This window comes from Mannheimia varigena, assembly GCF_013377235.1.
Lineage (GTDB): Bacteria > Pseudomonadota > Gammaproteobacteria > Enterobacterales > Pasteurellaceae > Mannheimia > Mannheimia varigena.
This window is the reverse complement of record NZ_CP016226.1, coordinates 1,498,687-1,729,372: the sequence shown is the minus strand read 5'-3', so window position 1 is coordinate 1,729,372 and position 230,686 is coordinate 1,498,687. Positions and strand designations below refer to the sequence as shown.

General features: G+C 40.0%; 216 protein-coding genes, 4 tRNA genes and 2 other annotated features (1 of these 222 cut by a window edge). Of the genes, 72 read left to right on the top strand and 148 right to left on the bottom strand.

Going from position 1 to position 230,686, the window contains the following annotated elements:
- Positions 1-73: 73 nt before the first annotated feature.
- The 4 genes from A6B40_RS08110 to tsaA form a co-directional block, all read right to left on the bottom strand.
- Positions 74-214 (bottom strand): hypothetical protein, encoded by a 141-nt coding sequence (locus A6B40_RS08110; RefSeq protein ID WP_176672096.1) that lies wholly within the window; start codon positions 212-214, stop codon positions 74-76.
- Positions 215-285: 71 nt separating this feature from the next.
- Positions 286-972: an aquaporin Z gene (gene aqpZ / locus A6B40_RS08105; protein ID WP_025216606.1), complete on the bottom strand. Its 687-nt coding sequence runs from the start codon at positions 970-972 to the stop codon at positions 286-288.
- 187 nt (positions 973-1,159) lie between these two features.
- Positions 1,160-1,912 (bottom strand): SIMPL domain-containing protein, encoded by a 753-nt coding sequence (locus A6B40_RS08100; protein WP_176672095.1) that lies wholly within the window; start codon positions 1,910-1,912, stop codon positions 1,160-1,162.
- Positions 1,913-1,972: 60 nt separating this feature from the next.
- A complete protein-coding gene (gene tsaA, locus A6B40_RS08095; protein WP_025247215.1) occupies positions 1,973-2,710 on the bottom strand; it encodes a tRNA (N6-threonylcarbamoyladenosine(37)-N6)-methyltransferase TrmO in 738 nt (245 codons plus the stop codon).
- Between the two features lie 59 nt (positions 2,711-2,769).
- On the opposite strand from tsaA, the gene A6B40_RS08090 reads away from it, so the two are divergent.
- Positions 2,770-3,678, top strand: coding sequence for a 1,4-dihydroxy-2-naphthoate polyprenyltransferase (locus A6B40_RS08090; RefSeq protein WP_176672094.1), 909 nt, complete (start codon positions 2,770-2,772; stop codon positions 3,676-3,678).
- Positions 3,679-3,754: 76 nt separating this feature from the next.
- Here the strand turns inward: A6B40_RS08090 and A6B40_RS08085 are convergent, their stop codons facing one another.
- The 4 genes from A6B40_RS08085 to rpsU all read right to left on the bottom strand — a co-directional run bounded on the left by A6B40_RS08085 (position 3,755) and on the right by rpsU (position 8,935).
- Positions 3,755-4,744, bottom strand: a complete 990-nt coding sequence (locus A6B40_RS08085) for a DUF3298 domain-containing protein (RefSeq protein WP_176672093.1) — start codon at positions 4,742-4,744, stop codon at positions 3,755-3,757.
- A gap of 93 nt (positions 4,745-4,837) precedes the next feature.
- Positions 4,838-6,709, bottom strand: coding sequence for an RNA polymerase sigma factor RpoD (rpoD, locus tag A6B40_RS08080; protein ID WP_025216601.1), 1,872 nt, complete (start codon positions 6,707-6,709; stop codon positions 4,838-4,840).
- Positions 6,710-6,801: 92 nt separating this feature from the next.
- Positions 6,802-8,565 carry a DNA primase gene (gene dnaG / locus A6B40_RS08075; RefSeq protein ID WP_176672092.1) on the bottom strand — a complete coding sequence of 588 codons (1,764 nt, stop codon included), beginning with the start codon at positions 8,563-8,565 and terminating at the stop codon, positions 6,802-6,804.
- Positions 8,566-8,719: 154 nt separating this feature from the next.
- Entirely contained in the window at positions 8,720-8,935 is a 216-nt protein-coding gene (gene rpsU, locus A6B40_RS08070) for a 30S ribosomal protein S21 (RefSeq protein ID WP_006252283.1), read from the bottom strand.
- Between the two features lie 248 nt (positions 8,936-9,183).
- Here rpsU and A6B40_RS08065 point away from each other — a divergent pair, with 248 nt between their 5' ends.
- Positions 9,184-10,437: an O-antigen ligase family protein gene (locus A6B40_RS08065; RefSeq protein ID WP_176672091.1), complete on the top strand. Its 1,254-nt coding sequence runs from the start codon at positions 9,184-9,186 to the stop codon at positions 10,435-10,437.
- A gap of 33 nt (positions 10,438-10,470) precedes the next feature.
- Here the strand turns inward: A6B40_RS08065 and rfbB are convergent, their stop codons facing one another.
- The 10 genes from rfbB to A6B40_RS08015 all read right to left on the bottom strand — a co-directional run bounded on the left by rfbB (position 10,471) and on the right by A6B40_RS08015 (position 22,009).
- A complete protein-coding gene (gene rfbB, locus A6B40_RS08060; RefSeq protein WP_176672335.1) occupies positions 10,471-11,496 on the bottom strand; it encodes a dTDP-glucose 4,6-dehydratase in 1,026 nt (341 codons plus the stop codon).
- 555 nt (positions 11,497-12,051) lie between these two features.
- Positions 12,052-13,362, bottom strand: a complete 1,311-nt coding sequence (locus tag A6B40_RS08055) for an exopolysaccharide biosynthesis polyprenyl glycosylphosphotransferase (protein ID WP_176672090.1) — start codon at positions 13,360-13,362, stop codon at positions 12,052-12,054.
- A gap of 21 nt (positions 13,363-13,383) precedes the next feature.
- A complete protein-coding gene (glf, locus tag A6B40_RS08050; RefSeq protein ID WP_176672089.1) occupies positions 13,384-14,487 on the bottom strand; it encodes a UDP-galactopyranose mutase in 1,104 nt (367 codons plus the stop codon).
- A 216-nt stretch (positions 14,488-14,703) separates the two neighbouring features.
- Positions 14,704-15,657 (bottom strand): beta-1,6-N-acetylglucosaminyltransferase, encoded by a 954-nt coding sequence (locus A6B40_RS08045; protein WP_176672088.1) that lies wholly within the window; start codon positions 15,655-15,657, stop codon positions 14,704-14,706.
- Positions 15,658-15,795: 138 nt separating this feature from the next.
- A complete protein-coding gene (locus tag A6B40_RS08040; RefSeq protein WP_176672087.1) occupies positions 15,796-16,824 on the bottom strand; it encodes a glycosyltransferase family 2 protein in 1,029 nt (342 codons plus the stop codon).
- Positions 16,821-17,855, bottom strand: a complete 1,035-nt coding sequence (locus A6B40_RS08035; RefSeq protein WP_176672086.1) for a glycosyltransferase family 4 protein — start codon at positions 17,853-17,855, stop codon at positions 16,821-16,823. The genes A6B40_RS08040 and A6B40_RS08035 overlap by 4 nt, the downstream gene beginning before the upstream one ends.
- A complete protein-coding gene (locus tag A6B40_RS08030; RefSeq protein ID WP_176672085.1) occupies positions 17,852-18,922 on the bottom strand; it encodes an EpsG family protein in 1,071 nt (356 codons plus the stop codon). The genes A6B40_RS08035 and A6B40_RS08030 overlap by 4 nt, the downstream gene beginning before the upstream one ends.
- A 15-nt stretch (positions 18,923-18,937) precedes the next feature.
- Positions 18,938-19,726: a DUF4422 domain-containing protein gene (locus A6B40_RS08025; RefSeq protein ID WP_176672084.1), complete on the bottom strand. Its 789-nt coding sequence runs from the start codon at positions 19,724-19,726 to the stop codon at positions 18,938-18,940.
- 12 nt (positions 19,727-19,738) lie between these two features.
- Positions 19,739-20,698: a glycosyltransferase family 52 gene (locus A6B40_RS08020; RefSeq protein WP_176672083.1), complete on the bottom strand. Its 960-nt coding sequence runs from the start codon at positions 20,696-20,698 to the stop codon at positions 19,739-19,741.
- 186 nt (positions 20,699-20,884) lie between these two features.
- Positions 20,885-22,009: an LPS O-antigen chain length determinant protein WzzB gene (locus A6B40_RS08015; protein WP_176672082.1), complete on the bottom strand. Its 1,125-nt coding sequence runs from the start codon at positions 22,007-22,009 to the stop codon at positions 20,885-20,887.
- A gap of 145 nt (positions 22,010-22,154) precedes the next feature.
- Here A6B40_RS08015 and erpA point away from each other — a divergent pair, with 145 nt between their 5' ends.
- On the top strand, positions 22,155-22,496 hold the full coding sequence (gene erpA, locus A6B40_RS08010) for an iron-sulfur cluster insertion protein ErpA (RefSeq protein ID WP_025247201.1): 342 nt from the start codon (positions 22,155-22,157) through the stop codon (positions 22,494-22,496).
- Positions 22,497-22,652: 156 nt separating this feature from the next.
- On the opposite strand, the gene yidD is transcribed toward erpA, so the two are convergent.
- The 3 genes from yidD to rpmH form a co-directional block, all read right to left on the bottom strand.
- Positions 22,653-22,991 (bottom strand): membrane protein insertion efficiency factor YidD, encoded by a 339-nt coding sequence (gene yidD, locus A6B40_RS08005; RefSeq protein ID WP_176672081.1) that lies wholly within the window; start codon positions 22,989-22,991, stop codon positions 22,653-22,655.
- The gene (rnpA, locus tag A6B40_RS08000) at positions 22,928-23,281 is read right to left on the bottom strand and encodes a ribonuclease P protein component (protein WP_025343035.1); all 354 of its coding nucleotides are present in this window, start codon (positions 23,279-23,281) and stop codon (positions 22,928-22,930) included. Before rnpA ends, yidD begins: the two co-directional genes overlap by 64 nt.
- A 68-nt stretch (positions 23,282-23,349) precedes the next feature.
- On the bottom strand, positions 23,350-23,484 hold the full coding sequence (gene rpmH / locus A6B40_RS07995) for a 50S ribosomal protein L34 (RefSeq protein WP_005599701.1): 135 nt from the start codon (positions 23,482-23,484) through the stop codon (positions 23,350-23,352).
- A 242-nt stretch (positions 23,485-23,726) separates the two neighbouring features.
- Here rpmH and hemH point away from each other — a divergent pair, with 242 nt between their 5' ends.
- The gene (hemH, locus tag A6B40_RS07990; RefSeq protein WP_025247199.1) at positions 23,727-24,686 is read left to right on the top strand and encodes a ferrochelatase; all 960 of its coding nucleotides are present in this window, start codon (positions 23,727-23,729) and stop codon (positions 24,684-24,686) included.
- Positions 24,687-24,754: 68 nt separating this feature from the next.
- On the opposite strand, the gene spoT is transcribed toward hemH, so the two are convergent.
- The 10 genes from spoT to ptsH all read right to left on the bottom strand — a co-directional run bounded on the left by spoT (position 24,755) and on the right by ptsH (position 35,838).
- On the bottom strand, positions 24,755-26,869 hold the full coding sequence (spoT, locus tag A6B40_RS07985; RefSeq protein WP_038642956.1) for a bifunctional GTP diphosphokinase/guanosine-3',5'-bis pyrophosphate 3'-pyrophosphohydrolase: 2,115 nt from the start codon (positions 26,867-26,869) through the stop codon (positions 24,755-24,757).
- Positions 26,870-26,975: 106 nt separating this feature from the next.
- Positions 26,976-27,257 (bottom strand): DNA-directed RNA polymerase subunit omega, encoded by a 282-nt coding sequence (gene rpoZ, locus A6B40_RS07980; protein ID WP_025216583.1) that lies wholly within the window; start codon positions 27,255-27,257, stop codon positions 26,976-26,978.
- Between the two features lie 101 nt (positions 27,258-27,358).
- Positions 27,359-27,856, bottom strand: a complete 498-nt coding sequence (locus tag A6B40_RS07975; protein ID WP_025216582.1) for a thioredoxin family protein — start codon at positions 27,854-27,856, stop codon at positions 27,359-27,361.
- 9 nt (positions 27,857-27,865) lie between these two features.
- The gene (locus tag A6B40_RS07970; RefSeq protein ID WP_176672080.1) at positions 27,866-28,879 is read right to left on the bottom strand and encodes a LacI family DNA-binding transcriptional regulator; all 1,014 of its coding nucleotides are present in this window, start codon (positions 28,877-28,879) and stop codon (positions 27,866-27,868) included.
- A 45-nt stretch (positions 28,880-28,924) separates the two neighbouring features.
- A complete protein-coding gene (locus A6B40_RS07965) occupies positions 28,925-30,355 on the bottom strand; it encodes a glycoside hydrolase family 32 protein (RefSeq protein WP_176672079.1) in 1,431 nt (476 codons plus the stop codon).
- 60 nt (positions 30,356-30,415) lie between these two features.
- Positions 30,416-31,339 carry an aminoimidazole riboside kinase gene (locus tag A6B40_RS07960; RefSeq protein WP_176672078.1) on the bottom strand — a complete coding sequence of 308 codons (924 nt, stop codon included), beginning with the start codon at positions 31,337-31,339 and terminating at the stop codon, positions 30,416-30,418.
- Positions 31,340-31,527: 188 nt separating this feature from the next.
- On the bottom strand, positions 31,528-32,955 hold the full coding sequence (gene miaB, locus A6B40_RS07955) for a tRNA (N6-isopentenyl adenosine(37)-C2)-methylthiotransferase MiaB (RefSeq protein ID WP_176672077.1): 1,428 nt from the start codon (positions 32,953-32,955) through the stop codon (positions 31,528-31,530).
- Positions 32,956-33,166: 211 nt separating this feature from the next.
- Positions 33,167-33,667, bottom strand: coding sequence for a PTS glucose transporter subunit IIA (gene crr / locus A6B40_RS07950; protein WP_025216577.1), 501 nt, complete (start codon positions 33,665-33,667; stop codon positions 33,167-33,169).
- Between the two features lie 78 nt (positions 33,668-33,745).
- Complete coding sequence (gene ptsI / locus A6B40_RS07945; RefSeq protein WP_176672076.1) at positions 33,746-35,467, bottom strand: phosphoenolpyruvate-protein phosphotransferase PtsI; 1,722 nt, start codon at positions 35,465-35,467, stop codon at positions 33,746-33,748.
- 113 nt (positions 35,468-35,580) lie between these two features.
- Positions 35,581-35,838 carry a phosphocarrier protein Hpr gene (ptsH, locus tag A6B40_RS07940; RefSeq protein WP_025216575.1) on the bottom strand — a complete coding sequence of 86 codons (258 nt, stop codon included), beginning with the start codon at positions 35,836-35,838 and terminating at the stop codon, positions 35,581-35,583.
- A 257-nt stretch (positions 35,839-36,095) separates the two neighbouring features.
- Between ptsH and thiP the strand changes: the two genes are divergently transcribed.
- The 3 genes from thiP (at position 36,096) to A6B40_RS07925 (ending at position 39,845) form a co-directional block, all read left to right on the top strand.
- Complete coding sequence (gene thiP / locus A6B40_RS07935; RefSeq protein WP_176672075.1) at positions 36,096-37,670, top strand: thiamine/thiamine pyrophosphate ABC transporter permease ThiP; 1,575 nt, start codon at positions 36,096-36,098, stop codon at positions 37,668-37,670.
- On the top strand, positions 37,667-38,311 hold the full coding sequence (gene thiQ / locus A6B40_RS07930) for a thiamine ABC transporter ATP-binding protein (protein WP_025343044.1): 645 nt from the start codon (positions 37,667-37,669) through the stop codon (positions 38,309-38,311). Before thiP ends, thiQ begins: the two co-directional genes overlap by 4 nt.
- Before the next feature lie 109 nt (positions 38,312-38,420).
- A complete protein-coding gene (locus A6B40_RS07925; RefSeq protein WP_025216572.1) occupies positions 38,421-39,845 on the top strand; it encodes a sucrose-specific PTS transporter subunit IIBC in 1,425 nt (474 codons plus the stop codon).
- A gap of 82 nt (positions 39,846-39,927) precedes the next feature.
- Here A6B40_RS07925 and map read toward each other — a convergent pair whose 3' ends face one another.
- Together map and A6B40_RS07915 are read right to left on the bottom strand one after the other, a co-directional pair.
- Entirely contained in the window at positions 39,928-40,731 is an 804-nt protein-coding gene (map, locus tag A6B40_RS07920) for a type I methionyl aminopeptidase (protein WP_025247190.1), read from the bottom strand.
- An 80-nt stretch (positions 40,732-40,811) separates the two neighbouring features.
- Positions 40,812-41,477, bottom strand: coding sequence for a 7-cyano-7-deazaguanine/7-aminomethyl-7-deazaguanine transporter (locus A6B40_RS07915; protein ID WP_176672074.1), 666 nt, complete (start codon positions 41,475-41,477; stop codon positions 40,812-40,814).
- A 204-nt stretch (positions 41,478-41,681) separates the two neighbouring features.
- Here A6B40_RS07915 and A6B40_RS07910 point away from each other — a divergent pair, with 204 nt between their 5' ends.
- The gene (locus A6B40_RS07910; RefSeq protein ID WP_176672073.1) at positions 41,682-42,371 is read left to right on the top strand and encodes a pirin family protein; all 690 of its coding nucleotides are present in this window, start codon (positions 41,682-41,684) and stop codon (positions 42,369-42,371) included.
- Positions 42,372-42,402: 31 nt separating this feature from the next.
- Here the strand turns inward: A6B40_RS07910 and A6B40_RS07905 are convergent, their stop codons facing one another.
- The gene (locus A6B40_RS07905; RefSeq protein WP_176672072.1) at positions 42,403-43,176 is read right to left on the bottom strand and encodes a D-hexose-6-phosphate mutarotase; all 774 of its coding nucleotides are present in this window, start codon (positions 43,174-43,176) and stop codon (positions 42,403-42,405) included.
- A 137-nt stretch (positions 43,177-43,313) separates the two neighbouring features.
- Between A6B40_RS07905 and fbp the strand changes: the two genes are divergently transcribed.
- Positions 43,314-44,318 (top strand): class 1 fructose-bisphosphatase, encoded by a 1,005-nt coding sequence (gene fbp / locus A6B40_RS07900; RefSeq protein ID WP_025235246.1) that lies wholly within the window; start codon positions 43,314-43,316, stop codon positions 44,316-44,318.
- 44 nt (positions 44,319-44,362) lie between these two features.
- Here fbp and mobA read toward each other — a convergent pair whose 3' ends face one another.
- Positions 44,363-45,382: a molybdenum cofactor guanylyltransferase MobA gene (gene mobA / locus A6B40_RS07895; RefSeq protein WP_236966886.1), complete on the bottom strand. Its 1,020-nt coding sequence runs from the start codon at positions 45,380-45,382 to the stop codon at positions 44,363-44,365.
- A gap of 150 nt (positions 45,383-45,532) precedes the next feature.
- Here mobA and A6B40_RS07890 point away from each other — a divergent pair, with 150 nt between their 5' ends.
- From A6B40_RS07890 to A6B40_RS07875, 4 genes are all read left to right on the top strand, one after another.
- On the top strand, positions 45,533-45,802 hold the full coding sequence (locus A6B40_RS07890) for a YihD family protein (protein ID WP_025216565.1): 270 nt from the start codon (positions 45,533-45,535) through the stop codon (positions 45,800-45,802).
- A gap of 49 nt (positions 45,803-45,851) precedes the next feature.
- Entirely contained in the window at positions 45,852-46,490 is a 639-nt protein-coding gene (dsbA, locus tag A6B40_RS07885) for a thiol:disulfide interchange protein DsbA (RefSeq protein WP_176672070.1), read from the top strand.
- Positions 46,491-46,579: 89 nt separating this feature from the next.
- Positions 46,580-47,620 carry an LLM class flavin-dependent oxidoreductase gene (locus A6B40_RS07880; protein ID WP_176672069.1) on the top strand — a complete coding sequence of 347 codons (1,041 nt, stop codon included), beginning with the start codon at positions 46,580-46,582 and terminating at the stop codon, positions 47,618-47,620.
- Position 47,621: 1 nt separating this feature from the next.
- A complete protein-coding gene (locus A6B40_RS07875) occupies positions 47,622-47,915 on the top strand; it encodes a YfcZ/YiiS family protein (RefSeq protein ID WP_176672067.1) in 294 nt (97 codons plus the stop codon).
- A gap of 69 nt (positions 47,916-47,984) precedes the next feature.
- Here the strand turns inward: A6B40_RS07875 and srmB are convergent, their stop codons facing one another.
- On the bottom strand, positions 47,985-49,319 hold the full coding sequence (srmB, locus tag A6B40_RS07870) for an ATP-dependent RNA helicase SrmB (RefSeq protein ID WP_176672066.1): 1,335 nt from the start codon (positions 49,317-49,319) through the stop codon (positions 47,985-47,987).
- Between the two features lie 138 nt (positions 49,320-49,457).
- Here srmB and A6B40_RS07865 point away from each other — a divergent pair, with 138 nt between their 5' ends.
- Positions 49,458-49,718: a GrxA family glutaredoxin gene (locus tag A6B40_RS07865; RefSeq protein WP_025235239.1), complete on the top strand. Its 261-nt coding sequence runs from the start codon at positions 49,458-49,460 to the stop codon at positions 49,716-49,718.
- A 49-nt stretch (positions 49,719-49,767) separates the two neighbouring features.
- Here the strand turns inward: A6B40_RS07865 and A6B40_RS07860 are convergent, their stop codons facing one another.
- The 4 genes from A6B40_RS07860 to A6B40_RS07845 form a co-directional block, all read right to left on the bottom strand.
- Positions 49,768-49,866: a methionine/alanine import family NSS transporter small subunit gene (locus tag A6B40_RS07860; protein ID WP_176672064.1), complete on the bottom strand. Its 99-nt coding sequence runs from the start codon at positions 49,864-49,866 to the stop codon at positions 49,768-49,770.
- Positions 49,866-51,374, bottom strand: a complete 1,509-nt coding sequence (locus A6B40_RS07855; protein ID WP_176672062.1) for a sodium-dependent transporter — start codon at positions 51,372-51,374, stop codon at positions 49,866-49,868. Before A6B40_RS07855 ends, A6B40_RS07860 begins: the two co-directional genes overlap by 1 nt.
- 324 nt (positions 51,375-51,698) lie before the next feature.
- Positions 51,699-52,982 carry an HlyC/CorC family transporter gene (locus A6B40_RS07850; protein ID WP_025216557.1) on the bottom strand — a complete coding sequence of 428 codons (1,284 nt, stop codon included), beginning with the start codon at positions 52,980-52,982 and terminating at the stop codon, positions 51,699-51,701.
- A 119-nt stretch (positions 52,983-53,101) separates the two neighbouring features.
- On the bottom strand, positions 53,102-53,896 hold the full coding sequence (locus A6B40_RS07845; RefSeq protein ID WP_025216556.1) for a cytochrome C assembly family protein: 795 nt from the start codon (positions 53,894-53,896) through the stop codon (positions 53,102-53,104).
- Between the two features lie 213 nt (positions 53,897-54,109).
- Between A6B40_RS07845 and yceD the strand changes: the two genes are divergently transcribed.
- The 3 genes from yceD to plsX are packed head-to-tail and all read left to right on the top strand — an operon-like array spanning position 54,110 to position 55,865.
- Positions 54,110-54,634, top strand: a complete 525-nt coding sequence (yceD, locus tag A6B40_RS07840; RefSeq protein ID WP_176672061.1) for a 23S rRNA accumulation protein YceD — start codon at positions 54,110-54,112, stop codon at positions 54,632-54,634.
- A 16-nt stretch (positions 54,635-54,650) separates the two neighbouring features.
- Positions 54,651-54,821: a 50S ribosomal protein L32 gene (rpmF, locus tag A6B40_RS07835; RefSeq protein ID WP_006251723.1), complete on the top strand. Its 171-nt coding sequence runs from the start codon at positions 54,651-54,653 to the stop codon at positions 54,819-54,821.
- A gap of 18 nt (positions 54,822-54,839) precedes the next feature.
- A complete protein-coding gene (plsX, locus tag A6B40_RS07830; protein WP_176672059.1) occupies positions 54,840-55,865 on the top strand; it encodes a phosphate acyltransferase PlsX in 1,026 nt (341 codons plus the stop codon).
- A 66-nt stretch (positions 55,866-55,931) separates the two neighbouring features.
- On the opposite strand, the gene hisIE is transcribed toward plsX, so the two are convergent.
- The 11 genes from hisIE to hisG all read right to left on the bottom strand — a co-directional run bounded on the left by hisIE (position 55,932) and on the right by hisG (position 65,884).
- Complete coding sequence (hisIE, locus tag A6B40_RS07825; protein ID WP_176672058.1) at positions 55,932-56,573, bottom strand: bifunctional phosphoribosyl-AMP cyclohydrolase/phosphoribosyl-ATP diphosphatase HisIE; 642 nt, start codon at positions 56,571-56,573, stop codon at positions 55,932-55,934.
- A gap of 98 nt (positions 56,574-56,671) precedes the next feature.
- A complete protein-coding gene (locus tag A6B40_RS07820) occupies positions 56,672-57,130 on the bottom strand; it encodes a 2-thiouracil desulfurase family protein (RefSeq protein WP_025216552.1) in 459 nt (152 codons plus the stop codon).
- 127 nt (positions 57,131-57,257) lie between these two features.
- Positions 57,258-58,031 (bottom strand): imidazole glycerol phosphate synthase subunit HisF, encoded by a 774-nt coding sequence (gene hisF, locus A6B40_RS07815; RefSeq protein ID WP_176672056.1) that lies wholly within the window; start codon positions 58,029-58,031, stop codon positions 57,258-57,260.
- Positions 58,013-58,762: a 1-(5-phosphoribosyl)-5-[(5-phosphoribosylamino)methylideneamino]imidazole-4-carboxamide isomerase gene (hisA, locus tag A6B40_RS07810; protein WP_176672054.1), complete on the bottom strand. Its 750-nt coding sequence runs from the start codon at positions 58,760-58,762 to the stop codon at positions 58,013-58,015. Before hisA ends, hisF begins: the two co-directional genes overlap by 19 nt.
- A 71-nt stretch (positions 58,763-58,833) precedes the next feature.
- Positions 58,834-59,289: an IS200/IS605 family transposase gene (gene tnpA, locus A6B40_RS07805; RefSeq protein ID WP_112110448.1), complete on the bottom strand. Its 456-nt coding sequence runs from the start codon at positions 59,287-59,289 to the stop codon at positions 58,834-58,836.
- Positions 59,290-59,398: 109 nt separating this feature from the next.
- Positions 59,399-59,992 (bottom strand): imidazole glycerol phosphate synthase subunit HisH, encoded by a 594-nt coding sequence (gene hisH / locus A6B40_RS07800; RefSeq protein WP_176672053.1) that lies wholly within the window; start codon positions 59,990-59,992, stop codon positions 59,399-59,401.
- Between the two features lie 11 nt (positions 59,993-60,003).
- Positions 60,004-61,182, bottom strand: a complete 1,179-nt coding sequence (locus A6B40_RS10165; protein WP_176672052.1) for a hypothetical protein — start codon at positions 61,180-61,182, stop codon at positions 60,004-60,006.
- A gap of 103 nt (positions 61,183-61,285) precedes the next feature.
- The gene (hisB, locus tag A6B40_RS07790) at positions 61,286-62,374 is read right to left on the bottom strand and encodes a bifunctional histidinol-phosphatase/imidazoleglycerol-phosphate dehydratase HisB (RefSeq protein ID WP_176672050.1); all 1,089 of its coding nucleotides are present in this window, start codon (positions 62,372-62,374) and stop codon (positions 61,286-61,288) included.
- A gap of 133 nt (positions 62,375-62,507) precedes the next feature.
- Positions 62,508-63,560, bottom strand: coding sequence for a histidinol-phosphate transaminase (hisC, locus tag A6B40_RS07785; RefSeq protein WP_176672049.1), 1,053 nt, complete (start codon positions 63,558-63,560; stop codon positions 62,508-62,510).
- Positions 63,561-63,619: 59 nt separating this feature from the next.
- Positions 63,620-64,903, bottom strand: coding sequence for a histidinol dehydrogenase (hisD, locus tag A6B40_RS07780; protein ID WP_176672048.1), 1,284 nt, complete (start codon positions 64,901-64,903; stop codon positions 63,620-63,622).
- Positions 64,904-64,975: 72 nt separating this feature from the next.
- The gene (hisG, locus tag A6B40_RS07775; RefSeq protein ID WP_025216544.1) at positions 64,976-65,884 is read right to left on the bottom strand and encodes an ATP phosphoribosyltransferase; all 909 of its coding nucleotides are present in this window, start codon (positions 65,882-65,884) and stop codon (positions 64,976-64,978) included.
- A 32-nt stretch (positions 65,885-65,916) separates the two neighbouring features.
- Positions 65,917-66,038, bottom strand: a sequence feature (His leader region).
- A gap of 187 nt (positions 66,039-66,225) precedes the next feature.
- Between hisG and A6B40_RS07770 the strand changes: the two genes are divergently transcribed.
- Positions 66,226-67,083 (top strand): phosphoribosylaminoimidazolesuccinocarboxamide synthase, encoded by an 858-nt coding sequence (locus A6B40_RS07770; protein ID WP_176672046.1) that lies wholly within the window; start codon positions 66,226-66,228, stop codon positions 67,081-67,083.
- 94 nt (positions 67,084-67,177) lie between these two features.
- On the opposite strand, the gene A6B40_RS07765 is transcribed toward A6B40_RS07770, so the two are convergent.
- Positions 67,178-67,402: an excalibur calcium-binding domain-containing protein gene (locus A6B40_RS07765; RefSeq protein ID WP_112110443.1), complete on the bottom strand. Its 225-nt coding sequence runs from the start codon at positions 67,400-67,402 to the stop codon at positions 67,178-67,180.
- Between the two features lie 153 nt (positions 67,403-67,555).
- Positions 67,556-69,037: a ketol-acid reductoisomerase gene (gene ilvC, locus A6B40_RS07760; RefSeq protein WP_025216541.1), complete on the bottom strand. Its 1,482-nt coding sequence runs from the start codon at positions 69,035-69,037 to the stop codon at positions 67,556-67,558.
- Between the two features lie 203 nt (positions 69,038-69,240).
- Between ilvC and A6B40_RS07755 the strand changes: the two genes are divergently transcribed.
- Positions 69,241-70,485 (top strand): paraquat-inducible protein A, encoded by a 1,245-nt coding sequence (locus A6B40_RS07755; RefSeq protein ID WP_112110441.1) that lies wholly within the window; start codon positions 69,241-69,243, stop codon positions 70,483-70,485.
- A gap of 41 nt (positions 70,486-70,526) precedes the next feature.
- Here A6B40_RS07755 and yccS read toward each other — a convergent pair whose 3' ends face one another.
- Both yccS and mgsA read right to left on the bottom strand, forming a co-directional pair.
- The gene (yccS, locus tag A6B40_RS07750) at positions 70,527-72,734 is read right to left on the bottom strand and encodes a YccS family putative transporter (protein ID WP_176672044.1); all 2,208 of its coding nucleotides are present in this window, start codon (positions 72,732-72,734) and stop codon (positions 70,527-70,529) included.
- A gap of 117 nt (positions 72,735-72,851) precedes the next feature.
- Positions 72,852-73,310, bottom strand: coding sequence for a methylglyoxal synthase (mgsA, locus tag A6B40_RS07745; RefSeq protein ID WP_176672043.1), 459 nt, complete (start codon positions 73,308-73,310; stop codon positions 72,852-72,854).
- 124 nt (positions 73,311-73,434) lie between these two features.
- Between mgsA and thrC the strand changes: the two genes are divergently transcribed.
- Positions 73,435-74,709 (top strand): threonine synthase, encoded by a 1,275-nt coding sequence (gene thrC / locus A6B40_RS07740; RefSeq protein ID WP_176672042.1) that lies wholly within the window; start codon positions 73,435-73,437, stop codon positions 74,707-74,709.
- 36 nt (positions 74,710-74,745) lie between these two features.
- Here thrC and A6B40_RS07735 read toward each other — a convergent pair whose 3' ends face one another.
- The 5 genes from A6B40_RS07735 to A6B40_RS07695 all read right to left on the bottom strand — a co-directional run bounded on the left by A6B40_RS07735 (position 74,746) and on the right by A6B40_RS07695 (position 86,470).
- Positions 74,746-75,051: a DUF4298 domain-containing protein gene (locus tag A6B40_RS07735; RefSeq protein ID WP_176672040.1), complete on the bottom strand. Its 306-nt coding sequence runs from the start codon at positions 75,049-75,051 to the stop codon at positions 74,746-74,748.
- A gap of 142 nt (positions 75,052-75,193) precedes the next feature.
- On the bottom strand, positions 75,194-84,238 hold the full coding sequence (locus tag A6B40_RS10160) for a YadA-like family protein (RefSeq protein WP_236966862.1): 9,045 nt from the start codon (positions 84,236-84,238) through the stop codon (positions 75,194-75,196).
- A 445-nt stretch (positions 84,239-84,683) separates the two neighbouring features.
- On the bottom strand, positions 84,684-85,298 hold the full coding sequence (gene nudF, locus A6B40_RS07705) for an ADP-ribose diphosphatase (RefSeq protein ID WP_025343071.1): 615 nt from the start codon (positions 85,296-85,298) through the stop codon (positions 84,684-84,686).
- Positions 85,299-85,306: 8 nt separating this feature from the next.
- Positions 85,307-85,726 (bottom strand): phosphate-starvation-inducible protein PsiE, encoded by a 420-nt coding sequence (gene psiE / locus A6B40_RS07700; protein WP_176672039.1) that lies wholly within the window; start codon positions 85,724-85,726, stop codon positions 85,307-85,309.
- A gap of 9 nt (positions 85,727-85,735) precedes the next feature.
- Positions 85,736-86,470 (bottom strand): 4'-phosphopantetheinyl transferase family protein, encoded by a 735-nt coding sequence (locus A6B40_RS07695; RefSeq protein ID WP_176672038.1) that lies wholly within the window; start codon positions 86,468-86,470, stop codon positions 85,736-85,738.
- A gap of 211 nt (positions 86,471-86,681) precedes the next feature.
- Between A6B40_RS07695 and nhaA the strand changes: the two genes are divergently transcribed.
- Positions 86,682-87,887 (top strand): Na+/H+ antiporter NhaA, encoded by a 1,206-nt coding sequence (gene nhaA, locus A6B40_RS07690; protein ID WP_025216532.1) that lies wholly within the window; start codon positions 86,682-86,684, stop codon positions 87,885-87,887.
- Positions 87,888-88,156: 269 nt separating this feature from the next.
- Here the strand turns inward: nhaA and torD are convergent, their stop codons facing one another.
- From torD to A6B40_RS07670, 4 genes are all read right to left on the bottom strand, one after another.
- Positions 88,157-88,750 (bottom strand): molecular chaperone TorD, encoded by a 594-nt coding sequence (gene torD, locus A6B40_RS07685; protein ID WP_025216531.1) that lies wholly within the window; start codon positions 88,748-88,750, stop codon positions 88,157-88,159.
- Positions 88,750-91,215 (bottom strand): trimethylamine-N-oxide reductase TorA, encoded by a 2,466-nt coding sequence (gene torA, locus A6B40_RS07680; RefSeq protein WP_176672037.1) that lies wholly within the window; start codon positions 91,213-91,215, stop codon positions 88,750-88,752. Before torA ends, torD begins: the two co-directional genes overlap by 1 nt.
- Positions 91,216-91,307: 92 nt before the next feature.
- Positions 91,308-92,471: a pentaheme c-type cytochrome TorC gene (gene torC, locus A6B40_RS07675; RefSeq protein WP_025247158.1), complete on the bottom strand. Its 1,164-nt coding sequence runs from the start codon at positions 92,469-92,471 to the stop codon at positions 91,308-91,310.
- A gap of 9 nt (positions 92,472-92,480) precedes the next feature.
- Complete coding sequence (locus tag A6B40_RS07670) at positions 92,481-92,615, bottom strand: nitrate/trimethylamine N-oxide reductase NapE/TorE (protein ID WP_025247157.1); 135 nt, start codon at positions 92,613-92,615, stop codon at positions 92,481-92,483.
- A 200-nt stretch (positions 92,616-92,815) separates the two neighbouring features.
- Between A6B40_RS07670 and A6B40_RS07665 the strand changes: the two genes are divergently transcribed.
- Positions 92,816-93,856 carry a FecCD family ABC transporter permease gene (locus A6B40_RS07665; RefSeq protein ID WP_176672035.1) on the top strand — a complete coding sequence of 347 codons (1,041 nt, stop codon included), beginning with the start codon at positions 92,816-92,818 and terminating at the stop codon, positions 93,854-93,856.
- Positions 93,857-93,865: 9 nt separating this feature from the next.
- Positions 93,866-94,660, top strand: coding sequence for an ABC transporter ATP-binding protein (locus A6B40_RS07660; protein ID WP_176672033.1), 795 nt, complete (start codon positions 93,866-93,868; stop codon positions 94,658-94,660).
- Between the two features lie 61 nt (positions 94,661-94,721).
- Here A6B40_RS07660 and A6B40_RS07655 read toward each other — a convergent pair whose 3' ends face one another.
- A complete protein-coding gene (locus tag A6B40_RS07655) occupies positions 94,722-95,828 on the bottom strand; it encodes an ABC transporter substrate-binding protein (protein WP_025247155.1) in 1,107 nt (368 codons plus the stop codon).
- A 208-nt stretch (positions 95,829-96,036) separates the two neighbouring features.
- On the opposite strand from A6B40_RS07655, the gene cpdA reads away from it, so the two are divergent.
- On the top strand, positions 96,037-96,888 hold the full coding sequence (gene cpdA, locus A6B40_RS07650) for a 3',5'-cyclic-AMP phosphodiesterase (protein ID WP_236966799.1): 852 nt from the start codon (positions 96,037-96,039) through the stop codon (positions 96,886-96,888).
- 71 nt (positions 96,889-96,959) lie between these two features.
- Here cpdA and A6B40_RS07645 read toward each other — a convergent pair whose 3' ends face one another.
- The 7 genes from A6B40_RS07645 to napF form a co-directional block, all read right to left on the bottom strand.
- Positions 96,960-97,568: a NapC/NirT family cytochrome c gene (locus A6B40_RS07645; RefSeq protein WP_025216523.1), complete on the bottom strand. Its 609-nt coding sequence runs from the start codon at positions 97,566-97,568 to the stop codon at positions 96,960-96,962.
- A gap of 10 nt (positions 97,569-97,578) precedes the next feature.
- A complete protein-coding gene (locus A6B40_RS07640) occupies positions 97,579-98,007 on the bottom strand; it encodes a nitrate reductase cytochrome c-type subunit (protein WP_025236816.1) in 429 nt (142 codons plus the stop codon).
- 46 nt (positions 98,008-98,053) lie between these two features.
- Positions 98,054-98,932, bottom strand: coding sequence for a quinol dehydrogenase ferredoxin subunit NapH (napH, locus tag A6B40_RS07635; protein WP_025216521.1), 879 nt, complete (start codon positions 98,930-98,932; stop codon positions 98,054-98,056).
- Positions 98,932-99,837 (bottom strand): ferredoxin-type protein NapG, encoded by a 906-nt coding sequence (gene napG / locus A6B40_RS07630; protein ID WP_112110431.1) that lies wholly within the window; start codon positions 99,835-99,837, stop codon positions 98,932-98,934. The genes napH and napG overlap by 1 nt, the downstream gene beginning before the upstream one ends.
- A gap of 114 nt (positions 99,838-99,951) precedes the next feature.
- Entirely contained in the window at positions 99,952-102,450 is a 2,499-nt protein-coding gene (gene napA, locus A6B40_RS07625) for a nitrate reductase catalytic subunit NapA (protein ID WP_176672032.1), read from the bottom strand.
- A gap of 33 nt (positions 102,451-102,483) precedes the next feature.
- On the bottom strand, positions 102,484-102,750 hold the full coding sequence (locus A6B40_RS07620) for a chaperone NapD (protein ID WP_025343080.1): 267 nt from the start codon (positions 102,748-102,750) through the stop codon (positions 102,484-102,486).
- On the bottom strand, positions 102,747-103,280 hold the full coding sequence (gene napF / locus A6B40_RS07615; protein WP_176672333.1) for a ferredoxin-type protein NapF: 534 nt from the start codon (positions 103,278-103,280) through the stop codon (positions 102,747-102,749). Before napF ends, A6B40_RS07620 begins: the two co-directional genes overlap by 4 nt.
- Before the next feature lie 175 nt (positions 103,281-103,455).
- Here napF and A6B40_RS07610 point away from each other — a divergent pair, with 175 nt between their 5' ends.
- Complete coding sequence (locus A6B40_RS07610) at positions 103,456-104,028, top strand: NAD(P)H-dependent oxidoreductase (RefSeq protein ID WP_176672332.1); 573 nt, start codon at positions 103,456-103,458, stop codon at positions 104,026-104,028.
- A gap of 57 nt (positions 104,029-104,085) precedes the next feature.
- Here the strand turns inward: A6B40_RS07610 and ddc are convergent, their stop codons facing one another.
- From ddc to radC, 5 genes are all read right to left on the bottom strand, one after another.
- A complete protein-coding gene (gene ddc / locus A6B40_RS07605; protein ID WP_176672030.1) occupies positions 104,086-105,621 on the bottom strand; it encodes an L-2,4-diaminobutyrate decarboxylase in 1,536 nt (511 codons plus the stop codon).
- An 82-nt stretch (positions 105,622-105,703) separates the two neighbouring features.
- A complete protein-coding gene (locus A6B40_RS07600; RefSeq protein ID WP_025216514.1) occupies positions 105,704-107,068 on the bottom strand; it encodes a diaminobutyrate--2-oxoglutarate transaminase in 1,365 nt (454 codons plus the stop codon).
- A gap of 315 nt (positions 107,069-107,383) precedes the next feature.
- On the bottom strand, positions 107,384-107,554 hold the full coding sequence (gene rpmG / locus A6B40_RS07595; RefSeq protein ID WP_005613503.1) for a 50S ribosomal protein L33: 171 nt from the start codon (positions 107,552-107,554) through the stop codon (positions 107,384-107,386).
- 11 nt (positions 107,555-107,565) lie between these two features.
- Positions 107,566-107,802 carry a 50S ribosomal protein L28 gene (gene rpmB / locus A6B40_RS07590; protein WP_006251446.1) on the bottom strand — a complete coding sequence of 79 codons (237 nt, stop codon included), beginning with the start codon at positions 107,800-107,802 and terminating at the stop codon, positions 107,566-107,568.
- Positions 107,803-108,141: 339 nt separating this feature from the next.
- Positions 108,142-108,840 carry a RadC family protein gene (radC, locus tag A6B40_RS07585; RefSeq protein WP_235068748.1) on the bottom strand — a complete coding sequence of 233 codons (699 nt, stop codon included), beginning with the start codon at positions 108,838-108,840 and terminating at the stop codon, positions 108,142-108,144.
- Positions 108,841-108,997: 157 nt separating this feature from the next.
- Here radC and coaBC point away from each other — a divergent pair, with 157 nt between their 5' ends.
- The 8 genes from coaBC (at position 108,998) to A6B40_RS07545 (ending at position 115,978) form a co-directional block, all read left to right on the top strand.
- Positions 108,998-110,200: a bifunctional phosphopantothenoylcysteine decarboxylase/phosphopantothenate--cysteine ligase CoaBC gene (coaBC, locus tag A6B40_RS07580; protein ID WP_176672028.1), complete on the top strand. Its 1,203-nt coding sequence runs from the start codon at positions 108,998-109,000 to the stop codon at positions 110,198-110,200.
- Between the two features lie 57 nt (positions 110,201-110,257).
- Positions 110,258-110,713: a dUTP diphosphatase gene (gene dut / locus A6B40_RS07575; protein WP_025247145.1), complete on the top strand. Its 456-nt coding sequence runs from the start codon at positions 110,258-110,260 to the stop codon at positions 110,711-110,713.
- 12 nt (positions 110,714-110,725) lie between these two features.
- Positions 110,726-111,331, top strand: coding sequence for a nucleoid occlusion factor SlmA (gene slmA / locus A6B40_RS07570; RefSeq protein WP_025216510.1), 606 nt, complete (start codon positions 110,726-110,728; stop codon positions 111,329-111,331).
- A gap of 1 nt (position 111,332) precedes the next feature.
- Positions 111,333-111,551, top strand: coding sequence for a YheU family protein (locus A6B40_RS07565; RefSeq protein ID WP_025216509.1), 219 nt, complete (start codon positions 111,333-111,335; stop codon positions 111,549-111,551).
- A 62-nt stretch (positions 111,552-111,613) separates the two neighbouring features.
- Positions 111,614-112,288, top strand: coding sequence for a cAMP-activated global transcriptional regulator CRP (crp, locus tag A6B40_RS07560; RefSeq protein ID WP_025216508.1), 675 nt, complete (start codon positions 111,614-111,616; stop codon positions 112,286-112,288).
- Positions 112,289-112,385: 97 nt separating this feature from the next.
- Positions 112,386-113,414 (top strand): UDP-N-acetylmuramate dehydrogenase, encoded by a 1,029-nt coding sequence (murB, locus tag A6B40_RS07555; RefSeq protein WP_176672027.1) that lies wholly within the window; start codon positions 112,386-112,388, stop codon positions 113,412-113,414.
- Positions 113,415-113,432: 18 nt separating this feature from the next.
- Complete coding sequence (locus A6B40_RS07550; RefSeq protein WP_176672026.1) at positions 113,433-114,194, top strand: biotin--[acetyl-CoA-carboxylase] ligase; 762 nt, start codon at positions 113,433-113,435, stop codon at positions 114,192-114,194.
- 134 nt (positions 114,195-114,328) lie between these two features.
- On the top strand, positions 114,329-115,978 hold the full coding sequence (locus A6B40_RS07545) for an ABC transporter substrate-binding protein (protein WP_176672025.1): 1,650 nt from the start codon (positions 114,329-114,331) through the stop codon (positions 115,976-115,978).
- Between the two features lie 47 nt (positions 115,979-116,025).
- Here A6B40_RS07545 and ptrA read toward each other — a convergent pair whose 3' ends face one another.
- The 11 genes from ptrA to A6B40_RS07490 all read right to left on the bottom strand — a co-directional run bounded on the left by ptrA (position 116,026) and on the right by A6B40_RS07490 (position 131,613).
- Positions 116,026-118,977 carry a pitrilysin gene (ptrA, locus tag A6B40_RS07540; protein WP_176672023.1) on the bottom strand — a complete coding sequence of 984 codons (2,952 nt, stop codon included), beginning with the start codon at positions 118,975-118,977 and terminating at the stop codon, positions 116,026-116,028.
- 99 nt (positions 118,978-119,076) lie between these two features.
- Complete coding sequence (gene recC, locus A6B40_RS07535; RefSeq protein ID WP_176672021.1) at positions 119,077-122,361, bottom strand: exodeoxyribonuclease V subunit gamma; 3,285 nt, start codon at positions 122,359-122,361, stop codon at positions 119,077-119,079.
- 47 nt (positions 122,362-122,408) lie between these two features.
- Positions 122,409-122,702, bottom strand: coding sequence for a DUF5374 domain-containing protein (locus A6B40_RS07530; RefSeq protein WP_176672019.1), 294 nt, complete (start codon positions 122,700-122,702; stop codon positions 122,409-122,411).
- The gene (locus A6B40_RS07525; protein WP_176672018.1) at positions 122,695-123,378 is read right to left on the bottom strand and encodes a DUF2572 family protein; all 684 of its coding nucleotides are present in this window, start codon (positions 123,376-123,378) and stop codon (positions 122,695-122,697) included. Before A6B40_RS07525 ends, A6B40_RS07530 begins: the two co-directional genes overlap by 8 nt.
- Before the next feature lie 8 nt (positions 123,379-123,386).
- On the bottom strand, positions 123,387-124,079 hold the full coding sequence (locus A6B40_RS07520; RefSeq protein WP_176672016.1) for a PulJ/GspJ family protein: 693 nt from the start codon (positions 124,077-124,079) through the stop codon (positions 123,387-123,389).
- Positions 124,039-124,560 carry a pilus assembly FimT family protein gene (locus tag A6B40_RS07515; RefSeq protein ID WP_176672014.1) on the bottom strand — a complete coding sequence of 174 codons (522 nt, stop codon included), beginning with the start codon at positions 124,558-124,560 and terminating at the stop codon, positions 124,039-124,041. Before A6B40_RS07515 ends, A6B40_RS07520 begins: the two co-directional genes overlap by 41 nt.
- Positions 124,561-124,848: 288 nt before the next feature.
- Entirely contained in the window at positions 124,849-126,435 is a 1,587-nt protein-coding gene (locus tag A6B40_RS07510) for an ABC transporter substrate-binding protein (protein WP_176672012.1), read from the bottom strand.
- A 25-nt stretch (positions 126,436-126,460) separates the two neighbouring features.
- Positions 126,461-126,603: a sequence feature (His leader region), on the bottom strand.
- Between the two features lie 173 nt (positions 126,604-126,776).
- Complete coding sequence (gene mglC / locus A6B40_RS07505) at positions 126,777-127,787, bottom strand: galactose/methyl galactoside ABC transporter permease MglC (protein WP_025236882.1); 1,011 nt, start codon at positions 127,785-127,787, stop codon at positions 126,777-126,779.
- A gap of 14 nt (positions 127,788-127,801) precedes the next feature.
- Positions 127,802-129,301 carry a galactose/methyl galactoside ABC transporter ATP-binding protein MglA gene (gene mglA, locus A6B40_RS07500; RefSeq protein ID WP_176672011.1) on the bottom strand — a complete coding sequence of 500 codons (1,500 nt, stop codon included), beginning with the start codon at positions 129,299-129,301 and terminating at the stop codon, positions 127,802-127,804.
- A gap of 70 nt (positions 129,302-129,371) precedes the next feature.
- Positions 129,372-130,361 (bottom strand): galactose/glucose ABC transporter substrate-binding protein MglB, encoded by a 990-nt coding sequence (mglB, locus tag A6B40_RS07495; RefSeq protein ID WP_176672010.1) that lies wholly within the window; start codon positions 130,359-130,361, stop codon positions 129,372-129,374.
- Between the two features lie 259 nt (positions 130,362-130,620).
- Complete coding sequence (locus tag A6B40_RS07490) at positions 130,621-131,613, bottom strand: substrate-binding domain-containing protein (protein ID WP_176672009.1); 993 nt, start codon at positions 131,611-131,613, stop codon at positions 130,621-130,623.
- Positions 131,614-131,888: 275 nt separating this feature from the next.
- Between A6B40_RS07490 and A6B40_RS07485 the strand changes: the two genes are divergently transcribed.
- Positions 131,889-132,176: a YfcZ/YiiS family protein gene (locus tag A6B40_RS07485; protein ID WP_025247130.1), complete on the top strand. Its 288-nt coding sequence runs from the start codon at positions 131,889-131,891 to the stop codon at positions 132,174-132,176.
- Positions 132,177-132,222: 46 nt separating this feature from the next.
- Here the strand turns inward: A6B40_RS07485 and A6B40_RS07480 are convergent, their stop codons facing one another.
- Positions 132,223-132,894, bottom strand: coding sequence for a glycosyltransferase family 8 protein (locus A6B40_RS07480; RefSeq protein WP_236966885.1), 672 nt, complete (start codon positions 132,892-132,894; stop codon positions 132,223-132,225).
- Positions 132,895-133,296: 402 nt separating this feature from the next.
- On the opposite strand from A6B40_RS07480, the gene A6B40_RS07475 reads away from it, so the two are divergent.
- The 5 genes from A6B40_RS07475 to menH all read left to right on the top strand — a co-directional run bounded on the left by A6B40_RS07475 (position 133,297) and on the right by menH (position 139,065).
- Positions 133,297-134,292: a TRAP transporter substrate-binding protein gene (locus tag A6B40_RS07475; protein ID WP_176672007.1), complete on the top strand. Its 996-nt coding sequence runs from the start codon at positions 133,297-133,299 to the stop codon at positions 134,290-134,292.
- A gap of 154 nt (positions 134,293-134,446) precedes the next feature.
- The gene (locus tag A6B40_RS07470; RefSeq protein ID WP_176672005.1) at positions 134,447-135,070 is read left to right on the top strand and encodes a TRAP transporter small permease; all 624 of its coding nucleotides are present in this window, start codon (positions 134,447-134,449) and stop codon (positions 135,068-135,070) included.
- Positions 135,070-136,353, top strand: a complete 1,284-nt coding sequence (dctM, locus tag A6B40_RS07465; RefSeq protein ID WP_176672004.1) for a C4-dicarboxylate TRAP transporter large permease protein DctM — start codon at positions 135,070-135,072, stop codon at positions 136,351-136,353. Before A6B40_RS07470 ends, dctM begins: the two co-directional genes overlap by 1 nt.
- A 179-nt stretch (positions 136,354-136,532) precedes the next feature.
- Positions 136,533-138,239, top strand: coding sequence for a 2-succinyl-5-enolpyruvyl-6-hydroxy-3-cyclohexene-1-carboxylic-acid synthase (gene menD / locus A6B40_RS07460; protein WP_176672003.1), 1,707 nt, complete (start codon positions 136,533-136,535; stop codon positions 138,237-138,239).
- A gap of 52 nt (positions 138,240-138,291) precedes the next feature.
- Positions 138,292-139,065 (top strand): 2-succinyl-6-hydroxy-2,4-cyclohexadiene-1-carboxylate synthase, encoded by a 774-nt coding sequence (gene menH, locus A6B40_RS07455; protein WP_176672002.1) that lies wholly within the window; start codon positions 138,292-138,294, stop codon positions 139,063-139,065.
- Here the strand turns inward: menH and A6B40_RS07450 are convergent.
- Entirely contained in the window at positions 139,062-140,594 is a 1,533-nt protein-coding gene (locus tag A6B40_RS07450; RefSeq protein ID WP_176672001.1) for a YifB family Mg chelatase-like AAA ATPase, read from the bottom strand. The two genes, menH and A6B40_RS07450, sit on opposite strands and share 4 nt — an antisense overlap.
- A gap of 133 nt (positions 140,595-140,727) precedes the next feature.
- Positions 140,728-141,063, bottom strand: coding sequence for a hypothetical protein (locus A6B40_RS07445; RefSeq protein WP_025247123.1), 336 nt, complete (start codon positions 141,061-141,063; stop codon positions 140,728-140,730).
- 106 nt (positions 141,064-141,169) lie between these two features.
- Between A6B40_RS07445 and A6B40_RS07440 the strand changes: the two genes are divergently transcribed.
- A complete protein-coding gene (locus A6B40_RS07440) occupies positions 141,170-142,351 on the top strand; it encodes an FAD-dependent oxidoreductase (protein ID WP_176672000.1) in 1,182 nt (393 codons plus the stop codon).
- 162 nt (positions 142,352-142,513) lie between these two features.
- A complete protein-coding gene (locus A6B40_RS07435; protein ID WP_176671999.1) occupies positions 142,514-144,064 on the top strand; it encodes an OmpA family protein in 1,551 nt (516 codons plus the stop codon).
- 107 nt (positions 144,065-144,171) lie between these two features.
- Here A6B40_RS07435 and ftsN read toward each other — a convergent pair whose 3' ends face one another.
- The 3 genes from ftsN to A6B40_RS07420 form a co-directional block, all read right to left on the bottom strand.
- The gene (gene ftsN / locus A6B40_RS07430) at positions 144,172-145,026 is read right to left on the bottom strand and encodes a cell division protein FtsN (RefSeq protein WP_176671998.1); all 855 of its coding nucleotides are present in this window, start codon (positions 145,024-145,026) and stop codon (positions 144,172-144,174) included.
- A 121-nt stretch (positions 145,027-145,147) separates the two neighbouring features.
- Positions 145,148-145,900, bottom strand: a complete 753-nt coding sequence (locus A6B40_RS07425; RefSeq protein ID WP_176671997.1) for a class I SAM-dependent methyltransferase — start codon at positions 145,898-145,900, stop codon at positions 145,148-145,150.
- The gene (locus A6B40_RS07420) at positions 145,897-146,559 is read right to left on the bottom strand and encodes a M15 family metallopeptidase (RefSeq protein WP_176671996.1); all 663 of its coding nucleotides are present in this window, start codon (positions 146,557-146,559) and stop codon (positions 145,897-145,899) included. Before A6B40_RS07420 ends, A6B40_RS07425 begins: the two co-directional genes overlap by 4 nt.
- Positions 146,560-146,936: 377 nt before the next feature.
- Here A6B40_RS07420 and A6B40_RS07415 point away from each other — a divergent pair, with 377 nt between their 5' ends.
- The 10 genes from A6B40_RS07415 to A6B40_RS07370 all read left to right on the top strand — a co-directional run bounded on the left by A6B40_RS07415 (position 146,937) and on the right by A6B40_RS07370 (position 157,167).
- Positions 146,937-148,805, top strand: coding sequence for a beta-glucoside-specific PTS transporter subunit IIABC (locus A6B40_RS07415; RefSeq protein ID WP_176671995.1), 1,869 nt, complete (start codon positions 146,937-146,939; stop codon positions 148,803-148,805).
- A complete protein-coding gene (locus A6B40_RS07410) occupies positions 148,802-150,211 on the top strand; it encodes a glycoside hydrolase family 1 protein (RefSeq protein WP_218064529.1) in 1,410 nt (469 codons plus the stop codon). The genes A6B40_RS07415 and A6B40_RS07410 overlap by 4 nt, the downstream gene beginning before the upstream one ends.
- A 2-nt stretch (positions 150,212-150,213) precedes the next feature.
- The gene (locus A6B40_RS07405) at positions 150,214-151,062 is read left to right on the top strand and encodes a PRD domain-containing protein (protein ID WP_176671994.1); all 849 of its coding nucleotides are present in this window, start codon (positions 150,214-150,216) and stop codon (positions 151,060-151,062) included.
- A gap of 126 nt (positions 151,063-151,188) precedes the next feature.
- On the top strand, positions 151,189-152,013 hold the full coding sequence (gene dapD, locus A6B40_RS07400) for a 2,3,4,5-tetrahydropyridine-2,6-dicarboxylate N-succinyltransferase (RefSeq protein ID WP_025216481.1): 825 nt from the start codon (positions 151,189-151,191) through the stop codon (positions 152,011-152,013).
- Positions 152,014-152,075: 62 nt separating this feature from the next.
- Positions 152,076-152,513 (top strand): type II 3-dehydroquinate dehydratase, encoded by a 438-nt coding sequence (aroQ, locus tag A6B40_RS07395; protein WP_176671992.1) that lies wholly within the window; start codon positions 152,076-152,078, stop codon positions 152,511-152,513.
- Between the two features lie 9 nt (positions 152,514-152,522).
- Positions 152,523-153,305 carry a glycosyltransferase family 32 protein gene (locus A6B40_RS07390; RefSeq protein WP_025343118.1) on the top strand — a complete coding sequence of 261 codons (783 nt, stop codon included), beginning with the start codon at positions 152,523-152,525 and terminating at the stop codon, positions 153,303-153,305.
- A 249-nt stretch (positions 153,306-153,554) separates the two neighbouring features.
- Positions 153,555-154,034: an acetyl-CoA carboxylase biotin carboxyl carrier protein gene (gene accB, locus A6B40_RS07385; protein ID WP_176671991.1), complete on the top strand. Its 480-nt coding sequence runs from the start codon at positions 153,555-153,557 to the stop codon at positions 154,032-154,034.
- Positions 154,035-154,101: 67 nt separating this feature from the next.
- A complete protein-coding gene (accC, locus tag A6B40_RS07380; protein WP_025247113.1) occupies positions 154,102-155,445 on the top strand; it encodes an acetyl-CoA carboxylase biotin carboxylase subunit in 1,344 nt (447 codons plus the stop codon).
- A 150-nt stretch (positions 155,446-155,595) separates the two neighbouring features.
- On the top strand, positions 155,596-156,792 hold the full coding sequence (locus A6B40_RS07375; protein ID WP_176671989.1) for a ribosomal protein uL16 3-hydroxylase: 1,197 nt from the start codon (positions 155,596-155,598) through the stop codon (positions 156,790-156,792).
- A gap of 42 nt (positions 156,793-156,834) precedes the next feature.
- Entirely contained in the window at positions 156,835-157,167 is a 333-nt protein-coding gene (locus tag A6B40_RS07370; RefSeq protein WP_176671987.1) for a MazG nucleotide pyrophosphohydrolase domain-containing protein, read from the top strand.
- 77 nt (positions 157,168-157,244) lie between these two features.
- On the opposite strand, the gene rplS is transcribed toward A6B40_RS07370, so the two are convergent.
- From rplS to rpsP, 4 genes are read right to left on the bottom strand one after another with little or no spacing between them, the layout of a single operon-like run.
- On the bottom strand, positions 157,245-157,595 hold the full coding sequence (gene rplS, locus A6B40_RS07365) for a 50S ribosomal protein L19 (RefSeq protein WP_025216474.1): 351 nt from the start codon (positions 157,593-157,595) through the stop codon (positions 157,245-157,247).
- Between the two features lie 27 nt (positions 157,596-157,622).
- A complete protein-coding gene (trmD, locus tag A6B40_RS07360; protein ID WP_176671986.1) occupies positions 157,623-158,378 on the bottom strand; it encodes a tRNA (guanosine(37)-N1)-methyltransferase TrmD in 756 nt (251 codons plus the stop codon).
- 44 nt (positions 158,379-158,422) lie between these two features.
- Positions 158,423-158,950, bottom strand: coding sequence for a ribosome maturation factor RimM (rimM, locus tag A6B40_RS07355; protein ID WP_025216472.1), 528 nt, complete (start codon positions 158,948-158,950; stop codon positions 158,423-158,425).
- 45 nt (positions 158,951-158,995) lie between these two features.
- On the bottom strand, positions 158,996-159,244 hold the full coding sequence (gene rpsP, locus A6B40_RS07350; RefSeq protein ID WP_005599334.1) for a 30S ribosomal protein S16: 249 nt from the start codon (positions 159,242-159,244) through the stop codon (positions 158,996-158,998).
- Between the two features lie 246 nt (positions 159,245-159,490).
- On the opposite strand from rpsP, the gene A6B40_RS07345 reads away from it, so the two are divergent.
- Complete coding sequence (locus A6B40_RS07345; protein ID WP_176671984.1) at positions 159,491-159,736, top strand: PTS sugar transporter subunit IIB; 246 nt, start codon at positions 159,491-159,493, stop codon at positions 159,734-159,736.
- A gap of 31 nt (positions 159,737-159,767) precedes the next feature.
- Here the strand turns inward: A6B40_RS07345 and A6B40_RS07340 are convergent, their stop codons facing one another.
- From A6B40_RS07340 to A6B40_RS07325, 4 genes are all read right to left on the bottom strand, one after another.
- Positions 159,768-160,592: a MurR/RpiR family transcriptional regulator gene (locus A6B40_RS07340; protein WP_025216470.1), complete on the bottom strand. Its 825-nt coding sequence runs from the start codon at positions 160,590-160,592 to the stop codon at positions 159,768-159,770.
- Between the two features lie 138 nt (positions 160,593-160,730).
- The gene (locus A6B40_RS07335) at positions 160,731-162,074 is read right to left on the bottom strand and encodes a PTS sugar transporter subunit IIC (RefSeq protein WP_176671983.1); all 1,344 of its coding nucleotides are present in this window, start codon (positions 162,072-162,074) and stop codon (positions 160,731-160,733) included.
- 2 nt (positions 162,075-162,076) lie between these two features.
- A complete protein-coding gene (locus A6B40_RS07330) occupies positions 162,077-163,417 on the bottom strand; it encodes an alpha-L-fucosidase (protein WP_176671981.1) in 1,341 nt (446 codons plus the stop codon).
- A 264-nt stretch (positions 163,418-163,681) separates the two neighbouring features.
- Positions 163,682-165,598 (bottom strand): bifunctional 5-dehydro-2-deoxygluconokinase/5-dehydro-2-deoxyphosphogluconate aldolase, encoded by a 1,917-nt coding sequence (locus A6B40_RS07325; RefSeq protein WP_176671980.1) that lies wholly within the window; start codon positions 165,596-165,598, stop codon positions 163,682-163,684.
- 264 nt (positions 165,599-165,862) lie between these two features.
- On the opposite strand from A6B40_RS07325, the gene iolD reads away from it, so the two are divergent.
- The 3 genes from iolD (at position 165,863) to iolG (ending at position 169,802) form a co-directional block, all read left to right on the top strand.
- Positions 165,863-167,797: a 3D-(3,5/4)-trihydroxycyclohexane-1,2-dione acylhydrolase (decyclizing) gene (iolD, locus tag A6B40_RS07320; RefSeq protein ID WP_176671979.1), complete on the top strand. Its 1,935-nt coding sequence runs from the start codon at positions 165,863-165,865 to the stop codon at positions 167,795-167,797.
- Between the two features lie 96 nt (positions 167,798-167,893).
- Entirely contained in the window at positions 167,894-168,790 is an 897-nt protein-coding gene (iolE, locus tag A6B40_RS07315) for a myo-inosose-2 dehydratase (RefSeq protein ID WP_176671977.1), read from the top strand.
- A 1-nt stretch (position 168,791) separates the two neighbouring features.
- On the top strand, positions 168,792-169,802 hold the full coding sequence (gene iolG, locus A6B40_RS07310) for an inositol 2-dehydrogenase (protein WP_025216464.1): 1,011 nt from the start codon (positions 168,792-168,794) through the stop codon (positions 169,800-169,802).
- 121 nt (positions 169,803-169,923) lie between these two features.
- On the opposite strand, the gene A6B40_RS07305 is transcribed toward iolG, so the two are convergent.
- The 5 genes from A6B40_RS07305 to A6B40_RS07285 all read right to left on the bottom strand — a co-directional run bounded on the left by A6B40_RS07305 (position 169,924) and on the right by A6B40_RS07285 (position 176,535).
- Positions 169,924-171,057: a Gfo/Idh/MocA family protein gene (locus A6B40_RS07305; protein ID WP_176671976.1), complete on the bottom strand. Its 1,134-nt coding sequence runs from the start codon at positions 171,055-171,057 to the stop codon at positions 169,924-169,926.
- Positions 171,058-171,146: 89 nt separating this feature from the next.
- Positions 171,147-172,175: an ABC transporter permease gene (locus A6B40_RS07300; protein WP_025247101.1), complete on the bottom strand. Its 1,029-nt coding sequence runs from the start codon at positions 172,173-172,175 to the stop codon at positions 171,147-171,149.
- Positions 172,176-172,186: 11 nt separating this feature from the next.
- Entirely contained in the window at positions 172,187-173,731 is a 1,545-nt protein-coding gene (locus A6B40_RS07295) for a sugar ABC transporter ATP-binding protein (RefSeq protein WP_025343130.1), read from the bottom strand.
- A gap of 51 nt (positions 173,732-173,782) precedes the next feature.
- Positions 173,783-174,721, bottom strand: coding sequence for a sugar ABC transporter substrate-binding protein (locus A6B40_RS07290; RefSeq protein WP_176671974.1), 939 nt, complete (start codon positions 174,719-174,721; stop codon positions 173,783-173,785).
- Between the two features lie 302 nt (positions 174,722-175,023).
- Positions 175,024-176,535, bottom strand: coding sequence for a CoA-acylating methylmalonate-semialdehyde dehydrogenase (locus tag A6B40_RS07285; protein WP_025247098.1), 1,512 nt, complete (start codon positions 176,533-176,535; stop codon positions 175,024-175,026).
- A 216-nt stretch (positions 176,536-176,751) separates the two neighbouring features.
- Here A6B40_RS07285 and iolB point away from each other — a divergent pair, with 216 nt between their 5' ends.
- Entirely contained in the window at positions 176,752-177,570 is an 819-nt protein-coding gene (gene iolB, locus A6B40_RS07280; RefSeq protein WP_025216457.1) for a 5-deoxy-glucuronate isomerase, read from the top strand.
- Between the two features lie 62 nt (positions 177,571-177,632).
- Here iolB and A6B40_RS07275 read toward each other — a convergent pair whose 3' ends face one another.
- Positions 177,633-179,078 (bottom strand): NAD-dependent succinate-semialdehyde dehydrogenase, encoded by a 1,446-nt coding sequence (locus A6B40_RS07275; RefSeq protein WP_176671973.1) that lies wholly within the window; start codon positions 179,076-179,078, stop codon positions 177,633-177,635.
- A gap of 156 nt (positions 179,079-179,234) precedes the next feature.
- A complete protein-coding gene (locus A6B40_RS07270) occupies positions 179,235-180,584 on the bottom strand; it encodes a GntP family permease (protein WP_025216455.1) in 1,350 nt (449 codons plus the stop codon).
- A 187-nt stretch (positions 180,585-180,771) separates the two neighbouring features.
- On the opposite strand from A6B40_RS07270, the gene A6B40_RS07265 reads away from it, so the two are divergent.
- Complete coding sequence (locus A6B40_RS07265) at positions 180,772-181,287, top strand: gluconokinase (protein ID WP_176671971.1); 516 nt, start codon at positions 180,772-180,774, stop codon at positions 181,285-181,287.
- A gap of 109 nt (positions 181,288-181,396) precedes the next feature.
- On the opposite strand, the gene gntR is transcribed toward A6B40_RS07265, so the two are convergent.
- The 7 genes from gntR to xylF form a co-directional block, all read right to left on the bottom strand.
- Positions 181,397-182,392: a gluconate operon transcriptional repressor GntR gene (gntR, locus tag A6B40_RS07260; protein WP_176671970.1), complete on the bottom strand. Its 996-nt coding sequence runs from the start codon at positions 182,390-182,392 to the stop codon at positions 181,397-181,399.
- 74 nt (positions 182,393-182,466) lie between these two features.
- Positions 182,467-183,627, bottom strand: a complete 1,161-nt coding sequence (locus A6B40_RS07255; protein WP_025343143.1) for a XylR family transcriptional regulator — start codon at positions 183,625-183,627, stop codon at positions 182,467-182,469.
- A gap of 124 nt (positions 183,628-183,751) precedes the next feature.
- Positions 183,752-184,732 carry an aldo/keto reductase gene (locus tag A6B40_RS07250; protein ID WP_025216451.1) on the bottom strand — a complete coding sequence of 327 codons (981 nt, stop codon included), beginning with the start codon at positions 184,730-184,732 and terminating at the stop codon, positions 183,752-183,754.
- Positions 184,733-184,760: 28 nt separating this feature from the next.
- Positions 184,761-186,200: a D-xylose transporter XylE gene (gene xylE, locus A6B40_RS07245; RefSeq protein WP_176671969.1), complete on the bottom strand. Its 1,440-nt coding sequence runs from the start codon at positions 186,198-186,200 to the stop codon at positions 184,761-184,763.
- 250 nt (positions 186,201-186,450) lie between these two features.
- Complete coding sequence (locus A6B40_RS07240; protein WP_176671968.1) at positions 186,451-187,578, bottom strand: sugar ABC transporter permease; 1,128 nt, start codon at positions 187,576-187,578, stop codon at positions 186,451-186,453.
- Positions 187,579-187,581: 3 nt separating this feature from the next.
- Positions 187,582-189,096: a D-xylose ABC transporter ATP-binding protein gene (gene xylG, locus A6B40_RS07235; protein WP_176671966.1), complete on the bottom strand. Its 1,515-nt coding sequence runs from the start codon at positions 189,094-189,096 to the stop codon at positions 187,582-187,584.
- Positions 189,097-189,156: 60 nt separating this feature from the next.
- Complete coding sequence (xylF, locus tag A6B40_RS07230; RefSeq protein WP_176671964.1) at positions 189,157-190,158, bottom strand: D-xylose ABC transporter substrate-binding protein; 1,002 nt, start codon at positions 190,156-190,158, stop codon at positions 189,157-189,159.
- Positions 190,159-190,403: 245 nt separating this feature from the next.
- Here xylF and xylA point away from each other — a divergent pair, with 245 nt between their 5' ends.
- Together xylA and xylB are read left to right on the top strand one after the other, a co-directional pair.
- Positions 190,404-191,723, top strand: coding sequence for a xylose isomerase (gene xylA, locus A6B40_RS07225; RefSeq protein WP_176671963.1), 1,320 nt, complete (start codon positions 190,404-190,406; stop codon positions 191,721-191,723).
- Positions 191,724-191,875: 152 nt separating this feature from the next.
- The gene (xylB, locus tag A6B40_RS07220; protein ID WP_176671962.1) at positions 191,876-193,321 is read left to right on the top strand and encodes a xylulokinase; all 1,446 of its coding nucleotides are present in this window, start codon (positions 191,876-191,878) and stop codon (positions 193,319-193,321) included.
- A 56-nt stretch (positions 193,322-193,377) separates the two neighbouring features.
- On the opposite strand, the gene A6B40_RS07215 is transcribed toward xylB, so the two are convergent.
- Positions 193,378-193,701, bottom strand: a complete 324-nt coding sequence (locus A6B40_RS07215; protein ID WP_176671961.1) for a DMT family transporter — start codon at positions 193,699-193,701, stop codon at positions 193,378-193,380.
- 79 nt (positions 193,702-193,780) lie between these two features.
- Between A6B40_RS07215 and A6B40_RS07210 the strand changes: the two genes are divergently transcribed.
- Positions 193,781-194,320 carry an RBBP9/YdeN family alpha/beta hydrolase gene (locus A6B40_RS07210; RefSeq protein WP_176671960.1) on the top strand — a complete coding sequence of 180 codons (540 nt, stop codon included), beginning with the start codon at positions 193,781-193,783 and terminating at the stop codon, positions 194,318-194,320.
- A gap of 36 nt (positions 194,321-194,356) precedes the next feature.
- Here A6B40_RS07210 and dapF read toward each other — a convergent pair whose 3' ends face one another.
- A complete protein-coding gene (dapF, locus tag A6B40_RS07205; protein WP_176671959.1) occupies positions 194,357-195,181 on the bottom strand; it encodes a diaminopimelate epimerase in 825 nt (274 codons plus the stop codon).
- 143 nt (positions 195,182-195,324) lie between these two features.
- On the opposite strand from dapF, the gene A6B40_RS07200 reads away from it, so the two are divergent.
- Entirely contained in the window at positions 195,325-196,647 is a 1,323-nt protein-coding gene (locus A6B40_RS07200) for an anaerobic C4-dicarboxylate transporter (RefSeq protein ID WP_112110377.1), read from the top strand.
- A gap of 59 nt (positions 196,648-196,706) precedes the next feature.
- Here A6B40_RS07200 and A6B40_RS07195 read toward each other — a convergent pair whose 3' ends face one another.
- Positions 196,707-197,072, bottom strand: coding sequence for a fluoride efflux transporter FluC (locus tag A6B40_RS07195; protein WP_176671958.1), 366 nt, complete (start codon positions 197,070-197,072; stop codon positions 196,707-196,709).
- A gap of 195 nt (positions 197,073-197,267) precedes the next feature.
- Here A6B40_RS07195 and A6B40_RS07190 point away from each other — a divergent pair, with 195 nt between their 5' ends.
- The 3 genes from A6B40_RS07190 (at position 197,268) to A6B40_RS10195 (ending at position 200,372) form a co-directional block, all read left to right on the top strand.
- Positions 197,268-198,053: an MIP/aquaporin family protein gene (locus A6B40_RS07190; RefSeq protein ID WP_176671957.1), complete on the top strand. Its 786-nt coding sequence runs from the start codon at positions 197,268-197,270 to the stop codon at positions 198,051-198,053.
- A gap of 3 nt (positions 198,054-198,056) precedes the next feature.
- Positions 198,057-199,568 carry a glycerol kinase GlpK gene (glpK, locus tag A6B40_RS07185; protein WP_112110374.1) on the top strand — a complete coding sequence of 504 codons (1,512 nt, stop codon included), beginning with the start codon at positions 198,057-198,059 and terminating at the stop codon, positions 199,566-199,568.
- A gap of 618 nt (positions 199,569-200,186) precedes the next feature.
- Complete coding sequence (locus A6B40_RS10195; RefSeq protein ID WP_081732942.1) at positions 200,187-200,372, top strand: IS3 family transposase; 186 nt, start codon at positions 200,187-200,189, stop codon at positions 200,370-200,372.
- A 93-nt stretch (positions 200,373-200,465) separates the two neighbouring features.
- Here A6B40_RS10195 and A6B40_RS07175 read toward each other — a convergent pair whose 3' ends face one another.
- The 11 genes from A6B40_RS07175 to gloA2 all read right to left on the bottom strand — a co-directional run bounded on the left by A6B40_RS07175 (position 200,466) and on the right by gloA2 (position 215,997).
- A complete protein-coding gene (locus A6B40_RS07175; protein WP_176671956.1) occupies positions 200,466-203,015 on the bottom strand; it encodes a TonB-dependent receptor domain-containing protein in 2,550 nt (849 codons plus the stop codon).
- Positions 203,016-203,411: 396 nt separating this feature from the next.
- The gene (locus tag A6B40_RS07170; protein WP_112110371.1) at positions 203,412-204,848 is read right to left on the bottom strand and encodes an HlyD family type I secretion periplasmic adaptor subunit; all 1,437 of its coding nucleotides are present in this window, start codon (positions 204,846-204,848) and stop codon (positions 203,412-203,414) included.
- Between the two features lie 11 nt (positions 204,849-204,859).
- A complete protein-coding gene (locus A6B40_RS07165; RefSeq protein WP_025235105.1) occupies positions 204,860-206,986 on the bottom strand; it encodes a type I secretion system permease/ATPase in 2,127 nt (708 codons plus the stop codon).
- A 74-nt stretch (positions 206,987-207,060) separates the two neighbouring features.
- Positions 207,061-209,922, bottom strand: coding sequence for an RTX family hemolysin (locus A6B40_RS07160; protein ID WP_176671955.1), 2,862 nt, complete (start codon positions 209,920-209,922; stop codon positions 207,061-207,063).
- A gap of 15 nt (positions 209,923-209,937) precedes the next feature.
- Positions 209,938-210,438 (bottom strand): toxin-activating lysine-acyltransferase, encoded by a 501-nt coding sequence (locus tag A6B40_RS07155; RefSeq protein ID WP_025247068.1) that lies wholly within the window; start codon positions 210,436-210,438, stop codon positions 209,938-209,940.
- A 362-nt stretch (positions 210,439-210,800) separates the two neighbouring features.
- Entirely contained in the window at positions 210,801-211,667 is an 867-nt protein-coding gene (locus A6B40_RS07150; protein ID WP_176671954.1) for a VirK/YbjX family protein, read from the bottom strand.
- A gap of 76 nt (positions 211,668-211,743) precedes the next feature.
- Positions 211,744-213,066, bottom strand: coding sequence for an HslU--HslV peptidase ATPase subunit (gene hslU, locus A6B40_RS07145; protein WP_176671953.1), 1,323 nt, complete (start codon positions 213,064-213,066; stop codon positions 211,744-211,746).
- Positions 213,067-213,269: 203 nt separating this feature from the next.
- Entirely contained in the window at positions 213,270-213,791 is a 522-nt protein-coding gene (hslV, locus tag A6B40_RS07140) for an ATP-dependent protease subunit HslV (RefSeq protein WP_025235100.1), read from the bottom strand.
- Between the two features lie 216 nt (positions 213,792-214,007).
- Positions 214,008-214,718 (bottom strand): DNA/RNA nuclease SfsA, encoded by a 711-nt coding sequence (gene sfsA, locus A6B40_RS07135; protein WP_176671952.1) that lies wholly within the window; start codon positions 214,716-214,718, stop codon positions 214,008-214,010.
- 15 nt (positions 214,719-214,733) lie between these two features.
- Entirely contained in the window at positions 214,734-215,603 is an 870-nt protein-coding gene (locus tag A6B40_RS07130) for a DMT family transporter (protein WP_025216428.1), read from the bottom strand.
- Between the two features lies 1 nt (position 215,604).
- Entirely contained in the window at positions 215,605-215,997 is a 393-nt protein-coding gene (gloA2, locus tag A6B40_RS07125; protein WP_025216427.1) for an SMU1112c/YaeR family gloxylase I-like metalloprotein, read from the bottom strand.
- Positions 215,998-216,078: 81 nt separating this feature from the next.
- Here gloA2 and mutY point away from each other — a divergent pair, with 81 nt between their 5' ends.
- The 8 genes from mutY to ffh all read left to right on the top strand — a co-directional run bounded on the left by mutY (position 216,079) and on the right by ffh (position 220,975).
- Positions 216,079-217,221: an A/G-specific adenine glycosylase gene (gene mutY, locus A6B40_RS07120; RefSeq protein ID WP_176671951.1), complete on the top strand. Its 1,143-nt coding sequence runs from the start codon at positions 216,079-216,081 to the stop codon at positions 217,219-217,221.
- A 10-nt stretch (positions 217,222-217,231) separates the two neighbouring features.
- Complete coding sequence (locus A6B40_RS07115) at positions 217,232-217,501, top strand: oxidative damage protection protein (RefSeq protein ID WP_025216425.1); 270 nt, start codon at positions 217,232-217,234, stop codon at positions 217,499-217,501.
- Between the two features lie 18 nt (positions 217,502-217,519).
- Positions 217,520-218,617 (top strand): membrane-bound lytic murein transglycosylase MltC, encoded by a 1,098-nt coding sequence (gene mltC / locus A6B40_RS07110; protein WP_025343159.1) that lies wholly within the window; start codon positions 217,520-217,522, stop codon positions 218,615-218,617.
- Between the two features lie 131 nt (positions 218,618-218,748).
- Positions 218,749-218,824, top strand: a tRNA-Phe gene (locus A6B40_RS07105).
- A 5-nt stretch (positions 218,825-218,829) separates the two neighbouring features.
- A tRNA-Asn gene (locus A6B40_RS07100) sits at positions 218,830-218,905 on the top strand.
- Positions 218,906-219,076: 171 nt separating this feature from the next.
- Positions 219,077-219,152 (top strand) — tRNA-Phe (locus A6B40_RS07095).
- Positions 219,153-219,157: 5 nt separating this feature from the next.
- A tRNA-Asn gene (locus A6B40_RS07090) sits at positions 219,158-219,233 on the top strand.
- A gap of 347 nt (positions 219,234-219,580) precedes the next feature.
- Positions 219,581-220,975, top strand: a complete 1,395-nt coding sequence (ffh, locus tag A6B40_RS07085; protein ID WP_176671950.1) for a signal recognition particle protein — start codon at positions 219,581-219,583, stop codon at positions 220,973-220,975.
- Between the two features lie 185 nt (positions 220,976-221,160).
- Here the strand turns inward: ffh and rplQ are convergent, their stop codons facing one another.
- The 18 genes from rplQ to glmS form a co-directional block, all read right to left on the bottom strand.
- Positions 221,161-221,547, bottom strand: coding sequence for a 50S ribosomal protein L17 (rplQ, locus tag A6B40_RS07080; RefSeq protein ID WP_025216422.1), 387 nt, complete (start codon positions 221,545-221,547; stop codon positions 221,161-221,163).
- 33 nt (positions 221,548-221,580) lie between these two features.
- Positions 221,581-222,570, bottom strand: a complete 990-nt coding sequence (locus A6B40_RS07075) for a DNA-directed RNA polymerase subunit alpha (protein WP_176671949.1) — start codon at positions 222,568-222,570, stop codon at positions 221,581-221,583.
- A 30-nt stretch (positions 222,571-222,600) separates the two neighbouring features.
- Positions 222,601-223,227 (bottom strand): 30S ribosomal protein S4, encoded by a 627-nt coding sequence (gene rpsD / locus A6B40_RS07070; RefSeq protein WP_006250017.1) that lies wholly within the window; start codon positions 223,225-223,227, stop codon positions 222,601-222,603.
- A gap of 28 nt (positions 223,228-223,255) precedes the next feature.
- Complete coding sequence (gene rpsK / locus A6B40_RS07065) at positions 223,256-223,645, bottom strand: 30S ribosomal protein S11 (RefSeq protein WP_005705959.1); 390 nt, start codon at positions 223,643-223,645, stop codon at positions 223,256-223,258.
- Between the two features lie 16 nt (positions 223,646-223,661).
- Positions 223,662-224,018 carry a 30S ribosomal protein S13 gene (gene rpsM, locus A6B40_RS07060; RefSeq protein WP_005599322.1) on the bottom strand — a complete coding sequence of 119 codons (357 nt, stop codon included), beginning with the start codon at positions 224,016-224,018 and terminating at the stop codon, positions 223,662-223,664.
- A gap of 138 nt (positions 224,019-224,156) precedes the next feature.
- Positions 224,157-224,270 (bottom strand): 50S ribosomal protein L36, encoded by a 114-nt coding sequence (gene rpmJ, locus A6B40_RS07055; protein WP_006250018.1) that lies wholly within the window; start codon positions 224,268-224,270, stop codon positions 224,157-224,159.
- A 24-nt stretch (positions 224,271-224,294) separates the two neighbouring features.
- Positions 224,295-225,614, bottom strand: a complete 1,320-nt coding sequence (gene secY, locus A6B40_RS07050) for a preprotein translocase subunit SecY (RefSeq protein ID WP_025216420.1) — start codon at positions 225,612-225,614, stop codon at positions 224,295-224,297.
- A gap of 3 nt (positions 225,615-225,617) precedes the next feature.
- Positions 225,618-226,052 carry a 50S ribosomal protein L15 gene (gene rplO / locus A6B40_RS07045; RefSeq protein ID WP_025216419.1) on the bottom strand — a complete coding sequence of 145 codons (435 nt, stop codon included), beginning with the start codon at positions 226,050-226,052 and terminating at the stop codon, positions 225,618-225,620.
- Between the two features lie 4 nt (positions 226,053-226,056).
- A complete protein-coding gene (rpmD, locus tag A6B40_RS07040; protein WP_006250021.1) occupies positions 226,057-226,233 on the bottom strand; it encodes a 50S ribosomal protein L30 in 177 nt (58 codons plus the stop codon).
- Between the two features lie 6 nt (positions 226,234-226,239).
- Positions 226,240-226,740 (bottom strand): 30S ribosomal protein S5, encoded by a 501-nt coding sequence (gene rpsE / locus A6B40_RS07035; RefSeq protein WP_005705945.1) that lies wholly within the window; start codon positions 226,738-226,740, stop codon positions 226,240-226,242.
- A gap of 14 nt (positions 226,741-226,754) precedes the next feature.
- Positions 226,755-227,108, bottom strand: a complete 354-nt coding sequence (rplR, locus tag A6B40_RS07030; RefSeq protein WP_025216418.1) for a 50S ribosomal protein L18 — start codon at positions 227,106-227,108, stop codon at positions 226,755-226,757.
- A gap of 14 nt (positions 227,109-227,122) precedes the next feature.
- The gene (gene rplF, locus A6B40_RS07025) at positions 227,123-227,656 is read right to left on the bottom strand and encodes a 50S ribosomal protein L6 (protein ID WP_025216417.1); all 534 of its coding nucleotides are present in this window, start codon (positions 227,654-227,656) and stop codon (positions 227,123-227,125) included.
- A gap of 16 nt (positions 227,657-227,672) precedes the next feature.
- Positions 227,673-228,065 (bottom strand): 30S ribosomal protein S8, encoded by a 393-nt coding sequence (gene rpsH, locus A6B40_RS07020; RefSeq protein ID WP_025216416.1) that lies wholly within the window; start codon positions 228,063-228,065, stop codon positions 227,673-227,675.
- 36 nt (positions 228,066-228,101) lie between these two features.
- Positions 228,102-228,407, bottom strand: coding sequence for a 30S ribosomal protein S14 (rpsN, locus tag A6B40_RS07015; RefSeq protein ID WP_176671948.1), 306 nt, complete (start codon positions 228,405-228,407; stop codon positions 228,102-228,104).
- Positions 228,408-228,418: 11 nt separating this feature from the next.
- On the bottom strand, positions 228,419-228,958 hold the full coding sequence (gene rplE / locus A6B40_RS07010) for a 50S ribosomal protein L5 (RefSeq protein ID WP_025216414.1): 540 nt from the start codon (positions 228,956-228,958) through the stop codon (positions 228,419-228,421).
- Between the two features lie 17 nt (positions 228,959-228,975).
- Positions 228,976-229,287, bottom strand: coding sequence for a 50S ribosomal protein L24 (gene rplX / locus A6B40_RS07005; RefSeq protein ID WP_025216413.1), 312 nt, complete (start codon positions 229,285-229,287; stop codon positions 228,976-228,978).
- 10 nt (positions 229,288-229,297) lie between these two features.
- The gene (rplN, locus tag A6B40_RS07000; RefSeq protein WP_005711998.1) at positions 229,298-229,669 is read right to left on the bottom strand and encodes a 50S ribosomal protein L14; all 372 of its coding nucleotides are present in this window, start codon (positions 229,667-229,669) and stop codon (positions 229,298-229,300) included.
- Positions 229,670-229,834: 165 nt separating this feature from the next.
- Positions 229,835-230,686, bottom strand: the 3' portion of a protein-coding gene (gene glmS / locus A6B40_RS06995) for a glutamine--fructose-6-phosphate transaminase (isomerizing) (RefSeq protein WP_112110359.1). 984 nt of this gene lie beyond the right edge of the window; 852 of the gene's 1,836 nt are visible here — the last part of the coding sequence; its start codon lies off the right edge, out of view; the stop codon is at positions 229,835-229,837.

Below are 230,686 nucleotides of genomic sequence, written 5' to 3'. Positions count from 1 at the left end.
ATTGAAAATAGCAAGTCATTTTAACGCTTTATTTTATATTTGCAATCTATCGGCAAATTTTTACCGCTTGTGATTAATCGATAATATCAGGAGTGACAGTATCCACCGCATCAACAGCAGCGCCTACCACACCACCTACGACAGAAGTCACTAAGCAACCGCTGAGAAGTAAAGTAGCTGAAATCACTCCGCAAAATTTAATGAAGTTTTTCATTTTAAAGTCCTTATAAAAACAAAAAACAGCCCTAATCGACAATTAGGGCTGCACAAAATTAATTCGTTAAATTATTTTTCATCAGCGATGAAGCGGTAAGCAACTGCACCGATAATTGCACCTACGATTGGCGCTGCCCAGAACAACCATAATTGTTCAATCGCCCAGCTGCCTTGGAATAACGCCACACCGGTTGAACGAGCCGGGTTTACCGAAGTGTTAGTTACCGGAATGCTGATTAAGTGGATTAAGGTTAAACCTAAACCGATTGCAATCGGAGCAAAACCTGCCGGAGCACGTCTATCTGTTGCACCCATAATAATAATTAAGAAGAATGCCGTTAATACTACTTCAATTAATAACGCTGCCATTAAGCTATAGCCGTGCGGAGAGTGTTCGCCGTAACCGTTGCTTGCAAAACCTGCGGTTGCATCAAATGTCGGGATACCTGACGCGATGGTGTATAACACTGCACCGGCTGCAATTGCACCAATAACTTGAGCAACAATATAAGGTACTAAATCTTTCGCGTTAAAACGTCCACCAACTAATAAGCCGATTGAAACTGCGGGGTTGAAGTGACCACCCGAGATGTGACCTACCGCATACGCCATTGTTAATACGGTTAAACCGAACGCTAATGACACACCCGCATAGCCAATTCCTAACTCCGGAATGCCAGCTGCTAACACTGCACTACCACAACCACCAAACACTAACCAAAATGTACCGAAAAATTCAGCAAAATATTTTTTCATTTTTTATCCTTACCTTAACAGGCATTTACACATCATGTGTTTACTTTCCGAAAATGCTATAAATAGCCAATAAATAAAATATGAGTATTACAGTTTGCTACAATACTCATATTTCGGGTCACTAGTATAGACGGACTCCCCCTCAAAATTAAAGTAAAAATACAAGTCTATACAAAACTATACATTTCTATTCAAAATCGACACTACCTGAAGCAGAGGCAGAAATGGTAGTTTTCCCTGCTTCTAACGGCATATCTGCTGATTTTCCCATTGCAGTTTGTTCCGCTGCATACATCGTACTTGCCATACGAGATCCATACTCATAGCCACCATCGCTAGGTGTTTGCAGATTAACCATACTTAATCGATATTTTTTCGCCCCTAAAGCTTTTTGAATAATCTCTGCTTTATCTTGGAATTTTTTGATGACCTCAAGTAGCATCTCTTCTTCCAATGAGGCTACTTTCTCAGGTGATACACCAAAGTAAATAGATTGGATTGCCACATCTTTACCTAAATTTTCTAACACCTCAGCCATGGCGTTAAAATCTTTACTTTTCAAGCTCACGCTACCGTAGGCTTGCCAACCGTCAATATTCCCTTTGTTATTGTAATTGGCGTTATTGCTAATTCCTTCCGCTTGCACCTCAATCGCCGGATGTTTTTTTGCTAGTTCCAGCACTTGATTCAAATTTTGCGAAACACTTTTTTTCAGTTCAGGTAATGACTTCCCTGATTTTTGGCTATAAACCGTTGCCTGCATTAAATCTTGTTCAACGCTACGAGTTACTTTGGTTGAGAAACTAAAGTTTGAGGCTTGTTTTTTCTCTACCGAAACAACCGTACCGGCAGGGGCTGCCTCTGTGGTAGCCGTTTCAGCAAAAGCCGTTACCGTTGTTAGTGCAAGCGGTAGAAGTGTGAGAAAATTTTTCAATTTCATAATTAGTCCTTAAAGGGATAAAATTCACTTATTAGATATCTCCACTTTCAGAAAGTTCATTTACTCAATCGAAAGGACGAGCACTTGCTCACCTTGTTCTATTTTCCAGCGAATATTATAGCCTGCAAGGTTCATACCATAAATTCTATCGGATACTTTCCCTTGTTGATAAGCCGGTCGGGGATCTTGTGCAATCACATCACGAATAAAAGTAAGTGGCTGCTCAATGCCAAATTTTGCAAAATTTTGGCAAAATTTGACCGCTTGTTGAACTTCTTCGCTAAATACAACTGATAATTTCTGCTCCGGTTTTTCTTGTGCAAAGCCCGAAACTGCATCAGGTTCACTATCCGCATAGACGATATAAGGCTTAATATCCAAAATCGGCGTGCCGTTTACTAAATCCACACTGCCCAATTTCAGATAAACGTCGCCGTTCTCAACCACCACTTCTTCTAGTCTCACTTTCGACAAGCCCAATGGATTAGGGCGATGAGTCGCACGGCTGGCAAATACCCCGATTCGCTCATTCCCACCTAAACGAGGTGGCCTAACCGTAGCGTGCCAATCCCGTTCTGGAATGTGGTGGAACTGAAAAATCAGCCAAATATGGCTAAACTGCTCCAAGCCTCGCACCGCATCGGGCGTGTTATAAGGTGGCACTAATCGCAAAATGCCTTTTCCTTCCGCTACCAAATTGGGCTGGCGAGGCACGGAAAATTTTTCATCGTAAGGGCTTTGCATAATACCGATTGGATTGATCTGGATCGGATTTAATTGTTTTGGGGTAGAAGTCATCGGGATTTTTTCTGATAAAATGACGGAGATTACTCATTATTTTAAACGAAATATTATTTATGAACAAAAATTCCCTTTTTTCGATTTGGTTTAGCACCGCTCGCCCCAAAACTTTGCCACTGGCGTTGGCATCAATTATTGTTGGCTCGGCACTGGCTCATTGGGCTGGAAAATTTGATTTTATTACGACATTATTGGCTTTTATTACGACTATCTTGCTACAAATTCTCTCTAACTTCGCTAACGATTACGGCGACCACGTGAAAGGTTCCGACACCAAAGAACGAATCGGACCGCTTCGAGCCATTCAGCAAGGAGCAATTAGTGGCGAGCAACTAAAAAAAGCGGTGATTATTTTAAGTCTGCTCTCTTTTATTTCAGGCGTAGCATTAAGTGCTTATGCCTTTGAGAGCATTCAAGACTTGTTCTTTTTTATTGGGCTGGGTGTGGTGTCAATTGTTGCTGCAATCACTTACACCGTCGGCAAAAAGGCTTACGGTTATTTAGGATTGGGCGATCTGTTTGTGCTGATTTTCTTTGGCTTTGTAGCGGTTATCGGCGTGTTTTACCTACAAGCTCATAGTGTACCATCAATAATTTTACTACCTGCTTTCGGCTGCGGATTACTCTCTGTTGCGGTATTAAATATCAATAATTTGCGTGATATTAACCAAGACAGACAAGCCGGCAAAAACACGCTGATTGTGAGAATTGGCAGCCAAAACGGGCGAAAATACCATGTTGCGTTGTTGGTACTAGCGGTTATTTCTTATCTAATTTTTGCAATTTCGGAATTTGAACATTGGTACAGTTTCATCTTCTTACTTGCTGTACCGCTACTCGCAAAACACGCACGTTTTGTTTATCAACATCAAGATCCAAAAGAGCTTTACCCAATTCTAGGGCAAATGGCAGGGTTGGCATTAATCACTAACTTGTTGTTTAGTCTGGGGATTGTATTGGGGTAAGTTGCAAAATTTCAACAAAAATAAACCGCTTGTAATAAAGGATTACAAGCGGTTGTTTTTTAACTTAAATTTACAATTAGTTCTCTAGCTCTTCTGCAAAGAACCCATCTTTTTCACCACGTTGATAATCTGAGTTGAGTAACTTATTGATACTATGCCAATCTGCTTCAATCTCTATATTGCCTTCTGCGTAAGCACCCAATTCGTATGGAGGATAAACAAAGACAATCCCTTCAGAGGTAAAATAGAATTGGTCAGAAATACGGAACTCTTTTTTATCTCCAAATCCATTATATTTACCATTTTCATCAACTCGTTCACGACTGTAATTTTCCCAAAGGATCTCTTTCAGTTGAGCTTGATCTTTTTGGCTGATTAAATCATTTAAGCTAATGATTGCTTTTTTAGCTAAATCCACATTGATATATTGCGTATAGTGCATACCGTGAGCACCACCTGTGTAGCTATAATGTGTCATCAAAAAAGTAGCGATATTATTGCGTTGCCCCATAAAAGTACTATGAATATGCTCATCATAGCCAATTGTAGGCTCTGTTTTCACACTTTCAACTAAACCTTGATAAACTTCTTCACGGTGCTTTTTAAACTCATCTTCGGTTGGGTTTTTCAGCTTTCTGCCTTGTTCTTCATTGTAATCATACGCCTGATTAATCAACAACTGATTGAGCCAATCAAAATTTGTTTTTGGAAGCGTCACAATCGAACTCACCGTGCTTTCCTCAATTGCAAATTCTTCTTTTGGATCAACTTTATGCTTAATCACATCTTTTTTATCGAAGATTTTTACAATCTCAACATTTAATGCGGTGTTTTGTTGGGCTTTCTCTAGCTCTGCTTTTAATTTGTCATTCTCCGCCTTCACGCTTGAAAGCTCGGCAACTTCGGCTTCTTTTTTTGCCAATTCCGACTGGGCATTTTTTAATTCTGTGCCTAAGTGAACAATTTGTTTTTCAGCTTCTAATACCGTTTGTGTCATTTTGCCGTCTTCACAACCCGCAATCACAAATACTGAGCTAATTAAAAGGGCTAATAGTGATTTTTTCATATCTCTCCTTCTTGTAAAAAATTTAAGAAAAACAACCGCTTGTTATTAATCTTAAAACAAAAACCCCTGTACCACAAGGCACAGGGGAAATCATTAATCATCTAGGAAACTGCGTAAGGTTTCTGAACGGCTTGGATGGCGTAATTTACGTAACGCTTTTGCTTCAATCTGACGAATACGCTCACGGGTTACATCAAATTGTTTACCTACTTCTTCAAGCGTATGGTCGGTGTTCATATCAATACCGAAACGCATACGTAATACTTTTGCCTCACGTGGAGTTAAACCTTCCAGCACTTCGTTGGTTGCCATACGCAAGCTCTCAGCGGTTGCGGAATCTAGTGGTAATTCAAGGCTTTCGTCTTGAATGAAATCGCCCAAATGTGAATCGTCATCATCACCAATTGGAGTTTCCATTGAAATTGGTTCTTTAGCAATTTTCAACACTTTTCGGATTTTATCTTCCGGCATTCCCATACGCTCTGCCAACTCTTCCGGTGTCGCTTCACGCCCCATTTCCTGCAAACATTGGCGGGAAATACGGTTAAGTTTATTGATAGTTTCAATCATATGCACCGGAATACGGATGGTTCGAGCCTGATCTGCAATCGAACGGGTAATTGCCTGACGAATCCACCAGGTTGCATAGGTTGAAAATTTATAGCCACGGCGATATTCAAATTTATCCACCGCTTTCATCAAACCGATATTACCTTCTTGGATTAAATCCAAGAACTGTAAACCACGGTTGGTGTATTTCTTCGCAATCGAGATCACTAAACGTAAGTTCGCTTCCACCATCTCTTTTTTCGCACGGCGAGCTTTCAGTTCACCACTAGCAATGCGTCCGCCAATTTCACGGATTTGGGAAATGGTCAAACCTGAAGTTTGTTCTAAATTCTGTAAATTTGCGATATTAATACGAATATTATCTACATAATTAGCAAGTTTTGGTGCCGCATTTTTCTTCGCGTTAATCGCTTTTTCGATCCATTCTTCGCTTAATTCGTGTCCTTGGAATGCTTTTAAGAAGTCCGCTTTTTTCATACCTGCATATTCAACCGCATAACGTTGAATCTGGCGTTCTTCTACACGCACTTGTTTCATTAGTTTTTGCATAGAGGCAACTAATAAATCAAATTGTTTTGGCACTAAGCGGAATTCACGGAAAATATTAGATAAAATTTCAATCTGCTCTTTTGATTTTTTACTGGTTCTACCGTGTTTTTGAATCGCTAACAATACTTTTTCGTGTTGGTTACGCAGAGCTTCAAATTTTTCCCGCGCTAATTCAGGATCAATAGAGCTATCATCGCTGTTATCTGAGCTGCTATCGCTTTCTTCGTCTTCATTTTCGTCATCAACAACAGCGACAGTATCAGATTCTTCATCATCATTTAATTCAGCATCAAGTTCTTCTAAAGGTGCTTCTTCCAAAATATTTGGATCAACAAATGCCGTTACCAAATCAGAAAGGCGCATTTCACCGCCTTCAACTTGAGCATAGCATTCTAAAAGCCCCGTTAATACTTCTGGATATTCTGCAATTGCACATTGAACTTCATTAATCCCTTCCTCAATACGTTTTGCAATATCAATTTCACCTTCACGAGTTAAAAGCTCAACCGTCCCCATCTCACGCATATACATACGCACAGGGTCAGTCGTTCTACCTAACTCTGATTCTACGGTGGAAAGTACTTTTGTCGCTTCTTCTACCACATCTTCATCAGCGATATTTTCAGCAAGGAGTAAATCGTCCGCATCTGGGGCAACCTCTAAGACCTGGATCCCCATATCATTGATCATCTGAATGATATCTTCAATCTGCTCCGCATCCACTAACTCTTCCGGTAAGTGATCGTGAACTTCAGAAATCGTTAAATACCCCTGTTCTCGTCCTTGTGTGATCAGAAGTTCTAATTGGGATTGCTGTTCTAATTGTTGATCTGCTTGGTGTTCCATAGTTTATCCGTTTATTATGCGAGCAAAAATAGTAGTGGATTATACCACTAAATTCAGCTTGGCTTGGTAAATTTGCAAAAAATTTATGAATTTTAACCGCTTGTTATACGATTCTGCTCTAAAAAAAAGTACTCTTTTTTCTCATCGTCAGTTAAACCTACCGTTCTGTCTTTAGCAATTAGCTCTTCTTTTCGTAATTCCACTAATTTTGCGTAGAGAAAATCGAGAGTTTCGATAAAGGTCGTCTCAACATTTTCCGGTAACACTAAATGTTCCCAACTTGCGAGTGTTTCAACTATTTTATATTGGGGATGCTCTCGATAATGTTCAAGTAGCCCCCCCATACTAATGCCAGCATTTTGCTGACAAATCGCCACGACATCCGTTAATAATTCAAAACCTGGTTCTTTTAATACTTTTAGAGAACTCACATCTGGCACAAATTTCACTAAATGCGGGTTTTGCAATAATAAGGCGATCAGTAATCGCATTGGCGTTCTCTTGATTTTAATAGCTTGATGAGCCGCTCTCTCTTCTGCTTTTTTATTCGGTAATAATGCTTCTATCTGTGTTGGATCAAGAATGCCTAACTTCTGTCCTAAAATATTGCGTAAATAAACACGTAACATTTCCCCCGGAATGCGGTTAATCAGCGGCACAGCTAAGGCTGCCAGTTTTGATTTTCCTTCTTTTGAGGAGAGATCTACATCAGCAAGTAAACTATCAAACAAGAAGTTGCTTAGGGGTTTGGCATTCTCCGCTAAATATTGCTCAAAGCCGGCTTTACCTTGCGAGCGAATGAAGGTATCCGGATCTTCGCCATCAGGCAAGAAAATAAATTTGAGCTGACGCCCATCTTGCAAGTAAGGTAAGGCATTTTCTAACGCACGCCACGCAGCATCTCGTCCTGCTCTGTCGCCATCATAACAACAGATAATTTGCTCAGTACAGCGGAACATTTGCTGAATTTGCTCACCTGTGGTTGCCGTGCCTAGTGAGGCTACTACATTATCCACCCCAAATTGAGCTAGAGCCACCACATCCATATAACCTTCAACTACAAAGAGATAATCTGGATTTTCATTCACTTTGAGAGCTTGATATAAACCGTACAGCTCGCTGCCTTTGTGGTAAATTACAGTTTCAGGCGAGTTCATATACTTCGCCCCTTGCTCATCATTCGGTAACACTCGACCGCCAAAGGCAATTACTCGTCCACGTTTATCTCGAATTGGGAACATCACCCGATTACGAAATTTATCGTAAATTCGACCGCTATCATTTTTGGTTAAAATGCCCGTATCCAGCAATTTTTGTGTTTCTTCAAGCGATTGCCCGAAAGTACGCAAAGCGGCATCAAACGCATTCGGGGCAAAACCAATTTCAAAACGTTCGATAATCTCCGCCGATAAACCACGCTGTTGCAAATAACTTTGTGGCTCAATTTGATGAGTAAGATTTTGCTGATAAAACTTTGCTACCAATTCCATCAATTCATAGAGATTACGCTTAGTCTTAAAATTCGCTTGCGGTTTTCCATCACGATTGAGCACATTCTCTCTCGGCACTTCTAGACCGTGCATAGCAGCAAGCTCTTCAATTGCTTCTGGAAATTCTAATTTGTCGTAATCCATCAGGAAAGTGATGATATTACCATGAGCACCACAGCCAAAGCAGTGGTAAAACTGTTTGGATTGACTGACTGAAAATGAAGGTGTTTTCTCGTGATGAAAAGGACAGCAGGCTTGATAATCCCGCCCTGCTTTTTTGAGTTTAACCCGACTGTTGATGACCTCAACAATATCGGTGCGAGCAATAAGATCATCAATAAATGAACGTGGAATTGTGCCTTTCATTGATTTCCTCCTGCCCTTTGACTGATACAAGCGGATAATTTATCGTAAAATTTTGCAAAAATATAACCGCTTGAATAGAAACGTTAAAAACACCAAAACCGTGAGCCTAATAGGAATCACGGTTTCGATATATTTGTACCAATTAGCAAACTAATTAGTATAAACGTGTGTTGCGTGCGTTCTCACGGAAGTTACGTTTAGCGTGGCGCTTAGCAAGTGATGCTTTTTCACGTTTACGAATTGTAGTTGGTTTTTCGTAGAATTCACGAGCACGAACTTCTGCTAAGATACCTGCTTTCTCGCAAGAGCGCTTGAAACGACGTAATGCAACGTCAAATGATTCATTTTCACGAACTTTAATTACTGGCATATGCCATCACCTCAGAAAAATAGATTAAATTATTAACCGCACACAATTTTGGCGGCATAGAACAAAAAAGGTAGTGCATTCTACCTCAACAAAAAAGCAAAGTAAAGAGCAGATTGATGCTGAAAATCTAAGTTTATAGAACATAGTTCAAGTAAAAATCTCGGATTCTTATCTCAAAAAATAGATGGATAGGTTCACTTTTATTATTATAAAATGAGTAGTATTCTTTTAATTATTTGGATAAATCTATGCTGCTCAATTTCAGAAAAACAGAAAATAAGATGATGCTGTTCTCCAATCTGCTCGTCGCTCTTTTTTTTATCACGGTTTTAACCTTCAAAAAAGGCTACAGTTATGTGCCAATGGCGTTAAGTGTTATCGCCACGCTCACATTCTTATACCATCGTTTCAAATTAAAAAACAAACGGCAAATTGATAAAGAAGGCAAATATCTTATTTGCGCCCTTCTTGCCTATTTTCTGACTTTTGTAATCTCGGCTGTTTGTAACGGTGATGGATTTCGTGAAATCGACAACCCAAGTCGAATTTTACTCTTTATTCCATTAATTTTTTTCTTCGGGCTATACCCTATTAAAAAAACGACACTCTTTCACTTTGTTCCAATTGGAGCATTAGTAGTAGGGCTGTTAGCGATTTATCAGAAATTTATGCTAAATTGGGAAAAGCCATTTCCTGATACAATGCATATTCAAGCAGGTAATATTTCTATACTTCTAGGTTTGATGAGTATTGCGATTGCTTTCTATTGGTTTGCTCAACACAAAAATAAAACCGGAATACTTTATATGCTTTGTGCTGCCATGGGGTTACTTGCCAGTATTCTAACCGGTGCAAGAGGTGGATGGATTGCCTTCCCTGCTTGCTTTTTGATTATTTTGCTATTTAACTTTAAACAGATAAATAAAAAAATTCTAGCTGTTGCAACCATTTTATTCGCACTTGCTATTTCTCTATTTATTTATAAACCTGAATTCGGTATTCAAAAAAGATATGAGCAAGCGAAAAATGACATTTATCATTATACAGAAAAAGGAAATAAAAACTCTTCTCTAGGAGCTCGTTTTGATATGTGGGAAAATGCATTTGTTGCAATAGCCGAGAAGCCTCTATTCGGACACGGTAGCTCAGGTTATGAAATATTTAAGAAGAAGCAATTAGAATCGAAACAAATGGCTAAAAGTACACTACAATTTAACAGCCTACATAATCAATATTTAGAATCTTTCGTTAAAAGAGGCATTATTGGCTTTGCGGCACTCATGGCAATTTTACTCATTCCATTTGTAATTTTTGCAAGACGCCTAAAAGCTGAAGACAGAGCAGTTAAATGCATTGCAGTATTAGGTATAGTACATATTACTGCACACTCATTCTTTTTCTTAAGCCAATCTTTCTTAGCGCATAACTCGGGTTCAATATTTTATTTCTTTGTATTGATTTTGTTGTATCACTTAATTAAACACAAAGAGCAAGAACTTTAATAAAAACGAAAAGGCAGAAATAAGTTCTGCCTTTTATGCTTTCCAAAAATTTGGATTATCTAAATACCATTCTACTGTTTTACGCATCCCGCTCTCAAAAGTTTCTTGTGGCTGCCAGCCTAACTCTTTTTGAATCTTTGAAGAATCAATCGCATAACGAGTATCATGACCTGGGCGATCTTGCACATAAGTAATTAAATCTACGTAATATTTAACATTTTCGGGTTTATTAGGTACAAGTTCTTCCAATAAATCACAAATCGCACTTACCACCTCAATATTTGTTTTTTCTTGGTGAGAGCCGATATTATAAGTTTCTCCCACCTTACCTTGAGTTAAAACTTGATATAAAGCCCTAACGTGATCTTCAACAAAAATCCAATCCCGACGTTGTAAACCATTACCATAGATTGGCAAAGCTTTTCCTTGTACCGCATTTAAAATCATCAATGGAATCAATTTTTCGGGATACTGATAAGGACCAAAATTATTAGAACAGTTAGTAATAATAGTCGGTAGACCATAGGTTCTATACCACGCACGAACCAAATGATCTGCCGAGGCCTTAGAGGCGGAATAAGGACTGCTAGGGGCATAAGGAGAATTTTCTTTGGATAATTCAGCCGTTAATGGCAAATCACCAAATACTTCATCGGTTGAAATGTGATGAAAGCGAAAGGCTGATTTTCTAGTTTCCGGCAAGTTCATCCAATATTCATGAGCAGCTTCTAATAAAGTATAAGTTCCAACAATGTTGGTTTGAATAAAATCAGCCGGACCAGTAATAGAACGATCCACATGACTTTCTGCCGCTAAATGCATAACAGCATCGGGTTGATATTTGCAAAAAATCTCAGAAATTTGACCGCTTGCACAAATATCAGCTTGCTCAAAATGATAACGCTCAGAGTTTTGTACTGTTTCGAGTGAGGTTGAATTACTGGCGTAGGTGAGCTTATCCATATTGATCACAGAATGAGCCGTTTGTTCAACCAAAAAACGAATTAAGGCAGAGCCGATAAAGCCTGCTCCGCCCGTAATTAATATATTTAAGTACATCATATAAATAATAGCTTAAGAAAATAATCCCTTAAAAAAGAAATTTTTTGCAAAAAGAATAATTATTAAGCAAACGAAATAGATTAATATCATTCTAAAAAAATCTCCAATATATATTGGTTGGAGAAATACTAAATAAATTTAACTCGTAACTCATTATTAATTTATGAATAAGATAAATGCCTAGACTACAACCAGATAGATTTCTTAAAAATACAAAATATTTAATCTTGAGAATTAATTTTTAGCATATAGCTAAAAGTATATTTAATAAAAACGAATACAGGCAAAGCCAAAAACACCGAATAGAAATGTATAATCCAAATAAGAACCTATCAATTTAGCTTGAAGAAAGAGAATAATGCACTGTCAAAAAATATCGTAGCAGTACACTTGCAACTCCTAAAAAATAGATAATAATGTAAAATACCATTATGGTGCAACACTAATACAACAAAACAAGCTCAATATTAAGGATATCGAAATGTATAACTCTTGAGTTATTAGTTTCTTTTTTCATTTAACTTCTTCATTTTATTTTAAAATACTATTAATCTAATATGCACCATCTCTTTTTAAAACTGTTTTAAAAGTTTTAAACAAAATAATAACATCTCCCCATAATGACCAATTTTTCATATACCAAACATCCATCTGTACTCGTGTATCAAAATCAGTATCGCTACGACCACTTACTTGCCATAACCCTGTAATTCCAGGCTTGACACCTAAAACTAAGGAGATTTTATTACCAATATCTTTTTTCTCTATTACCATATAAGGACGAGGCCCTATTATACTCATTTCACCTTTCAATACATTTAACAACTGTGGTAGCTCATCTAAAGATGTTTTTCTTAAAAAAGAACCAACTTTAGTAATACGAGGATCATTCATATATTTATGGTAAATATTGTAATAAGCTTTTTCTTCTGGATTCATTTCTAACCAACCTGCCATAAAAGATTGATCAGAGTACATAGATCGGAATTTATAGCATAAAAACTCTTTACCATTTAATCCTAATCTCCTTTGCCTAAAGAATATATCACCTTTAGGATCTTCAAGCTTAATCCAAATAGCAATTAAGCAAAGCAATGGAAGCCAAAAAACTGATGATAAAGTAACAATTGTATAATCAATTACAGCTTTATAAAATCGATTTAATTTACTCAATAACTTGTTTTCTAAATGAAATACATTTACTCTTGACTCAAGAAGATTATATATACTAGACTGAGAGAAATCATACCCTACTAAAAATGGAGAAAAGATAATTTCTCTACTACTCTTAATATTATCTTCAATAATACTATTTAATTTATCTTTGCTAATATTTGCACTATCAATAAATAATGTCTCATGTTTTATATTATCTGCTTTAATATAACCTAAGTAAGGATCATTAAAAAGTTGAAATCTAAAAGAATCACTATCTGTAATAATCTTCGCTGGCTTCTGCCAAAATTTTAATTTAAACAACATTCGTTTAACAAAAATCTTAAAAATAGGAATTATAACTGCAGAAATACAAAATATTAATATTAACGTACTCCTTGAATAAAAATCTGCATTCTGTCCCAAAGCTAAGGCAGCAAACAAAATAATAAAAGATAAAAAGCAAGCTCTAACTACTAACTTGCTTTCATGCCAGAACTCGAATCTTCTGCTATAGGCCCCAAAATAAGTAAGGAGAAGAATAAGAGTAAAGTATACGGCAGTAAATGTAATATAGGAATATGTTATCACAGGTATATCCCAAAAAACATTTAATATCTTTCTTAATGACACCGCACATATTATAGACAAAAATATAGCAAATATATCAGAAATAATTAATATTATCGCAGAAATTATCTTATTCAAAATAAACCCCTTGAGAATCATTTACTTAAAATGTTTATCTACACAATCTAAGGCTTCAGCAATAATATTATGCATATCAAAATATTTATATTGGGCTAAGCGTCCACCAAAAATAACATTTGGTTGATTTTCTGCTAAAGCTTTATATTTTTCATACACCTCATTATTTCTCTCATCATTGATTGGATAATAAGGCTCATCACCCTCTTGATACTCTTTAGAATACTCTTTCGTTATATATGTTTTTTTCTGCTTACCAAATTCAAAATGTTTATGCTCAATAATACGTGTAAAAGGTATCTCACTTTCAGTATAGTTAACAACCGCATTACCTTGATAATTTTCAAGTTCAAGTAATTGGTTTTCGAACTTTAAGCTACGATATTCTAATTTACCGTATTTATAATCAAAATATTCATCAATCATTCCTGTAAAGACAATTTTCTCAGCTAAACTTTCGTAATACTCACGTGCTGCAAAGAAATCAACATTTAATTTCACCTCAATATCGACAAGCATCCTTTCAAAAATACCTGTATAGCCCCCAATCGGAATGCCTTGGTAAGTATCGTAGAAATAGTTGTTGTCATAGGTATAACGCACAGGTAAACGTTTAATAATAAAGGCAGGTAATTCCGTACATTTACGTCCCCATTGTTTTTCTGTATAACCTTTGATTAATTTTTTATAAATATCACGACCAACCAATGAAATTGCCTGCTCTTCTAGATTTTCAGGCTCTATAATATTTTCTTCAGCAATTTGTTCCTTAATCTTTGCTTCCGCTTCTTGAGGAGTAATCACACCCCACATTTTATTAAACGTTAGCATATTAAATGGAAGGCTATAAAGCTCATCCTTATAACGAGCTACCGGTGAATTGGTAAAACGATTAAATTCTGCAAATTGTTGAATATAATCCCAAACTACTTTATTGCTGGTATGGAAAATATGTGCACCATATTTATGCACGTTAATTCCTGCAATGTTTTGGGTATAACAGTTACCTCCAATGTGATCACGTTTTTCGATTACTAAGCATTTTTTGCCACGTTTTGCGGCTTCATAAGCAAAAATAGACCCAAAAAGACCTGCTCCAACAATAAGATAGTCATATTTTCTCATAAGAATGTCCTAATGTATATTAACTAAAATCTAAATTTATTATCATCTATAGCTTTCCTCTCCCAAAATTAGGCTAACTTAAGAAGTGATTTCTGTACTCACTAGGACTTACTCCTTTTAAGTTCCCTTTCATACTACTGATCCGGGCATAAACACAAAAACACTCATTCCATAGTCTTAATTATGAAAAGAATTAGTAGGTATTAACTCATAAATTTAGGAAAACTTCGATCTCGCCTTAATGAAATCTACCGTCGCTGGGTAAGCTTGTATATCAAACTTTCTAGCAAAGAAATGCCCTCTAGTAATAGCCTTCTCTAAAGAAAAAAAATCTTCATTCGAATCTGTCCAAGTGTAAGGAGAACCATCCCACCAATTGATATATCTTAGATTACCTTGAAATTCCTCTGAATCATTTTTCATCCCTTTTGAATAATAAATCCTAGATTCCCAACCATATTTATTAATGATTGTAGGAATAAATAATTCATCACAAAATAGTGAACGAGAAAAAACATCTCTAATCCACGATTCCTCATTGATTAGGATAGTGACTAACTCATCTGTAATACTAACCCAGTTCGAAGCATATCCTAAAGCTGTACCGAAGGTTTTAAACTTATCTGCACTACATATTCTTTTTATATAGAATTCTGAAGATCGGATAATTTTTTGAAAAATTTTACCAATCAACTTATTACTAAAAGTTCGTTCACTAATATGTGGAGCCCAATAGTGGATTCTAACTCGATCATAAATTTTATTTCTTTCAAATGATTCTTTCGAGACTATAGTCAAGAACTCCTTACCTTGATGTTTATCAAAAAATTGGTGGATAGTGTCTTGACTGACTAGAGGTAAGTCAACACCAGATAGTAAATGATAGTAAGCATAACTTCTATTTTTATGCGCTTTTTTAAATAGAAGCATTTCTGCTTGTATTTGAGAATAATCTCCCCAGTTTACCGAAATTCTATCAGTAAAACTTACCATTGATATCAAATTCAGAGCAGTGATTTTTTCTTTCAAATCAGTAATACGGCTATCCTCTACTTTAACATCGATAAATAAATAAATATCATTTCTAGGATGATTAAGTAACTCAATTAAAAAGAGTAATTGCTCAAATTTTTCATGTGCAATTATAAGATAAGCATGTTTTTTAGACATAATAAACCTATTCTTGATGTAACACGACTAGTTTTTCTCACAAAGCTCTAATCAGCCTTTTCAAACACTAAAGTATACAAGATAATCTAATCCCAGTAGATGTAAATAAATTGCAGTAGACTTCATATTTTATGACAACTATTTTTTAATTAAATTAAATACCTCTGTTAAAAGTAACAGCAGATAATCTTGCTTATTTAAGTAAAGTGATAAAAATAATCTATATTGAAGTGCTAGTTTAGGAACACATAAAATAATTTCCCTTTCTATAGGATATCTAGCTCTATAATCTACAAGTCTCTGTAACTTTTCTTTATATGAGAAAGAAGCATGGCTAAGCATTTTCTTTATACTTAAAGCATATTCTTCAAGATATTTAAGTTTAACGATATCTTTCTCATAGTTATCCTTAAATATAGTATTAAATAGAGTAATAGAACGATTAAAAACATAAGTTATATTACATAATCGAGTTTCATCAAATCGTCTGGATAATGACGATTGGTTTCCTATCCGATAAAAGTATAACTTATCATTCATGCCTTTTATAGATGTACAAGTAGTTAAATAGTTTAGGTTAAATAACAAATCCTCGCCTAAATTAATGTTCGATTTAAATAATGAGTGTATTTTTGAGCGTTTATATATTTTACAACAAGGACTATTAAAAAATAATCTTTTATACATTTTTTCGAAATGAGAATTCCCTAATTCAGATAGTAACGAAAAACTATCTTCATCGTCCAATAAGTCTTTTTCATTAGCTATAAATTTTTTATATCCCATTCTATTTTCTTCAAATGTCATGTAATCACAAAAAACAAGATCTTCTCCATTGTAGTTATAAATAAGCTTCTCACAAAAATTGTGAGAAACATAATCATCGCTATCAACAAACATAACTAATTCTGATTTAGTAGCTAAGATACCTGTATTTCTAGCCTCAGATACACCTGAATTTTCTTTATTAATGAGTGACACAAAATCGTACTGTTTAGCGTATTTCTCACAGATAAAACGGCTATTGTCCGTTGAACCATCATTAACTAAAATAATATCAATATTTTGGTATGTCTGATTGACTAAGCTTTCTAGACAAGTTTCTAAATAATTCTCAACATTATAAATAGGAACAATAATTGAGATCTTCATATCAAATAAACTCATTCTTCAACAGTATTCACAAGATGTTCTAATATATTACTATTTTTATAATTAGATTTATAATAGATAATATTATAATTCAACTCATTCAATATTTTGGATTTTTCCTCAATAATATTAGCAAGCATATAACTATCAATTGAACTTAATAATGAAGTTGTTTCCTTATTCACAACTTCACTTATTACTCCCACATCCGATACTATAATATAGAGTCCATTTGCTATTGCTTCTAGCATACTTATTGGTAATGTTTCATCTTTATACTTCGATGGAAATAATAAAATATTCATTTCAGCTAAAACTTCAGCTTTTTCTAAACCATACACACCATTTATATAAGTAACATTATCCATATTTTCTATTTCTTGAAGAAATTTATCTTTAAGAGAGGGATCAAAAAAGACACCAGAAAAATAGAAATGAAAATCTTTATTACATCTCATTAGCTTAGCTACAGACAGAACTGTTTGATAACCTTTCTCAGGAATCATATTGCTAAAATAAATAATATTTATTGGTTTCTTACTATGCTTTTTAATTAACATTTCTTCAGAAATAAAAATATTCTCATCTATCCCATTACGGATAATTCTAAACTTATCTTCATTGATTTGCATGGATGAAAACATTGCCTTCTGTTTATTACCAAGAATAATAATTTTATCTACTCTTTTATATAAACATCTATTTATCCAATTTAAAATAGTATTCGATTCAACAATAGATTTAAAACTACTATTATGGAAATGAGTAATAATTTTTTTTCCTCTTAGCATCATTAAAAACAGATAAACACAATCTCTTAGATTACCAAATAAAGAACCTGATGGAGTAAAATAAAATTTATCACAATTCACAGCCAAAATTTTAAAGCAGTTGCTAATAAATTTAGTATTTTTGGTAATATCTAATTGATATAGGGAGTTATCACCATATTTCTTATTATAATGTAAGATAAAATCATTAATTGCTTTCCCCAATCCAGTTTTCTTATTCTCAATCTGCCCAATCACTATTAGTTTATATTTCATGGCATAATCTCCATTATTTCTGGATGAATTTGGTATGGCAGTGTTTCACCATAGTTTGTGATCATAATAGTTTTTATGAAAAAGAGAAGATAAAAAGCTAATAAAATTAGTGTATACATATACCTCGTCCGCAAACTATCAATATAATATATCATATTAGGAAATATAATAATATGGAATGGCATAAACATGTAGAACAATCTATATCCGTTAGGTATAAATGGCATAACTATAGAAAGAAACAATATAATATAATTTATGTTTTTGTAGAATGTTACCTCTCTAATTTTATTTTTTTTAGTTTTCATATTTATTAAGTGAAAAACTATAAAGCTAACAACACCATATATTGTGATTGTTATGTTGTATTCTTCTGTATGAAAGCTCCCTCCTACATATTCAGAATAGAATCCTATAATCATTATTATATCATATATACTATTTTTGAATAAAATAAATAATACAGAAGTCAAAATCCCTATTATTATAAATGATATTGTGCTAATAGTCTTTTTATTAAGAAATATCAATAATAGACAAATAATAGCTGCCTTATGAAATAGAGAAGCGATTACCACATATAATACATAGAATACTATTTTTTTATCAAAAATAAATTTCATTGAGTACAATACTATACCCATAGACATAGCTTGCCTTATCCCATTAAGAGAAAAATTATAAAAACTAGAGAATACATAGACAAAAACACTTAATACTAGTATTTTAGACTGTTCTTTTATTGCCTTGAAAATAAAAAATACACAAATAAAGTGATATATAGCGAAGATATATTGATAGTGTTCTTCACTACTTAATGCGAAACCCAGCTTAGCCAATTCTCTAGCCAAAACTTCAAACTTAACATCATTTCCTTCTAATACAAGTGGTATTTGATAGTTAGAATAAAAGATATAATCTGTACCTACTTCATACCTAATTGCACCTAATATAAAAAGGATACAAAATGAAATAAAAAACAACGGATTAGCTATATTTCTTTTATGGAAAAAGGAATATAATATAGCACATAGGGTCGATAAAAGCCCAAAACATAAATATATCATTTATAATTCCAGAAATTAGAAACTTCGTTTATATTTTATTCCAAAGAACTTAGATAATAGAAATGAGGAGATTTTTCTAAACCAATCAATTTTCCCTATATACACAAAAGGGACACTTTTAACTCTAAACTTATGTTTCTCTAACCAAACGTTAAATAAAATCTCACTTACTCTACCAAATAATCTTGCTTCAAAATCAGTATAGCCTGTTAGATCAATTTTTTCATATAACTTGTCTAATACGCTAAATAACCATATACAGTATTGGTCAGAAAGTTTCTTATTCATAATAAACATATTAAACATATATCCACCTCTCTTTTTCATTACTTTATCAAAAGCTGGAATATATTCTGGTGATATGTCTAATATTATCTCTCGAGATAAATCTAGATGCTCCCCACTAAATGTATTTTTATAATGTGAATATAGAGTTTCAATATAATAATTTCTTTTTTTAGGTAAAATAATATCATGCGAATTTAATAACTCTCTAATTTCCTCTTCAGAAAGAATTAATGTATCAATATCCTCTTTATTTTTATTAGTTTTCAATGTAGAGAAATATCTACGATAGTGGACTAGCCCTAGGTAATCACAATCCATATTTTTCCAAGCCCAATATAAACCCGTTAACTCACAGTAATAAGGATTTTTATGAGATATATTCTCTCCAACATCATCTCTCCAACACCATGAGATACTTTCTTTATTGATTGAACCTACTTGGATAGGTATATATAGCTTACTATTTCTAGGAAAAGTTGTTTCCTTGTGTGTCGCAATAATAATATTTATTTTCATTGGCTTTCCTTATCATTCTTCTTCAATTAGCGTAACTCCTGAATTAACAAATATCTCATAAATAGAAGAAATATCTTCAGGAATTGATTTTGGTTTTATCGCATAAACTTCAACATTAGGAAAGTTTGCTATATTTAATATTGAGCCACTAAATAATGTGTAAACTTTAAATTTACAGTTATTCTGTTTTAATTTCTCAATAAGAAAATCTTCAAATATAAGTTCCGTTTTTATTATATTAATATAATTTTCTTTCAAGTGTACGATATCTTCCCTTGGATGAGGGAAATAGTAGTCAATATCAAATTTATTTATGTACTGAGATATCTTATTATATAACTCTAGATCAAATTGATATATAGGCTGCCCTAAAAAAAAACGATATTCTTTTTGATTACAATTAGAACTAATAGTTTTTTCATCATCTGAATATAACACAATATGTTTGGTTTCATTTATTATGTTTCTGAGCGATTTATAAATCGTAAAATGTAACTTAGATTTCTTCTTAAGTAACTTTAAACTGACTTTCTTCCCAATTAATCTAAAAACAATATTTTTCAAAGTTCCCACATTTTCTTCTTTGTATAAATAACTACCTTCTGCTATATTTGCTGTGCCATCATCATACGTATATATATCTGAACTATTAATAAAACGAGATAATAATGTTTGAAGCCAAATATTTTCCAAATTAGCTAGAAAAACAGATTTATACATAGGTAAAAAGAAACTAAGGATTCTTAGATATAAGAGATCACATATTGTGAATATTTTACCTTTACCACTTGACAACAACTTTATATAATTAAATTTTTCACAACACCTACTCAGTCTATTATAGTAAAATCTATATTTCTTATTATCGTGATGAGTTATAACAATAAGGTGAAATTTTTCATCTGGATGTAGACTAATAATTTTTTCTGCCATAAGCATTTGAAAAGGTGTTGTACATATAATTAAATTCATAAAATCCTTCAATTATTTAGTAAGTTTTATTTTAATAACAATCAACCAATAAGGTATAAAAACACCTTAACTATCTATTTCTGCCTTTCTTCATATTTAGAACATTTATTTTACGAATATCAATAAGTGATTTTTCGTTAAAACTTTCAAAAAATGCGCAGCGAATAAAATAAATAAACGCATTGCTTATTTACCTCGATTTAATAAACTGAACATAACAGTACCTAAGCTAGACAATATTATCCCTAGTAACACCCCTATCACTAGAATTAATGCTTTCTTAGGTTTATCCTTATTTACAGGATAATCCGGCGATGCTTGATAACTATAAGTATCTGCCTTAGCTACTTTTGTTCTTTTAAATAAAGGTTCTAACTGTTTAAGTTGATAATCAATTTGATAATAGCGAGGGGGATAAACAACACCTTTCTCATTAGCTACGTCAATTTGCGCTTTTAAGTATTTTTCACCTAACATAAACAAATAAGAACTATCTGCTAGTTTCGAGTCAGAAAGAGGAATTTTAGTATCACTTAAAGCCGCAGCAATATTTGATGGATTGGCTTCATTAAAAACTTTTGAATACTCTTTAATTCCTGCCTTTTGTGCTGTTTCATAGGCTTTATTTAAGTTTTCTAGCTGTACAGCTTTATTTACCGATAAATCTTCTTGAATAAGAGATTTTTCATAATGTAATGCTGACAATACATTCTGGAAATCAACCAAAAAGTCTTCTAACTCAACAGCAAAAGCCTTATTATTAATAAATTTAACAAACTGGCTTAGCGTATCTTGTGCCTCTCCTGCTGTTTCTGCTGAAAAAGCAATAGTACGCCCTATTGCATTAGGCTCTTTCTTTATATCAGGAATAATAAAGCTTGTACTTTCATTAGTTAATTTGGATAAGAGAGTGCGTTGCCCAGGTTCATCTTTTTCCTCAGCTAGCTTCTTATAAACATTAGAACTTATAAAAAATTCATTTCTAGCGTCTTGAGATTGAGCCAATCGATTAAAATTATTGAACAAGCTTGTAGATAACGCATTTGGGTCAATAGGTTCTACACGTAAGATTCGGTTATATTCTCTGCGAACATTCAAATAATCACCTAATTCCGTTAATTTAGGTGCAATAACTGTAGCCTTTGAAGTCCATTGTTCTTTGGCTGTGAAAGCATACATACCAGCTAGCAGTGTAGTTATAAGGGTGGTCAATACAATCCACCATTTCTTACTCCATAACACACGAATTAGCTCAATTAAATCAATTTCATCATTACGTTGCTGTGAAGCTACGTTTAGCGAATCGCTCATAGTTTCTCCTAAATATCACTATTTGGATGCTATTATACATAATTTTAAGAAAATAGCAGATAATCTTTATCCTCTTTTAAGATTGCACTTGCAATGTAATTATTAGATAATACCCAATCATTCAAAAACCTTGATCTAAAACAAAATGAGCGATATCCAAATTCCTTTGATCTTTACTGATGCAGCAGCTCGTAAAGTGAAGACCTTAATTGAGGGCGAAGATAACCCGAATCTTCGTCTGCGTGTTTATATTACGGGTGGGGGCTGTAGTGGGTTTCAGTATGGGTTTACCTTTGACGATCAGGTAAATGAAGGCGATCTCACTATTGAGAACCAAAATGTAGGCTTGGTGGTTGATCCTATGAGCTTGCAGTATTTAATCGGTGGTACGGTAGATTATACCGAAGGGTTAGATGGCTCTCGCTTTGTGGTTACTAATCCAAATGCAAGTTCAACTTGTGGCTGTGGTTCTTCCTTTAGTATCTAATTGGTAAAACTAATTGGTAAAATTTACCTAAAAGTTATTCACAATCCTTGTAGGATTGTTCACAGCTTCGCTGCCGTTGGCAAAGCCAACGTTCAAAAAGCAATACTTTTTGTGACTGCTTGTATAAAGTAAAATAGCCTAGCTTTTTAGTTTAGGCTATTTTTCATTTCTCTCGCATTTACAACATTTCCTTTCACGTGGCGGAACAGGGTCTTCCCCACCTTCACTCATTGGGTTACAACGTAAAATCCGTTTAAAAGCGAGATACCCACCTTTAATTGCTCCGTGAATTTTAATCGCTTCCACCGCATAAGTAGAACAAGTCGGATAAAATCGGCAGCGAGGGCCAATCAACGGGCTGATAGCATAGCGGTAGAAATAGATGGGAAGCAAGAGTAATCTTGCCAATAAACTGATGCGTTTTGGCTTGCTTATTGGTTGCTCTGATGATTGCTTTGAGTTGGCTTTTTGCTCAGACGGATATGTCTTGCCCATAATTTTTCCAGAGTATCGAAAAGCGTTGCGTTGTCTAATTTGCCAATTCCACCTTTTGCCACAAACACAAAATCAAAATTGGGTAATTCGTGCTGTTTTAGGCGAAAACTTTCTCTCACAATGCGTTTAATACGATTGCGATCGTGAGCTCGTTTTAGATGTTTTTTAGCAACAGTTAAACCGAGACGAGGATTATCTACTGTATTCTCTCTCGCAAGAAGGGTCATTTGAGGAGTGCTGGCTCGAAGCGGTTCTTCAAACACCGCTTTAAATTGAACGGGAGCTAACAAACGCAGCTCCCGAGAAAAATTTAGCTTCTTCACACTTAATTAGAAAGGTGTTTTGGCTGATTCTGCAATTATGCAGATAAAGATTTACGACCTTTAGCACGACGACGTGCTAATACTTGACGACCGTTTTTAGTAGCCATACGAGCACGGAAACCGTGTGTACGAGCACGTTTTAATACTGATGGTTGAAATGTACGTTTCATTGCTATCTACCTAAATATTTAAAAAGTTGGCATACAAAATGTTTCTGCCAAACAAGGACCATAAAAAAGAGTTGCAATTCTACAGGCAAACAAAACAAAAAGCAAGAATCAATCTAAGTACAAATCAGATTGTTTGCAAAGTTTTTGAAAAATACGACCGCTTGTAATAATCGCAGAAATTTATATTTCTTTATGGCATAATCGCTTCATACTCATTTAGTTATAAATTTTGGGAATATACTATGAACCAGCAAAAAATCGGTATTTTGTTAGCCAATTTAGGCACACCAGATGAGCCTACAGCCCCTGCCGTTAAGCGTTATTTAAAACAATTTTTAAGCGATCCTCGTGTTATCGACTTACCTAAAGTGAAATGGCAGGCGATTTTAAATTTTATAGTGTTACCAAAACGCTCGCCAAAAGTTGCAAAATTATACCAATCGGTTTGGAGTGAAGAAGGCTCGCCGTTATTAGTTATTTCTCGTGAGCAACAACGTTCCGTTCAACGTTATTTTGATGCAAAAGGTAAAAATGTAGTGGTGGAATTGGGGATGTCTTACGGTAATCCAAGCATCGAAAGTGCGACAGACAACTTAATCAAACAAGGCGTTGAGCGAATTATCGTGCTTCCTCTTTATCCACAGTATAGCAGCACGACAACTGCGTCGGTATTTGATGCTTTCGCAAACGGTTTAAAATCACAACGTAAAATTGTGCCGTTTGATTTTATTCATAGCTATCACAACGATCCACTTTATATTCAAGCCTTAGCGAATTCTATACAGATTGAACAAGATGAGCTGTTACTCTTCTCTTTTCACGGCATTCCAAAACGTTATGAAGATGAGGGCGACTTTTACTCCAGACATTGTTATGAAACCGCTGAATTAGTTGCAGAAAAATTAGGTTTACCAAAGCATAGATGGCTTTTATCTTTCCAATCACGTTTTGGCGATGAAGAATGGTTACAGCCTTATACTGATGAAACTCTTGAAAACTTCCCACAAAAAGGTGTGAAAAAAGTGGCTGTAGTATGTCCGGGCTTTTCAGCAGATTGCTTAGAAACATTGGAAGAAATTGCAGAAGAAAACCGTGAGAATTTTGAACACGCAGGCGGAGAATCTTATCGTTACATTCCTGCATTAAATGCAAATGGCGATCACATTAGAGCTTTAGTGAAATTGATTGAAGCAAAAATGTAAGAAATAGAAATAAAATACAAGCGGTTAAATTTTCATAAAATTTAACCGCTTGTTACTTAGCTTATTATCTATTTGCGAGCCACTTTTACCACGCCATTAATGCTGGAAAGTTTGCGTAAAATCGCCTCAAAATGAGCTTTGTCGATAACGGAGATTTGGAATATCACTTGATAGACATTGCCCTCTCTTGCTTCACTATGAATGCTACCGATGTTGCTGTCCATCTTCGCAAAGGTTGAAGTAATGGCTGCCAACACACCTGGCTCATTCATAATATCTAACACAATCTCAGTTTCAAACTTGATAGCTTTTTCTTTCGCAACTTCCCACATTACAGGTAGATAATGGCTTTGATCGATAGCGTAATCTTTCACATTTGCACAACAAGTATTGTGAATAACCAAGCCTTTGCCTGAACTCACGTAAGCAATAATGTCATCGCCCGGTATCGGTAAACAGCATTTTGCGAAACTGATAAGATGATTTTCCACACCTTCAATTTTTATCGGTTGGTTATTTTCTGGGTTGCCATCCGTATCAATTTGCAATGTTTCGCCAGATAAGCGTTGTGCGATCACGCTACTCATCTGATTACCCAGTCCAATTTCAGCTAACAAATCATCAAAAGTAGCTAAGCGTAGCTCATCTAATACAGGCTGAATGACTTCTGGTTTAAGTTCATCAATCGAATTCAAATTCATCACACGGACTAATTGACGTTTGCCTAATTCAATGGCTTCATCGTGTTCTTGATTTTTGAGGAACTGACGAATTTTCGCACGAGCCTTACCCGTTACCACAAAGTTCAGCCAAGAAGCTTTCGGTCGTTTGCCCTGCTCGGTAATAATTTCAATCGTCTGTCCTGTCCGTAAAGGCTCAGTGAGTGGATATGGATTTCGATCTACAAGTGCACCAACACAACGATCGCCAATACCTGAGTGAACGGCGTAGGCAAAATCAATCGCTGTTGCATTCGCAGGCAGTTCCACAATACGTCCTTTTGGAGTAAATACGAAAATATCATCAGAGAAAAGATCAGATTTTACGCTATCAATAAACTCTGCTGAGTTGCCCGCACTGTTTTGCAATTCAACAATACTTTGTAACCACTGCTGTGCTTTCAACTGCATAGTGGTATTGTGCGGACTTTCGCCCTCTTTATAGCGCCAATGAGCAGTAACTCCCATATCCGCCATTTTATCCATATCTTCGGTACGAATTTGCACCTCAACCGGCACACCGTGTGGGCCAATCATTGAAGTATGTAATGATTGATAGCCATTTGGTTTCGGCACTGCAATATAATCTTTCACACGCTTCGGACGAGGTTTATATAATGCATGCATCTGTCCCAATACGCGATAGCAATTATCCACATTCCCAACTACCACACGGAAAGCGTAAATATCTAAAATGGAATGAAAATGCTGATCTTTCTGGCGCATTTTTTGATAAATCGAATAGAGATGCTTTTCACGCCCATAAACTCGAGCTTCAATTTTCACATCCTCTAAACGCCCCTTAATATCATCTGCAATGCGTTGAATAAGCTCTTTACGATGACCTCTGGCACTCGCAATTGCCATTTTTAATACGCGATAACGTTGCGGGTGCATTGCCTCAAAGCCTAGATCTTCTAGCTCATTTTTAATATGCTCAATACCTAAACGATGGGCTAACGGGCTGTAAATTTCCAATGTTTCTTTTGCAATACGGCGGCGTTTGTCGGGACGAAGTGAACCTAAGGTTCGCATATTGTGAGTACGGTCGGCGAGTTTTATCAAAACAACACGAATATCTTTCGTCATCGCCAAAATCATTTTGCGGAAATTTGCCACTTCGGCTTCTTGGCGGGTACGGAACTTCAACTTATCGAGCTTAGAAACGCCCTGCACAATATCAGCAACGCTCTGTCCAAATTCAGCTGCAAGTTCTTCTTCGGTGTAAGGCGTATCTTCAATAACATCGTGCAGTAGAGCTGCAATTACCGCTTCGTGATCTAATTTCATCTCAGCAATGATAGAAGCTACCGCAACTGGGTGTGTGATGTAAGGCTCTCCGCTTGAGCGTGTTTGCCCCTCATGAGCATCTCGTGCAATCACATAAGCACGTTTAACACGTTCAATTTGTTCTGGTGGTAGGTAGCCTTGAATAATTAGATCTAAAGGTTCAAAAAGATACACGTTATACCTCAACAGAAATAAAAATGGACAACGAATTTGCAAATTTTTAGGAAAATCCTACCGCTTGCAGACCCAATTGCCCATTCTCTCTTGACGAAAAATAAAATTACGCTTCGTTACTCATTTCAGTTAAAAACGAAATCGCTTCTTGCTCTGCCGCTTCTTGTTTAATAGACTCGTGGTTTTCTAACTGATCCATAATATCAGTAGTAATTAAACCTTCTTCAATTTCACGCAATGCAATAACGGTTGGTTTATCATTTTCTTCAGGCACAAGTGGCTCACGCGTGTGAAGTTGTAATTGTCTTGCACGACGTGCAGCAATTAAGATTAAATCAAAACGGTTGCCAATTTTCTCCGCTGCTTCTTGTACGGTTACACGAGCCATAAATTTACTCCAAAGATATATTCATTTTTATTCATAAAAAGATTGCAGATTATACAGAAATTAGGTAGGTTCTGCAATTATGGTTGGAGGAATTTAGGTAATTATTTAACTTTGGTTAAAACCGCCAACAATTCTTTCTCAACCTCTTTTCCTAATTTTCCCATTCGGAAATCCGCGATTAATTCATCAGTTTTTTCTGGTTGAGCGTTAATTTTAACTTTCAGAAACTGCGGAAATTCTGATAAAACAATTTCAGTCTTATCGCCACTCACATCAAAAATAGTGGGAAATTTTTGTTCAGAAATGACCGCTTGTAGCTGTTCATCGTTATTGAATTTTTTCTCTTGCTGGGCTTCTTTGCAAGAAATATATTCTACTTTGATATTGGGATTGAGTTTTGCCATACGTTGAAAATACGCAACCACTTCCACACAATCGGGGCAATGCGGTTCTGCCATCACAAGCCAATCGCCTTGAACACTAAGGGCTTTCAGCTTATCTTCCGTTTCTGGCTCTAGCCTTACTTCAACATAGACTTCTAGCTGATTTTCACGATCTTCATCATTACTAAACTCAAGATATTCATAAAAATGTGCCATAACTTCCTCTTAAATCGATTTTCGCCATAAAATTTCACAATTCACTTTTACACTTTCCACTCTCTTTTGGGCTAATTTTTGTTGAATTAAGGCGAATGTTTGTTCTGCAATCTGTGAGTGTTCTTGTTTAATTGAATGAATATGGAACGGCAACGCATTCAATAAATGATGATCGTCAAAAGTAGCTAAATGAAGTTCTTGAGTTAAGAGTTTATCCATTTGGCGATGTTCGGTTAAATAACGCATTACCCCTTCAAGTAAGGTAAAAGAAGCAGTAAATACCGCTTCAGGCAATCGTCCTAACTTTTCCACAACTTGCGAAAACATCTGATAGCCCGATTCAGGTTGGTAATCTTTGTGTAGCACCCAATTTTCATCGAAGTCTAAATGTGATTGAATCAATCCTTCACGAAAGCCCTTCAAACGATTTTGGCTAGGAGAAAGTGCAAGCTGACCGCCTAAATAGAAAAACTCTTTTGGATGATAAGCTCTTACCATATTTTCCACTAACATACTGATAGTTTCGGTATCATTACTGGTAATAGATGGCGCATCTAGCCCGGAAATATAACGGTCTAGCTGTAACATAGGGGTGTATTGCGTAATATTTTTATAGTAGCTCGGTTCGTGATGAGTGGGAGCTGTGATGAGCAAATCTACCTGTCTATCCAACAAACGCTCTATCGCTTTTTTCTCCCCTTCAAAGCTGTCATCAGAACAAGCAATTACAAGCTGCAGCCTGTTATCACGGCATAATTTTTCTAGCGTTTTAGCGGTTAATGCAAAGCCATAATTGGTGAGATCAGGAATGACTAAGCCAATCACATTCGTGCGTTGCGCTTGCAAGGATTTTGCATACACATTGGCGCGATAGCCATGTTTTTGAGCGATATTTTTTACTTTTTGGCAAGTTTCAGGTTTAATTCTAAAATCATTACCACGCCCGTTTAAAATCATACTGGCTGTGGTTTTAGACACTCCGCTTAGTTTTGCAATATCGCTTAGCGTTAAGCGTTTTTTCACACTTTCTCCTTTTTATAATGTAGCGGCACCCCTGCCAACTTGATGTTATTCTACGCTAATTGGTATTACTTTTGCTACTTTTGCATAAACCGCACGAGAACTTTTCACGCTATTTTCACGGTTGGCAATAAAGAAGCGTGAAGTCAGCACTTTTTCGCCCCCATTTAGAAAAATTTCTACCACAGAACGGTCAAAGAAGATATCCAGCGTATCTAATTTTTCAATTTTACAATGGCGAACCGTACCGAACTTTTCCATTAACTCTGTTTGCTCACTTTGGCTGCGATCTAAACTAAACACGCCGTTTTCAAAACGCATTGTGAGCTTTTGCCCTTTTTCATTGCTGAAAAAATCTAACATAAGCGGTTGATTTTCTACAGAAATTTGCAAATAAGCAGTATCTAAATCATCAATTGCAAAATTTTCTGAAATTTCGACCGCTTGTTGCTCATCTAAATTCACAATTGGTTGTTGCACCACTTTGCCATTTTTTAAGGAAAGCTTGCGAGGTATTGTCAGCATTGAATGCCATTGGTATTTGTCGGTTGGATAAGTGAGATCAGGCAAACCAACCCAACCAAACATAATGCGATCCGAATTTTCCACCGTTTGTGGGGCATAAAAATCAAAGCCATAATCTAACTCTTCAATATGCTCCGCGTTGAGGCTATTACCATTTAGCTGCCCTACCGCATAAGTGGCGTGGTAGTTATTTTGAAATTGATGGTTTTCACGCAATTTACCCTGTGGCGACCACACAAACAGATCTTTTCCACCAAGTCTAAACAGATCCGGACATTCCCACATAAACACATTGCTATTATCAAAGTCATTCACTGCAAGCTCGGAGATTAAACGAGGTGTGTCATCTAGATCATCCATTTCATAAATTAACGCCGTACCGGTTAAATTTTCACGCTGAGCCCCAAGCACAAAGCGGATCTTCCCTTCAGCGGTAATATAAGGTTTCGGATCACGAACGTGTTCGGTGTAACCCGCTGGAGCTTGGTCAATAACGCAACGTTTTTCCAACAATTTACCGGAGGTATCAAAAATTGCAATATTTTGATGTGGAACTCGAGCGTTATCAGAAGGACGGCGAGTATTGCCCGTATAGAAAGCAACAATTTTACCTTGCCATAAAATAGCTCCACCCGAATAGCAACCATGCGATTCAAACAATTCATCAGGAATTAACAACTCTCCTTTCTGAAAGGTTTGAAAATCTTCGGTCATAAAATGCTGCCAATGCTTCATTCCGTGCAATGCACCGTAAGGAAACCATTGAGCAAAGATGTGGTAGTTCTTGCCATCGAAAATTAAGCCGTTTGGGTCATTAAATAAGCCAGTTTCTGGGGCAAGATGGTAAGTTGGGTAGAAATCAAGATCAGAGAGTACAGTTTGGCGAATGGTATTTAATTCGCCCTCGCTTTGAGCGTGTAGGCTTTTGTATTTGCCGGTATTGAAAATGTGCATAGGATGTTCCTCAATAAATAACCCCTCTCTCTGAAAAATCAGGGAGAGGGGAAAATAAAACTATTTCGTCAGAAAAGCTTCTAATTGAGCTTTATTCGGCAGAGCCGACATCGCCCCTTTTGCGGTGGTGGCTAATGCACCAGAGGCATTTGCTTTGCGGATAACTTCTACTAAAGCTGTTTCATCTTTCCAATCCGGCGTGTTGGCTAAACCGGCTAATAATCCGCTGACAAAAGCATCGCCAGCCCCTGTGGTATCAACAGGTTTTAATGCTTTACCTGCCACAATTTGGCTCTTACCATTGAAGTAGTAAATCGCCCCATCTTTGCCTAAGGTGATGATAATTAATTTTTCAGGATATTGTGCCGTAATGGCTTGGGTGGCTTGTTCTAACGTTTCGGTATCAGTTAATAATGTCAGTTCTTCTTCCGAAAATTTGAGAATATCTGCCATTGAAACCACTGAATTGACCACCGATTTCATTTCATCAAGGCTTTTCCAGAGAGACTCACGCAGATTTGGATCAAACGAAACATAGCCGCCAGCTTGTTTTACACGGCAAATTGCTTCAATGGTGGTAGAACGTGATGGGTCATTAATTAAGGCAATTGAGCAACAATGTAAAAAATCGCCTTTGCTAAATTCAGGTAAATCGCCAACTTCTAAGAATTGGTCGGCACTTGGATTAACCATAAAGGTAAAGCTACGCTCGCCATTATCTAAACCAACAACAACGGTTGAAGTGCGGTGATTGTCATCTAAAATCATATTCTCAACAGAGACATTTTCAGCTTGTAGCACCTCACGCATAAATTTACCAAGCGGATCGTTGCCTACACGCCCGATAAACCCGGCTTCAACGCCTAAACGAGAAACACCTACCGCCACATTTGCCGGTGCTCCGCCTGCACATTTTAAATAGTGATTTTCGCCATCTGGAATTAAATCAACAACAGCATCACCTGTTACCCAAATCTTGCCCATAATATTCTCTTTCTATTTTATTTAACTATATTTAATTATAGCTAAAACGATTTAGCTATAAATTATTATAAATTGTAAACAACTCAATTTCACTCACTTTTTGCATTTTGAGATGTGCTAAATTGCAAAAAATCTAAAAAAATGACCGCTTGTATTATAGCTACAAGCGGTCATAAAACGGAATTTTTTTACAGATTGACAACGTATTTGCCAACACCTAACTCATCTTCTTTACGGGTACGGGCAATAACACTTTCAGCCGATTCTACCACCCGTAATCCCATATCTTCTTCCGTGCGGATTACCTCGCCACGCAGGGAGTTGGTGTAAACATCCATAATTTTCACATCAACGAACTTGCCAATCATATCCGGCGTACCCATGAAGTTCACCACACGATTGGTTTCTGTACGCCCTGTAAGCTCCATTAAATCTTTTTTCGATGGACCTTCAACCAAAATGCGCTGTTCCGTGCCGAGCATCGCACGGCTAAACTGCATTGCCTGATGGTTAATACGCTGTTGTAGGCGTGATAAACGCTCTTTTTTCTCATCTTCTGAAACATTGTCAGGCAGATCCGCCGCCGGCGTGCCAGGGCGAGCTGAATAGATAAAGCTAAAACTCATATCAAAGTTTACTTGCTCGATGATTTTCATTGTTTGCTCAAAATCTTCCGCCGTTTCGCCCGGGAAGCCGACAATAAAGTCTGAGCTGATTTGAATGTCAGGGCGAACTTCACGTAGTTTGCGGATAATCGCTTTATACTCTAATGCCGTGTGGTTACGTTTCATCATTGTTAATACACGGTCTGAACCGCTTTGAATTGGTAAGTGTAAGAAGCTCACTAATTCAGGCGTATCGCGATAAACTTCGATAATATCATCGCTAAATTCAATTGGGTGGCTCGTGGTATAACGCAAGCGGTCAATACCGTCAATCGCTGCCACTAAACGCAGTAATTCTGCGAATGTGCAAATACCGCCATCAAAGGTTTCGCCACGATACGCATTTACGTTTTGACCAAGTAAATTAACTTCACGCACGCCCTGTGCTGCAAGTTGTGCAATTTCAAATAATACATCATCCACTGGGCGTGAAACCTCTTCGCCACGGGTGTAAGGCACCACGCAGAACGAGCAGTACTTGTTACAACCTTCCATAATTGATACAAAAGCAGTTGGGCCTTCGGCTTTTGGTTCTGGCAAGCGATCAAATTTTTCGATTTCTGGGAAAGAAATATCCACAATCGAGCTTTTACCGCCACGAATTTGGTTAATCATTTCAGGTAAACGGTGTAGAGTTTGTGGTCCGAATACAATATCAACATAAGGAGCACGATCACGAATATGCTCTCCTTCTTGCGAAGCAACACAACCACCCACACCAATGATTAGGTTTGGTTTGTCTTTTTTCCAGTTTTTCCAACGACCAAGCTGAGAGAATACTTTTTCTTGTGCTTTTTCACGAATAGAACAAGTATTCAGTAATAAAACATCTGCATCTTCCGGATTTTCAGTTAGCTCAAAACCGTGTGTAGAATTGAGTAAATCTGCCATTTTTGATGAGTCGTACTCATTCATTTGGCAGCCCCAAGTGGTAATATGTAATTTAGCCATAGTCAAAAATATAAATATATCAATTAGTTAGAAAAGAAAAGCGTAAAGCAATTTATTGTTTTTATACTCAAAATAAACCCTTTACGCAAAATTTGTGGCATATTTTACCTTGTCGCCTATTTTTTATCTAGAAATAATCTACAGAAATCTAATATTCATTAAATAAAAAAGCCACGATTTTCACATCGTGGCTCTTTTCATCATTTTAGAATTATTTTGTTAAGGTTAAAACAACACTCTCGCCAGCAACAACTTGACCATTTAATTTAGATAAGTTGCTGATTTCATCCATGTTTGAAATCACGATCGGTGTTAAAACAGATTTGGCTTTACCTTCAAGTAAGGCTAAATCAAATTTGATGATTGGATCACCTACTTTCACGGTTTGCCCTTCTTGAACTAAGCGAGAGAAACCCTCACCTTTTAGTTCAACAGTGTCAATACCAAAGTGAACAAATAATTCAACACCATCCTCAGATTCAATTGAAAATGCATGATTAGTTTCAAAAATTTTGCCGATAGTTCCATTTACTGGGGAAACAATCGTATCTCCAACTGGTCGGATTGCTACACCATCACCTACGATTTTTTCAGAAAAAACCACATCAGGAACATCTTCAATGTTAACAATTTCACCTGTTAATGGTGCATAAATTTTAATCTCTTTGCTCTCTTTCTGTTTTGAGCCAAATAATTTATCGAATAAACCCATCTTAAATCTCCCTCAGAATGACAAAATTCTCATACATTCTATACGAGAATTTTGTTTTTGTATGCTAAATAATTTAAATTAGTTTAATTTTTGATAAAACGCATCGACTAAACGTTCAATATCCGCAGCCGTTGGTTGAGAAAGGGCTTCATCAGCAAGTGCTTTTGCATCAGCAAAATTAATTGAACGAATGAGTTTCTTAACGTGTGGTACAGAAATACCGCTCATACTGAACTCGTCTAAGCCCATACCGAGCAATAATGCTGTTGCACGTACGTCACCTGCTAATTCACCACACATTCCTGTCCATTTGCCTTCAGCGTGAGACGCATCGATCACTTGTTTGATTAGGTTCAACACTGATGGGCTAAGTGGGTTGTATAAGTGAGCAATAATTTCATTGCCACGATCCACCGCCAGCGTATATTGGGTTAAGTCGTTAGTGCCGATACTGAAGAAATCTGCCTCTTTCGCTAAATGACGAGCATTCACTGCAGCCGATGGTGTTTCTACCATAATACCGAGTTTGAGGTTTTCATCAAAGGCGTGGCCTTCCGCACGAAGCTGATCTTTTAATTCCGCTACGATGGATTTTAATAAACGGATCTCTTCCACTGAAATGATCATCGGGAACATTACCGCCAAGTTACCGAATGCCGAAGCACGCAATACCGCACGCAACTGGGTATCTAAAATTTCACGGCGAGTAAAACCGATACGCACCGCACGCCAGCCTAAGAATGGGTTCATCTCTTTTGGCAAGTCTAGGTATGGCAATTCTTTATCGCCACCAATATCCATCGTACGAAGAATAACCATTTGGTTACCCATTGCTTCTACAATTTCTTTGTAGGCTTGGAATTGTTCTTCTTCCCCTGGCAGCTGAGCTCGATCCATAAATAAGAACTCAGTGCGATATAAACCAACCGCTTCACCACCGTTACGCAACACACTTTCCACATCACGGATTGTACCGATGTTACCTGCAACATCTACTTTATGACCATCTAACGTTTGAGCTGGTAACTCTTTTAATTTAGCTAATTCTTCTTTTTCAGCCTTTAATTTATCTTGTAAGGTTTTAAACTCTGCTATTTTTTCTTCTGATGGATTTAAATGCACTTCGTTGTTAATTGCATCTAAAATTAAGAAATCGCCTGTTTTGACTAAAGAAGTAACATTATTCGTCCCTACAATGGCAGGAAGCTCTAATGAACGAGCCATAATCGAAGTGTGAGAAGTACGACCGCCAATATCCGTAATAAAGCCTAAGACTTTATCTAAATTTAATTGTGCCGTTTCAGAAGGAGTTAAATCGTAAGCCACTAAAATGACTTCGTCTTGAATATCGCCTAAATCTACAATATTCATATTTAAAATATTCCGCACTAAACGATTACCGATATCACGAATATCGCCCGCACGCTCTTTTAAATATTCATCATCAATTTCCGCAAGCATTGCCGCTTGCATTTCAATCACTTTACTTGCTGCAACATCAGCCGTAACAAGATTATCACTCAGGTAACCCAGAATTTCTTCTTCAAGCTCTTCATCTTCTAAGATCATCAAATGACCTTCAAAAATCGCTTCTTTTTCTTCGCCTAACGTACGGCGGGCTTTTTGTTTAATTGCAGTTAATTGTGCTGCAGCTTTTTTACGTCCTTCAAAGAATTTCGCTTTTTCAGCCTCAACTTCACTTTCATCAATTTTGCGAGTATTTAATACAATCGGTTCTTCTTTTAAAACCAATGCTTTTCCAAATACTGCACCGGGGGAAGCTGCGATACCTGTAATCATAATCGTGTCCTTATGTAAGACGATAAATCGTCTGGTGTTGCATAGCAAAACACTTTATTGCAGCATTTTGCTACAATAAAGTGGTATAAATTTTAATCCGAGAATAGGAAAAATTATTCTAAAGTAGGAATCAAATCTACTAAGAAATCAACTGCTTTTTGCTCATCCTCGCCTTCAGCAGAAATAGTAATAGTTGTACCTTGAGTTAAACCCAATGTTTGTAATTTAAATAAGCTCTTTGCACTTGCACTTTTGCCACCAGAAGCAACAGTAATATCAGATGCAAAGCCTTTTGCTGCCTTAACAAATTCAGCTGCTGGACGAGTGTGTAAACCATTAGGTGCGGTGATAACAACATCTTTTGAGTACATAACGTATTCCTCTTAAATTTGAAAGTTAAAAAAAATGTGTTTTAATCAATTGATTTTCGCCCGCAACTTTACTACAAATTCAAATTAAACACACGCTAAAAAAATGAAAAACTTGTTGCTTCAGCCTAAAAAACTGCTAATTTTTTGAGCAAGTTTAAAAAACTTTTGTTAAAAATCAAGATTCTAGTACACTGCCAAATGGAAATGTTACAATAATTTCAATACGAATATCCCTTAATCTTCAATATTGGAGCAATATGCTTAGCAAATTAACCAAGACAATAGCGTGGTTTATCTACTTCGGCATTATTGCTCTTTATGGCTTTAGTTTATGGGCACTGGTCGGATATCAACAAAACAACACGTTAATTTCTAGTGCCGATGTGCTGCAAATTCTTGCTTATAGTTCGCTTCAAGCTACACTTTCTGCCATCATTTCACTTATTTTAGGTGGTCTTTTAGCAAGATCTTTTTTCTATTTAGACTTTAAAGGCAAACAATTACTTTATAAAACCATCTCTTTTGTTTGGGCACTACCCTCACTTGTCATTATCTTTGCGGTCATTGGTGTATTTGGCAATTCAGGCTGGCTAGTACAACTTTTTCGCCTTTTAGGCTTGGAATGGCAAGTTAATTTATACGGCTTACACGGCATTATTATTGCTCACTGCTTATTCAACATTCCTTTTGTGATGAAATATTACATCAGCGGATTAAACCTTATCCCAAGTAGCCGCTTCCAACTTGCCGCTCAATTAAATTTAAAGGGCTGGAATTTCATCAATATTGTCGAAATGCCCATTATCAAAACGCTGTTTCCTTATATTTTTATGACGGTATTTTTGGTTTGTTTTACCAGCTTTCCGATAGTATTAATGCTCGGTGGCAGCCCGAAATACAGCACGCTGGAAGTTGCCATTTATCAAGCGGTTACTTTTGAGTTTGATTTTGCAAAAGCCATTATTTTAATTGCGGTACAATTTGTTGTGGGTATTGGCTTACAATTTGTGATGAGCCGAATTTCCACCGCTGCATTTAAAGAATTAAAACAGCAGCCAAACCGAGTAGATATCTGGAAGCCAAAGCCAACAGGCTGGGCAAAATGGCTGTTACAAGCGGTCATTTTTTTGCAAAGTTTTGCAATAATTCTACCGCTTGTAAGCGTAGTTTGGGCAGGAGTGAGTGTCTCAAAACTCAGTGAGCGACTGCTCAACCCTGCATTATGGAAAGCAGCACAGTTCTCTTTGGTTTTAAGCCTAATCGCCTCTTTTGTCGTAATTGGCATTAGTTATCTGATCGCATTAGAGGCTCGCCAACTGCTCTATAAAAAAGCCAAAATCGCCCACAGTATTTTAGGCAGCGTAACTATTTATCCTTTGGTGCTACCTATCTTTTTATTATCGGTAGGCTTGTTTATTTTACTGATGAATCAAAACCTCTCTACAACAGAATTATTAATACTAGTGGGCGTGTGTAACGGTTTGACCTTACTGCCTTTTATCTACCCAATGCTTTTTTCAGCAATGTGGAACAGCCTAACTAGTCACGATAAACTGGCTCTAGGCTTAGGGCTAACAGGCTTTCAACGCTGGTGGATTGTGGAAAAAACGCAGCTAATTCGACCGCTTGCAACCGCCTTTGCGTTAGCGATGTCCTCCAGTTTAGGCAGTTTTACCGTGATTGCCTTTTTTGGAAACCGCGATTTCAGCTCGCTACCTTATTTGCTCTATCAACAGCTTGGGAGCTATAGAACCGAAGATGCTGCTGTTACCGCATTGATATTGATGCTATTCGCCTTGCTGCCATTTTTATGTATAAAGGAAAAACAATGATAGAACTCGATCTTCACTTTACCTACGAACAAATGCGTATGCACTTTCAACTTTCTGTGTCTAAAGGCGAGCGGATTGCGGTAGTGGGCGAAAGCGGAGCTGGCAAAAGTACGTTGCTCAATTTAATTGCAGGATTTGAACAATCAGAGAAAGGCGAATTGTTCTTAAATCAAGAAAATCATACTCACACCGAAGTAGCACAACGCCCGGTTTCTATGTTATTCCAAGACAACAATATTTTTCCGCATTTAACAGTGGAACAAAATATTGGCTTAGCCCTTGTGCCAAGCCTCTCACTTAATGAAAAACAAAAATTACAAGTTAAACAGATTGCCAACCAAATGGGGCTTCAGGAATTCTTACACCGCCAAGCGGATCAGCTTTCAGGCGGACAAAAACAACGTGTTGCTCTCGCTCGCACTTTGCTACGAGATAAACCAATTTTGCTCTTAGACGAACCTTTCTCCGCTCTTGATCCAAAACGCCGAGAGGAATTGCAACAAATCGTGCTGGATATCTGCCAAAACCGTAACCTCACGCTTTTAATGGTAACCCACCAACTAGAGGAGAGTTTATTTTTGTTTAATCGGGTGATTACAGTTTCAAATGGGAACATTATTTCGGATCTCTCCCCTATTTAGCAAAAATGTGATCTTAATCACAAATTTAGAAAAATTTTCAATCTTTCCTTTTTTAGCTAAACCGTTTTAGTTAAAATATCTGTATTCAATTACACAAAAGGTACTAACTATGAATTATGCAAAAATTGCCGAGCAAACGATTGCAAAATTAGGCGGAAAAGAAAACATTACAGCTCTTGCCCACTGTGCAACCCGTTTACGTTTAACTATTGCTGATGAATCAAAAATTGATAAAGAAGGCATTGAAAATATCGAAGGCGTAAAAGGTCAATTCTCTACTTCAGGTCAATACCAAATTATTTTTGGTTCAGGCACAGTAAATGAAGTACACGCCCAAATGCAAAAACAGATGGGCGGTTCTGATATGAGTACCTCTGATGTTGCGGCTGCTGCAGCGGCAAATCAGCCGTTGTTACAACGCTTAGTGAAAGGCTTAGCGGATATTTTCGTACCAATCATTCCGGCAATTGTGGCGGGCGGTTTGTTAATGGGTATTCACTCAATGCTTACTGCGGTTGGCTTCTTCTGGGAAGGTGAATCTGTGGTAAGCCGCTATCCTGCTATCGCAGATTTAGTGGATTTCATTAACACCGTTGCCAATGCACCATTCGTATTCTTACCTGTACTTCTTGGTTTCTCCGCAACTCGTAAATTCGGCGGAAACCCATTCTTAGGGGCGGCATTGGGTATGTTGTTAGTTCACCCAGCATTGTCCGATGGTTGGAACTATGCGAAAACCTTAATGGAAGGTAACATCAAATATTGGAATATTTTCGGTTTAGAAATTGAGAAAGTAGGCTATCAAGGCACTGTTATTCCAACGATTATTTCTGCGTGGGTGTTAGCAACCCTTGAAAAAACCTTCCGTAAATTTGTGCCAAGTTATTTAGATAACCTTGTTACGCCGATGATGTCATTATTCATCGCAGGTATTTTAGCATTTACGGTAATTGGTCCATTCGGACGTGAAGCAGGTTCAGCCATCTCAGCAGGTTTAACTTGGTTATATGACAGCTTAGGCTTTATCGGTGGAGCAATTTTCGGAACATTCTATGCACCAATTGTAATTACCGGTATGCACCAAACCTTTATTGCGGTAGAAACGCAATTATTAGCTGAAGTGGCACAAACCGGTGGTACATTCATATTCCCAATTGCAGCAATGTCTAACATTGCACAAGGTGCAGCCTGTTTAGGCGTAGCATTCGCAATGAAAGATGCTAAAGTGCGTGGTTTAGCTGTTCCGTCCGGTATTTCAGCATTATTAGGGATTACAGAACCTGCAATGTTCGGGGTGAACTTGCGTTATCGCCAAGCATTCATCGCAGCAATGATCGGCTCAGGTTTAGCAAGTGCATTTATCGCATTCTTTAATGTAAAAGCCATTGCCTTAGGTGCGGCTGGTTTCTTAGGTATTCCATCAATCAAACCGGATAGCCTTGCAATGTACTCTGTAGGTATGGTGATTTCATTTGTTGTCGCATTCACTATTTCAGCTGTGTGGGTAAAACGAGCACAAGCTAAAGCAAAATAATTATAACTAGCTGATAATAAAAGGGATTAAGTTAAAACTTAATCCCTTTTGCTATTACAAGCGGTCGTTTTTTCGCAAAATTTTACACATTTTTCATCACACGGCTAATTCGCCCTTCTTGAATCTCTTCATCACGAATTGTCAGCACTTCACAACCATCTTTCGTTACTACGATTTGGTGTTCGTATTGAGCAGAATGACTGCGGTCTTTGGTTTTTACTGTCCAACCATCGCCCATTAAACGGATCTCTTTTTTCCCTGAATTTACCATTGGTTCAATAGTAAACACCATTCCCTCTTTTAATACCACACCCCCGTCATCTGCGGCATAGTGAACTACTTGTGGTTCGCAATGGAACTCGGTACCGATGCCGTGTCCGCAATATTCACGCACAACAGAGAAACCCTCTTTTTCCACATACTTTTGAATTGCAGTGCCGATCTCTTTTAAGCGGATACCTGCTTTTACCGTACGAATGCCAATGTAAAGGGATTCTTGAGTAACTTCCATTAAGCGTTTATCACGCACGCTTGGCTCGCCTACCACATACATCATTGAATTGTCGCCATAGTAGCCATCTTTAATTACCGTTACATCAATATTTAGAATATCACCTTTTTTCAGTTTTTTATCATCACTTGGAATACCGTGGCAAACCACTTCATTTAGCGAGATACATACTGATTTTGGGAAGCCGTGATAACCAAGACTGGCAGAGGTTGCACCGTTTGCCAAAATATATTCGTGGCAAATTTTATCTAATTCACCTGTCGTTACACCTTCTTTCACATAAGGCTTGATCATCACTAACACATCTGAAGCTAATTTGCAGGCTTCACGTAATTTTTGGATTTCTTCTTCATTTCTTAATGGAATATTACTCATTGTTTTGTTCTCTAAATATAAAAAATTATGGGGATTATACCTTTTTTCGATATAATCCCCAAACCCTCACAGAATAATTTCTATTTCAAATCTAATTTTTTCATAATGAAATTTAATACAACACCATAAAGCGGCAAGAACAGTAATAAACTCACAAAAAGTTTAAACGCATAATCTACCGACCCGATGGTAAACCAATGTTCCGCCATATATTCATCACTACTTTTATAGAATGCCACTGCGAAAAAGACAAAAGTGTCAATTAATGTACCGAAAATAGTCGAACACATTGGAGCAAGCCACCAGCTTTTGCCTTGACGTAAACGGTTGAATACAAAAATATCCAGAAATTGTCCAACCACATAGCCACTAAAACTGGCTAATGCAATTCGGAAAACAAAAAGATTAAATTCAGATAACGCAGTAAAGCCTTGAAATTCGGTTTCAAAGAACAGCACTGAAATGATGTAACTGATAAGCAACGCAGGCAACATTACGAGAAAAATAATTTTTCGAGCCAGCTCAGCCCCAAACACTCGCACAGTTAAATCGGTAGCTAGGAAAATAAACGGGAAAGTGAAAGTTCCCCAAGTGGTTGGAATCACCCAATCAGTAAATGGCACTTTTATTTCAAACGTAATCTGCACTAAATAGTTACTGATGGTAATAATAAAAATGTGGAAAAGGGAAAGTAAAATCAGCGAACGAAATTTGCTTTCGTCCGAAAAGTAAGTATTAAGATTCATATTGTATCCTTTTTAGTTAAACAACAACTTGAGGTAAGGGAACTCAAGGGGGCGTAATCATAACGTTTTTTAAGGAAAATGCAAGCTGTTCTTTTTTGCAAATTATTTACCAATAGAAAACAATTAATCTATAAAATCACTATTTATCTATTTTAATAACAGAGTAAACTATTCATAACAAAACACACAAATAAGGAATATATTATGTTACAACTTAGAAAAGCACACGAACGTGGCAACGGATCTTTCGACTGGCTTGAGAGCTATCACACTTTTTCATTCGCCAATTATTACGACCCAAAACATATCCATTTTTCCCATTTACGCGTGATTAATGAGGACTTCATCGCCCCAAATTACGGTTTCGGCAAGCACCCCCACGACAATATGGAAATTTTGACTTATGTACTGAACGGACGTGTTGCTCACGAAGACAGTATGGGCAATAAAACTGAAGTGAAAGCCGGTGAATTTCAGATTATGTCGGCAGGAACAGGGATCTTCCACTCTGAGGTAAACCCATCTTCAGATGAAACCTTACACCTTTACCAAATTTGGATTATTCCAAATCAAAAAGATGTTACACCACGCTACAGCCAAGACAAATTTGCCCCGAAAGAGGGAGCAACGTTAATTCTGTCGCCAAATGCCGAAGAGGGTTCGTTTAAAATTTACCAAGATATGAAACTCTGGCGTTATCAATATCCAACGGAAAAAAGTGAGCAAATTGCTCTGAACCCGAACCGCAGCTACTGGCTACAAGTAGTGAAAGGCAATTTGAGCGTGAATGGTGTGGAGCTTTCCACCAGCGATGCGTTAGGCATTCGCCAAGAAACCGCATTAGAGATTGCCGCTCAAGGCGATGTGGAATTTTTGCTGTTTGATTTGGTGTAAATTGAAGGCGGACAAAATGTCCGCCTTTTACTTATTCCAAAGTAATTTTCACACCCACTTTTTCATTCTGCTGCACCAAGCGATAAATTCGAGCAGTTTCCACACAAACCATTGTTTTGTAGCCAGTTTCGCTCATTCCGCCCACGGCTTTTTGCCACGGGTTCCAAAGCACGGTTTCGCTGGCGTTGATATGCCCAATGCGAATGGTGCGTTGATTTGCAAAATCTTGAATAAAATTGACCGCTTGCGCGGCGTAAATGCAGTCCACGCTTTCACGAATTTTGCGTGGCGATGGCACTTCCGCTTGGCTGTTGGTTAATTTATCTTCACAAGTACTCGGCAAACCTTGCACCTCGATTTGCTCAATATCACCAACATTAAAATAGGTGTGCAGGGCGATCTGAGCTGGTTCCGCTTGCAAATGGATGAAATACAGCTCGCAGCTTTCGCCTAAAATCATCTCGATTTTCGCCTCATTGTCTAACGCAAACACCAAACGCACATTGTCAGCCGAAGCACTATTTTCCACCAACATCCATTCCCGAATACGAGCCGTGCCGTGAGCCGGTTCTTTTGCCGTACCAAACCAAGGGTAACAAATCGGCACACCGCCCCGAATTGCCGTGCCCGTTTTAAAAGGCTCAATTTCACTTAGCCACAATACGTCTTGCTTTACATTACTTGGTTGCCAACTCAGCAATTGAGCCCCTTGCAATGCAATTTTGGCTTTGACTTTACTGTGATTAACTTCCAGCACATCCAATTCATTATATTTGGTTAATTTTAATTCATTGCCCAAGTTCATAATATATTCCTTTGATGAGTGAAATGATTGAAAACCAACAAAAATGTGAATGAGATCACAAAACTAAGTATTAATTTTCTACCTCTTTTAGGTAGTCGCTATAATAGTGGGATTCTAACATAGATAAGGAGAAAACTATGAAAACGCTCGGCGAATTTATTATTGAAAAACAAGCCGAATACCCTGGAGCGAAAGGTGAATTAAGTGGTATTTTGTCATCAATTCGTTTAGCTGCAAAAATTATTCACCGTGAAATTAACCGTGCGGGCTTAAGCCAAGATATTTTAGGCACAGCAGGCTCTGAAAACGTGCAAGGCGAAGCTCAAATGAAGCTTGATGTTTTCGCAAATGAAACAATGAAAAAAGCCTTATTAGCCCGTGAGGACGTAGCAGGTTTTGCTTCAGAAGAAGATGATGACTTTGTTGCATTTGACACGGAACGTGGTCGCAACGCAAAATATATTTTAATGACGGATCCGCTTGATGGCTCATCTAATATTGAAGTGAATGTATCTGTTGGTACGATCTTCTCGATCTACCGCCGCGTTTCACCAATCGGCACGCCTGTCACCAAAGAAGATTTCTTGCAAGAAGGGCGTAAACAAGTTGCTGCCGGTTACGTTACTTATGGCTCATCAACAATGTTGGTTTACACCACAGGTAATGGGGTGAATGGCTTTACTTACGATCCATCACTCGGCTTATTTATTCTTTCTCACCCTGATCTCAAAACACCGACAGAAGGAAAATATTACTCCATCAACGAAGGGCAATATGTAACCTTCCCTCAAGGGGTAAAACGCTTTATCAAATATTGCCAAGAAACGGACGAAGCCACTAAACGCCCATATTCATCACGTTATATCGGCTCGTTAGTATCTGACTTCCACCGCAATTTATTAAAAGGTGGGATCTACATTTATCCAACTTCAACCGTTTACCCGAAAGGCAAATTACGTTTACTCTATGAATGCAACCCAATCGCTTTTTTAGCCGAACAAGCAGGCGGAATGGCAACTGACGGTTTTAATCCAATTTTGGATATTAAACCAACTGAGTTACACCAACGTGTGCCATTCTTTGTTGGCTCAAGCTCAATGGTGAAACAAGCGGGCGAATTTATGCAAGAATTTGCAAAATAGAACGCCCTCTGAAACAAAAGGCGAACATCACGTTCGCCTTAGTTTTATCTAATCCACTCTCTTATAAATTCAGTAATTTGTTCCACATCATTAATATCAAGTAAATTCTCTCGCTCAAGAAAATAATCCGTTGCGGTAGCAATCGTCCACTTATCAAGCTCCGGCAATGGCTTTTCAATCTCTTTGCGATGGAGCTGAATTTTCGGCAAAGTTTCGTGTTTAAAGCCTTCCACGAAAACAAGATCGATCTCTTGCGGATTGAATTTTGCAATTAATTGAGAAAATTCGACCGCTTGTTTGGTTTCTGTCATTAACGCCCAACGTTCATCGCACACAATCATTGTCGGATTAGCTCCTGCTTCACGTAGACGGTAGCTGTCTTTGCCTTTTTTGTCTACATCAACATTATGGTGGGAGTGCTTAATCAAGCCAACCCGAATGCCACAAGCGGTCAATTTTGGGATTAATTTTTCCAATAAGGTAGTTTTGCCCGTGCCGCTGTAGCCTGTAATCGCAAGGGTTTTCACCGGAAATTGGCTTACTCGGTTTAAATCTTCCAATGTATTCACGTTCGTGAATGCGGATTTTTGTTCAGAAAAATCCACCGCTACACTTTTTTGTGATTGGAAAAACCAAAGCAGACGGCGTTCGCCTGAAGCTAAATAGTGGCTCAATTCCTCTTTTACCGAATGATGAACCAATGCAAATGTTGGGTGTGGTCGCTCGCCATCGTGAACATAGGCAATTTGAGCGTTGTTAATGCGTAAGGCGGTGTGTAATTTTTGCAATAACTTCGTTGGAATAAAAGGCGTATCACAAGGCACAAAGAGCAAATAGTCGCTGTCAATTTTCTCTAAGCCTGATAGCATTCCGCTTAGCGGACCTTGAAAATCGGGCAAACTATCTTGGTAATAAGGAATTGTAGGATAATGTTGCTGATATTGCTCAATAGAACGGTTTATATTCAGCCAAATGTCGCTAACTTGTGGGGAAAGACGGGTTAAAATGTGTGAAATAAGCGTTTTTCCATCAAAAAGTTGTAAGCCCTTTTCTGCCCCATTCATTCGGCGAGCCAAACCGCCTGCTAAAATCACGGCTGAAATGCGTTCTTCTATTGTTTTACTCACAGCTTTACCCCTTAAAATTTTGCAAAAACTAAAGCAAAAGTATATTATTTCCCTTAATTTCCAACAAGATTTTTTAAGGGGCAAACAATGAAATGCAAACGCTTGGAAGAATTATTAGAGTTACTTGGCGAACATTGGCGTAAAAATCCTGACTTACACCTCATTGATATTTTGCAGCAGCTTTCGGTGGAAGTGGGCGAGCCGGATAATTTCAAAGCACTGAGCGATGAGGTCTTGATTTATCAGCTAAAAATGCGAAACGCAGATAAGCTTGAGCCTATTCCCGGCATTAAAAAAGATTACGAAGATGATTTTAAAACCGCTTTATTACGTGCCCGTGGAATTTTAAACGATTAGGATTGTCTTATTTCCGACTTATTTACTTTTTTATTTTTGAGGAATGATTATGAAAAAATTGGCATTAAAAACGGCTCTTGTGGTTCTTTCGGCACTTTTTGCTTTTAATTCAACGGCAATCGCCGCTGATCCAACCGCAGGCAAAGAATATATTGAAGTGCGTAAAGCACCATCAGCTCAAAAAGAAGTAGTAGAATTTTTCTCATTCTACTGCCCGCATTGCTATGATTTTGAATTAAGCTATAAAATCCCAAGCCAAATTAAAGCGAAATTACCGCCTGACACCAAATTAGTGCAATATCACGTTAATTTCTTGGGTGGTCAATCAGAAAACTTAACCCGTGCTTGGGCATTAGCGATGGCATTAGGTGCAGAAGATAAAGTAAAAACTGCGTTATTTGAAGGTGCACAAAAAGATGCATTCAAATCAATGGACGATATCCGTGCGGTATTTTTAGCAAACGGCATTACGGCTGAACAGTTTGATAGTGGCATTAACAGCTTCGCAGTAAATGGCTTAGTGAATAAACAAGTTCAATTGGCGGAAGACTTCCAAATCCGTGGTGTGCCTGCATTTTTCGTAAATGGTCAATACCAAATCAACTTGGAAGGCTTTGCAGATTCCTCATCAACGAATGACTTCATTCAACGTTATATTGATGCGATAATCTTCTTAAGTAAAAAATAATATCCCTGAAATAGTTATAGTTTTAAAAATGCTGGATAGTTAAACTATTCAGCATTTTCTTTTATACATTTATTCAATTGGAAAGCCTTATGACAAAATTATCCATTCTAAATCTTGTGCCTATTCGTGAAGGGCAAACCGCTAAACAAGCGGTCGATTCTATGGTGAGATTAGCAAAACACGCAGAAAAGATCGGCATTGAACGCTATTGGATTGCAGAACATCATAATATGAAAAACCTTGCCAGCTCGGCAACACAATTACTCATTCAGCACGCACTTTCTCACACTGAAACATTAAGAGTGGGATCAGGTGGCGTAATGCTGCCTAACCACAGCCCTTACATTGTGGCAGAACAGTACGGCACACTTGAAACGCTCTACCCTAACCGTGTAGAACTAGGGCTTGGGCGTGCACCGGGTACTGATATGCGTACCGCCACCGCTTTACGCCGTAATGCACAAAGTTTGCCTTTCCCCGATGAAATCAGCGAACTAAAAGGCTATTTTGAAGGCACAAATCCTGTATCTGCTTACCCTGCACAAGGGCTAAATGTGCCGTTTTATATTCTAGGATCTAGCCCTGAAAGTGCGTATTTAGCAGCAGAACGCGGCTTGCCTTATGCCTTTGCTTCACATTTTGCTCCTCGTTTTATGGACGATGCAGTACGAATTTATCGCACACACTTTAAGCCATCGGAAGTGCTGGATAAACCTTATGTGATTCTCGGTGTAAATGCAATCGTAGCTGAAACCGACCAAGAGGCGGAACAACTTGCTACCACTCAAACCCAGTTTTTCTTAAATGTAGTAACCAATGCTCAAAACAACCTGCAACCGCCTGTCGAGTCTGATGAAAAGGTCTGGGAAAATTTTGTGAAAGCGGAAATTGTGCCACATTTCGGACCTGTTGCTTTTCAACAAAATGCGTTATATAACCAAGAAAAAACGGTTGTTCGCCAAATGACAGCCTGCTCACTTATCGGCAGCCGTGAGAGTGTTGAACAACAACTCAAAGAGTTAAAAGAGAGAATCGAAATTGATGAAATTATGGCAGTGAGCTATATTTTCGATGAACAAAAACAACATCAGTCTTATACTTGGTTAAAAGAAATTTCAGATAAGGTGTAATATGAGTAAAACAATGCAACAAAAAGCCGCTGATGCACACAATATGTGTAAGCTAAAAGGCAACTCTATGTTAGATAACGCAGACCGCCAAATTGCCTTTGAAGCAGTTTATGACAGTGAAGAAATGGCTTTAAAAGCGGTCGAATTTTTCACACAAAAAGCAAAATCGGTCGAAACTGAGACTTGTGAAATTCAAAGTGAAATCACACAAATTGCAGACGGTTTTCTGATGAAAATGTGGATAACCTTTAGCTGCCAAGCGGAAGTGATTTTATTTCAAATGGCAGTAAGGTAGATATAAAACAAGCGGTTATTCTTGATCAATTTTTTGCAAAAAATCTTCAGAAAATAACCGCTTGTATCATTACACCTGTTTAACCGCTGCCGATTCACTGCTTGGCTTACGGCGTTTGCCGATATTTTTGGTGTCTTTATGGCGAACTTTTACCTTTTGCTTCGCCGCTTCTTTCTTCACCTCTTTTTTCTTTTTAATGCGGGCTTTTTCTTTTTTGCTCGTTACATTCAACTCGCCATCTTTCGGGGCTTTGGTTCGAGGTTCTAAGCCTTCGATAATACGCGGCTTTAATGCTTCTTCCGTATAACGCTTGATTTTACCGAGTAGCTTATAATCGTGAGCTTCTACTAACGAAACTGCTGAGCCTTTTTTGCCGGCACGAGCGGTTCGCCCGATGCGGTGAAGGTAAGTATCGGCACTGTATGGCAAATCGTAGTTGATCACGAAATCCACATCGTCAATGTCGATACCACGAGCCGCCACATCGGTCGCAACAAGAACATTCACAACGCCCTCTTTTAAACGGGTAATCGCCTGATTACGTTGGGTTTGTGCCATTTCGCCTTCAAGGTAAGTGGAACGCAAACCACGTTTGCGAAGTGTGTCGCTTAGCTCTCGCACATCTTCACGGCGGCGAACAAACACAATTGCTTTTTCCACCGAAAATTCTCCGATAAGACGAGCCAACAATTTGGTTTTATGCTCCACATTATCGGCATGATAGTACCATTGCTGGATCTTTTTACGCTCACGACGGCTCGGCTCTGCATCTACTTTTATTGGGTCGTTTAATAATCGCTCAGAGAAATCCTCCAACAATTCCCCTTCAAGAGTGGCTGAGAATAACCAAGTATGTTTACGCCAACGGGTTTCTGCCGCAATTTTCTCTGCATCTTGCCCAAAGCCCATTTGTAACATTCGGTCTGCTTCGTCAAAAATCAGCACTTCAACTGCTCGGCAATCAAAGTTTTCTTCTTTGATATATTGCATCAAACGACCCGGCGTTGCTACCACAATATCTTGATTACTGTTAAAGACTTCACCGTGATTTTGATACGCCACTCCGCCTGTAATAGTCGCAATACTTAAGTTGGTAAATTGTGCCAGCTCTTCAGCCTGTTCCGCCACCTGCATTGCCAGCTCTCGAGTTGGGGTAAGCACTAAAATGCGTGGAGCTCCCGGCTTACGGCGTGGGTAGTCTAATAAATGTTGAATCGCTGGCAGTAAGAATGCTGCCGTTTTCCCTGTGCCTGTTGGAGCAGAACCCAGTAAATCTCGCCCTTCAAGGGCAGCTGGAATAGTGGCTTGTTGAATTGCTGTTGGGCGGCTGTGGCCTTTTTTTGCTAAGGCTTTTAGAAGTTGAGGGCTTAAATCAAGCTCCTCAAAGGTCATTAATTCGGACATATTCTTTTCTCGTCAATAAATTTGAGTGAAGTATATCATATTAAAGCCCAAGCCGTGAGGTGAATAAAGCTATGCTTGGTTTGCAAAAAATTGTTAAAATATAACCGCTTGTTATTAACAACTTATAGAGGAAAAAAGATGTTTGTTGAAATTTATGGACGTTTATCTTGCCCGTACTGCGTGCGTGCAAAACAATTAGCTGAAAAAATGAAAACCGAATTAAACGATTTTGATTTTAAATTTATTGATATGATTGCAGAAGGTTTATCAAAAGAAGATTTAGAACCACGTGTTGGTAAGCCTGTTGCAACCGTGCCACAAATTTTTGTTGATAATGTTCACGTTGGTGGCTGTACTGATTTCCAAGCCTTTGTGAAAGAAAAATTTGGCATTGTTTAGTAAAAAATGACCGCTTGTAAGCGGTCATTTTTTTAATTATCTTTGCAAACTATTGCTCTTCTTTCGGTAGGCTTTTAATTGCGAAAATTAAGCCTCCCCAAATGATCGTCATTGCAACCACCATTGTAATAATTGCTGCGGTACTCATTATAGTTCTCCTTTTGGTTCATTTTTCCACGCGAGTCTTGAAAGTAGGTAAGCCACAACCGCTAAGCCAATTGCCATACCCCAACCGAAGGTGTTTACAAACCAGCTTGGGTAGCCTTCATAGCCCTCACGATATACTTTCGCAATCTCACTGAATAACATAAATGCAAGCACACCTGCGGTAACTACGATACATAAACGCCAGATAAAGCCAACTTTAAATGAAGAAACTTCGTTAATATGTCTTTCTAACGTACTGAGTTTTTCACTGGTTACAATCACAACTAATGATACGAACGCCACTGCCACAATGCCGAATTGATTCACGAATTTATCCATTACGTCAAGCATTGGTAAGCCTGTGGTTGTACCGAACAACATTACTGAAACAACCATCATTGGAATACCCACCAGTAAAGTTGCTTTTACACGTCCTGCATTCAATTTATCTTGCACTGCTGATACGATAACTTCAACAACAGAAATAAATGAGGTTAATGCTGCAAAGGTTAATGATCCGAAGAATAATACGCCTACTAATGCTCCCATCGGGGCTTGGTTAATGATAGTTGGGAAGGCAAAGAACGCTAAGCCGATACCGCCTTTCGCTACTTCATTAACCTCTTGACCTGCCGCAGTTGCCATAAAGCCAAGCGCTGCAAATACGCCAATACCGGCTAATAATTCAAAGCCACTGTTGGCAAAGCCAACCACTAAACCTGAACCGGTTAAATCTGTTTTTGGCTTGAGGTATGAAGCATAAGTAATCATAATCCCAAAGCAGATTGAGAGTGAAAAGAAGATTTGACCATAAGCTGCAATCCACACACTTGGGTCAGTTAGTTTTTCCCAGTTTGGTGTAAACAACGCATCTAAGCCTTTTGCGGCTCCCGGCAGAGTTAAAGAATAGCCTACCAAGATTAAGAACATCACAACCAATAATGGCATTAGGATATTAGAAGCCGCTGAAATTCCTTTTTTGATCCCTAAAGCTAATACAGCAATAGCTACTAACCAAACTGCAACTAATGGACCGGTTACCGCTCCTACAAATTCAAAGCTAACACCTTGTGTGATGTCGCCCATTTTTAAGAACTCGCCAACAAAGAAATCAACAGGTTTATCACCCCAAGCACTGTTAAGCGAGAAATAGGTATAACTTGCTGCCCAGCCTAACACAACGGCGTAGTAGATACCGATAATCACGTTGATTAATACCTGCCACCAGCCGAAAGTTTCAAATTTCGGGCTGAAACGACGGAATGAAAGCGGTGCGCCACCACGATATTTATGCCCAATCGCATAATCTAAGAATAGCAACGGTAAACCTGCAGTTAATAAGGCGATGATGTATGGTAGAATAAAAGCACCGCCACCATTTTCGTAAGTGGTGTAAGGGAAGCGCCAGATGTTTCCTAAGCCGACAGCTGAGCCAATGGCTGCCATAATAAATGCTCCACGACCAGCAAAGGTTTCTCTTTGTGAAGAGGTTGATGATGGATTAGACACGGGTAATTACCTCAAATTATAAAAATGACCAGAGAATATTATGAAATGTGCGTTATTCACATTTTGGTAACGAAATATGCCTAAACTCAACCTAAAAGTAAAGCATAAAAATCTAAATAAACCCCATTAAAACCGCCAGTTAACAGCATTAAAAACTAAAATAAAACATAAAAACAAATTAAAAATCTAAATAAATAACTTTAACAGTAGAATATAAATTAAAACATTCAACATATTAGCATAATCATTTTTATTATTATTAAACAAAAAAATAACACATCATTTATTAAAATGATGTGTTATTTCTACTAAGTATTTTTAATACTAATCGTTATTCGCTATTGGTTCTGGAGCTAAATACTTTACTCTAGCTTGTTTGACCATATTTTCTGCAACTTCAAGAATAGTAACTTTTAAATTATATATTTCAAATTCTATACCTTCATCAGGAATTTTCTCTAAATGCTCCAATAATAATCCGTTAAATGTTCTGGCTTCATCAAGCGGCAATTCCCAATTAAAGAGTTTATTAAGATCTCGTAAATTTGCTGAGCCTTCTATAATGACTGTACCATCTGATTGCGGCTGAACCTCCTGTTCAAGCGTTGGAGCTGATGAAGTAGTAAACTCACCCACAATTTCCTCTAAAATATCTTCAAGCGTAACTAGGCCTTTAATATCACCATATTCATCAACAACCAAGCCAATTCGTTCTTTATTCGTTTTAAAGTTAATTAATTGCGTAGTTAATGGTGTACCTTCAGGAATAAAGTAAGCCTCATCAATCGCACGAACTAACATTTCTTTGGTAAATTCGTTTTTCTCTAACATTAAACGGAATGCTTCACGTACACGTAAAATCCCCATTATGTTAGTATCCATATCCCCTTTGTAAATTAAGACCCTAGCGTGTGGGGCATGATTCAATTGGCGCATAATGGCTTTCCAATCATCATCAATATCAATGCCGCTAATATCATTACGAGGCACCATAATGTCATCCACAGTGACTTTTTCCATATCTAAAATAGATACAAGCATTTCACGGTGTTCTGCCGGGATGAATTTACCTGATTCAAGTACCACGCTACGGAGCTCTTCTGGGCTAAGCTCTTGTTTATCTTTCTGTTGAATACGTAATAATTTTAATAAACCTGCAATAATTAGATTCATTAAAAAGACTATCGGGCTCAGTAATTTCTTAAGTGGTGTTAATACGAAACTAACAAAAAAACCCACCTTTTCAGGATAAGTTGCCGCAATCGTTTTAGGCAGAATTTCGGAGAAAACCAACATTACAAATGTAAGTAAACCTGTAGCAATCGCAACACCCTTCTCGCCGGAAAGCTGCATACCGATCATTGTAGCAATTGCAGAGGCAGCGATGTTTACAAGATTATTACAGATTAAAATAAGACTGAGCAGAACATCAGTTCGTGCTAAGAGTTTTTCCGCTAATTTTGCCCCTTTATGTCCTTGCTCAGCAAGATGGCGCATTTTATAACGGTTTAAAGACATCAGGCCGGTTTCCGAACCTGAAAAAAACGCAGAGAGTACTAAAAGAATAGCTAAAGAAATAAATAAACTACTCAGGGGAATACTGTCCAAAATTAAATTCCTATATAAATTAATCATAAAGTGATAACAATTCGATGATTGCTACCACTTACTTTCGCCTAAAAAACCCGATTTGCAAAAAATCGGGCTTTTTTAACCGCTTGTAGCGATTAATGGACGATCAAACGGCTACCGAAATATCCGATTGTGAGCAACATCATACCCGAAATTGAATAAATAAGCACCCGTTTTCCTCGCCAACGTAATTTCCATTGACCTAATATTTGAACATTATAAACAATCCAAGCCAAAAATGAGAAAATCGCTTTATGGATATGCTCAGGCTCAAAAAAATTATGTAGATAAATCACACCTGAAAATAGTGTAAGCGTAAGCATCGCTTGTGCCGCAAGTGTTAAGGTAAAGAAATGGCGTTCAACCGACATTAATGGTGGAAGAATAGAACAAAAGAACATTTTTTTGCTTTTGAGTTTGTGATCTAGCCATTTTAATTGAAACGCATAAATTAAGGCGAGAAAAAATAACGCATAAGAGAACAGTGCAATGCCTAAGTGGAAAATAAATCCTGCATTTTCTTCTATGTTGCGGATAAAACTCCCCTGCACAAAACTGGCTACCGCCACACTACAAATCGCAAAGGAATATACAACAAGCAGAGGAAACCAAGCAGTTTTCCATTTGAGCAATGTAAAAGTTACACAAACAACCATTATGAAACTCATTAAAGAGATCACATTTGTTACCGTAAAATTCTGTCCTTCTATTAGCCATAATTGGTTATATAACACGACACAATGCAAAAGAATAGCTAATAAACCAAACCCAAAAACAAGGGTTATATTCGGCTTTTTATTTTCTGTTGCACTTTCCAAATTCACTAAGGTGGGGGCAACCCAAAGCAACGTTAAGGCATAAGCTGCAATAGCTAAAATAGGAAGTAACATATTTTCTCGAATCTCGTCAAATAATAACTTTCAGAATTTTAATCAAAAGTCAGCTTTTTAGCTAGTTTTGCGATAACTAGATGAAAAATTATCCCGAAATATAATTGCTTTTTATGATAAGTCAAAAAATCCCCTTAATTTCAGTTAATATTCTGCATTAAAAAATAATTTTCCTTTGACTAATTTGCTTTCTATCTGTAATATGCACACCCTATGCAAAAGGTAAAACTACCCCTTACGATTGACCCTTATAGAGACGCTCAGCGTCGAGTGGATTATGAAGGTTACATTTCAGGTAAACTTCTAAAACGCTTGGGTGAATCAGTATGTAATGTGCTAACTGATGCACAAGTTACTCTCTCGTTATATATCGATCCGCAACGTTTAACTGTGATTAAAGGCTCAGCTAAAATCGATGTGGAATTTGATTGCCAACGATGTGATAACCCGTTTACACACACGCTAGACTGTTCATTTTGTTTCAGTCCGGTGTCTAACATGGATCAGGCGGACATCTTGCCCGAAATTTATGAACCTATCGAAGTAAACGAGTTTGGTGAAGTAAATTTACTAGATATGATTGAAGATGAATTGATTCTTGAATTACCTCTAGTCCCGATGCATAGTGAAGAACACTGTGAAGTGTCCGTGAGTGAACGTACATTTGGCGAGTTACCAGAAGAACTGGCAAGCAAACCAAATCCGTTTGCAGTATTAGCTAATTTAAAGAAAAACTAGATCTAGGAGAAAGCCCGTGGCTGTTCAACAAAATAAGAAATCTCGTTCACGTCGTGATATGCGTCGTTCACACGATGCATTAACAACTGCAGCAGTTTCAGTGGATAAAACAAGTGGCGAAACACACTTCCGTCACCACGTTACTGCAGACGGTTACTACCGTGGTCGTAAAGTAATCAACAAGTAATTCCTTTCGAGGTTTATCTTGAATGATATCACTCTAGCAGTAGATGTGATGGGCGGGGACTTAGGTCCCCGTGTTATTATTCCTGCTATAGCACAGGCCCTTCAAAAAAACTCTAATCTCACATTTTTATTATTTGGTAATCAACACCAAGCAATTCCACTATTACAAAAATACACTTTACAGAATCATCCCAAAATTCAATTTCATCATACCGAACAGGTAATTGATGCAGATATTTCTTTCTCAAAAGCTATCCGCCAAAGTAAAAACAGTTCTATGCGTTTAGCACTTGAGGCTGTAAAAGAGGGAAAAGCACAAGGTTGTGTGAGTGGAGGAAATACAGGTGTATTAATGGGGCTAGCAAAATTATTAATTGCTCCACTCCCCAATATTGAACGCCCAGCTCTTACATCTCTTATTCCTGCAATGAATGGAAAATCTACAGTTATGTTAGATTTAGGAGCAAATATTGAAGTAAGCGATTACCAGCTACAACAATTTGCCGAGATGGGGAATCTATTTGCTCAAGTGATGTTAGGCTTAGTTTACCCTCGCATTTCTTTGTTGAATATCGGCACAGAAGAAAACAAAGGTACAGCACAACTTCAAGCAGTTCATCAGCAACTCAAAAACAGACAAGATTTGAACTACATCGGTTTCATTGAAAGTGATAAATTAACCAGCTACTTAACCGATGTAATTATTTGTGACGGCTATACAGGTAATATCGCTTTAAAAGCATTGGAAGGTGCAGCGAAAAATATTATTGCGCTCTTTAAAAAAGAGAAAGCAGACTCTAATATTTGCCGTAGCACTAAACGATACTTACTCAAATTGATTTTCTATCGCTACTACCGTAAGCTACAAGAAATCAACCCTGATCGCCATAATGGAGCAACCCTGCTCGGTTTATCAAAAGTCGTGGTGAAAAGCCACGGAGGAGCAAACAGTAATGCTTTCTGTTATGCGATTGATTATGCCATTCAGCAAATCGAAGGAGATATTCCAAGTAGAATTATGCAAGGCTTAAGCCAGTTGGAATAAAAAATAGAGAAGCAGCTGTAGCTCCATCTTTTACAAAAAAATTAACAAATTCAACCGCTTGTATTTTTACTTATTCGAACCCTCAGGGTGCAAACCAATCCCCTTATGGCGTTCTTTCAATTTTGCGTTTACATCCGCCCAAGACAAGTCCGCATTGTGCAGCAACACCGTTAAATGATACGCCAGATCCGCCACTTCGGATACCAACTCTTCCCGATCATTTGCCATTGCCGCAATCACGCTTTCCACCGCTTCTTCACCCACTTTTTGCGCAATTTTATGCGTGCCTTTGGCGTACAGTTTTGCCGTGTAAGAACTTTCCGGATCGGCATTTTTACGCTCGGCGATCATCCGCTCTAATTTAGAGAAAAAGATCCAATCCGGCTGTTCTTGCTCAAATTGATGAAAACAGCTCTCCGCCCCCGTGTGGCAGGTTTCGCCAATGGGGTTGGCAAGAATGAGCAACGTGTCGTTATCACAATCTAAGCTCATATCCACCACATTTAAAAAATGGCCCGATGTTTCGCCTTTCGTCCATAAACGTTGTTTGGTACGAGAGTAGAAAGTCACTCGTTTCTCGTTGAGTGTTTTTTCTAATGCCTCTTGGTTCATATAGCCAAGCATTAACACTTCGCAGGTTTGGGCGTTTTGGACGATAACAGGTAATAAACCGTCCATTTTTTGCCAATCAATGTTTTGAATTTGCATATTTTTCCTAAAATTTGACCGCTTGATCTTATAGGAACAGGGTATACCCCTACCCATTTTCAATTATTTTTTGGATGGGATAAACCTGTCCCTACGTTCTAGTACTTATCTTGAAAGATATTTTCTAGTTGTGATAAATCATTCTCCGAAAACACTTCTATACCATTTGCTCGCAGTAATTGAGTTGTTATACCCTCACCTGCAATTAGTCGGTTTGTGAAATTTCCATCATAAATATAGCTGCTACCACAGGATGGGCTTTTTTCTTTTAAAATCGCAATTTGGATTTTTTCAATTTGCGCTTTATTCAGAACTCTTTCAGCACCGAGTCGAAATTCAGCTAAAACTGAATCACCTGTAACTGTCACAATATCCCCGTTACGTATTTCAGCAGGAGGTCTTGGTATCGGCAATCCGCCCAATATTTCAGGACAAATCGGCACTAACTGAATATCATACTTTTTGAGTAACGCGATGAGTTCATCGGATAAATTATTCCCACCCGAATATTTAACATTATCGCCTAATAAACAAGCACTAATCAGCACCTTTTTCATTTTTAATTCCTTTTCACCCAGTACTCTTTGCTAGCTAGAGAGTCCTCACTCGTACCATTGTAAAATTTTTATCCACTTTAACCGCTTGTTAAATCTTTTAAGTAGAGGTCTATACCAGCCACTAAGATTATTTACGGATTTCTACCCCTTCAGCCGCCAAATACGCCTTCAACTCGCCAATATTGATAATCTGCTTGTGGAACACGCTTGCAGCCAATGCCCCATCAACTTGTGCATAAATAAACGCATCACGGAAATGCACCATTTCGCCTGCCCCGCCTGATGCAATCAGTGGTACATTGCAAACTTCACGCGCTTTTTTTAGTTGCACCAAATCGTAGCCGTTACGCACGCCGTCTTGGTTCATCATATTCAGCACGATTTCGCCAGCCCCTCGTTTTTGCACTTCTGCGACCCAATCAAGCAGCTGCCAGTTGGTTTGACGAGTGCGTTTTTCATCGCCAGTGTATTGATTGACCCAGTATTTGCCGGTGTTCGCCTCAAACCAGCTATCAATGCCGACTACAATCGCCTGCACGCCAAAACGATCCGCAAGGCGGCTAATCAAATCAGGATCAGCAAGGGCAGGGGAATTGATGGAGATTTTATCCGCACCGAATGCAAAAATCTGCTCTGCGTCGGCAATCGTTTTAATCCCGCCCGCCACGCAGAACGGAATGTCAATGACCTGAGCCACTCGCTCGACCCAGCTTTTATCCACCGTGCGACCGTCGCTTGATGCGGTGATGTCATAAAACACCAGCTCGTCCGCCCCCTCGTCTGCATAACGCTCAGCAAGCGGTACGATGTCGCCGATGATTTCGTGGTTGCGGAACTGCACGCCTTTGACGACCTGCCCGTCACGCACATCTAAACAAGGAATTATCCGTTTTGCCAACATTCGATTGCCTCCGCTACGCTAAATTTACCCTCTAACAACGCACGCCCAACGATCACGCCCGCCACGCCTGTGCCTTTTAACGCCTCGATGTCAGCAAGCGAGCCGATACCGCCTGAGGATTGGAACTGGATTTCGGGATATTTGGCACAAATTTCTTTGTACAAATCCACATTTGAGCCAGCCAGCGTGCCGTCCCGAGAGATGTCGGTGCAAAGCACATGCTGCAAGCCGACTGCGGAAAAATCCTCAATCAAGGCTTCAAGCGATACACCACTCGCCTCTTGCCAACCGCTAATGGCAATGATTTTTTGACCGCTTGCATCGATATTCACATCAAGGGCAAGCACGAATTTCTCCGCCCCATATTTTTTAAACCAGCCTTTAACCATTTCAGGCTGTTTGACCGCTGTCGAGCCAATCACCACACGGTTCGCTCCAACCGCCAGTAAATCCGCTACATCTTGCTCGCTGCGAATGCCACCGCCGACTTGGATTTTGCAGTTGGTGGCATTGATAATTTTGCCGATTAAGGCAGTCTGGCGTTTGGCTGGGTCTTTCGCTCCGGTCAAATCGACCAAATGCAGCTGCTCCGCCCCCTGTGCCAGATAGTCGGCAAATTGGGCGATTGGGTCATCGGTGTAGGTGGTCTGTTTGGCATAATCGCCTTGATGTAGGCGAACAACTTGCCCATCAATAAGATCGAGGGCTGGGATAATGATGGATTTTTGCATATGTTTTTTCCTTTATTCCCTAGGGTAACAAGTTACCCTAGGTTAAGTATAATGCTGTCCCTTCGGGACAGTTAAATGTGTTTATCAAAAAATTCGTTGTTAATTTCGATGCCTGTTTCAGCTAACAGCATTTTTATTTCGTATTTGAACGTGTGCGTTTTGTGATGCTCTTTTTGCTTCTTAATATAATTGACAATTTTCTGTTTATCTCGCTCACAATAGCTTAAAGCACAATATCCGACAGACCATTCGCTAAAATCAGGAAAGAGATCCTTATGTTTATCCAAAAACAGATGGCTGGTTCGTTTTAATTTCCCCACAAATTCCGCCACCGAAATACTTTGATGAATTTCAACCAATAAATGTAGATGATCCGGCATTCCATTTATACGGTGTAGTATTGAATTATGATCCCGAACAAATCCCCAAATATAACGATACAACAACGCTTCGTGTGCCTCGTTAATGGCATAAACACCGTGTTTCGTGCGAAAAATAATATGGTAAATCAAACGAGTGTAGCTCATCGCAGCCTCCTTCGTATTAGCCCCAATGGGGCTACACTATGCTTAACCTAGGGTAACTAGTTACCCTAGGCAAGAGACAGACTCCGATTTTTCGAGCAAGATCACAAAATTAGATATTCTCCACAAAATTCCGCAGCAATTTCGCCCCTGCCGCCCCGGAACGCTCAGGGTGGAACTGTACGCCGTAGAAATTACGGCTCGCAATCGCTGCCGAGAAATCCACGCCGTAATTACAAGTGGCGATGGTGTTTTCGTTCGGCAACACGCTAAAACTATGCACAAAATAGAAATGGCTACCTTGCTCAATGCCGTGGAAAAGCGGGTGATCTTTGGCGTAATTGACCTTGTTCCAACCCATATGCGGCAGCGGCAAGCCAGTGTTTGGCAAGCGCTCGGTGTTGCCGCTCATTAAGCCAAGCGTTGCTACATCGCCTTCGCTGGAAAATTCAGTCATCAGCTGCATTCCCAAGCAGATGCCGAGCATGGGTTGCTTGGCGTTTTGAATCGTTTCAATCAGCTTGCGATCGTGCAGGTTTTTCATCGCTGCGATTGCCGTTCCCACACCGGGTAGTAGCAGTTTATCGGCGGATTGGATTTTGTTGAGATCACGGGAGATCTCAGCTTGAATGCCAAGGCGGTCAAACGCAAATTTGACCGAAGACAGGTTGGCACAGCCTGTGTCGATGATGGTTAAGTTGGTCATTTAGCTTCCTGTTATTTTTTAAATTCTTTTATGAAATTAGATAATTGTTCTAAACCATCAAATGTACTTGGCACTTTATCTGAATTAGACAAAATATTACTAAATATAATATTTTCAAACTTATCTAGAATATTCACTTCTTTGTTATCTTCTAATGTTCTGATTTCTTTCGCATATTTAGCATAATTTTGAATAAACTGACATAATGATTTTCTTAACTCAATTTGTACGATCTCAGTTTGTAATACATGCAATCTATTTAAAACAATTCTAAAAAAATAAAGTAGAATTAACTCAACACCAAATACAGGCAACATTCTAACCCAGTTAAACTCATGGGTAATTTTGAATGTATTTAATTCAAATTTTATATCTGTAAAAAAATATCCAATTGACTCATGAAATAATATTAATACCAATGGCAACACAACCAACACACTTCCTAGAAAAATCGAAAACCAAAAAGTATTATTTTTCTGTTTATTTTTAATCTCTGATAAACTATTAAAACCATCATATAATCCAACAAAATTAAATGCTGTTTTATATCCATCTAATTTTTTTGATAGAGCATCAGTATCACTATAAGTTTTTTCAATTTTATGTGAAAAATCTTCTATAGCCATATCTAATGATTGTTTATTTTCATCTAGTGTTCTATTTAAAGAGTTAAATTTAGTTTCCAGTTCCTTTATATATAACATACGCTTTTCTTTTAGTTCATTGCTTTTAGAATTTTGTATAGATAAACAAAAGTAGATAGAATCTAGAAAAGTATCATCTCTTTTCAACTCTTTATAAAATTCGTTATTAAATATTGGATTTTTATCTGAGATTGGTATTGTCAGTTCTTTAAAATCATCCCAAATTCTATATACATCCGAAGATTCTACATCCTTAGTATCAATTTTTGTCCTACAAAGATAATACTCCTTTAAAAAAGATGCACAAATTAAATAAGAAACATCATCCGTTAAATGGCTATCACTATCTAAATATCTTTCTAATGCTTGCCCAAATTTTTCAAATGAATACGGAAGTATGGATTCTCTTTTATCAGCCAAATAAATTAGAATATTTATTGCTATACAACATAAGTCAATCCTATGAGATTCTTCAGCTCCATCTTCTGTACGACCATAAACATTAAGCTGATTAAATTTATGTTTTAACTTTTCTTTCGTTATCATTTTTTTCCCTTATACATGCGATATAACAAGCGGTCTAAGTTCTAAAAAAATTTGCAAATTTTGACCGCACTTTCGGGCAGGTTAAAACCCGCCCCTACGGTGATTATAAAACACCCTTACTGCTCGGCAACTCATTCCCTTCAATACGAATACACTGTCTAAGCGTGCGTCCAAACACTTTAAACAAGCTTTCGATTTTGTGGTGGTCGTTGTCGCCCTTGGCTTTGATGTGCAGGGTGGCGAGTAGGGTGAAAGCGATGGATTGGAAGAAGTGTTCGGTCAATTCAGTGCTGAAATCGCCCACGTTGTCACGTTTGAAATCAGCTTTGAACTTGATGAATGGGCGACCTGATAAATCCATTGTACATTCCGCTTTACATTCGTCCATCGGCAACACAAAGCCGAAACGGGCGATGCCGCGTTTGTCGCCAATCGCTTGTTTGAGGGCAGTGCCGAGGGCGAGGGCGGTGTCTTCGACGGTATGGTGTTCGTCAATCCATAAATCGCCTTTGGTGGTGATGTTCATACGGAAACCGCCGTGGGTAGCGATTTGGTCGAGCATATGGTCGAAAAAGCCCACGCCTGTGCTGATTTCGTTCGCCCCTGTTTCGTCCAGCCAGACTTGCACTTTGATATCTGTTTCTTTGGTTTTACGCTCAACGATCGCATAACGTGGCGTGCGGTCGCCGATGTTGGTTACGGGCTCATTCAGCAGTTTTTCGGTGATTAAATCCCAATTCAGCTTTTCAGGGTGATATTGAAGAGCACGAATACCCAAGTTCTCCGCCAGTTGCACATCGGTCGCACGGTCGCCAATCACAAAGCTGTTGGCAGGGTCAAACAGTTGGCGGTCGATGTATTTTTGCAGCAATTTGGTGTGCGGTTTACGGCAGTCGCAGCCGTCTTCGGGCTTGTGCGGACAAATCAACACATCATCAAATTCAATGCCTTGCGAGTTGAATAATGCCATCATTGCGTTGTGCGGCTTGTCGAAATCTTCCTGCGGAAACGAACTCGTGCCTAAGCCGTCTTGGTTCGACACCATCACAAAACGGTATTTGCTTTTGAGTTTGAGCAGGGCGGGAATTACGTTCTTCTCGAATTTGAGTTTTTCCAAACTGTCGATTTGGAAATCAGTTTTCGGCTCGTCAATTAACGTGCCGTCACGGTCGATGAATAAAGTTGGTTGCATTTTGTTCTCCTATATTTTCCCCACATGAGCCGTGTGGGGCTACTTAATCTGAGCCACTTTGTGGCTCTATATATCTGTGCCATCAGCCGCAAAGCGGCTGAGCTTTTTAGCCTAGGACAGCTCGTCCTAAGTATTACAATTGACGAATTGCGTCAATCACTCTTTGATTTTCTTCGGCAGTCCCCACCGTAATCCTGATACAATCCGCCAGTCCAAGTGCCTTGTGCTGATCCCGCAAAATAATCCCCTGTTCCCAAAGAACTTTAAACACTTTCTGCCCGTCTTGGCATTTGAATAGCAGATAGTTTGCCTCGCTCTCAAAAACTTTTTCTACAAGCGGTAAATTTTCGAGATTTTTTTGCAATTCAGCACGCAAAGTAATCACTTCCGCCACTCGCTCACGCATTTGCTCAATGCCTTTTTGGGAAAGGGCTTGGGCGGCGATGTCGGACACTGGTACAGGTAGCGGATAGGGGGCAATAACTTTTTGTAGCACGCCAATCAGTTCCGCATTTGCAAGAGTAAAACCACAACGCAAGCCAGCCAAGGCAAAGGCTTTGGAAAGGGTACGGATAATCGCCAAATGCGGGAAGTTTTTTAGCTCATTAACCAAGCTCGCCTCTGGGCAAAACTCAATATAGGCTTCATCCACTACCACAATCGCTTTGCCTTCGGTCATTTGCAAAAGTTCGAGCAAATCCGACCGCTTGATTAGGTTGCCTGTCGGGTTGTTTGGGCTGCACACGAACACCACTTTCACACCATCCAAATTGGCTTGGATTTGTGGTAAATCAAGCTGAAAATCGGCGGTCAGTGGCACGGTTTTGGTCGCAATGCCGCAAGTATCGGCACTCACTGCGTACATTCCGTAGGTCGGCGGAAAATAAAGAATGCTGTCGCTCGGCTCGCAAAAAGCACGAATAATCAGCTCAATGCTCTCATCACCGCCACGGGAAACCAGCACGTTTTCGGGCTGAACGCCGGCGTAACGGGCGTAGCCTTCTATCACTGCCTGCGGCTGTGGCTCGGGGTAGCGGTTAAAAGTGCGGTCGGTTAAATCAAAGCTTGGTGAAACTGCATATTCATTGGCATTCAGCCACACATCGCCACTGCCGCCCAATCGACGGGCGGATTGGTATGGGGTCAAAGCCTGAATGTTTTTTCTGGAGAGTTGTGTGATTATCATATTCTTTTCCTTACATTCTATAAAAGCCTGTGGGATTATTCAGCCTAGCACGGATCGTACTAGGTATCTAATTTGGCTAATCTAATTGCCACCGCCTGCTTATGAGCATCCAGCTGCTCTGCTTCTGCCATCGCCATTACTGATGAGGCAAGAGCATTAAACCCTACTAATGTCAGTTCTTGCACCGTCATTCGCTTGCTGAAATCCGCCAAGCCTAGGCTGGAGCAGGTTTTGGTGTAACCGTAAGTCGGCAGAACGTGGTTGGTGCCGCTGGCGTAATCGCCCATACTTTCCGGTGAGTACGCCCCCAAGAAAATTGAGCCTGCGTTATCCAAATCTGCCAACAATGCACGGGCGTTTTCCGTCTGCACAATCAAATGCTCGGGTGCATATTGATTGCTAATTTCGACCGCTTGTTGCAGATTTTCGGCAATAAAGGTGCGACTATGGGAGAGGGCTTTGCGTGCCGTTTCGCCACGAGGCAGCACCGCTACCTGTTTTTCCAGCTCGGCATCCACCGCTTTGGCTAAAGTTTCGCTCGGAGTAACTAAAATCACCTGCGAATCCGCCCCATGTTCCGCTTGAGAGAGCAAATCGCTCGCCACAAAAGCCGGATCGGCACTGCCATCGGCAATCACCAACACTTCGCTTGGGCCTGCCGGCATATCAATCGCAGTGCCGGATTGCACCACTTGACGCTTCGCTTCCGTCACAAAAGCATTACCCGGTCCGAAGATTTTATCCACTTTCTGCACCGTTTCCGTGCCGTTCGCCATTGCGATAATCGCCTGAGCTCCACCCACCGCATAGATGGTTTCCACGCCGCACAAATTGGCGGTGTAGAGAATTTCATCTGCAATCGGCGGCGGCGAGCAAAGCACAATTTTCTTACAACCAGCGATTTTTGCCGGCACAGCAAGCATTAACACCGTTGAAAACAGTGGTGCAGAACCGCCCGGAATATAAAGCCCCACCGCATTAATCGGGCGAGTCACCACTTGGCAACGCACGCCGGGCTGGGTTTCAATATCCACTTCTTGATTTTGTTGAGCCTTGTGGAAGGTTTCAATATTCGCTTTCGCATTTTGAATCGCTTTTTTCAGCTCCGGCGAAATACGGCTTTCCGCTTGCTCAATTTGAGCTTTGGAAATGACAAGGCTGTCTAATTTCACTTTATCGAATTTCTCGCCAAACTCGAACAAGGCTTTATCGCCGTTAGTCAGCACATTCGTTTTAATTTCATCAACCGCCGCTTTCACGCTCTCGCCAATCACTTGAGCCGGGCGTGCGAGATAGGTTTGTTTTTCTTGTTCAGTTAGGGTGTTCCAAATTAGGGTTTGCATTGTGGTATTCCTATGTAGGGTTTATATTGTTATCTTCCTTGTAGGGGCAAATTGCAATTCGCCCCTACGATTTTATGCAAGCATCTTCTCAATTGGGAGAACCAACACCGAACTTGCCCCCATTTCTTTGAGCTGTTCCATTGTTTCCCAGAACAGGTTTTCTTGGCTTACCACGTGCATTGCCACCCGGGTTTGGTCGTTGGCAAGTGGGAGAATGGTCGGGTTTTCCACCCCCGGCAATAATGCGGTGATTTGGGCTAATTTGTCTTTTGGAGCGTGGAGCATAATGTATTTTGATTCGCTGGCTTGTTGAATGCCTTGAATGCGGGCGAGTAACTTATCCACAAGGGCTTGTTTTTCCGCTGAAAGCGGCTCTTGGCGTTGAATTAAGCAAGCGGTTGAGCGGTAAATTACTTCCACCTCTTTCAAACCGTTCGCCTCAAGCGTAGCACCGGAGGAAACTAAATCGCAAATGGCGGTCGCAATGCCGGCGGCTGGAGCAACTTCCACCGAGCCTGTCAGCAAAATGCTTTTAAAGGGTACGCCTTGCTCTTTCATATAACGCTTGAGCAAATTCGGGTAAGAGGTGGCAATCACGGCATTTTCTAAATCTTTTACGCTACTGTAATCTTTATCTCGATCAATCGCCAGCGACAAACGGCAGCCGCCAAAATCGAACTGGCGAAGTTTTTTATATTCGACTTTTTCACCCGCTGCCAAACGCCCGAGCTCTTCTTCCTCCAACACATTTTCGCCGAGAATACCGAGATCCACCACGCCATCAAAAACCAAGCCCGGAATATCATCATCACGCACACGCAGAATTTCAATCGGCATATTTTCCGAATAGGCAATCAGGCGTTGATCGTTCCAAATAATTTTCACACCACACTGTTTGAGAATATCGCTGCATTCTTGGCTCAGGCGACCTTTTTTCTGCATTGCGATGCGTAATCTGTCTTTAGGGAGTTGTGTTGTCATTGCAGTTTCCTTCTTGTTTTTGAATTTAGAATGTAAAAAAACCCTCTCGAAAGACTTCCGAGAGGGTTAGATTTTGCGTTTATGCGTACTCGGAAGTTTATCTTCCGCACACACCAAATGCCCGAAAGATTATTCAGGGAAATGATGGTGATGATGAGTACGAATAACAGTCATTGTGCGTTTCTCCAAAAATGAGGTAATGAAGAAGATACGCCCAAAACGAACAAAAGACAAGCACTTTTTTGCAAAAAATCTCAACCAACAAGAATTTATCGCAAACGTTTGCGTAAAGCGGTATAATTTCGCTGATTTTTTACAACTCTGAAAATAGGAATTTAAAAATGCAAATCAGCTTAAAAAAAATCTATTCAGGCAAAGTGCGTGATCTTTATGAAATCGATGATAAACGAATGTTAATGGTGGCGACCGACCGTCTTTCTGCGTTCGATGTGATTTTAGATGACCCGATTCCACGCAAAGGCGAAATCCTCACACAAATTTCTAATTTCTGGTTTAACAAATTGGCACACATTATGCCAAACCACTTCTCCGGTGACAGCGTATTTGATGTGTTGCCAAAAGAAGAGGCTGAAGCGATTCAATACCGTGCGGTAGTGTGCAAACGCTTAACTCCGGTGAAAATCGAATCCATCGTACGTGGCTATTTAACCGGTTCAGGCTTGAAAGATTATAAACAAACCGGAACGATTTGCGGCTTGAAATTGCCTGAGGGTTTGGTAGAAGCCAGCAAATTACCGCAGCCGATTTTCACCCCGTCCAGTAAAGCGGAAGTGGGCGATCACGACATCAACATCAGCTACGAAGAGTGCGAACGCCAAATTGGGGTGGAACTTGCCGCCAAAGTGCGTGATGCAGCAATTCAACTCTACACCGAAGCAGCGGAATACGCCCTCACCAAAGGCATTATTATTTGCGACACCAAATTTGAGTTCGGTTTAGATGAAAATGGCGTGCTTACCTTAATGGACGAAGTGCTAACACCGGATTCCAGCCGTTTCTGGTCGGTGGAAACCTACCAAGAAGGCACAAATCCGCCATCATTCGACAAACAATTCGTGCGTGACTGGCTGGAAAACAGCGGCTGGAATAAACAAGCCCCAGCCCCGAAAGTGCCTGCCGATGTGATTGAAAAAACCGTGGCAAAATACCAAGAAGCGTTAGATTTATTAACGAAATAGTGATTACAAGCGGTCGTTTTTCATTTATTTTTTGCAAAATAAAACCTGTAAGTGAGAACTTACAGGTTCTTATTTGCTATGTAATTTCATTAAATTATTTCCTTTTTTTCTTACCTCCACAAATACTTTCACAAGGTATGCCATCATTGTCTCTGTCTAGGCTTTGCAGGCCACATTGAGTTAAGTAAAAACGAGCCTCTTCACAACTGTCCATTTGACTACAAGTACGCTTACCCTCACATTGGAATTTTTCCTTAGCATACACTGCCGCAACAAAACTAAGAGAAAATATTGCCACAAATTTTAAGTATTTTTTCACTAATCACCTCCACCGTTAATCTTATTCGCTATGCTTTTTACTCAGTATGAATAGGATAATTATGATTGAACAATTTATCATACAAATCATAAAACAAAAAGTGCGGCATCACTACCGCACTTTTGCAAAATGTTTTGGTTTTTTAACCGCTTGTTAATCTTGTGATGAAATACGTTTCATATCTGTCATATAACCACGTAATTCTTGACCGATAATCTCAATTGGGTGGTTACGGATAGCATCGTTCACATCACGTAAGTAAACGTTGTCGATTTCAACCGCTGGAGTTGGTTCGCCTAAATCACCTTTTTCTAAGGTTGGGATAATTTTCTCCGCTAAAATTGGCGTTGCAACGTGTGAGAATAGGTAGTTGCCGTATTCTGCCGTATCTGAAATAACCACGTTCATTTCGTATAAACGTTTACGAGCGATGGTGTTCGCAATTAACGGTAATTCGTGTAGAGACTCGTAGTACGCTGACTCTTCGTAGATACCTGCTGAAACCATTGTGTCAAACGCTAATTCAACCCCTGCTTTCACCATTGCAACCATTAACACGCCGTTGTCAAAATATTCTTGCTCAGAAATTTTGATGCCGTCTGCTTGTGGTGCATTTTCAAAAGCGGTTTTGCCGGTTTCTTCACGCCATTTAAATAGGTTCGCATCGCCGTTTGCCCAGTCTGCCATCATGGTTGATGAGAACTCACCACTGATGATGTCGTCCATATGTTTTTCAAATAAGAACGCTAATTCTGCTTTGATTTGCTCAGAAAGCTCGAATGCACGTAATTTTGCACTGTTCGATAAGCGATCCATCATTAAGGTGATACCACCTTGTTTTAACGCTTCAGTGATAGTTTCCCAACCGAATTGGATTAATTTACCTGCGTAAGCCGGATCTTTACCCTCTGACACTAATTTGTCGTAGCACACGATGGAACCTGCTTGTAACATACCGCAAAGGATGGTTTGCTCGCCCATTAAGTCAGATTTCACTTCGGCTACGAATGAAGACTCTAACACGCCTGCACGGTCGCCGCCGGTTGCACTTGCCCACGCTTTTGCAATCGCTAAACCTTCGCCTTTCGGGTCATTTTCAGGGTGAACTGCGATTAAAGTCGGCACACCGAAACCACGTTTGTACTCTTCACGCACTTCTGTACCCGGGCATTTCGGAGCGGTCATTACAACCGTGATATCTGGGCGGATTTGCTCGCCTTCTTCCACAATGTTGAAACCGTGTGAGTAACCGAACGCTGCACCGTGTTTCATTAACGGCATGACATCAGCAACTACTTTTGAGTGCTGTTTGTCTGGGGTTAAGTTGATGACTAAATCTGCTTCTGGGATTAATTGCTCGTAAGTACCTACTACGAAACCGTTTTCTGATGCACGTTTGAACGAAGCACGTTTTTCCGCAATCGCTTCAGCACGCAATGCGTAAGCGATGTCTAAACCGCTGTCACGCATATTTAAACCTTGGTTTAAACCTTGAGCACCACAGCCCACGATCACCACTTTTTTGCCTTTTAAGAAGTTGCAGCCATCTGCAAATTCGTTACGATCCATAAAGCGGCAACGACCTAATTGGTCTAATTTTTGACGTAAATTTAATGTGTTGAAATAGTTAGCCATTGTTTGATCCTTATAGTGAGTCAATGAATGATATTTAATTTGATTATACACCGAAGCATTATTGCGTAAATTGAAAATATTAATATCTCATATTGCGTAAATTGCAATTAAATGTAGTTTGCAAAAAACCGAATAAATTTAACCGCTTGCAATCTCTGTTATAAAGTAGAAAATAACCACTTAAATTAATAGAAGACAAACAAATGAAGATAAAAAATATCATTCTACAAACTTGCCTTGAATGTGGGCAAAATGTGCGAATTCCTTTGAACGAAAAAGGAGACTTCCTCTGTCCTGTTTGCAATAATGTTATACGAAAGGGCAATACTTGGAGCTTACGCCGTAGTGCATTTTTAGCATTAGCCATTTTAATTTTGCTCCCCTTCGCACTTGGCTTTCCGCTACTCAGCATTGATTTACTTGGTGTGAAAATTAATGCAACCGTATGGGATGGTATTTGGAAAATGGCAACTACAGGCTATCCTTACACAGCATTTATGGTTCTCGTATGTGCAGTCATTATGCCTGTCTCCTTTGTTTTGCTGATTTTAACTATTCATATCCAGCGAATGATCCACCAACGCCCACGTTACACACTAATATTCCTCACTAAAATTAAAGAGTGGGTAATGCTTGATGTTTATCTGGTTGCTCTCGCCGTTGCAGCATTTAAAATTCGAGATTATGCCGATTTAGAATTTAATATTAATTTAATTGCATTTGTACTCGTTGCTGTACTCAATACATTGCTATTTATAAAAATCGAGCCCAAACAGGCGTGGGAGCGATTTTACCCTGAATATCACTCGCTACCTTTCGATCACGCAAGCCACCCAACGCTCTGTCCGACTTGTGAATACTGTTTTGATGAAACGATTTTAGATCTGAAGGGGCAACAACGCTGCCCTCGTTGCGAGAGCAATTTATCAGTTGCCGATAATATTAAAATTCAGCGCGTCTGGGCGTGTTTAATTGCCGGAACAATAATGATGCTCCCCGCCAATATTTTCCCTATTTCAATTACTGAAATGGCAGGAAAAGTTTCCGCAGATTCATTAATGTCTGGGGTGATTTTGTTTATAGAAATGGGTAGCTACACGGTTGCTGCTATCGTATTTATTGCAAGTATTGCCGTGCCTGTCAGTAAAATTACGATTATTTTTTACCTATTACTTGCTATTCACTACAAATGGAAGCACCCCATCCACATACAGATGAAGCTACTGCACTACGTTCACTTCGTTGGACGTTGGTCAATGCTTGATTTATTTGTACTTTCACTGATGATGTCGCTACTTGAACGCGGACAAATTCTCAGCTTTTCAGTAGGCGAAGCTGCTTTCTATTTTGGAGCAGCGGTTTTCTTAACTATGTTTGCTTCCGCCAATTTAGATGCCAGAATGTTGTGGAAGATTCATTATGATAATAAGAAAACAAAGCACAATTAATCTATTTTATGTATACTCCCCTTGCGGGAGAGGGAATTTCCTCAATCTACTTTTTCCACTCCACTTAATTTTTCCATTTTCAACAAACTCTGCAACTGCGGCAATAATTGGGTGATCAGCCTCAATTGCTGAATTAGAACTAAAGCTAATTCATCTTGTTTTTGCTGATGTTCTTGTTCAAATTGAGCAAGATCTTGATCGATAGCGGTCAATTTTTCCGATAATTTTGCAAATGAACGACTGTCATCCGCAATTTTATCGATAATATTCGCGACTTCTCGCCCGTGTGAAAAAAATATTGCGGAAAAATCAACTTGTCGATTAATTTCACGGCTGGCGATGCGGTAAGCCCCTAAGGTTGAAATATAACCAAGCAGGGTATAGCCGATACCTAACAATTTCGGAGCAAAGGCTAAATCATTCGCATATTTCTGTGGTTCGCTATACATATTAGTAATCGTATTGCTGAGTGCAGATAAGTGATTGTGCACATTACGGCGGGCTATGCGATAAGGTAATTGCTCATTATAACCAAATTGGAGTTGAGTAATAATGTGCCGTAAATAATTTCCACTGGCTTTTAGACTATTATGTAAGTTGCTTTGCAAATTGAGATATTTCCAGTCCGGCCATAAAAAGGTGACGGCTAACCACGCAATGGCTGTACCTAATAATGTGTCTAACAACCGTGCTAATACTCCACTTTCAACACTCACACCTGCAATATCAAGACTCATCATCACAAGTAGGGTAATATAGAAGGTAGAAAAACCGTAATGTACCAAGCGGAAAAAAGTATAAAGTGAGCCCGCTAGTACAATAATACCAAGCTGAGCCTCAAGACTGAGCGTTACATTAAACAGTTCAAACATTCCGCCAACGATTACGCCGAAAATCGTGCCGACCACACGGTGAATTAAGCGGGTTTTAGTTGCGGTATAATTGGGCTGACAAACAAAAACCGCAGTCAGTAAAATCCAATAACCTTTATTGTCAAAGCCTAAAAGCGGTACTATTGCACTACATAAAAACACCACAATCGAAAGGCGAACGGCGTGGCGAAATAGCTGTGATTCAAAAGTTAAATGCCCTTTAATTGCTTGGATAATATTGCCTAAACCCGTAATATTTTCGGCTATCAAGCGGTTAGATTTTGTGAAATTTTTACTAAGTGGCTCAATATGCTCTGAACGACTTGCCCCTTGTTCGATTTGAGCTAATTGGCGTTCAATATTGGCTAAATTCTCAGCAACCGATTCCCATCGGTAAGTGCTTTTTAACCCTCTTTCTTGATGATAAACCAACGAGTTGAGTAACCCTTGCAATGCATTCCCACCACGCTCACTGTGTTCATATCTTTCTCGATGGCGTAATGCCACTGCAATTTTTTGACACGCAACCGCTTGAAGTTCCATTACTCGCTGGAAGCGAAACATTAAATCGCTATTACTTAATTGCTGGAACAGTTCGTGATACTGATAATGACTAGAACTCGCCCGTTCTAAAATATCTTGAGCCGTAAAATAGTAGCGTAACATTCGTTGCGTACGTTGCTGTTTGTGCTGTCGTCTTAAACGATAAAATAATGATACTCGTGTTTTATCAAATGCCGCCATTACTTCACTGTTCGCTTTGGCAAGTGCCAGTTGTTTTGCGTTTAAATCGTCATCATCAGGGTCAAAATAGGCGGATTTTGCCAGCAAATAGTGGCTTAAGGCGAAATAGGCAGAAGCCAAGTTTGCTTGCACTGTTCTATTCGGGAAAACTAGATAGACTACAATCCCAACTAATCCATATAACAATGTACCAAGTAGAATCATCACGACATTGTTATACCACAGTACTTCGGGGGTATAAGTTAAGCTGTTATAGATAGCCACAATCAGCGTGCCGAAGGCGATAGTACTGTAACGCTGCCCTACTGCACCAAGCATTACTAGAAGAAAAGTACAGACCATCAGCACCGGCACGAACAGCCAGCCTAAATATAAAGAGAGACTTGCCCCAATGGAGGAAAGTGAAAATGCTACTAGGCTGATGATCAGGTTTTTTGCTCGACCGATAAGACTATTATCTAAATCAACCAAACCACCTGCGATAATGCCTAACATCAGCGGCATCGCAAAATGCGAAATACCAAGCTGCCAAATGCTTACTGCGGCAATATTGAGCGAAATAAACATCGGCAAGGTTTTAATCACACTTTCCGAGAGCCAACTATTTTGCAGTTTTTTTAAAAACTTATTCATATTTTTATTTGTAAATTTTTACTAACAAACGCTTGCGTTTGAACGTTGGCTTTGCCAACGGCTCCGAAGGAGCGAGCGTAGCGAGTAAAAATGACCGCTTGTAATTAATATCAAATGTTACCCTAAACGCTCCGCCAAATAACCATCGTAATCCGGCACAATCGCTTCAACCTCTTGATTAAATAAATCAGCGTTTAATAAGAAATTAGCTGAAGTTTCATTAATAGCCACAGGAATATTCCACACCGTTGCAATTCGCATCAGGGCTTTCACATCAGGATCGTGCGGAGCAGCATTCATTGGATCCCAAAAGAAAATCAGCATATCAATTTTCTTTTCTGCAATCAGTCCGCCTAATTGCTGGTCACCGCCCATTGGTCCGCTCATTAATGCCGTTATTTCAAGCCCGGTTTCTCTAGCAAGCAAATGTCCTGTTGTGCCAGTGGCGTAAAGTTGATGTGGAGAAAGTTGCGTTTGGTGGGCTTTCGTCCAACGGATCAAATCCTGCTTACAGCTGTCGTGAGCTACCAAGGCGATCTGTTTTTGTTTTGCGATCATTCGAGTTGTCGTTTTCATTTCTATCTCCTTTGCAAAATTTTTATGAAATCATACCGCTTATTTTTCGGTTTTGCATTGACTAATCATCGCTTATAGCTAAAATCAATTCAATTTCTTTCAAAAAATTAAAGGATATTTCTAAATGAACTTATACAACATCAAGCACCCAGAAGAACAAGTGAGTTTTGCCCAAGCAGTCCGCCAGGGATTAGGCAAAAATCAAGGATTATTTTTCCCCGAAGTCTTACCTAAATTAGATAATATTGATGAATTATTAGATTTACCTTTAGTTGAACGTAGCCAAAAAATTCTTTCTGCGTTAATCGGCGAAGAATTGCCGCAAGAAACGTTAAATGTAATGGTAAAAAATGCGTTTACTTTCCCAGCACCACTTGCGAAAGTCAATGATGATGTTTATGCGTTAGAATTATTTCACGGTCCAACTTTAGCGTTCAAAGACTTTGGTGGTCGTTTTATGGCTCAAGCTCTTGCGAACGTGCGTGGTGATGGCAAAATCACTATTCTTACTGCGACTTCGGGCGACACAGGGGCTGCGGTTGCTCACGCATTTTACGGTTTAGAAAATATTAATGTAGTGATTTTGTATCCGAAAGGTAAAATCAGCCCATTACAAGAAAAATTATTCTGTACTTTAGGCGGTAATATCCGCACTGTGGCGATTGAGTCTGATTTTGATGCTTGCCAAGCCTTAGTTAAACAAGCCTTTGATGATGCAGAACTTCGCCAAGCTATCGGCTTAAATTCCGCAAACTCAATTAATATCAGCCGTTTACTGGCTCAAATCTGCTACTACTTTGAAGCTGTGGCACAACTACCAAAAGAGAAACGTTCAGACGTAGTTGTTTCTGTACCAAGCGGTAACTTTGGTAACTTAACCGCAGGCTTAATTGCCAAAACCTTAGGTTTACCGATTAAACGTTTTATCGCTTCAACCAATGCTAATGATACCGTTCCACGCTATTTACAATCAGGCAAATGGGAACCAAATGCAACGGTTGCAACCCTGTCAAATGCAATGGACGTAAGCTGTCCAAATAACTGGCCTCGTGTGGAAGAGTTATTCAAACGCAACGGCTGGAGCTTATCAGACTTAGGCTCAGCCGCATTAAATGATGAAGAAACCGAAGCAGCATTAAAAGCACAATATGCGGAAGGCTATTTGTGCGAACCGCACGGAGCCATTGCTTACCAAGCGTTGAAAGACCAACTGCAAGCAGGTGAAACCGGTATTTTCCTCTGCACCGCTCACCCAGCGAAATTCAAAGAATCGGTAGAACGCATTTTAGAGATCGAACTGCCACTGCCGGAAGCATTAGATAAACACAACAAATTGCCGTTGCTCTCTGATGAAATGGCGGCAGATTTTGCGACATTACGTGAATATTTATTAAAATAAAAACATGTAAGGCGGACAATTTGTCCGCCTTTCAGTTTAATCTTGTGCTTTAGTAATCCAAGCAGTCGATAATTTTAACCATTCTAACGCCAGCTGATGCTGCTCGTGAAAGGCATTCCATAACGCATCTTCTGATAACACACTGTAATTGCCTTGGGAGTCTAACTCACCGTCAAAATGTTCATTTAACTCTTGCCATTGCTCCGAGAAATAGAATTGCTGCAGTGGAGCCAGCAGTTCTGCTGCTTGTTTCCATTCTTCAACGCTTTTTTCTAATTCAGGTAATAATGCTATCCATTGGTTATAGCGATCCTGCATTTGTTGGATTTCTTCTTTTTTCATTATTTTCTCCTGATAAGCGGTTAAATTTTTACAATTTTTTGCAAATTGTAAAAATTCATTAAAATTTGACCGCTTGTAATATATATAAAAATCCCCTTCTAAAGAAGGGGATTTTATTCATTTTAGTTTAGTGAGCACTAAATTACCATTGGTAACCTACACCAACACCGCCACCAAAGTCACCACGGCTATTCGCATTACCTTGCAATTTCAAGATAAGCTTACCATTATCACTGGAACGTGAATAACCTACTGCAAGGGCGTTTTCACCCTTAAATGTACCACCTGCTGCAGCTACCATAGATTTACCTGGAATATAAACCTGTGGTAAAGATGCCGCTGCATTTGAGCCGGCAATACCTGCACGGGCCTCACGGCTATTACGGTTGATCTTATTGTTCAACTGATTTGCCACACCTTTTAACTGACCTACATTCACTGCATCGGTATCTGCCTCACCTGCTTTAACATTAGTAATACGGTTACCGCCATTATTTAAGCCATCTTTCGTTAAGCTTACCGCTTTTCCTGCAGAGCCATTATTAATGGTTACGCCATTATTGTTCACCAATGTATCACCGGTCTTAACGCTAGTAAATTCAGGGGTATCTGAAACGGCTACAGTTACATCAGAACCTTTACGTGTCACTTTGATGTTATTACCTGCATTTATGCTCACTGTACTACCTGCTTTTACTTTCGCAGGGGCTTTATCCCCTTCAACCACACCTGTACCAACTGCTTTAGAATCTACGTTCCAGCTTACGTTGTTTACGGCATTTGCTACTGTTGTTGCATTCACAAAGTGTGAACCGGTACCGTTAGGATCTTGAACATTGATTGTGCCGTTATCAGCAACAGTTAAATCTGTGCTGTTTACGTTCACTTTCACCTCACCAGCCTTATCACTGGTAATAGTTGTACCATTACCATTTACGATATTGATAGAACCATCTTCATCAGTACCAATGTTATTACCATTCACTTTCGCATAGTTGTTCAGCTGTTTACCGTTGATAACATCTGTGCTTACCGGGCTGATATCGCCATCTGCTACATTAGTGATCTTAGTTGGTTTACCGTCTTTATCACCGACTTTGATGTTATCACCATCATTAGTGATTTTCGGACCATTCTCGCTGAACTGTACGCTGTTGAAGCTCACATCTTTTGCTGTCGCAAAAGTAAATTGATTACCATCACGTTTAACAGTTAGGTTATCACCTGCTTCAAACACAACTTCTTCGCCCGTTTTCACTAGCTTAGTCGCAGCTTGGTCACCATTAGCCTTATTACCTGCAGATTTAATATTAAAGCCTGCATTATTCACTGCATCTGCAACAGTTTGAGCAGTCACTAACGCATTTGGTTGAGTTGGTGCTTTCACCGTACCGTCTGCATTGTTACCTAACTCGCTGGTATTTGCGGTGATGTTACCTTCATTATTTACTTTAATAGTAGTACCGTCAGTCTTCGCTGCTACTGTATACGTCGTTGAACCATCACCATTGGTGGTAGGTGTAATAACAACACCTTGATTACCGTCCACTTTGGTAGTCGCTGCTTTTGTCGCTGCTTGTAAGTCACCTACGTTTACCGCATTGTTTACTGTATCACCAGATGCATTGTTAAGAGCTTCTGCACGCTCTTTGCCTTCTGGTGTTGTGCCATCAGGCTTACGAACACCACTTGCCACATTGCCTAATTGCACTGGTGCTTCACCGGTAAATTTAGCTGTACTGCTTGGGGTTGAGCTATCAGCAGGATCTTGGTTAACAAACTCAATCGGGCTGTCCACTTTAATCGTGTTTTTGCCGTCCTTATTCTCTACAGTTACTTTTGTACCTTTACCATCTACAAAGTCTACCGTGTCATTGTGTGTCACCGTATCCACTGCTTTACTGTTACCTTGTAAGTTCCAGCCAGCATTCAGCACATCTGCCACTGTTGCCGCATTATTTAGCTTGTTAGCTAAGTTTTCCGGGCTGTTATCTGATGGTTGTTTTTCATTCATCGGTGTAACCGGTGCCAGGTTAGACGCTACATTGCTAATCGCTTTATTACCTGCATCAATACCGTCTTTATTGATAGTAATCGGGTTATTTGCAGGGTTTGCCTCATCTGTTGGTACAGTTACACTGTTAGAAGTCACACTGTCAAACTTAACATCATCCTTAGTCGCATAAGTTACTTTACCATCGGCTTCTTGCTTCACGGTCAAATTTTTACCTGCGATCATTTCAACTGCTTTTCCAGGGTTAATCAGTTCATTATCACCTGATAGCTTTTCTCCACCTTCTACAGCCGAAGTTTTCAGCATAAAACCTGAGCTGTTGATCGCATTAACAATATCACCTGCTGTTACTAATTTCTTAGCATTATCAGCTGTTGGCTCATCAATTTTTCCGTCATTACCCACATCATTTAATGCCGTAGTATTAGCCTTAATTGCACCGGTTGTCGGATCTTTTACAATCGTTACATCGTCAGTATTCACTGACAGGTCGAACACATTTGCACCATCAGTATTTTTTGTGGTATTAATCGTGACTGATTTATCATCTGACTTAACCTCCTCACGAGATGCCATAGCGAAAGTGTAAAGCTGGCTACCATTTACTGCATCTTTACTATCTGCATTTACGTCGCCATTTGCTACATTAGTCACTTTGACTGCATTACCGTCTTTATCACCAACATTGATATTACCACCATTGTTAGTAATCTTAGGACCTTCATTCCCGAATTGTACGCTATTGAAGTTCACATCTTTTGCTGTTGCAACAGTGATGTTATTACCATCACGGGTAATCTCGATGTTTTTACCATCTAAGAACTGAACCGTATCACCTGTTTTCACCAAGCTTGCTTTATCTCCATTCGCTTGAATGTTGAAACCAGCATTGTTAATTGCATCGGCAACAGTTTTAGCTGTTACTAATGCGTTTGGTGCTGCAGGCTCTACCACTTTACCATCAGGGTTATTTGTTAACTCGCTGGTATTTGCAGTAATTTCACCCTTATCGTTTAGCTTAATAGTTGTGCCATCTGTTTTCGCTTTCACAGTATAAGTCGTTGAGCCGTCATCGTTAGTTTTTGAGCTGACTTCTACACCTTCAGTACCATCTACTTTAGTAGTTGCTGCTTTCATTGCTGATTGTACATCACCCACATTCACAGCATTATTCAACGTATCACCTGTTGCGTTGTTAATCTTATCCGAAATCGCTTTACGCTCTGCATCTGTTGGTGCTGCTTTATCTGCAAATGTGCCGTCCACACCACTCTTCAGATTCGTGATTGAGCCTGTCGTATCCGGCTTACCATTACTCATATCAATGCTGTTGAATGCAACATTATCTTTCGTTGTGTAAGTGAATTTACCGTCGGCCTGGGTAAGTGTCATATTTTTACCCGCATCAAAGGTAATTGTTTCACTTGGCTTGATCAGCTGTATTTTCTTGCCATTGGTTTCACCACCATCAACACCGTCACCTGCTGTTACATTAAAGCCCGAGTTGTTGATTGCATTAGCGATATCACCTGCCGTCACTAATTTCTTAGCATCGTCACCTGTAGGATCAGTAACTTTACCTTCAGGGGTATTATTTAATGTTGTGGTATTTGCTTTCACTTCACCTGTTGTCGGATCTTTCACGATCGTTACATTATCAGTATTGACCGTCATATTACCCGCATCATCACGACTGATAGATTTATCCGTTGCAACATCTACGGTATATTCAGTATTACCTTTGTCGTCTTCCTGACCAGCTTTTACTGTGACCGCTTTAGAACCCGCTACCACAGATGACGTTTTCTCAGAATTATTAATCGCATCAGCTACATCACCTGCAGTCATCACTTTGTTCTTATCACCTTCAGCAACAGACACATTACCACGCGTTACTGTAGGAGCTTCTGCCTTAGCAACATCTACCGTATAAATTGTTTGGCCACTATCGCCTGTTTCAGGCGCACCAACAGTTGCTAAGCCAGAACCTCTAACTTCTGTTTTAGCTGCCGCTGTTTTTTGGTTTAACTGACTTACATTTACTGCATCAGTATCTGCTTCACCTGCTTTCACACCTGTAATCTTGGTTGGATTACCATCATTACCTGCAATATTGAGATTGCCATCTTGGTTCGTGATTTTCGGACCATTGTCACCAAATGTTACGCTATCAAATTGCACATCTTTGGCTGTTGCAAAGGTAAATTGATTGCCTACACGCTTAACTATCAAGTTATCACCTGCTGCAAAAATCACTTCTTCACCCGGATTAATCAACTCTGCTGCGTCTTGATCGCCATCTGCTTTGTTGCCACCAGATTTCGCATTCCAACCTGCTTTTTGAATTGCTTCAGCAACTGTTTTTGTAGTTGCTACTTTATCTTCTTCTGCAGGTGTAGTTACCTTACCTTTGTCATCTACAATAACAGTTCCAGCATCAATATTAAATGTAACATTAGCTACACTATTACCAGAGTTCATTGTTACATTCGCTTTCGTGCCTTTACCATCAACAAAATTCACAGTATCGTAGGTTTTAACAAAGTCTTTCGCATCACCATTTTCTTGTAAATTCCAACCTGCATTTAATACATCATCAACCGTTGCAGCATTGTTTTTAACGTCATTTACATTATTTGGTTTAGCCTGTGAAACAGTATTAGTTGCATCACCTGTACTGTTTGTTACAGGTAGGTTGCTTGCCACATTAGTGATTGGTTTACCTGCAACATCGATGCCATCTTTAGTAATAGTAATTGGTTTATCATTAGGCGCTGTACCCGTTGGTACACTAATCGTGTTAGATGTCACATTATTAAATGTCACGTCTTTTGCCGTAGCAATAGTAAAATTGCTACCATCACGAGTAACTTTAATATTTTCACCATCTTTAAAGTTAACTTCATCACCTGGGTTGATTAATTCCCCATCATCACCATTCGCTTTTGCTTTAAAGCCTGAATTGTTAATTGCATTAGCAATATCTCCTGCATTAACTAATTTCTTCTTATCCGCTTCAGTTTGTGGAGCATCAACCTTACCGTTATTATCCGCATCAGTTAATGAAACGGTTTTTGCAGTAAATGTCACATTGGTTTTAGTATCGCCATCTTTTGTAGCCGATGCAGTGAATTGGTCACTATCAACAAAGTGAACTTCGTTACCCGCTTTCACATCATTAACTTTATCGGCACCTTGATAGATAGACCAACTCACATTATTCACAGCATTAATTACATCACCCACCGTTGCAATAGCATTGGTATTTGGTGCTGTATTTACTGTATCACCCGTTTTTGAGTTGCCATCAGTCGTTGCCTGCCCGTTTTCTACTTTAATCGCTTGAGTTTCAAGTGCGATATGGACTTTACTTTCATTATTCGCTTCTTTGGTATTAGTGACTTTAATTACACCTTTACCATCAATGGTCACTTTATCATCTGCATTGATATCGCCTACTTTATCCGCAGCGACATTATCTTGTGACGTTTGAAGTGTCCATTTTGCCGCTTTTAACTGATCAACATTTACCGCATCTTTACCATCTACGCCGTCCGCTACATCTTTGATTTGCTTACCGGCTGTGTTAATGCCATCTTTAGTGATGGTAATTGGTTTATTTGCTGTGTCCGTTGGGATCTCTAACGTTTTGGTTGTTACTTTATCAAATTCAACCGTATCTTTAGTTGCGAAAGTAAAGTTACTACCCGCTTGAGTAATCTTGATGTTTTTACCTGCATCAAAAGTTACTGTATCGCCAGGGTTAACCAACTCAGCTGAAGTACCTGATACTTCGCCTGCGCTTTGACTAGATGTTGCCGTAAAGCCTGAATTTTTAATTGCATCAGCAACTGTTTTAGTTGTTGCAACTTTATTTTCATCTGTAGGGGTAGTGACTGCACCTGTTGTGTTATCAACTGTGATAGAACCGGTATCCACATCAAAGGTTACTTTAGTTACGCCATCAGCTTCTTGTGTAACATTTGAAACTGTACCTTTGCCGTTCACAAATTGTACAGATTCATTTGGGGTCACTGTGCCTTTGGTTTCACCCGCATTATCTTTAATATTGAAACCTTGGTTTACATAGTTATTTAAGTTCGTAATTGCATCGCCAACATTTGTTGCTGTATTGCCATATTGGGTTTTATCTGCATTTGTTACATTGTATTGAGGCTGAGTTACAGAGCCATCCGGGTTCACAACAGAACCGCCACCAAAATTATTTGCAGTTGAATTGGCAAGGTTACTGGTTGCATTCATTGCCATATAAAGTTGTGAACCATTAATCGCATCGGTTGATGTAGCAGAAATCTGACCCGCTGCCACATTTTGGATTTGACGCTCTTTACCTGCAGAGCCTACAGAAACAACATAGTTAGTATCTTTATTTACCCCGGCAAAGCCATTATAAGTAATACCCCCTACCGTTGCATTTTCAGTTGGTCTTGCTGCGCTCACTACTGATTCGCTACCCAAAGCAACAGAACTATTCAGAGTAGCTTGAGCCCCCATACCTAATGCTGTAGCAAATTGAGCTGTTGCATTAGCACGTGTACCAACAGCCACTGCTGATTGTGCTGAGGCAATTGAATTTGCACCTACGGCTAAAGAGGCATTTGCACTCGCATTTGCTGCAACACCAAAGGCAGAGGCTTTTTCAGCCGTTGCATTAGCATTAGAACCTACCGCTGTAGCATCACCTGCTGTCGCGTTTGTTTGGCGACCAAGTGCAGTTGTACCATTAGCCGTTGCATTTGCTAAATGACCAACTGCCGTAGCTTGAATACCGTTTGAAACAGTAGCCACACCTAAAGATAACGCTCCGTTACCATTTGCATTTGAGTTTGTACCTAATGCTATTGCTGCCTGCTCACCACCTGTTGCAGTGGCATTCGGGCCGATAGCAATTGAGTTTCTGCTCTTCGCGCCATCATTAACTTGATTCTCAGGTACAGTTGAATTCACAGAGAAATATTGAATTTGGCTTGCTTGCGCAGGAATATTGACAGAAAGATCATAAATAACCGTGCCATTTTCATTTCTGCCAGTATTATCTACTTTTACTGTACCATCTTTAGAAATAACGGTAGCTTGGGTATCTTTCGTAAATTTCGTGATTGCATCTTGTGTTAAGCCAATTTCATAGTTAGTTGTATTGGCTGCGGTTGCTGCTTTACCTGTCACCGTTATGTAATTTGGGGAAACCGAACTCGCCGTTGTATTATACGCATTTACTGTATAAATTGGCTGACCATTTGTACCAGTAGAACTAGTTACATTTACATTAGAACCAGCTACTACCTCCGTTTTCACCGCTTTAATTGCTTCATGCACAGTATTTTTATTCGTATCACCAATATTAGTGAATGTAATACTACCGTTCGGATTGAGCGTTGCGTTACTACCTAAAATATTTTTGGTTGAATTAGCTAGGTTAGCTGTTGCATTCATTGCCATATAAAGCTGTGAACCGTTAATAGCGTCTGTTGAAGTTGCAGAAATTTGACCTGCTGCTACATTTTGGATTTGACGCTTACGATCATTACTGCCGACAGATACAATATCCCCAGCTGCAGGATTATTACCAGCAAAACCACTATACGTAATACCACCTACTGTCGCAGTATTAGTTGGTACTGCCGCGGATACTGTAGAGTAAGACCCTATTGCAACAGAACGCTCAAGTGTTGCTTGGCTGTTAGCACCTAATGCCAATGCATAATTTGCTGTGCTATTTGCTTCACGACCTAAAGAAGCTGCATTTTGAGCCGTAGAGTTTGCTTTATAGCCTATAGCAACTGAATTTACTTCAGATACGCTGGCTTCATTACCAATTGCCACTGTACTAGCTTTAGTTGCATTTGCTGATTTACCTAATGCTACCGCATTATCTGCACTCGCACTTGCTAAATAACCACCTGCAAAAGAATTTGCTGCACTTGCGTTCGCTTGAGGGCCTACTGCCGAGGAATAATTTGCCGATGCATTTGCCTCAGTACCTGCTGCAAAGCTTTGTGCTCCCGAAGATTTAGCTGCATTACCAATTGCAACCGCATAGTTACCGCTAGAATTAGTATTTGAGCCAAGTGCAACTGCATTCAAACCTGTAGATACAGATTGCCCTCCCATCGCAAAAGAATGCGTATTAGTAGCTTGAGCAGCATCACCAATTGCAATAGACTTATCACCTGAAGAAACAGAAGCACTACCAATTGCGATCGCTTTACTATTATTTGCCGTTGCAGCCTCACCAATTGCATAACTTGCTAAGGCTGTGGCATTTGCTCTTGTACCTAATGCGTAAGAATTTACACCGCTTGCTTTCGTACTCTCACCGATTGCAACTGAAGATTGATTAGAAGATACTGCCTCAACACCAAAAGAGATGGCTTGTTCACCAGAAGCTCTACTATTAAAACCAATAGCTGCAGCTTTTGTATTTGAAGCATTAGCATTATTACCAATAGCTAAAGAACTTACTGCTGCTACAGTAGTTGCCGCACTTGCACCAAGTGCTAATGAACTTGTACCATTCGCCGCAGACTTATCCCCCATTGCACCTGAATAATCAGCATTTGCTCTTGAACCCGAACCCATTGCAAACGAACGCGTACCATTTGCCATTGAGCTCCACCCCATAACTGTTGAGCGGTTACCATTAGCCTCTGCACCAGCACCAAAGGCAGTTGCGCGGTTACCTGTTGCTTTAGTTAATGTACCAAGAGCAATAGCATTGGATGAACTTGCAACAGCATCCATACCAATAGCAATAGATGGAACCAGAATATTACCTGTTTCTACACCATTACTATTCACTATATAATTCCCTTCAAGATCGGTTAAATTTGTTCTATGAGTAGCATTAGCTCCAGTACCAATCGCAATAGTAGAATGCCCTGTAGATTGAGCTCCAACACCAACCGCAATAGCATCATATTGTGCAGCATATGCAGCATTATAAGTTCCTGAATTTGATGTTATCTGACTAATAGCAACCGCTGCTACTGCATCTGTTACAGCTAAAAGTAACGCTGAACTACTCACTAACGAAGTTAAAACTATACGATTTGAATAGCTAGATTTAACTTTTCCCTTCGCCTTTTGCAATTCAGATACTGCAACCCAACTTTGTGTTGCATGATTCCAAATAACCTTAAAAATCTTATTCATATAATTCCTAATAATAAATAGATAAAAAAAGAAGATTATATAAAGATGATCTTTATATAATCTCCGCCTAAAACATCTCAACTTGCTAATATAAATATTTATTTTTTCTATTAAGGCAAGTAAACAATTTAATGATGAATATTTTATCTTATAAAAGTACTCAAGTATTCTATTTAAATGTAATTTCTTGTAAAGAATGCGCTATTTGACCTATCATAACAAACGTTGATTTAAATTAATTTTCTACCAATTTTGAGGGAAGGATTTATTTTTCAACTCACTCTAAAACGGAGTTATTCATCATAAATAGTGATCATTTATGCTAAAATTTCTGGCTATTTTTGTTTCTCAATTTGGTCTTTTCACTCCAAAAAGAATTGCGAATAATACCAACACAAGGTATAGATAAAACAAAGGTGGACACAAAGTCCACCCTACTCTTTTGTTAATCTTCGTATTTAGTATAATTTAACTGTAACCATTGTAATCCAATTACCGCAATTACATTATCAATTTTACCTTCTTCAACCCATTGATAAGCCTGCTCACGACTGACAACGTGGACTAAAATATCTTCGTTTTCTTCTAATAAACCGTGAACTTCGCCTGATTGGACTTTACTGCTATCAATCAAGCCGAGGAATAAGTGTAAACGCTCAAGCTGTCCGCCGGGGCTGTCCCATACGCTAAGGGCGTGTTGTACTTCGCTTACTTCTAAGCCTGCTTCTTCTTTTGCTTCTCGAATAGCGACTTCAGCAGGTTCTTCATTGCCTTTATCAACCATACCAGCGACTAATTCTAATAACCAAGGCGATTTTTTCTGGGAAGAGTCATAAGCCCCAATACGCACTTGCTCAACCAGCACTACATTATCCAGTTTGGGATCATAAGCAATAAGTGCGGCTGCTTCGCCTTTAATTAGTAATTCACGCACCACATCGCCGCTCATTTCACCGGAAAAGAGCTTGTGGCGGAAAGTGATTTTTTGGAGTTCAAAATGCCCTTTGTAAACGGTCTCTTTGTTTACAATCTGCAAATCTTCATATTGATATTGATTCATTCTGCCCCCTAGCTTCTTTGTAAACGATCGCTATGTACAAGATACAATGCAATAATCATTACTAAAATGGAAAGTGAGAAAAGTAGCGTATGCATTGCATTTGAGTGATCGACAATAATCAATCTCACCATTGCGGTAATGCCGATATACAGAAAATATCGCAACGGAAAATGGTAGTTCGATTTAAAATATTTCACAATTAAGGCGAGAAACTCAAAATAGAGAAAGAAAATCACAATATGTTCAACCACTTGGAATTTCTCGCTGTTACCCAGTAATAACTCATACAGAGAATAGGCCTCCGCAAAAAGGGAATAAGAGAGCAAAATGCCGGCAACAAGTAAAGAGGCATTCAGCACCCATTGAAAAATTTCTGACGCCATTTTGCCAAACGTGGAGTGGTGTTCTTCTAAAGATTTTTTAGGCATTCATTGTCCTTAATTAACATCATAAACAAGCGACTGGCATTCAACGGGCTGGAACAGCCCATTGTGCCAATGGTATAACAAAGGCTCAGATAATAGCATATTTTCCGGTTGCTGATAGAAGTAGCTTAAATAGAATGGCAATTCACTGACAAAATGCAATTTACCTTTCGGGCAGTGAGCAGAAAAAATCTGTTTTTCAAGCGGAAGATGCCTTACCTCCGACAATTTCACAATCCCCACGCCTTGCGATTTTAAAATTGCCTCTCGCAAGCACCAGCTTAGATAAAAACGTTGCGAAAGGTTATTCAGCAACGGGCAATGTTCATCTAATAACATCGCTTGTTCCTCAACATTTGCATAGTGGCGAATAAGATCTGCATAACGCCTTTCTTTCTGAGGATGTTCAATATCAATGCCTACTGCCAATTTTGCAAAAAAATGCGAAAAAATGACCGCTATCCAATCGCCCGAATGACTGATATTAAAATCAATCTGCTCTGAATTGACAAAAGGTCTGCCGCTTGCAGTATGTTGAATGCTCTCTAATAATCTCAAATCCAAGTCATATTTTTTTAACAATTCTGTCAGTAAAAAATGAGCGGCTCGGCGACTCTGCCATTTTTGCATTTGCTTTTCAGATAAATTATCAGGCGCTGGAGAGTAGTTAAAATGATGGGGAAGTTTTTCTTGCCGATGGATAAAAACAATTTCAATATGAGTTGTTTGAGGTGTAAATTTTTCCATAAAAATAACCGCTTGTAGAGTAGGAGTTTATTCTTTTAATATAACAAAAAAACAACATTTTAGATTAATTTATAAGCATACAGCCTAATAAAACGAGAGTTAGATCTAGTTTATCAAATTTTTTATTTGATCTTCGGAAAATCTTTGGTAAAAAGAAATTGTATTAAAAAGCCATAGTCATAAATAAATGATGATAAATAGGAGAATTTAGGTGGGAAGATTACTACTACTTTTAAAATCAGAAGCATCAGGTGGAATTCTACTTCTGATTTTTGCATTTGCTGCAATTTTGTTGGCTAACTCCCCATGGAGTGAGTCATATTTCGATTTTTTACAAACAAACTTTAGTATTCAATTTGGTACATTTGGCTTAAGTAAACCAATATTGTTGTGGATCAACGATGGACTTATGGCTGTTTTCTTTACCTTAGTGGGTTTAGAAGTAAAGAAAGAGCTATTTGAAGGCTCACTTTCAAGTGTCAGAAACGCTTCTTTTCCTGCAATGGCCGCAGTTGGTGGAATGGTAGTACCAGCATTAATTTATTGGATGCTCAATAAAGATTATCCAGAATATCACTCTGGTTGGGCTATTCCAATGGCAACTGATATTGCCTTTGCAGTTGGGATTGTTGCCTTGCTCGGCACACGTGTACCTCTTGCATTAAAGGTGTTCTTACTTGCACTTGCAATTATTGATGACTTAGGTGCAATTATTGTAATCGCACTTTTCTATTCACAAGACATTAGTATGCAGGCACTTTACCTAGCAACGGCTGCGATTGTAGTATTAGTTTTACTTAACCGCTTTAAAGTGACTTCACTTTGCGCTTATTTAGTTGTTGGGATTGTGCTTTGGACAGCCGTATTAAAATCAGGAGTTCATGCCACCTTAGCTGGTGTCATTATTGGATTCTGTATGCCACTTAAAGGCAAAAATGGTGAGCGACCAGCCGAGGAATTAGAACATATCCTGGCCCCCTGGTGTTCATATATGATCTTACCTATTTTTGCATTCGCCAATGCAGGTGTATCGTTAGTCGGTATGGGTATTGAACAATTAACTTCTCCATTACCATTAGGTATTGCACTTGGTTTAATTATAGGTAAAGCTCTAGGTGTATTTGGATTTAGTTATTTAGCCGTAATGCTACGTTTAGCAAGTTTACCGCCGGGCGTTAACTTTAAACAGATTTTTGCAATCTCTGTGCTGTGTGGTATTGGTTTTACGATGTCTATGTTCCTTGCAAGCCTTGCATTTGATGCAAGTGAGGCAGGAGAAACTGTTACTGCATTAGCTCGTTTAGGTATTTTATTAGGTTCAGCCGTATCAGCAATTTTAGGTTATATGTTATTAAGAATGTTTACACACAATCCTGAAGTTGAGTTAGCAACAAGTGCTGTTACAAACCATAAATAATTAAGCTAAATTGTTACGACAAAGCCCTCAAAAGCATTGCTTTGAGGGCTTTGTTTTTAGCTAAATTAAGTTTTCTTTCCATACTGATTACAGCTCCCTAACGTATTCAACCTACTACGTGAAAGTTTATGTATATCATTAGCTTTAAGAAGAGCTGCCTCAAGAAAATTCAGCATTTCGTTCCAGAGTTAGCAGACCACATTATGAGTAATCAAGAACGAAAGTTATTCAAACAGAGGCTCATTATGTAGCTTAAAATGCCAATTAGTTCATACATCAAACCGTACAAACTTTTCAAGCAATCTAACTAAACTCTGATACAATAACGTTTGGCTTTTAATCTCAACAGCTTTTTCTGCCCATATCGGCAACCAACTATTAAGTTGCTGTTCAAGAAAGGCTTTAATTTCCGCCTCCGCCCCTTGTTCTAACAGTTTATCCAACACGCTTAAATAAACACAAATATGGTCGCTTGGTTCTTTACTTTCTCGGTTTATCTGCAAGGCAAAACGGGCTAATAGAGCATCCATTTCCGCCAAGTTTTGTGCCAACACTTCGTTTTGTAGATAGGCGGAAGCGTAAGGGATCGCACTTAAACTGCCCTCCAGTAAGAATAGCTGGGCGAAATCGGCTGCCAGTTCTAAGCGGGGAAATTCTAATTGGCTGGAAGCGGCCAATTCGGCTTGAAATTTTGCAATTTCCAGCCCAAAGCCCAGTTCGGCAAGAAATGCAAAAAAATCATCAAATTTGCCCGCTTGTAGGGAACTTAACTGCTCGTCCGAGAGTTCTCGGGCGAGCATTGCATTGAACCAGCCGTAAATAAATCGGCGTTCTTCACGGCTTAATTTGTCTGTTTGCTGCATTAAAGCATCACCTCAATCGCACCTTTGAAGCCATTTGGCTCTGGAGCTGTACCGACAAATTTCTCAATATTTACCAAGCAGGTGTTGGCAGAAACAGCTTGTGCCAGTTTAGATGAGCCAATATCAAGTGTCATCGTGTTCGGGTCACCGTAAGTATCAATTGCCCCAATACCTTCATCAAGAGGTGAATACCACGCTCCTTCTTGCAAACGCACCACACCCGTTGGAAAGTTATCAGAAAACACTGCCCCAACAATAGCCTGCCCTCGGTCATTAAACACTCGAACTAAATCGCCGTCTTGAATGCCGAGTTTAGCGGCATCTTGCGGATTAATGTAGAGTGGTTCACGCCCTTGTACACTGTAAGTTTCACGCAGTTCTTTAGATTCACAAAGCTGTGAGTGTAAGCGTTTATCAGGGTGAGCAGATTGTAACCAAAATGGGAATTTATCTGAGTTTTTACCGCCGTGTGAACGCTCGGCTTTTTCAAACCACATTGGGTGACCTTTACAGTCATCATAACCAAATGAGGCAATTTTATTACTGTAAATTTCGATAAAACCTGATGGCGTGCCAAGCGCGTGTAGTTCCGGATCTTCACGAAAATCAGCATGACGAACCCAAGGTTTACCTTCTGGGAACATCACATAGCCTGTTTTCCAGAACTCGTTAAATTCAGGCATATCAAATTTACCTTTGTTCTCACGACGACAATCTTTATAGAGCTGTTCCACCCATTGCATTTCGTCCATTCCACGACTGTACTCTTTGTCTTTACCGAAACGGCGACAGAGGTCACGGAAGATCTCAAAGTCTGGACGGGAATCATACAGTGGATCAACCAATTTGTGCATCGCAATGACGCCTCGGTTACTGTATGAGCCGTAGGCATCAATGTCATTTCGCTCAAAAGGAGTACAAGCTGGTAGCACAATGTCTGAAAAACGGCAGGTAGCTGTCCAACTGTAATTGATAGACACAATAGTTTCTAATTTTTGGAATGCCTGTTTCATTTTATTACGTTCAGAATGGCGGTGCCACTGGTTACAACCAGTGAAAACTGCCATTTTAAACGGTGCATAAGTAACTTTTTTACCGTTGTAATCAATGGTTTCACCAGCGTATAACAGGCTATCTGTCATTCGTGCAACAGGGATTGTGTCGCTATAACCTTTATAATCTTTATTGGTATATTTTGGAGTTTGCCCTTCATCAAGGTTCAGAGGGAATGCCCCTGGCATTGCCGCCCCTGACTCAGGAATACCGATAGAGCTGTAATGGTGAGCATAACTAATGCCCCCGCCCGCCAAACCAATTTGTCCTAGCATTGAGGCTAACACAGCCCCCATCCAGTAAGGTTGTTCGCCGTGTTGTTGGCGTTGAATTGCCCAACCGAAAATTAACTGAGTACGTTTGCCCGCTAACATTCTGGCAAACTCACGAATGCGGTCTGCAGAAATGCCACAGATTTCCGCTGCCCATTCTGGTGTTTTCGCTACTTTATCTTCGCTTTCACCTAACAGATATGGCAGGAATTTCTCAAAACCGACGGTGTACATATCAATAAATTTTTTATCGTACAAGTTTTCGGTATAGAGCGTGTAAGCCAATGCCAACATAAACGGTACATCGGTTTGTGGGTTGATGTACTGCTGTTCACATCCTAAGAAATTCTGGGTTTTGCTTTTCACTGGGTCAACGCAAATTACATTCACGCCTTTTGCCATCACTTTCTCTTTCAGTTTATCTAAGTAAGCATAAGCCTCGTGGGTTTCACAGTTCCAGCCTACTTGTAGATTTTTCACTGGATCGCTTGCCCAGAAAATGATGTTCTCACTCTCTTTTAAAATTACCTCCCATGAAGTACCTTGCGAATAAACCTCAGTTGAACCTAACACATACGGCAGAATCGTTTGCCCTGCCCCTGTTGAGTAGTCACCCGCCGTGCCAACACTGCCACCATGCATACCGATTGCTCGAATCATATGATTTCCGCAGCTATGGAACTGCCCTGTAGAACGCCAACCAACATTGGCAGTATGTAATGCCCAAGGACCATACTCTTTCTGCACTCGTTCTAATTCTTCATAGAATAAGTCCAACGCTTCATCCCAAGTAACACGTACAAAGCGATTATCGCCTCGTTGAGCAGTATTGCTGTTGTGGCGCTTTTTCAACCAATCTAAACGCACCATTGGGTAACGGATACGGGATTCACTGTAAATTAAGCCCTTAATGCCTTTCAGCATTTCGGTTGGGTGTTTATCAAACTCAAACGGCTTGATTTCTGCGACTCGACCATTCTCAATTCTGGCACGCATTGCGCCCCAGTGAGAACCCGAAATTTTCCATTCACTGATATTTTCATTCGCGAATACATTGCGAGGTACAAGGAAATTCGGCATCGTGATAGCCGCTGCCATCACTGAAATATTCTTTAAAAATTGACGGCGAGATTGTTGCATATATTATCCTTATTATTTGTAAAATATTGGCGGATTTTGACCGCTTGTTCCTTTTGATTTATATGTATGGATGCACTCAGCGCATCCATACTTTAATGTTTTGCCCCTTCGCTATCAGATGCGTGCATTTGTAGGTAACGCAACACTTCTTTGCTGGTCTGCTTATCCATATTGGTAAACCCAACCATTCCATTAAATAAGCCAATCCAACTATTTGAATCAAAATGGGCAATATCAGGCTGTCTATGGCAAGTACTACATTGCATTTTATATTGGCTTTCCGCATTTGCCCAAATTGGTGTAACTTCATCAAGCAACTGTGATTTTGCGACCCACGCTTGCAGTTTCACTTTCTGCCAGTTCAAACCTGTGATCGGATCTTCTTTAGTTTCCAACACTTCAAATTTCGGATCAGCTGACATAAATTCTTTGCTTAATACCGCATCGGTGATGTTTTTTCCGAAATCATGATACCAAATTCGTCCGAAACCCTTATCTTTACGCCACATTGTCAGCTCAACCAAATCGGCATTTTTGCTCGATTTCACATAAGCCACTGGCACAGCCGTTTCTAAATTCCCGATATGTTGGCTTAATCCTTCATCTAAGAAGAGATCGACATTACCCTTGGTATGGTAAGCGTTACCTTGACTTGGTGATTTATTGACAAACTGATCGAATTTCGATTTCACCGCATTTTCATCTACTTTTGGTAAGTGGTGAGCAATACCTTTGTGACAGTCCATACAGCTTTGATCTTTCTCCGCAGCCGGTATCATCGCTTTACGAGCTGCATCAGACATTTTGTCGAAATTCATCTTTTCATAGCTGTGGCAGGCTTTACATTCTTTTGAACCATTCGCCGCAAATCTTGCCCACTCACGTTCTGCCATTTCTTGGCGGTGTTTTTCAAAGTCTTCTTCGGTTTTATATTTGCCTGAAAACTCCGCCCACACTTCACGGATCGCTTGCACTTTACGGGCAATTTTATAAGTATAATCGTGCGGTAAATGGCAATTGGAACAGGTCGCCGTAACCCCACTCTTATTAGACCAATGAGCAGTTTGTTTCAACTCTTCCAACGGTTTTTGCATTGAATGACAGCTCACACAAAATTCTTCGGTACTGGTGTGATCCAACGCATTATTAAATTGCTGCCAACTGATAGCACCTGCAATAAAACCTATACTAACTAAGATGCCTAAGCCAACTTTAGTAGAAGGCTTAGTAAATAAATTTTTAACTGCGCCAAACATGCTCTCTCCTTAACCTGTCGGCAAACCGATTACAAATAGTTGTAGCATCCATACAATAAAACCATAAGCCCCGACAAAGAATGCCATCAGTAAAGGCAAAACAAATCCTGATAATAATAGAGTTTTTAATAGCTCTGACCCCATAGTGTCTCCTTAACATAATATAATAAATCGTATCTTACCGTTTAGAGGTGGAAAATGAGTTGATAAAAATCAAATAGAACTAAGAATAGCCTCAATTTGGTTCCATTTGCATAAAAAATATGACCGCTTATAAACTAAAATTTGAATTTATCCACTTTTTCTTTTATTCTAGCTGATAATAATTCTCAAAAATTAGATTTATGTCAGCTACACTTTCCCCTCAAAAAATTGCTCAAAAACAACGCGCTATCGAAAAGAAGCGCGCTTTTTTATTGTTTCTTTTCTTTGTTGTTTGCATACTTAGCTTGATTTTTGACATCATGACCGGGCCTTCTCTACTGCCTTTTGCTGATGTTTGGCAAGCGTTGTTTCAATTAGGTGACGTGGATGAAACCACTAAGGTGATTGTTCACCAATTACGGCTACCGATGGCAATGATGGCATTGGTGGTAGGGGCTGCTCTCGGGGTTGGAGGTGCTGAAATTCAAACGTTACTTAATAATCCTATGGCAAGCCCTTATACACTTGGCTTAGCCGCAGCAGCTGGTTTAGGAGCATCTATTGTGATTGCTTTTGGTGGATTTGGATTACCGATGGAAATTGCTGTGCCTATTGGTGCCTTTGCAATGACATTGCTTTCCTCTGCCATTTTATTTGCTTTTGCTTCACTACGCCGTTTTAGTTCGGCAATGTTAGTGTTAGTCGGGATTGCATTGCTATTCTTATTTCAATCACTTCTCTCTCTCATTCAATTTATATCGGCTCCTGAAATTTCTCAACAAATCCTGTTTTGGTTATTTGGTAATTTAACCAAGGCTACTTGGCAGACCATTTCCATTGCCGCAGGTGTAACCTCAGTGAGTATTTTATTGTTACTCAAAGATGCATGGAAACTTACAGCACTACGCTTAGGGGAGGCCCGAGCATTAAGTCTTGGTATTAATCTCTCTTGGTTAAGAATGAAAACCTTGCTGATTGTTTCCGTGATGACCGCAACCTGTATTAGCTTTGTGGGAATTATTGGCTTTATCGGCTTGGTGGCTCCGCATATTGCCCGATTATTAGTAGGAGAAGATCAACGCTTTTTCCTCCCAGGTTCAATGTTAGTCGGGGCTGCATTTTTGTCTATGTCATCAGTGCTCTCAAAAAGCCTCGTACCAGGTGCATTATTCCCCGTAGGTATTATCACTGCACTTGTTGGTGTGCCGTTCTTTTTCTGGATTGTATTAGCTAAACGGTAAGGATTTTCTATGCTCAACTTGAATGAAGTCACCATTAAGCGTGGGAATTTAGTGGTTGCCGATAAAATCAATCTGAATTTTGAACGAGGAAAAGTCTATACTTTGCTTGGCCCAAATGGCGCTGGAAAATCTTCTCTACTGAAAACGTTATTTGGTGAAATTTCTTATCAAGGATGTATTGATTTTGATAGCAAAATATTAACACCTAACCATTTAAGCAACTGGCGTAAGAAAATCGGCTATATGCCACAGGACACTCAGGTTGAAGCATCATTAAGTGCTTTAGAGGTAATCCTACTCGGTCAAGTTGATTTCCTGAATATGTATGTCAGTGATGAAATTTTAAATGAGGCGGTAGAGATTATGGAAAAATTAGGAATCGTACATTTAGCGCACAAAGATATTATGCGTTTAAGTGGTGGGCAACGCCAAATGGTGATGTTTGCCCAAGTGTTGCTACGAAAACCTCATATTCTCCTGCTTGATGAGCCTGTCAGTGCATTGGATATGTATCACCAAATCAACCTACTTGAATATGTAAACGCCTATACAAGGGCGAATGATTTAATTACAGTTATGGTGCTACACGATTTAAGTCTTGCCGCACAATTTTCCGATAGTGTGGTTTTGTTAAGCGAAGGCAAAATTCAAGCACAAGGTAGAGCTTGCGATGTATTAGAATGTGATCTGATTAGACGGCTATATAATGTTAATATTGAGATTTTATATGATGGCAACGGTTCACCAATCATCCGTCCATTAAGGAAATGTTTGAACATAGATTGCTGCTTGAACCGCAAATAGTAAAATACAAGCGGTCATTTTGCAAAATAAATCTGCAAAATGACCGCTTGCTATCTGGGCTCTATTTCAACTGAATAAAGAATGTGCCTTTTGGCGTAATCGGTAAATAGTTTTTGTGGAAATCTAAGTACGTTTTTTCAGGATCGATATCGTTAAACAACTCAGGATAAAGAGCTTTCGCCATAAATTGTGAGCTGGCTAAATCTGAAATCGAACGAGAAGCTGTGTGATACAAACCATAAACCTGACCCGATTTCACTGCCGGTAAATCTTTCCAACCCGTCCGTTCCATAAAACCTTTCAAGCGTTTTTGAGCATCTGCTTCCTCAATGTTGATCCCCATCGACATAACATCTGCATTTGTGTCATTACCTAATTCCGTACCTGAAATCATAATCACATCAGGTTTAGAGACCAACACCTGTTCAGGATTAATTTGCCCCCAGTTTTCTACAAACGGAGCACTAATATTATCGCCTCGTACAGTCTCGGCAATCGCTCCCCACATATTTTTACCAAAAGTAAAACTATGCTCTTTAGGACCTTTATTACCAAACTCCACATAAAGCTTTGGTTTTGCTAATTTTGCATTATCAATCCGTTTTTGAATATCCGCGATGCCCTCTTCATACTCTTTGGCAACTTTATCTGCCCTCTCTTCGGTACCAGCAAGCTGACCAAAAATTTTCACACTTTTAGTATGATTTTCAACGGTTTGTGCATTAAAATCTACTACTACAATTGGAATCCCTGCTTGCTCAAGTCGAGGAATTTCACTAGCTAGTGCTTGATATTGAATCTCAGGTAACACTAACACATCAGGCTTTAATGCAATAGTTTTTTCTGTTGAGAAAGTGCCACTATTCACATAACCAATATCAGCAATATCTTTCAAATTAGGGAGTTTTTCCGCAAATAACGCCCAACTACCTGGGTTAAATTTTTCCCAAAACTCACGGGAAATCCCTACTACATTTGAAAAATTTTCTGCACCAGTAACTGCAATGTAGTCAGGGTAATAAAAAGTTAGGGCAACGCGTTTAGCAGGCACATCAACTTTCACTTCACGCCCTAAAATATCAGTAATAGTTTTGATTTCAGAATGAGCACTTGTACCAAATGCTAGCAATGTGGCAGCAAATAAACTGTTTACTAGTGATTTTTTCATAAGAACCCCGAAAAGAAATAAGTGAGAGAATTGTATCTTTCCATAAAAATTAGTCAATAAAAACAATTCTCAATAATGTATCTATGGAAAGGAATACTTAGGTTTTTAATACATTTCATCCACTTTTTTTCAAAAATGTGGCATATCCCACATTTTTCATTTTCAGTTACTGTTACAATTTCCTTAATTAAAATTAATAAAAATTAGAATGGTAGTTTCATCAATGAGAGAGTGTTTAAAAATAGATAAAAGAGGAGTAATTCGGTTATTACAAATTACCGATCCCCATTTATTTTCTAATCCTGAAGATAAATTGCTTGGTGTCGATACCCTCGCAAGTTTTAAAGAGGTTATTCAGCAAATAAAAAAGCAAATAATTAGAGCTGGCGACAGCTTTGATCTTATCCTTGCTACAGGTGATCTAATTCAAGATCATCAAATTCAAGGTTATGAACATTTTGCTAAAATCACTAAAGCGCTAAACCTTCCTATTTTTTGGCTTGAGGGGAATCACGACTCTCCAACTGAAATGAATGAGATATTATCTGCTTATTCTCATGTTATGCCGCATAAGCATATTTTAGTCGGCGAACATTGGCAAATTTTAATGCTGAATACTCATGTTACAGGCCAAGCTTATGGTGAGTTAACTGAATCCCAACTTAATTGGCTGGAATCAAAATTAGCTGAATATCCAGAACATTTTAGTCTTATTGTTCAGCATCATAATATCCTGCCTACAAATTCTGCTTGGCTAGATCAGCATAGTTTAAAAAATGCAAAAGAGCTTGAGAAAGTTTTATCAAAATTTGATAAGGTAAGAGCAATTATTCACGGACATATTCATCAACAAGTAGATGCTCATTGGCAAGGAATTCCTATTTTTGCGACCCCTTCTACTTGTATTCAGTTTAAACCGAATTGCGACGAATTTACGTTAGATATACTTCCTCAAGGTTGGCGTGAATTTTATTTATATGAAAATGGTGAGTTAGAAACTGTCGTCAAGCGGTTAAATTCTAATGAATTTTTACCAAATTTAGAGGCTAAGGGATATTAAATTAATATTCGATAAAGCTGATTGAAAAACAGCCCTAATTTTTTATTTGAGGGCTGTTTTTTCTAATTGTATTATTTTTTCTCTTCTGATTTTTTCATTAAGTCATCAGGGATAAAGCCTTTTTGAACCGCTTCCATATGTGGAAGATTGTGAGCGATCCCTTTGTGGCAGTCGATACAGGTTTTATTTTGCTCTTGTGCCAATGCGTGCATTTGCTGTGCCACTGTTTTTTGTTGAGTAAAATCCATATCTTCAAAGTTATGGCAATTACGACACTCTTGTGAATTATTCGCTTTCAAACGCTCCCATTCACGAGCTGCCATTTCACCACGATGTGCTTCAAATTTCTCTTTGGTATCCACTTTACCGGTGTAGTGAGCATATACTTCTTTAGCTGCAATAATTTTACGTTTCCATTTCGGGAAAAATTCGTGTGGAACGTGGCAGTCTGAACAAATCGCTTTCACACCACTGCGGTTTGAGTAGTGAGCAGAGGCACGATATTCAGGCACAACATCATTCATATGGCAGCTTGAACAAAATTCTTCGGTATTGGTATAAGCAAGCCCGGCATTAAAGCCACTCCACGCAAAAATACCACCTAATGCAGAAAGTAGAATTACTAAGCCAATTGCCATTCTACTTGGGCGACGTAACCAGTTAAAAAATCTTCTTATCATTGCTTACTCCTTATTTACCTTGCGTTTGTCGTACAGACTCAAATTTATTTTGAACAATCGGGTTTACGTTTGTTTGTTGCACGTGGCATTGTAAACAGAAGTAACGACTTGGCGATTCAGTTTGGAGTGCTTTACCATCACGGTTAGTAAAGTGGCTCTTAGGTAATGGTGTTGCACCTGTTACTTTTGAAGGCTCAACTGCGTGGCACGCCAAACATTGGTTCACATTTTTACTCACTTGTAAGCCACGAATACTATGTGGAACAAGTGGTGGTTGGAATGGGAAAGTGGTTGGAATATTTCCTACATCTTTTTGTGGGTTATGAAACCCGGGGGCAACACTTTCAGTTGTATCATCAATAGAGCCTGACAACTTCGGTGCTTCTGCCATTGCAAAGCCGGTCATTGCGGCTAAAATTAGGGCAAGATATTTTCTCATTTGAGGTTCACTCCATTAAAATGTTTGTTATCAAACAAAGCTAAATTTAAATATTCTTTACATCAATACTGCCTTGAAAACGTGTTCCAAAGGCAAAAACTTTTTCGGCACAAACGTCAATACAACGTCCGCAGGTAATACAATCTTTCGATAAAATAACAGTGCTATCTTCCGGTTTGCCATGTAATGGAACTCGAAGCACTTGTGGCTCAGGGCAAACGTTATAGCAATCCATACAATTATCACAACGATTACGATCAACCACCTTGACCTTGATTAGGCTTTTTGCACCAATTAACGCATAAGTTGCACCAATCGGGCAAAGGTGTCCGCACCAACCGTGTTCAACCACTAATAAGTCGAATAAGAACACCACTAACACTAGCCAAAGCGTCGCCCCTAAGCCAAACACAAATACTCGACCTAATGCTGCGACAGGGTTAATCCACTCCCATAATAGCGTGCCGGAAATCGCACTACCGATTAAAATCACTGCTAAAATGATATAGCGTAAACCGCGTGGTAATTTTGCACTTTGGCGAATACCTAATTTGCGTCTTAGCCAAGCAGCCGAATCAGTTACTATATTCATCGGGCAAACCCAGCTACAAAATAGCTTGCTACCGACAATCGCATAGAATGCAACAATAATTAATGCTCCAATCAGCACCGTCCATTCAGGTTGATATCCTGTTGCCAGCACTTGTGCAGTCATTAGCGGATCGGTCATCGGCACAGTGTCGAGCAATAAACTGCCACTGTAGTTGCCTTTTAAAATCCAGACGTTCCAAATTGGACCGCTTAAGAACATTAAAATAATGCTGAGCTGACTTAATCGTCTTAAAATCAGAAAGCGGTTTGCGTGCCAAAAGCCCAATTTTTGGCGGGCTTCCAAGCCTGCGTGTTTAGGCGAATTTGCTGCCATTATTTCACCCCCTTCAGATTTAAGTCTAAGTCAGGGAAATGTTCGGGTGCTTCAACCGTGGTTGAGTTCGGCACATAATTTTGTGTTGCACGGCTTGGTGTTGCAACTCTTGCACCCGGCTTGACCTCCATATGTTGATAAACCGGCTCGTGTAAACCTTCCGGCATTCTCGCATCGTAAGCTGGGCGTAAACCGTCTGGATGTACATCTTCAATCAAAGATTTACCCGCATTTTGTTTTTCTTGCCAGCCTAAACGATAATGGCGACCAAGCAACCCTTTCGCTAAATCCATCGGTAATACTTTAATAGCCGCTTCTTCTAATACGCAAGCCTGTTCACATTTGCCACAACCTGTGCAAGCATCAGAATGCACGGTTGGAATTAATTTTGCGTGGATGGAGGTTCTGTCGTTATGTATTTTTTCAAGTGTAATCGCTTTATCAATTAAAGGACAAACTCGATAGCACACATCACAACGCAAACCTTGCCAGTTCAAGCAAGTTTCGTGATCTAGCAATACGGCCAAACCCATTCGGGCATCGTCAATATCTTTCAGCTCTTCACTTAACGCTCCGGTTGGGCAAGCGTTCATACACGGAATATCTACGCACATTTCGCATGGTTTATCACGTGCAACGAAATAAGGTGTACCAGCCTCCACAGGGGAAATCAGTGACGCCAAATGCAACATATCATAAGGGCAAGCCTGAACGCATTGTCCGCAGCGGGTGCAGGCACTTAAGAAATCCTGCTCGGGTAACGCACCCGGCGGACGTAATGCCACGCCTTGGCGGGCAAAACTTTGTTGCTGCTGCAACCCTAAAATCACCCCCACACCACAAACGCCTGCGGCGGTTCGGGTTGCATTTTTTAAAAACTGACGGCGATTTGGATCCATTTTCATTATGGTTTCCTCTTATACAAGCGGTCATTTTTACAAAAAATTTTGCCAATTTAACCGCTTGTCATTAAATAGTATGATTCAGAAGGAGATAGGCTCTACCTCCAAACTATCTAATTAGGCTTTTACCACTTTAACCGCACATTTTTTGAAGTCGGTCTCAAATGAAATTGGGTCTGTTGCATCAAGAGTTACTTTGTTAATTAACTGACCCGCATCGAAGAAGGTCGAGTAAATCAAGCCTTCCGGACATTTATTACGTCCACGAGTATCCAAGTTCGACACATATTCCCCACGGCGTGAAATCACTTTCACTTTGTCACCGTGACGTAAGCCACGTTTTTTTGCATCGTTCGGGTGCATCCAAACCAAGTTGGTTGGGAACGCTTTGTGTAACTCAGGAACACGACGTGTCATTGTACCTGTGTGCCAGTGCTCAAGAACACGGCCAGTACAGAACCATAAATCGTATTCTTCATCTGGTGCTTCAGCAGGGGCTTCATAAGGCACACCTAAAATCACTGCTTTACCATCCGGCTGACCATAGAAGTTAACGCCTTCGCCTGCTTTTACATACGGATCGTAACCTTCACGGTAACGCCATAGGGTTTCTTTGTATTCGCCTGTTTTTTCGTCTTTCACTACAGGCCAACGTAAACCACGCACTTTGTGATAGGTATCGAAATCTGCTAAGTCGTGTCCGTGTCCGCGTCCAAATTGAGCGTACTCTTCAAATAACCCTTTTTGAATGTAATAACCAAAGTGTTCCGCTTCGTCATTCATATAGCCCGGAATATTGGTTGGCACTTGGTAGCTATCTACTTTACCGTTGGTGTAAAGGATTTCGTATAACGTTTTGCCACGTAATTCAGGGGCTTTAGCAAGTAACTCTTCCGGCCATACTTCTTCTACTTTGAAATATTTAGAGAATTCTACAAGTTGCCAAGTATCAGAACGTGCATTTGCCGGTCCTTTCACTTGCTGACGCCAGAATTGGGTGCGGCGTTCTGCATTACCGTAAGCACCTTCTTTTTCTACCCACATACAGGTTGGAAGAATTAGGTCTGCCGCAACGGCTGAAACTGATGGGTACGGATCTGAAACCACAATAAAGGTTTCAGGATTACGCCAGCCCGGGAAGATCTCTTCATTGATATTTGGACCACCCTGCATATTGTTCGTACACATCTGCCATAAGAATTTCATTTTGCCATCTTTTAATGCACGGCTTTGTGCAGTAGCGTGATAGCCCGGCACATCCGGAATTGCACCTGCCGGCAATTTCCACGCTTTCTCAACAATTTCACGATGTTTAGGGTTTGTTACCACCATATCTGCTGGTAAACGATGGATAAATGTACCTACTTCACGAGCTGTACCACAAGCTGATGGCTGACCTGTTAGAGAGAATGGTCCACAGCCTTCTAATGAAATTTTACCTGTTAATAAGTGTACGTTGTACATCATATGGTTTACCCACACACCACGAGTGTGCTGGTTGAAGCCCATTGTCCAGAATGAAACAATTTTTCTGTTTGGATCAGCATACATTTCTGCTAAGGCTTGTAACTGCTCTTTCGGCACACCCGAAATACGGTGAGCTTCGTCTAATGTATATGGTGCAACGATTTTCTTAAATTCTTCAAAATCACTGTCATACATTTTACCCGCAGTTTTAGCATTCGTATTTTGCTGTAATTTATGTTCAGGACGTAAACCGTAACCGATATTGGTTTCACCACGTTTAAATTTGGTGTGTTTGTTTACGAAATCCCAATTTACTTTATCGTTTTCAATAATGTAGTTAGCAATGTAGTTTAGGATTGCTAAGTCTGAATGCGGTTTAAAGATAATTGGTGTATCTGCTAACTCAAATGAACGGTGCTCGTAAGTGGACATTACCACAACACGCACATTGTCATTTGATAGGCGACGATCAGATAAGCGGCTCCATAAAATTGGGTGCATTTCTGCCATATTTGAGCCCCAAAGCACAAATGCATCGGTTTTTTCGATATCGTTATAGCAGCCCATCGGCTCGTCCATACCGAAGGTACGCATAAAGGCAACCGCAGCTGATGCCATACAGTGGCGTGCGTTCGGGTCAATGGTATTAGAACGGAAACCACCTTTCCAAAGTTTCACTTTTGCATAACCTTCAAAAATAGTTGTTTGACCTGATGAGAACATACCTACTGCATTCGGACCATCACTTTTAATGATAGCTTTGATTTTATCTGACATTACCGTAAATGCTTGTTCCCAAGAAACTGGAGTAAAATCGCCATTCTTATCGAATTTGCCATCCTTCATACGAAGCATCGGCTCTTGCATACGGTCTGCACCGTACATCATTTTCGATAAGAAATAACCTTTGATACAGTTTAAACCACGGTTTACTTCTGCATCTGGGTCACCCTGCGTTGCTACCACTTTGCCGTCTTTCGTACCCACAAGCACGCTACAGCCTGTACCACAATAACGGCAAGGGGCTTTATCCCAACGAATGCCGGTATCATCCGCCATCACATTCTTAACAGGAATGGTCATTCCTGCCGCAGCGGCTGCAGCCAACGCTGCATTCGCTTTCATAAAATCTCTACGATTGAGTTCCATAATACTGTCCCACGTTTGCTTCAAAAATAACTATTACTGTTCATCGATATAGTTTGAGATTAAAGAGACCACAATCACACCTTTAATATCTCTTACTTGATCGATACGATCGGAAAGGGCTAAATGCACATCACTTTCGATCGTTACCACTAATTTGCCTTCTTCCGGTTTTTCTCCGTGAATTTCGGTATACGGAATATTTAGAATATCGGCTTTAACGTCTTCCAATTTTTCCGGTTTTGCTTGCACCACAAGGCTGCATACATACCAGTTTTCGTTTTCAGATAATTTTTCACTCATACTTCATTTACTTGTTGAATATGGATGGCACTTGTCGGGCAAACACTCAAACAAGCTCCACAGCCGTTACAGCTTTCTAAATCTAATATCATTTGGGCGATACCGCCTAAACTCGGGCGAAAGCGGAACACTCGCATTTCACAGCTGTCGCCACAGCTTCGGCATTCTGTTCCCCGTTTCAATAAACAACTATCTTGAATTTCAATTTTGTGATTCCAAGCCTGTTCTGAAACGTCTCGAAACACATCAGCTTCGCAAGATTGCACGCACTTTTCACAGAATGTACATTCGCCTTTGCTGAAATCAATCTCAGGATAACCGCCAGCTCCTTTCACAATAATGCTTGTTTCACAAACCTTAATGCAGTTATCACAAGCGGTGCATTTTTCTAAAAAATTTGCTAAATTAGCCCAAGGCGGACGAATTACCTCATACCCTTGCCGACTGACTTTTTCGCTTTTTAGTGAATCTAAAAACTGCCCTCGTAAAAAGCTACGGCGAGGAAGTGATTGATTAGGATTATTGGTCAAGAAAACACCATTTTTAATACCACTATCATAGACTAAATTATCCAATGTTCACCGGCTATCGTTCATTCCTCAAATGGGGTATTTGCTTAAGTATTCATCAAAACATTGATTTCCATCAAAGAAATTTTCACTAAAATCCTCTATTAGCTATGCAAAAGATAAAAGGTAAGAAATGATGAAACATCTTATTATCTACGCTCATCCCTCAAATCAGAGTTTTAACCACGCCATTTTAGAAAAAGCGATTGAAGCCTCACCACATAATGTGATGGTACGAAATCTCTATCAGCTGAATTTTGACTCCGTTTTGACTTGGAAAGAATTTACTCAAACCCTTTCTCAAGAATACGTTCCTGATATTGCAGTAGAACATCAATATTGGAGGGAAGCCGATGTGATTACGCTGATTTATCCCCTTTGGTGGATGGGTTTTCCGGCGATTTTGAAAGGTTATTTAGACCGTGTATTAAGCTATGATTTCGCCTACTGCAACGGAGAACCTGAAAGCATCGGGCTACTCACTGGCAAGAAAATGCAACAGTTTATCACTATCGGCAATTCCAACGAAAAATATGAAAGAAAAGGGTATTTACAGGCGTTTGATCACACCCTTGGCAAAGGTTTATTTGAGTTCTGCGGTATTGATGATGTCAGAATGCACTATTTCGGCAATGTAGGGCTAAAAGAGACCGATTATGTTGCGATCTTGCAAGAAGTTGAGCAATCTTGTAGGGAAATATTGAAATAAACAAGCGGTTAGATTTGCAAAAAAATTTACAAATCCAACCGCTTCTCTCATTTAAAACTAATCAAGCGGCGGAACGTAAGTGCCATTGGCAATAGCATCTTTAATGCGTTCTGCCTCTGCCAGCACTTGTCCTAACAACGCTTTGACGTTTTCAAGCGTTGCAATCGGGCTTAGAGTGGTCATTTTTAGTGATTGATTATTACCAACTTTCGTTACACCAATATTCGCCTCACCACGAGCAAAGAGTTCGTCCGCCACGTTTTGGTTTAAGGTATCCACCAACTCTGCCGGGTAACCTTCCGGCACGACACGGAATAACACCGAAGCAAATTGTGCCGGCACGAGCATTTCCAAGCCTTTCGTTGAGTTGATGTAGGCTTCCACTTCTTTGGAGAGGTAAACGCCGTGATCGATCATTGAGGCGTATAGATCTTCACCTAAAGCTTCCACCGTAAACCAGAGTTTCAACGCATCAAAACGGCGAGTGGTTTGTAGCGATTTCGCCACCAAGTTTGGTACGCCGTGCTCTTCGTCATATTCCGAGTTGAGGTAGTCCGCTTTATAGTCGATGAAACGGTAGTTCGCTTCGTCTTTTAGCAAGAAAGCACCGCACGAAATCGATTGGAAGAAATGCTTGTGGAAATCAAGGGTGATCGAATCGGTTAGTTCAATACCATCAAGGAAATGACGGAAATCTTTCGATAATAATAACGCTCCGCCCCACGCTGCATCAACGTGAACCCAAGCTTTGTATTCATCGGCTAATTTGCGAATGGCTTTTAAGTCATCAATCGCACCGGCGTCCGTTGTGCCTGCGGTGGCAACGATACACGCCGGGATTTTGCCCTCTGCTTTTAATTGTGCAAGGGTTTTCGCAAGAGCTTCAACGTCCATTTGTGCATTCGCATTTGACGGTACAGTAACAACCGATTGGAAGCCCATTCCCATCATCGCCATATTTTTTTGCACCGAGAAGTGAGCATTTTCAGAGCAAACCACTTTCACTTTTTTCATTGCGTCTGGCGGAATACCATCTGCTTGAACCGACCATTCCGAGCCATCTTCATTTTTCCAATGGTTTGCGATCGCCCAATCACGAGCCAACAACACGCCCATTAAATTGGATTGTGTACCGCCCGAGGTGAACACGCCTGATGTGCCGTTACCGTAGCCGACTTTTTGACGTAGCCAGTCGATCAAATGCTCTTCCATAATTGAACCGGCTGGGCTTTGATCCCAAGAGTCCATTGATTGGTTGGTGGCATTAATCAACACTTCTGCAATTTGGCTGGTGACCATTGTCGGGCAATGCAAGTGAGCCAGCGAGTGTGGGTGGTGAACTTTCAGGCTTGGGTTGAGGAAAATCTCCACCAAATGTTCAAGGGATTTTTGCACTCCCTCGCCCTCTTTGGTTGGCTTGAAACCGTCAATCAAAGCACGCATTTGCTTGATTGAACCGCCCGTGTACATTTTCTCGTTTTTCAACCAATCTGAAACGGCTTTTACTGCATTATTCATTGCCGATTCATAATCTGCAATAGATTTTGGATCACTACAGAATAAGGATTGTCTGTGTTTGGAAATATTTGTCATTTTAATTATCTCAACCATTTACAATACAAGCGGTCAAAATTTGCAGTTTTTTTGCAAATCTAACCGCTTGCATTATCAAAAATTAACCACGTACTGCTTTCACAGCTTCAGCGACTGATTGTTTAAAGCGTTTAATAAACTCTTCACATTCTGCTTGAGTGATGTTTACTGCACAAAGCACACGTACCACGTTTCCGCCACGCCCGCCGCGTTCTAGTAGTAATCGGTTTTTGAAACAATATTTCTGAATAGCTACCGCTAAGTCACAATCACGCGGGTAAGCTCCTGTTGCGTCTTTTGGTTGGCGTTCGTCCACAATGTCGATCCCCATCATTAAACCTTTGCCACGCACATTACCGATACATGGGAACTCTTGGCTTAATTCAGTTAGGGCTTTAGTTAAGTACTCACCACGCTCTTTCGCATTTTGAGCTAGGTTTTCTTCACGCATAATTTTGAGAGAAACATAGCCTGTCGCCATTGCTAATTGGTTACCACGGAAGGTGCCTGTGTGTCCTGCCGGCTGCCACGCATCAAACTCTTTTTTGATCGCTAATACCGCTAATGGCAAACTACCACCAATAGCTTTTGACATTACCACGATATCCGGTTCAATGCCTGCGTGTTCAAAGGCGAACATTTTGCCTGAACGGCAGAAGCCTGCTTGAACTTCATCAACAATCATTAAAATACCGTGTTTTTGGGTCACTTCACGCACTTTTTGTAAGAAGCTGATCGGAGCCGGCACCACGCCGCCCTCGCCTTGGATCGCTTCTAGAATGACTGCAGCTGGTTTTACCACACCGCTTTCAACATCTTCGATGAAATTCTCAAAGTAATGCTCAACCGCTTTCGCACCTGCTTCGCCACCAATGCCGAACGGACAACGGTATTCGTGTGGATAAGGCATAAATTGTACACCAGGCATTAAGCCTTGCACCGCATTTTTCGCACTTAAGTTCCCAGTTAAAGATAACGCACCGTGAGTCATTCCGTGGAAACCGCCTGAGAATGCAATTACGTTGCCACGACCTGTGAAGGTTTTTGCTAATTTAATCGCAGCTTCATTCGCATCAGCCCCAGTTGGGCCTGTGAATTGAAGGATATATTGATCTTTCGGGAAAAATGAAAGTAATTCTTCAGTGAAAGCATCTTTTAATGGCGTAGTAATATCTAAAGAGTGTAAAGGTAAACCACTGTCTAAAACATCTTTAATCGCTTGGATTAATTTAGGGTGGTTATGCCCTAATGCAAGCGTTCCTGCACCTGCTAAAAAATCGAGGTATTCATTGCCTTCAACATCAGTTACCCAAACACCTTGTGCTTTTTGGTAAGCAAACGGCAATTTACGCGGATAACTACGCACGTTTGATTCCATTGCATCTTGGCGATCTAAAAAGTATTGGTTTGAAGCAAGAACTGCTTGAATAGGAGTTTTAATTGTCATTGAAATAAACCTTCTAAAAGAGGTGAAAAAAATAAGTCGGGTGCCTTGCGGGGGAAGCCTAAGCTCTCGAATCCTGAAAGACTCGGTGCCTTGGGGCATTTGACTCGCTACTTATTAAAAAAAGCGTTTCAGCTTTTTTGTTTTTACCCTATTTGTCCCAAGATAGGATAGGTTGGAAACAAACTTAAATGTAGGGTTACATTTAAGAGGCGTAATGATACCGTTTTTTTTTGAAAAGGGAAGGGGTTTTTCCTCAAAGAGGACAATTAAAATAAAAAACCCAGCGAATGCTGGGTTTTTTATTTTAAAGCAAAATTATTTGATTTTTGCTTCTTTGTAGATAACGTGTTTACGCACAACTGGATCAAATTTTTTGATTTCCATTTTTTCTGGCATATTACGTTTGTTTTTGTCTGTTGTGTAGAAGTGGCCAGTTTCTGCTGTAGAAACTAAACGGATTTTCTCACGAGCGCCTTTAGCTGCCATTTTTTAGCTCCTTAGATTTTTTCGCCACGAGCACGGATTTCAGCTAATACTGCATCAATGCCTTTTTTATCGATAATACGCATACCTTTCGCTGTTAAGCGTAAAGTTACGAAACGGTTTTCGCTCTCAACCCAGAAACGGTGAGTGTGAAGGTTTGGTAAGAAACGACGTTTAGTCGCATTCATTGCGTGTGAGCGGTTGTTACCAACTGCTGGACGCTTGCCGGTTACTTGGCAAACTCTTGACATTTGAATTTCTCCAATAATTTTAAGCTTAAAAATGGTTCGGGCGATCTCACAAAAGGCGTTGCTCAACCAACCCCTCCGATTTTGATTGCCTCGTCAGGCATTAACCCGACCACAGTCTATGTAATAAAGACTGCGGATTATACAGCCTTCATTCGTTATATTCAAGTAGAATTTATATGCGTATCTTTTTACTATTTCAGGAAAAATATTAAAGAGAGAACGAAACAAGCTGTCACAAAAAGCATCGCTTTTGAACGTTGGCTTTGCCAACGGCAGCGAAGCTGTGAACAATCCTTACAAAGGATTGTGAATAATTTTCTAACAAAATTTTGCAAAAACTTAATGAGTTTGAATATCTAACTTTTCTTCCTCAAACGAAAAATAATCTCCTTTTCCCACAATAATATGATCGACAAAGCGAATATCCACCAACTCACACGCCATTTCTATCTTCTTCGTTAGACTTCTATCTGACTCACTTGGCAAGCAAGAACCAGAGGGGTGATTATGTGCCACAATAATAGCCGCAGCATTATATTTCAACGCTCTTTTGATAATTTCTCGTGGGTGAACGGCGGTTTGGTTTATTGTGCCAAAGAACATTTTCTCTTTATAAATTAAACGGTTTTGATTATCCAAAAACAATACCATAAACACTTCTCGCTCTTCTTCCTCTAATTCTGTTTGAAAATACATTATTGCCATATAAGGAGCTTGAATCATCTCACTAAATTCCATTTGTTGAGCCAAATAGCGTTTAGTCATTTCTTTGGAGGCTTGTAACTGAATATATTTCGTTTTACCTAATCCATAAATTTTACAAAATTCATCAATATCGGCATTGAGTAATTGACGCAATGAACCAAACACCATTAATACGCTTTCTGCCAATGTCATTACAGGGACATCTTTTGTACCTGTCCGTAAGAAAATTGCTAATAATTCCGCATCTGTTAAAGCTGCTGCCCCGTGAGTTAATAATTTCTCACGCGGCATTATCGTTGGCTCTTGAGAGTCTTCATCAAAAAAATCGTTCATTTTTTCCTCCATCAATTTCGTTAAGCATAAAAGAGCCAACCTTTGCAGACAAAAGGATTTATTCAATTTTTCGAGCCAGATCGCAAAAATAGTTTTGTTGTGAGCAATTACTTATTCCGTTAAAATAGGCAAAAAATTCAAGTCAAAGGAAATTAGGATGTTACAAAATAAAAAAATTTTAGTGGGCATTACAGGAGGAATTGCCGCTTACAAAACCATTGAATTTATCCGCCACTTAAAAAAGGCAAATGCGGAAGTACGAGTAGTCTTAACCCCTGCCGCAGAGGCTTTTGTAACGCCTTTAACCTTACAGGCAATTTCAGGTAATGCCGTTTCTACTTCCCTACTCGACCCTCAAGCCGAGCTGGCAATGGGGCATATTGAATTAGCAAAATGGGCGGATTTAGTGGTAATTGCCCCTGCAAGTGCTGATTTTATCGCTCGGCTGCGAGTGGGAATGGGAAATGATTTGCTCTCCACTATTTGCCTTGCGACTGCAAGCCCTATACTGCTTGCTCCTGCAATGAATCAACAAATGTATAAACAACTGGCGGTACAAGAGAATATCACTACCCTCATCTTTCGTGGGATGCAATTTATCGGTCCTAACAATGGTTTCCAAGCCTGTGGTGATGTAGGAGCCGGGCGTATGTCTGAACCCGAAGAAATCTACCAAGCCGTGCTGGCTCACTTCGCTAAAAATCAAGATTTACAAGGTTTGAATGTAACTATTACCGCAGGCCCGACTCGTGAGGCTATCGACCCTGTACGTTATATCAGCAATCATAGCTCCGGCAAAATGGGCTACTCCATAGCCAAAGCCTTTGCCGAACGTGGGGCGAACGTAACGCTGATTAGTGGACCGGTGAATTTACCAACACCCGATAATGTTGAACGCATTGATGTGCAATCCGCTTTAGAAATGGAGCAGCAAGCGGTCAAATTTGCTCAAAAATCTGCAATTTTCATCGGCTGTGCGGCGGTGGCAGATTATCGAATGGCGGAAGTTTCCAACCAAAAAATCAAGAAAACCGATGACAGTGATGAACTCACACTCAAACTAGTCAAAAACCCCGATATTATCGCTAATGTTGCTAATCTTGCAGAAAATCGCCCCTTTGTGGTTGGTTTTGCAGCAGAAACACAAAATGTAGCGGAATATGCCAAATCAAAACTGCAACGCAAAAACCTCGATATGATTTGTGCGAATGATGTTTCAGGTGGGCAAGTGTTCGGGCAGGATCAAAACTCGCTTCATTTGTTCTGGAAAAACGGAGAGAAAAAATTACCGCTAGCGGATAAAAATAAGCTGGCGGAAAATTTAGTACACGAAATAATAGAACGTTATCGAAACAAATAAATTAGGTGTTTTTACAAGCGGTCAAAAAAGATAAAAAATTTACAAAAAGGATAAACAATGAAACAGATCGATTTAAAAATTTTAGATAGCCGTATCGGAGCGGAATTCCCGCTTCCGGCTTATGCGACAACGGGTTCAGCAGGCTTGGATTTGCGAGCGATGATCAACGAACCGCTAACAGTAAAAGCAGGCGAAACCGTTTTGATCCCAACAGGGATTTCGATTTATATTGCAGATCCAAACTTAGCTGCGGTGATCTTACCCAGATCTGGCTTAGGGCATAAAAACGGGATCGTGTTAGGTAACTTAGTTGGGCTGATCGATAGCGACTATCAAGGTCCGTTAATGGTTTCGCTTTGGAACAGAAGTAAAGAAGATTTTACCGTCAATGTGGGCGACCGTATCGCTCAGCTGGTTTTTGTGCCAATCGTTCAAGCAAATTTTAATATTGTGCAAGATTTTGAACAAACCGAACGTGGCGAAGGTGGTTTCGGGCATTCGGGTAAGCAGTAATCGGGAAGAAAAATGACAGAACCAAAAATCAAGATGCCGAAAAAATCCGTGGTGGAACGCCGCCAACAAGTGTTGGAAGTTTTAATCGGCTTATTAAATTCTGAAGATGGAATGCAGCGTGTAACCACCGAGCGTTTAGCAGCGGCCGTGGGGGTATCGGAAGGAGCGTTATATCGCTATTTTCCAAGCAAAACAAAAATGTTTGAAGCACTCATAGAGAAAATTGAGCAAACACTTACCAGCTATATTCACGCCAATAAACGCCAAGATAGCAGTGCAAATTCAGTACGAGCCATTCTTTATACTATTTTAGAATTTGCTCGTAAAAATCCGGGCGTAACCCGTATTCTGACAGGACACGCCTTAATGTTTGAAGAGAATATGCTGAAAGCTCGTGTTGCCAAATTCTTTGATAATTTGGAATTACAATTTGCCAATATCTTACAACTTAGCAAATTACGTGAACGCAAATCCTTTGAAGATGAGCGTGCATTGGCGGGTTATTTGGTAAATTTTTGCGAAGGGCAATTTTTACGTTTGGTTCGCTCAAATTTCAGCTATAACCAGCATCAACATTTTGAAAAACAGTGGGCATTTATTAAGCCTTTATTCGACTAATATGATTATACCTTGGCAGGACTTAGAGGAATCCACATTACATAATATACTGGATTCTTTCATTTTACGGGAAGGCACAGACTACGGTGAAACCGAGCTTTCTTTGGAAGAAAAAAGAGAACGCTTACTCTCCCAACTAAAGGCCGATAAAGTGGTCATCGTTTGGTCTGAATTGCACGAAAGCCTTGATATTAAAGACAAAAAATCTTTCTTAGGCTAATAGTTAATTTCGTGCTAGAATCTCAAAAATTTAATCTAGTATAAAGAGTTATAGGAAATACTATGCAAGATATGACGCTCTCAACAGCACCACTTGAAAATGTAACACCTCCGCCCTCGATTCACGACCCAGCGGTTGAGTGGTTTTTAACCCACTGTCATATCCATCGTTATCCTGCTAAATATACGTTAATTCATGCAGGTGAAGATGCTCAATCTCTTTTTTATATTGTAAATGGTTCTGTATCTGTTTACATCAAGGATGATGAAACTAGAGAGATGCTTTTAACTAACTTAGGCACAGGCGAGTTTGTGGGCGAGTTAAGTCTATTTGAGGAAAAAGTGCAGCAACGCACTGCTTATGTTCGCACCAAAGGACCTTGCGAAATTGCAGAAATCTCCTATAAAAAATTCAAACAACTTGTGCATTTAAATCCTGATATTTTGATGTACCTCTCCGCCCAAATGGCTCGCCGTTTACGCCAAACTTCACGCCAAGTAGGTAATCTTGCCTTTTTAGACGTTGCAGGACGCATTGCCCAAACCTTGCTAAACTTGGCCAAAATGCCGGACGCCATGACTCACCCACAAGGTATGCAGATCAAAATTACCCGCCAAGAAATCGGGCAAATGGTCGGCTGCTCGCGTGAAACTGTTGGACGCATTATGAAAATGTTGGAAGACGAAGGTTTGATCTCCGCCCACGGCAAAACTATTGTGGTATTTGGAGCTAGATAAGATCATTTAGAGGCAGCAGTTAGGCTGCCTCTATAATTGCAAAATACCGCTCAAAAATCACCGCTTGTATTCCATCTCCATACAACCCAATTGAATTATGAAACAGAGTTTAACCCCTTTCCACACATTCCATTTACCTGCAAAAGCAGCACAAATTATTGAATTTACCAGCGTTGAGCAGCTGCTTACCGAATGGCAAAACGCCTTTCACGCCAACCAGCCGATTTTAATTCTCGGGCAGGGCTCGAACGTGCTATTTTTAGACGATTTTGACGGTGTGGTTTTAGTCAATAAACTGAAAGGGATTGAACACCGTGAAGATGAGCAATTTCACTATTTACACGTTCAAGGCGGTGAAAATTGGCACGAATTAGTGAAATGGACGTTAGACCGCAATATGGCAGGCTTGGAAAATTTAGCCTTAATTCCGGGCGTGGCAGGCTCTGCTCCAATTCAAAATATCGGGGCGTACGGCGTGGAATTTGAGCGAGTGTGCGATTTTGTCGAAGTGCTGAATTTACGCACTGGCGAACGTTTCACCTTGAGCAAAGCCGAATGCGAATTTGGCTACCGCGAAAGCGTGTTCAAACACCAATATCGTGATGAATTTGCGATTATTTCAGTCGGCTTAAAATTGGTGAAAGCGTGGCAGCCAGTGCTCAGTTACGGCTCACTTACCCAATTTGATCCGCAAACCGTCACGCCAAAACAGGTATTTGATGAAGTCTGTGCGGTACGCTCGTCCAAATTGCCGAACCCAGACGAATTTGGCAATGCCGGCAGTTTCTTCAAAAATCCGGTGATTCCTGCCGCACAATTTGCCGAAATTCAAGCCAAATTTCCGACAATACCAAATTATCAACAAGCCGATGGCACGGTAAAACTCGCCGCCGGTTGGTTGATTGATCAAGCAGAACTAAAAGGCGTCCAAATTGGCGGGGCGGCAGTGCATACCCAACAAGCCTTAGTACTGATTAATAAAGCGAACGCTACAGGAAAGGATGTTGCTACATTAGCGAAAACGGTCCGCCAAAAAGTGCGAGAAAAATTCGGTGTGGAAATCGTGCCGGAAGTCCGTTTTATGGGCAAAAATGGCGAAGTGGACAGCGACCAAATCACTCGCTAAACCGGCCAAGGGGGCAAAATGAAACTCAACCAATCCCAAATCCAACAAGCCTTAATTTGTGGCAAAGCCATCGTGTTTGATGAAATTGATTCCACGAATGAATATTTGCTCACCCATCATCAAGAGCTCGAAAACGGCACGGTTTGCCTAGCGGAAAAACAGACCGCGGGGCGTGGCAGGCGGGGGCGGACGTGGTATTCGCCCAAGAGCGAAAATCTCTATTTCTCGATTTTATGGCATTATTCAGCGGAAGATGCCGCTAATTTGCCCTCGCTTAGTTTGGTGGTGTCACTAATTATTGCCGAAAGCCTGCAAGCTCAAAATGTGGCAGATATTCAGATCAAATGGCCGAACGACATTTACTACCAAGGCAAAAAAATGGGCGGCATTTTGCTCGAAAGCAAAGCTAGCCGCAACGGTTTGAATTTGGTGATTGGCATCGGCTTGAATTTAGGAATGACGAAAGTGGATGAAAGTGTGGTGACTCAAGCGTGGGCAGATTTATCGCAATACCATTTCAACCGTAACCAACTCGCTTGCCAGCTCGCCTTCGAGTTACAAAAAAATCTCAAAATTTACCCGCTTGTCGGTTTCTCCCACTACGCCGAACGCTGGCAAGCATTCGATATTTTCCGCCATAAAGCGGTAAAACTCGTCACCGAATCCAACGAAATCCACGGCATCTCGCTCGGCATTAACGAACAAGGCGAATTACTGCTCCAACAAGGCGAAACCGTACAAAGTTTTGGTATTGGCGAAGTGTCACTTCGGGCGGATTAGTTTCTTACAAGGCAGTCATATTTCTCCTATATTTTTATATCGTTTCGTTATAGCAGAATACCTTTTTGTTCTTTACTCTTGATATAAGAAAGAGTACCCTCTTCCTAATTAGCTCTAAACTTATCGGAGAAACTATGAAATTTTCAACTTTAACCAAAATCAGTGCAAGTGTGTTGGTGGCATTATCCTTAACAGCTTGTGATGATAAAGCAAGCGACAATAAAACCGCTTCAGCCCCAGCAGCAAAACCGGCTGTAGAGAAAACTTTTGTAAACTGCGTGAGTCGTTCGCCGACGGGCTTTAGCCCGATTTTAGTGATGGACGGTTTGTCTTATAACGCAAGCTCACAACAAATTTATAACCGCTTGGTGGAATTTGTTCCAGGTACAACCGATATCGAACCGGCATTAGCAGAAAGCTGGAAAATCAGCGAAGATGGTTTAACTTACACCTTCAAATTACGCCAAGGCGTGAAATTCCACTCAAACAAAGATTTCACCCCAAGCCGTAACTTCAACGCAGATGACGTGGTGTTCTCATTCAACCGCCAGCTAGATAAAAATCACCCATACCATACGGTTTCTAAAGCAACTTATCCGTACTTCAATGCGATGAAATTCCCAACATTATTGAAATCGGTGGAGAAATTAGACGACAACACAGTGCGTATTACCTTAACCAAACGTGATGCTTCGTTCTTATCAAGCCTTGGTATGGATTTCACCTCAATTTATTCGGCGGAATATGCGGATAAAATGATGAAAGCTGGCACGCCAGAATTGGTGGATACTACCCCAATCGGCACAGGTCCGTTTGTATTTAGTGGCTATGTATTAGACCAAGCAAGCCGCTATGTGGCGAATAAAGAGTATTGGAAAGGCAAGCCGGATATCGACCGCTTGATCTTTGAAATCGTGCCGGATGCAACTGCTCGTTATGCGAAACTACAGGCAGGTCAGTGCGATTTAATGGACTTCCCGAATGCAACCGACATTGAGAAAATGAAAACTGATCCGAAGGTGAATTTATTATCTCAACCGGGCTTAAATATCGCTTATGTGGCGTTCAATACCGAAAAAGCGCCATTTGATAACGTGAAAGTTCGTCAAGCGTTAAATTTAGCGGTAGATAAAAAAGCGATCATTGATGTGGTTTATCAAGGCAACGGCTTTGCGGCGAAAAACCCTCTTCCACCAACGATTTGGGGCTACAACGACAGCTTACCTGAGTCTGAATACAACATCGAAAAAGCGAAACAGTTATTAGCGGAAGCAGGCTTCCCGAACGGTTTTGAAACCGATTTATGGGTGCAACCGGTTGTGCGTGCTTCTAACCCGAACCCACGCCGTATGTCAGAAATCATTCAAGCTGACTGGGCGAAAATCGGTGTGAAAGCGAACTTAGTAACCTACGAATGGGGCGATTACATCAAGCGCACCAAAGCAGGCGAATTAACTGCGGGGACTTACGGTTGGTCTGGTGACAATGGTGACCCGGATAACTTCTTATCACCACTGTTCGGCACGCCAAATGTGGGCAACAGCAACTACGCACGCTTCAGCAATCCAGAGTTAGATGCGTTATTGGAAAAAGCGTTAGGTTCATCTGATAAAGCAGAACGCACCAAATTATACGAACAGGCTCAAGTGATTTTGCGTGAGCAAGCACCTTGGATTAACGTAGCTCACTCAATTAACTTTGCTCCAACTAGCAAACGTGTAGAAGGCTACAAACAAAGCCCATTCGGATATACTTACTTATATCCTGTGAAGATTGTAGATTAATGAAATCAGAGATAAACAAAAGCCACCGAAAGGTGGCTTTTTTCTACTTAGTAGTCTTTAATGTCAAATTCTCGTTGTAGCTTTTCAATGCTTTCAACTTGTTCGAAATCGTTAAACTTCGCTACATCTTCTGCTTTGGTTTTTGTGCCGACAGCTTGGCTAACGAATACTAAACCTTTCTGATCGATGACCGCTTTTTGGTAAAACGCTACAATATCTGCCTTAGTTAGCCCTTTAGTTAGCTCAATCACTTGTTGCAAGCGGTCAAATTTCGCATTATTTCTGCTAAAGTCTGAACCAAATTCGGCAAATTCTTCTGCTAAAGATTCTGGCTTATATTGCAGTTTTTCGACCAAGCTATTGCGATATTTTACAAATTCATCATCAGATAAATTCTGTAAACGCTCGAAGCTTTCTTTAAAGAAACGCTTGTTATGTTCTAAAATCCCTGCCGGCGTCGTATTTGGGCTTTGCACCATAAACTGAATGCCTGAGGTTTTACCAACAGCCGTATGAGTTGCATACACCACATAACCAAGTTGTTTGTCGGTACGCAAATCATCGAAATACCAGCGAGAAACAATATCTCTCAGCAATCTGGCTCTTACTACACCCTCTAATTCTGCATAGCCATTTGGCAAGAATGCCATTAACAAGGCGTTGTCTTCATTCGGTACGTTTTTAATGAAATTGAGCTTACGGTTGCTTTCATTAATATCAAGATACTGCCCTGTTGCATTTGCAGATTTTTGGTTTTTTATGACCGCTTGTACTTCGTTTGAAAGTGTGGAAACCTGCTCATTTGATAAATTCCCGACCGAAAGTAGCTTAAAGCCTGTGGCATCATTCAAAATACGTTGACGGAGTTTTTGCACATCATCTAGCGTGATTTGGTCGATCATTTTGCGTTGTTTCGCTATCTCAAAATAAGGATAGCTTGCAAAAGACGTTAATGCCGCATTCGCTTGATTAAGACTATTTTCTTTCTCGCTACGATCTAAAACTTGGTGTAAATGTTGTTTAGCCTGAGCTAATATGTCTTCATCAAGCTCAAAAGTACTGAACTGTTTGATGCTATCTAAAATCAATTTGCTTAGATTTTGCGTATAACCTTCCGCACTCGCCACCAAACCATTTGCCGCTGGGGCTAAACTTAAATTCATACCCGCGACAGAAGACTGGAAATCGAGCTTGGTTTGTGCCAAGTTATTCATATAACCCAAAATTGATGCTGCAGTTTCTGTTTTTAAATCGTCCTGTCTTGGATGAATGTTAAATACCATACTGATTTTGGCTTTCGGATCAGTCGCAAAATGCATACTCGGCATCGCATAAATCAACTCACCTTGTTTTTCAGCTAATAATTTTGGCTTAGTCAGCCCTTTTTCTACCGCATTTAACGAGAAATCTGTGGTGAAATAAGGATTTAACTCAGGTAAATTAAGCGTTGGATTTTGGCTGAAATCCAGCCATTTTTGTTTTTGAGCCTCGCTGATTTTTGCCACCGAATAGCCTGCCTCAAAATGTGGTGTTTTCTTATCCGTTACTGCATTATCACTCACTAACATAATACGGGCATTGTCGATATTCATTTCCGCTAATTTCGCTTTAATTGCCTCATTATCCATCGTTTCCGCCACATAAGGTTGGTCGATAACGTGTTCTAACGGAAAATAGAGCATTTGGTCGGTAATGAACTCCACAAAGTCCATATTTTTCTCAACTTGTAGATGTTGGAAATCTTGTTTCAGGCTCTCTTTCACTTCATTGAAATAGCTTTCTTGAATACCTTCTTGTTTGATTTTTTCAATTTGTTGGAACACAAGAGAAATCACTTTATCTTGCTCAGCCAAGCCTTTATCGGTTAGCTCAATATAAATATCAAATGAACTACGATCTCGCCCAATGTTTGCGGTATTTACCGCTTCAATACCGCCATCAGATAACCCTTGCTTAATTAAATAATCTGACAATGTGCCATCGGTATTATTATTCAGCACATAAGCGATATATTCGCCGGTTTTGTGCTTAAAGTGCATTTCATCATTTGGGAAATCAAAGCCAACCACGAGCATTTTAGTCGATTTCACCGGCTTATATTGAATAAAAACCGATTTATCTTCCGCTCGGTAAAGTGGCTCAACCATTTGAGGCACACTTAGGTTTTTGTTTTCCATTTTGCCTAACGTATTTACTGCTAATTTCGTCATCTGCTCAATCGACTGATTGGAATAAAGCACCACTTTAAACAAATTCGCTGAATAATTCTCTTGGTAGAATTTCTCCAGCTCGGTTTGCAATTTGCTATTCGGCTTGTCAGATAATGTCTCTTTGTTCCCAACCGCAAATTTTGTAGCAGGGTGAGCTGGGTTTGCAGTAGCTAAATTTACGCTATGCAACAAATGGCCATCATGGGATTTCGCACGTACCATCTCAGCGTTTACCGCATTTACTTCTTTTTTCGCATTGGTTTCAAGTAGAAGAGGAAAGGCGAGTGTGTCCGCCAACCGTGCCACGGCCTCACTAAACGCCTCATTATTCACTTGTAAATAATAAGCAGTACGGTGAGAGGCAGTAGACGCATTATTCATTCCCCCGTTTTTGTTCAAAAAGCCGTCTAAGCTGTTGGTTTCAGGGTAGTTTTTTGAGCCCATCAAAATCATATGCTCAAGATAGTGAGCTAACCCTTGCTGAGAAACAGGATCGTCCATCGAGCCAATCGGAATAATGGCAGACATTAGCGATTTATTCGCTTGGCTATCTGAAATAAGTAGTACCTCCATACCATTATCCAGTTTGATACCTTGATAAATCGCCTTATCATTCGGGCTTTTATTAATGCTCTGCTTAATTAACTCAAAGCCTTGCTGGCTCTGGAATTGTATTTGACTAGCGATCGTTTTTTCCGAATTTTTTGCAACATCTGCAAAGGCTGGATAAGTCATTACATTAACAGCAAAAGCGGCTGCCAGTAATTTAGTTAGAATAGATAATTTCATACATCTCCTTTTGAAATTAAAATTTGTCGTAATTTATTGACAGTAAAATGAAAGAAAAATTCTATTTGCAAATTTATCAACAAAAACAACCGCTTGTATTTAACTATTTATCCTCATTTTCTCATTCATCAACCCAAACCAATTTATGGTACGTTGATAAATGTTATCTGTATCTAGCTCTATTGTTTGTGAAAGAACACGGTTGATATAACTGCCTTCTCGATCTTCTGCAAGGAGAGAAAGTGCCTGTTCGCTGTTTTCACCGCCTTTTTTGAGATACTCTTCAATTCCTTGATAAATCACCAGCTGAGCTTGCGATAAGCCTGCCAAGTAATCCTTCACATAAACAGTTAATTGAGCTAAAGCATCTTCCGGTAAAAGTGTTTCAAAACTCAGCTGCCCTGTTTGCTCGCCTTCACAATAATAAAACTTCACGGTTTTTTGAGGGAAATAAGCACAAAGTAATAAATGATAAATCCAGATTTCAATCTTATCTTTATCTCGTAATCCGCCCACTCGCCACAGCACCATTTCATTACTATATAAATTTGGCATATTGTCGTTAAGTTGGAGCACTTTCTCATCAATGACAATGCTGTAGTTTAGCGTTAAAATTGTGCTTTCTCTTGCTAAATAGTCCGCTAAAGTCGCTCGCATATCACTGATTTTACCGATTAAATCTTGCTTGGTTGTTGTGGCAAAATTAGATGCCGGTAAGTTGCCTTTAAGCTGTTCTTGCTCAAAAAATTGCTCTTGCTGTTCGGGCTTAACACTTAATAATTCATTTAAGATAGCGTAATTATCCAGCCCAGACATCGTAAAAATTTCGCTTTCATCAATCGTATCATCGTAAGTGTTAAAAGAGATACCTAGTACATTAACGAAGAAAAATTTAATCGGGTTCTGCACAAAGCGAATAAGGTTTTCGATCTCAATATCAGTTACCATTTCCGTACTTAAGGGCTCACTCAAGAAATCTTGTACGGAACTGTTTGAGTTAATAATCCACTCTGCGTTGTAGGCATAATCTCTTGGATGAGTGAAATTCTTTTTGCTAAACACTGTAAGCGGTTGTTTTCTTACTAAGGTTTGCTCAACTTCCGCTCCGAACATTGATTTAAATTCAGGTGTTAAGTAATCGCTAATGGTATCAAGCAGCTGAGAAACCAAAATAGAGGGCAACATCTCTTTGCCGTCTTTTTGCGATTGCCCGATGTAACTGATGTAAAACACATTTTGTGCAGAAAGTAAGGCTTCCAAAAAGAGATAGCGATCATCATCTCTCTTCGCACGGTCGCCTTTTTGTGGGGCATATTGCATTAAATCAAAGCTGTTGATTTGCTGCTGACGGGGAAAATCCGCCTCGTTCATTCCAAGCAAACAAACCACTTTAAATGGAATGGCTCGCATTGGTAAAAGCGTGGCGAAATTGACTCGCCCAACCAAGAAATTGAGCTGCTGGGTATGTTGATTTAATTGCTGGTTAAATAACAACGCTAAAATCTCAATGTGGAGATCTTCAGCAAAATGCGTTGCGGAAATCAATGATAAAATTTCATCGTTTACCGTATTGAGTAGCAAAATAGAGGCGGCATTTTCAGCATTTTCTTGATATAAATCTGTAATCAGCATTTTTACCGCTAAATGCCATTGCTCTAAAGATTGTGGCGACTGAATCAGCTTTACCCATTCCAATAAAGCTGAAATAAACGACGCCAATCGCCCAACCAGCTCTGCATTTAAGCCGTAGCTATCACCAAATGCTAATGTGTTTTCCCAAATGCCGTGAGCCTCTTTTAAGCTTGAGCCAAGCAGTAAACGATTTAAACCGTTTTCCCACGAGTTGTAGTTCTGCCAATGAGGCTGTTGAATATCAATACCTGAACGTACGCCTGCATTTTTCGCCCACACTCGTAACGTGTGAATATCTTCCGCACTAAAGGAAAAACGGGATTGAATTGCCCCAACCTCCAATAAATCAAATAGATCTTCGGCATTAAATTGACTCTCTTTCATCGCAAGCAGTTGCAAAAAACTATTGATGATTGGATCAATTTTGGTAAACGTCTGATCCGATAACGAAAACGGAATATAGCGTGGATCTCGGCTACCTTTATTGCGAGAAAACACCGCATCAATATAAGGAGCGTATTTATTAATATCCGGCGACATCACAATGATGTCTTTTGGCAGTAAGGTTTTGTCTTTCTCAAACAAATTCAGTAGTTGGTTATGTAACACTTCTACTTCACGCATTGGGCTATGGCAGGCGTGAATTTGAAGAGAGTGATCGTCGGTTAAATCATCAATAGTGGCATTATTTACGGAACTAAAAATCTGCTTTTTAAGTTTGTTGAGGTTATTGTTTTCTTCAGGTTCGAGGAATACATCAATAGTATTTGGCTCAAATTCCATTAGCTGTGCTAAGAAATCACGCCCCTGTTTTCCCCAAAGGGCGAGTAGTTTATTGCTCTGCTCTGCTAACAAATTTTCCAGATCTTCAGGCGAAATTTTATGTGTTAAGGCGAGCTTTTGCCATACTTTGTCTTCTACGCTATCGCCCCAATATTTTTCGCTTGGGTTGAAAAAAAAGATGTGAATATCGCAATGCTCACTTAATTTTTTAAACACCGCTAACTGCAACGGCGAGAACGCAGAAATACCAAAAATAAAAATACGCTTTGGCAGTTTTGCTTTTTCCGCTTCAGTGAGATTATCTAGCTTTTCAAAATAATTTTGTTGCAAGTAAGCACGGTGCGAGGTAGTGAATATGCGATCATCTGCCCCAGCTTGCAGATCTTGAATAATCTGCAACCATAATTGGCTTTGCCATTTAATATCGTTTGAAATCAAATTCAGATCGACATTCTTTGCAGAAATTGCAATTTTTAGTTCATTTTCGACCGCTTGTAAATTTCCCTCTTCCCAGTGCACTAACCAATGTGGGCGATAAACCAAGTATTGGTCGAACAATTCGGCAATTTTGGCAGAAAGTTGATAGAGTTTAAGTTGATACTGCTCCTCGTTTGGCTGATTTGCCAAATACCGCTGAAGGGGCTTAAATTCATCTTGATTTAGGCAATTCGGGAGCAAACGCATAATCCGCCAAGTCATTGAATGGCGTTCAAAAATATTCTCTTTCGGTAATTCAGGAAACAGTACACGATACTGCTGCCACAAAAAAGTGGTTGGATAAAGAAAATTGCAGTTGCCCATAATGCCGTTTAATTCTGCAATCTGCATTTGCAACCATTGTGCCATTCCTTGACTTTGGATCAAAACCGTTTCCGGTTCAAATGGATCTTCAAGCGGATTAACTTGCTGAACTTTCACCAGCATTTCCGCCAGTGAAGAAATTTGGTTGGATTGGTAAAGTGTAAACATAATAACGCCTCGCTAATGAATTATTGTCCAATAAAGCGAGGGGGGATTCAATCATTATTCAGCTCAATTTTGCCAAGTGGAAAACGGATACTGAGCTTATTCCCTGAGCATTGAATGTCATAGCGAATGTTATTTTGCTCTATCTGCCGTTCACAATCTAAACCCGCCAACTGTAACGCAATTTGATTTTCTAATATCACCGCTGCCTGTTGTTGCTGAAAATGGGCATTCACTCGCCTATTTTGCTCAGATTGCCAATGGCTAAAACTCAACACCACAATCGTAAATAAAGCTATAGCCACTAAAAGTGAAATAGTACTTTCCGCCTTATATTTATTCATCAATTGCCCCTATGGTATTTTCGGAATGAGGTAAATATTGCCAGTAGGAATATTTCGCTTCAAGCTGGGCGATAACCTCTTTCTTAAAGGTTAAATTGCGTTCTTCTCTTGCGTTATCAAAAGAGGAATACAAAGTACCATACATTTTTTTGCCTGTAATATCAAAGAGATAATCAGTAATCACAATACCATAAAAATCCTGTGGGAGATTTTCATTAATCTCATTTTGAGCAATAATAATTTTCGGATTATCTTCGCTACTAGAAGGCAATTCTGATAAGCTGCGAATGGTATAAATATCTTGTGCCGGTACATTTGCTAAATCTAAATAATCTGAAAGCTGTGTAAATGGTATATATTTCTCTTTAGTCGGTTTTTTATCTTTGAATAAACTATTAAATTGGCATTCTAATTGATATTGCAAGAAGTTTAATTTCTGAGGTGAGAAATCAGATTGAATAACCAGCTCTTTTTTTAATTTTTGGCAAAGTTTATTTTTATCTTCTTTGTATAAAGCGAAAAAGTGATATTTATCTGAAAGATATTTTTCACTATAAAACTGAGTAATATTCTGCTGACTAATCCATTTCTCTTTTGTTAAAAACAATATAGCCAAAATAGAGGAGATTAGTATTAATGAAACTAATAATGCACTGGCATTTTTCTGAATTTTCATTTTTACCTCTAATGGTTTAGTAGAAAAATATAACTTTTTGCAGAGTAAATCGGATTATGCTCTTTTACCGATTCTAATTCTATTTCCACTTCAAGTAATATATCCTGCTTCTTCCAATTAAAATTTAATTTATTTACTTTAACGCTATTTATTTCAGTAAACTTACTCCAAGCACCATTACAACTCTCTAATAATTTTGAACAATTCTCTTTCACACAAGTATCTAATTTCTGCGAGAAAGTATAAATTTCATTATTTTCTAGCTTAAAAGCAAATATCTCTTTTAACACATCACGGGTATTATTCAGATCATCCAACTTACAAGCGGTCGTCTTTGTTCTACGTTTTCCCAAACAGCCGTCTTGGTTTACATCATAAAAACTAATCAAACAACGTTGATTTGGAATATTCAAACTTTTCCCATTAGGCTGAAATAAATCAAAATTACTGTCGGCTCGCTTATGACCTTGATAACCACTATGCTGAAAGTGTTGTTGAAAGTAGTTTATTATCTGGTGAGCATCTGCTTGCAGAGCTAATAGCTCCCGTTGTTTGATTTGAGAACGGTAAAAATCAGTATAACTAGAAGCAAAAACCAATAAGACAAGAGAGCCGAGTGCGGTGGTAATTAAAATCTCAAGCAAACTAAATGCCGATAAATTAATCTTTACAGGTACTACGTTTATTTTTCGCTGCCACATAAACTCGTCCTAGTTGTTCAAACTGTAAAATCTCACTCTCTTTATTTAAACTTAGGTTAATACATTTAGATTCTAGCTGACCGCTTACCCCATCAATATTAATAAAAGATTTTGGATATAAACTTTTATTTTTCAAAATAATATTTTGATTACTCGGATTATAAAGATGGTATTCTTCACTAGAAGAGCAACCATTTTTATTTAAACAATCGCAGATTATTTGTTGAGAGCTATTTATAGGTTTTATAACTGCCACCATACACCATTTTTCATTTCGCTGAGAAATGGTTAATGTATAATTTCGCTTACTATAACGAGCTTTAGTTTGAATTTTATAAATAAAAGATTGAATATTTTCAATTTCACTATTGAGTGAAGTTCTATCTTGAACAGTAAAAATAGCAGGTGAGATAAAATAAATAGTAATCACCATAATTGCTATAGCCGTTAGCATTTCAATTAATGTGATTGCTTTATGCATAAAAATACCCTCTTGATAGAGGGCATCTTATAATTCAAGATAAGTTTGTAAATGGAAAAAATTTAATTTTTCGACGCAGATCGCAAAATTAATAAAAATTTACGTTGCTTGATCCAAAGACTCATATAAACATCCAGAATTCTGTCAGGTACGTTTTTCGATTTTCTCTACTTCCTTTTGAGTTTCTTCAAAATGAGGTTGCTTTACCAAACTTTCGAATGAATCTGCCCGTACCTTAATCCAGCAAGCTCAAATTTGCAAATGTTTATGAAAAAGTAGCCGCTTGTATTACTCCAATTCTATCCCATAAAAGTTGTGTGCTACGAATGGGCTAGGAATATAGCCTTTTACCTCTTTTCTTACAGGGAAGTAAACCGTTGAGTGAGCAATCGGGAGCCACGGGGCTTGCTCGTTAAAGATGGTTTGTGCTTTTTGGTACAATTCTGACCGCTTGTTTTTATCGCTGATGGTGGCAGCTTCACTCACGAGGCGGTCAAACTCTTTATCGCAAAAGCCCGCGTAGTTTGAACCTTGCTCCACCGCATTGCAACTTAATAAGGCGTTGAGGAAGTTATCAGGGTCGCCGTTATCGCCTGTCCAGCCAATCATTCCTGTGGTGTGTTCGCCGTTACCCATTCGTTTGAGGTATTCACCCCATTCATAGCTGACGATCTTCGCATTCACACCAATTGCTTTCCAATCCGCTTGGATCATCTCTGCCATTCGGCGAGCGTTCGGATTGTAAGGGCGGGAAACCGGCATTGCCCAAATTTCGGTTTCAAAACCGTTTTCTAAACCTGCCTCTTTAAGCAGTTGTTTTGCTTTTTCAGGGTTGAAGTCATAGCCTGTAACTTCTTCGTTATAGCCCCAAATTGTTGATGGCATTGGGTTCTTCGCTTTAATTGCCGAGCCTTGATATACAGAGGTTAAAATCTCCTCTTTATTTACTGCATAATTTAACGCTTGGCGAACTTTCGGATTATCAAACGGTGGCTTGCGGGTGTTGAGCGTGATGTAACCAATATTTAGACCAGCTTTTTCCAATACTTGGATATTTGAGTTGGCTTTTAAGGCTGGCAGATCCGCAGGGTTTGGATAAGGCATCGCTTGGCATTCGTTTTTCTCTAATTTTGCTAAACGTACTGAAGCATCTGGGGTAATGCTAAACACAAGGCGATCGATTTTCGCTTTGCCCTGCCAGTAGTTGTCGAATGCCATAAAACGTACAGTCGCATCTTTTTGGTAGCCGTAGAATTGGAATGCTCCTGTGCCAATTGGTTCTAAATCCACTTTTTCAGGTGTACCTGCTTTTTGCATTTGTTCGGCATATTCAGCGGAGAAGATTGCCATAAAATCCATCGCTAAGTTAGCCAGAAATGGAGCATTCGGAGCATTTAGTTCAATTTTTACGGTGTAATCATCGATTTTCGCTACATTTTTGATGATGTTTTGCATATTCATTCCGTAGAAAAACTCATAGCTTCCGCCAGAGACTTTGTTATAGGGATTATTTTGGTCAAGCTGGCGGTTAATGGAGAAAATCACATCATCAGCATTGAGATTACGGCTTGGTGTGAAGTTTTTATTGCTGTGGAACGGCACATTTTGACGTAAATAGAAAATGTAACTTGTGCCGTCTTCGCTGATTTCCCAACGCTCGGCAAGGGAAGGAGTAAGGTTCGTTGTACCTTTTTCAAAATCAATCAAGCGGTTATAGAGAGCTTGCCCGACATCAAGGGTTGCACCGTCTGTGGCGATTTGTGGATTAAGGGCTGCCGGCGATGATTCCAAGCAGTAAGTAAAGGTTTTAGGTGCAGCCAATGCAGAACCTGCAAAAGCCAGCGAGAAAAGTGCGAGTTGTGTTAGCTTGTTCATTTTAATGTCCTTAGATTTGAAGTAATAAAAAACCCTTTCGAAAGTTGCCTTCCGAAAGGGTTATAAATTGGTTACTGTTGGGAGTTGCGTTTACCATTCATATTTCGGAAGCTATCTTCCGAACACGCCAAATGCCCGAAAGATTAATCGGTCAAATGGTGATGATGATGTTTAACGCAGTAGTTCATAACTTTCTCCAAAATTAATTAATGAGTAATTTATTCCTTTTAAAAATAAATTGCAAACGGTTTCGTTTAAATTTTTGCAAAAAATTCTTAGAAAATGACCGCTTGTAAAAAGAGAGGCAAATTTTTATTTGCCTCTCTATCTCTAGGTTAAATCTATTTTTTCTTCGCATATTTGAGCGAGTCAATCGCTACCGCTAAGATGATAATGCCACCTTTGATGATGTATTGCCAGTAAGGGTTTACACCGATGTAGGTTAAACCATAGTTAATTACGGTGAAGATAAGCACCCCGGTTACTACGCCGATGATTGTACCCACACCGCCTGCAAATGATACGCCACCTACTACGCAAGCTGCGATTGCATCCATTTCATACATAAAGCCTAAGTTGTTGGTTGCACTACCGATACGACCTGCTTCTAACATACCGCCGAATGCGTAGAAGATGCCTGAAAGCATATAAATACCCATTAAGTTAAGCGGTACGTTTACGCCAGAAACGCGTGCTGCTTCCGGGTTTCCACCAATCGCAAATACGTTTTTACCGAAGCGGGTTTTATTCCATAACGTCCACATAATAATAGTGGCGATCACGGCATAAATAGTAATGTAGGAGAGCCTAAAGTCGCCAAAGCGGAAGAAACCTTGTGCAAAACTTGAGAAGTCATCGCTAAAACCTGCAATTGGCGATGAGCCTACGGCATCGTAGTAAAGCGAGTTAATCCCATAAACAATAATCATCGTCCCCATTGTGGCAATAAACGGTGTTACGTTGAGATAAGCTACCACAAAACCATTAAATAAGCCGATAAGTCCACCAATCACACAAACCGTTAAAACTACAACAGGAATTGGAATTTCGGATAAGTTCGGGAAAACTTTGTTCATATTTTCCATTGATTGTAACAAGGTGGCTGAGATTACCGCCGCTAAGCCAACTTGGCGACCGGCGGATAAGTCTGTACCCTGTGTTACAATCAAGCCTGCAACACCTAGTGCAATGATAAGACGCACAGAAGATTGCGATAAAATGTTACTGAAGTTACGCAAGCTCAAGAAACTTGGGTCTTGCACAATAATCACAATAAGTAAGATTAATAATACGAAGTAAATCGCATTTTGTTTAAAAAAATCGAGTGTTCTATTTTGTTGTAAAGCAGACATACTTCACTCCTTGTCTATAAATATTTTGCTGCGAGTTGCAAGATTTCTTCTTGCGAGGTGTTGGCAGTTTCAACAATGCCCGCCACTTTACCGTTACTCATCACTAAAATCCGGTCTGTTACCCCTAGTAATTCGGGCATTTCCGATGAGATCATAATGATCCCTTTATCTTTATTTGCTAACTCTAAAATCAGCTGATAAATTTCAAATTTTGCCCCAATATCAATACCACGAGTGGGTTCATCAAGCATCAGAATTTCAGGTTGGGTTAAGAGCCAACGCCCGATAATCACTTTTTGTTGGTTACCGCCGGAAAGTGAGCCGATATGCGTTTGATGCGATGGAGTTTTGACATTCATCGAATCAATTACCCATTGGGTGTCGCTTTTCATTTTTTTATTGCTCAGCAAACCAAATTTTCCTAGATAAGACTTCATATTTGAAATCAATGAGTTAAACTCAATACTTAGGTTTGCATAAATCCCCGTTGAGCGACGTTCTTCTGTTACGAGAGCAAAGCCGTTATTAATCGCATCAAAGGCGTTACGGTTATTGATTTCTTTGCCGTTTAAGGTAATTTTACCGCTTGCTTTATCTCGCACACCGAAAATGGTTTCAACAATATCAGTACGCTTTGCCCCAACTAAGCCTGCAATACCTAAAATTTCCCCTCTGCGTAAGCTGAAGCTAACATCTTGGATAGAAGGTTGATTTTTTGCCGTTAAATTCTCTACTTCAAGAATTACTTCTTTTGGTAAATTGGTTTTTTCCGGGAAACGTTGAGTTAGCTCACGCCCTACCATCATTGAAACCACTTGATCCATTGAAGTATCTTTAATAGCAACGGTATTTACCCATTTACCGTCTCGCAAAATGGTAATTTCATCACAAATTTTAAAAATTTCGTCCATTTTGTGAGAAATATAGATAATGCCACAGCCTCTGTCTTTCAGTTTTTGAATAATTTTAAACAGATGCTCAACTTCTTTTTCTGAAAGCGAGGAAGTTGGTTCGTCCATAATCACAATTTTGGCATCATAAGAGAATGCTTTAGCAATCTCGATCATCTGCATTTGTGAAACAGATAATTTCGCCACTTTATCACGTGGATCAACATCAATATCTAATTCATCAAAAATTGCTTTGGTATCACGATACATTTTATCGTGATCAACAAAAGGGCCTTTTAACGGATAACGCCCTAGCCATAGGTTATCCATTACGGTTACTTGTCTTACCAGATTCAACTCTTGGTGAACCATTGAAATCCCATTTTCTAATGCCTCTTTTGTGGTTTTGAAATCAACTGGTTTTCCTAGAAAAAGAATCTCACCTTCATCTTTGGCGTAAATACCAAATAAACATTTTAGCAAGGTTGATTTACCCGCCCCATTTTCCCCCATTAAGGCGTGAACACTATGGGATTTTACCGTTAAGTTAGTGCGGTCTAACGCTTTTACACCTGGAAACGACTTGCTAACGTTCGTCATTGTGAGTAGTACTTCGCCTGTCATATCTCACCCTGTTATATCAAAAACTCGAAAAAAAGGCACGAGTACGATCACTCGTGCCATAAAGTGCTAATTATTTTAAAAATTCAGATAAGTTGTCGTTATCTACACCCACATAAGGAATACGAACCACACGGTTCTCTAATTTCCATTGTGTGCCTGCGGTTGCTTCTTTACCGTCAGCTAAGTTTGCAGAAAGTTGAACCACCGCTTTACCTTGGTTCACACCATCATTTAACACGGTACCGGCTAACTCACCTTTCTTAATTAACTGCAGTGCTTCAGGTAACGCATCAACACCGAAAATTGGTAATTTTTTGCCGTGTGCTTTAGTCGCTTCCAACGCACCTAACGCCATACCATCGTTGTTAGAAATGATCACTTCGATGTCTTTCGCTTTACCGCTTGATAACCACGCATCTACTTTATCTTTCGCTTGAGCTGCATCCCATAATGCTGCGTCCATAAAGATTTGCTCGCTATCAATTCCTTTAGCTTTTAAGCCCTCAACCACATATTTGGTACGAGCTTCCGCATCTGGGTGACCTGGTTCACCTTTTAATAACGCAAATTGGATTTTACCGTCTTTATTTAAGTCTAACGCGGGGTTCGCTTTCCACTGTTTGGCAATTAAATCACCTTGAATTAAGCCAGATTCTTTCGGATCTGTACCTACATAGTATGCTTTCGGATAGCTATCAATTGCAGCTGCACCTGGATCTTTATTAAAGAATACTACAGGGATATCTTCAGCTTTCGCTTTTTGAATCACTGTTTTATATGCTGATGGATCGACTAAGTTAATTGCTAAAGCTTTCACACCTTTAGAAAGCAATACATCAACTTGGTCGTTCTGGATAGATTGGGTGTTTTGTGAGTCGTTCATTAATAACTGAACTTTTTGCACTTGCCCCTCTTTTTCAATCTCTTTACGCATTAATGCCATAAAGTTATCGTCATATTTATAAATAGTTACACCAATACGATTTTCAGCTTGTGCTGTACTGATAGTCACACCTAATGCTACTGCCATTGCCACTGCACTTAATACTGCTTTCTTCATAGAAATCACCTCTTTTGATATGTTTATCCTGACATATTCATTGCTTACCATAAGCAACTTGGTGCGAAGAATAACCCATTTTTGTAAAACAATCCGTGATCATTCTCACAGAATTAAGACAAAGTGGAGGATTTTTTAATTCTATGGCAGCGTTTTGAATATTTACTCTATCAAGAGATAGTAAATTTTTGCGACAAAATGACCGCTTGCAATGTTGTTTGTAGATTACAAGCGGTCGCTTTTATTAAAATTTTTGCAATTATTTTAAAAACTGCTCCAAATTTTCTTTATTTACGCCAATATGTGGAATATAAATGGTTTTAGATGGACTATTTTCCCACTCTGTGCCCTGTGTAGCCGGCTTACCTTGTGCTAAATTCGCAGCAAGTTGTATCACCACTTTTCCTTGTTCGACACTATCGTCTAGCACCGTACCGCTCATCTGCCCTGATTTAATTAAAGCTAGAGCTTCCGGCAGGGCATCAATACCGAAGAGAGGCAGTTTTTTCTCGTGAGCATTTAACGCATCTAATGCCCCTATTGCCATTTCATCATTATTTGAAATGACTACTTCAATCTCATTGGCACGTTTTGCGACTAACCACTCGTTCATTTTATTGCGAGCAATGGCGGAACGCCACATTGCTGTGTCGCTATAAACTTCTTCTGTTGCAATACCTTGACGATTAAGCTCATCAATAACGGCTTGAGAACGCAAAGTACTCACTTCGCTCAATTCGCCTTTTAATAGCACAAATTGTAATTTTCCGTCTTTATTTAAATCAAAGTGTGGGTTGGCTCTCCACACTTTTGCAATGAGTTGCCCTTGTATTTCGCCTGCTTCTTGTGGGTTACTACTGACAAAATAAGCCTTTTCATAACTTTCCATTGCCTGTTTGCTTGGATCTCGATTAAAAAATATAATCGGTACATTATTCGCTTTCGCTTTTTCCACAATGTTTTTTGATTCATTAGGGTGAACAATATTTACCGCCAATACATTCACTTTATGATTAAGTAAAACTTCGACTTGATTTAATTGCTTCACTTGTGAATTTTGAGCATCGTTCATAAACCATTTCAGATGACGGAAATTTTCTATCTCCTTATTCATCGCTTTACGCATCAACATCATAAAGTTGTCATCATATTTATAAATCGTAACGCCAACTCTAGGTTCAGATTGAGCATAACTCATATTCACCCCGAGCATTACAGCACATACAAAAGCATTTAATAGACTACGTTTCATAGAATGTCCCTCTTGCTATGTTAATACGTTAGTTAAAGCATAACGAATTTAGCTAAGAGAAACCGTGATCAGCTTCACAGATTAACAAAGATTTTCATTGGTTTGATTTAATAAAAGCGGTCATTTTTCCTCCAAAATTTGCAAAACCTTTAGGGTTGAATAAGCCTAAGTGAGTAAAATTCTATCTAAATCAAATTCCAGGCAATTGAAGATTGCACCTGCTCTTATTTAGTTTTAAAGTAGCGATATTATTTATCAATTATGAGGATTAGCCAATGAAAAACGATAAACCCATTGAATGTGAAGGCTGCAACACCTTTGACGTCGGCTCAATTTTAGATAACAGCGAAACGGTTGCAAACATTAAACGCACTTATGAAACAGAAGCTGAAGCTCAAGCTGCACTGGAAAGATTTACTCAAAAAGCTCACGATGTTGAATCCGAACCTTGTGAAATTGAGAGTGAAATCTACCCGGTACAAGGTGGTTTTGAACTTAATGCAAATTTTAAATTTAGCTGTCAAGCTGAAGTAGTTATCTTCCAATTAGGTACTCGTTTTTAACAAAAAAGCTGATTCAAGAATTCTTGAATCAGCTTTTTAGTCAATACTATCTTGGATGTCTTAACAAAATATCTTTCCATTCCAAACCATAATAAAACCAATATTTCTCACGCATAAGCTGAGAAAACTCACTTTTCCATGGTTTATACTGACTAGTATAATGAATAACTTTAGGCACAACGCTTAAATAACCACTCTCTTTAGCTAAATTTTCCTGTTTTCTGCGGTATGACAGCTCAATAATCGCATCCGCCTGATAATTATATTCTATCGGTAACTTAGCCCAATAACCTTTAAAGAAAATATTCAAAGCATCTTGATCACTATAAGTTAAATGAGGGTATTGCTGATTTATAGCAAGTAACTGAGCTTCTATTGAATACTTTTTCCACTCCTGGTTATTAATTAGCATTACACCCGAGTTAAAATAGGGCATCAAATCCATATCGGTATACACCGGAATATGATCATGTACATAATCTTCCACTGCTAACAAAAGTACATCACCAAAATCACTCCAATACATTTCAGATAAATTACCATCTACTACAATATCTGAGTCCAAATATAGCACTCTTGGCTCATCTAAATAGGAAATTAAATAACGATAAAAAGTTACCTCAGTAATATGGACTCTTATTTGATAGGTAGAAAAATCCCTGAGTACCGTGCTTGAAATGATCTCACTACCAATAAGTGCAAGTTTTTCATTCCAAATCTCAAACCATTCTTCAGGAAAAGTTTTATGAAATAAATAAATAAATCTTAAGCTTGGTATGATGATAAGCCAGTGATTTAATCAATGTCTCAACCTGAGTTTGATAGCCTAAATCAGCAGCTAGTGCAATAACGATGGGTTGGTTATTTAACATCGTGTCGTGTCCCATATTTTTCTTAACTTACTATAATTTAATAAAAAATTATAAAAAAAATTAGCAGAATAGTACAAATACTGGTAATTGCAATATTCTTAAAGAAATCGACCGCTTGTATTAAAAGTAAAAATAATGTAAAAAAATTGAGACGCATGTCATATTTTTGAAAAATAGTTGTTTACTTTCCAAAAAAATCAGGCAAATTATGAACAATTTTTGCAAACACTAACTATTTGGGGTGAATTATGTTAAAACCATTCAAAAAACTTGCTGCAGCATTAGCAGTAACCGCTGCATTTTCTGTATCAGCTTTTGCTAACGATCCAATCGTCATCAAATTCTCACACGTTGTAGCAAATGAAACCCCTAAAGGTCAGGGGGCGCTAATGTTCCAAAAATTAGTGGATGAGCGTTTGGCAGGCAAAGTGAAAGTGGAAGTCTATCCAAACTCATCACTTTATGCAGATGGTAAAGAGATGGAAGCATTATTGTTAAATAACGTACAAATGCTTGCTCCATCACTGGCTAAATTTGATAAATACACACCAAAAATTCAAATTTTCGATCTACCGTTCTTGTTTGACGACATCAAAGCGGTTGAACGTTTTGAGCAATCTGAAGCAGGTCAATCATTGTTAAAATCAATGGAAGACAAAGGTATTACAGGTTTATCTTACTGGAACAACGACTTAAAACAACTTTCTGCAAACAAAGAATTACGTGAGCCGAAAGATGCTCGTGGTTTAAAATTCCGTGTACAGGCTTCAGAAGTGTTAGATGCACAGTTTAAAGCATTAAAAGCTGTACCGCGTAAAATGGCATTCGGCGAGATGTATCAAGGCTTACAAACAGGTGTTGTAAACGGTGCGGAAAACCCATATTCAAACATCTACTCACAAAAAATTCACGAAGTACAAAAATTCATTACTGAATCTAATCACGGCTTATTATCTTATATGGTTATCGTGAACACAGATTTCTGGAACAAAATTCCGGAAGATATACGTACAGAGCTGACCAAAATCTTAGATGAAGTATCGATTGAAGTGAATAAACAATCTCACGATCTAAACCAAAGTGATAAGAAGAAAATCGTGGATTCAGGTGCATCACAAATCGTTACTTTAACGGATGGGCAACGTGAAAAATGGCGTGAAGCAATGCGTCCTGTATGGAAGCAGTTTGAAGATGCAATCGGTGCAGACTTAATCAAAGCGGCTGAAGCATCTAACAAACAGTAATTCCAATAATTATTCAATTATCAGGGCGGACATAACAGTGTCCGCCCAAAACGATCTACATTTTGCAAAAAATTAAATAAATCTGACCGCTTGTTGGCATTTAATTTGTCCTTTCGGTTTTCTATTTGGGATTATCCTATTTTCGGAGTAAAAAATGTCTTCTTTAAAATGGTTCTGGGAGCGTTTTGAGGAATGTTTTATCGCTATTTTGTTGATGGTAATGACGCTTGTTACCTTTGCTTATGTGATGTTTAACAACCTTTATAACGTTTTTTTTGATTTAGCCGAAGCTGTACCATTTACCGCTGGCTTCGCTGAACCACTCGGCGAGTGGATTATGGAAGCCGCTCAAGAAATGACTTGGAGTGTAGCTTTAACTAAAGCTTGTTTTGGTTGGTTGATTTTCTTTGGTGCATCTTATGGGGTGCGTACCGCAGGGCATATCGGTGTTGATGTGTTAGTAAAAAAACTATCACGACACGGGCAAAAAATTGTAGGTATTATCGCTATTGGTGCTTGTTTAGCCTATGCGATTTTAATTGGTTCAGCCAGTTATGAGTGGATTTCAGCAATGTATGTTGCTGACATTGGTGCAGAAGATTTACACCAATTCCACCTTAAACAGTGGCACGTAGGTTTAATTATGCCTGTTGGTTTTGCCTTAATCGGTATCCGTTTTATTGAAATTTTAGTGCGTATTTTACAAGGCAAACAAGTTGGTCTTGGCTTAGCAGATGAAAGTGAAGACGCAATGAAACTCGCACAAGGAGAAGAATAATGACAATTTTAGTGCTATTTAGCTTGTTATTTATCTTAATGTTTCTTGGTGTACCCATTGCGATTTCACTCGGTTTGGCAGGGGCTGTTACCATTATGTTCTTCAGCCAAGATTCCGTCAGTTCATTAGCCATCAAACTATTTGAAACTTCAGAACACTATACCTTACTTGCAATTCCATTCTTCTTGCTTGCAGGTGCATTTATGACCACAGGTGGTGTGGCAAAACGCTTAATTGATTTTGCGAATGCAACCGTAGGTCATATTCGTGGTGGTTTAGCCATTGCGGCAGTACTTTCTTGTATGCTATTTGCTGCTCTTTCAGGCTCAAGCCCTGCAACGGTGGCAGCGGTTGGTTCAATTGCCATCGCAGGAATGGTGCGTTCAGGCTATCCAGTTGGATTTGGTACGGGGATTATCTGTAACGCAGGTACGCTTGGTATCTTAATTCCGCCATCAGTTGTAATGGTGGTATATGCCGCTTCAACTGAAACCTCTGTCGGTAAATTATTTATGGCAGGGGTTGTGCCGGGTATTATGCTTGGCGTGGCATTAATGATTGCTATCTATATTGTTGCTCGCATTAAAAACCTACCAGCCCAGCCTCGTGCGACAGTAAAAGAGTGGTTTACCGCCGCTCGCAAAGCGGTTTGGGGCTTACTGTTGATGGTGATTATTTTAGGCGGTATTTACAGTGGCATCTTTACCCCAACCGAAGCGGCAGCGGTCGCAGCAGTTTATTCGTGGTTTGTTGCGGTATTTATCTATAAAGATGTTAAACTGCGTGATTGCCCGAAAGTGTTGCTAGAATCTGCAAAATTAAGCGTAATGTTGATGTTTATCATCGCAAATGCGATGTTATTTGCTCACGTTCTTACTACCGAACAAATTCCTCAGCTGATTACTGAAACCGTCGTAGAATGGAATTTACAACCGTGGACATTCCTATTGGTGGTAAATATCGTGCTATTAATTGCCGGTGCATTTATGGAGCCATCTGCGATTATCTTAATCCTTGCACCAATTTTATTCCCAATTGCGGTGCAACTCGGTATCGATCCAATCCATTTAGGGATTATTATGGTAGTAAATATGGAAATTGGCTTGATTACACCACCAATCGGCTTGAACTTGTTCGTTGCCTCTGCGGTATCGAAAATGCCTCTTGCAGATGTAGTCAGAGCGGCAATGCCGTGGTTATTACTATTACTGACATTCCTAATCTTAATTACCTATATTCCGGCAATTTCATTAGCGTTGCCGAATTGGATTAGAATTAATTAATACAAGCGGTCGTTTTTTGTAAATTTTTTACAAATTCTTTTACCGCCCAATGCTATTAATCGGCATTGGGCGGTAATTTTATTAAAAATTCACTATTTCGCTAAAAACTTACCAAAATAATTTAACTTTTTGCTACAATTTGGGCTATTTATCGAATTTATTAATAAGTAGAGAAGAATATGAGTGTAAGTTCTTTTAACCGCACTTGGGCAAAAGTGATTTTAAGTGCGTTAATGCGTTATGGCGTAAAGCATTTTTGTATCGCACCAGGCTCTCGTTCCACCCCTTTAACCCTTGAGGCGGTACAACTTCAACAAACCCAATATGCAGAGTGCCACACCCACTTTGATGAGCGAGGCTTAGGCTTTTATGCGTTAGGGATTGCCAAAGCAACCAATAGCCCTGTTGCGGTAATTGTTACCTCAGGCACAGCGGTTGCTAACCTTTATCCTGCGGTGATTGAAGCAAGTCTTACTCATCAAAAACTGATTATTCTTTCTGCAGATCGTCCAACAGAATTAATTGGCTGCGGTGTTAATCAAGCCATTGCTCAACAAGGCATTTTTGCTAATTATCCTGTTGCGAGCGTAAACTTACCAAAAGCAAACGAGGCTTATAACGCAAGCTGGTTAGTTTCAACCATTGAGCAGGCTTGCACCACACAAGCTCAACAAGGTGGCGTGCTACACATTAATGCTCCTTTCGAAGAACCGCTTTATGAGGCTGATATTAATGAAATTCTCAACACCCCTTGGTTACGCCCAATTCAAGGTTGGCTGAATAATTCACAAACCAAATGGATTGACCAACAAGCAATTCAAAGTGAAGTATCTATGCACGAAAATTGGGATTACTGGCGAACCAAACGTGGCGTAATTGTGGTCGGTAAACTACCACCGGAACAAGGCACAGGCTTAAAAAACTGGGCGGAAACAATGGGCTGGTGCTTATTAAGCGATGTGCAATCTTGCATTGAAGCAAGCCTGCCGTATGCCGATATTTGGCTCTCTAACGAAACCGTAAAACAACGTTTATTGCAAGCGGATATTGTTATTCAATTCGGCACGCAAATTGTGAGTAAGCGTGTCAATGAGTTCTTAAAAGCTTATCAAGGCGAATTTTGGCTGGTTGATGAATCGCAAGATTACATTAATCCGAACGCTCACCATCAAACCCGTTTTGTGGCGAAAGCTCATCACTTCTTGCGTGTTCATCCGCCACTTCGCCAAAAGCCGTGGCTACTTGAGCCGTTAGCTCTTTCGCAATTCTGTGCAACCTTTATTGAGCAGCAAGTGGGGGGAAGTTTAAGTGAGGCATCACTTGCACACAATATTCAAGATGTTTTAGCTATTAATGGCAACTTATTCATCGGCAATAGCTTATTTGTACGTTTAGTTGATGCCCTATGCAAATTGCCTGAAGGCTACCCTGTTTATACTAATCGAGGAGCAAGTGGCATCGATGGTTTAATTGCGACAATGGCAGGTATTGCGAAAGGTAGCGACCGCCCAACCGTAGGTGTGGTGGGCGATGTTTCTGCTCTACACGACTTAAACTCCATCGCCCTATTAACCAAAATTACCCAGCCAACTATTTTATTCGTGGTAAATAACAGTGGCGGTGCATTGTTTGATATGTTGCCTGTTGATAGCAAAGCGAAAGATCAATATTACCGCCTTGCTCACAACTTTGAATTTGCTCAAGTCGCAACAATGTTCGGGCTTGAGTATATCCGCCCGTTTACTTGGGCAGATTTGAAAACCAAACTCAAACACGCCTATGCTCGTAAAGGCGTTACCATTGTGGAAATCAAAGTAAACGAACACGACGGCAGCAATATGTATAAATCATTGCTGAAACAAATTTCACAGGCGGAAATTGCCTAGTTACAACGATAGCACCAGCCTATGCTGGTGCTTTTATTTATAGATTTAATCAATGCTCTCATATCAATGGCACGCTAAACAAGGTACTCCTGTTGTTTTCTTACACGGGCTGCTCGGCTCACAACAAGATTGGCAAAGCGTTCTTCAACATTTGCAAAATTTTCCCCAAATTCGACCGCTTACTATCGACCTTCCATTTCACGGGCACAGCAAACACATCGTTTGTGCCGATTTTGCCGAACTACGAATACAGCTCCACACCGCTTTAGAAAAGGTAATTGGCTCACATTCATTCTATTTAGTGGGTTATTCGCTAGGTGGGCGGACTGCTCTTGATTATGTACTTAATATCCATAATCCCAATCTGCTTGGTACGATATTAGAAGGAGCAAATATCGGACTTGCATCAACAACTGAACGCCAAGCACGCTGGCAAAATGATTGCCAATGGGCGAACCGTTTTCGCCACGAGCCAATTGAAAAAGTGCTGGAAGATTGGTATCAACAGCCCGTATTTGTAGATTTAAGTGATACGGAAAGAAAATGCTATATTGATAGCAGAAAGCACAATCAAGGCGAACGAATTGCTCAAATGCTGGAAGCCACCAGCCTCGCCAAGCAGCCTAATTATGCTGAGCAATTAAAACAGACGGATAAAAACATTCTCTTTTTCATTGGGGACAAGGATAAAAAGTTCCGTCAAATGACAGAACAACATCAACTACCTGTGCAGATTATTTTAAAAGCAGGACATAATGCACATAGGGGAAATACGGAGAATTTTGTGGAGAAATTGCTTGCGTTCATCTTCACTCAACAAATCTAACTCTCTCCTTGCAATCGTTGCAACAACCTATCCATCGCCCGATAGCCTAAGGCTTCAGCTAAATGGATTTGTTGGATATTCTGTTCTCCTGCTAAATCCGCAATAGTACGAGAAACCTTCAAAATGCGGTGGTAAGCCCGAACTGACAAACCTAATTTGGTTAAGGCATTCTCCAGAAATAATGCATCTTGTGCGGATAGTTTGCAATCTCGCTCAATTTCTCGTGTAGTCAGTTGAGCATTAATTTTACCTGCTCGCTCAAATTGCATTTTTCTGGCTAAAAACACCCGCTTGCGAACTTGTTCGGTGATTTCTCCCCGATTTTCAGAACCACTTTGTAATGCCCCTTGGGGTAAAAGTGGCACTTCAATGGAGAGATCGAATCGGTCTAAAAACGGACCTGACAAACGGTTTAAATATCGCATTACTTGTTGGGGAGAAGTCCGATTATGCGTACCTTGATAATGCCCTGTCGGGCTTGGGTTCATTGCTGCAATTAATTGGAAACGAGCAGGAAATTGCACTTTAGCATTGGCTCTGGAAATAATAATTTCGCCTGCCTCTAATGGCTGGCGGAGTGCGTCTAACACTTTCCGCTCAAATTCGGGCAATTCATCTAGGAAAAGCACACCGTTATGGGCTAAAGAAATTTCACCCGGTTTTGGGATGGAGCCACCACCCACTAACGCTACCATTGATGCACTGTGATGGGGAGCCCGAAACGGGCGTTGTTTCCAATTCTGAAAATTTAGTTCATTCTGCACAAGGCTGGTTACTGAGGCAGTTTCGATTGCTTCTTCATCAGACATTTCAGGCAATAAGTCAGCCAAACGGCTGGCAAGCATTGTTTTCCCTGTGCCGGGCGGACCAAGAAAAAGCAAATTGTGTTGCCCTGCTGCGGCAATGGTTAAGGCTCGCTTCGCGTGCTGTTGCCCGATAATATCCGTGAGATCTCGGCTTACAAGCGGTTGATTTTCTGCCGAGTTTTGCAAAACTTGTTGGCAAATAGGCAGTTTGTCTCGCTTATTTAGCATATTCACCACATCAAGCAACGACTTCGCAAAATAAGTTGTGGCATTTGAAACCAAAGCCGCTTCATTCGCATTTTGCTGAGCCAATATCATTTGGCGTTTTGATTTTTCGGCTGAAATCACGGCAGGAATTGCTCCGTGCACACCTCGCAAATGCCCTGTGAGTGCCAACTCGCCTAAAAACTCAAACTGCTTTAATAAATCCGAATCAATCTGCCCCGACGCGGCTAAAATGCCGATAGCAATCGGCAAGTCAAACCGTCCGCCTTCTTTGGGTAAATCCGCAGGGGCAAGATTAATCGTAATCCGTTGGGGTGGATAGATAAAATTAGCGTTAATTAACGCACTTCGTACACGATCACCCGCCTCCTTCACGGTAGCTTCGGGCAAACCCACAATAGTTAATCTTGGCTGACCGTTACTGATATGGACTTCAATCGTTACTAATGGAGCTTCCACGCCAATGGAGGCTCGGCTGTAAACTATGGCTAATGTCATTATGTTGAGAAATAAGAAATCAATGACGAGAGAATAGAAGGAAAGAGAAAAAGAGGGTAGAACAAATATTCAAATTTTCGAGCGAGATCGCAAAAATAGTTTATGGGAGGTCAAAACCTCCCATAAAATAATATTATTTGACGATTTCAACCGGTCCGTGATCGTCGCAATGATCACCGTGCTGATGATGTAAACGACCATCTACAATATAGTCAATATGATCGCCGTGTGGCACTGCTTCGTGTCCACAGCCCTCGCCGTGAACGTGGTCGCCACAGCAATGAACAGCGTTGCATTCTGCCGGGTTAGTTTCATTCACTTCTAAAACGTGTTCATCGTAATGATCACCGTGTTTGTGATGCAAATGCCCATCGTGTAAATAGTCGATATGATCGTTATGTTTAATGGCGGTATGACCACAGCCTTCGCCGTGTTCGTGAGCGTGGTTTGTGTGAGTTTTGCAAGACATAAAATACTCCTTTTATAAACGAATAAATCGGTTTTATCCTAATCGGAAATGCAATACAATTCAAGGCGTTTCAGGCGTATATTAGCTCATTTAAGAGGAAAGAAAAATGAACACTGAATTGGATATGATTGTTGTTGGCGGCGGTATGGTTGGAGCCGCAACTGCGTTGGGGTTGGCAAAACAAGGCGTAAAATTAGCTTTGTTAGAAAAAAATCCGCTTCCGACTTTTGAGGCTAACTCTGCCTACGATTTACGCATTTCCGCTATCAGTATGGGCTCAATTCAGTTATTGGAAAAATTAGGTGTGTGGGAGCAAATTATCTCAATGAGAACTTGCCCTTATACCCAACTTGAAACCTGGGAAATAGAGGGCTTTAACACCGTATTTTCAGCCTCTGACTTAGAGCTGGGAAAATTAGGCGATATGGTAGAAAACAACCTAATCCAGATTGCATTATGGGAGCAGTTAAAGCAATTTCCAAACTGCGTACAAGCGGTCGGATTTAAGCAAATTTTTGCAAAAAGAGAAGAAAACCGCTGGAGAATTCAAGTTGATAACCAAACTTTTTCTGCTCCTATTATCATTGCCGCAGATGGAGCAAACTCGCAAGCCCGTCAGTGGGCAGGCATCGGCTTAACCAGCTGGCAATATCGCCAACATTGTTTGCTGGCAACCATCAAAACAGAAAAAACAACTCCCTCAACCACTTGGCAACAATTTTATACAACAGGTCCTCGTGCTTTTTTACCCCTTTCAGGCAACAACGGCTGCATTGTTTGGTACGATTCGCCACAACGTATTGTGGAGCTAAAAAATCTTCCTACTGAAAAACTTACTACCGAAATTGAGCAGCATTTCCCCGCTCGTTTAAGGGAAGAGTTAGGCAAGATTAACGTGCAGGCGTCAGGTACATTTCCGCTGACTCGCCAGCACGCTCAACATTATGTACAAAACGGTACGGTATTAGTGGGCGATGCAGCTCACACCATTAACCCTCTCGCAGGACAAGGGGTAAATTTAGGCTTTAAAGATGTAAAAGTACTGCTTGATGTGGTGGAACAAGCGGTCAAAAAAGGCGAAAGTTTTGCAAATGAAGAAGTATTTAAACGTTACGAGCAAAAACGCAAGCTGGACAATTTGTTAATGCAAACAAGCATGGATATTTTTTATAAAGCGTTTAAAACTGAACTTCTCCCACTGAAAATTGTCCGTAATTTAGGGTTAGTTATTGCCGACAAAGCAATGCCAATTAAAAAACAGGCGTTGAAATATGCGATAGGACTTTAGTTCCCAATATTTACTTTTTTTACAATTCTCTATTGATATGTAAATGTTGTAAATATGTAAAAATTTGCCATTTAAAATGGCAAAATAACGCTATAATCGTCTTTAGCAAGTTAAATGAAGTAACTTCGGAAAAATTCACTCTATCTGAATAAGGAACTAAAAATGAATTTCGATTTAAATCAATTATTACAACAAGGCCCAGTACGCGAATTCCTACTTAATCAAGTAGGCAAACAACTTGGCGTAACCAATGAAACAGGTGGTAACCTTTTAACTAAAGGTTTATCTCTGATCTTAGGCGGTATGAGCCAAAAGGCAAGCAGCACTGAAGGTGCAAGTAGCTTATTTAACCTTATCAGAAACACGAATCTACAAGGTAATCCATTAGATATCTTAATGGGCAAGTCTGATGTGACTACTAATAGCAACAACTTAAGCAATTTATTTGAATTAGGCAAAAATATTTTACCAAGCTTATTTGGCGATCGTACTGATGTAGTTGCAAGCCACTTAGCAACTAGCACAAATACTAGCCCAGCAGCATCTAAAGGTATTTTAGGTTTATTATTACCAATTGTTTTCTCTTTCTTTAAAGATAAAATTTCAAGCGGTTTTGGTTTAAGCAACTTCACTAACTTATTAGCTGAGCAAACAAGAGCTGTTTCAACAGAATTAGACACCGGAGCTTTAACAGCATTAGGTTTTGCAAATAATTCATTTAGCGATGTATTAAGCGATGTAGCCAAAGTAGGTACTGTTTCAGCAGCTGCAGCCCATACTGCAACAGCAAGACCAGCTTCTACTACTACAACTACAGTGAAAACTGAGCCAGCTAAATCATCTAGCTTAAGCAAATGGTTAATTGGTGCAGGTATCGTTTTAGCTGCTTTATTCGGTATTAAAAGCTGTTCAGATAAAGGTTCTACAACAACTGCGAACGCTCCAGCAGTTCAAACAACCTCAGCAGCTGAAGCGGTAAAAGTTTCTGATGGCTTAGGCAATCTTGCTTGGGAAAAAACAGATAAAGATTTAACTGTATCTGGTACAGTGCAAAATGATGGTATTAAAGCGAATATCTTAGATGCATTCAAAGGTTTAGCAGCAGGTTTACCATTAGTAGATAAATTAACGGTTGATGCAGAAGCAGATAAATTCAGCTTCAATAACTTCTCTGGTTTAGCTGATTTATTTAAAGATTTCCCAGGCGTAGATGGTGCATTTGCAGATAAAGTATTTAACTTACTTGGTGAAGTAAACAGCGAAGATGCAAAAACAAGCTTAGTTGAGAAAGCAAAAGCATTATTAGGTAACTTATTCACTGTAAATGCAGATAAAGTAAACGTAAATGAGCCAGAAGCTGGAGTGCTTACTGATATGTCTTTATCAAAATTAGATTTAGATATTATGTTTGCAACAGCATCATCTGAAATTAACCCACGTTATTTCCGTCGCTTAAACGCATTGGCACAATACTTTGTTGAAAATAAACGTGCGGGAGAAATTTCAGGTTACACTGATAATGTAGGTGATGCAGCAGCAAACCAACAGTTATCAGAACAACGTGCAAAATCAGTGCGTGATTACTTAATCAAACAAGGCGTTCCTGCTGAGTCACTAACTGCGGTAGGCTACGGTCAAGACAATCCAGTTGCAGACAATAACACGGAAGAAGGTCGTAAGAAAAACCGTCGTATTGAGTTTAACGTACGTTAATCAATAATTAAAAATAAAACGAGATAAACAAAATGTTTATCTCGCTTTTTTATTAGCATAAGGCGTAACAAATAAAAAGAAAGGAGGATTCCCCCTCCTTAATTCATCTACATTGCAACAATAACACATTCCGCTACACTACGAGCATTTGATTGTGCTCTCGAGGTTGCTGCTCTATCCCCAATAGGCCCCACAAAAACACGGTTCCAATCTGCACTGCTTGCGATACGGGCATTAAACCCAGCCATTGCAAGGCGTGCTTGCATATTTTCTGCTTGCGCTTTGTTTTTGAATGCTCCGCATTGCAAACCAAATTTACCGGCTTGATTTGCTGCTTTATCTGCTGATGTTGCTACACTTGCAACAATCTTGGCTGGTTGCTCTTTTTTCGCTTTTTCTTCAGCTAACTTGGTTTGCTCTGCCTTTTTGGCTTCTTGCTGCTTTTTCAATTCAGCTTGTTTACGCTTTTCTTCCGCCCTCTTTTCAGCTAAAGCGTCTTCTTCCGCTTTTTTTGCTGCTAACTCTTCTTCTGTAAGTAGCGTTTCTTCGGTAGCTGTTGCGGTATCTGTCGTTAGATTTTGCTGAGCCTGATCTGCTAATCGTGCTTCTTCTTGTTTACGTCTTTCTTCAATTTGCTGTTTTTGTTGAGCGGTTAATTGAGCTAAACGCTCTTGTGAAGTTTGGCTGTTATCGGTAATAACCGTACGGGTTTCCAAATCACGAATATAGCTCCAACTCTCTTCTGGTCGGCTAGGTAATTGGCTTTTAGGTTGTTGCTGATTTGGCTGAACAACACTAGGTGCTATCGGCTCTGGTGCACTTGACTTCAAGAACCATAATGCAATACCGCAACCTAAAATTAAACCGATAATCAGGATTAGAACCTTTTTAACATTACTCTCTTTTTGTGTTTTTTTATTTTTTTTCTCGTTTGAACGAGCAACATAATCACGTTGTGGCACAATAACCGCCTTAAAATTAAAGATAAAATAATTTGCAAATTTTACTGTAAAAATAACCGCTTGCCTATCGCATAAGATCATTTTTCAATTAAAGTTTTGTAAAATTTGGCTTAGATCCTACTTAATCATTTTTGATATGAGAAAGGTAAACATCAAAGCGGTGATTTTTGGTGGTTTGGGAAAAATCCGGCTTCTGTTCCGCCAAAAATGGAGCGTAATCCGGGCGTTTTACCACCACTCGCTTTTTCGCCAAGGCTTTTGCCGGTAGGAAAAAATCATCAGAATCCAAATCCGCCCCGACTAAATGCTGGAACACCCGCATTTCTTTTTTCACCAAGGCACTTTTCTGTTTGTGTGGATACATCGGATCTAAATAGACCACATCTGCCGCATTGGTTTGAAGATCAAGCTGCGAAATGTTGCGAACATCGGCTAAAATCATTCGTTCTTGCATAAATTCGCCGATTTCTGAATCTTGATAAGCCCGATTTAGCCCATCTTCCAATAACGCTGCTACAATCGGGTTTCGCTCCACCAACAGCACTTTACAGCCCACTGCCGCCAACACAAAAGCATCTCGACCAAGCCCTGCGGTGGCGTCAATTACGGTGGGTAAGTAGTCGCCTTTAATACCGACCGCCTTTGCCACTGCCTCGCCTCGCCCTCCGCCAAATTTACGGCGGTGAGCCATGGTGCCATCGACAAAATTCACCGCAATCGCCCCCAATTTTGGCTCGTCTAATTTGCGTAATTCCAAACGTTCTTCGGTCAGCACCAATGCCAGAGGGCTGAATTTGTCTTCAACCAGCTGCCATTTGTCGCAAATTTGTTGGAATTTGTCGCTATCTTGCGTTTCGTTAATTAATTGGATCATTTTAAAAGCTCTTCAAAATGTGCGAGTAAGCACGCTTTGCCAGCTACGTCCTCGTTTTGCCAAGCGGTTTTGAGGATATCGTCATTGAATAATGTTTCATATTCGGCGGCAATCGGGCGGTAGCTAATATGCCAAGGCTCAAAACCGACTCGTGAATGCGTGCCGTCAAAGGGGAAATAAAAACCAAATTGTTCTGCGTGAGCATGTAGCCACTTAGTGAGTTCAGCAAAATAGCCGCCCTCTAAATACTCCCAAGGCTCTAACAAAAGTTGGGTATTTTTAGGGAGCAAATCCGGGTCGAAAATATCAATTTCCGTCCCCCAATGGTGGCGACTTGAACCGGGAACCGCAGACCAACGTAGCATCGCTTGACATTTTTCGAAATCGGAAAGTGGGCTCATATCAATCGCAATGCCGCTATCATCGTGAACTTTACGTTCTCCGTTGAATTTCATATTCCAAATTAATTTTTGGCGTTCAAAATCCCGAAAGGTGCTGGCAGGTTGAAGATTAAAACCTGCCTCTTTTGCCCCTTGTTGCAATGCCAAAAACGCCTCAACCACTTCAGGCTGGAGGGCGTGTTTGTCAGAAAGCGAATTTGGCAACGTCACCAAATGCTCTCGGCTTTTGCCGGTTAAAAGATTTGCAATATTTTCCACAAAAATGACCGCTTGTATTGAAAATTAAAGCGGATTATAAACCAAATTTGAGTTATCTGCTGATTATTGATGAGGCATCACTCGTTAAATCTGATATAAGCGATCAACATCGGTAAAAATTTTATAAAAAATGACCGCTTGCCAAAAGGTAAATTTAAATTCTGTGATCCAATTCACGTTTTTAAAATAAACATTGTTCACTCACTTGCAAACCGCTCCAACTAGGCGTATAAAATTACGAAAGAGAAAGATACACTTTGACGTGTTACTGGATTCAGGCAAGATCAAATGTACTTAAATGACTTCACGATTTAGATAGAGAAGTCGTTTTTGTATGTTTGGTCTTTTTTATTTCTATCATTTGATAGGGGCAAACTATGGACTACGCAACAATAGCACGCCAGATTTTAGAAAACGTCGGCGGCAAAGAAAATGTCAATGATCTTAATCACTGCTTTACCCGTTTACGTTTTGTATTAAATGACAGCAGTAAAGCAAATAAAACAAAGATCTCACAAATGGAAGGAATTATCTCGGTACTAGAAAGTAACGGACAATTTCAAGTGGTAGTTGGCAATAAAGTAAAACAAGTATTTGATGAGATTAAACTACTAATTGGCGATATACAACCGAAAACAAATCAACCTAAAGCAGCATTACACCACCGAATTATCAATACTCTCGTTTCAATTTTTACACCAACTATTCCTGCTCTTGCCGCCTCAGGTATGCTAAAAGGGATCTTAGCATTAGCAGTGATTATCGGTAATTATTTTTTCCAAACCAATATCAAAGATTACCCGACCTACACTATCCTAAATGCAGCTTCCGATGCATTATTTTATTTCTTACCTATAATTCTTGGCTATTCTTCAGCTAAAGCTTTTAAAACCAATGAATTTATTGCAATGATTATTGGGGCAACTCTTTGCTACCCTTCTATCGTAGCGTTAATGGGCAATAAAGATGCGGTAGTTACTTTATTTAACTTACCTGTAACTAAAGCAAATTACGTATCTTCTGTCATTCCCATTATTATCGCAGTCTATATTTTAAGCTATGTACAGCGTTTCTTCGAAAAACATATTCCAGAAGTGTTGAAAATCATTATGGTACCAACTTGTTCACTACTTGTAATGATTCCTGCAACATTATTGGTATTTGGCCCAATTGGGATCTATATTGGCAATGCGGTAAACTGGACATACTATTTCATTATGGGAATTAGCCCTATTTTGCTCGGAGCCTTTATTGGTGGAGCTTGGTGTATTTTTGTAATTTTTGGAGCTCATAAAGCCATTGTACCAATTGGTATTAATGATGTTGCTCAAACAGGTAAACAAAACTTATTAGCCTTTGCTGGAGCAGCGAATTTCTCACAAGCAGGTTCAGCATTTGGTGTATTCTTGAAAACTAAAAATCAAAAGCTCAAAACAGTAGCCGCTTCAGCTTCTATTACTGCTTTATTTGGAATTACCGAACCTGCGATTTACGGCGTAAACTTGCGATTAAAAAAACCAATGGTTTACGCAGTTATTTGTGGGGCGTTAGGTGGTGCACTAATGGGTTGGGGAGGTTCTTATGGTACAGCTTTTGCCAACCAAGGGGTTTTAACTATACCTGTCTATGCAGAAGCGGGTCCATTAGCGTTTGCTTGCTATGTTATCGGTTGTTGTATCGCCTTTTTCGGTTCTGCATTTCTAACCTATGTACTAGGTTTTGAAGATATTAAAGAAGAAACTACTAATAGACAAAGCATTACTATAGAAAATGATTATGTAATGCCAAGCCCTATTGAAGGTAGCGCTATTCCTTTGAGTGAGATGAACGATCAGGTATTCGCTTCAGAAGCAATGGGTAAAGGCATTGCAGTTGTACCCACTAAAGGAGAGATAATTGCTCCTGATAACTGTACAGTATCAATTCTCTATCCGACATTACACGCTATAGGTTTAAAACTAGAAAATGGTGCTGAAGTAATTATCCATATCGGTATTAATACAGTGGAATTAAACGGCAAATATTTCACCGCTCACGTTGAAGTAGGACAACAGTTACAAAAAGGAGATAAAATTGTTTCCTTTGATATTGACGGAATTAAGCATTCTGGTTATGACCATACTACCGCAATAATTATTACTAACAGCGAGAACTTTTTAGATATTACTACTGCAATCGCACAATTAGGTACGGTAAAACAGAACGATAATTTACTAGCACTACAACTAAAACAGGATAAATCATGAAAACATTTACACCAAATTTTTTATGGGGTGCATCTTCTTCTGCTTTTCAAATTGAAGGAGGCTGGAATGAAGATGGTAAAGGAATGAGTGTTGCCGATTACAATTCATTCCAACGCTCACACAAACAAGCTGATTCCAAAGTAGCAAGCGATTTTTATCATCGCTACGAAGAAGATATTAAATTAATGCATAATTTAGGGTTGAAGACATATCGCTTTTCAATTGCGTGGTCTCGTATTATTCCTGACGGTGATGGTGAAATAAATCAAGCTGGAATTGATTTCTACAACAAAGTCATCAACTGCTTACTTGCTCACCAGATTGAGCCATTTATTACGCTTTATCATTTTGATTTACCGTTTGCATTAGTAGAAAAATATAATGGTTGGCAAAACCGTGACTGTGCTTATGCATTCCAACGCTTTGCCCAAGTCTGCTTTAATGCTTTTGGTGATAGAGTAAAAAACTGGCAAACTCATAATGAGCAAAATCTAATGGTAAGGGTAAACGAACGTATTAATATTTATCAAACAGAAGGCGTTAATGTAGAAAAAGTGCGAGCTCAAATGGATTATCATATGTTTATTTCCTGTGCCTTAGCGACTAACGATTGCCACAAAATGGTGAAAAATGGCAAAATCGGGCCTGCAGTTTCCTCCACAATGACCTATCCAGCTAGCAATAGACCTGAAGATGTATGGTCAGCTCGAATGAATGATAATTTCAAAACCAATTATGCATTGGAAATGTATTGTTTCGGTAAATATCCAGCCTATTATGAAAAATTTCTGCGGCAATGCGATATTTATCCACAAACAGAAGTAGGTGATGAAGAAATTTTGCAATCAGCGAAACCTGATTTCTTAGCTATCAATTATTATCGAACTCTAGTGACTCGCTATCTCCCTATTGACGAACACCACCCATTTGGCACACGAGAACGAGGAATGAATGAAGTAGATTTTAATCTCTATGGCTACTTCACTCACGAGATTAATCCTAACCTCAAAGCAAGTGAATACGGAGCTCAAATCGATCCGACAGGCTTACGATTAGTACTTAACGATTATTATCAAAAATACCGCTTACCGATGATTATCACTGAAAATGGTTTAGGTACACCAGATATTCTAACAGAAGATGGTAAAGTGAATGATGATTATCGTATTGATTATCTTAGAGCTCATATCAATGCCTGCTACCAAGCCATCGAAGATGGTGTTGAACTAGTCGGCTACTGCCCGTGGTCAGTTATTGATTTGCTTAGCTCACATCAAGGCTTTAAAAAACGATATGGATTTGTGTATGTTAATCGAGATGATTTTGACTTAAAAGATCTTAAACGAATCCCGAAAGCCAGTTATTATTGGTATCAGAATGTAATCAAACAAAACGGTTTAGATTAACGATGCAAATTATCAAAGTCCTCAATAATTCGCTATTGCTCGCTCTAGATAATCACGGTAATGAATGTGTCCTAATGGGAAAAGGCATTGGCTATCACCAAGCAATAGGCGATCAAGTTGATATCTCACAGGTAGAAAAAACTTTTTTATTGAAAGATAAAAAGGTATTACTGAATTTTATTCAGCTTGCTAATGAATTAGATGAGGACTATTTCGATTTGGTAAAACAAATTATTGAATTTGCCTATCAAGAATATCAAATCGAAGTAATGGATCATCTTTATCTCTCACTTTCTGACCATATAGCCTTTGCAGTTAAGCGATTACAAGCGGGTTATTTTGGTGAAAATTTTGCATATTTTGATTTAATTAAACGCCATACACCTGAATTTGCAATTGGAAAGTTTGCTATTCAACTGATTGCCGAAAAATTTGCACTAGAACTACCCGAATCGGAAGCATCTGCAATTGGTTTGCATTTTCTGAATGCAAAAATCAATGCTCCTCAAGCTCTGCGAGAAAAAGCTCTTGCTGAGTTGATTAAAAATATCGAAATTATTGTTCAACGAAGTATCAATAAGCCACTGAATAAGGAGAGTTTTTCTTACTCTCGCTTTCTCACCCACATCACCTACTTTTCTGAACGGTTACTTAATAAACAGCTTTCTCGTGAAATTACAGAAGCAGAGGCAAATTCCCTTTATCTTTCAATGCAATCCCAAATGCCACAAGAGCTAAAAATTCTAAATAAAATTAATAATTTTATTAAAAGCCAGCAAGGTATTGAGATTTCCCAACAAGAAAAAATTTACCTATTAGTGCATTTAAACCGCTTATATCTCGAAGCTTAATATATGATTTTGTAAAAAAGTGGTTAAAAATAACCGCTTGTACTTTTTTAGTGGAAATAAACAGCTTTCTATGTTAAAAAGTGAGGTCGAATTTTTTATTTAATTTCATCATTAAGGAACACAACAATGTCTTTACAAGCTATTATCGAAGCGGCATTTGAACGCCGTGCAGAAATTACCCCAAAAACTGTTGATGCAGAAACAAAATCTGCCGTTGAACAAGTTATCGCAGGTTTGGATAACGGTTCTCTGCGTGTGGCAGAGAAAAAAGATGGCGAGTGGGTGGTAAACCAGTGGGTGAAAAAAGCCGTGTTGCTTTCATTCCGTATCGCTGACAACGAAATCATTGACGGTGCAGAAACCAAATTCTACGACAAAGTGCCAACCAAATACGGCAACTACACTGAAGAACAATTCAAAGCGGACGGTATCCGTGCTGTGCCGGGTGCGGTGGTGCGTAAAGGTTCTCACATCGAGAAGAACGTAGTGTTAATGCCATCTTTCGTGAACATCGGTGCATACGTTGGCGAAGGCACAATGGTGGACACTTGGGTAACTGTGGGTTCTTGTGCTCAAATCGGTAAAAACGTGCACCTTTCAGGCGGCGTGGGTATCGGCGGCGTGTTAGAGCCACTGCAAGCGAACCCAACCATCATCGGTGACAACTGCTTTATCGGTGCACGCTCTGAAATCGTGGAAGGTGTGATCGTAGAAGATAACTGCGTGATCTCAATGGGCGTGTTTATCGGTCAATCAACCAAAATTTACGACCGTGAAACCGGCGAAGTGCATTACGGCCGTGTGCCGGCAGGCTCGGTAGTGGTTTCAGGTTCTCTGCCGTCCAAAGACGGTTCACACAACCTTTATTGTGCAGTAATCGTGAAAAAAGTGGACGAAAAAACGTTAAGCAAAGTGGGCTTGAACGATTTACTTCGCTCAATCGATGAGTAATTGAACGCTCCCCCATTTTGCAAAAGTGGGGGATTTTTTTACCGCTTGTAAGGATAATAAAAATGAAAAAAATCTTACTTTTAAACGGCCCAAACCTCAATATGCTTGGCAAGCGTGAGCCTGAAATTTACGGTTCGCAAACGTTGGCAGATATTGAAAACCGCTTGAAAACCTTAGCGTTGGAACAAAGTGTGGAACTAGATGCGTTCCAAGCGAACGGCGAAGAGCCGATCATCAACCGCATTCATCAAGCCTTCCAAAATACTGATTTTATTATTATCAACCCTGGGGCATTCACTCACACCAGCGTGGCAATTCGTGATGCGTTGCTCTCTGTTTCAATTCCTTTTATTGAAGTACATCTTTCTAATGTGCATAGCCGTGAACCTTTCCGCCATCACTCCTATCTAAGTGATATAGCAAAAGGCGTTATTTGTGGCTTGGGGGTTAAAGGCTATGAATATGCGTTGGATTTTGCGATTTCACAATTAAAAAAATAAGGTAATAAAATGGCAGTTAAAAATGAACAATTTATCGTTATCTGTAACGGTGTGATTCGCTTATTTGGCAATATTGTAAAGGTGCTGAGCTACCCTTTCCATGCCCTATTTCCGAAAAAACGCTTTACGATTCCGGAATATAGTCCAGCAAAAATTCGCTCTAACAAGCCAACAAAAATTACCAAAACAATTTGGCAAACGAATTATTCAAATAAAGTAACCTTGCCAATGTATGCCAATTATTTATTTAATCGCTTGATGTCATTAAGTTATGATTATCGTTATGTCAGCACAGAAGAACGTGAGGCCTATATCAAAGCCAATGCAGACGAACGCACTTTTAATGCTTACAGCAAGCTTACGGATGGTGCAGCTCAAGCTGATTTCTGGCGAATCTTCACTTTATTAAGAGAAGGCGGCATTTATATTGATATTGATGGGCATTTGGTCTACCCGCTTTCTAAAATTATTAATGAAAACGATAGCGAGGTATTAATCAAACGCCGTGATAAATACACTAACTTTTTCTTAGCAAGCGAAAAAGGTAACTGGATTTTAAAAGATACGCTTGAGCTAATTATCAGCAATATTGAAAACCGCCGCATTGAGGGTGGAGTGTTTGTGATGACAGGTCCAGACACATTAAATAATGCAATTGGCGACAAAGTGGTAAATTTCCGCCGTGATAAAATAACCTGTGCACAAGGCACATTTACCAATGAGTATTTCCAATATATCGACAAACCGGGCAGTAAATGGAACTACAAGAAGAATGAGGATTTGCTCAAATAAGTTACAAGCGGTTGAAATTTGCAAAAAACTTACCATTTTTAACCGCTTGTTATCGGTAAATTCCTAACCAACCCAACTGGTACGATGAATACAAAAATCACGTATTTTCGCCAAATTTAGAAGATTTTATTCGCAAAATTGGCGAAATTCAGGTATTCTACACCCAGAATTTTTAACTCTGCATTCTATTATTTACGATAAAAAAATGCAGAGTTCTATTTTTTAATTAATCACATACGGAATCTTATTATGGATATTCGCAAAATCAAAAAACTTATCGAATTAGTTGAAGAATCTGGCATTACTGAATTAGAAGTGTCTGAAGAAGAAGGTACAGTACGTATTAGCCGTGCTGCACCAGCAGCCGTTGTTGCTCCTGCAGTTCAATATGCAGCAGCTCCTGTTGCAGCTCCTGTTGCAGCTCCTACTACCGCTGCTCCACAACCTGTAGCGCCAGCCGCTTTCCCATCTAATGCAGTAACTGAACAAGTAAGCGGACACGCTGTGCGTTCTCCAATGGTTGGAACATTCTACCGTAGCCCAAGCCCAGATGCGAAAACATTCGTTGAAGTAGGTCAAACCGTGAAAATCGGCGATGCACTCTGTATTGTTGAAGCGATGAAAATGATGAATCGCATTGAATCAGATAAAGCTGGTGTAGTTAAAGAAATTTTAGTTAATGATGGCGAACCTGTAGAGTTCGATCAAAAATTATTCATCATCGAATAATCTATGCTTGCCCTTATTCTCTAATAGGGGCATCTTTCCAACCAATTCACTTCAAGGGAATCTCCCAATGTTAGAAAAAGTTGTTATTGCAAACCGTGGCGAAATTGCCTTACGCATTTTACGAGCCTGTAAAGAATTAGGCATTAAAACGGTTGCCGTTCACTCAACAGCAGACCGTGAATTAAAACATGTTTTATTAGCAGATGAGACTATCTGTATTGGTCCTGCTCCTTCTGTTAAAAGTTATTTAAATATCCCAATGATTATTGCTGCAGCAGAAGTAACAAATGCTGATGCAATTCATCCGGGTTACGGCTTCTTATCTGAAAACGCAAATTTTGCAGAACAAGTTGAAAAATCTGGCTTTGTTTTTATCGGCCCAACAGCTGATGTAATCCGCTTAATGGGTGATAAAGTCTCTGCAATTAATGCGATGAAAAAAGCAGGTGTACCTTGCGTACCAGGTTCTGATGGCCCTATTGGGAATGATCCGAAGAAAAACAGAGAAATTGCCAGCCGCATCGGCTACCCTGTTATCATCAAAGCCTCTGGCGGCGGCGGTGGGCGTGGTATGCGTGTAGTTCATCACGAAAAAGATTTAGAAGAATCTATCGCAATGACCAAAGCGGAAGCGAAAGCCGCGTTCAATAACGATATGGTTTATATGGAAAAATACTTAGAAAATCCACGCCATATTGAAATTCAAGTGCTTGCTGATACGCACGGTAATGCGGTTTATTTAGCAGAACGTGATTGCTCAATGCAACGTCGCCACCAAAAAGTAGTAGAAGAAGCTCCAGCACCGGGCATTACAGAAGAGTTGCGTAAATTCATCGGCGAACGTTGTGCAAATGCTTGTCGTGAAATCGGCTATCGTGGTGCAGGTACATTCGAGTTCTTATATGAAAACGGCGAGTTCTATTTCATTGAAATGAACACACGTTTACAGGTAGAACACCCTGTTACTGAAATGATTACAGGCGTGGACTTAGTAAAAGAACAACTGCGTGTTGCAGCTGGTTTACCACTTTCTATCAAACAAGAAGATATTAAAGTGAAAGGACACGCTATTGAGTGCCGTATTAATGCGGAAGATCCACAGACTTTCTTACCATCCCCGGGTAAAATTACACGTTTACACGCACCGGGCGGTTTGGGTGTACGTTGGGACTCTCACATTTACTCAGGCTATAGCGTACCACCACATTATGATTCAATGATTGGTAAGCTAATCACTTTTGCAGAAGATCGTGATATTGCTATCCGTCGTATGGAAAATGCGTTGTCTGAAACAATTGTTGATGGAATTAAAACCAATATTCCACTGCATACTCAAATCCTTTCTGATGCCGAATTCCGTAAAGGTGGCACAAATATTCACTATTTAGAGAAGAAACTCGGTCTTAAATAACTCTCATAGGCGAACAATGTTCGCCTTTTTCATTATTTTCTTACCTAAAATGTGAATGATGTCGCTAAATCATAAAAAATTTCGCGTTTTCTATGATTTCTCAGGTAGAATATTAAATAAACTAAAGCAACACAATCGCAAGGAGCATTTATGAACATTCCATTCTGCTTACCTGAAAACATTAGCCCTGAAACATTTTTGCGTGAATATTGGCAAAAACGCCCTCTTTTAATTCGTAATGGCCTACCTCAAATTGTAGATTTATTTGAACCGGAAGATATTATGGAATTAGCCTTAGAAGAGGAAGTTACCGCCCGCTTAATTCAATGTAAAAATGAAAAATGGTCGGTGAAATGCAGTCCTTTTGTAGAAGATGATCTACAAAATCTGCCGGAGCAATGGTCTGTGATGGTGCAAAATCTTGAACAGTGGTCGCCAGAACTTGGCAAATTATGGCAAGCCTTTGGCTTTATCCCACAGTGGCAGCGTGATGATATTATGGTTTCCTGTTCGCCATTAGGTGGCACTGTTGGTAAACATTATGATGAATACGATGTTTTCCTTGTGCAAGGCTATGGGCAACGCCGTTGGCAACTTGGTAAATGGTGCGATCCAAACACAGAATTTAAGCCAAATCAGCCAATTCGTATTTTTGACGATATGGGCGAATTGGTATTAGATGAAGTAATGAACCCGGGTGATGTGCTTTATGTTCCTTCTCGGATGGCACATTACGGCATTTCCGAAAGCGATAAAGGGCTCACTTTCTCGTTTGGTTTACGTTATCCAAATGCCACGGATTTATTAGAAAACCTCTGTAAAACTATTGAGCAACAAGCGGATACAATTAATTCATCGGAATTTCATATTCCATTCCGCTTAAGTCCAAATGAGCAACCTAGTGCATTACTCGATCCTAGAACAGTTAAAACCTTTAAGCATCATTTAATCGACCTACTACAAAATTCCGAGCAGTTTGACGAGCTGCTTACTCATAGTGTTGCAACGGCAGTAAGTTCTCGTCGTTATGAATTACTACAAACAGATAACGAATACTATCCAGATGAAGTGCAAGAGGTGCTAGAAGCTGGTGGCTGGCTGCAACAAGATGCGAACGTAAAAATTCTTTACACCGATAATCCACAGCGCTTGTATGTGAATGGTGAATGGATTGATGAGCTGAATGAAGCAGAAATGGCGTTACTTATTCGTATCGCAAATGGCGATTCAATTTCGTGGAATAAACTTGCCTCCAAAGTACAAGATCAAGCAGAACTGGAGTTAATTTTAGATACCATCTGCGATTGGTTAGATAGTGGTTGGATTATTTTATCGGAAGCGGAATAGTCGTAAATCTGACAAGCGGTTAAATTTGAATAAGGGTGTAAGATGCAAATTGAACAATATCAACAATGGGTTCGGAAGTTTTATCAACAGCAAGGTTGGTATGAGCGTAGCCCATTTATGCGAGTAACTTATCTGACCGAAGAAATCGGGGAGGTTGCCTGTGCGGTCAGAGCGATTGAGATTGGGCGTGAACGCCCTTATGAAAGCGAAAACTCCCAGCAACAGAAGCGGGAAAATTTGATCGAAGAGCTAGGCGATGTGATAGATAATGTATTTGTGCTTGCCGATAAATACGGCATCTCAATGACAGAAGTGATTGAACGCCATCAAGCAAAATTTGAGAAACGCTATTTGCAAAAAAATGTGAAAAAATGACCGCTTGTCATCACTTAAAAAACCAAAAGCCTTGGGTTTCCCCAAGGCTTTTGTGCATTTCAACTGCTTTGTAGCAATTAGTCGCCAAGACGCTCTTTGATACGTGCAGATTTACCAGAACGCTCACGTAAGTAGTAAAGTTTAGCTTTACGTACCGCACCTTTACGTTTAACGCTGATGGTGTCGATTACTGGTGAGTGAGTTTGGAATGTACGCTCAACGCCTACGCCGTTTGATACTTTACGTAGAGTGAATGCAGAGTGCAAGCCACGGTTACGAATTGCAATAACCACGCCTTCGAACGCTTGCAAACGTTTTTTACTACCTTCTACTACCCATACCTTAACTTCTAATGTGTCACCCGGACGGAAGCTAGGTAAGTCTTGTTTTAACTGTTCTTGTTCAAGTTGCTTGATGATGTTACTCATTTTAAAAACCTTCTAAAAATCCTAGAATTAACTGATTTTGTGTTGTTTTTTGATTTTCGCCAACAACACTCGTTGTTCGTCAGTCAGAGCTAGGCTATCCAATAGCTCAGGGCGTCTTAACCACGTTCGTTCAAGCGATTGTTCCAACCGCCATTTGCGAATTTGTTCGTGGTGTCCAGACATCAGCACATCTGGGACAGGCATACCGTCTAACACTTCGGGGCGGGTGTAATGTGGGCAATCCAATAAACCTTCTGCGAAAGAGTCTTCCAACGCTGAAGCCTGCTTGCCTAATACTCCCGGAACAAACCTTGAAACGGCATCAATTAATGTCATTGCAGGAAGTTCTCCCCCTGTTAAAACGTAATCTCCGATTGACCATTCCTCATCAACTTCGGTTTGAATCAACCGCTCATCAACCCCTTCATATCGTCCACAGATTAAAATCAATTTCTGATTTGAAGCCAGCGTTTGCACGCCGGTTTGATCGAGCTTACGTCCTTGCGGTGAAAGGTAAATCACTTTAGCCTCTACACCGTCTGCTGCTCTGGCAGCCTCTTTTGCTGCATGAATTGCATCACGCAAAGGCTGAACCATCATCAACATTCCCGGGCCACCGCCATAAGGGCGATCATCCACGGTTTTATGTTTATCGAATGTAAAATCACGAGGATTCCAACACGCTATTTGCAGCAGATTCTGTTTAACTGCACGTCCTGTTACCCCAAAATCAGTGATTGCTTTAAACATTTCAGGAAACAGTGAAATAATACCAATCCACATTTTAACGCCTCAAATGCTTAACAAAGCTAACCGCATACCTGAGGTTAGAAACCAGCGTCCCACTCCACCGTAATGGTTTTGGTGGCGAGATCTACTCTTTTAACTACTTGTTCATATAAGAACGGGATTAATCGTTCTTGTTTTCCAAAAGCATCTTTGCTGTTTGCTCGTACTACTAACACATCGTTTGAACCTGTTTCCATCATTTCGGTGACAGTTCCCATTGTGTAGCCTTCCAAATTCACCACCGTACAACCGATTAAATCGTGCCAGTAGTAATCGCCTTCCTCTAATTCTGGGAACACACTCAAATCCACACCGATTTCGGCATTGGTTAAGAGCTGGGCGGCCTCACGGTCTTCCGTACCTTTTAATTTCACAATCAAATCGTTGCTATGATAACGCCAGCTTTCTAATTCGACCGGCTGCCAGTTGCCTTTAATTTTTAAAAACCACGGCTGATAGTCGAAAATGCTTTCAGATTGTTCTGTTGATGAATAGAGGCGTAACCAGCCACGGATACCATAGGTTGAACCTAATTTCCCCACAACTTCGATTTTTTGTTCGCTCATATTCACCTACCTTTTAATTTTGGCTTACTTAAAACTGAAAAAGTATTAAGCTGCTTTGCGAGCTTCTTTCACTAAAGAAGCAACACGGTCTGATAAATCAGCACCTTTAGCAACCCAAGCATCAACTTTAGCCACGTCTAAGCGTAAACGCTCAGCTTGACCAGCTGCTAATGGGTTGAAGAAACCGATACGCTCGATAAAGCGACCATCACGAGGTGAACGGCTGTCCGCTACCACGATTTGGTAAAATGGGCGTTTTTTAGCTCCGCCACGAGTTAAACGAATGGTTACCATAACCTTTCCTCTAAGTTGTTGATAGTAAAAAATAAAAACCCTCGTTCGAGGTGAGGGTGACGAACTTGCCCCTACAAAGGGAAAACAAGCGGTCAAATTATACCGATTTTTTGCAAAAAAACAAGGGCTTAAGCTAGACTATCCTTTTTTAAAATTAGGTTAGAATTGCTTTGTCACTTTAAAATTTCCTAATCCTTGAAAAAGGTTTAGAATATTTAGCAAATTTAAAAAATATAAGGAGAACATATGTCTGATAAATCAATCACTTTAGAAGTCATCAACGCCCTTGGCGGCAAAGCTAACATCAAACAGGTGGAAGCGTGTTTAACCCGTTTGCGGGTGGTGTTGAACGACAACCATCTACTCAATAAGTCTGTACTGAAAAAGCTCGGTGCGGTGGATGTGGTGAAAGTCGCCGATACACAGCAAATTATTTTTGGTGCCAAATCTGCTAGCTATCGTGATGAAATCAAAGCCTTGCTGAACGCATAAACAAAATAGACCTCATTTGAGGTCTATTTTTTTAGGCTTTTTTCAGGGCAAGTGAAACGGCGATGGTTTGTGCCAAGGTCATTGTGGCACATTGGGAACGGAAACCGCTGACTTGGGCCTCTTTGATAATAAATGACACATCGCTGAATGCTAAAAGCGGGCTGAGTTGGCTGTCGGTAATTGCAATGTGTCGCACGCCTGGTTTGGCGGTGGCAGTGACCACATTGAGCGTTTCGTTCGCATACGGCGAGAAGCTGATGGCAATCACCGCATCATCTTCCCGAATACGACTCAGTTGCTCATCAAACATTCCGCCCGAGCCGTCAATCAGGAACACGTCATAATCGAGGTGGTGTAAGGCGTAGTTGAGATAGTTCGCAATACTGAACGATCGTTTTAAACCAACAATAAAAATCCGTTTCGCCGAATTTAAAATCTCCACTGTGCGGGCGAGTTGTTCTTGGCTCACCTGCGTAGAAAGTTGTTGTAACGCCTGCGTATTGCCTTGCACAAACACATCGAGAATATGATTTAGCTCGTTCGGCTGTTCATCAAGCGGTTCAATTTGGCGGAAAAGTTGCACACGTTCGGTGTAGCGAGAAGTGCCTTCCATCATATCTTGACGGAAAAGCTGTTTGATCTCATTAAAACCGCTAAAACCGAACGCATTGGCAAAACGAATTAGGGTGGAAGGTGGCACACCGGCACGCTCGGCGATGACCGAAACCGTATCGAACACCACGCTGTTGCCGTTATCTAACACATATTGTGCGACCTGTTTCAGGCGTTTGCTCAATCCGTCATACTGCTTGCGGATCTCCTCTTGAAAATGAGCTAATTGGGTTGGTTCATTCATTTCTTTTTCCTAGCTATTAAAATACTTCGTCTAAATTCACGACACTATTTTAGCAACAAGCGGTTGAAATTTCGAAAAAATTTGTAAAAAAATAGCTATCCATTTGGAATAGCCATTTCATTTTAGTGCTTTTTAACGTTATTGTGCCGCTAATTTGGCTTTTTCAATCAACGCTTTTTGCTCTTCTTCACTCAGATTTTGTGATTTTTCTTTCTCTATACAAATTTTTTCATACATTTTGAAGAATGGATAGTAGATCACAATATCCAAAATAATCAAAGCAATACTTAAAATCGGTGCCCAAATATCACCCGCAGAAACCAAGTACGCCCCGATTGGTGCCGGTGTTGTCCAAGGTGCCATTAGGTAAATACGGTGGATCAAGTCAAAATCTAAAATCAGATAAGCGATGATCGCATTCGCAAGTGGCGCAAAAATCAGTGGGATAAAGAACAGCGGATTCACCACCATTGGTACGCCATACACAATCGGTTCGCCGATGGAGAAGAAAGACGGCACCAAACCGATTTTACCAATAGAACGTAAGTGAGCCGATTTACTGCGAACCAGCAAGAATGCCAACGCAATCACACCGCCTGATGCACCGTGTACGATATAGAAATCCCAGAACGAGTTAGTGATGATAAACGGTAGCGGTTCACCGGCTTGGAATGCTGCTAAGTTCGCCGCCATATTTTGCAACAGGAATGGTGTCCAGAGTTGCATCAACACTAACGATCCATTAATCCCCAAGAACCAAAGTAAGTGGGTAGCGATCACGAACAAGCAGATTGCACCTAAGGAGTCACTCACGGCAATAAGCGGTGCCATAAAGTCCATAATCAACTGCGGAATGTTTCTGCCAGTTTCGCTTTCCACCCAAATTGAGAACGGATAGAGCGTGAGTAAAATCGCTAAAATCGGGATCACGATATTCAACGACTCCGCCACGGCGTGCGGCACTTCTTTCGGCAAGCGAATTTTGATTTTTAAGAATTCTAACAAGCGGGTCATTTCCACCGAATAAATCGCAATAAAAATGGCAGAGAATAGCCCGATACCGCCGAAGAATTTAATGTCCATCATGCCGTCTTTCACCGGAGCCGCCACCAACAAGAACGCCATTACAGAGAGAAATGCTGCAGGCAGTGGCTCACGTTTATACGCTTTCGCTAGGTTGTAAGCGATACTAGCTGAGGTGAAAAGTGAAATCGCATTAAACGACATTTGGAAGAAATTCCAGCCGTAAGGGCTTGCCCAGTTGGCGAATTTCCACCACGCTTGCCCGAAAGAATTGGTGGTGTTTTCATCAAACGGCGGAATCAGCAAAATCATAATGAAACTACCGACAATCAAAAACGGCAGCACCACGATAAAGCCGTCACGAATGGCGGAAATGTGCGGTTGGTTTTCCATACGACGTGCCACTGGGGCAACGTGCGTATTCATAAAATCAATAAAGCGTTGTGTGATGGAAGCCATAATTAGTTCTCCCCATTCGGAATTTTAAAGCCTAAAACGTACCAATCCGGTTGGTAGTTTTGAATGTGTAACACTCTGCCTTGTGGAGTGGATTCCACGCTAAATTGCAGCTCGCTGTTTAACGCTTGTAAATCGCCGAATACCGAAAGCGGTAGTCTGGTTTGACTTTCGGTTAAGCCGTCAATGTAGAGGTAGAGATCACTGCCGACTTTGGTGTAACGGAATGCAACATCGCCGATTTTCTCGCTCAAATGTCGGCTACAACGGGATTTGTAAATGCCCTCGCCGTTGGTTTCCAGCCATTTACCCAGTGCCAGCAGACGCTCAACTTGTTCTTCCGGAATAGTACCGTCCGCTTTCGGACCGATATTCAATAATAAGTTGCCGTTATCGGAAACGGTTTCCACCAAAAGAGAAATCAAATCTTTCACTGAAATCAGGTGGCTTTCATCTTCCACTTGGTTATAGCCGAACGACAAGCCCATTCCACGGCACATTTCCCATTTTTTATCCCGAGATGCCACGCCGTGCTTGTACTCTTTCGAAGTGAAATCGCACCAGAGTTTATTCCAGCGGTCATCCACTACGCCCTCTTGCACCATGTTGTAATAGTGAGCAAAAAGGTGTGGCAACATATGCTCGCCCACCTTCGGCCAGCCGATGTCGTTCCAGAGTACGTCTGGTTTGTATTTGTCGATCAGCTCAACCACTTGTTTGTAAGCATAATCAGCGTATTCATAGGTTGGGCAAGCATTGGAGAAATTTTGGCTTTCTGTGAAAATCGGCGCGGAAGAGTATGTCCAGTCGATAATACCTGAATAGTAAGCCCCCATTCGTAAGCCTTGCTGACGCACGTTATCAGTGAGTTCTCCCATTAAATCTCGTTTCGGACCTTGTTGAGTGGCGTTGAAATCGGTGTATTGGCTTGGGAAAAGACAGAAACCGTCGTGATGTTTAGTGGTCAGCACCACATATTTTGCCCCCGCTTTGGCAAACAGTTTCGCCCACTCAGCAGGTTGCCATTTTTCGGCTTTCCATTGTGGAATAAATTTTTCATAACCGAAATCTTCGCCATAGGTTTTGACGTGATGCTCGTAAGTCGGGCCTTTTTTCACATTGATCGAGTTGTAATACCACTCCGCATAAGGATTGTTACAGAACCACTGTTCATCAATGTCAATCTCGCCCAACTGACAAGTCGGCGGGGCGAACGCCGGGACAGAATAGATCCCCCAGTGAATGAAAATCCCGAATTTCGCATCATCGTACCATTCCGGCACTTGGTGCTGCTTGATCGATTCCCAGCTAGCATGAAAGCGAGTTGGTGATAGTTTCGTACTCATAGACAGACTCCTATTATCCTGATGGAATAAAATTGAAATATATTTTCCATTGTCATTATTTTAAAACAATTAATTTCACCAGATCACACTCTACCCATTAACAAAGTGTGAAGCTCATCACACTTATTTCGCTTTTTGAGGACAGAAATTTGCCCGATATTTCCGTTTTGCGGAAAATTCGGGCATCAAGCAGTCAGATTTTGTCGATTTTTTGCCAAAGAAAAACCCCTCACACTTTGCGAGGGGTTGAATCTAATCAAGTGATTAACGCTGTTGCCACAAGTCAATCAAGGTGCGGTATTTCGCTCCCACTTCGGCAATTAAGCCTTGGTCGTCTAATTTACCAGCGAGCCACTGTTCGGATGGGGTTCCAAAAATCGTTCTGCCTACCGCAAAGCCTTTGACTTTTTCGCAGCCTTTCGCCTGTTCAAAGGTGGCTTTAAACACATCCAGCGGTGCGTCTAAACCTAAAATCAGGATGCCACGGCAGTCTGGGTCATTGGCATCAATGGTGGCGGAAATCGCTTGCCATTGTGCGGTGGAAATGCCCGGTAATTTCCACCATTCCGGCTTGATGCCGAGTTGGTAGAAATGCGTAATCGCCTCGTTGTAGTAGTGCTCATCTTGCGGCATATCAGCTGGCAGAATGATCTCTAACAGCAATTCGTGACCAGTGCGACAACAAGCTTGATAAACCTCTTTCAATTTGCGATCTTGGCGAGCTTTTAAACCGCTTTCATCAGTTGGGTGGTAGAACGCCAAGCATTTGATGACGTGATCGCGAGGGAACGAAGCCAACTGCGTGCCGAAGTCGCCATACTCCAATTCGAGCGGGCGAGAAGCAGGCTCTTCAATCGGGCGGGCAATCCAGTAGTTTTTACCCGTGATTTCATTCAGTGCATCTTGCCCGAATGTGGTATCTGCTAAGATACCGGCTTGATTTTGCGGAAGTCCAGCCTCCGCTACGGTCTGCTCCATCGCTTTTAACAGAAGTTGTTTGAGCTTCGGAATACGATCGACATCCGCCCCAACCTTGTTCGCCATGTCCACTAGCTGTTTGCGGTGGTCGAACGCAAAAATGCAGAGATTTTCCCACGATTTCTTACGAGTCGTCACACGATGTAAGTGGTTCAAACGTTCGTCTAAATCCGGACGTGGAACGCTTGCAGCACGGGTTAAGTAGTCGTCTAGTTCACGTTTAGTCGGCATTGCTGGAGAACAGCCGTGGCGAGAAACTACTAATGCACCACATGCATTTGCATAATGACAAGCTTGTTCCCAACCTTCATTATTTAAGTATCCACGCATTAAACCCGACATAAACGCATCACCTGCCCCCAATACATTCAATACTTCAACACGCACGCCGTACACATTTAAACTACCATCTAAATCGTTCGGCAATTCGTCTTCAAACACTGAGCAACCTTGTGCACCACGTTTACATACTAGCACCGCATTAGATACTTTACGTACATTTTTCAACGCAGTCAGCGTATCGATTGAACCACCTGCAATGTGGAACTCTTCTTCGGTTCCCACAATCACGTCAAAATGGTGCAGCACTTCTTGCAGCGATTTAGTCACTTCCGCACTGTCGATATAACGGGTTTCACCATCACCGAGTGAAGTTAGTCCCCAAAGCACTGGACGGTAGTCAATATCTAACGCCCGTTTCACATCATTTCTGCCTGCATATTCTAAGGCGGTCAGTACTGCTTCACGGGTTTTTGGGTTGGAAAGGTGCGTGCCAGTAATCGCCAGCGCACGGCTAGACGCAATGTAAGCTTCGCTGAAATCGTCTTTGGTGATTGCCATATCCGCACAGTTATCACGGTAAAAAATCAGTGGAAAAGTCTCTTTATCTTTAATACCCAAAATCACCAGTGCGGTTAAACGTTCTTTGTCGGTAATCAGGTGGCTGGTATCCACCCCAACACTTTGCAGCTCTTCACGCAAGAAACGCCCCATATGCTCATCGCCCACACGAGCCAACATTGACGAACGTAACCCTTGCACCGCCGTGCCATATGCCACGTTACCTGATGAACCGCCAAGGTATTTTGAGAATGTGGTCATATCTTCTAAACGAGAACCAATTTGCTGCCCGTATAAATCAACAGCTACCCGTCCTAAACAGATCAAATCTAACGGACGATCTTGATGATTAACAGTCGCCATAAAACACTCCTTTCAATGAAAAGTTATTTCTACTTCACTTATAATACAAAAATGAAATTTTTATTTCAATTTTATTCTATTTAAATTATCATTTCTGTGATCTTGTTCTCACTTTGAACAGTAATGTAACCAATTAGCAGAAATGTGAGCTTGTTCACATCTTTTTTTAAATTTTGCTGATAAAATAATGAAACAAAATTTTCATTTTATGGATTTTTAAGAAAAAATAACCGCTTGTAGCGGTTGCCATATCAAGGGGGTTTTATGAAAACAACTCGTTTAACTGTTGCACAAGCATTGGTGCAATTTTTAGATAATCAGTATCTAGAAGTAGATGGAAAAGAGATCAAGTTTGTGCATGGTGTTGCAGCCATTTTTGGACACGGCAATGTATTAGGAATGGGGCAAGCAATTGAACAAAATTCGGGAAAGCTAACTCTCTACCAAGGGAAAAATGAGCAAGGAATGGCACATTTAGCAATGGGTTTTGCAAAACAGAATTTACGTCAAAGAATTATTGCTTGTACTTCTTCTGTTGGACCTGGGGCCGCGAATATGCTTACAGCTGCCGCCACAGCAACTGCCAACCGCATTCCACTTCTCTTATTACCGGGTGATGTGTTTGCCTCCCGCCAACCAGATCCTGTTCTTCAACAAATAGAGCAACCTTACAATTTAAGTATCAGCACTAACGATGCCTTCCGTGCGGTCAGCAAATACTGGGATCGTGTGCAACGCCCAGAGCAGTTAATGAGTGCTTGTATCAATGCGTTCCGTGTTTTAACCGATCCGGTGGAAACCGGAGCGGTGACGATTGCGTTGCCACAAGATGTACAAGCAGAAAGTTTCGACTTCCCGAACAGCTTCTTACAAAAACGAGTGCATCGCCTAGAACGCACCTTACCAACGGCAGCCATGATTGCCGATGCAGTGAAATTGATTACCGCCAAGAAAAAACCGCTGATCGTCTGCGGGGGCGGCGTGCGTTACTCACAAGCGGGTCAAATTCTGCAAAAATTTGCAAAACAGTTCGGCATCCCATTTGCCGAAACCCAAGCGGGTAAAAGTGCCGTCGTTTCCGACTATGAACTGAATGTAGGCGGTGTCGGTGAAACCGGCTGCTTGGCGGCAAACCGCTTGGCGAAAGAAGCCGATTTAGTCATCGGTATCGGCACACGCTACACCGACTTCACCACTTCTTCGAAATGGATATTCCAAAATCCGGATGTGCAGTTCTTAAATATCAACGTAGCACGTTTCGATGCCTACAAATTAGACGGCGTGCAAATTGTGGCTGATGCTAAAGCAACACTCGAAGCATTGCTGACTAAGCTCCCAAGTAGCTATCAAGCACAATGGGGTAATGAAATTGCCACCGCCAAAGCGGACTTTGCCGAAGAAATCAAACGCCTGCGTGCGGTGCAATACAGCCCGGATTTCACCCCAGAAATCAACGATAACTTGGATCACAAAGCGGTTCATAACGAATTTATCAAGCTCACCGGCTCACAATTAACCCAATCCCAAGTCCTCGGTATCGTGAACGAAACCATTGAAAACGACGGCATTATCGTCGCCGCCGCAGGCAGTTTACCGGGCGATTTACAACGCACTTGGTTGAGCAAAGGCGAAGAGACCTACCACCTCGAATACGGCTACTCCTGTATGGGCTACGAAGTGAGTGCGGCTGTCGGCGTGAAAATCGCCTGTCCGGAACAAGAAGTTTATGCCTTGCTTGGCGACGGCTCTTACTTAATGGCTCACACCGAATTAGTCACTTCTGTGCAGGAAGGCAAAAAAATCAACGTGGTATTGTTCGACAATATGGCAAACGGCTGTATCAACAACCTGCAAATCGGCAACGGTATGGACAGCTTCGGCACGGAATTCCGTTTCCGTAATGCCCAAAGCAACCAGCTCAACGGTGGCTTAGTGCCGATTGATTTTGCGAAAAACGCAGAAGCTTACGGCTGCAAAACCTATCGTGTCACTAACGAAGCCGAATTGCGTGCCGCCCTTCAAGATGCGAAACAGCAAACCATTTCAACGCTGATCGACATTAAAGTACTGCCGAAAACGATGGCTCACGGCTACGGCTGCTGGTGGCATGTTGGTGTGGCGGAAGTCTCTGACAGCGAACGTATTCAACAAGCCCGCCAACGCTCTGAAGAGCAGTTAGCGAAAGCAAGAAAATACTAATTTTGCAAAAAATTGACGAAAAATCACCGCTTGTAGGGGCGAATGGCAATTCGCCCCTACGGAAAATAAATTAACTCAATCAAACGAGGTTTCTCTATGAAAGCAGAAAACATTCAACTTGGCATTGCTCCAATTGGTTGGACAAATGATGACTTGCCAGAACTCGGTGCAGAAAACACTTTTGAGCAGTGTGTCAGCGAGATGGCATTAGCGGGCTACACTGGCTGTGAAGTAGGTAACAAATACCCACGAGATGTGGAAGTGCTAAAACGCAAATTAGAGGTGCGCGGCATTCAAATTTGTAATGCATGGTTCAGCACCTTCTTTGTTGATGGCAAACGTGAAGAGACTATCGCCGAGTTCATCAAACACCGTGATTTCCTGCACGCCATGGGGGCAAAAGTGATCGGCTGTTCCGAGCAGAGTCGCAGTATTCAAGGCACAACCAAATCCGTCTTTAAAGAAAAACCGGTGTTTGATGATGCCGACTGGAAACGTATGGCAGAAGGCTATAATGAGCTGGCAAAACTGGCCGCGGAAAAAGGCATGAAAGTCTGCTTGCATCACCATATGGGCACAGGTATTCAAACCCCAGAAGAAGTCGATCGCTATATGGCGGAAGTGAATGACGATGTCTATCTGTTATTCGATTCAGGTCACCTTTACTACTCCGAAGGCTGCCAAAAAGCAATGCTCGGCGTGTTAGAAAAATATATCGACCGCATCATTCACGTTCACTTAAAAGATGTGCGTGATGAAGTGGTTGCCGAAGTGAAAGCGAAAGATTTGAGCTTCTTAGAAGGCGTGAAAAAAGGCACATTTACCGTCCCGGGCGATGGCGTGATCGACTTCAAACCAATTTTCGACATTCTCGAAAAACATGACTACAAAGGCTGGATGGTGGTAGAAGCTGAGCAAGACCCGGCACTCGCTAACCCATTTGAATACGCCCTCAAAGGCAGAAAATATATCCGTGAAACCGCAGGAGTTTAAGATGTTAAAAGTAGGAATTATCGGCGCAGGCCGTATTGGTCGTGTGCATTCAGAAAGTATCAGCAAATATGTGAAAGGCGCAGAAATTAAAGCGATTTCGGATGTTCGTATCACCGATGAGCTGACCACTTGGGCGAAATCAATGGGCATTCCGCACGTTTATGATGACTACAAACAAATCTTGCAAGATCCGGAAATCGATGCAGTGTTAGTCTGTTCATCCACCAACACTCACGCCCCAATCTCAATTGAAGCTGCCCTTGCTGGCAAACACGTTTTCTGTGAAAAACCGGTGGATGCAGATCCGGCAAGAATTCACGAGGTGTTAGCGGCAGTGGAAAAAGCGGGCGTGAAATTCCAAGTCGGTTTCAACCGCCGTTTCGACCACAACTTCAAAGCGATTAAAGACCGCGTTGCAGCCGGCGACATCGGCGAACCGCACGTTATTCGCGTCACTTCTCGTGACCCGGACGCACCGCCAATTGAGTATGTGAAAGTCTCTGGTGGTATGTTCTTTGATATGACCATTCACGATTTCGATATGATTCGTTACTTATCTGGCAGTGAAGTGGAAGAAGTGTTTGCAGTGGGAACCGTACTAGTCAATCCTGAAATCGGCAAAGCGGGCGACATCGACACCGCAGTGATTACTCTAAAACTGAAAAATGGCGCAATCGGCGTAATCGATAACAGCCGTAAAGCGGCTTACGGCTACGACCAACGTGCTGAAGTCTTCGGTTCAAAAGGCGCAATCCATATCACCAACGACACCGGCTCAACCGCCGTGTTCTCCGGCGAAAACGGCGTGATTGCAGAAAAACCAAAATACTTCTTCTTAGAGCGTTATATGCAATCCTTCGCAGACGAAATCAGCTGTTTCGTGGACTCTGTGGTCAATGACAAACCGACGCTCGTAAACGGTAACGATGGCTTACAGCCTGTTCTGATTGCGTTAGCTGCGAAAAAATCACTGGAAGAAAATCGCCCGGTTAAATTAAGCGAAGTGGCGTAATTTTATTCACTGATAAACAAGCGGTCGGTTTTGCAGAAAAATTTGCAAAACCGACCGCTTATAAAGCAATAAAAAAAGCGTAAATCAAATGGATTTACGCTTTTTTGTTTTGATGAGAAAGTTAAATTTCCTCTACTTCCACCCACCGTCTCTCTTCCGCCGATTTTGCAATCGCTTCCAACACACGGGAGATTTTATAGCCTTCTTCAAAATCAGGGAACATTCGGTCATCGGCGGCGATGCCATTGACGAGATCGCGAATTTCCACTGCTTTTTGGTCGTTAAAGCCGATGCCGTGGCCGGCACTCACGCAGAAAGCGGCATAGTCGGGGTGTTCTGGTCCGACTAAAATGGTTTTAAAACCTTGACGGGATTTATCTTCATCGTGCAAATAGAGTTTCAGCTCTGCCATACGTTCCTGGGTGTAGCTGAGCGTGCCTTTGGTGCCGGTAACTACATAGGTTAGCCCCATTTTGCAACCACAAGCGATACGGGAGCTTTCAATCGTCCCCATTACGCCGTTGGCAAAGCGCACCAACGCCGTGGCTTGGTCTTCGTTTTCAACTTTCACTTTTTCAGCTAAGTTTTGTGGATTTGGGCGTTCGGTGATGACCGTTTGCATATCGCCGACCACGCTGACAATCTCTTCGCCAACAAGATAGTGCGCCATACTCACAATGTGTGCCGCCAAATCGCCGAGCGTGCCTAAACCTGCTTTCGCTTTATAACAGTGCCAGTCAATCGGGGTGTTTGGGTTAGCGAGATAGTCTTCGTTGTGCGTGCCGTAAAAATGCACCACCTCACCAATTTCGCCGTTTTGGATAATTTGGCGAGCCAGTTGGGTGGTCGGGTTTTTGATGTAGTTGAAACCGACTAAGGTTTTTACCCCGGCTTTTTTCGCTGCCTCGACCATCTCTTTGGCATCAGCGGCGGTTAAGGCGAGCGGTTTTTCGGAATAGACGTGTTTGCCGTGTTTAATCGCTTCGAAGGCAATTTCTTTGTGCAGGAAATTAGGCGTGCAAATATCGACCACATCGACATTCGGATCGGCAACCAGTTTTCGCCAATCATCAGTCGCCCGAGCAAAGCCAAATTCTTGGGCTTTTTGATCGGCGAGGGTTTGATTGATTTCGGCGAGGTATTCGAGTTGCAGTTTGCCTTTGAGAGGGAAAAGTGTAGGTGCTTGTGCGTAAGCAATGGCGTGGCAGCGACCAATATAGCCCGTGCCAACTAAGCCGATTTTGATAGTTTTCATTGTATGAACCCTTACGTTTTGGTGCTATAAAAAAACAAGCGGTCTGTTTTTGCAAATTTTTTGCTAAATCAGACCGCTTGTGTGCTGGGTTATAACGCCCCTCTTCTGCTCTTCGCATAGGTGTCGAAGGCAACGGCGAGGATAATGATTAAGCCCATAATGATTTGTTGATAGTATGCTGAAACGTCCATCAGTACCAAGCCATTAATCAACACGCCCATAATAATCGAACCGATGATTGTACCCGTAATGCGTCCATATCCACCCATTAACGAAGTTCCGCCGATAACCACTGAGGCAATTACACGTAATTCAAAAGAAACACCGGCAACAGATTCTGCACTGCCTAAACGGGCGGAGAGAATAAAGCCCGCCAAACCTGCCAATGCACCGATCACCACATACACACTCACCAATGTGCGATTAATATTCACCCCAGCAAGGCGAGCGGCTTCCGGGTTGCCACCCACGGAATAGACATAGCGTCCCCAACGTGTTTTGTGTAAAGCGAAGTAACCGATGATAGCTACAACAGCGAAGATGATGACCGGAACCGGCACGCCTAAGATGTCGCCACGCCCCCACCAGCGGTAGCCTTCGTCAAAACCGGCGATTGGTGAGCCGTTGTTCAACACGAGTGTTAAACCACGCCAAATGGTCATCCCGCCAAGGGTGATGATGAACGGTGGCAGTTTGAGTTTGGTCACGCCCAAGCCGTGTAACCAGCCGATGAACGTACCTAAACCTAAACAGATCACTAAGCCAATCAGCCAGCTCATTCCGCCCCACGCACCGGCTTCCACCGTGACGGTATTATCGCCTTTGATAATGTAGGCGGCGAACATTGCCGTCACCGCTAAAATTGAGCCGACGGAGAGGTCAATCCCGGCGGTTAAGATGACGAAGGTCATTCCTACCGCCATAATGCCGAAAATCGACACTTCAGTTAAAACGTTGTAGATGTTACGTTGGGACAAGAATGCACTGTTTTGCGAGGTGAAGAAAATCACTAACAAAATCAGGAAAATCAACACGCCAAAACGTTCAAAGAAATAGACAAAATCGATTTTGCCTTTGTCATCCACCATTCCTAGGTTTTTCAAAAATTGTGTTGTCATACAAACCTCGCTTACACTGCGTGCTCACGCTGAACACCGACAGCCATCATTGACATTAATTTTTCTTCGGTCGCATCATCGCCGTGAATTTCACCCGTTACTCGTCCTTCGGAGAGGGTAATAATACGGTCTGAAATTGCCATAATTTCAGGTAAGTCAGACGAAATCACTAAAACCGCCACACCTTGTTTTGCCATATCAAATAAAACTTGGTGAACTTCTGATTTCGCTCCCACATCAATACCACGTGTCGGTTCATCAACAATTAGCACTTTGGGATTTAATGCCATACAACGTGCCAAAATCACTTTTTGCTGATTACCACCTGATAATTTGCGGGCTTCTAGCTCACTACTTGCCATTTTAATTCTGAGTGCCTGGCGATAAGTTTCGATTAAATCATCTTCTTTTTGATTATCGACGAACAGATTACCTTTAAGCAATTTACCTAGAATCGGCAACGTCATATTAGTTTTAATCGGTAAGCCCAGAACTAAACCTTCTTTCTTACGGTCTTCAGGTACTAATGCCACACCTTTTTCTAACGCATCCAATGGAGATGTTGCCGCATAAGGTTTACCATCTAAGCTGATTTCATCAGCGGTATAGTTTTCTACACCAAACAAACAGCGAGCAATTTCGGTACGACCTGCTCCTACTAAGCCCGCAATGCCTAAAACTTCGCCTTCATGAATATTAAATGACACGCCGTGCAATGCAATCCCATGAGGATCAAGTGCTGGCTTTTCACGATGTAAATTTTTTACTGCTAAACGCACAGGACGGTGGGTATGATGCGTTTCCGAAGCAGGGCGACGAGTAAAGGCAACTTCACGCCCTACCATCATTCGGATAATGTCATCAACCGTGACATTTTTCACTTCACCTTCGCCCGAATAACGCCCATCTTGGAAAACGGTAAAGCGATCACATAAGGCAAATACTTCATTTAGGCGGTGGGTAACATAGATAACACTCACACCACGACTTTTGAGATCTCTTACAATTTGATGAAGTTTTTCAACTTCTTTATCACTTAATGCCGCAGACGGTTCATCCATAATGATTAATTTCGCGTTTAAGGTCATTGCTCTTGCAATTTCAACCATCTGTTGTTGAGCAACACTTAAACGGGAAACTTGGGTATCAGGTTTAATGTTTAAGCCAAGATTATCCAGCACTATTTGTGCTTCATCATTCACTGCTTTTTCATTGACAAACAAGCCATTGACTGGCTCTCTGCCCAAGAAAAAATTTTCTGCTACTGTCATATTTGGCAGTAAATTGAATTCTTGGTAAATGGTAACAATGCCTTTAAGTTGGCGCTCAAAAGGTGAATCATTTAAATTGAGTTTTTCGCCGTTAAAAATAATCTCACCGCTCGTTTGAGGTTGTGCACCTGAAAGAGCTTTCAATAATGTTGATTTCCCCGCACCATTTTCCCCGAGTAGGGCGTGAACCTCGCCTTTTTCTACCGTGAGTTTTACTCTGTTAAGAGCCATTACGCCAGAGAAGCTTTTGGTAAGATCTTTAACTTCAAGTAAAGGAGTGGACATACAACCTCCATAAGAAAAACCTCCTCACCTCTATGAGGAGGTGATAAAATATTATTCACTGATTTCTGCAAAGCGTTCCGCTTCTTGCAAGTTATCTTTTAGAATAATTTTCGGTGGATAGTCTGCACCACTCACTTCTTTGTTATCACGAATGTTGCCAACCACTTGCTCTAATGCAGTACTAACTGCAAAACTTGGTCGTTGGTCAGCAGTTAAATATAACCAACCGTCTTTAACGCGAGCTAGAGCTTCCGGCGTAGAATCAAAACCTGTTACTAAAATATTTCCAGCTTTTAAGCCTTGACTGCGTAACGCTTCAATTGCGCCTAACGCCATATCATCGTTTGCAGAAATAATTACATCCGGTTTTTCTTTTAGGGTTGGGAGCACGCTTTCAATAATACGTAAACCTTCTGAGCGTAACCAGTTACCGGTTTGATCGACAACAATTTTATATTTATCACCACCAACAGCTAATTCATCGCGAATACCTTTGGTACGCTCAATATTTGACGTTGAGCCCGGCTGACCAGTTAATAAAACAATTTTCGCACCATCTGGATATTTCGCTTTGACTGCTTTCGCTACTTCTTGACCACCGGTGTAGTTATTGGCACCAAAGTGTGGAACCGGTTTACTACTTTCAACTTTACGGTCTAATGTTGCAGCAGGAATTTTCTCTTGAATAATTTCTTCTACAGCACCTGAAATTGCATTCACATCATTTGGAGAAATGATAATACCTTTCGCCCCACGCGTAATCGCATTTTCTAAGTCCGAAGCCTGTTTAGTTGATGAACTCTGTCCATCTAATACTTGTAATTTAATCTCTAACTTCTTACTGGTTTCTACCGCTACCTTTTGCAGCTGAACTTCAAACGGACTAGATAGGTTAGGCAAGCTAAATACAACAAGCTCATCTTTTGCAAAGCTATTCATTGATAAGCCCAGTGTTAAAGCACTTAACGCAAATTTAATACGCATTTTCATACAAAATCCTCTTGTGAGATTAGAATTAAGGGCATTATTGCCAGTCTTACTTCAAACTGCGAAGGAGAAATGAAGTTTTATTTTAAATACAAAAAAATGAAATAAATTTTTCAAAAAGGAATATAACATTCTAAATTTCCCTCTCCAAACACTTTGTTTCAAATCTGTTACTCAGATCACATTTTTAAGAGAAAAATAATAAGAATAAAAAACAAGCGATCAAAATTAGAGAATTTTTTGCAAAAATAAAAAAGCGGTGATTTCTCACCGCTAAGCAATCAAAAAAGGAAGAATACTTATAATTATAAGGTTGGGAAGTTAAAGGCTGCTTGGCTACGTACAGCACTGTCCGGCCAACGGGTTGTGATAGTTTTCATACGGGTGTAGAAACGCACGCCATCTTGACCATACACATTCAGAGGCCCGAAGATAGACGCTTTCCAACCACCAAAGCAGTGGAATGCCATCGGTACTGGAATTGGAATATTCACGCCCACCATACCTGCTTGGACATCTTGGGTAAATTGACGGGCTGAATCGCCGTCTGCGGTGAAGATCGCACTACCGTTGCCGTATTGGTGGCTGTTGATAATCGCCATACCTTCTGCATAATCTTTCACACGCACTACCGATAACACGGGCCCGAAAATTTCATCTTTCCAGATTGTCATTTCAGGAGTAACATTATCGAATAACGTTCCGCCAACAAAATAACCATTCTCGTGACCAGCTACTTTATATCCACGACCGTCCACACAAAGTTTTGCACCTTGTTCTACACCCTGATCGATATAGCTTTCGATTTTTGCTTTATGTTCTTTAGAAATAACTGGCCCCATATCGTTTTCGGTTTGCCCTTCCGGTAATAAACCTGCACCAATTTTCAGTGCTTTCACTTTTGGAATCAGCTCTTCAACAATTTTATCCGCCAACTCATCGCCCACGATCACCGCCACCGACAATGCCATACAACGCTCACCGGCTGCGCCGAATGCTGCACCGAGTAACGCATTTACCGTACCTTGCACATCCGCATCCGGCATAATCAAGGCGTGGTTTTTAGCACCGCCCAAGGCTTGCACACGTTTGCCGTTTGCGGAGCCTTTCTCATAAATATAGTGAGCAATCGGCGTTGAACCGACAAAGCTCACCGCTTGAATGCGTGGGTCGGTTAAAAGAATATCTACTGCTTCTTTATCGCCTTGAACAACGTTGAATACACCATCTGGCAAGCCCGCTTCTTTTAATAATTCTGCTAAACGAATGGATACACTTGGGTCTTTTTCAGACGGCTTCAACACGAAAGTATTACCGCACGCTAATGCAACAGGGAACATCCACATCGGCACCATTGCTGGGAAGTTAAATGGGGTAATACCTGCAACAACTCCAAGCGGCTGTTGAATTGAGTGGATATCAATACCACGCCCGGCATTTGCTGAAAACTCACCTTTTTGTAAGTGCGGAATACCTGTTGCAAACTCAACTACCTCTAAACCACGCGTCAATTCTCCAATTGCATCTGAATAGACTTTTCCGTGCTCAGAGCTGATTAAACGTGCCAGTTCATCAAAGTTTGCTTCTAATAACTCTTTGAATTTAAATAAAATTCTCGCACGGCGTAATGGTGATTGCTGCGACCAGCTTTTAAATGCAGCATCAGCTGTGGCAATCGCTGAATCTACTTCAGTAGCAGTACTTAACTTCACTTTTTTGGTTTCTTCGCCAGTTGCTGGATTGAATACAGAAGTAATACGTTGGCTTTGGCTTTCAACCGCTACGCCATTAATAAAGTTTTGCACAAATTGGCTCATCGAAAACTCCTTATCAAATTATGAATTGAGGATAGACAAAAGACACTCCATAAACTACTCTTAAAAATAGAAAATATCAATACAAATAGAATAAAAATGAAAAATTTATTTCATTTTTGTGATCTTGATAACAACTTTGAAGATTACTTATCCCCAAAAAAAATGATCTGCGTTATAGTAAGGTTGTCATTATTATGAATTTATACAGGAGATATTATGAGCTTCTTACTTTCTAAACCACAGACTCAACCAAACGGTTTAATTCAAGACATTACCCCGCAAAATGCTAATTGGGAATATGTTGGATTTGCTGCTTATCAGTTAGACAATCAATCTATTACCTTAGAGAGTGGCGAAAATGAGCTTTGTCTTGTTTTCGTTGCAGGCAAAGGATCCGTGTTTGTCGATGAACATCGTTTTGAAAATATCGGCAACCGAGCCAGCCCATTTGAAAAAATCCCACCTTATTCCGTCTATATTCCGCCACACAAGCAAGTGAAAGTGGAAACAAGCGGTCAATTAGAACTTGCCGTTTGCAAAGCACCAAGTCAAGGGAATTATCCTGTACGCCTGATTAGTCCAGAAGATGTCGGGGTTGAAAAACGAGGTTTCGGCAATAATCAACGCTTAGTGCATAATATTCTGCCAGAAACAGAACCTGCAGATAGCTTATTAGTTGTAGAAGTGTTTACTGATGAAGGCAATACTAGCTCTTACCCAAGCCATAAACACGACGACAAAAATTCCGAACTAGAAACCTATTTAGAAGAGACTTACTACCATCGCTTCGCTCCACCACAAGGCTTTGCTTTACAGCGAGTTTATACCGATGATTGTACGCTAGACGAGTGTATGGCAGTTTATGATAAGAACGTAGTAAAAGTACCAAAAGGCTACCACCCAGTTGCCACTATTGCAGGTTATGACAATTACTATCTCAATGTAATGGCTGGCCCTGTTCGCAAATGGAAATTCACTTGGGAAGAAGATCATTTATGGGTAAATAGTGAAGCCTATAAAACAAAATTTGAATAATACAAGCGGTCATATTTCTCAGAAATATTGCAAAACAAAGGGACGCATCGCGTCCCTTTCTCCTAAATCTTCATACAAAGATATTTCATCTCTAAAAACTCATCTAAGCCGTATTTTGAGCCTTCTCGTCCGATACCAGACTCTTTCACACCGCCAAATGGAGCAAGTTCGTTGCTGATCAGCCCTTCATTTATGCCAACAATGCCGTATTCCAACTGCTCAGATACTCGCCAAATGCGTGAAAGATTCTCACTAAAGAGATAAGAAGCTAAGCCAAACTCGGTGTCATTTGCCCATTGGATAACTTCCTCTTCTGTTTCAAATTTGAAAATTGGAGCAAGTGGTGCAAAAGTTTCCTCTCGAGCTACTTTCATCTCTTGCGTGACATTTTTCAAAATAGTTGGTTGGAAGAATGTGCTACCAAGCTCATGGCGTTTACCCCCCATTACTAACTCAGCACCAAGAGAAAGTGCATTTTCAATATGCTCTTCCACTTTTTCAAGAGCACGTTTGCTAATCAACGCCCCCATTGTAACATTTGGTTCGTTTGGTGCACCGAGTTTAATCTGTTCGACTTTTTGTTGGAATTTTGCAAGAAATTGCTCATAAATGCCCGCTTGTACATAAATGCGGTTAGCACAGACGCAGGTCTGCCCTGCATTACGGAATTTTGAGGCAAACACTCCCTCAACCGCTTTGTCTAAATCTGCATCATCAAACACGATTGCTGGGGCATTGCCTCCCAATTCTAAGGCTAATTTTTTAACGGTGCTTGCTGATTGCTCCATCAAAATCTTACCAACACGAGTTGAACCTGTGAAGGTTACTTTTCGCACGCTTGGATTAGTAGTTAATTCCTTACCGATATCTTCCGATTTCTCTGCAGTAACAATGTTAAACACGCCTGCTGGAATGCCTGCCTGTTCGGCTAACTTTGCTAAAGCTATTGCAGAAAATGGTGTTTCTGCCGCAGGTTTGAAAACAATCGCACAGCCGGCTGCTAACGCTGGGGCAGCTTTACGAGTAATCATCGCATTCGGAAAGTTCCACGGAGTAATTGCCGCCACCACGCCAATCGGCTGCTTGATGACCATTAAGCGATGATCAGGCTTATCTTGTGGCAATACATCGCCATAAATCCGTTTGCACTCTTCCGCATAAAACTCAACAAAACTTGCCCCATAGGTAATTTCAGTAAGGCTTTCGGCAATCGGCTTGCCTTGTTCCAAACTCAAAATTTGAGCTAGCTCTTCTTTATTTTGTATAATGAGATCAAACCATTTGCGTAAAATTGCTGCTCTCTCTTTTGGTAACAGTGCTTGCCATTTTTTCTGTGCGATGACCGCTTTTTCAATCGCTAAATGAGCGTCTTCCGCCCCTAAATCTGCAACCTTGCCGATTACCTCGCCAGTGGTTGGATTAGTAACCTCAAAGGTTTTCTTGCCTTCGACAAACTCACCGTTGATATAGGCTCTAAAATCCAGTAAAGAAAATTGGGTGTTTGGCATAATCACTCCTGTTAAATGATTAAAAATAGAACGGAACGTCTATAATCTACTCCAATTAAAGGGAAAATTCCAATAGTTATATAAAAAAACAAGCGGTCGATTTTCCTATCTATTTTGCAAAATTCTGAAGAAAATCGACCGCTTGTAAGAATTAAATTAGAGTAACCAGCTCCCAATTAATGCACATGCGAAACCGGTTAAACCGATTGAGGTTTCAAGCATTGTCCAAGTTTTAAGTGTAGTTTTCTCGTCCATTTCAAGGAAACGGCCGATAAGCCAGAAGCCGGAGTCGTTTACATGAGAAAGCACGGTTGCACCTGAAGCAATGGAAATCACAATAAAACAGAGATCAAACTGACTTAAATCTGTTGCAGCTGCTACCATTGGAGCAATTAACGCGGCTGTTGTAGTTAAAGCCACTGTTGCCGAACCCTGTGCAACACGGAATACCGTTGCAATAATAAATGCAGCCACAACAATTGGCATACCGGTATCAGCCATCATGGCTGATAATACATCACCAATACCACTTGCACGTAACACACCACCGAACATTCCGCCTGCCCCGGTTACAAGTACAATCGCACAGATTGGGCCAAGAGCGTTGTTACAAATTTTCTCAATTTGGTCTAGGCTACGGTTATCACGCAGAAGAATAATCGCCACAATCAGAGTAATCAATAATGCAACAGGTGTTTTTCCGATTAAACGTAGGCTTTGTACCCAAGTTGCTGAACCATCTACTACTTTCGCGACAGAAAGCGTATTTAAGCCTGTATCGAATAAAATTAAGATAATCGGCAGTAATAACACCGTTAGTACTTTACCGAAACTTGGTGGATTTTGTACCGCCATCTCATTAGCTGATAATCCGTTTAAGAAAGCTTTAGGTAAATCAACATGAATGCGTTTGCTGATAAATTGGCTGAACATATAAGTACCGATGTACCATGTCGGAATCGCACAAACTAAACCAACTAACACAAGCAACCCCATATTTACTCCAAGTAAATCGCCTGAAGCAACCGGCCCCGGGTGTGGAGGTAGAAAAGCGTGCATTACCGCAAATGCTCCTGCAGAGGGGAAGGCATAGCGCAATACTGAACCGCCAAATTGTTTCGCTACACTAAAAATAATCGGCAACATTACTACTAAACCGGCATCAAAGAAAATCGGGAAACCAAATAACAATGATGCCACACCCAATGCAAATGGCGCTTTCTCTTTACCAAATTTGTTGATAAGCGTATCTGCCAATACTTTTGCACCACCCGTGATTTCAAGTAAACGACCAATCATCGCCCCTAAGCCAACCAGTAATGCGACCGATGCTAATGTACTTCCAAAACCGTTAAGCAAGGTTGGTAAAATTTTGTCCACCGGAATACCTGCAGCTAATGCAGTGAGTAAACTCACAATAATCAAAGCTACAAAGGCGTGAACCTTGAATTTAATAATTAATATTAGCAATAATAAAATTGCGGCAAACATAATGAAAAGCAACATACTATTTTCTCCACAACAAATTGTTATCGGTAACATAACGATAAAAACTAAACTTGTAAATAATTCGTTATTTTTTATTCTAGAATTGTGATCTACTTCAAATTTTTCAGAAATAGCAGATGATTTTTAGTTTGAAGCTGCTAAATTAAGTTCAAATAAAAGTTACCGATAACATAGGAGTAGACAAATGTCTCAAGGAAAAGCATTTATCCTAATGGGTGTATCCAGTACAGGGAAAACCTCTGTTGGCACAGCAGTGGCACAAAAACTGGGAATGAAATTAATTGATGGTGATGACCTCCACCCTCGTGCGAATATTCTAAAAATGGCAAGTGGCACACCGCTGAACGATGACGATCGCCGCCCGTGGTTAGAGCGAATTAATGATGCCGCTTTCAGTCTAGAACAGAAAAGTGAAAAAGGGATTATCGTCTGCTCCGCTTTGAAGAAAAAATATCGTGATCAAATCCGTGAAGGCAATGCTGATGTCAAATTCCTGTTCCTAAACGGCTCATTTGAGCTAGTATTAGAACGAATGAAGCAACGCAAAGGGCATTTTATGAAACCCGAAATGCTGCAAAGCCAGTTCAACACCCTCGAAATCCCCCAAGCAGACGAATCCGATGTGATCTTTATTGATATTGACGGTAGTTTTGAAGAGGTGGTGGAACGATGTGTGGCAGCGGTTGAGCCATTGATTTAAGATACAAGCGGTCTAAATTGTAAAAAATTTTGCACAAACGCTTGCGTTTGAACATCGGCTTTGCCGATGGCACGAAGTGCGAACGAAAGTGAGTAAATTCAACCGCTTGCTACACACTTTCCCCCAAATGGATCTGATACCCCAAATTGATAATCGGGCTTTGTTGCGGTATGCCGTGAATGCGATTGAGCAGTTCTTGTGCTGCCACTCTGCCCATTTGTAAGCGAGGAGTAATCACGCTGGCAAGTTGTGGGGTGAGAGATTGCCCGACATCATGCCCGTGAAAGCCTGCGATTTTGAACTGCTCCGGCACTTTAATGCCTAAGCGTTGGCACTCAAATAATGCGCCAATTGCTAAGTCGTCATTGGTGCAGAACACACCATCTAGCTGCGGTTGTTGAGCTAGAGCTTGGCGGAGTTGTGCTGCTCCGAGCGTAAAAGAGGAATGCTCTTCGGTTGTGATATTCAATGGTATCAAACCGTGTTTTTGCATCGCCTGCTCGTAGCCTTGCATTTTCAGTTGTGAGCGTTTGTCCATTCTTGCCCCGAAATAGGCGATGTAGCGGCTGCCTCGATTGATCATCGTTTCCACCATCGCTTGTGCTGCAGAAATATTGTCAAATCCAACCGCTTGTTGAATACCGCCTTCGCACTCCATAATCTCAATCACAGGAATGCGAGCCACTTCCAGCATTTTTAGCGTGCGGGCAGAGTGGTGATTTTCCGAGAGAATAATGCCATCAATGTTGTAAGATAGCAGCGATTCAATCCGTTTCTCTTCCTTTTCTTCGCTATAACCGTAGTGGGCAAGCATTGTCTGATAGCCCGCCTTGTCGGTAATCTGTTCAATGCCTTTGATCACATCCGCAAATACTTGGTTGGTAAGAGAGGGAACAAGCACGCCAATTGCTCTACTTTTGGCGTTGGAGAGAATATCAGGGGCACGATTCGGAATGTAACCAAACTGTTCGATCGCTTGTGCAATACGTTCTCCAGTCTCTTTCGCTACCGTATTCGGATCACGCAGAAAACGGCTCACGGTCATTTTAGTAATGCCGAGATGGGAAGCAATATCTTGCAAAGTAGGGCGTTTGTGTTTGGTCATTTAGAATGCATTGAATGATAAATCAAATATGATTCATTATATGCAAAATTTTGCCTAAAAACGACCGCTTGTAACTACTCTTCCCGAAACTCTTTCGGGGTTTTGCCAAATTCTTTTTTAAACACCGCATAGAAGTATTGTAAGGAAGGGTATCCACACACATTGGCAATCTCTTGGGTAGAAATATCGGTAAATTTGAGCATATATTTTGCTCGTGCTAGTTTTTCCTCGTGGATAACTTGATGAATAGTTTTATTCATCTCCTCTTTAAAACGCTGCTCAAGGTTGGAGCGAGAGATTTTCAGATGATCCAATACCTGTTCCACCTTGATCCCTTGGCAAGCTCGGTGGCGAATAAAGTGCATTGCTTGAATCACCATCGGATCTTGCAACGAACGGTAATCGGTGGAACGGCGTTCTTCCACATTCAGAGGGGGAATTAAAATAGGCTTTGTGGAAACCGGCAGATCGTTCAATTTGCGATAAAGCAATTTTGCGGCGTGATAACCAATTTGCGTTGTGCCTTGCGTTACGGAAGAAAGTGACACCCGAGAGAGGTATTGGATCAGCTCTTCGTTATCAATGCCAATCACACAAAGCTGATCCGGCACAGCAATTTTTAGATGCTCACAGGTTTGTAGCAGATGTCTGGCTCTAGCATCGGTGACCGCAATAATGCCCGTATGCAGCGGCAGGGTTTGCAGCCATTCGCCTAATTTTTCTTGTAGCTCGAACCAGTTGTCGGAATGGGCTTGATCACCAATGTAATAATTCGGTTGGTGTTCATATTTTTCCATTAGCGAAATAAACGCATTTAACCGCTCTACCGCCCAATGCTTATCGCTTTCGGCTGGATAACCATAAAATGCAAATTGATCAATGCCCTTTTTCTTTAAATGCAAAAAGGCAGCTTCCACCAAGGCATAATTGTCGGTGGCAACATAAGGTACGTTCGGGTAAAAATCAGGGTTTTGGTATGAGCCGCCAACGGCGACAATCGGCACATCAATATCTTTCAATAATGCGGCTGTTTCCGGATCGTCAAAATCCGCAATAATGCCATCAATCGAAAGGCTTTCTATCGTATTTTTGTGATAGACAAAATCATCTTCCACAAAAATATCCCAAGAACATTGCGATGCTTGAATAAACTGCCCAATCCCTTGCATTACGCCTCTGTCATACACTTTGTTAGCGTTAAAAAGTAGGGCAACTTTGTGGTATTTCTCGATCATTTCGCCTCCAACCGTCGATTTAAGGCTAACTATAAAAGAAAATGAAAGGTTAATCAAAGAGGATAAAAAGAAAAGCAGGCGAGATAGTTGATCTAGCCTGCTTCGTATATCGAGTGGTTAAACTCTACCACAAATGATGCACACTTGGACGGATTAAGCGGTTGTAAATCTCTTCTACTTTTTGCATTTTGCTCTCGGTTAATGGAGGGAAGTTATCCACAGCAGCGTTAGTAACCACTTGTGAAACCTTACTTGCCCCCGGAATGACTGTACTCACGGCTTTATTCATCAATACCCAACGTAATGCGTGAGGAATTAAATCTTCCGTGCTGAATAGAGCTTTCAGTTCTTCCACCGCTTGTAAGCCAAGTTGATAATCTACACCAGAAAAGGTTTCACCTTTATCAAAGGCTTCACCATTGCGGTTAAAAGTACGATGATCATCTTTACCAAAAGCCGTATTCGCATTGTATTTACCAGTCAGTAATCCACTTGCGAGAGGCACTCGGGCAATAATACCGACATCTTTTTGCAGTGCTGTTGGGAACAGTTGCTCTAACGGTTTTAAGCGGAACATATTGAAGATCACTTCCATTGCGGCAATGTCGTAATCCATCGCCAACAAGCCTTCTTCTACGGTTTCTATACTCACACCGTAATCAATTAATTTTCCGCTAGACTTAAGCTGTTCCAACTTTGCAAAAATCTCATCATTGCGATACACCGAGGTTGGCGGGCAATGGAGCAAAATCATATCCAACTTTTCCGTGCCAAGACGACTTAAACTGCCATCAACAAATTTTTCGATAACTTGTGGTGTGTACATTTCAGCGGTATGCGGATTTAACGCTCGCCCACACTTGGTAACCACATAGAAAAAGTCGGGGTATTTTTTCAAGATTTCGCCAATGGCTTTTTCGCTTTGCCCATTGTTATACACATCAGCAGTATCAATAAAATTAATGCCTTGCTCATAAGCGGTTTCTAAAATTGCCATCGCCTCTTGGTGATTAAAAGGATCACCCCATTTCGTCCCAAGCTGCCAAGTGCCTAACCCAATTTCTGACACCATTTTGTTGGTTTTACCAAATCTGCGTTGTTTCATAACTATCCCCTATTGAAGTTATTATCATTTATTTTTTCCAAAGTAATTCTAGTTCTTCAAGTGTTTTACCTTTAGTTTCTGGAACAAATTTCCATACAAATAATGCTGCTAATATACTCATTACGCCATATACCCAATATGCAAAACCATGATTAAAATGCTCAAGTAAATAAGAACTTTTATCCATCATTGGGAATGTCCAAGAAACAAGATAATTAGCAATCCATTGTGCAGCAACAGCTATCGCAAGAGCTTGGCTACGAATAGCATTTGGGAAAATTTCAGATAACAATACCCAACATACCGGCCCCCAAGAAATAGCAAATGCTGCGATATAAAATAACATTCCTGCTAATGCAACAATACCAGAAAGACGAGCATAGAATGCAGTTCCAAGTACAAACATACCAATTGCCATACCTAAAGCACCTAAAATTTGTAGTGGCTTACGTCCATATTTATCCACAGTAAAAATAGCAATTGTTGTGAAAGAAAGATTGATTGTTCCCATAATAATGGTCTGTAACAATGCTGTTTCCGTGCTTGAACCCAATGATTTGAAAACTTCTGGAGCATAATAAAGAGCAACATTAATCCCTACAAATTGCTGAAAAATAGACAACATAATGCCAATTACGATAACACCTAGCCCAAACGCTAATAAAGGTGCTTTCACTTCGCTTTTTTGAGTTAAAGAAGATTGGATATTGTATAATTCTAGCTGTCCTGCATCTCTCCCCAATAAACGTTTTAATACTACTTCGGCTTGTTGTAATTTGTTTTTTAGTACTAACCAACGCGGGCTTTCTGGTACAAAGAATAGCAATACCAAGAACAATGCAGCAGGCGCTACTTCGGATAAGAACATATAACGCCAACCTACTGTATTTAACCAAGTATAATCGCCACTTAATGCAATAAAGTAATTTACAAAATAAACCAATAATTGACCTGCAATAATAGCAAATTGATTAAAGGAAACCATCTTCCCACGTACATCTGCTGGTGCAATTTCTGCGATATACATAGGCGAAACCATTGATGCGATACCGACCCCAATACCACCAATAATTCGATAAATCACAAATTCAGGTAGGAAATTATTCAGATAATAAGGAATGCTATTAGAATCTTCAATTTCTGCAAAGCCTAATTCAGGGTAAGCCGATCCAATCGCAGAAACAAGAAATAGAATGGCTGCAATAATTAAGGCATTTTTTCGCCCATAACGACTACTTAAAAAACCACCACAAAACCCACCAATAATACAACCGATTAACGCACTCGCTACAGTAAAGCCTAGAAGAGAATTAGCTGAGATTTCAGGTAATCCTTTTGGTTGAATAAAAACGGTATCTAAAGAAGCAACCGTACCAGAAATAACAGCTGTGTCATATCCAAATAGCAAGCCACCCAATGTTGCTACTAAAGTTACACTAATAACATATAAATTCATTTTCTGAGACATCTTGTTTTCCTTCCTTTAAATAGAGTACTCAAGTGGGATACTTAACATTCTTCATAAAATAATCTCACTATTCAATTGTCAGATTTATTAACGCTATTATGTTTTTTTACTTTTTTGATATACCTCACAAGAAAAAAAGCATCTTTATAAAAAAGATGCTTTATCAGAAATAATTAAATTCAAGCGGTCAAAAAAGTATGATTTTTTGCAAATTTTTCTATAAATCCGATCGCTTGTATCAAGATTTTACTTAGGCTTTTTTCTTGCTTATTGTATCTACCCAAACAGCAAGCAGTAAAATTGCACCTTTTACGATGTACTGCCAAAAGGTTGGTACATCAAGCATACTCATTCCGTTATCCAGTAAGGCGATGATAAATGCTCCGATAACAACACCGTAAATTGTGCCGATACCACCAGCCAAACTTGCTCCGCCAATCACACAGGCAGCGATAGCATCAAGCTCGGCATTTTGCCCTGCTGACGGGGCACCAGCTCCTAAGCGAGAGCTTAAAATCAAACCTGCAATGGCGACTAATAATCCGTTTAATGCGAAGATGGAAAGTTTGATTTTTTCAACTGCAATACCGGAGAGACGTGCAGCATCAATGTTTCCACCAATCGCATAAACGTGGCGACCAAAGGCAGTTTTGCGAGCTAGGAATGTGCCAGCAATTGCTAATACTACTAATACCAATACCGGGAATGGTACGCCTCGATAATCATTGAGCAGATAAATTGCCCCTAACACAATGATTGCGACAATACCGTATTTGAAGGTTTCTTTTGGGAAGGTCGGCACAGTTAAATTCAGTTTTTGTCTTGCTTTGCGTTGGTAGCTACCCCACATCATAAAGCAGATAATGCCGATTGTGCCTAAAATCATTCCCACCATATCGGGCAAGTAGCCTTGACCGATAGCGGTCATCTCTTCGCTAATAGGTGAAACCGTTGTACCGTTAGTGATACCGACTAAGATACCACGAAATGCCAACATACCGGCAAGCGTTACAATAAAGGACGGTACTTTTTGGTAAGCCACCCACCAGCCGTTCCACGCTCCGATCATCAAGCCTAAAACAAGAGTAACCGCAATGGTTAGCGGCAAAGGCCAGCCCCACCAAACGTTACTGATTGCGGCAAAACCGCCAAGCAAGCCCATTAGTGAGCCGACTGATAGGTCAATTTCAGCAGAAATAATCACAAATACCATACCAATGGCAAGAATGCCTGTAATGGAGGTTTGACGTAGCAAGTTAGAGATATTTCTTGCACTTAAATAAGCTCCGTCTGTTGCCACCGAGAAAAAACTCATAATGACAACAATCGCAATCAGCATGATATAGACTTGTAAATTAATGGATTTTAACTTGTTCATAGGTTACTCCTTCAATGCCGCTTCCATTACTTTTTCTTGGGTTAAATTTTGGTTGATGAGGTTGGCTTTGATTTTGCCCTCGTGCATCACCAGCACTCGGTCGCTAATCCCTAAGACTTCAGGTAATTCGGAAGAGATCACAATAATCGCCATTCCTTCTTGGGCTAATTGATTGATGAGTTTATAAATTTCATATTTTGCCCCCACATCAATGCCTCGTGTCGGCTCGTCTAAAATTAAGATTTTCGGGTTAAGCAGTAAGCATTTCGCTAAAATCGCTTTTTGTTGATTACCGCCACTTAACCGTCCAATCGCTAATTCAGGCGAAGAGGTTTTTACTTTCAGCTTGGCTATGGATTGGTTGATAATGGTCTCTTCAAGCGGTTCATTTATGATTTTTTTTGCAAAACAGAACTGCGGTAGCGAAGAGAGCGTAATATTTTTGCCTACGCCCATAATCGGTACAATGCCGTGTTTTTTGCGATCTTCCGGTACCATTACAATGTGATTTTCAATGGCTTGGGCACATTTTTTGATGTTGATTTTTTGATTGTTAAGATAAATATCAGCCTGATATTTGCCTTGATAAGAGCCGAAAATACATTGTGCCATTTCGGTTCGTCCTGACCCCACTAAACCTGCCACGCCTAAAATTTCGCCTTTGTGTAGCACAAAATTAGCATTATCGACCCGCTTGATATGTGTGTTAGTTGGGTGCCACGCCGTAATATTTTCAACACGCAGAATTTCTTCCCCAATTTCGTGCGGTTCGTGTGGATAAAGCGAGGTAATCTCACGCCCCACCATCATCGTAATAATGTCATCTTCACTCATACCCACTGCTGAACGTGTGCCGATATGCTCACCATCACGGATCACGCAAATTTTGTCGGAAATAGCTTTGACTTCATTCAATTTGTGGGAAATATAAACGCACGCAATGTTGTGAGCCTGTAGGTCTTTAATTAAATTGAGCAGAATGTCGGTTTCTTTTTCAGTTAGTGAGGCGGTGGGTTCGTCTAAAATCAATAAACGCACCTGTTTGTTCAAGGCTTTGGCAATTTCGACTAATTGTTGTTGCCCTAAGCCTAATTCGCCCACTTTAGTATTCGGATCAACATCGAGCTGAACTTGTTCAAGCAAGGTTTTGCAACGCAGGTACATTTCGTTGTCATTGGTAATTCCTGCATTGGTAATTTCGTTGCCTAAAAACATATTCTCCAAAATCGACATATTTTTCACTAACGTCAATTCTTGGTGAATAATGGAAATGCCTTTTTCTTCGGTATCTTTAATATTTTTGGCAATCAGTTTTTCACCGGAAAAATAGATTTCCCCCTCATACTCACCGGCAGGATAAATTCCACACAATACTTTCATTAAGGTTGATTTGCCTGAGCCGTTTTCGCCACACAAAGAAAGTATTTCACCGGTTTCAAGGGAAATTGAAATATTATTTAATGCCACAACCTCACCAAATTTTTTGGTGATGTTCTTCATTTCTAATAATTTCGCCATACTTAGCCCCTATTTTCAAAAATGGCGAGGAAACTCGCCATCTCGATAAATGAAAGTGATTTATTTATATACTGCTTCTTTAGTGTGGAAACCGTCTTTAATTACGGTACTATCGATATTGTCTTTGGTCACCACCACAGGCTCTAATAAATAAGCTTCGACCTCTTTACTACCATTGTTTAATTTCGCATTCGTTTCCACTTTTTCTTCTTTACCAAGAGCAACAGCTATTTCAGCGGCTTTATCAGCTAAGTTAGTAATCGGTTTATACACCGTCATAGTTTGTGTGCCAGCAACAATACGTTTGATTGCTGCTAAATCTGCATCTTGACCGGAAATTGCAACTTTGCCCGATAAGCCTTGAGCACTTAATGCTTGAATTGCACCGCCTGCAGTGGCATCGTTTGAAGCGACTACTGCATCAATATTATTTTTATTCGCTGTTAAAGCGTTTTCCATAATTTGTAATGCTTTCTCAGCTAACCAAGAATCTACCCATTGGTCGCCCACCACTTTGATTTTGCCGCTATCAATATGCGGTTGTAAGACTTTCATTTGACCTTTACGGAATAACTTCGCATTGTTATCCACCGGTGAGCCGCCCATTAGGAAATAATTCCCCTCCGGTTTTTGTTCGATAATACTTTGAGCTTGTAGCTCACCCACTTTTTCATTATCGAATGACACATAGAAATCAATGTCGGCATTGTTAATTAAGCGGTCATAGGCAAGCACTTTCACGCCCTCTTTTTTCGCTTCGGCAATTACGTTGGACAACACTTCGCCGTTAAAAGGAATAATCACCAATACATCAATACCCTTATTCAACATATTCTCAATTTGAGAAATTTGAGCGGTCGCATCGCCATTTGCGGATTGCACAAACACTTTTGCACCTAAGGCTTCTGCTTTATTCACAAAAATATCTCTATCTTTTTGCCAACGCTCTAAACGTAAATCATCGATAGACATACCGATTTTTAGATCTTTAGCAATCGCTGAGTGGCTAAATACCATTAAAGTGGCGGCAGCAACTGCTAATAATTTGGACTTAAGTTTCATAGTTCACCTCATTGGTTGTAAAAATAATGTTCGAGCCTATTCTTGCTCGTTCAAAGTCTGTTCTGATTTCAAATGAAGTTCAATTATCATATTTCTCAACACTATTACGATTTTTCACTTTTGTGATCTACGCCACATTAACCAATAATCGAAATTAAAAAACGAAATATCGTAATTGAATGGTTTTGATAATTCTCCGATGATGTCGCCGAAACATCATTTTTCCAATACATAGGAGCATTGTTATGTCTAACTATTTCGACAAAATCTTAAAAGTACAATACGAAGGGGCAAACTCAACCAATCCGTTTGCATTCAAGCACTACAATCCAAATGAAGTGATTTTAGGAAAAACAATGGCAGAACACCTGCGTTTAGCGGTTTGCTATTGGCACACTTTCTGCTGGACAGGCAACGATATGTTCGGGGTTGGTTCATTAGATCGCAGCTGGCAAAAAACCGGTGATTTACTGCAAGGTGCAAAGCAAAAAGCGGAAATTGCTTTTGAGTTTTTCCAAAAATTAGGCGTGCCTTATTACTGTTTCCACGATGTGGATATCGCTCCTGAAGGCAATAATTTCAAAGAATATCTCCATAACTTCAACACCATTGTGGATATTTTAGAGCAAAAACAAGCAGAAACCGGCGTGAAATTATTGTGGGGAACCGCAAACTGCTTTACCAACCCTCGCTATATGTCAGGTGCTTCCACCAACCCAAATCCGGAAGTGTTTGCTTGGGCAGCCGCACAAGTCTTCACTGCAATGAACGCAACTCAACGCTTAGGTGGCGAAAACTATGTGTTATGGGGTGGACGTGAAGGTTATGAGACTTTACTCAATACTGATCTCAAACGTGAACGTGAACAAATCGGTCGCTTTATGCAGTTAGTGGTGGAACACAAATACAAAATCGGCTTTAAAGGCACATTACTCATCGAGCCCAAACCACAAGAGCCAACCAAACATCAATACGACTATGATGTAGCAACCGTTTACGGTTTCTTAAAACAGTTTGGTTTAGAAAATGAAATTAAAATGAACATTGAAGCCAACCACGCTACGCTTGCAGGGCATACATTCCAACACGAAATTGCAACCGCAACGGCATTAGGCATCTTCGGTTCTATCGATGCAAACCGTGGCGACCCACAATTAGGCTGGGATACAGACCAATTCCCAAATAGTGTTGAAGAAAATACCCTTGTAATGTACGAAATCTTAAAAGCAGGCGGTTTCACCACCGGCGGCTTCAACTTCGATGCTAAAATTCGCCGTCAAAGTACCGACCCTTATGATTTATTCCACGCCCACATCGGAGCAATGGACGTGTTAGCCCTCTCCCTTAAACGTGCAGCGAAAATGATTGAAGACCAAGCGTTACAAAAAGTGGTCGATAACCGCTACGCAGGCTGGAACCAAGATTTAGGGCAACAAATTCTAAGCGGCAAAGCAAGTTTAGAAGATTTAGCGAAAATCGTGGAAAACCAATGCTTAGATCCGAAACCAATTTCAGGTCAGCAAGAATATTTGGAAAACTTGGTAAATAGCTATATTTATCGTTAATCTACAAGCGGTTGTTTTTTGTAAAAAATTTGCAAAATTTAAGCTCGATCTGATCCCCTCTTTAGCAAAGAGGGGTGATGGATCTCTAAAACGTTAAATTGCAAATTTCCCGAATAAAATGACCGCTTGTATTCAATGACAAAGGAATATTTATGTATATTGGAATCGATCTCGGCACATCAGGTGTGAAAGTCGTGTTACTCGATGAAAACCAACACATTATTGCCATTACCCAAAAATCACTTCCTATTTCCCGCCCACAGCCATTGTGGTCTGAACAAAACCCACAAGATTGGTGGAATGCCACCAACGAAGCAATGCTTGAGCTAGCCTCTCAACAGGATTTAAGCGGTGTAAAAGCCATCGGTTTAACCGGGCAGATGCACGGAGCAACTTTGCTAGACAGTGCAGACAACGTACTTTCCCCTGCAATTTTATGGAATGACGGACGCAGTTTTGCTGAATGTGAAGAATTAGAACAACTTGTGCCAAACAGCCGTGTAATTACAGGCAACTTGATGATGCCGGGCTTTACCGCCCCCAAATTACGTTGGGTCGATAAACACCAGCCAGACATTGCCGAAAAAGTCAGCAAAGTATTGCTCCCTAAAGATTATCTCCGCTTAGTAATGAGTGGCGAATACGCTTCTGATATGTCCGATGCATCAGGCACAATGTGGCTTGATGTAGGGAAACGAGATTGGAACAAATCGCTCCTAAACGCTTGCGGATTAGACATTGAAAATATGCCAAAACTGTTTGAAGGCAACCAAATCACAGGTTATTTACGCCCAACGCTTGCCGAACAGTGGAAAATGAAATCCGTACCGATTGTAGCAGGTGGTGGTGATAATGCCGCAGGGGCGATCGGTATTGGCTTATATCAAACAGGGCAAGCAATGCTTTCTCTCGGCACATCAGGCGTTTATTTTGTAGTGAGCGATAAATTCCACGCTAATCCGCAAAAAGCGGTTCACAGCTTCTGCCACGCCTTACCGGATCGCTGGCATTTGATGTCGGTGATTTTAAGTGCGGCATCTTCGGTCGATTGGGCGGCAAAATCGCTTGGCGTTAAAGATGTGCCAACCTTATTCCAACAAGTTGAAGCAAACCAAACTGCCTCCGATGCGGTGTTCTTACCTTATTTATCCGGTGAACGCACACCGCATAACGATCCTTACGCTAAAGGCGTATTCTGGGGTTTAAATCATAACGACAACCAAATCACGATGGCAAAATCGGTGATTGAAGGGGTGAGTTTTGCCTTAGCTCAAGGAATTGATGTTCTGCACGAAACAGGGGTAAATGCAGAGAATATCGCCTTAATTGGTGGCGGAGCGAAAAGTGCCTACTGGCGACAACTGCTTGCCGATATTAGCGGTAAAATCTTTGAATACCGCACAGGTGGCGATGTTGGCCCGGCTTTAGGGGCTGCAAAACTGGCTCAAATTGCATTAAATCCAAACCAGGATATTGCCGAGTTCTGCCAGCCGTTACCGTTAGAACAGGTTTATCAGCCAAACCCGGCTCGTTATGCGGAATATCAAGAAAAACGCCAAAAATTTGCGGAGATTTATCAACGGTTGAAAGGTTTATAAAGACTAACAAGCAGTCATTTTCTCGCAAAATTTTGCAGAAAAATGACCGCTTGTAATCACACCTTCGAAAATAAATTAATCACCAATACACCAGCTAAAATCAACGCAATACCAACCAAGCCTGCCAAGTCTATTTTCTGCCCGAATGCGAAATACGCAACAATGGCAGTAAGCACAATTCCTACACCAGACCAAACTGCATAGACAATGCCCACCGGTAAGGTGCGGAAAATAATTGAGAGAAAGTAAAACGATAAGCCATAAAGTGCCAGCGAGCTAATGGTTGGTACGACTTTGGTAAAACCGTTGCTTAATTTTAATAAGTTAGTGGCGGCAATTTCCAAACAAATTGAAATCGCTAATAAAATCCAAACGTTCATTGAGTTCCTTATAAGTAGTATATGTGGCTATTTTAGCATTTTTTGCTACAATCTTTTTAGTCAAATTAGGAGGTGTGTAATGGCACAGGTTTATATCGTACACGGCTATACTGCAAATGCAGATAAACATTGGTTTCCTTGGTTGGAACAGGAGCTTGAAAAATGTGGCATAAGTTGCGAGCGGCTCAATATGCCCAATTCGGAAAATCCGTCATTAGATGGTTGGTTAAATCATCTTGCACAAAATGTGGAGCTTAACGATCAAACTATTTTTGTCGGGCATAGTTTAGGTTGTATCGCCATTTTGAATTTTCTAGCGAAAAATTACGCCAAAATTAAAGGGGCGGTGTTTGTGTCAGGGTTCTATCAACCCGTAGAAAATTTACCCGAACTGTCTGCCTTTACCAATTATTATGCAATTTTACCGAGTGTATCGCATTTTCCAAGCTATGTGGTGAGTGCGTTAGACGATACTATCGTGAATCATAAATATAGCGATGCCCTCGCTCAACATTTGCAAGCGGACTATATTCGCCTAAATCAGGGTGGACATTTTTTGGATAGAGAGGGTGTAACCGAATTGCCTGTGGTGTTGGAGTTGGTGAAGAAGTTAATTTAATGAAAAAATGGGAGGGCTTAACCCTCCCGACAATAATTACAGCTTGATAAATCCATCATAAATATGTGTTGCATCGCCTGTCATATAAAGAGGATGCCCTACTCCTCGCCATTCAATAATGAGTGAACCACCCGGCAAATCCACCTGTACTTTATTATCCAACAAGCCTTGCATAATACCGACCGCTACCGTGCCGCACGCCCCGCTGCCACAAGCTTGGGTTTCGCCTGCACCTCGCTCATACACCCGTAATTTGACGTGATTGCGATTCACCACTTGCATAAAGCTGATATTCGCTCGTTCAGGGAAGCGTTCGTGGCTTTCGAGCAAAGGTCCGAGTTCATTCACTGGTGCAGTTTTTACATCATCTACTTGTAGCACACAATGTGGATTACCCATCGACACCACCCCACATAGAACGGTTTGCAAATCAGTGCGTAAAATATAGTTTTTCTCAAATTTATTCGCCGTAAATGGGATTTGTGCAGGTTCCCAAATCGGCTCGCCCATATTCACTCGCACTTTGTCGTCATCTTGTAGACTTAACACCATTTTTCCTTTAACTGTGCTAACGTAAATATCTCTTTTATTAGTAAGCCCTTTAAGCGTTACAAAACGAGCAAAACATCTCGCCCCATTTCCACATTGTGAAACTTCACTGCCATCTGCGTTAAAAATACGGTAATGGAAATCTAATTCAGGATCGTAAGGCGGCTCAACCAATAAAAGTTGATCAAAACCAACACCACGATAACGGTCAGAAAGTGTTCGAATCATCTCCTCCGTTAAATAAACATTTTGAGTTACACCGTCCACTACCATAAAATCGTTGCCCAATCCGTGCATTTTTGAAAATTGCATATTTTTTCCTAATTATCGAACTATTTATTGATTTAGATTATAGAGATTACAGATCGTTATTGATATAGTAAACCCGAATGAATTTGAGGAAAATATCAATTTCTTCAAAAAGCAGTTTTTTACATTCTTTTTAGGAGCAAATTATGTCTGCTATGTTTTTTATTCAGTTCGCCATAGTACTACTATGTATTTTGGTCGGTGCTCGTGTTGGTGGTATCGGTTTAGGGGTTTTTGGTGGTTTAGGTTTAGCCATTTTATCATTCGGCTTCGGGTTAAAACCTGCTGGTTTGCCAATTGATGTTATGTTTATGATTATGGCAGTAGTTGCAGCCGCAGCTGCAATGCAAGCCGCCGGTGGTTTAGATTATATGATCAAAATCGCCACTCGTATTTTGCGTAAAAATCCAAAACACATTACCTTTATCGCACCACTTGTAACTTGGACATTTACTGTGCTTGCAGGTACAGGACACGTTGCTTATTCTGTATTACCTGTAATCGCTGAGGTAAGCCGCCATAACGGTATTCGCCCTGAGCGTCCTCTCTCAATGGCGGTAATTGCCTCACAATTTGCGATTGTAGCAAGCCCGATTGCAGCGGCAGTCGTCGCAGTGGTAGCATTCCTTGAACCACAAGGCATTACCTTAGGCGATGTGCTGATGGTTACCATTCCTTCAACATTATTAGGTTTAGGTTTAGCTTGCGTATTTGTGAATAAAATGGGTAAAGAGTTAAAAGATGACCCACACTATCAAAAATTATTGCAAGATCCTGAGTATGTGAAGGCAAACCACATCACTGCAAACCCAACCGAATTACCGTTAAAACCAACAGCAAAACTCTCTGTTGGTTTATTCCTATTCGGTGCTTTATTAGTCGTATTAATGGGTGCAATGCCAGCACTTCGCCCTGTGTTTGATGGCAAACCAATGGGTATGGCTCACACTATCGAAATCGTGATGTTAACCATTGGTGCATTGATTATTTTCACCTGCAAACCGGACGGTAATGAAATTACGAAAGGCTCCGTATTCCACGCCGGTATGCGTGCAGTTATTGCGATTTTCGGTATTGCGTGGTTAGGTGATACCTTAATGCAAGGCCATATGGATGAAGTAAAATCTATGGTGTCAGGCTTAGTTGAAACTGCACCTTGGGCATTTGCATTCGCGCTATTCGTACTTTCTGTATTAGTAAATAGCCAAGGTGCAACTGTTGCCACCTTATTCCCATTAGCGGTTGCAATCGGCATTCCGGCACCTGTATTAATTGGGGTGTTTGTTGCCGTAAATGGTTACTTCTTCATTCCGAACTATGGTCCGATTATTGCTTCAATCGACTTTGATACAACGGGTACAACCCGCATTGGTAAGTTTATTTTCAACCATAGCTTTATGTTGCCGGGCTTACTCAGTATGATTTTCAGTATCGGCTTCGGTTTATTACTATCGAATATGTTACTGTAAAAGTTCCACGAAAAACCTCCCGATTGGGAGGTTTTTTATTTGCAAATTTTTCAGCAAATTTAACCGCTTGTAAGACAACGAGTGAGCAAAATTCCACAAATTGTGAGTACAATACCGCCTACTAAATGCAGGCTTAATACAGTGATAAATTCTCCCCATTTTTCCGCTAATAATTTCTCGCTTAACTCTGCGGAAAAACTTGAAAAGGTAGTGAAACTGCCGAGAAAGCCTGTAATAAATAATAATCTTTGGCTATCGCCTAGATTACAACCCATCGCAATACCAATCAAAAAGCAACCAGCCCAATTTGCTAACAATGTGCCTAATGCAAACTGATTAAGCAATGGATTAAGCCACATCCCTAATTGCCAACGACACAATGCTCCAAACACTGCACCGGTTGAAAGTATAAAAACTGAGTACATATTTTGCCCTAAAAAATGGTTTGTCAAATTATACCTAGAAATGGTTGATTTAAAAAAATAATGTGATGGATTTCACAAATTTAAAATTTCCTATTTGCTTAAAAAATGGCGTTTTGGCAATATCAGCTCGAAAATATTTTCATTTTCAAACATTTTTTCATTGATTTTCAATCATTTCTTCTTAAGGGGAACGTTATGGACAGAACCTTACGCAATGCTTGTATCGGCGAATTTATCGGTACAGCTTTCATTATCTTCTTTGGTGCCGGATGTGTCGCAGCAGCTCAAGTTGCTGGTGCAAGTTTCGGTTTATGGGAAATTGCGATTGTTTGGGGTATTGGGGTCTCAATGGCAATTTATATTTCTGCTGGTATTTCTGGTGCTCACCTTAACCCTGCCGTAACCATTGCACTCGCAGCATTTTACGGTTTTGAAAAACACAAAATCATTCCATATATTATCGCCCAAGTAGCAGGGGCATTTTGCTCTGCTGCACTTATCTATTTTATGTATAGCGATCTCTTTGCAGCAACTGAAGCAGCTCAAGGTCTTGTTCGAGGAGAAACAGTTGGTCTTGCAGGCGTATTTTCAACTTATCCAAACCCAAATATTACATTATTAACGGCATTTATTGTGGAATTTGTGATTACTGCCGTGTTGATGTCTACCATTTTAGCGATTGGTGATGATAAAAATGGCTTACCAAATAAAGCTCTAGCGGCATTGCTTATCGGTTTATTAATTGCTGTGATTGGTGGTGCAACCGGTCCATTAACAGGCTTTGCGATGAATCCAGCTCGTGATTTTGGCCCTAAACTCTTTGCTTTCCTTGCCGGTTGGGGTGAAATTGCACTCACCGGTGGTAAAGAAATCCCTTATTTCATTATTCCAATTGTTGCTCCAATCTGCGGTGCGTTATTCGGTGCTTGGGGCTATAAAAATCTTATTCACAAAAACCTTCCGACAAATATTCAGGAGTAATCTATGGACAAACAATATATCATCGCCCTTGATCAAGGCACAACAAGCTCCCGTGCGGTATTACTAGATAAAAATGCCAATGTTGTTGAAGTGGCACAACGTGAATTTACCCAAATTTACCCACAAGCTGGTTGGGTAGAACATAACCCGATGGAAATTTGGGCAACCCAGAGTTCGACCTTAAATGAAGTGGTGGCAAAGGCGGGTATTAGTCCTGATAGTATTGCTGCAATTGGTATTACCAACCAGCGTGAAACCACCATTGTGTGGGAAAAAGAGAGCGGTAAACCAGTTTATAATGCGATCGTATGGCAATGCCGCCGTACCTCCGATATTACCGATAAATTAAAAGCAGACGGACACGAAGAGTATATCCGTAAAACCACAGGCTTAGTTGTCGATCCATACTTCTCCGGCACAAAAGTAAAATGGATTTTAGATAACGTAGAAGGAGCAAGAGAAAAAGCAGAACGAGGTGAGTTATTATTTGGTACGGTCGATACTTGGCTGGTATGGAAATTAACTCAAGGGCGTGTTCATATTACCGATTACACCAATGCTTCTCGTACGATGTTATTTAACATTCACACCAAGCAGTGGGACGATAAGATGCTGGAATTACTGAATATTCCACGCTCAATGTTACCGGAAGTGAAAAATTCCTCTGAAATTTACGGCAAAACCAATATCGGCGGACAAGGTGGTGTACGTATTCCAATTGCAGGTATCGCAGGCGACCAACAAGCAGCTCTTTACGGTCATTTATGCGTGAAAGAAGGGCAAGCGAAAAATACCTACGGTACAGGTTGCTTTATGTTGATGCACACAGGTAATACCGCTATTCAATCCGAAAACGGCTTATTAACCACTATTGCTTGTAATGCAAAAGGCGAGCCTGAATATGCATTAGAAGGCTCGGTGTTTATTGCAGGTGCATCTATTCAATGGTTACGTGATGAGTTGAAAATTGTTCACGACAGTTTCGATAGCGAATATTTTGCGACGAAAGAAGATAGCTCAAACGGCGTTTACGTTGTACCTGCCTTTACCGGTTTAGGTGCACCGTATTGGGATCCGTATGCACGAGGCTCAATTTTCGGCTTAACACGTGGTTCAAACCGTAACCATATTGTGCGAGCAACATTGGAATCTATCGCTTACCAAACTCGTGATGTGTTAGAAGCAATGCAATCTGATTCAAAAGCGAAACTTCAAGCACTGCGTGTTGATGGCGGAGCAACAGCAAATAACTTCTTAATGCAATTCCAAGCAGATATCTTAGACACCAAAGTTGAGCGTCCGAAAGTGAAAGAAGTAACGGCTTTAGGTGCAGCTTATCTTGCTGGTATTGCAGTTGGTTTCTGGAAAGATTTAGAAGAGCTAAAAGATAAAGCAGAAATTGAGCGTACTTTCACTCCAGATGGCGATCAAGAAAAACGTGCCAGACGTTATAAAGGCTGGAAAAAAGCCGTTCGTCGTTCATTAGAATGGGCAAAAGAAGACGCTGAAGAGTAATTTTCAATTTAAACAAAAGGGAGTATAGACAACTATTCTCCCTTTTAAGATCTCTTTTAGTTATATCACATAGTCATTTTGATTTGTTGTAGAAGTATGTTTTATTTATGGTTAGCATGCTCCCTATAAATTGATAAAGAAAACTTATGCACCATGTAACAATGCCGCAGAAATACCAATTACCCCGGAGTTATAGCATTTCGCATAATAAAAAAATGATAAAATAAGGACGTTTAGCAACGTCCTTTTTGTTAGAGCATGATCTGTCCACAAAACCTGTGCCTAATTTGAGATGCAAATTATGTCCTAATCTTATCAATTTCGCCTCGAAATTATGAAGATCGTTACCGAACAGAATTTTGGTATCTATGAAGTAGCTAAATCTTATTCACTTGTTATTCATTGACTAAAAGCTTTCGTGAAAAGAACTTCAAAACGATGCTGAAATTGATTCGTTTAATTTTACACAAAAAAAACTATTTTAAGAGCTTAACTAACTCAAACCGATAGAATGCCAAATTATTCACAGCAACCAAGGTTTGTTATATAGCACAGACGGATGGGTGAAAATGTTGAAGAGTAAAGCAATACCGCCGAGGAAACTGCTACGACAATGCGGTGACAGAGAGTTTCTTTACGATATTGAAGTATAAGCACCTTTATTCGTGCACTTATAATACTTCAATCGCTGAATTACAGTCGAAAATTAAAGAATATGTAATGTATTATCACCCAAAACGCATTAAACTTTATTTAAAAGTATTGAGCCCAGTACAACAATACCGAGCTCAATACTTAAGTTAATAAACTGCCTAACTTTTGCGGACAGATCATTTTTAGCTTAACAAGCGGTCCAATTTTATGTTTTTTTTACCAAACCGAAGTATTCAGTTTTACCTAAAACGAAATACCAAGATTAAGCATAAAGTTACGGCCCATTTGTGGTACATACGGTAAATAAGAGTTATGAATATACACTTTCTGATTCAACAAATTGTTAATATTCAATGTTGCACTATATTCAATATCACTGATTTTACGTTGATAATTCACCGCCACATTCACTAAGTGGTAGCCTTTGGTCACATCCTCCGGCACTTTTTCCACATAGTAACCGTCATAACCAAGCCCACCCGATGCTTCACGCCTTTTTTCTGCTTCCTCTTGGGTAATCGGTTTAATTACACTATTAATTGAAACACGTTTTTGTGCAAACATTCGAGTGTATTCCAATGATCCTGACCAGTTTTGATTAAATTGACTTTTAAGTCGGAAACCTAACCGTAGCGGTGGTACTCGGGCAGCATTACGATTAGGTCGTTCGATCTTTTCTACGCCAACTTGAGTATAATCGCATTCCTCTTCATCCCATTCGTTGATGAAGCATTTTTCCGCGTATTTCTTATTACCATAGAAGGTTTTAAAACCGAACAATCTCCCATTCACATAGTCACCAAATAGGGAAATTTTGTGTTTTTCTGTCATCTGATAACCAATTTCACCTTCAAAGCCATGGAATTTAGCTTGGGATTGATTGTAGCGACGCATAAACAAATTACCTTCTCGGTGTAGATTTTCGTTGTGGATATAATTTTTAAAGCGTTGATAATACGCACTCACTTTAAAATCCCATTTGTCCGAGAAGTGCATTAATCCCACTTCTGCATTATTAGAACGTTCTTTCTTCAGATCTCGATTACCGTATTCAAAAGAGTTAGTAGCAAGGTGTTTACCATGATAATAGAGCTCCATCGGTGCTGGCATTCTTTCATTGTGAGAACCTGTGACAGATAAACGGTAATCAGGATGGAAATCCCACATAATCGTACCTGAATAAGAGAGTGCATTTTCATTATAAATAGATAAATCTGGCTGGCGAGCCCTATGATTCAAACGTAACTTTTCTTTATTGTAGCTAATTGGGATAGATTGTTTTTCCCAGCGCGCTCCTAGCTCAAAGATGAAATTTTTCCAAATAATTTGCTCTAGGGCAAAAAGACTAAGTTGCTTATTGGTATTTTCTACTAATGGATTACGCTCTGATTCCTTACGCTCACCGCTTAAATTATTTTGATCATTATTCAGATTTGCTGCCAAACGACGGGCACTGCTTTTTTGCGTTTGATACTGTAGCCCAATCAAACCATTAAAATGTTCGGTTGGCTTATGATAGATTTCCAAACGACTGTTAAATCCACGGTTGGAATAAAAAGCCTCGGGCTTACCTGCCATCAGTGCTGCGGTATGAAGTTTCGCCTTCTTGATACTTTCCACCTCATAGCCTTTGATATGAGCTTTGCCGTCGTGTTTCTCATCGTGGTAGTAGTCTGCATAAGTGAGAGACAATTTCACCTTACCGACGCCGGGAAGTGGCTCTTTCATTTCACCACGAAGATCGTAACGCTTAGAACGCATATCAATAACTGGACCGGCGGAACTGATGTCGTACTGGTGTCCATAAACATTGCTGTGGCTATGAGCCCCAGTGTTGAGGTCTGTGCCACAGTGGAAATGGAGGGCCTCATTCACATCTTTGTCCGTCATTAAATGTGGATAAGCATCTAAATAAGGTGCATCACCACCTGAAACAACGGCATTTAGATTGGAGGTATCAAACAAGTGTCCGGAACAGTAATCAAAGGCATGGTTATGCCCTGGGATACCATAGTGATCTTGACGATAGCTAAAGGAAGCCCCCAAATAGCCTCGGCTGCCAATCCAGCTTGCACCGAACGTTCCTACATTCGATTTATTGTGGCTATCCGGCAAATAGTTTAGTTTTCTACCAATATAGACTTCTGGCACGCGGTAGTTATCTGACTTGCGTGTCAAACCCTCTGCCCGAATTAAAAAATTCTCCCCTGCAGATAATGTCACACCCGCATTTAGCACACGCTCTTTACTTGCCGTATCAAAACGGGAGAGTACTTCTCCCTCATAGCCTTTTTCAGGACGATAGGTGGGAATTCGTTTATCAATAATATTCACTACACCTGCAGGAGAAGCCATTCCATATATCAGAGTTGAAGTGCCTCGAACTAAATCTACCTGCTGCGCCAAGAGAGTATCTGCCGCCACAGTATGATCTGGCGAAATATTCGACATATCAACAATATCCGATCCGTTTTGTAACAATTTTATTCTTACGCCATCTTGACCACGAATGACAGGAGCACTTGCCCCGCCACCAAATGGATTAGAGTGAACACCTAGCTCTCCAGCTAAAGCATTACCTAATGTAGCAGAACGAGATTTAAATACTTTCCCTTCAATTGTCACGTCACTGGCTTTACGACCTTGCGTAAAAGCAAGGGATTGGAAATCAGGTGTAACACTGGAAGACACTACAACCTCATCAAGCAAGGCCTCTTTTTCCGCATATGCAAACTGACAAAAACTTGATACAGCAACCGCAAATAAACTATTTTTAAAATGAAACTTCTGCATTCTATTTCCATAAAAAAATTAAGGTTAATACTGGTATTCTGTATAATTACACCAATATTGTCAATAACCATTATTTTTATATGGCAATAAAACTCAACAAACAGTTATATTTCAACATTTTCACTAGATCCTCCATATAGGAGTCGAACAGATAAGATTGGAAACCAATACACTCTTGATGCCACTGCAGATTAACAATCTGCCCCGTTAATAAGGCTCATAAATCCTCTTCTTAATTGTTTATTTTGGACGCAGAAAAAATAGAGGACATTATTTACAAAGGTGTAAAAAAATTTACTTTTTTAACCGCTTATGATGTTAAAAACCTGTCTCTTTATGCAAAAAAAAGCCATAACAGCTGCGGAAATAGCTATTATGGCTTTGTTTAGGTTCGATTTAGCGTTCCCTTAAACTTTCTGTAACAGATTCTTCCAATGGGCTGAGCAAATAGCTCATTACACTTCGCTCACCTGTTTTGATTTCAGCGGTAATCGTCATACCTGAGCCTAGCTCTATTTTATGACCGTCCGGAGATGAGAGTGCTTGTTTGTCTATACTAACAGTTGCATTAAACACTAGTCCTAAATTAGGTTGTTCTATAGCGTCTGGGCTGATATGTTTAATCCGTCCGGTAATATAGCCGTATCGGGTATAAGGGAAAGTTTCTACTTTAATAATCACCTCTTGCCCTGCAGCAACAAAGCCGATGTCTTTGTTTTGAATCAGAGCGGTAGCTTCTAATACATCATCTTCCGGCACAATAATCATCAAGGTTTCAGCTGTGGTAACAACACCACCTATAGTATGAATTTTCAGCTGTTGCACCGTACCGGAAACCGGAGCTCTGATCATAGAAGCTTGTCTACGTTGGTCATTTTTTTCCAACTCAAGCCGGAGCTGACGCTCATTTTCAATATGCTGTTTTAATTTTTCCAATACATCGCTTTTAAAGAATTGTGTGATCAATTCAAGTTCTTCTTTCACATTGAGAAGATCACTTTCTAATTCATTTAATTTTGAACGATAAACCGCCAACTCATTTTGTGCTTCAATGGCTTTATTTTCTTGCGAGAGAAGTTCGTGTTTAGATAAAGACTTTTGTTGATAAAGTTTTCTAAAGTCCTTTAACTTTTCTTGCTCTATACGAGTTGCACCTTCATATTTACGAACGTAAGCAGATATGGTCTGTTTTTCTGCATCTTTACGTTTATAAGCTAAGGTTTTCTGCGTTTTTTGTTTTTGCCAAGTCGTGTATTGTTCTTCGATTAAATGCTTAATACGCAACCTGTCTTCCTCCGATGAATCTTTAAATTCGGTGTTGGATAAATCGATAACCGGTAATGACTCTTTTTCAATGGCAGTAAGTAGGGTTTGGTAGCGATAGTTCTCTAGTTTTGCCAAAGAGAGTGAAGTAATAGTCTTTTTGATATCTGCATCAGAGCCTAAAGCAGTTAAACTGACTAATAATTGACCTTTTTCTACAAATTGCCCGTCCTTAACAAAAATTTCTTGTACGATCGTATTTTCAATCGGTTTAATTTCTTTACTTCTACCACTAAAGGTTAATTTACCGGGTGCAGTCGCCACAATTTCCACTTTACTGACACTTGCAAGCACAATTGCCACCGCTAAAAACAGCATAATTAAATAGGCAATTAGGCGTGGCTTTTTAGAAACCGGGGTTTCAATCAGCTCTAAATGTGCCGGTAAAAACTCACTTTCATCTTTTTTTCTGTTTGGGTGGTCTAATTCTTTACGAATTTTCCATACTTCTACCCAAATATTTTTATAGCGTAGGAAAAATTCATAAATACCACTAAGCCATATTTTCATTGTTTTCCTTCTTAATTCAGTTGTAATTGATGTAAGTAGGAGTAAAGCCCGTTATTGTTTTGCAGCAATTCGTGATGCTTACCTTGTTCTACAATTTCCCCTTTTTCCATCACAATAATTCGGTCGGCATTTTTGACTGTTGATAACCGATGTGCAATCAAAATCACGGTTCTTCCTTGGCATATTTTTTGCATATTTTTCATAATAATATGTTCAGATTCGTAATCGAGAGCACTAGTCGCTTCATCAAAAATCAGGATTTTAGGGTTGTTCACTAAAGCTCGTGCAATCGCAATCCGTTGCCGCTGTCCGCCGGAAAGCCCTGTGCCTTGTTCACCAACAATAGTGTTATAACCTTCACGTAGCTCTGAAATGAAATCATGAGCACCAGCTAATTTTGCTGCATAAATCACACGTTCCATTGACATTCCCGGTTCGGATAGGGCTATATTTTCTCGGATACTACGGTTTAACAGGACGTTATCTTGCAAGACTACCCCGATTTGACGGCGTAGCCAGTTTGGGTCAGCTAATGCAAGATCGTGCCCGTCAATAAGCACCTGACCGTTTTCAGGAATATAAAAACGTTGCAGTAATTTTGTTAATGTACTTTTGCCTGAGCCTGAACGCCCAACAATCCCGATTACTTCCCCTTTTTTAATCTCTAAATTCACATTATTTAAAATCGTAGGAGCATCCGGTTTATATCTAAAACGAATATTTTTAAACGCGATGTCGCCTTGTATTTCAGGTAGTGATAATTTTCCTTGATATTGTTCGGTCGGGGAATTTAAAACATCACCTAAACGTGTAACAGAAATACCAACTTGTTGGAAATCTTGCCAGAGTTGTGCCAAGCGGATTACCGGTGCAATCACTTGCCCGGAAAGCATATTAAAGGCAATTAATTGTCCTATGCTAAGATCACCTGAGATCACTAAGTGTGCTCCCAACCAAAGGTTGATTACCATTACAGTTTTCTGGATAAGTTGCACTCCCTGTTGCCCAATGGTTGCCAATACGGTTACACGGAAACTTGATGAAACATAGCTTGCCAATTGTTTATCCCACGTATCGGTCATTTGTGGAGTAACCGCCATAGCTTTAATCATATTGATAGCAGTTACTGATTCAACCAAGAATGATTGGTTATCAGCACTTCGAGCAAATTTATCGTCTAAACGTCGTCTTAAAATCGGACTAATAAAAATCGACCATAAAATATAGCAGGGTAATGAGCCGAGAACTACTAGAGTTAATTTCGGGCTGTAATACCACATCACCGCAAAAAAGACAAAAGAGAACAGTAAATCCAAGACCGAAGTTAATGCTTGTCCGGTAAGAAAATTCCGAATTTGATCTAATTCTCTAACTCGTGCAACCGTATCGCCAACCCGTCTGTTCTCAAAATAAGAAATAGGTAGCGATAACAAATGCCGAAATAATTTAGCCCCTAATTCCACATCAATCCGGCTGGTACTGTGGGCAAAAATATAGGTCCGTAAACCGCTTAACACAATTTCAAATATGATCACAATAGCTAAGGCAACAGTAATGATATTCAAGGTTGAAAAACCTCGATGTACCAATACTTTATCCATTACCACTTGGAAGAATAGCGGTGTAATTAGGGCAAAAATTTGCAAAAAGATTGAAACAATTAAGGTTTCTAGAAAGATTTTTCGGTATTTAATCACCGCAGGAATAAACCAAGTGAAATCAAATTTTGCTAACTGCCCCACGACAGAGGCTCTGGAAGTAACCAAAATTAACTGCCCTTGATAGCAAGCTTCAAACTCGTCTCGTGATAAAATTTGCGGTGTATCTTTTTCCAAATCGTAAGTTAAATAGCGGTTATTATCGGTATCCACTTTTACCAATAAAAAATGTTTACCGTTATCTTGCCAAACTAAGGCAGGTAAATTAACCAAATGTAAGCGGGAAATCTCTTTTTTAATGTGTTTTGCTTTCAACGCTAACGATTTTGCGGCTAAAAGCCAAGAGGTTAAAGAAAGCCCTTTTCCATCAATATCAAATTTATGTTTTATTTCTTCCGGATTAAGCGAAATATTATGATATTGTGCTAACATCGTAAGAGCGACTAAACCAAGATCATTCCTTTGATGATTTGCTTCCATATTGTCTCCTTTTATAAAATAAAAGGGCAACTCCATAATGTGCAAAACAATATAGAGTTGCCAATCATTAAAAATTAAGCTGCTCTAGCAAATTGAAGAGAAGATAAATTTTGATCTGACATTGAAGTCGGATTCACTAGTACATTTCTCGAATCATTAGACGAAGTAAACGAGCTCACAGATGAAATCAATTTATCTAAGCTGTTTGTTACATTTCGACTACGCTTGAGCAATTCATAGTTATCAACTACTTTTGTCAGTTCATTCTGATCGATTTTACCGTTACCTTTTGCGATAAGATCATCGACTTGACTTGAGGTAATCCGCTCACCATTTCGCCCGATGATTTCTTCAATTTTCTCATCTTTAGTTGCTTGATAATTATGCACTTCTTTGGCAAGATCTGCTTCACGGAACCAGTTTTGAATAGTAACTGTCTCTTTCTTGGTATTCGTAATGACAAGATTATATTTAACTTTTTCGAACGTTAAATCTTTTAAGTTTGAATCAGAGAACGATAATTTATCATTACCGCCAGAATCACCAATAACGTCATTACCATCTCCCTGACGGTGAACGAAAATATCATCGCCTTTATCGCCATATAAGAGGTCGTTACCTTTACCCCCATCGATAAAGTCATTGCCATCACCACCATCAATGACATCGTCTCCTTTGCCTCCGAGTAAGATATCATTACCTCCGTTACCGTTAATAGTATCTACACCATCACCACCGTGGAAAATGTCATTAAATTTACTCCCTTTAAAAATATCGTTATGCGATGTGCCGATAATTTCTTCAACGGATTTTAAAGTATCTTGAGTGTAATAACCGGCGTGTTGTGTATTATCACTATGACGATACTCTATTTTCTCTTCACGACTACCTACTAACGCCGTATGTGTTGAAGTAACTTCATGTAATGCTTTTCCTGTTTCAACAAAACGTTTTACTGTATAGCTACCTTTTTGCGTTTCTTGGGTTGCATCAATAGTAAGTGCACCATAATTACCTCTACTATAGTGAACGCGATCGTGCCCTTCCCCACCATCAATTTCTGTTGTACCGGAACCAACAAAGACATTATCATCGCCTGCTCCAAGTTGAGCGACAATTTTTGTTTCTTTGGTTTTAGTTACATTACCTGCTTGATCTAGCTCAATACCGATACGTTGCACCACATTTGTGAGATCTAAAGTAGAACTTGCTGCCCCATCTTTAATTTGCCAGCTATCTACACGATTAATATTGAGCTTAGTAATGTATTCATACTTACCGGTTTGTACTCGCTCACGATGCTCAGTACCTGGTGTTAATAATGGCGTTCTGAATAAAATATGTTGTGTTTTTGCTCCTCCAGTATTACTTACATCAATAATACCTTTTGCCGAGTCTAGTTGTACCAGCTTGTCGGCTTTAAGGTGTTTACCCTCTTCAAAAGCATCAACATAGGCTTTACCACTGATAACTTTGTCCCCTAATCGGCTAATACCGGCTAAATCACCAATATTTTTGTCCCATTGTTGCTGAGTAATAGCAATGACACGTTCAGCTTGTAATTCTTGATTTAAGCTGAGTAAGAATTTCATATTATCTTGTAATCCGGCTAGGTAACGTGCATCGTAGCCATTTTCAAAGTAATTCTTACCTGGATTATTTTTTTCCCATTCCACAATTTTATTGTGAATTTTGTTTGCAACGTGTTCAAACATCGCTTGTTTAGAATACTGCAAAATGGTTGAAATAACACCGGTAATACCAGATACAAGTAAAGCAATAGGAGCACCAACTAAAGAACCTGCAGCAGCGGCAGAAACACCACCTGAAATTGCAGCCAATGCTGTATTGATTGCCGTTACAGACGCATCGATCGTACCTGTTCCTCTTTGATATTGAGCAAGTAAATCATCCCCATCGTAACCTAATTTTTTGAAACGCTCGGCATAACTTTCTAATGCTTTGGCGTGATTAAATTTATCAGCGATCCCTGCAAATGCTAGAGGGCTGATAGCAAGTGATACTGTAGAGGCGATCAATGCCGCAACAGGACCCGTAGAAGATAAACCTGCCGCAACACGTTGAGCTAAAATATAAGAAGAAACAGCTTTGGTGATGTTGCCAACAACTTGGTTTACAAGTTCAAAGCCAGCACCTACTTTCCTACCTGTAGAAGCATTTTTATCTGCAAGAACAAGAGCTGCTGTTGCACCGGAAAGCAAACCGGAAATCACTTCTAAACCAAGACCGGCTTTACTGAAGCCACTAAAGTTTTTAAGTTTATCTCCTAAAGCACCTAAACCTTTTACATTCTGCAATTTTGAACCAAATTGATTAATTTTATCTGCAAAGGCATCAAATGTTTGTAAAGAACTTGCAATATTTTCAATCAAGGAATTTGTCAAATCCAGACCGGCTTTAGCTAACTCAAGCTCGCTTCCTTTATTTTTCAAGATTTCATCTAAATCCATTCCAGCAAGAACTGAGCCAAGAATAGATTGAATACCTGATAATAAGGTTTGTGCATTACCCAAATTCTTAGCTACATTTTCTGATGAACCTGGTGCTTTACTGATTTTGTATTTTTGAAGCAGTTTATCAAGTTGAGGAGCAGACAATACAATTCCACGCTCACTAAATCCAAGAATATTTTGAATTGTACTTAAACTATTTTGAGCGGTAGCAATACCATTACGCTCTTCTCTTTGTACTTCAATACCTAACTCTTCTGCAGCTTTGACTAAATCCTGCAAACCGTTTCCTCTTCCTGAATCATATTCATAATCTTTTGGAATATAGAGAATGAGCTTTTTCGCTCCGGCTTTTAAAGATTGACCAGCTTGGTTTAAAGATTGCCCTGTTTTATGTAAACCGGATTTGGCAGTAAGCCACGAATTTTTTAAGTTTGTTGAAATATTGGTAAGTTTATTTCCCATAAGGGATGTCTCCTTTTATTTAGTAAAATTAAACTCATTTTTAAGAGCTGCCCCCAGCTCTTCTTGATATGTATCGAAACGTTTTTTTGCTGTTTTTTTATCTAAGTTACCCCCTTTAAAATAGGCAATTTTGCCCAGTTCTTTTTGTTTTGGATAAAAGCGTATAGATCTGACGAGAGTATCGGGGTATTTCTGACACATTTTTTTATAAAGTAGCTGGGAGTGCCCGAATGGTGCTACCCAATCAATAATCCAACGTCTATCACCAGACTGCCATTCTTCCGGTGTTAATGAACTAATATCCTTAATATATTTCACTTCAGCCTCAAGACTTAAATCTGCCCAACTACAATATGCAATTGGAACATCATTATCAATAAGTAGCATATATTGTTCATTTTCAATTGCTGGAATCACATTGCGTGCCAATAGCTCACAACTCCACTCTCTATGAAGAGGTGAGTTCATCCATAACCAAGTAATATTTCCCAATAGATTAAAGTAATGTTGATTCATAATTCACACTCGATAATGATTCTAGATTAGAATAAAAATTTTAGCATAATACATTAACCAACTGCTCTTACCACAGGATTTTTTATTGTTTTTATGGATTTAGTTGAATTTTTTATCTTTTATATAAAATAGTTGTAAAATTAAATGCTTTAAAGTTACACAAAATGTAGAGAAAATAAACGAAATAATTACATTGTAAAATTAATGTAATATTTACTTTTCATTTTATTTAAGAAAGTTTAAGAGATAGGTATCGTTTTGTAAGGATAAAATTTTACAATAAAGAAGTGAGTGCTAAATAAAATACAAGCGGCCTGATTTGTGCAAAATTTTGCAAGAATCAGACCACTTAATTTTAAGTTTTAAGCCTCCGGGATTAATGTTGCTTTCATCGCTGACCTTAAATTTTCCAGCATTTCATAGCGTTTGCGGTACATTGAGCGTTTTTTGCTTGGAATTTCGTCCATTTTTTTACTTTTCAATTCCAGTGGTAATTGCCAATATTTTCCACTCTTACCGTTTGATTCAGAAAAAATCGCATCGTAGTCCACCACATAACGTTTGCTTTGAACTAGGCGGGATTTGTTTTGATATTTCTGTGGAATGCCTAATAAATTCTCATAACCCAATACTGAAGTCAGGGCTTTCATTACTTCCACCATTAAATAGGCAGGGCGTAAGCCGTGGCAATATTTGGTGAGTTGCTTTACTAATTCCTTTGAGCCATCAAAATTCGGACCTTGAATTACTGCAATTAACAGTGCGTTATTTAATTTTCCGAAAGTTAATAAATAGACAAGCTGATCGGCAGGTTTATAACGGAGTTCTAATGCCCAAAAACCCTCCATTGGTTGATGCTCGTTAATGTTTAATATCAGCTCAAAATCAGAAATGACCTCACCAAAACTGACTTTTTGTGCCCATAACGGTGGAAGATGGCTAAGTTGCTGCGGTAAAAACAACAAATTATCACACATCTGCTCTAAGCGCTGCATAGAGGAAAAACGCTTATCTAAAAAGCGATGAGCGAGCGGGTAACTGTAATTCGGTCTTGCATTTAAAAGCGGTATTAACTGAGGATGTTGAGCGACAAATTGTTCAAATTGCTTGATTTTGAAATAGTGCAACCAGGAGCGAAGGTTGTAGCGTAATCGCTTTCCTGCATAAGATTTTTTACCACGATTAGGATAAATTGCCTTCGCAGCAGGCCATTTATATTGACTTTTCATTTCTACAACGATATTTCACTACAAGCGGTCAAATTCGCAAAAAATTTTGCAAAAATAACCGCTTGCATACTTACTACTATAAAATAAAACGACTTAAATCTTCATTTTCCACCACGTCATTTAACGCTTCGGAAACATAGTTTTCATCAATTACAATTTTCTCTCCACGACGCTCGCTCGCATCAAACGAGATGCCGTCCATTAAACGTTCAAGCACGGTGTGTAAACGTCTTGCACCGATATTTTCGGTTTTCTCGTTCACTCGGAAAGCACTTTCAGCAATACGGCTGATGCCTTCTTTGGTAAACTCAATTTCAACGCCTTCAGTTTTCATTAGCTCACGATATTGAAGCGTTAATGAGGCGTTCGGCTCAGTTAAAATACGCTCGAAATCATCTTTGGTTAACGATTTTAACTCTACACGAATCGGTAAACGACCTTGCAATTCAGGCAGTAAATCAGACGGGCGAGCCACTTGGAACGCACCGGAGCAGATAAACAGAATGTGGTCAGTTTTCACCATACCATGCTTAGTGTTTACGGTTGAACCTTCAATAATTGGCAGTAAATCACGTTGAACTCCTTCACGGGAAACATCGCCGCCCGAGTGTTCTCCTTTTTTGCAGATCTTGTCGATCTCATCAATAAACACGATCCCGTGCTGCTCTACCGCTTCGATTGCTTGTTGTTTGAGTTCTTCAGGGTTTACTAATTTCGCCGCTTCTTCATCTAACATCACTTTTAACGCATCTTTGATTTTCATTTTGCGTTTTTTGGTTTTGTTTGGCGACATTCCTTCAAATAAAGATTGAAGCTGTGAAGTCATCTCTTCCATTCCCGGTGGCGTCATAATTTCTACGCTCACTTGAGCGGCAACATCAATTTCGATCTCTTTATCGTCTAGCTGACCTTCACGCAATTTTTTGCGGAATGCTTGGCGGGTAGATTGATTATCTGACTCTTGAACATTACCCCATTGATCTTTCGCCGGTGGCAATAACACATCTAAAATGCGATCTTCCGCCGCATCTTGGGCTCGCATTTTGTTTTTTTCTACCGCTTGTTGGCGAACCAATTTCATCGAAACGTCCGCTAAATCACGGATAATCGAATCCACTTCTTTACCCACATAGCCGACTTCGGTAAATTTAGTCGCTTCCACTTTAATGAACGGAGCATTTGCCAGTTTTGCCAAACGGCGGGCAATTTCCGTTTTACCCACACCGGTTGGACCAATCATTAAAATGTTTTTCGGCGTAACTTCTTGGCGAAGATCTTCAGGTAACTGCATTCTTCTCCAGCGGTTACGCAAGGCAATTGCCACCGCACGTTTTGCATCTTTTTGTCCGATAATATGAGCGTCTAATTCTGAGACGATTTCACGAGGAGTCATTGACATATATTTTTATTCCTTATTAAGTCGTTCCCCTCTTTAGCAAAGAAGTGTTAGGGGAGATTTGGCAGTATAAATTAGCGAAGTGAGGGAAATCTTTTACATTCATATTTAATGAGATATGTAGTGGCAAAATTGAGTATTTTCTTCGTCAATCACTTCTGCCCAATCTCCCCCCTGCCCCTCTTTGCTAAAGAGGGGAGTAAAATTTAAACTTCTTCAATCACGTGGTTATGATTACTGTAAATATCAATATCGCCGGCGATTTTTAACGATTCGGCAACGATCTCTTTCGCAGAGAGGTTATTTTCGGTGCGAAGTAATGCGAGAGCGGCGGCTTTGGCGTAGTTTCCGCCTGAGCCGATTGCCAGTACATCTTGTTCCGGCTCAATCACATCGCCTGAACCTGAAACCAGCAGGAACTCACTTTCATTTGCTACGATCATCATTGCTTCTAAACGGCGTAAAGCACGCTCAGTACGCCACTCTTTTGCCAATTCCACCGCTGATTTCACCAAATGCCCTTGATGTAATTCTAATTTTTTCTCGAATAAATCACGTAGAATAAAGGCATCAGCCGTTGAACCGGCAAAGCCTGTTACCACTTTGTCTTTATATAAACGGCGAACTTTACGCACTGTGCCTTTTTCAATGCAGTTGCCAAGTGTTGCCTGACCATCGCCACCGATAGCCACTTTTCCGTCTTTTCGCACGCATACAATTGTTGTCATTTTAAATCCTTCTTTTTAGAAAACTTTCGCTTATATGGGGCTCATTCTCTGCATTTCAATTACAAGCGGTCGTCTTTGCTGAATTTTTTGCAAAAAAATGGCTTGAATCTATTCAAGTCATCTTATTAATGAATTATCTAAGCACATAAATTCTCTCGTAAATGTTCGAGCGAAGTTGTAATCAAAAAAGCACGTTCATACGTATACTATTTCCGATTATTGCAATTTTTGATTCAGCACCATTTCTTGTGGCGTACCGCCTTCCAATCTCATTTTAACTTTATATGTTAAAATTTTCACATTTTGATTTTGTGCGATCTCAAGTAATTTTGCATATTTAGGATCGATTTGTTTTGCTACTTCAAACATATTGATTCCTGTATGCAAAATTGCGAAAAAAATCACTGCTTGTAACCCTTGCCCAGCAACATTTGTTAGCTCTCGTAAGTGTTTTTGACCTCGCTCGGTTTTGGCATCTGGGAACATTCCTACCCCATTTTCCATTAGCAATGTGGTGGATTTCACTTCCACAAAGCAATCCTGCAAGCGGTCAGATTTCAGTAAAAAATCGGCACGGCTATTCTCAGCTCCATATTTTTGTTCAGACAGTATTTGTCGATAATCGGCAAGCTCACTAATCCACTGATTTTCCAACGCTTCTTGCACAAGCTGATTTGCTCTCAAGGTATTTACGCAAATGAAATCGCCTGCTTGGGTTTGAGTCAACTCCCAAGTGTGGGCGTATTTACGTTTCGGGTTATTGGATGTGGAAAACCACACAGTATCACCCACATTCGCACAGCCTGTCATTGCCCCGGTATTCGGGCAGTGGATGGTTATTTGCTCACCGTTTGGGAGCTCTATATCAGCCAAAAAGCGTTTATAACGACAAAGCAAAATGCCGCTAGAAAGAGGAGGAAATTGCATTGGTAAAAAATCCTTTTAAAACGACCGCTTGTATCTTTTCATCATCGGCAGAAAAACAGAAAGTAATGCGGTGCAAATCACGATAATAATGCCAACCCAAGTGATAAGACTTAATTGTTCAGATAAAAAGACTAACGCCATTAATAGCCCAAACACAGGCTCAAGGGCTAACAAAATACCAGCGAGAATTGGCGAAGATTGGCTGATACCTTTGTTCCATAGCAGCATTGCTAAACTGCTGCAAATAATGCCTAGATAAGCCACACTCGCCCACGCTGAAAGGCTAGTTGGCAGTTGCCAATCTTCAGCGAATAATAATGTGATGGGTAAAGCAGTAATTGCCCCTTGCACTAATGTGATGTTGGTCAAATCTGTTACTTTAACGGATTGTAAAATGCCTTTGCTAAGGTACATTCCAATAATAAAGCTCAAACTGCCTAAAGTGACGAGCAATAATCCCAGCACATTAATTGAACCGTTATCATCACTCCCTGCTGCCATAATCAGAATGCCGACACAGGCGAACAAACTTAAGATAAAATCCAGCCTCGTTGCCTGTTTGTTAAAGCAGAAATAGCCAACTAACACCGTTAAGAGTGGATTTAGCCCAAGTAATGCTACCGCACTCGCTGCAGAGGTTAATTTCAAGCCTGAAAATTGTAAGATCACACAGAGCGGAAAGGTGAGAAAGGCAATCAGCCAAACTTTAATTTGCTGATTTTTCTGAATTTTTCGATAGGCTCGCATAAAAAATGGCAAAGCGATAAATGCAGCCAGCGTAAGCCGAATTTGCATAATTTGTACAGGGTCAAATTCAGCAATCGCTACTTTACCCACAATAAATGAGCTTGCCCAAATCAGCGTGGCAGTCAGTAAATATAACATTTTAGATCTCGTAAAATTCTAGCGGTAGATCATCAGGATCTCGGAAAAAAGTAAAACGCTTGCCGGTAAGCTCATCAACTCGAATGCCTTCGTGCGGTAAATTGTGTTGCTCTAAAAAAGCAATGGCTTGCTCAATGTTTTCCACTTTGAACGCCAAATGGCGTAGCCCACAGGTTTCTGGGGAAGTAAAGCGAGGCGGCGTAACAGGAAAGCTAAATAATTCAATCTGCGAGCCGTCTTGAAAACGTAAGTCTAATTTGTAACTATCTCGTGCGGTTCGGTAGGTTTCTTCGATAATTTCCGCTCCTAAAATTTGGGTGTAGAAATATTTGGATTTTTCGTAGTCTGATACAATCAGAGCAACGTGATGAAAGCCTAGAATGGGAGATTTCATTTTTTCCTCAATATGTAAAATTTTTGGTAAAAACAACCGCTTGCAGTATGATGATTTCTTTTTTCGATTTCAAGATGTTTAATGAATAGCAATTCTTCACAATATCCGTTAGCGACGGCAAAAGTATCTGACCCATTTGCAAAATCTGTATTAGCGTGGTTTGAGCAATACGGGCGTAAGCATTTGCCTTGGCAGCAGAATAAAACCTTATACAAGGTTTGGTTGTCTGAGGTAATGTTGCAACAAACTCAAGTTGCCACTGTTATTCCTTATTTTGCACGTTTTACGGAACGATTTCCAACCGTTACTGACTTAGCTAATAGCTCGATTGATGAAGTCTTACATTTATGGACGGGCTTAGGCTATTACGCAAGGGCAAGGAACCTCCATAAAGCAGCACAACAAATTCGAGATGAATTTGGTGGCGAGTTTCCCACAACATTTGATGATGTACTGGCATTGCCTGGGGTTGGGAGAAGTACAGCGGGGGCGATTTTGTCTTCGGTGTTAGATGCTCCGCACCCGATTTTAGACGGTAACGTCAAGCGTGTGTTAAGCCGTTATTTTGCTGTGGAAGGTTGGGCTGGCGAAAAAACGGTGGAAAACCAACTTTGGCAGTTAAGCGAAAGTGTTACGCCAACCGAACGAGTGGCTGATTTTAATCAAGCGATGATGGATTTAGGAGCGATGATTTGCTCTCGCACCAAGCCGAGATGCCTGCTCTGCCCGTTACAAGAACATTGTCAAACAAATGCAATGCAAGCGTGGGATAAATTCCCCGCTAAGAAGCCAAAGAAAACGCTCCCTGAACGCCAAGCCTATTTTTTAATTCTGAGAAATGACTCAAAAGTGTTATTACAAAAACGGGAGGCAAAAGGCATTTGGGGTGGATTATTTGCCTTTCCACAATTTAGCAGTTTAGAGGAGCTCAAGCGGTCACATTTAGTGGAAAATTTGCAGATTTCGCAACAATTAACAACATTTAGACACACATTCAGCCATTTTCATTTGGATATCACCCCCATTCTGGTAGATCTAAATGTGCAAAAAAAAGATAAAATCTTACCGCTTGCAGCGGAAGAAAACGCAGGAAATTACCTTTCTACTGTATCTTCAGAGGCTGATTATTGGTATGATTTCAGCCAACATAATGAAATAGGTTTAGCCACGCCAGTTAAACATATTTTAGATGAACTGGCGTTTAGCGTAACAAATGATAATTAAGGATTAGATTATGGCTCGTACCGTATTTTGCGAATACTTAAAACAAGATGCCGAAGGTTTAGACTTTCAACTGTATCCGGGTGAACTCGGCAAACGTATTTTTGATTCTATCAGCAAACAAGCGTGGTCTGAGTGGATCAAAAAACAAACAATGATCGTCAATGAGAAAAAACTCAGTATGATGAACCCGGAACATCGCAAATTACTTGAAGAAGAGATGGTTAATTTCTTGTTTGAAGGTAAAGAAATCATTATTGAAGGCTACAAGCCAATCGAATAATTCAAGGTTAAACTCAAAATGAAAAAATATGCAAAATATTTGCCAATGTTGGCAATTATTCCCTTTCTTATTGCCTGTGGAAGCAATAAATCTTCTAGCAGTAAAAAGCCGAAATCTACCCGTGTAGATTATTCAAAAGATACCAATGCAATGGATATCTTAACGGGACAATTCTCTAATAATATCGATGATATTTGGGGAAGTAGCGAGCTGCTAGTTGCGAGTAAGAAAGACTACGTAAAATATACCGATAAGTTCTACACCCGTAGCCACATTTCCTTTGAAGAAGGGGTGATTACTATTGAGACCTTAGGCGATCAAAATCATCTCCGTAACTCTATTGTTCATACTTTATTAATGGGTCGAGATCCTAGAGGGATTGATTTGTTTGCATCAGGCGATGTGCCAATTAGTACAAATCCGTTTTTAAAAGGGCAGGTAAAAGATCAATTCGGTCGTGATATTACTAATGTTGCTCTTGCCAATGATTTTGCCACTTACCTTATTCAAAATAAAACACAAACTCGTCGCTTAAAAAATGGTCGAAATGCAATGTATGTGGCGATTAAAATGGTAGAAGGGCACGTTGAAGTGCGTGCAAGACAATACTTACCGCTTGTGCGTAAAATGGCGAGACAATATGCCATTGAGCCTAGCTTGATTTTAGGGATTATGGAAGTAGAATCGGCATTTAACCCTTATGCAGTAAGTTATGCTAATGCGATCGGCTTAATGCAGGTTGTGCCTCGTACTGCTGGACGAGATATTTTTGTTCGTAAAGGAATGGGTGGGCAACCAAGCCGTGAATATCTCTATAACCCATCAAATAATATTGATGCCGGCACGCTCTACTTAACTATTTTGCGTGATGAATACTTAGATGGTATTGCTGACCCTGTTGCAAAACGCTATGCAATGATTTCTGCCTATAACAGTGGTGCCGGTGCAGTATTGCGCGTGTTTGATTCAGACCGATACTCTGCGATTGATAGAATTAACGATCTCTCGCCTGATGCGGTTTACCGAATTTTAACCACCGCTCACCCATCTTCTCAAGCAAGAAATTATTTAAGAAAAGTAACGACGGCGAGAGAGAAATATCGAAATATTCGATAATCCGTGAATTATGCTGTTTTTTAGCCGAAAAGTATAAAAAAAGCACATTTAAACAAGCATTTTTTTAAATTCTGCAAAAAGTGTTTGACGTTGAGGACTGAAATCAGCATAATGCACCACGCAACGACGTTGCCTCGATAGCTCAGTCGGTAGAGCAGGGGATTGAAAATCCCCGTGTCGGTGGTTCGATTCCGCCTCGAGGCACCATCTATTCCTCCTTAGTTCAGTCGGTAGAACGGTGGACTGTTAATCCATATGTCGCAGGTTCGAGTCCCGCAGGAGGAGCCATATTATGAAGCCCTGATAAGAAATTATCAGGGTTTTCACTTTGTATAAATACACTATTGAATAAGATTGTTCAATTTTTAGTATTACGCGATCAAAAAGGTTAAATTTCTGATAATTATATTTGACGAAGCCCTAAAAAATCAGCATAATGCACTCCGCAAATGACGAGTTGCCTCGATAGCTCAGTCGGTAGAGCAGGGGATTGAAAATCCCCGTGTCGGTGGTTCGATTCCGCCTCGAGGCACCATCTATTCCTCCTTAGTTCAGTCGGTAGAACGGTGGACTGTTAATCCATATGTCGCAGGTTCGAGTCCCGCAGGAGGAGCCATATTATAAAGCCCTGATAAGATATCAGGGCTTTTTCTTTTTTTATATTTTATTTTTAATAGTTTTAAATGCTGTGCATAAAATTATAAAAAATTATGTGATTTACTTCTCATTTCTGAGATAAAATTGAAAATATTACTTCACTTTTATACATAATTCGGAGTATTATTATCACATATAACAACAAGTAATAATGATTCCTCGAATATCGTCAACTTAACGACATAGCCTCACGCTATGTCGTTTTTTTATCGCTATAATCTATTTTCATTTTTTTGTATAATGTCCTCAATTTACTGCTTACAAGCGGTTATTTCTTCTAAAAAATTTGTAAATTGAGAAAACAATATGTTTGAAAACCTATCCGATAGACTTTCCAAAACACTGCGCAACATTACAGGTAAGGGCCGCCTAACTGAAGACAATATTAAAGATACGCTGCGTGAAGTACGTATGGCATTACTCGAGGCTGATGTTGCTTTACCTGTTGTTCGGGAATTTATCAACAAAGTAAAAGAGCGCGCCTTAGGAATTGAAGTTAATAAAAGTTTAACCCCAGGACAAGAATTCTTAAAAATCGTTCAGAACGAATTAGAAGCAGCTATGGGCGAGGCAAATGAGGAGCTTAACTTGGCAGCTCAACCGCCCGCTGTTATCTTGATGGCAGGCTTACAAGGTGCGGGTAAAACTACCTCTGTAGGAAAATTAGCAAAATTCTTAAAAGAACGTCATAAAAAGAAAGTATTGGTGGTTTCAGCCGATATTTATCGCCCTGCAGCGATTAAACAGCTTCAAACATTAGCTGAAACATTAAAAGTTGATTTCTTTCCAACCGAAACTAGCCAAAAACCAGTAGCGATTGCAGAAGCAGCACTTAAACACGCTAAACTTAATTTCTTTGATGTGCTGATTGTCGATACCGCAGGTCGCTTACATGTTGATGGCGAAATGATGGAGGAAATCCAACAAATCCACGCTACATTAAACCCTGTTGAAACGCTCTTTACTGTTGATGCGATGACAGGTCAAGATGCTGCTAACACAGCTAAAGCCTTTAATGAAGCCTTGCCATTAACCGGGGTAATCTTAACCAAAGTCGATGGTGATGCTCGTGGTGGTGCGGCACTTTCTATTCGCCAGATTACTGGCAAACCGATTAAATTCTTAGGGGTAGGCGAAAAAACCGATGCTTTAGAACCTTTCCACCCTGATCGGGTGGCTTCTCGTATTCTAGGTATGGGCGATATGATGTCTTTAATTGAAGATATTCAGCGTTCAGTCGATCAGGAAAAAGCGGAGAAAATCGCAGCAAAATTCAAGAAGGGCGATGATTTTACCCTTGAAGATTTCCGTGATCAGCTTATTGAGATGAAAAAAATGGGGGGTATGATGTCTATGCTCGATAAACTACCGGGTGCGAAAAATCTCCCTGATCACGTTAAAAACCAAGTTGATGATAAGATGTTCATTAAAATGGAAGCTATCATTAACTCTATGACATTAAAAGAACGTGCAAATCCTGAGATTATAAAAGGTTCGCGTCGCCGTCGCATTGCATTAGGCTCCGGCACACAGGTGCAGGATGTAAATAAACTGCTCAAACAGTTTGATGATATGCAGCGCATGATGAAAAAAATGCGTAAAGGCGGTATGGCTAAAATGATGCGTGGAATGAAAGGAATGATGGGCGGCAGCGGGCTTAGTGGTCTAGGTGGCTCGATCGGAATGTTTGGAAAACGCTAATTCCTAGCACAAACTCCACTAATCAAAGAAGTAAAAAGGTTAAAGACTTAGCAATAAGAATTTAACCTTTCCTTTTACCTACCATCCCTAAAATACAGTCACAAGCGGTCAGAACTAAGGAGTTTTTTGCAAAACAAAACCCCGATATTACTCTATCGGGGTTTTAGATTCAATCTTGATTTAGATTATTCCGCTGCTGCTTCTGTTGCAACTTCTGGGCGATCTACTAACTCAATGTATGCCATTGGAGCATTATCACCTGCACGGAAACCACATTTTAAGATGCGAGTGTAACCACCAGCACGATTTGCAAAACGTGGACCTAATTCATTGAATAATTTAGCAACTGTATCAACGTTGCGTGTACGTGCAAAAGCTAAACGGCGGTTTGCAACGCTGTCTGCTTTAGCTAAAGTAATTAACGGCTCAACTACACGACGTAACTCTTTCGCTTTTGGTAAAGTTGTCTTGATAATTTCATGTTCAACAAGAGAACTTGCCATATTACGGAACATCGCTTGGCGATGACTACTGTTACGGTTTAATTGACGTCCACTCTTACGATGGCGCATAACCTATTCCTTCTTAGAAAATCTATACCGAAACTAGTCTTCTGCAATGCTTGCAGGAGGCCAGTTTTCAAGGCGCATACCGAGTGATAAACCACGTGAAGCAAGAACGTCTTTGATCTCTGTAAGAGATTTCTTACCCAAGTTAGGCGTTTTAAGAAGTTCAACTTCCGTACGTTGTACTAAATCACCGATATAGTGAATTGTCTCTGCTTTTAAACAGTTAGCAGAACGAACTGTCAGCTCTAAGTCATCTACTGGGCGAAGAAGAATAGGATCAAACTCCGGTTTTTCTTCTTTCACTTCAGGTTGACGAACATCACGCAAATCAACGAATGCAGCAAGTTGCTCTGCTAAAATCGTTGCAGCACGACGGATAGCCTCTTCTGGATCTAATGTACCATTAGTCTCCATCTCAATAACAAGTTTATCTAAGTCTGTACGTTGTTCAACACGAGCAGCTTCGACATTGTAAGCAATGCGGTCTACTGGTGAGAAACGTGCATCAACTAATAACCGACCGATTGGACGGTCATCGCTTTGAGTATGAAGACGTGCTGATGCAGGCACATAACCACGACCACGTTGAACACGAATACGCATATTAATTGATGCGTTCTTATCTGTTAAGTTACAAATAACGTGATCTGGATTTACGATTTCTACATCGCCATCGTGTGTGATGTCAGCTGCAGTTACAGGGCCAATTCCAGATTTATTTAGTGTCAAAATAATATCATCTTTATTTTGCACTTTTACCGCTAGACCTTTAAGGTTTAATAATACCTCAAGAATATCTTCCTGAACGCCTTCCTTGCTGCTGTATTCATGTAATACCCCATCAATTTCAACGTCAGTAACTGCACAACCCGGCATAGATGAAAGTAAAATGCGACGAAGTGCATTGCCTAATGTATGGCCAAAACCACGTTCTAACGGCTCTAATGTCACTTTAGCGTGAGTTGAACTAATTTGTTCAATGTTCACTAAGTGCGGCTTTAAAAATTCTGTCACAGAACCCTGCATTTTTTCCTCTCTTTGCGGTTAAGCTAACTATTATTTAGAGTAAAGCTCAACGATCAGATGTTCATTAATATCTGCTGATAGATCAGAACGCTCTGGACGACGTTTAAACACGCCTTCCATTTTAGTCGCATCAACTTCTAACCAAGTTGGTTTTTCACGTTGAGTTGCTAATTCTAATGATGCTTTAATACGTGCTTGTTTTTTCGATTTTTCACGAACAGCAACCACATCATCAACAGAAACTTGGAATGAAGGAATGTTTACTACACGACCGTTTACTACGATTGATTTGTGGCTAACAAGCTGACGCGCTTCTGCACGAGTTGCAGCGAAACCCATACGATAAACTACGTTATCTAAACGACCTTCTAATAATACTAATAAGTTCTCACCAGTATTACCTTTTAAGCGGTTTGCTTCTGTATAATAGTTACGGAATTGACGCTCTAAGATACCATAGATACGGCGAACTTTTTGTTTTTCACGTAATTGACTACCGTAGTCAGATAAACGTGGCTTGCGAGCACCGTGTTGACCAGGGGCTACATCAAGTCTATTTCTACATTTTGATTCAATCGCACGAACGCCTGATTTCAAGAATAAATCAGTACCTTCACGACGGCTTAGCTTGAGCTTAGGACCCAAATATCTTGCCATTTTCTTTCTCCAATTCTTTTAACGTCAATTAAACACGACGTTTTTTCGGTGGACGACAACCGTTATGTGGAATCGGAGTCACATCAGTAATATTCGTGATACGGAAACCTGCTGCATTTAAAGCACGAATTGTTGATTCACGACCTGGACCCGGACCTTTAACCATAACTTCCAAATTCTTTAAACCAAACTCTTTAACCATTTCTGCACAACGCTCTGCAGCAACTTGAGCAGCGAATGGAGTTGATTTACGAGAACCACGGAAACCTGAACCACCTGCGGTTGCCCAAGCAAGAGCATTACCTTGACGGTCAGTAATAGTAACGATTGTGTTATTGAAAGATGCGTGGATATGAGCTACGCCATCTGCAATCTGTTTTTTAACGCGCTTACGTGCGCGAACTGGTGTTTTAGCCATTATTTATCTACTCCGACTATTTTTTGATCGGTTTGCGTGGACCTTTACGGGTACGCGCATTAGTCTTAGTACGTTGACCACGTACTGGTAAACTACGACGATGACGTAAACCACGGTAGCAACCAAGGTCTAAAAGACGTTTGATGCTTAAGGTTACTTCACGGCGTAAATCACCTTCGACAGTAAATTTACCAACTTCTTCACGCAGTTTTTCAATCTGCTCTTCAGACAATTCTCTGATCTTTACATCTTCAGCAATACCCGTTGCTGCACAAATTGCTTTAGCACGAGTTTTACCGATACCGTAAATTGCAGTTAATGCGATTACGGTGTGTTTTTGATCAGGAATGTTAATGCCTGCAATACGGGCCACTATGCACTCCTATTTTTTTGATGTTAATGATATGCTGATCTTGAAAAGCCCGTTTCAGGATACTCAAACAGCATATCAGGACGAATGAGCTGAGCAGTATAACTGCTCAGCGGGTTCTTTGCAAGAAATATGCGTAAATTAACCTTGACGTTGTTTGTGTTTAGGATCGCTACAAATTACACGAACCACACCTTCACGTTTGATTACTTTACAATTACGGCACATTCTTTTAACTGAAGCACGAACTTTCATTGCTTATCCTTTAATAAGGGCTTATTAATTTAAGCCTTTTAAGTTAGCTTTCTTCAACACAGAATCATATTGTTGAGACATTAAATGGCTCTGAACCTGTGCGATGAAATCCATAATAACAACCACTACGATTAATAAAGAGGTTCCACCTAATTGGAATGGAACTTTCCATAATGATGTAATGATATAAGGAACCAAACAAACAAAAGCAATATATAACGCACCGATTAAGGTTAAACGTGTCATTACTTTATCAATATAACGAGATGTTTGTTCGCCTGGTCGATAACCTGGTACAAACGCACCTGATTTCTTAAGATTATCCGCTGTATCACGAGGATTATACTGCATCCCTGTATAGAAGAATGCGAAGAAAATCACTGCCATTGTAAATAATACAATATACAATGGTTGTCCTGGCTGTAATAGTTGTGAAAGGTTAAATAACCATTCAAATCCTTCACTTTGTCCAAACCATTGAGTAATACTTGCAGGAAATAAAATAATACTTGAAGCAAAAATTGCTGGTATTACACCTGCCATATTAACTTTTAATGGTAAATGTGAAGATCTTGCAGGTGCCATCATCCTACCTTGTTGGCGACTTGCATAATTCACAACAATTCTTCTTTGTCCTCGCTCAACGAAAACAACAAAATATGTAATTGCAAATGCAATTATTGCTACTAATAGTAATACAATGAATGATAACTCACCTTGGCGAGCTTGCTCAATTGTTTGCCCAATAGTTGCTGGAAGATCCGCAACAATACCTGCAAAAATAATTAATGAAATACCGTTTCCGATACCACGTTCAGTTATTTGTTCGCCTAGCCACATTAGGAACATTGTTCCAGTTACTAAGCTAATTACAGAAGTTATATAGAATAAGATACTTGGGTTAGGAACTAATCCTTGTACCATATTCGGAAGGGCTAATGAAATACCAATAGATTGAATAAATGCTAGTAACAATGTACCGTAACGTGTATATTTACTAATTTTTCTACGCCCTGCCTCGCCTTCTTTTTTCAATTCAGCTAGAGGTGGGTGAATTGCTGTCAATAATTGAATAATAATTGACGCAGAAATATAAGGCATAATACCTAATGCAAATATAGATGCACGGCTTAAAGCACCACCAGAGAACATATTAAACATATCAATGATGGTGCCTTGCTGTTGTCGAATTAATTCGGATAATACAGAAGCATCAATGCCAGGAACAGGTATAAAAGAACCGATACGGAAAACGATTAACGCGCCTAAAACAAATAATAATCTTGATTTAAGCTCGCCAGTCCCTTTTTGTGTACTACCTTGGTACCCTGGTTGCTTTGCCATCTATTATTCCTCGATAGAACCGCCAGCAGCTTCGATAGCAGCTTTAGCTCCTTTAGTTACACGCAAACCTTTAACTACTACTGCTTTATCAATTTCACCTGATAAGATTACTTTAACAGATAAAATATCTTTAGTAATAATGTTAGCCGCTTTTAATGCTTCTAAAGTTACTTCGTTACCATCTACTTTAGCTAAGTCGTTTAAACGAATTTCAGCCACATGGAATGATTTTAATGACGTAAAACCAAATTTTGGTAAACGACGGTATAAAGGCATTTGACCACCCTCAAAACCACGACGAACACGACCGCCTGAACGAGATTTTTGACCTTTATGACCACGACCACCAGTTTTACCTAAACCAGAACCAATACCACGACCTAAACGTTTAGCACTGTGCTTAGCACCTTCAGCTGGAGAAAGAGAATTTAAACGCATTCTATTACTCCTCTACTTTAACCATATAAGATACTTGATTGATCATACCACGTACTGCTGGCGTATCTTCAAGTTCTACAGTATGACGAATATGACGAAGACCTAAGCCTTTTAACGTTGCTTTATGTTTCGGTAAACGAGCGATAGAGCTACGAGTTTGAGTTACTTTAATTTTTGCCATATCCAATTACCCCAAAATTTCTTCAACTGTTTTGCCACGTTTTGCAGCAACCATTTCAGGTGATTTCATGTTTTCAAGTGCATCAATTGTTGCACGTACAACATTAATTGGGTTGGTTGAACCATACGCTTTAGAAAGAACGTTACGAACACCTGCAACTTCTAATACTGCACGCATCGCACCACCTGCGATGATACCTGTACCTTCGCTAGCTGGTTGCATAAACACACGTGAACCAGTATGAGAACCTTTAACTGGGTGTTGTAATGTACCTTCATTTAAAGCTACATTAATCATATTGCGACGAGCTTTTTCCATCGCTTTTTGGATTGCTGCTGGAACTTCACGTGCTTTACCGTAACCAAAACCAACACGACCATTACCATCGCCCACTACTGTTAAAGCAGTGAAACTCATGATACGACCACCTTTTACGGTTTTTGAAACACGGTTAACCGCGATTAGCTTTTCCTGCAGTTCACCAGCTTGTTTTTCGATGTTTGACATCTCAAATTCCTCTATTAGAACTGTAGACCAGCTTCACGAGCAGCATCTGCTAATGATTGCACACGACCGTGGTATTTGAAACCTGAACGATCAAACGCAACCGCTTGAATACCCTTAGCAATAGCGCGCTCAGCAACAATTTTACCTACTACTGCAGCTGCTTCTTTATTGCCGGTATATTTAACTTGCTCTTTAATTACTTTCTCAACAGTTGAAGCTGCTGCTAGTACTTCTGAGCCATTAGGTGCAATCACCTGCGCATAAATATGACGAGGTGTGCGATGCACAACTAAACGTGTTGCACCTTGCTCTCTCATTAAATGACGTGCACGGCTTGCACGACGGATACGAGCTACTTTCTTATCCATAGTGTTACCTTACTTTACTTTTTCTTCGCTTCTTTAGTACGTACTACTTCATCAGAGTAACGTACACCTTTACCTTTATAAGGCTCAGGTTTGCGATATGCACGAATATCTGCTGCCACTTGACCAATTAACTGTTTATCAGCACTTTTCAGAATAATTTCTGTTTGTGATGGACATTCACCAGTTACGCCTGCTGGCAACGCGTGTTCTACAGGGTGTGAGAAGCCTAAACTTAAAGCAACTGAGTTACCTTTCATTTGTGCTCTATAACCAACACCCACTAACTGCAATTTCTTAGTAAAGCCTTCAGTAACGCCGATCACCATATTATTTACTAGTGCACGAGCTGTACCTGCTTGAGCATCTGCATTTGCGATACCTTCGCGTGGAGCGAAAGTTAATGCATCAGCTTCTTGTTTTACTTCAACTGCATTATGAATTTCACGAGATAACTCGCCGTTTTTACCTTTAACTGTTAATAGCTGACCGTTAAGTTTTACCTCAACACCGGCAGGAATATTAACAGGTGCTTTTGCAACACGAGACATTTTTCCTACCTCTCTATTATGCTACGTAACAGATAATTTCACCGCCCAAGCCTGCTTGACGCGCAGCACGGTCGGTCATTACACCTTTAGATGTAGAAACAACTGCGATACCTAAACCACCCATTACTTTTGGTAATTCATCTTTACGTTTGTAAATACGAAGACCAGGACGGCTTACACGTTGGATACTTTCTACAACTGGTTTGTTTTGGAAATATTTTAAAGTAATTTCCAGTTCAGGTTTTGCACCCTCAACAACTTTAACGCTTTCGATATAACCTTCTTCAGCTAAAACGTTTGCAATAGCAACTTTTAACTTAGATGAAGGCATACTGATTGCAACTTTATTCGCAGCTTGACCGTTACGAATACGGGTCAGCATATCTGCGATTGGATCTTGCATGCTCATGTATTTACTCCCATGATTCCAAATTAAAAGAGGTTATTACCAACTTGCTTTCTTAAGGCCCGGAATTTCGCCACGCATAGCAGCTTCACGAACTTTAATACGGCTTAAACCAAACTTACGAAGTACACCGTGTGGACGACCAGTTTGGCGGCAACGATTACGCTGACGAATTGGGCTTGAATCACGTGGTAAAGTTTGTAACTTTAACACAGCATCCCAACGTTCTTCATCTGAAGAGTTTTTATTTGAAATAATCGCTTTTAACTCTTGACGTTTTGCGTAGAATTTATCAGCTAATTTAGCACGTTTAACATCACGTGCGATCATTGATTGTTTTGCCACGATAACCTACCTTATTTACGGAATGGGAAATTGAAAGCCGCTAATAACGCTTGACCTTCTTCATCACTTTTCGCTGTTGTGGTAATAGTAATATCTAAACCACGTACACGATCTACTTTATCGTAGTCGATTTCAGGGAAAATGATTTGTTCACGAACACCCATACTGTAATTACCACGACCATCAAATGACTTAGCGTTTAAACCACGGAAGTCACGGATACGTGGAACAGCGATAGTAATCAATCTTTCAAAGAATTCCCACATACGTTCACCACGTAGGGTTACTTTGCAACCGATTGGATACCCTTGACGGATTTTAAAGCCTGCAACAGATTTGCGAGCTTTAGTTACTAAAGGTTTTTGACCGCTGATTGCTGCTAAATCCGCTACTGCGTTGTCTAACAGTTTTTTGTCGGTCAATGCTTCACCCACACCCATATTAAGGGTAATCTTTTCGATTCGTGGGACTTGCATGACAGATGAGTAGTTGAATTTCGCTTTTAATTCATTAACTACTGTATCTCTGTAGTAATCATGCAGTTTCGCCATCACATTACTCCAGTTAATTAAATAATTTCATTATTAGATTTGAAGAAACGTACTTTTTTGTCGCCTTCAATTCTAAAACCTACACGGTCAGCTTTGTTTGTTGTTGGGTTGAAAATTGCAACGTTTGATGCATCGATTGCAGCTTCTTTTTTCACTAAGCCACCAGCTTTACCTAAAGCAGGAACTGGTTTTTCATGTTTAGTGATGATGTTTACACCTTCAACAAAAACTTTACCGTTTGGTAACACTTTAGTTACCTTACCACGTTTGCCCTTATCCTTACCGGTAAGAACAATTACTTCATCGTTTTGACGGATTTTTGCAGCCATTACATTCTCCTTATAGTACTTCTGGAGCTAAAGAAATGATCTTCATAAACTTCTCAGAACGAAGTTCACGAGTCACAGGTCCAAAAATACGAGTACCGATTGGTTGCTCAGTGTTATTGTTTAAAATTACACAAGCATTGCCATCGAAACGAATAACTGCGCCATCTGGGCGACGAACACCCTTCTTGGTGCGCACAACAACTGCTTTTAACACATCACCTTTTTTAACTTTACCGCGTGGAATTGCTTCTTTCACAGTAACTTTAATGATATCGCCAATAGCAGCGTAACGACGGTGCGATCCACCTAGAACCTTGATACACATTACGCTACGAGCCCCTGAGTTATCAGCAACATCCAGCATAGTCTGTTCTTGGATCATATTAGTGCTCCGTTAAAATAAAAAAACACCCTTTCGGGACGAACCTGTTTACACAATATAAACAGGGTGCAAAATATACTACAAAATGCGCCGCTTGATCAAGTGAAATTTTAGGCTAATTTAATAAAAAAGCCCCAAGTTACCTTGAGGCTCTCCACTATAAAATTACTCAACCGTTACCGCTTTCGCAAGGTTTCTCGGTTGGTCAACATCGGTTCCTTTAATTAACGCAATGTGGTATGAAAGCAGTTGTAATGGCACGGTGTAGAAAATTGGTGCGGTCACTTCGTCCACTTTCGGCATTACAATCGTTTTGAAGCCTTCAGCTTCTTCAAAACCAGCATCGTGATCAGCAAACACATATAACTGACCGCCACGAGCACGCACTTCTTCAATGTTAGATTTTACTTTTTCTAACAAATCATTTTCAGGTGCTACTACTACCACCGGCATATCGCTATCAATTAACGCTAACGGGCCGTGTTTTAATTCACCAGCGGCATAAGCTTCAGCGTGAATGTATGAAATCTCTTTTAATTTTAACGCCGATTCCATTGCGATTGGGTAGTATTCACCACGACCTAAGAATAGCGTGTGGTGTTTATCCGCAAAGTCTTCTGATAATTTTTCGATCTGTTTATCGAATACTAACGCACTTTCAATTTGTGCCGGCAAGCGTTGTAACGATTGCACGATGTGATGTTCTTGCTCTTCGCTCATACGATTTTGTAAACGACCAATCGCCACGTTTAATAACAATAAGCAGGTTAATTGTGTGGTGAATGCTTTGGTTGAAGCCACGCCAATTTCCACGCCCGCTTTGGTTAAGAACGCAAAATCAGATTCACGCACTAAAGATGAACTTGCTACGTTACATACCGTCATTGCCGCCATATAACCAGATTCTTTCGCTAAACGAAGGGCGGCTAAGGTATCCGCCGTTTCACCTGATTGCGAAAGGGTGATTAATAAGCTGTTCGGGCGAGTGACGAATTTACGGTAGCGGAACTCAGAAGC

Bases quoted from the DNA above. Each gene is read 5' to 3' on its own strand.
- A6B40_RS08110 (WP_176672096.1), bottom strand. From the start codon at position 214: ATGAAAAACTTCATTAAATTTTGCGGAGTGATTTCAGCTACTTTACTT.
- aqpZ (WP_025216606.1), bottom strand. From the start codon at position 972: ATGAAAAAATATTTTGCTGAATTTTTCGGTACATTTTGGTTAGTGTTT.
- A6B40_RS08100 (WP_176672095.1), bottom strand. From the start codon at position 1,912: ATGAAATTGAAAAATTTTCTCACACTTCTACCGCTTGCACTAACAACG.
- tsaA (WP_025247215.1), bottom strand. From the start codon at position 2,710: ATGACTTCTACCCCAAAACAATTAAATCCGATCCAGATCAATCCAATC.
- A6B40_RS08090 (WP_176672094.1), top strand. From the start codon at position 2,770: ATGAACAAAAATTCCCTTTTTTCGATTTGGTTTAGCACCGCTCGCCCC.
- A6B40_RS08085 (WP_176672093.1), bottom strand. From the start codon at position 4,744: ATGAAAAAATCACTATTAGCCCTTTTAATTAGCTCAGTATTTGTGATT.
- rpoD (WP_025216601.1), bottom strand. From the start codon at position 6,709: ATGGAACACCAAGCAGATCAACAATTAGAACAGCAATCCCAATTAGAA.
- dnaG (WP_176672092.1), bottom strand. From the start codon at position 8,565: ATGAAAGGCACAATTCCACGTTCATTTATTGATGATCTTATTGCTCGC.
- rpsU (WP_006252283.1), bottom strand. From the start codon at position 8,935: ATGCCAGTAATTAAAGTTCGTGAAAATGAATCATTTGACGTTGCATTA.
- A6B40_RS08065 (WP_176672091.1), top strand. From the start codon at position 9,184: ATGCTGCTCAATTTCAGAAAAACAGAAAATAAGATGATGCTGTTCTCC.
- rfbB (WP_176672335.1), bottom strand. From the start codon at position 11,496: ATGTACTTAAATATATTAATTACGGGCGGAGCAGGCTTTATCGGCTCT.
- glf (WP_176672089.1), bottom strand. From the start codon at position 14,487: ATGAGAAAATATGACTATCTTATTGTTGGAGCAGGTCTTTTTGGGTCT.
- A6B40_RS08045 (WP_176672088.1), bottom strand. From the start codon at position 15,657: ATGTCTAAAAAACATGCTTATCTTATAATTGCACATGAAAAATTTGAG.
- A6B40_RS08040 (WP_176672087.1), bottom strand. From the start codon at position 16,824: ATGAGTTTATTTGATATGAAGATCTCAATTATTGTTCCTATTTATAAT.
- A6B40_RS08035 (WP_176672086.1), bottom strand. From the start codon at position 17,855: ATGAAATATAAACTAATAGTGATTGGGCAGATTGAGAATAAGAAAACT.
- A6B40_RS08030 (WP_176672085.1), bottom strand. From the start codon at position 18,922: ATGATATATTTATGTTTTGGGCTTTTATCGACCCTATGTGCTATATTA.
- A6B40_RS08025 (WP_176672084.1), bottom strand. From the start codon at position 19,726: ATGAAAATAAATATTATTATTGCGACACACAAGGAAACAACTTTTCCT.
- A6B40_RS08020 (WP_176672083.1), bottom strand. From the start codon at position 20,698: ATGAATTTAATTATATGTACAACACCTTTTCAAATGCTTATGGCAGAA.
- A6B40_RS08015 (WP_176672082.1), bottom strand. From the start codon at position 22,009: ATGAGCGATTCGCTAAACGTAGCTTCACAGCAACGTAATGATGAAATT.
- erpA (WP_025247201.1), top strand. From the start codon at position 22,155: ATGAGCGATATCCAAATTCCTTTGATCTTTACTGATGCAGCAGCTCGT.
- yidD (WP_176672081.1), bottom strand. From the start codon at position 22,991: ATGGGCAAGACATATCCGTCTGAGCAAAAAGCCAACTCAAAGCAATCA.
- rpmH (WP_005599701.1), bottom strand. From the start codon at position 23,484: ATGAAACGTACATTTCAACCATCAGTATTAAAACGTGCTCGTACACAC.
- hemH (WP_025247199.1), top strand. From the start codon at position 23,727: ATGAACCAGCAAAAAATCGGTATTTTGTTAGCCAATTTAGGCACACCA.
- rpoZ (WP_025216583.1), bottom strand. From the start codon at position 27,257: ATGGCTCGTGTAACCGTACAAGAAGCAGCGGAGAAAATTGGCAACCGT.
- A6B40_RS07975 (WP_025216582.1), bottom strand. From the start codon at position 27,856: ATGGCACATTTTTATGAATATCTTGAGTTTAGTAATGATGAAGATCGT.
- A6B40_RS07965 (WP_176672079.1), bottom strand. From the start codon at position 30,355: ATGCACATTTTCAATACCGGCAAATACAAAAGCCTACACGCTCAAAGC.
- A6B40_RS07960 (WP_176672078.1), bottom strand. From the start codon at position 31,339: ATGGGCAAGATTTGGGTAACAGGTGATGCTGTTGTTGATTTAATTCCA.
- miaB (WP_176672077.1), bottom strand. From the start codon at position 32,955: ATGGCTAAATTACATATTACCACTTGGGGCTGCCAAATGAATGAGTAC.
- crr (WP_025216577.1), bottom strand. From the start codon at position 33,667: ATGGGTTTATTCGATAAATTATTTGGCTCAAAACAGAAAGAGAGCAAA.
- ptsI (WP_176672076.1), bottom strand. From the start codon at position 35,467: ATGATTACAGGTATCGCAGCTTCCCCCGGTGCAGTATTTGGAAAAGCA.
- ptsH (WP_025216575.1), bottom strand. From the start codon at position 35,838: ATGTACTCAAAAGATGTTGTTATCACCGCACCTAATGGTTTACACACT.
- thiP (WP_176672075.1), top strand. From the start codon at position 36,096: ATGCTTAGCAAATTAACCAAGACAATAGCGTGGTTTATCTACTTCGGC.
- thiQ (WP_025343044.1), top strand. From the start codon at position 37,667: ATGATAGAACTCGATCTTCACTTTACCTACGAACAAATGCGTATGCAC.
- A6B40_RS07925 (WP_025216572.1), top strand. From the start codon at position 38,421: ATGAATTATGCAAAAATTGCCGAGCAAACGATTGCAAAATTAGGCGGA.
- map (WP_025247190.1), bottom strand. From the start codon at position 40,731: ATGAGTAATATTCCATTAAGAAATGAAGAAGAAATCCAAAAATTACGT.
- A6B40_RS07915 (WP_176672074.1), bottom strand. From the start codon at position 41,477: ATGAATCTTAATACTTACTTTTCGGACGAAAGCAAATTTCGTTCGCTG.
- A6B40_RS07910 (WP_176672073.1), top strand. From the start codon at position 41,682: ATGTTACAACTTAGAAAAGCACACGAACGTGGCAACGGATCTTTCGAC.
- A6B40_RS07905 (WP_176672072.1), bottom strand. From the start codon at position 43,176: ATGAACTTGGGCAATGAATTAAAATTAACCAAATATAATGAATTGGAT.
- fbp (WP_025235246.1), top strand. From the start codon at position 43,314: ATGAAAACGCTCGGCGAATTTATTATTGAAAAACAAGCCGAATACCCT.
- mobA (WP_236966886.1), bottom strand. From the start codon at position 45,382: ATGAATGGGGCAGAAAAGGGCTTACAACTTTTTGATGGAAAAACGCTT.
- A6B40_RS07890 (WP_025216565.1), top strand. From the start codon at position 45,533: ATGAAATGCAAACGCTTGGAAGAATTATTAGAGTTACTTGGCGAACAT.
- dsbA (WP_176672070.1), top strand. From the start codon at position 45,852: ATGAAAAAATTGGCATTAAAAACGGCTCTTGTGGTTCTTTCGGCACTT.
- A6B40_RS07880 (WP_176672069.1), top strand. From the start codon at position 46,580: ATGACAAAATTATCCATTCTAAATCTTGTGCCTATTCGTGAAGGGCAA.
- A6B40_RS07875 (WP_176672067.1), top strand. From the start codon at position 47,622: ATGAGTAAAACAATGCAACAAAAAGCCGCTGATGCACACAATATGTGT.
- srmB (WP_176672066.1), bottom strand. From the start codon at position 49,319: ATGTCCGAATTAATGACCTTTGAGGAGCTTGATTTAAGCCCTCAACTT.
- A6B40_RS07865 (WP_025235239.1), top strand. From the start codon at position 49,458: ATGTTTGTTGAAATTTATGGACGTTTATCTTGCCCGTACTGCGTGCGT.
- A6B40_RS07860 (WP_176672064.1), bottom strand. From the start codon at position 49,866: ATGAGTACCGCAGCAATTATTACAATGGTGGTTGCAATGACGATCATT.
- A6B40_RS07845 (WP_025216556.1), bottom strand. From the start codon at position 53,896: ATGTTACTTCCTATTTTAGCTATTGCAGCTTATGCCTTAACGTTGCTT.
- yceD (WP_176672061.1), top strand. From the start codon at position 54,110: ATGCAAAAGGTAAAACTACCCCTTACGATTGACCCTTATAGAGACGCT.
- hisIE (WP_176672058.1), bottom strand. From the start codon at position 56,573: ATGCAAATTCAAAACATTGATTGGCAAAAAATGGACGGTTTATTACCT.
- A6B40_RS07820 (WP_025216552.1), bottom strand. From the start codon at position 57,130: ATGAAAAAGGTGCTGATTAGTGCTTGTTTATTAGGCGATAATGTTAAA.
- hisF (WP_176672056.1), bottom strand. From the start codon at position 58,031: ATGTTGGCAAAACGGATAATTCCTTGTTTAGATGTGCGTGACGGGCAG.
- hisA (WP_176672054.1), bottom strand. From the start codon at position 58,762: ATGCAAAAATCCATCATTATCCCAGCCCTCGATCTTATTGATGGGCAA.
- tnpA (WP_112110448.1), bottom strand. From the start codon at position 59,289: ATGAGCTACACTCGTTTGATTTACCATATTATTTTTCGCACGAAACAC.
- hisH (WP_176672053.1), bottom strand. From the start codon at position 59,992: ATGACCAACTTAACCATCATCGACACAGGCTGTGCCAACCTGTCTTCG.
- A6B40_RS10165 (WP_176672052.1), bottom strand. From the start codon at position 61,182: ATGATAACGAAAGAAAAGTTAAAACATAAATTTAATCAGCTTAATGTT.
- hisB (WP_176672050.1), bottom strand. From the start codon at position 62,374: ATGCAACCAACTTTATTCATCGACCGTGACGGCACGTTAATTGACGAG.
- hisC (WP_176672049.1), bottom strand. From the start codon at position 63,560: ATGATAATCACACAACTCTCCAGAAAAAACATTCAGGCTTTGACCCCA.
- hisD (WP_176672048.1), bottom strand. From the start codon at position 64,903: ATGCAAACCCTAATTTGGAACACCCTAACTGAACAAGAAAAACAAACC.
- hisG (WP_025216544.1), bottom strand. From the start codon at position 65,884: ATGACAACACAACTCCCTAAAGACAGATTACGCATCGCAATGCAGAAA.
- A6B40_RS07770 (WP_176672046.1), top strand. From the start codon at position 66,226: ATGCAAATCAGCTTAAAAAAAATCTATTCAGGCAAAGTGCGTGATCTT.
- ilvC (WP_025216541.1), bottom strand. From the start codon at position 69,037: ATGGCTAACTATTTCAACACATTAAATTTACGTCAAAAATTAGACCAA.
- A6B40_RS07755 (WP_112110441.1), top strand. From the start codon at position 69,241: ATGAAGATAAAAAATATCATTCTACAAACTTGCCTTGAATGTGGGCAA.
- yccS (WP_176672044.1), bottom strand. From the start codon at position 72,734: ATGAATAAGTTTTTAAAAAAACTGCAAAATAGTTGGCTCTCGGAAAGT.
- mgsA (WP_176672043.1), bottom strand. From the start codon at position 73,310: ATGAAAACGACAACTCGAATGATCGCAAAACAAAAACAGATCGCCTTG.
- thrC (WP_176672042.1), top strand. From the start codon at position 73,435: ATGAACTTATACAACATCAAGCACCCAGAAGAACAAGTGAGTTTTGCC.
- A6B40_RS07735 (WP_176672040.1), bottom strand. From the start codon at position 75,051: ATGAAAAAAGAAGAAATCCAACAAATGCAGGATCGCTATAACCAATGG.
- A6B40_RS10160 (WP_236966862.1), bottom strand. From the start codon at position 84,238: ATGAATAAGATTTTTAAGGTTATTTGGAATCATGCAACACAAAGTTGG.
- nudF (WP_025343071.1), bottom strand. From the start codon at position 85,298: ATGAATCAATATCAATATGAAGATTTGCAGATTGTAAACAAAGAGACC.
- psiE (WP_176672039.1), bottom strand. From the start codon at position 85,726: ATGCCTAAAAAATCTTTAGAAGAACACCACTCCACGTTTGGCAAAATG.
- A6B40_RS07695 (WP_176672038.1), bottom strand. From the start codon at position 86,470: ATGGAAAAATTTACACCTCAAACAACTCATATTGAAATTGTTTTTATC.
- torD (WP_025216531.1), bottom strand. From the start codon at position 88,750: ATGCAGCAAACAGACAAATTAAGCCGTGAAGAACGCCGATTTATTTAC.
- torA (WP_176672037.1), bottom strand. From the start codon at position 91,215: ATGCAACAATCTCGCCGTCAATTTTTAAAGAATATTTCAGTGATGGCA.
- torC (WP_025247158.1), bottom strand. From the start codon at position 92,471: ATGTTTGGCGCAGTTAAAAATTTATTTACTAAGCCTTCTACTAAAGTT.
- A6B40_RS07670 (WP_025247157.1), bottom strand. From the start codon at position 92,615: ATGGGGTCAGAGCTATTAAAAACTCTATTATTATCAGGATTTGTTTTG.
- A6B40_RS07665 (WP_176672035.1), top strand. From the start codon at position 92,816: ATGTCAGCTACACTTTCCCCTCAAAAAATTGCTCAAAAACAACGCGCT.
- A6B40_RS07660 (WP_176672033.1), top strand. From the start codon at position 93,866: ATGCTCAACTTGAATGAAGTCACCATTAAGCGTGGGAATTTAGTGGTT.
- A6B40_RS07655 (WP_025247155.1), bottom strand. From the start codon at position 95,828: ATGAAAAAATCACTAGTAAACAGTTTATTTGCTGCCACATTGCTAGCA.
- cpdA (WP_236966799.1), top strand. From the start codon at position 96,037: ATGGTAGTTTCATCAATGAGAGAGTGTTTAAAAATAGATAAAAGAGGA.
- A6B40_RS07645 (WP_025216523.1), bottom strand. From the start codon at position 97,568: ATGATAAGAAGATTTTTTAACTGGTTACGTCGCCCAAGTAGAATGGCA.
- A6B40_RS07640 (WP_025236816.1), bottom strand. From the start codon at position 98,007: ATGAGAAAATATCTTGCCCTAATTTTAGCCGCAATGACCGGCTTTGCA.
- napH (WP_025216521.1), bottom strand. From the start codon at position 98,932: ATGGCAGCAAATTCGCCTAAACACGCAGGCTTGGAAGCCCGCCAAAAA.
- napG (WP_112110431.1), bottom strand. From the start codon at position 99,837: ATGAAAATGGATCCAAATCGCCGTCAGTTTTTAAAAAATGCAACCCGA.
- napA (WP_176672032.1), bottom strand. From the start codon at position 102,450: ATGGAACTCAATCGTAGAGATTTTATGAAAGCGAATGCAGCGTTGGCT.
- A6B40_RS07620 (WP_025343080.1), bottom strand. From the start codon at position 102,750: ATGAGTGAAAAATTATCTGAAAACGAAAACTGGTATGTATGCAGCCTT.
- A6B40_RS07610 (WP_176672332.1), top strand. From the start codon at position 103,456: ATGAAACATCTTATTATCTACGCTCATCCCTCAAATCAGAGTTTTAAC.
- ddc (WP_176672030.1), bottom strand. From the start codon at position 105,621: ATGACAAATATTTCCAAACACAGACAATCCTTATTCTGTAGTGATCCA.
- A6B40_RS07600 (WP_025216514.1), bottom strand. From the start codon at position 107,068: ATGACAATTAAAACTCCTATTCAAGCAGTTCTTGCTTCAAACCAATAC.
- rpmG (WP_005613503.1), bottom strand. From the start codon at position 107,554: ATGGCAGCTAAAGGCGCTCGTGAGAAAATCCGTTTAGTTTCTACAGCA.
- rpmB (WP_006251446.1), bottom strand. From the start codon at position 107,802: ATGTCAAGAGTTTGCCAAGTAACCGGCAAGCGTCCAGCAGTTGGTAAC.
- radC (WP_235068748.1), bottom strand. From the start codon at position 108,840: ATGAACGATTTTTTTGATGAAGACTCTCAAGAGCCAACGATAATGCCG.
- coaBC (WP_176672028.1), top strand. From the start codon at position 108,998: ATGTTACAAAATAAAAAAATTTTAGTGGGCATTACAGGAGGAATTGCC.
- dut (WP_025247145.1), top strand. From the start codon at position 110,258: ATGAAACAGATCGATTTAAAAATTTTAGATAGCCGTATCGGAGCGGAA.
- slmA (WP_025216510.1), top strand. From the start codon at position 110,726: ATGACAGAACCAAAAATCAAGATGCCGAAAAAATCCGTGGTGGAACGC.
- A6B40_RS07565 (WP_025216509.1), top strand. From the start codon at position 111,333: ATGATTATACCTTGGCAGGACTTAGAGGAATCCACATTACATAATATA.
- crp (WP_025216508.1), top strand. From the start codon at position 111,614: ATGCAAGATATGACGCTCTCAACAGCACCACTTGAAAATGTAACACCT.
- murB (WP_176672027.1), top strand. From the start codon at position 112,386: ATGAAACAGAGTTTAACCCCTTTCCACACATTCCATTTACCTGCAAAA.
- A6B40_RS07550 (WP_176672026.1), top strand. From the start codon at position 113,433: ATGAAACTCAACCAATCCCAAATCCAACAAGCCTTAATTTGTGGCAAA.
- A6B40_RS07545 (WP_176672025.1), top strand. From the start codon at position 114,329: ATGAAATTTTCAACTTTAACCAAAATCAGTGCAAGTGTGTTGGTGGCA.
- ptrA (WP_176672023.1), bottom strand. From the start codon at position 118,977: ATGAAATTATCTATTCTAACTAAATTACTGGCAGCCGCTTTTGCTGTT.
- recC (WP_176672021.1), bottom strand. From the start codon at position 122,361: ATGTTTACACTTTACCAATCCAACCAAATTTCTTCACTGGCGGAAATG.
- A6B40_RS07530 (WP_176672019.1), bottom strand. From the start codon at position 122,702: ATGAATAAATATAAGGCGGAAAGTACTATTTCACTTTTAGTGGCTATA.
- A6B40_RS07525 (WP_176672018.1), bottom strand. From the start codon at position 123,378: ATGAAAATTCAGAAAAATGCCAGTGCATTATTAGTTTCATTAATACTA.
- A6B40_RS07520 (WP_176672016.1), bottom strand. From the start codon at position 124,079: ATGTGGCAGCGAAAAATAAACGTAGTACCTGTAAAGATTAATTTATCG.
- A6B40_RS07515 (WP_176672014.1), bottom strand. From the start codon at position 124,560: ATGCATAAAGCAATCACATTAATTGAAATGCTAACGGCTATAGCAATT.
- A6B40_RS07510 (WP_176672012.1), bottom strand. From the start codon at position 126,435: ATGAACAAGCTAACACAACTCGCACTTTTCTCGCTGGCTTTTGCAGGT.
- mglC (WP_025236882.1), bottom strand. From the start codon at position 127,787: ATGTCTGCTTTACAACAAAATAGAACACTCGATTTTTTTAAACAAAAT.
- mglA (WP_176672011.1), bottom strand. From the start codon at position 129,301: ATGACAGGCGAAGTACTACTCACAATGACGAACGTTAGCAAGTCGTTT.
- mglB (WP_176672010.1), bottom strand. From the start codon at position 130,361: ATGAAGAAAGCAGTATTAAGTGCAGTGGCAATGGCAGTAGCATTAGGT.
- A6B40_RS07490 (WP_176672009.1), bottom strand. From the start codon at position 131,613: ATGAAACGTAGTCTATTAAATGCTTTTGTATGTGCTGTAATGCTCGGG.
- A6B40_RS07485 (WP_025247130.1), top strand. From the start codon at position 131,889: ATGAAAAACGATAAACCCATTGAATGTGAAGGCTGCAACACCTTTGAC.
- A6B40_RS07475 (WP_176672007.1), top strand. From the start codon at position 133,297: ATGTTAAAACCATTCAAAAAACTTGCTGCAGCATTAGCAGTAACCGCT.
- A6B40_RS07470 (WP_176672005.1), top strand. From the start codon at position 134,447: ATGTCTTCTTTAAAATGGTTCTGGGAGCGTTTTGAGGAATGTTTTATC.
- dctM (WP_176672004.1), top strand. From the start codon at position 135,070: ATGACAATTTTAGTGCTATTTAGCTTGTTATTTATCTTAATGTTTCTT.
- menD (WP_176672003.1), top strand. From the start codon at position 136,533: ATGAGTGTAAGTTCTTTTAACCGCACTTGGGCAAAAGTGATTTTAAGT.
- menH (WP_176672002.1), top strand. From the start codon at position 138,292: ATGCTCTCATATCAATGGCACGCTAAACAAGGTACTCCTGTTGTTTTC.
- A6B40_RS07450 (WP_176672001.1), bottom strand. From the start codon at position 140,594: ATGACATTAGCCATAGTTTACAGCCGAGCCTCCATTGGCGTGGAAGCT.
- A6B40_RS07445 (WP_025247123.1), bottom strand. From the start codon at position 141,063: ATGTCTTGCAAAACTCACACAAACCACGCTCACGAACACGGCGAAGGC.
- A6B40_RS07440 (WP_176672000.1), top strand. From the start codon at position 141,170: ATGAACACTGAATTGGATATGATTGTTGTTGGCGGCGGTATGGTTGGA.
- A6B40_RS07435 (WP_176671999.1), top strand. From the start codon at position 142,514: ATGAATTTCGATTTAAATCAATTATTACAACAAGGCCCAGTACGCGAA.
- A6B40_RS07425 (WP_176671997.1), bottom strand. From the start codon at position 145,900: ATGATCCAATTAATTAACGAAACGCAAGATAGCGACAAATTCCAACAA.
- A6B40_RS07415 (WP_176671995.1), top strand. From the start codon at position 146,937: ATGGACTACGCAACAATAGCACGCCAGATTTTAGAAAACGTCGGCGGC.
- A6B40_RS07410 (WP_218064529.1), top strand. From the start codon at position 148,802: ATGAAAACATTTACACCAAATTTTTTATGGGGTGCATCTTCTTCTGCT.
- A6B40_RS07405 (WP_176671994.1), top strand. From the start codon at position 150,214: ATGCAAATTATCAAAGTCCTCAATAATTCGCTATTGCTCGCTCTAGAT.
- dapD (WP_025216481.1), top strand. From the start codon at position 151,189: ATGTCTTTACAAGCTATTATCGAAGCGGCATTTGAACGCCGTGCAGAA.
- aroQ (WP_176671992.1), top strand. From the start codon at position 152,076: ATGAAAAAAATCTTACTTTTAAACGGCCCAAACCTCAATATGCTTGGC.
- A6B40_RS07390 (WP_025343118.1), top strand. From the start codon at position 152,523: ATGGCAGTTAAAAATGAACAATTTATCGTTATCTGTAACGGTGTGATT.
- accB (WP_176671991.1), top strand. From the start codon at position 153,555: ATGGATATTCGCAAAATCAAAAAACTTATCGAATTAGTTGAAGAATCT.
- accC (WP_025247113.1), top strand. From the start codon at position 154,102: ATGTTAGAAAAAGTTGTTATTGCAAACCGTGGCGAAATTGCCTTACGC.
- A6B40_RS07375 (WP_176671989.1), top strand. From the start codon at position 155,596: ATGAACATTCCATTCTGCTTACCTGAAAACATTAGCCCTGAAACATTT.
- A6B40_RS07370 (WP_176671987.1), top strand. From the start codon at position 156,835: ATGCAAATTGAACAATATCAACAATGGGTTCGGAAGTTTTATCAACAG.
- rplS (WP_025216474.1), bottom strand. From the start codon at position 157,595: ATGAGTAACATCATCAAGCAACTTGAACAAGAACAGTTAAAACAAGAC.
- trmD (WP_176671986.1), bottom strand. From the start codon at position 158,378: ATGTGGATTGGTATTATTTCACTGTTTCCTGAAATGTTTAAAGCAATC.
- rimM (WP_025216472.1), bottom strand. From the start codon at position 158,950: ATGAGCGAACAAAAAATCGAAGTTGTGGGGAAATTAGGTTCAACCTAT.
- rpsP (WP_005599334.1), bottom strand. From the start codon at position 159,244: ATGGTAACCATTCGTTTAACTCGTGGCGGAGCTAAAAAACGCCCATTT.
- A6B40_RS07345 (WP_176671984.1), top strand. From the start codon at position 159,491: ATGTCTGATAAATCAATCACTTTAGAAGTCATCAACGCCCTTGGCGGC.
- A6B40_RS07340 (WP_025216470.1), bottom strand. From the start codon at position 160,592: ATGAATGAACCAACCCAATTAGCTCATTTTCAAGAGGAGATCCGCAAG.
- A6B40_RS07335 (WP_176671983.1), bottom strand. From the start codon at position 162,074: ATGGCTTCCATCACACAACGCTTTATTGATTTTATGAATACGCACGTT.
- A6B40_RS07330 (WP_176671981.1), bottom strand. From the start codon at position 163,417: ATGAGTACGAAACTATCACCAACTCGCTTTCATGCTAGCTGGGAATCG.
- A6B40_RS07325 (WP_176671980.1), bottom strand. From the start codon at position 165,598: ATGGCGACTGTTAATCATCAAGATCGTCCGTTAGATTTGATCTGTTTA.
- iolD (WP_176671979.1), top strand. From the start codon at position 165,863: ATGAAAACAACTCGTTTAACTGTTGCACAAGCATTGGTGCAATTTTTA.
- iolE (WP_176671977.1), top strand. From the start codon at position 167,894: ATGAAAGCAGAAAACATTCAACTTGGCATTGCTCCAATTGGTTGGACA.
- iolG (WP_025216464.1), top strand. From the start codon at position 168,792: ATGTTAAAAGTAGGAATTATCGGCGCAGGCCGTATTGGTCGTGTGCAT.
- A6B40_RS07305 (WP_176671976.1), bottom strand. From the start codon at position 171,057: ATGAAAACTATCAAAATCGGCTTAGTTGGCACGGGCTATATTGGTCGC.
- A6B40_RS07300 (WP_025247101.1), bottom strand. From the start codon at position 172,175: ATGACAACACAATTTTTGAAAAACCTAGGAATGGTGGATGACAAAGGC.
- A6B40_RS07295 (WP_025343130.1), bottom strand. From the start codon at position 173,731: ATGTCCACTCCTTTACTTGAAGTTAAAGATCTTACCAAAAGCTTCTCT.
- A6B40_RS07290 (WP_176671974.1), bottom strand. From the start codon at position 174,721: ATGAAAATGCGTATTAAATTTGCGTTAAGTGCTTTAACACTGGGCTTA.
- A6B40_RS07285 (WP_025247098.1), bottom strand. From the start codon at position 176,535: ATGAGCCAATTTGTGCAAAACTTTATTAATGGCGTAGCGGTTGAAAGC.
- iolB (WP_025216457.1), top strand. From the start codon at position 176,752: ATGAGCTTCTTACTTTCTAAACCACAGACTCAACCAAACGGTTTAATT.
- A6B40_RS07275 (WP_176671973.1), bottom strand. From the start codon at position 179,078: ATGCCAAACACCCAATTTTCTTTACTGGATTTTAGAGCCTATATCAAC.
- A6B40_RS07270 (WP_025216455.1), bottom strand. From the start codon at position 180,584: ATGTTGCTTTTCATTATGTTTGCCGCAATTTTATTATTGCTAATATTA.
- A6B40_RS07265 (WP_176671971.1), top strand. From the start codon at position 180,772: ATGTCTCAAGGAAAAGCATTTATCCTAATGGGTGTATCCAGTACAGGG.
- gntR (WP_176671970.1), bottom strand. From the start codon at position 182,392: ATGACCAAACACAAACGCCCTACTTTGCAAGATATTGCTTCCCATCTC.
- A6B40_RS07255 (WP_025343143.1), bottom strand. From the start codon at position 183,627: ATGATCGAGAAATACCACAAAGTTGCCCTACTTTTTAACGCTAACAAA.
- A6B40_RS07250 (WP_025216451.1), bottom strand. From the start codon at position 184,732: ATGAAACAACGCAGATTTGGTAAAACCAACAAAATGGTGTCAGAAATT.
- xylE (WP_176671969.1), bottom strand. From the start codon at position 186,200: ATGTCTCAGAAAATGAATTTATATGTTATTAGTGTAACTTTAGTAGCA.
- A6B40_RS07240 (WP_176671968.1), bottom strand. From the start codon at position 187,578: ATGAACAAGTTAAAATCCATTAATTTACAAGTCTATATCATGCTGATT.
- xylG (WP_176671966.1), bottom strand. From the start codon at position 189,096: ATGGCGAAATTATTAGAAATGAAGAACATCACCAAAAAATTTGGTGAG.
- xylF (WP_176671964.1), bottom strand. From the start codon at position 190,158: ATGAAACTTAAGTCCAAATTATTAGCAGTTGCTGCCGCCACTTTAATG.
- xylA (WP_176671963.1), top strand. From the start codon at position 190,404: ATGTCTAACTATTTCGACAAAATCTTAAAAGTACAATACGAAGGGGCA.
- xylB (WP_176671962.1), top strand. From the start codon at position 191,876: ATGTATATTGGAATCGATCTCGGCACATCAGGTGTGAAAGTCGTGTTA.
- A6B40_RS07215 (WP_176671961.1), bottom strand. From the start codon at position 193,701: ATGAACGTTTGGATTTTATTAGCGATTTCAATTTGTTTGGAAATTGCC.
- A6B40_RS07210 (WP_176671960.1), top strand. From the start codon at position 193,781: ATGGCACAGGTTTATATCGTACACGGCTATACTGCAAATGCAGATAAA.
- dapF (WP_176671959.1), bottom strand. From the start codon at position 195,181: ATGCAATTTTCAAAAATGCACGGATTGGGCAACGATTTTATGGTAGTG.
- A6B40_RS07200 (WP_112110377.1), top strand. From the start codon at position 195,325: ATGTCTGCTATGTTTTTTATTCAGTTCGCCATAGTACTACTATGTATT.
- A6B40_RS07195 (WP_176671958.1), bottom strand. From the start codon at position 197,072: ATGTACTCAGTTTTTATACTTTCAACCGGTGCAGTGTTTGGAGCATTG.
- A6B40_RS07190 (WP_176671957.1), top strand. From the start codon at position 197,268: ATGGACAGAACCTTACGCAATGCTTGTATCGGCGAATTTATCGGTACA.
- glpK (WP_112110374.1), top strand. From the start codon at position 198,057: ATGGACAAACAATATATCATCGCCCTTGATCAAGGCACAACAAGCTCC.
- A6B40_RS07175 (WP_176671956.1), bottom strand. From the start codon at position 203,015: ATGCAGAAGTTTCATTTTAAAAATAGTTTATTTGCGGTTGCTGTATCA.
- A6B40_RS07170 (WP_112110371.1), bottom strand. From the start codon at position 204,848: ATGAAAATATGGCTTAGTGGTATTTATGAATTTTTCCTACGCTATAAA.
- A6B40_RS07165 (WP_025235105.1), bottom strand. From the start codon at position 206,986: ATGGAAGCAAATCATCAAAGGAATGATCTTGGTTTAGTCGCTCTTACG.
- A6B40_RS07160 (WP_176671955.1), bottom strand. From the start codon at position 209,922: ATGGGAAATAAACTTACCAATATTTCAACAAACTTAAAAAATTCGTGG.
- A6B40_RS07155 (WP_025247068.1), bottom strand. From the start codon at position 210,438: ATGAATCAACATTACTTTAATCTATTGGGAAATATTACTTGGTTATGG.
- A6B40_RS07150 (WP_176671954.1), bottom strand. From the start codon at position 211,667: ATGAAAAGTCAATATAAATGGCCTGCTGCGAAGGCAATTTATCCTAAT.
- hslU (WP_176671953.1), bottom strand. From the start codon at position 213,066: ATGTCAATGACTCCTCGTGAAATCGTCTCAGAATTAGACGCTCATATT.
- hslV (WP_025235100.1), bottom strand. From the start codon at position 213,791: ATGACAACAATTGTATGCGTGCGAAAAGACGGAAAAGTGGCTATCGGT.
- sfsA (WP_176671952.1), bottom strand. From the start codon at position 214,718: ATGCAATTTCCTCCTCTTTCTAGCGGCATTTTGCTTTGTCGTTATAAA.
- A6B40_RS07130 (WP_025216428.1), bottom strand. From the start codon at position 215,603: ATGTTATATTTACTGACTGCCACGCTGATTTGGGCAAGCTCATTTATT.
- gloA2 (WP_025216427.1), bottom strand. From the start codon at position 215,997: ATGAAATCTCCCATTCTAGGCTTTCATCACGTTGCTCTGATTGTATCA.
- mutY (WP_176671951.1), top strand. From the start codon at position 216,079: ATGAATAGCAATTCTTCACAATATCCGTTAGCGACGGCAAAAGTATCT.
- A6B40_RS07115 (WP_025216425.1), top strand. From the start codon at position 217,232: ATGGCTCGTACCGTATTTTGCGAATACTTAAAACAAGATGCCGAAGGT.
- mltC (WP_025343159.1), top strand. From the start codon at position 217,520: ATGAAAAAATATGCAAAATATTTGCCAATGTTGGCAATTATTCCCTTT.
- ffh (WP_176671950.1), top strand. From the start codon at position 219,581: ATGTTTGAAAACCTATCCGATAGACTTTCCAAAACACTGCGCAACATT.
- rplQ (WP_025216422.1), bottom strand. From the start codon at position 221,547: ATGCGCCATCGTAAGAGTGGACGTCAATTAAACCGTAACAGTAGTCAT.
- A6B40_RS07075 (WP_176671949.1), bottom strand. From the start codon at position 222,570: ATGCAGGGTTCTGTGACAGAATTTTTAAAGCCGCACTTAGTGAACATT.
- rpsD (WP_006250017.1), bottom strand. From the start codon at position 223,227: ATGGCAAGATATTTGGGTCCTAAGCTCAAGCTAAGCCGTCGTGAAGGT.
- rpsK (WP_005705959.1), bottom strand. From the start codon at position 223,645: ATGGCTAAAACACCAGTTCGCGCACGTAAGCGCGTTAAAAAACAGATT.
- rpmJ (WP_006250018.1), bottom strand. From the start codon at position 224,270: ATGAAAGTTCGTGCTTCAGTTAAAAGAATGTGCCGTAATTGTAAAGTA.
- secY (WP_025216420.1), bottom strand. From the start codon at position 225,614: ATGGCAAAGCAACCAGGGTACCAAGGTAGTACACAAAAAGGGACTGGC.
- rplO (WP_025216419.1), bottom strand. From the start codon at position 226,052: ATGCGTTTAAATTCTCTTTCTCCAGCTGAAGGTGCTAAGCACAGTGCT.
- rpmD (WP_006250021.1), bottom strand. From the start codon at position 226,233: ATGGCAAAAATTAAAGTAACTCAAACTCGTAGCTCTATCGCTCGTTTA.
- rpsE (WP_005705945.1), bottom strand. From the start codon at position 226,740: ATGTCAAACATCGAAAAACAAGCTGGTGAACTGCAGGAAAAGCTAATC.
- rplR (WP_025216418.1), bottom strand. From the start codon at position 227,108: ATGGATAAGAAAGTAGCTCGTATCCGTCGTGCAAGCCGTGCACGTCAT.
- rplF (WP_025216417.1), bottom strand. From the start codon at position 227,656: ATGTCTCGTGTTGCAAAAGCACCTGTTAATATTCCTGCCGGTGTTGAG.
- rpsH (WP_025216416.1), bottom strand. From the start codon at position 228,065: ATGAGCATGCAAGATCCAATCGCAGATATGCTGACCCGTATTCGTAAC.
- rplE (WP_025216414.1), bottom strand. From the start codon at position 228,958: ATGGCGAAACTGCATGATTACTACAGAGATACAGTAGTTAATGAATTA.
- rplX (WP_025216413.1), bottom strand. From the start codon at position 229,287: ATGGCTGCAAAAATCCGTCAAAACGATGAAGTAATTGTTCTTACCGGT.
- rplN (WP_005711998.1), bottom strand. From the start codon at position 229,669: ATGATCCAAGAACAGACTATGCTGGATGTTGCTGATAACTCAGGGGCT.